General features: G+C 50.5%; 164 protein-coding genes, 3 pseudogenes and 2 riboswitches. Of the genes and pseudogenes, 126 read left to right on the top strand and 41 right to left on the bottom strand.

Annotated elements, in window-relative coordinates:
* The 13 genes and pseudogenes from B5F29_RS10035 to B5F29_RS09970 all read left to right on the top strand — a co-directional run.
* A pseudogene (locus tag B5F29_RS10035) lies at positions 1 to 195 on the top strand (IS21 family transposase); the annotation flags it as partial.
* Positions 185 to 850, top strand: a complete 666-nt coding sequence (locus B5F29_RS17300; RefSeq protein ID WP_206414203.1) for an ATP-binding protein — start codon at positions 185 to 187, stop codon at positions 848 to 850. The pseudogene B5F29_RS10035 and the gene B5F29_RS17300, both read left to right, overlap by 11 nt.
* A gap of 241 nt (positions 851 to 1091) precedes the next feature.
* On the top strand, positions 1092 to 1325 hold the full coding sequence (locus B5F29_RS10020; protein ID WP_008703749.1) for an excisionase: 234 nt from the start codon (positions 1092 to 1094) through the stop codon (positions 1323 to 1325).
* A gap of 111 nt (positions 1326 to 1436) precedes the next feature.
* On the top strand, positions 1437 to 2636 hold the full coding sequence (locus B5F29_RS10015) for a site-specific integrase (RefSeq protein ID WP_087154492.1): 1200 nt from the start codon (positions 1437 to 1439) through the stop codon (positions 2634 to 2636).
* A gap of 185 nt (positions 2637 to 2821) precedes the next feature.
* Positions 2822 to 3286, top strand: a complete 465-nt coding sequence (locus B5F29_RS10010; RefSeq protein WP_087154491.1) for a low molecular weight protein-tyrosine-phosphatase — start codon at positions 2822 to 2824, stop codon at positions 3284 to 3286.
* Between the two features lie 11 nt (positions 3287 to 3297).
* Positions 3298 to 4371, top strand: a complete 1074-nt coding sequence (locus tag B5F29_RS10005) for a metallophosphoesterase family protein (RefSeq protein WP_087154490.1) — start codon at positions 3298 to 3300, stop codon at positions 4369 to 4371.
* A 1-nt stretch (position 4372) separates the two neighbouring features.
* Entirely contained in the window at positions 4373 to 6445 is a 2073-nt protein-coding gene (locus B5F29_RS10000; protein WP_162608404.1) for an ATP-binding protein, read from the top strand.
* A 115-nt stretch (positions 6446 to 6560) separates the two neighbouring features.
* Positions 6561 to 7058, top strand: a complete 498-nt coding sequence (locus B5F29_RS09995) for a heme-degrading domain-containing protein (protein WP_087154488.1) — start codon at positions 6561 to 6563, stop codon at positions 7056 to 7058.
* Between the two features lie 59 nt (positions 7059 to 7117).
* Positions 7118 to 7774, top strand: coding sequence for a phosphoribosyltransferase family protein (locus B5F29_RS09990; RefSeq protein ID WP_087154487.1), 657 nt, complete (start codon positions 7118 to 7120; stop codon positions 7772 to 7774).
* A 687-nt stretch (positions 7775 to 8461) separates the two neighbouring features.
* Positions 8462 to 9541: a carbamoyl phosphate synthase small subunit gene (locus tag B5F29_RS09985; protein ID WP_087154503.1), complete on the top strand. Its 1080-nt coding sequence runs from the start codon at positions 8462 to 8464 to the stop codon at positions 9539 to 9541.
* Positions 9534 to 12731, top strand: a complete 3198-nt coding sequence (gene carB, locus B5F29_RS09980) for a carbamoyl-phosphate synthase large subunit (protein WP_087154486.1) — start codon at positions 9534 to 9536, stop codon at positions 12729 to 12731. Before B5F29_RS09985 ends, carB begins: the two co-directional genes overlap by 8 nt.
* Before the next feature lie 325 nt (positions 12732 to 13056).
* Positions 13057 to 13797: a class I SAM-dependent methyltransferase gene (locus tag B5F29_RS09975; protein ID WP_087154485.1), complete on the top strand. Its 741-nt coding sequence runs from the start codon at positions 13057 to 13059 to the stop codon at positions 13795 to 13797.
* Between the two features lie 38 nt (positions 13798 to 13835).
* Complete coding sequence (locus B5F29_RS09970; protein ID WP_087154484.1) at positions 13836 to 16448, top strand: cation-translocating P-type ATPase; 2613 nt, start codon at positions 13836 to 13838, stop codon at positions 16446 to 16448.
* Between the two features lie 52 nt (positions 16449 to 16500).
* Here B5F29_RS09970 and B5F29_RS09965 read toward each other — a convergent pair whose 3' ends face one another.
* Positions 16501 to 17085: a hypothetical protein gene (locus B5F29_RS09965; protein WP_087154483.1), complete on the bottom strand. Its 585-nt coding sequence runs from the start codon at positions 17083 to 17085 to the stop codon at positions 16501 to 16503.
* 101 nt (positions 17086 to 17186) lie between these two features.
* Between B5F29_RS09965 and glgX the strand changes: the two genes are divergently transcribed.
* The 26 genes from glgX (at position 17187) to B5F29_RS09835 (ending at position 43991) form a co-directional block, all read left to right on the top strand.
* Positions 17187 to 19280 (top strand): glycogen debranching protein GlgX, encoded by a 2094-nt coding sequence (gene glgX / locus B5F29_RS09960; RefSeq protein WP_087154482.1) that lies wholly within the window; start codon positions 17187 to 17189, stop codon positions 19278 to 19280.
* On the top strand, positions 19277 to 19951 hold the full coding sequence (locus tag B5F29_RS09955; RefSeq protein WP_087154481.1) for a response regulator transcription factor: 675 nt from the start codon (positions 19277 to 19279) through the stop codon (positions 19949 to 19951). Before glgX ends, B5F29_RS09955 begins: the two co-directional genes overlap by 4 nt.
* Positions 19948 to 21312: a sensor histidine kinase gene (locus B5F29_RS09950; protein ID WP_087154480.1), complete on the top strand. Its 1365-nt coding sequence runs from the start codon at positions 19948 to 19950 to the stop codon at positions 21310 to 21312. Before B5F29_RS09955 ends, B5F29_RS09950 begins: the two co-directional genes overlap by 4 nt.
* 94 nt (positions 21313 to 21406) lie before the next feature.
* The gene (locus B5F29_RS09945; protein WP_087154479.1) at positions 21407 to 22987 is read left to right on the top strand and encodes a peptide chain release factor 3; all 1581 of its coding nucleotides are present in this window, start codon (positions 21407 to 21409) and stop codon (positions 22985 to 22987) included.
* Positions 22988 to 23087: 100 nt separating this feature from the next.
* Positions 23088 to 23462 carry an Asp23/Gls24 family envelope stress response protein gene (locus B5F29_RS09940; RefSeq protein ID WP_087154478.1) on the top strand — a complete coding sequence of 125 codons (375 nt, stop codon included), beginning with the start codon at positions 23088 to 23090 and terminating at the stop codon, positions 23460 to 23462.
* A 90-nt stretch (positions 23463 to 23552) separates the two neighbouring features.
* Entirely contained in the window at positions 23553 to 23969 is a 417-nt protein-coding gene (gene nusB / locus B5F29_RS09935) for a transcription antitermination factor NusB (RefSeq protein ID WP_087154477.1), read from the top strand.
* Position 23970: 1 nt separating this feature from the next.
* Positions 23971 to 25209 carry an exodeoxyribonuclease VII large subunit gene (gene xseA / locus B5F29_RS09930; protein ID WP_087154476.1) on the top strand — a complete coding sequence of 413 codons (1239 nt, stop codon included), beginning with the start codon at positions 23971 to 23973 and terminating at the stop codon, positions 25207 to 25209.
* A complete protein-coding gene (gene xseB / locus B5F29_RS09925; protein WP_087154475.1) occupies positions 25209 to 25445 on the top strand; it encodes an exodeoxyribonuclease VII small subunit in 237 nt (78 codons plus the stop codon). Before xseA ends, xseB begins: the two co-directional genes overlap by 1 nt.
* Positions 25432 to 26319: a polyprenyl synthetase family protein gene (locus tag B5F29_RS09920; RefSeq protein WP_087154474.1), complete on the top strand. Its 888-nt coding sequence runs from the start codon at positions 25432 to 25434 to the stop codon at positions 26317 to 26319. The genes xseB and B5F29_RS09920 overlap by 14 nt, the downstream gene beginning before the upstream one ends.
* 13 nt (positions 26320 to 26332) lie before the next feature.
* Positions 26333 to 28204 (top strand): 1-deoxy-D-xylulose-5-phosphate synthase, encoded by a 1872-nt coding sequence (dxs, locus tag B5F29_RS09915; protein WP_087154473.1) that lies wholly within the window; start codon positions 26333 to 26335, stop codon positions 28202 to 28204.
* A gap of 4 nt (positions 28205 to 28208) precedes the next feature.
* A complete protein-coding gene (locus B5F29_RS09910) occupies positions 28209 to 29012 on the top strand; it encodes a TlyA family RNA methyltransferase (RefSeq protein WP_087154472.1) in 804 nt (267 codons plus the stop codon).
* Positions 29013 to 29016: 4 nt separating this feature from the next.
* Positions 29017 to 29865, top strand: a complete 849-nt coding sequence (locus B5F29_RS09905) for an NAD(+)/NADH kinase (protein ID WP_087154471.1) — start codon at positions 29017 to 29019, stop codon at positions 29863 to 29865.
* Between the two features lie 16 nt (positions 29866 to 29881).
* Complete coding sequence (argR, locus tag B5F29_RS09900) at positions 29882 to 30334, top strand: arginine repressor (protein WP_087154470.1); 453 nt, start codon at positions 29882 to 29884, stop codon at positions 30332 to 30334.
* Positions 30335 to 30344: 10 nt separating this feature from the next.
* The gene (gene recN / locus B5F29_RS09895) at positions 30345 to 32024 is read left to right on the top strand and encodes a DNA repair protein RecN (protein ID WP_087154469.1); all 1680 of its coding nucleotides are present in this window, start codon (positions 30345 to 30347) and stop codon (positions 32022 to 32024) included.
* A 75-nt stretch (positions 32025 to 32099) separates the two neighbouring features.
* Complete coding sequence (spoIVB, locus tag B5F29_RS09890; RefSeq protein ID WP_162608403.1) at positions 32100 to 33215, top strand: SpoIVB peptidase; 1116 nt, start codon at positions 32100 to 32102, stop codon at positions 33213 to 33215.
* 114 nt (positions 33216 to 33329) lie between these two features.
* Positions 33330 to 33827, top strand: a complete 498-nt coding sequence (locus B5F29_RS09885) for an NUDIX hydrolase (protein ID WP_087154467.1) — start codon at positions 33330 to 33332, stop codon at positions 33825 to 33827.
* Between the two features lie 19 nt (positions 33828 to 33846).
* Complete coding sequence (locus B5F29_RS09880) at positions 33847 to 35334, top strand: FGGY-family carbohydrate kinase (protein ID WP_087154466.1); 1488 nt, start codon at positions 33847 to 33849, stop codon at positions 35332 to 35334.
* A gap of 25 nt (positions 35335 to 35359) precedes the next feature.
* The gene (locus tag B5F29_RS09875) at positions 35360 to 36361 is read left to right on the top strand and encodes an aldose 1-epimerase family protein (RefSeq protein WP_087154465.1); all 1002 of its coding nucleotides are present in this window, start codon (positions 35360 to 35362) and stop codon (positions 36359 to 36361) included.
* 77 nt (positions 36362 to 36438) lie between these two features.
* Positions 36439 to 37845 (top strand): NAD(P)/FAD-dependent oxidoreductase, encoded by a 1407-nt coding sequence (locus B5F29_RS09870; protein WP_087154464.1) that lies wholly within the window; start codon positions 36439 to 36441, stop codon positions 37843 to 37845.
* Between the two features lie 2 nt (positions 37846 to 37847).
* A complete protein-coding gene (locus tag B5F29_RS09865; RefSeq protein WP_087154463.1) occupies positions 37848 to 38438 on the top strand; it encodes a cytidylate kinase-like family protein in 591 nt (196 codons plus the stop codon).
* A 178-nt stretch (positions 38439 to 38616) separates the two neighbouring features.
* Entirely contained in the window at positions 38617 to 39489 is an 873-nt protein-coding gene (locus tag B5F29_RS09860; protein ID WP_242955633.1) for a transporter substrate-binding domain-containing protein, read from the top strand.
* Between the two features lie 49 nt (positions 39490 to 39538).
* Positions 39539 to 40210 carry an amino acid ABC transporter permease gene (locus B5F29_RS09855; RefSeq protein ID WP_087154462.1) on the top strand — a complete coding sequence of 224 codons (672 nt, stop codon included), beginning with the start codon at positions 39539 to 39541 and terminating at the stop codon, positions 40208 to 40210.
* Positions 40200 to 40940, top strand: a complete 741-nt coding sequence (locus tag B5F29_RS09850) for an amino acid ABC transporter ATP-binding protein (RefSeq protein ID WP_087154461.1) — start codon at positions 40200 to 40202, stop codon at positions 40938 to 40940. Before B5F29_RS09855 ends, B5F29_RS09850 begins: the two co-directional genes overlap by 11 nt.
* Before the next feature lie 146 nt (positions 40941 to 41086).
* Positions 41087 to 42148, top strand: coding sequence for an ABC transporter substrate-binding protein (locus tag B5F29_RS09845; protein WP_087154460.1), 1062 nt, complete (start codon positions 41087 to 41089; stop codon positions 42146 to 42148).
* A gap of 127 nt (positions 42149 to 42275) precedes the next feature.
* Complete coding sequence (locus tag B5F29_RS09840) at positions 42276 to 43196, top strand: ABC transporter permease (protein ID WP_087154459.1); 921 nt, start codon at positions 42276 to 42278, stop codon at positions 43194 to 43196.
* Positions 43197 to 43991 (top strand): ABC transporter ATP-binding protein, encoded by a 795-nt coding sequence (locus tag B5F29_RS09835; protein WP_087154458.1) that lies wholly within the window; start codon positions 43197 to 43199, stop codon positions 43989 to 43991. It abuts the gene before it with no gap.
* 78 nt (positions 43992 to 44069) lie between these two features.
* Here B5F29_RS09835 and B5F29_RS09830 read toward each other — a convergent pair whose 3' ends face one another.
* Positions 44070 to 44354, bottom strand: a complete 285-nt coding sequence (locus tag B5F29_RS09830) for a helix-turn-helix domain-containing protein (RefSeq protein WP_087154457.1) — start codon at positions 44352 to 44354, stop codon at positions 44070 to 44072.
* A 197-nt stretch (positions 44355 to 44551) separates the two neighbouring features.
* Here B5F29_RS09830 and B5F29_RS09825 point away from each other — a divergent pair, with 197 nt between their 5' ends.
* The 3 genes from B5F29_RS09825 (at position 44552) to B5F29_RS09815 (ending at position 72081) form a co-directional block, all read left to right on the top strand.
* Positions 44552 to 46054 carry a tyrosine-type recombinase/integrase gene (locus tag B5F29_RS09825; protein WP_087154456.1) on the top strand — a complete coding sequence of 501 codons (1503 nt, stop codon included), beginning with the start codon at positions 44552 to 44554 and terminating at the stop codon, positions 46052 to 46054.
* A gap of 47 nt (positions 46055 to 46101) precedes the next feature.
* Positions 46102 to 61662 (top strand): YDG domain-containing protein, encoded by a 15561-nt coding sequence (locus tag B5F29_RS09820; protein WP_087154455.1) that lies wholly within the window; start codon positions 46102 to 46104, stop codon positions 61660 to 61662.
* A gap of 273 nt (positions 61663 to 61935) precedes the next feature.
* Complete coding sequence (locus B5F29_RS09815; RefSeq protein WP_087154454.1) at positions 61936 to 72081, top strand: Cna B-type domain-containing protein; 10146 nt, start codon at positions 61936 to 61938, stop codon at positions 72079 to 72081.
* Positions 72082 to 72184: 103 nt separating this feature from the next.
* On the opposite strand, the gene B5F29_RS09810 is transcribed toward B5F29_RS09815, so the two are convergent.
* The 3 genes from B5F29_RS09810 to B5F29_RS09800 all read right to left on the bottom strand — a co-directional run bounded on the left by B5F29_RS09810 (position 72185) and on the right by B5F29_RS09800 (position 74206).
* A complete protein-coding gene (locus tag B5F29_RS09810) occupies positions 72185 to 72589 on the bottom strand; it encodes a type II toxin-antitoxin system HicB family antitoxin (protein WP_087154453.1) in 405 nt (134 codons plus the stop codon).
* Between the two features lie 66 nt (positions 72590 to 72655).
* Entirely contained in the window at positions 72656 to 72826 is a 171-nt protein-coding gene (locus tag B5F29_RS09805; RefSeq protein WP_087154452.1) for a type II toxin-antitoxin system HicA family toxin, read from the bottom strand.
* Positions 72827 to 73027: 201 nt separating this feature from the next.
* The gene (locus B5F29_RS09800; RefSeq protein ID WP_162608402.1) at positions 73028 to 74206 is read right to left on the bottom strand and encodes a PD-(D/E)XK nuclease family transposase; all 1179 of its coding nucleotides are present in this window, start codon (positions 74204 to 74206) and stop codon (positions 73028 to 73030) included.
* Positions 74207 to 74547: 341 nt separating this feature from the next.
* Here B5F29_RS09800 and B5F29_RS09795 point away from each other — a divergent pair, with 341 nt between their 5' ends.
* From B5F29_RS09795 to B5F29_RS09735, 13 genes and pseudogenes are all read left to right on the top strand, one after another.
* Positions 74548 to 75936, top strand: coding sequence for an aminopeptidase (locus B5F29_RS09795; RefSeq protein WP_087154450.1), 1389 nt, complete (start codon positions 74548 to 74550; stop codon positions 75934 to 75936).
* Between the two features lie 24 nt (positions 75937 to 75960).
* Complete coding sequence (locus B5F29_RS09790; protein WP_087154449.1) at positions 75961 to 77778, top strand: aminopeptidase P family protein; 1818 nt, start codon at positions 75961 to 75963, stop codon at positions 77776 to 77778.
* Positions 77779 to 77860: 82 nt separating this feature from the next.
* Complete coding sequence (locus tag B5F29_RS09785) at positions 77861 to 79201, top strand: MATE family efflux transporter (RefSeq protein ID WP_087154448.1); 1341 nt, start codon at positions 77861 to 77863, stop codon at positions 79199 to 79201.
* A 165-nt stretch (positions 79202 to 79366) separates the two neighbouring features.
* Positions 79367 to 80356 carry a substrate-binding domain-containing protein gene (locus B5F29_RS09780; RefSeq protein ID WP_206414202.1) on the top strand — a complete coding sequence of 330 codons (990 nt, stop codon included), beginning with the start codon at positions 79367 to 79369 and terminating at the stop codon, positions 80354 to 80356.
* A 30-nt stretch (positions 80357 to 80386) separates the two neighbouring features.
* Positions 80387 to 81241, top strand: a complete 855-nt coding sequence (pstC, locus tag B5F29_RS09775; protein WP_087154446.1) for a phosphate ABC transporter permease subunit PstC — start codon at positions 80387 to 80389, stop codon at positions 81239 to 81241.
* Positions 81242 to 81248: 7 nt separating this feature from the next.
* On the top strand, positions 81249 to 82136 hold the full coding sequence (gene pstA / locus B5F29_RS09770; protein ID WP_206414204.1) for a phosphate ABC transporter permease PstA: 888 nt from the start codon (positions 81249 to 81251) through the stop codon (positions 82134 to 82136).
* Between the two features lie 2 nt (positions 82137 to 82138).
* Positions 82139 to 82888, top strand: coding sequence for a phosphate ABC transporter ATP-binding protein PstB (gene pstB / locus B5F29_RS09765; RefSeq protein WP_087154445.1), 750 nt, complete (start codon positions 82139 to 82141; stop codon positions 82886 to 82888).
* Between the two features lie 7 nt (positions 82889 to 82895).
* On the top strand, positions 82896 to 83543 hold the full coding sequence (phoU, locus tag B5F29_RS09760; protein WP_087154444.1) for a phosphate signaling complex protein PhoU: 648 nt from the start codon (positions 82896 to 82898) through the stop codon (positions 83541 to 83543).
* Between the two features lie 97 nt (positions 83544 to 83640).
* On the top strand, positions 83641 to 84552 hold the full coding sequence (locus B5F29_RS09755; protein WP_087154443.1) for a magnesium transporter CorA family protein: 912 nt from the start codon (positions 83641 to 83643) through the stop codon (positions 84550 to 84552).
* A gap of 9 nt (positions 84553 to 84561) precedes the next feature.
* Entirely contained in the window at positions 84562 to 86631 is a 2070-nt protein-coding gene (ppk1, locus tag B5F29_RS09750) for a polyphosphate kinase 1 (protein WP_087154442.1), read from the top strand.
* A gap of 158 nt (positions 86632 to 86789) precedes the next feature.
* Positions 86790 to 87428, top strand: a pseudogene (locus tag B5F29_RS09745) (AAA family ATPase); the annotation flags it as partial.
* A 131-nt stretch (positions 87429 to 87559) separates the two neighbouring features.
* Entirely contained in the window at positions 87560 to 88690 is a 1131-nt protein-coding gene (locus tag B5F29_RS09740) for a DUF362 domain-containing protein (RefSeq protein WP_087154440.1), read from the top strand.
* 46 nt (positions 88691 to 88736) lie between these two features.
* On the top strand, positions 88737 to 89213 hold the full coding sequence (locus B5F29_RS09735; protein ID WP_242955632.1) for a Gx transporter family protein: 477 nt from the start codon (positions 88737 to 88739) through the stop codon (positions 89211 to 89213).
* Here the strand turns inward: B5F29_RS09735 and B5F29_RS09730 are convergent.
* Entirely contained in the window at positions 89208 to 90260 is a 1053-nt protein-coding gene (locus B5F29_RS09730) for a HAMP domain-containing sensor histidine kinase (protein WP_087154438.1), read from the bottom strand. The two genes, B5F29_RS09735 and B5F29_RS09730, sit on opposite strands and share 6 nt — an antisense overlap.
* Complete coding sequence (locus tag B5F29_RS09725) at positions 90257 to 90931, bottom strand: response regulator transcription factor (RefSeq protein ID WP_087154437.1); 675 nt, start codon at positions 90929 to 90931, stop codon at positions 90257 to 90259. The genes B5F29_RS09730 and B5F29_RS09725 overlap by 4 nt, the downstream gene beginning before the upstream one ends.
* A gap of 179 nt (positions 90932 to 91110) precedes the next feature.
* On the opposite strand from B5F29_RS09725, the gene B5F29_RS09720 reads away from it, so the two are divergent.
* The 6 genes from B5F29_RS09720 (at position 91111) to B5F29_RS09695 (ending at position 98970) form a co-directional block, all read left to right on the top strand.
* Entirely contained in the window at positions 91111 to 92733 is a 1623-nt protein-coding gene (locus B5F29_RS09720; protein WP_087154436.1) for an efflux RND transporter periplasmic adaptor subunit, read from the top strand.
* A 2-nt stretch (positions 92734 to 92735) separates the two neighbouring features.
* Positions 92736 to 95744, top strand: coding sequence for an efflux RND transporter permease subunit (locus B5F29_RS09715; RefSeq protein ID WP_087154435.1), 3009 nt, complete (start codon positions 92736 to 92738; stop codon positions 95742 to 95744).
* Between the two features lie 356 nt (positions 95745 to 96100).
* Positions 96101 to 96901 carry a sporulation transcription factor Spo0A gene (gene spo0A, locus B5F29_RS09710; RefSeq protein ID WP_087154434.1) on the top strand — a complete coding sequence of 267 codons (801 nt, stop codon included), beginning with the start codon at positions 96101 to 96103 and terminating at the stop codon, positions 96899 to 96901.
* 75 nt (positions 96902 to 96976) lie between these two features.
* Positions 96977 to 98422, top strand: coding sequence for a glycogen synthase GlgA (gene glgA, locus B5F29_RS09705; protein ID WP_087154433.1), 1446 nt, complete (start codon positions 96977 to 96979; stop codon positions 98420 to 98422).
* Between the two features lie 89 nt (positions 98423 to 98511).
* Positions 98512 to 98697, top strand: coding sequence for a hypothetical protein (locus B5F29_RS09700; protein ID WP_087154432.1), 186 nt, complete (start codon positions 98512 to 98514; stop codon positions 98695 to 98697).
* A 12-nt stretch (positions 98698 to 98709) separates the two neighbouring features.
* The gene (locus B5F29_RS09695) at positions 98710 to 98970 is read left to right on the top strand and encodes a spore coat protein (RefSeq protein WP_087154500.1); all 261 of its coding nucleotides are present in this window, start codon (positions 98710 to 98712) and stop codon (positions 98968 to 98970) included.
* 47 nt (positions 98971 to 99017) lie between these two features.
* Here the strand turns inward: B5F29_RS09695 and aroC are convergent, their stop codons facing one another.
* Positions 99018 to 100136: a chorismate synthase gene (gene aroC, locus B5F29_RS09690; RefSeq protein ID WP_087154431.1), complete on the bottom strand. Its 1119-nt coding sequence runs from the start codon at positions 100134 to 100136 to the stop codon at positions 99018 to 99020.
* Between the two features lie 83 nt (positions 100137 to 100219).
* Here aroC and B5F29_RS16975 point away from each other — a divergent pair, with 83 nt between their 5' ends.
* The 9 genes from B5F29_RS16975 (at position 100220) to B5F29_RS09645 (ending at position 110077) form a co-directional block, all read left to right on the top strand.
* Positions 100220 to 100342 (top strand): hypothetical protein, encoded by a 123-nt coding sequence (locus B5F29_RS16975; protein WP_275532930.1) that lies wholly within the window; start codon positions 100220 to 100222, stop codon positions 100340 to 100342.
* A gap of 13 nt (positions 100343 to 100355) precedes the next feature.
* The gene (gene tgt, locus B5F29_RS09680; RefSeq protein WP_087154430.1) at positions 100356 to 101489 is read left to right on the top strand and encodes a tRNA guanosine(34) transglycosylase Tgt; all 1134 of its coding nucleotides are present in this window, start codon (positions 100356 to 100358) and stop codon (positions 101487 to 101489) included.
* 68 nt (positions 101490 to 101557) lie between these two features.
* On the top strand, positions 101558 to 101848 hold the full coding sequence (yajC, locus tag B5F29_RS09675; protein WP_087154429.1) for a preprotein translocase subunit YajC: 291 nt from the start codon (positions 101558 to 101560) through the stop codon (positions 101846 to 101848).
* Between the two features lie 112 nt (positions 101849 to 101960).
* On the top strand, positions 101961 to 103043 hold the full coding sequence (gene leuB / locus B5F29_RS09670; RefSeq protein ID WP_087154428.1) for a 3-isopropylmalate dehydrogenase: 1083 nt from the start codon (positions 101961 to 101963) through the stop codon (positions 103041 to 103043).
* 55 nt (positions 103044 to 103098) lie between these two features.
* Positions 103099 to 104766: a dihydroxy-acid dehydratase gene (ilvD, locus tag B5F29_RS09665; protein WP_087154427.1), complete on the top strand. Its 1668-nt coding sequence runs from the start codon at positions 103099 to 103101 to the stop codon at positions 104764 to 104766.
* Between the two features lie 20 nt (positions 104767 to 104786).
* Entirely contained in the window at positions 104787 to 106466 is a 1680-nt protein-coding gene (ilvB, locus tag B5F29_RS09660; RefSeq protein ID WP_087154426.1) for a biosynthetic-type acetolactate synthase large subunit, read from the top strand.
* Positions 106467 to 106596: 130 nt separating this feature from the next.
* On the top strand, positions 106597 to 107679 hold the full coding sequence (gene serC, locus B5F29_RS09655) for a 3-phosphoserine/phosphohydroxythreonine transaminase (protein WP_087154425.1): 1083 nt from the start codon (positions 106597 to 106599) through the stop codon (positions 107677 to 107679).
* A gap of 2 nt (positions 107680 to 107681) precedes the next feature.
* Positions 107682 to 108845: a phosphoglycerate dehydrogenase gene (locus B5F29_RS09650; protein WP_087154424.1), complete on the top strand. Its 1164-nt coding sequence runs from the start codon at positions 107682 to 107684 to the stop codon at positions 108843 to 108845.
* The gene (locus tag B5F29_RS09645) at positions 108845 to 110077 is read left to right on the top strand and encodes a DUF1015 domain-containing protein (RefSeq protein ID WP_087154423.1); all 1233 of its coding nucleotides are present in this window, start codon (positions 108845 to 108847) and stop codon (positions 110075 to 110077) included. Before B5F29_RS09650 ends, B5F29_RS09645 begins: the two co-directional genes overlap by 1 nt.
* 113 nt (positions 110078 to 110190) lie before the next feature.
* Here B5F29_RS09645 and B5F29_RS09640 read toward each other — a convergent pair whose 3' ends face one another.
* A complete protein-coding gene (locus B5F29_RS09640; protein WP_087154422.1) occupies positions 110191 to 110994 on the bottom strand; it encodes an aldose 1-epimerase family protein in 804 nt (267 codons plus the stop codon).
* Between the two features lie 73 nt (positions 110995 to 111067).
* Between B5F29_RS09640 and B5F29_RS09635 the strand changes: the two are divergent.
* From B5F29_RS09635 to rbr, 5 genes and pseudogenes are all read left to right on the top strand, one after another.
* Positions 111068 to 112465, top strand: a pseudogene (locus B5F29_RS09635) (DNA-deoxyinosine glycosylase); the annotation flags it as partial.
* A 36-nt stretch (positions 112466 to 112501) separates the two neighbouring features.
* A complete protein-coding gene (locus B5F29_RS17185; protein ID WP_087154499.1) occupies positions 112502 to 112963 on the top strand; it encodes a YbaK/EbsC family protein in 462 nt (153 codons plus the stop codon).
* Between the two features lie 13 nt (positions 112964 to 112976).
* Positions 112977 to 113741: a sulfite exporter TauE/SafE family protein gene (locus tag B5F29_RS09625; RefSeq protein WP_087154421.1), complete on the top strand. Its 765-nt coding sequence runs from the start codon at positions 112977 to 112979 to the stop codon at positions 113739 to 113741.
* Between the two features lie 42 nt (positions 113742 to 113783).
* The gene (locus B5F29_RS09620; protein ID WP_087154420.1) at positions 113784 to 114803 is read left to right on the top strand and encodes an alpha-hydroxy-acid oxidizing protein; all 1020 of its coding nucleotides are present in this window, start codon (positions 113784 to 113786) and stop codon (positions 114801 to 114803) included.
* A gap of 20 nt (positions 114804 to 114823) precedes the next feature.
* Complete coding sequence (rbr, locus tag B5F29_RS09615; protein WP_087154498.1) at positions 114824 to 115357, top strand: rubrerythrin; 534 nt, start codon at positions 114824 to 114826, stop codon at positions 115355 to 115357.
* An 87-nt stretch (positions 115358 to 115444) separates the two neighbouring features.
* On the opposite strand, the gene B5F29_RS09610 is transcribed toward rbr, so the two are convergent.
* From B5F29_RS09610 to B5F29_RS09595, 4 genes are all read right to left on the bottom strand, one after another.
* Positions 115445 to 116623 (bottom strand): phosphoribosylaminoimidazolecarboxamide formyltransferase, encoded by a 1179-nt coding sequence (locus tag B5F29_RS09610; RefSeq protein ID WP_087154419.1) that lies wholly within the window; start codon positions 116621 to 116623, stop codon positions 115445 to 115447.
* A 12-nt stretch (positions 116624 to 116635) separates the two neighbouring features.
* Positions 116636 to 117349, bottom strand: coding sequence for an IMP cyclohydrolase (locus B5F29_RS09605; RefSeq protein ID WP_087154418.1), 714 nt, complete (start codon positions 117347 to 117349; stop codon positions 116636 to 116638).
* Positions 117350 to 117445: 96 nt separating this feature from the next.
* Positions 117446 to 117544: riboswitch (ZMP/ZTP riboswitch) on the bottom strand.
* Positions 117545 to 117587: 43 nt separating this feature from the next.
* The gene (galT, locus tag B5F29_RS09600; protein ID WP_087154417.1) at positions 117588 to 119075 is read right to left on the bottom strand and encodes a UDP-glucose--hexose-1-phosphate uridylyltransferase; all 1488 of its coding nucleotides are present in this window, start codon (positions 119073 to 119075) and stop codon (positions 117588 to 117590) included.
* Positions 119076 to 119093: 18 nt separating this feature from the next.
* On the bottom strand, positions 119094 to 120269 hold the full coding sequence (locus tag B5F29_RS09595; RefSeq protein WP_087154416.1) for a galactokinase: 1176 nt from the start codon (positions 120267 to 120269) through the stop codon (positions 119094 to 119096).
* A gap of 112 nt (positions 120270 to 120381) precedes the next feature.
* Between B5F29_RS09595 and B5F29_RS09590 the strand changes: the two genes are divergently transcribed.
* Positions 120382 to 121284, top strand: a complete 903-nt coding sequence (locus B5F29_RS09590; RefSeq protein WP_087154415.1) for an AraC family transcriptional regulator — start codon at positions 120382 to 120384, stop codon at positions 121282 to 121284.
* Positions 121285 to 121394: 110 nt separating this feature from the next.
* Here B5F29_RS09590 and B5F29_RS09585 read toward each other — a convergent pair whose 3' ends face one another.
* Positions 121395 to 121706 (bottom strand): DUF6465 family protein, encoded by a 312-nt coding sequence (locus B5F29_RS09585; RefSeq protein ID WP_087154414.1) that lies wholly within the window; start codon positions 121704 to 121706, stop codon positions 121395 to 121397.
* A 230-nt stretch (positions 121707 to 121936) separates the two neighbouring features.
* Here B5F29_RS09585 and B5F29_RS09580 point away from each other — a divergent pair, with 230 nt between their 5' ends.
* From B5F29_RS09580 to B5F29_RS09555, 6 genes are all read left to right on the top strand, one after another.
* On the top strand, positions 121937 to 122686 hold the full coding sequence (locus B5F29_RS09580) for an energy-coupling factor ABC transporter permease (protein ID WP_087154413.1): 750 nt from the start codon (positions 121937 to 121939) through the stop codon (positions 122684 to 122686).
* Position 122687: 1 nt separating this feature from the next.
* Entirely contained in the window at positions 122688 to 123020 is a 333-nt protein-coding gene (locus B5F29_RS09575) for an energy-coupling factor ABC transporter substrate-binding protein (RefSeq protein WP_087154412.1), read from the top strand.
* On the top strand, positions 123007 to 123789 hold the full coding sequence (gene cbiQ, locus B5F29_RS09570) for a cobalt ECF transporter T component CbiQ (RefSeq protein WP_087154411.1): 783 nt from the start codon (positions 123007 to 123009) through the stop codon (positions 123787 to 123789). Before B5F29_RS09575 ends, cbiQ begins: the two co-directional genes overlap by 14 nt.
* The gene (locus B5F29_RS17060; protein ID WP_087154410.1) at positions 123777 to 125435 is read left to right on the top strand and encodes a sirohydrochlorin cobaltochelatase; all 1659 of its coding nucleotides are present in this window, start codon (positions 123777 to 123779) and stop codon (positions 125433 to 125435) included. The genes cbiQ and B5F29_RS17060 overlap by 13 nt, the downstream gene beginning before the upstream one ends.
* Positions 125436 to 125504: 69 nt before the next feature.
* A complete protein-coding gene (locus B5F29_RS09560) occupies positions 125505 to 126881 on the top strand; it encodes an MATE family efflux transporter (RefSeq protein ID WP_087154409.1) in 1377 nt (458 codons plus the stop codon).
* A gap of 163 nt (positions 126882 to 127044) precedes the next feature.
* Positions 127045 to 127383, top strand: a complete 339-nt coding sequence (locus tag B5F29_RS09555) for a DUF1622 domain-containing protein (protein ID WP_242955631.1) — start codon at positions 127045 to 127047, stop codon at positions 127381 to 127383.
* Here B5F29_RS09555 and B5F29_RS09550 read toward each other — a convergent pair.
* Positions 127346 to 128014 carry a helix-turn-helix domain-containing protein gene (locus B5F29_RS09550; RefSeq protein ID WP_087154408.1) on the bottom strand — a complete coding sequence of 223 codons (669 nt, stop codon included), beginning with the start codon at positions 128012 to 128014 and terminating at the stop codon, positions 127346 to 127348. The genes B5F29_RS09555 and B5F29_RS09550 overlap by 38 nt on opposite strands.
* A gap of 302 nt (positions 128015 to 128316) precedes the next feature.
* On the opposite strand from B5F29_RS09550, the gene B5F29_RS09545 reads away from it, so the two are divergent.
* The gene (locus B5F29_RS09545) at positions 128317 to 129312 is read left to right on the top strand and encodes an Rpn family recombination-promoting nuclease/putative transposase (RefSeq protein WP_087154407.1); all 996 of its coding nucleotides are present in this window, start codon (positions 128317 to 128319) and stop codon (positions 129310 to 129312) included.
* Here B5F29_RS09545 and B5F29_RS09540 read toward each other — a convergent pair.
* From B5F29_RS09540 to B5F29_RS09495, 10 genes are all read right to left on the bottom strand, one after another.
* A complete protein-coding gene (locus tag B5F29_RS09540; protein WP_087154406.1) occupies positions 129291 to 129866 on the bottom strand; it encodes a helix-turn-helix domain-containing protein in 576 nt (191 codons plus the stop codon). The two genes, B5F29_RS09545 and B5F29_RS09540, sit on opposite strands and share 22 nt — an antisense overlap.
* Positions 129867 to 129945: 79 nt before the next feature.
* On the bottom strand, positions 129946 to 130728 hold the full coding sequence (gene trpA, locus B5F29_RS09535; protein ID WP_087154405.1) for a tryptophan synthase subunit alpha: 783 nt from the start codon (positions 130726 to 130728) through the stop codon (positions 129946 to 129948).
* Positions 130721 to 131911 (bottom strand): tryptophan synthase subunit beta, encoded by a 1191-nt coding sequence (gene trpB / locus B5F29_RS09530; protein ID WP_087154404.1) that lies wholly within the window; start codon positions 131909 to 131911, stop codon positions 130721 to 130723. Before trpB ends, trpA begins: the two co-directional genes overlap by 8 nt.
* Positions 131908 to 132516: a phosphoribosylanthranilate isomerase gene (locus tag B5F29_RS09525; protein WP_087154403.1), complete on the bottom strand. Its 609-nt coding sequence runs from the start codon at positions 132514 to 132516 to the stop codon at positions 131908 to 131910. Before B5F29_RS09525 ends, trpB begins: the two co-directional genes overlap by 4 nt.
* Positions 132513 to 133295 (bottom strand): indole-3-glycerol phosphate synthase TrpC, encoded by a 783-nt coding sequence (gene trpC / locus B5F29_RS09520; protein ID WP_087154402.1) that lies wholly within the window; start codon positions 133293 to 133295, stop codon positions 132513 to 132515. The genes B5F29_RS09525 and trpC overlap by 4 nt, the downstream gene beginning before the upstream one ends.
* Entirely contained in the window at positions 133292 to 134326 is a 1035-nt protein-coding gene (gene trpD, locus B5F29_RS09515) for an anthranilate phosphoribosyltransferase (protein ID WP_087154401.1), read from the bottom strand. The genes trpC and trpD overlap by 4 nt, the downstream gene beginning before the upstream one ends.
* A gap of 395 nt (positions 134327 to 134721) precedes the next feature.
* Positions 134722 to 135468 carry a helix-turn-helix domain-containing protein gene (locus tag B5F29_RS09510; protein ID WP_087154400.1) on the bottom strand — a complete coding sequence of 249 codons (747 nt, stop codon included), beginning with the start codon at positions 135466 to 135468 and terminating at the stop codon, positions 134722 to 134724.
* Between the two features lie 101 nt (positions 135469 to 135569).
* Complete coding sequence (locus B5F29_RS17295) at positions 135570 to 136229, bottom strand: helix-turn-helix domain-containing protein (RefSeq protein ID WP_087154399.1); 660 nt, start codon at positions 136227 to 136229, stop codon at positions 135570 to 135572.
* A gap of 241 nt (positions 136230 to 136470) precedes the next feature.
* Positions 136471 to 137364 (bottom strand): fumarylacetoacetate hydrolase family protein, encoded by an 894-nt coding sequence (locus B5F29_RS09500; RefSeq protein ID WP_087154398.1) that lies wholly within the window; start codon positions 137362 to 137364, stop codon positions 136471 to 136473.
* A gap of 22 nt (positions 137365 to 137386) precedes the next feature.
* Positions 137387 to 137941: a folate family ECF transporter S component gene (locus tag B5F29_RS09495; RefSeq protein ID WP_087154397.1), complete on the bottom strand. Its 555-nt coding sequence runs from the start codon at positions 137939 to 137941 to the stop codon at positions 137387 to 137389.
* Between the two features lie 50 nt (positions 137942 to 137991).
* Positions 137992 to 138090: riboswitch (THF riboswitch) on the bottom strand.
* 346 nt (positions 138091 to 138436) lie between these two features.
* Between B5F29_RS09495 and B5F29_RS09490 the strand changes: the two genes are divergently transcribed.
* The 4 genes from B5F29_RS09490 (at position 138437) to nudC (ending at position 143683) form a co-directional block, all read left to right on the top strand.
* Entirely contained in the window at positions 138437 to 140314 is a 1878-nt protein-coding gene (locus B5F29_RS09490) for a beta-glucoside-specific PTS transporter subunit IIABC (RefSeq protein WP_087154396.1), read from the top strand.
* A 75-nt stretch (positions 140315 to 140389) separates the two neighbouring features.
* Positions 140390 to 141802 (top strand): glycoside hydrolase family 1 protein, encoded by a 1413-nt coding sequence (locus tag B5F29_RS09485; protein WP_087154395.1) that lies wholly within the window; start codon positions 140390 to 140392, stop codon positions 141800 to 141802.
* A gap of 22 nt (positions 141803 to 141824) precedes the next feature.
* Complete coding sequence (locus B5F29_RS09480) at positions 141825 to 142667, top strand: PRD domain-containing protein (protein WP_087154394.1); 843 nt, start codon at positions 141825 to 141827, stop codon at positions 142665 to 142667.
* 170 nt (positions 142668 to 142837) lie between these two features.
* Positions 142838 to 143683 (top strand): NAD(+) diphosphatase, encoded by an 846-nt coding sequence (gene nudC / locus B5F29_RS09475; protein ID WP_087154393.1) that lies wholly within the window; start codon positions 142838 to 142840, stop codon positions 143681 to 143683.
* A 65-nt stretch (positions 143684 to 143748) separates the two neighbouring features.
* Here the strand turns inward: nudC and coaBC are convergent, their stop codons facing one another.
* Positions 143749 to 144942: a bifunctional phosphopantothenoylcysteine decarboxylase/phosphopantothenate--cysteine ligase CoaBC gene (coaBC, locus tag B5F29_RS09470; protein ID WP_087154392.1), complete on the bottom strand. Its 1194-nt coding sequence runs from the start codon at positions 144940 to 144942 to the stop codon at positions 143749 to 143751.
* Between the two features lie 125 nt (positions 144943 to 145067).
* Between coaBC and B5F29_RS09465 the strand changes: the two genes are divergently transcribed.
* On the top strand, positions 145068 to 145832 hold the full coding sequence (locus tag B5F29_RS09465; protein ID WP_087154391.1) for a type III pantothenate kinase: 765 nt from the start codon (positions 145068 to 145070) through the stop codon (positions 145830 to 145832).
* An 11-nt stretch (positions 145833 to 145843) separates the two neighbouring features.
* Here B5F29_RS09465 and arcC read toward each other — a convergent pair whose 3' ends face one another.
* Complete coding sequence (arcC, locus tag B5F29_RS09460) at positions 145844 to 146773, bottom strand: carbamate kinase (protein WP_087154390.1); 930 nt, start codon at positions 146771 to 146773, stop codon at positions 145844 to 145846.
* Positions 146774 to 146924: 151 nt separating this feature from the next.
* Between arcC and B5F29_RS09455 the strand changes: the two genes are divergently transcribed.
* The 14 genes from B5F29_RS09455 to tsf all read left to right on the top strand — a co-directional run bounded on the left by B5F29_RS09455 (position 146925) and on the right by tsf (position 162112).
* Positions 146925 to 148409: a UDP-N-acetylmuramoyl-L-alanyl-D-glutamate--2,6-diaminopimelate ligase gene (locus B5F29_RS09455; RefSeq protein ID WP_087154389.1), complete on the top strand. Its 1485-nt coding sequence runs from the start codon at positions 146925 to 146927 to the stop codon at positions 148407 to 148409.
* Between the two features lie 2 nt (positions 148410 to 148411).
* Positions 148412 to 150649, top strand: a complete 2238-nt coding sequence (priA, locus tag B5F29_RS09450) for a replication restart helicase PriA (RefSeq protein ID WP_087154388.1) — start codon at positions 148412 to 148414, stop codon at positions 150647 to 150649.
* A gap of 14 nt (positions 150650 to 150663) precedes the next feature.
* Complete coding sequence (gene def / locus B5F29_RS09445) at positions 150664 to 151137, top strand: peptide deformylase (protein ID WP_087154387.1); 474 nt, start codon at positions 150664 to 150666, stop codon at positions 151135 to 151137.
* A gap of 6 nt (positions 151138 to 151143) precedes the next feature.
* The gene (fmt, locus tag B5F29_RS09440) at positions 151144 to 152079 is read left to right on the top strand and encodes a methionyl-tRNA formyltransferase (RefSeq protein ID WP_087154386.1); all 936 of its coding nucleotides are present in this window, start codon (positions 151144 to 151146) and stop codon (positions 152077 to 152079) included.
* A 13-nt stretch (positions 152080 to 152092) separates the two neighbouring features.
* Positions 152093 to 152791: a zinc metallopeptidase gene (locus tag B5F29_RS09435; protein ID WP_087154385.1), complete on the top strand. Its 699-nt coding sequence runs from the start codon at positions 152093 to 152095 to the stop codon at positions 152789 to 152791.
* Positions 152784 to 154076: a 16S rRNA (cytosine(967)-C(5))-methyltransferase RsmB gene (gene rsmB, locus B5F29_RS09430; RefSeq protein WP_242955630.1), complete on the top strand. Its 1293-nt coding sequence runs from the start codon at positions 152784 to 152786 to the stop codon at positions 154074 to 154076. Before B5F29_RS09435 ends, rsmB begins: the two co-directional genes overlap by 8 nt.
* Positions 154069 to 155103, top strand: coding sequence for a 23S rRNA (adenine(2503)-C(2))-methyltransferase RlmN (gene rlmN, locus B5F29_RS09425; protein WP_087154383.1), 1035 nt, complete (start codon positions 154069 to 154071; stop codon positions 155101 to 155103). The genes rsmB and rlmN overlap by 8 nt, the downstream gene beginning before the upstream one ends.
* An 11-nt stretch (positions 155104 to 155114) precedes the next feature.
* On the top strand, positions 155115 to 155861 hold the full coding sequence (locus tag B5F29_RS09420) for a Stp1/IreP family PP2C-type Ser/Thr phosphatase (protein ID WP_330397574.1): 747 nt from the start codon (positions 155115 to 155117) through the stop codon (positions 155859 to 155861).
* Positions 155858 to 157984, top strand: coding sequence for a Stk1 family PASTA domain-containing Ser/Thr kinase (gene pknB / locus B5F29_RS09415; RefSeq protein ID WP_087154381.1), 2127 nt, complete (start codon positions 155858 to 155860; stop codon positions 157982 to 157984). The genes B5F29_RS09420 and pknB overlap by 4 nt, the downstream gene beginning before the upstream one ends.
* Before the next feature lie 20 nt (positions 157985 to 158004).
* Positions 158005 to 158895: a ribosome small subunit-dependent GTPase A gene (rsgA, locus tag B5F29_RS09410; RefSeq protein ID WP_087154380.1), complete on the top strand. Its 891-nt coding sequence runs from the start codon at positions 158005 to 158007 to the stop codon at positions 158893 to 158895.
* Positions 158892 to 159551, top strand: coding sequence for a ribulose-phosphate 3-epimerase (rpe, locus tag B5F29_RS09405; RefSeq protein WP_087154379.1), 660 nt, complete (start codon positions 158892 to 158894; stop codon positions 159549 to 159551). The genes rsgA and rpe overlap by 4 nt, the downstream gene beginning before the upstream one ends.
* Before the next feature lie 13 nt (positions 159552 to 159564).
* The gene (locus B5F29_RS09400) at positions 159565 to 160206 is read left to right on the top strand and encodes a thiamine diphosphokinase (protein ID WP_242955634.1); all 642 of its coding nucleotides are present in this window, start codon (positions 159565 to 159567) and stop codon (positions 160204 to 160206) included.
* A gap of 204 nt (positions 160207 to 160410) precedes the next feature.
* Positions 160411 to 161148, top strand: coding sequence for a 30S ribosomal protein S2 (rpsB, locus tag B5F29_RS09395; RefSeq protein WP_162608400.1), 738 nt, complete (start codon positions 160411 to 160413; stop codon positions 161146 to 161148).
* Positions 161149 to 161173: 25 nt separating this feature from the next.
* Positions 161174 to 162112, top strand: a complete 939-nt coding sequence (gene tsf / locus B5F29_RS09390) for a translation elongation factor Ts (protein WP_087154377.1) — start codon at positions 161174 to 161176, stop codon at positions 162110 to 162112.
* A 227-nt stretch (positions 162113 to 162339) separates the two neighbouring features.
* On the opposite strand, the gene B5F29_RS09385 is transcribed toward tsf, so the two are convergent.
* From B5F29_RS09385 to B5F29_RS09365, 5 genes are read right to left on the bottom strand one after another with little or no spacing between them, the layout of a single operon-like run.
* Positions 162340 to 162666, bottom strand: a complete 327-nt coding sequence (locus tag B5F29_RS09385; RefSeq protein ID WP_242955629.1) for an aminotransferase class III-fold pyridoxal phosphate-dependent enzyme — start codon at positions 162664 to 162666, stop codon at positions 162340 to 162342.
* 1 nt (position 162667) lies between these two features.
* The gene (locus B5F29_RS09380; protein WP_087154376.1) at positions 162668 to 162937 is read right to left on the bottom strand and encodes a TIGR04076 family protein; all 270 of its coding nucleotides are present in this window, start codon (positions 162935 to 162937) and stop codon (positions 162668 to 162670) included.
* A complete protein-coding gene (locus tag B5F29_RS09375; protein ID WP_087154375.1) occupies positions 162903 to 163763 on the bottom strand; it encodes a pyridoxamine kinase in 861 nt (286 codons plus the stop codon). Before B5F29_RS09375 ends, B5F29_RS09380 begins: the two co-directional genes overlap by 35 nt.
* 12 nt (positions 163764 to 163775) lie before the next feature.
* Positions 163776 to 164276, bottom strand: a complete 501-nt coding sequence (locus tag B5F29_RS09370; protein ID WP_087154374.1) for an HD domain-containing protein — start codon at positions 164274 to 164276, stop codon at positions 163776 to 163778.
* Between the two features lie 24 nt (positions 164277 to 164300).
* On the bottom strand, positions 164301 to 164795 hold the full coding sequence (locus B5F29_RS09365; RefSeq protein WP_162608399.1) for an HD domain-containing protein: 495 nt from the start codon (positions 164793 to 164795) through the stop codon (positions 164301 to 164303).
* Between the two features lie 136 nt (positions 164796 to 164931).
* On the opposite strand from B5F29_RS09365, the gene B5F29_RS09360 reads away from it, so the two are divergent.
* From B5F29_RS09360 to B5F29_RS17290, 11 genes are all read left to right on the top strand, one after another.
* The gene (locus tag B5F29_RS09360; protein WP_087154372.1) at positions 164932 to 165591 is read left to right on the top strand and encodes a Crp/Fnr family transcriptional regulator; all 660 of its coding nucleotides are present in this window, start codon (positions 164932 to 164934) and stop codon (positions 165589 to 165591) included.
* Between the two features lie 115 nt (positions 165592 to 165706).
* The gene (locus B5F29_RS09355) at positions 165707 to 166252 is read left to right on the top strand and encodes a PadR family transcriptional regulator (protein ID WP_087154371.1); all 546 of its coding nucleotides are present in this window, start codon (positions 165707 to 165709) and stop codon (positions 166250 to 166252) included.
* Positions 166253 to 166254: 2 nt separating this feature from the next.
* Positions 166255 to 167028, top strand: a complete 774-nt coding sequence (locus B5F29_RS16820) for an NAD(P)H-dependent oxidoreductase (protein WP_242955628.1) — start codon at positions 166255 to 166257, stop codon at positions 167026 to 167028.
* Positions 167029 to 167136: 108 nt separating this feature from the next.
* Positions 167137 to 167610 (top strand): hypothetical protein, encoded by a 474-nt coding sequence (locus B5F29_RS16815; protein WP_242955627.1) that lies wholly within the window; start codon positions 167137 to 167139, stop codon positions 167608 to 167610.
* Positions 167611 to 167711: 101 nt separating this feature from the next.
* Positions 167712 to 168053, top strand: coding sequence for a hypothetical protein (locus B5F29_RS09345; protein WP_143449135.1), 342 nt, complete (start codon positions 167712 to 167714; stop codon positions 168051 to 168053).
* Positions 168054 to 168055: 2 nt separating this feature from the next.
* Entirely contained in the window at positions 168056 to 168787 is a 732-nt protein-coding gene (locus B5F29_RS09340; RefSeq protein WP_087154369.1) for an alpha/beta fold hydrolase, read from the top strand.
* A 178-nt stretch (positions 168788 to 168965) separates the two neighbouring features.
* On the top strand, positions 168966 to 169982 hold the full coding sequence (asrA, locus tag B5F29_RS09335) for an anaerobic sulfite reductase subunit AsrA (RefSeq protein ID WP_087154368.1): 1017 nt from the start codon (positions 168966 to 168968) through the stop codon (positions 169980 to 169982).
* Positions 169979 to 170773, top strand: a complete 795-nt coding sequence (asrB, locus tag B5F29_RS09330) for an anaerobic sulfite reductase subunit AsrB (RefSeq protein ID WP_087154367.1) — start codon at positions 169979 to 169981, stop codon at positions 170771 to 170773. Before asrA ends, asrB begins: the two co-directional genes overlap by 4 nt.
* A gap of 11 nt (positions 170774 to 170784) precedes the next feature.
* The gene (asrC, locus tag B5F29_RS09325) at positions 170785 to 171747 is read left to right on the top strand and encodes a sulfite reductase subunit C (RefSeq protein ID WP_087154366.1); all 963 of its coding nucleotides are present in this window, start codon (positions 170785 to 170787) and stop codon (positions 171745 to 171747) included.
* 1 nt (position 171748) lies between these two features.
* The gene (locus tag B5F29_RS09320) at positions 171749 to 172213 is read left to right on the top strand and encodes a pyridoxamine 5'-phosphate oxidase family protein (RefSeq protein WP_087154365.1); all 465 of its coding nucleotides are present in this window, start codon (positions 171749 to 171751) and stop codon (positions 172211 to 172213) included.
* Positions 172214 to 172694: 481 nt separating this feature from the next.
* Complete coding sequence (locus tag B5F29_RS17290) at positions 172695 to 173087, top strand: DinB/UmuC family translesion DNA polymerase (RefSeq protein ID WP_087154364.1); 393 nt, start codon at positions 172695 to 172697, stop codon at positions 173085 to 173087.
* 16 nt (positions 173088 to 173103) lie between these two features.
* Here B5F29_RS17290 and sstT read toward each other — a convergent pair whose 3' ends face one another.
* Positions 173104 to 174318: a serine/threonine transporter SstT gene (sstT, locus tag B5F29_RS09310; protein ID WP_087154363.1), complete on the bottom strand. Its 1215-nt coding sequence runs from the start codon at positions 174316 to 174318 to the stop codon at positions 173104 to 173106.
* A gap of 179 nt (positions 174319 to 174497) precedes the next feature.
* Here sstT and B5F29_RS09305 point away from each other — a divergent pair, with 179 nt between their 5' ends.
* The 3 genes from B5F29_RS09305 (at position 174498) to B5F29_RS17285 (ending at position 176259) form a co-directional block, all read left to right on the top strand.
* Entirely contained in the window at positions 174498 to 175388 is an 891-nt protein-coding gene (locus B5F29_RS09305; RefSeq protein WP_087154362.1) for a LysR family transcriptional regulator, read from the top strand.
* Positions 175389 to 175473: 85 nt separating this feature from the next.
* Positions 175474 to 175824: a MerR family transcriptional regulator gene (locus tag B5F29_RS09300; protein ID WP_087154361.1), complete on the top strand. Its 351-nt coding sequence runs from the start codon at positions 175474 to 175476 to the stop codon at positions 175822 to 175824.
* A 270-nt stretch (positions 175825 to 176094) separates the two neighbouring features.
* On the top strand, positions 176095 to 176259 hold the full coding sequence (locus B5F29_RS17285) for a 4Fe-4S binding protein (RefSeq protein ID WP_143449134.1): 165 nt from the start codon (positions 176095 to 176097) through the stop codon (positions 176257 to 176259).
* 84 nt (positions 176260 to 176343) lie between these two features.
* Here B5F29_RS17285 and B5F29_RS09290 read toward each other — a convergent pair whose 3' ends face one another.
* A complete protein-coding gene (locus tag B5F29_RS09290) occupies positions 176344 to 176874 on the bottom strand; it encodes a nitroreductase (RefSeq protein WP_087154359.1) in 531 nt (176 codons plus the stop codon).
* A gap of 209 nt (positions 176875 to 177083) precedes the next feature.
* Here B5F29_RS09290 and B5F29_RS09285 point away from each other — a divergent pair, with 209 nt between their 5' ends.
* The 6 genes from B5F29_RS09285 to B5F29_RS09260 all read left to right on the top strand — a co-directional run bounded on the left by B5F29_RS09285 (position 177084) and on the right by B5F29_RS09260 (position 182976).
* Positions 177084 to 178367, top strand: a complete 1284-nt coding sequence (locus tag B5F29_RS09285; protein WP_087154358.1) for a putative ABC transporter permease — start codon at positions 177084 to 177086, stop codon at positions 178365 to 178367.
* Between the two features lie 355 nt (positions 178368 to 178722).
* On the top strand, positions 178723 to 180111 hold the full coding sequence (locus tag B5F29_RS09280) for an MATE family efflux transporter (RefSeq protein ID WP_087154357.1): 1389 nt from the start codon (positions 178723 to 178725) through the stop codon (positions 180109 to 180111).
* The gene (locus B5F29_RS09275) at positions 180111 to 180320 is read left to right on the top strand and encodes a hypothetical protein (protein WP_087154356.1); all 210 of its coding nucleotides are present in this window, start codon (positions 180111 to 180113) and stop codon (positions 180318 to 180320) included. The genes B5F29_RS09280 and B5F29_RS09275 overlap by 1 nt, the downstream gene beginning before the upstream one ends.
* An 81-nt stretch (positions 180321 to 180401) precedes the next feature.
* Positions 180402 to 181424, top strand: coding sequence for a methionine ABC transporter ATP-binding protein (locus B5F29_RS09270; RefSeq protein WP_087154495.1), 1023 nt, complete (start codon positions 180402 to 180404; stop codon positions 181422 to 181424).
* A 2-nt stretch (positions 181425 to 181426) separates the two neighbouring features.
* Positions 181427 to 182086 carry a methionine ABC transporter permease gene (locus tag B5F29_RS09265; RefSeq protein ID WP_087154355.1) on the top strand — a complete coding sequence of 220 codons (660 nt, stop codon included), beginning with the start codon at positions 181427 to 181429 and terminating at the stop codon, positions 182084 to 182086.
* A gap of 14 nt (positions 182087 to 182100) precedes the next feature.
* Positions 182101 to 182976 (top strand): MetQ/NlpA family ABC transporter substrate-binding protein, encoded by an 876-nt coding sequence (locus tag B5F29_RS09260; protein WP_087154354.1) that lies wholly within the window; start codon positions 182101 to 182103, stop codon positions 182974 to 182976.
* Between the two features lie 61 nt (positions 182977 to 183037).
* On the opposite strand, the gene B5F29_RS09255 is transcribed toward B5F29_RS09260, so the two are convergent.
* The gene (locus B5F29_RS09255) at positions 183038 to 184405 is read right to left on the bottom strand and encodes an alanine/glycine:cation symporter family protein (RefSeq protein ID WP_087154353.1); all 1368 of its coding nucleotides are present in this window, start codon (positions 184403 to 184405) and stop codon (positions 183038 to 183040) included.
* A 146-nt stretch (positions 184406 to 184551) separates the two neighbouring features.
* On the opposite strand from B5F29_RS09255, the gene B5F29_RS09250 reads away from it, so the two are divergent.
* Together B5F29_RS09250 and B5F29_RS09245 are read left to right on the top strand one after the other, a co-directional pair.
* Positions 184552 to 185007: a MarR family winged helix-turn-helix transcriptional regulator gene (locus tag B5F29_RS09250; RefSeq protein WP_087154352.1), complete on the top strand. Its 456-nt coding sequence runs from the start codon at positions 184552 to 184554 to the stop codon at positions 185005 to 185007.
* On the top strand, positions 184994 to 186361 hold the full coding sequence (locus tag B5F29_RS09245; protein ID WP_087154351.1) for an MATE family efflux transporter: 1368 nt from the start codon (positions 184994 to 184996) through the stop codon (positions 186359 to 186361). The genes B5F29_RS09250 and B5F29_RS09245 overlap by 14 nt, the downstream gene beginning before the upstream one ends.
* Positions 186362 to 186424: 63 nt before the next feature.
* Here B5F29_RS09245 and B5F29_RS09240 read toward each other — a convergent pair whose 3' ends face one another.
* Positions 186425 to 187135: a S1 RNA-binding domain-containing protein gene (locus B5F29_RS09240; protein WP_087154350.1), complete on the bottom strand. Its 711-nt coding sequence runs from the start codon at positions 187133 to 187135 to the stop codon at positions 186425 to 186427.
* A 74-nt stretch (positions 187136 to 187209) separates the two neighbouring features.
* Positions 187210 to 188343, bottom strand: coding sequence for a ComEC/Rec2 family competence protein (locus B5F29_RS09235; RefSeq protein ID WP_087154349.1), 1134 nt, complete (start codon positions 188341 to 188343; stop codon positions 187210 to 187212).
* 170 nt (positions 188344 to 188513) lie between these two features.
* Between B5F29_RS09235 and B5F29_RS09230 the strand changes: the two genes are divergently transcribed.
* Both B5F29_RS09230 and glpK read left to right on the top strand, forming a co-directional pair.
* A complete protein-coding gene (locus B5F29_RS09230) occupies positions 188514 to 189101 on the top strand; it encodes a cytidylate kinase-like family protein (RefSeq protein WP_087154348.1) in 588 nt (195 codons plus the stop codon).
* A gap of 32 nt (positions 189102 to 189133) precedes the next feature.
* Positions 189134 to 190636 carry a glycerol kinase GlpK gene (glpK, locus tag B5F29_RS09225; RefSeq protein WP_087154494.1) on the top strand — a complete coding sequence of 501 codons (1503 nt, stop codon included), beginning with the start codon at positions 189134 to 189136 and terminating at the stop codon, positions 190634 to 190636.
* 62 nt (positions 190637 to 190698) lie between these two features.
* On the opposite strand, the gene murD is transcribed toward glpK, so the two are convergent.
* From murD to srtB, 4 genes are all read right to left on the bottom strand, one after another.
* Positions 190699 to 192030 (bottom strand): UDP-N-acetylmuramoyl-L-alanine--D-glutamate ligase, encoded by a 1332-nt coding sequence (murD, locus tag B5F29_RS09220; RefSeq protein WP_087154347.1) that lies wholly within the window; start codon positions 192028 to 192030, stop codon positions 190699 to 190701.
* The gene (locus B5F29_RS09215; RefSeq protein ID WP_087154346.1) at positions 192024 to 193409 is read right to left on the bottom strand and encodes a hypothetical protein; all 1386 of its coding nucleotides are present in this window, start codon (positions 193407 to 193409) and stop codon (positions 192024 to 192026) included. Before B5F29_RS09215 ends, murD begins: the two co-directional genes overlap by 7 nt.
* A gap of 155 nt (positions 193410 to 193564) precedes the next feature.
* Entirely contained in the window at positions 193565 to 194515 is a 951-nt protein-coding gene (locus tag B5F29_RS09210) for an AEC family transporter (protein WP_087154345.1), read from the bottom strand.
* Positions 194516 to 194647: 132 nt separating this feature from the next.
* The gene (srtB, locus tag B5F29_RS09205) at positions 194648 to 195544 is read right to left on the bottom strand and encodes a class B sortase (protein ID WP_162608398.1); all 897 of its coding nucleotides are present in this window, start codon (positions 195542 to 195544) and stop codon (positions 194648 to 194650) included.
* Positions 195545 to 195747 lie beyond the last annotated feature (203 nt).

Genomic DNA, 195747 nt, shown 5'->3' with positions numbered 1-195747 from the left:
CGCCTGGAAGCTGCCTGTGAGTTTGCCATCACCAGCGGGATTAAAAAGCCCCGTTACCACCATCTTAATTCGATCCTTGCATCCAATCAAGATGAGATTTACGTAGAGCGCAAAAAAGCAGATGCAAAGGACCATTCCCAGATGGGATACCTGAGGGGAAGCAGCTATTACGGAGGTGGCAGAGATGATCAATGAAGAGACCAGGCGCAAGCTGCGTGAAATTAATCTGGGCGAGGCAATCAAAGGGCTGGAGGTACAGCAGGCGGATCCTGCGACAATAGCCCTGCCCTTCGATGAAAGGATGCAGCGGCTGGTGGACTACATTTACCAGGAGAAATACAATGGGAAGATACAGCGGCTGATCAAGTCAGCAAAGCTCCGTTTTCCGCAGGCAAACCGGCAGGGAGTCATCTATGCCAGCCGCGGATTAAACAGGGAGCTCATTGAGAACCTGTTCAGTGGCCAGTACATCGGTTTGCACCAGAGCATCATCCTCCAGGGATTTACCGGTTCAGGGAAGACCTACCTGGCCTGTGCCCTGGGAAAAGAAGCCTGCCTGAACCATGTCAGGGTACGGTATGTCAGGCTGCCTGACCTGCTAATGGAGTACAAGGAAGCCTTGAACCATGCCTTTGACGAACCGAAGCAATGGGAAATCCGGGAAATCAACGAGATTATGAACCAGAGCATTGACCGCTGGCGGTACTTCCCGAACCCAAGAATGTTTTCAGAATATGGCAGACAAAAGGGCTGGGAGCGTGAAAACCCGGCAACGGACTCCAGCAACCTGTCTGAAAAAACGGTGGACGGTTTTGTGGAGGTCACAGAACAGATGGAGCTTCCATTCTGAAAATGACAGCCCGTTGCACCCCCTGTTGCTATCCCGTTGCCGAGCCGGTTGCCGGGGAAAATCCCGAAACTATCGGCTTTTCTCCCTTATAACAACCAAAACAACAGAAAAATAAAAGAAAAGTATAAATAGTAACCATCGCCAGATTGAGATTGTTTGCAAGGTCTTTTGAAGCCCGTTGCCGGACTTCGTTGCCGACACCCTCTGTCTGGCTATTTTCATGCATGGAGGATAACTGCCTATGGCGAATAATAAGCTGAATATTGAAGGAAAAAATTACTCGGATATTCCGGTGTGGCGTAGATATACGCTTACCATTGAGGAAGCAGCCAGATATTATCATATCGGCGAAGGAAAATTGAGAACGCTTATTGACACACATCCCAATGAGGATTTTTATGTGATGAACGGCAATCGTGCCCTCATTAAGCGTGAGAAATTTGAGAGGTATCTGGATCAGGCTACTGCTGTGTAAACAGAGCTGACAGATTTACCGATTTCACATGATATAACTATGCGGAGAGCTGAATTTGTGCTATGATAAGAGTGCAAGTCTGGCTCTCTTTTTTTGAAAGGAGAGTTCACGATGAGTGAGAAAAGACGAGATAACCGTAATCGGATTTTGCGAGAAGGCGAGTACCAGCGTAAAGATGGGAGGTATCGGTTCCGCTATATTGATGAGGACGGAAAAGAGAAAAATGTATACAGCTGGCGTTTAGACAAGAATGACCCAATGCCAAAGGGGAAGAAGCGGGAGCCTTCCCTGCGTGAGAAAGAAAAACAGATTGAAGCGGATTTGTTTGACCGTATCGTAACCAACGGTGGCAACTATACTGTTTTGGAACTGGTAGAAAAGTATGTTTCATTGAAAACAGGAGTTCGTCACAATACGGTTGCCGGATATAAAACGGTCATCAATATGCTGAAAAAAGAGAGTTTTGGGAATCTGCGAATTGATAAGGTGCGTTTGTCAGACGCCAAGGCATGGTTGATTAAGCTCCAACAAATTGATGGGCGGGGATACAGTTCCATTCATTCTATCCGGGGAGTCCTCAGACCAGCATTTCAGATGGCGGTAGACGATGATTTGCTTCGTAAAAATCCATTTGAATTTGAGCTTGCATCCGTCATTGTCAATGATTCTGTTACCAGAGAAGCGATTACCCGAAAGCAGCAGAGAGATTTGCTGAAGTTTATTCAGGAAGATAAACATTTCAGCAGATACTATGATGCAATCTATATTCTTTTTCACACAGGGCTTCGTATTTCAGAGTTCTGTGGGCTGACGGTTTCAGAGATTGAGTTTGGAGAAATGCGTATTAAGGTAGATCATCAGTTACAGCGTACTGTACAGATGCAGTATGTAATTGAAGAACCAAAAACTGACAAAGGCATCCGCTATGTGCCGATGACGGAAGCTGTCGCAGCGTGTTTTCGCAGAATTATTGCCAACCGAAAGACACCAAAGGTTGAACCGATGGTGGAAGGATACGCTGGATTTTTATTTCTGGATAAAAACGATATGCCGATGGTTGCCCTTCACTGGGAGAAGTACATGGAGCATATCATTCAGAAATACAACAGGATTTACCGTATCCAGATGCCGAGAGTTACTCCTCATGTATGCAGGCACACCTTTTGCTCTAATATGGCAAAATCCGGTATGAATCCGAAAACCTTGCAGTATATCATGGGTCACGCAGACATCAGTGTAACCTTGAACACTTACCCCCATGTGAATTTTGATGATGCAAAGGAAGAAGTATATCGGATAGCGAATAGTTAAAAAAGCCTGTTGGTAAGGACGCTTGCTTTACCAACGGATTTACCAAGATTGCAGGGAAAAACATAAGAAAATACGAGAAGATTTGAGAAGATACCTTGAAAAGAAAGGAAAACTCAAAAGTCGGAAAACCCTGAAATATCAAGCGTTTGGGAAGAAATACAAGACTTAAATGGAGATATAAAAAGATGATTAAAGTACTATTTATTTGCCACGGCAACATCTGCCGCAGCCCAATGGCTCAATACGTTATGCAGGACATGGTCGACAAGGCCGGCCTTGCGGACTGCTTCCACATCGATTCTGCTGCGACCAGCACGGAGGAGATCGGCAACGGCGTCCACCGCGGAACACGCAGGAAACTGGGTGAGGTGGGAATTTATTGCGGAGACCACCGCGCTGTGCAGCTGAAACGGTCGGATTATGAGAAATATGATTATCTGATCGGTATGGATACCTGGAATATCCGCAATATTCTGCGGATCATCGGGAATGATCCGGATAAAAAAGTGCACCGTCTGCTGGAATATGCGGACAAAGAACGGGATATCGATGATCCCTGGTATACGGGTGATTTTGATGCTACTTACCGGGATGTGTCGGCAGGCTGCAAAGGTCTGCTGGAACATATCCGGAAAACGGATATGGTGTGACGGAGGATATCATGAAACTGATACATTGCGCGGATCTTCATCTGGACGCCCGGATGGAAGCAAGCCTGCCCCGGGAGAAAGCGAGGGAACGCCGCCAGGAGGTTATGCGTACTTTCACGCGGATGGTGGAAACAGCAGAGGACCAGGGTGTGGAAGCGATTCTGATGTGCGGGGACTTGTTTGACGCAAAGACCATATCCGCGCGTGCCGGGAATTGCGTACTGGACGCGGTAAAAAATCATCCGGGGATCTTTTTTTATTATCTCCAGGGAAATCATGATCAGAATTCTTTTCTGGCTGATCTTCAGGTGTTGCCGGGCAATCTTCGGATATTCGGACCGGGATGGAGCGTATATCAGCAGGGGGAGCTGTGTATTGCCGGCGCGGAGCTTTCGGAGAAAACGCCGGATGGAATTTTTGAAAAGCTGATCCTGGATCCGGGGAAGATCAATCTGGTCATGCTGCATGGGATGGCGGCAGAATATGGAACAGGGGAACAGACAGAATCCTTCTCTTTACGTGCGCTGAGGGACAAGAATATTGATTATCTTGCTCTGGGGCATATCCACAGTTATCGGGAAGGCCGCCTGGACGACAGGGGTATCTGGTGCTACAGCGGATGCCTGGAAGGAAGGGGCTTTGACGAATGCGGAGAAAAAGGATATGTGCTGCTGGAAATCAAAGACAGACGGATCAGCCGGAAATTTGTGCCGTTTGCCTTTCGTCGGTGCTGGGAAATACCGGTGGATATTACGGGACTTCTGACGCAGGAAGAAATCCGTAAAAAAACGCAGGAAACTCTTTCTCCGGTTCCGGAAAAGGATATGGTAAAAGTAATTCTGACCGGAGAGGTGTCTCCGGAAGCGGAGAAGGATTCTTCATGGCTTGAAAAATGGCTGGAAGATTCCTGGTATTTTGCGAAAGTGCAGGACCGTACCAGCCTTGCCGTACATCCGGAAGATTATCGGTATGATGTTTCTCTCAAAGGAGAATTTGTACGGATGGTACTGGCCTCTTCCATGGAGCAGGAAGAGAAAGAGCAGGTGCTGCGGATGGGAATCCGCGCGTTGGCCGGGGAGGATTAGGATGCAGATTTTACGGATACATATTGAGAATTTTGGCAAACTTCATGATTTTGACATGGAGTTCCGGGAAGGACTAAATCATATAAACGCTGCCAACGGCTGGGGGAAATCCACGCTGGCAGCGTTTTTAAAAGCTGTGTTTTACGGGCTGGAAGCGACCACACGGCGTTCCCTCAAAGAAAATGAAAGAAAGAAATATCTGCCCTGGCAGGGAGGGGCTTTTGGCGGCAGTGTGGAGTTTTCTGCAGGGGAAAGATGCTATCGGGCGGAACGCTTTTTTGGAATGAAAGAGAGAGAGGATACATTCTGCCTGTATGACCTGGTTACGGGTCTTCCAAGCAGTGATTATACGGAACGTCTGGGCGAGGAGTTGTTTCGTCTGGACCGGTCTGCGTTTGAACGGAGCAGTTATTTCGCGCAGCAGGATTTTTCCGTGACAGTCAACGACAGCATGAACGCCCGGCTGACCCGTGTGGAAGAAGAGGCCGGAGATATGCAGAATTATGAAAAAGCATGTATTTCTCTGGAAAATCGGATGAAATATTACCGGAAGCTCGGGAATCGCGGAAGGATCCCCGAACTTCAGGAGATGATCAGAAGACTTCAGGAAGAGTTGGAAAACTGTCGGTTCAAAGAGAAAAATCTGGAAGAACAAAAGCGCATGATGGCGCAGAAGGAATCCCAGGATCAAAAACTGCAGCAGGAAATCCGGGCTGCGGAGGAGCAGATTCAGGCGAAGAACGGTCAGGCGGCCCTGGATGCCCACAGGGAACGTCTGGAAAGTCTGAAAGAAGAGGCGCAGGGAAGGGCAGATATTTTGCGGGAAACCCAGGAAAAACTGGAAGCGTTTGAACCGGCTCCGCCTGAAGAGGAGGAACTGGATCAGTGCCAGAGGCTGATCATAAAGCTGCAGGAAGTGACGCGCGGGATTGACGGCGAAATGTCCCGTGCGCGGGAATTGGACAGGCGCGCAGAGGAACTGCGTCGGGAAGGAAAAAGAGAAAAAACCGGGATAAAATTCTGGCTGCCTGCGGGAGGAATTTTACTGGCCGGGATCGCGGCGCTTGCAAGGGGACCTCTGATCCCGGGGCTTGTGTTGGCGGTGTCCGGAATCTTGCTGCTGCTCATGGCGGCAGCAAAGGAGTGGCAGAAGAAAGAACAAAGACAGAAAAAGGCAAGGGAACTTCATGAAATCGGGAAACAGCATACGGAGCTCCTGGAAAGCTGCAGAAAACTTCAGGAGCAGGAGGGGACGCTTCGTGAAGAAATAAAAGGAATCCTTATGGTCGATCCGGTACAGGAAGACGATGAGCATGCTTTGGAGGAAGCCCTGCAGAAGGAAAGAAAGCGGAGCCGCCGGTATGGGGAACTTCTGCGCGATTATGGGATACAGAAAAAGGAGGCAGGGAAAAGCCGGATGGCCTATGAACAGTTCCGGGACGGATTGCCGCCGGAGGAACTTGCGCGTATGCATCAGCCATCCGTTACTGTACAGGAAAAGGCAGATCTGGAACGGAAACTCCGGATGATGCAGGAACAGAGGAAAACACTGCAGAAAGAAATAGGCCACATACAGAATCAGATACAGAACCTGTCCGGTGAAGCGGAGCGGATCCCGGAGCTGGAAGAGGAAACCGAACGTCTGAAAGGAGAGCTGGAAGCATCGGAACGGGAACATAGACTGCTGGGAACAACTCTCCAATATCTGAAGGAAGCAAGAAACCGTTTTTCATCCCGTTATCTGGAGTGCCTGCAGCAGAATTTCCTGCATTATCTGAAAGCATTAGATCCGGAAGGAGAGTCTGAACCGATCCTGGATGTGAAACTGCAGGTGAAAATCCCGAAAGGGGGAGCAGCCAGAGAACTGGCGTATTTCAGCGCAGGAGAGCAGGATCTGATCCGGATCGCGGAACGCTTTGCAGTGGTGGACGCGCTTTATGAAAAAGAACAGCCGGTGCTGATCCTGGACGATCCTTTTGTAAATCTGGATCCAGAGCGGTATGAAAGAGCGTTGGCATTCATAAAAGAAATGTCCAAAAGACGGCAGATGATTTATTTTACATGCCGGGGATAAGGAAAAGGGACTCCTGGCCCATATTGGCTGATTGCTTCCTGGAATTAAACGTGCTATACTTACCTTATTAAGACAGCATTGATGCCGTACAAGAGGAAAAGGAGGATGCAATGGTATGATGTTGGAAGAGTCCATTCGGATACTGGCAATGCAGGAGGAGATTCTTCAATTTTCTCATTTTACAAATGAAGATGCCTGGGAACTGGGGAGTCTTATGGTGTCGGAAGCGGCGAGAAACCGTCTGCCGGTGGCGATCAGCATCCGGCTGAATAACGGATATACAGTATTCCAGTATGGTTTCAAAGGGACGAACTACAATAATGAGCAATGGATGACCCGAAAGCAGAATACAGTGCGTGTGATGGAGATGAGCAGTCTGCGTCTGTATATGATGATGAAGAAAAATGACGAGACCCTGGAGGACAGAGGTCTGAATAATGGGGAATATACAGCTTCCGGCGGCGGTTTTCCGATCCGCGTCGCAGGCGTCGGTGTGATCGGAAGCGTGATTGTATCCGGCCTGGACCATATGGCAGACCATGAATTTGCTGCCGCGTGTCTGAGCCAGTATCTGAGGATCGATGAGATCCCGAGACTGCCGGTACATTTTTAAGGGGCGTATCAGGATCCGGCAGAGGGATCCTGGGAAAATAATTCAAAAGGGGGGATTATATGGAGAGCCGCATGTTTAAAGTCTATTCACCGTCAGATGGGAAAGTGGCGCTGAAAGTGATTCCGGGACATTTTGTTACTTCTCATTCGCACATTACTCATTACATGGACATGACGACTTTGCTTGCCAGGCAGAACGAGGCCGAGGGAGCTGCGAGGATCCTGGCGGGCAAATACATGCACAATACGATGGTGGATACAATCATCTGTCTGAACGGGTGCGAAGTGATCGGGGCCTATTTGGCTCAGGAACTTTCCAAATCCGGAATCCGGTGTATGAATGCGCACGAGACGATTTACATTACGTCTCCGGAGGAAGACATCAATGGACAGATGATTTTCCGGGATAATTCCAGATTTATGGTAGAAGGTAAGAATATTCTGATTTTATCCACTTCTATCACGACGGGAGTCACGCTGGACAAGGCCATCACCAGTATTAAATATTATGGCGGAAGAGTACAGGGGATCGCCGCGGTATTCAGTTTCGTTACCAAGGTTATGGTAGAAGAGGGCAGATTTATCGAAGTAAACAGCATCTTTTCCGGTAAGGACTTGAACGGATATGCGTCTTATGACGCAAAGAAATGTCCCATGTGCGCGGTAAAGCAGAAGATTGACGCGATCGTAAATGGCTACGGCTACAGTAAATTTTAAATTGTTTCATGCAAAGAAAAAGAAAAGGTGTCATTTTTACGGCACCTTTTTAAGTTAAGGACTCCGGGCAATTTATACAGGGGTTCGAGAGTGCCATATATTGCCGGATCAGTTATTGATCTGCCGCACATGACGGTGAATATAAAAAATAATAGTACATTTAACCGGGAAGCCGGGGACGTGCTGCACCCGCTCCGAGCCTGTTTGGAGGTGGTGCTTATGAGTACATATGAGGAATTGAATCTCATAATCAGCATTGCGCTGCTGATCGTGGCCATTCTGAATTTTACGCATAAAAAATAGCCCGTCCTGACCCTGGAAAAGTCGACGAGCTATTTTGTAAGTGATTTTCGCCGGGGCGGGTGAGCTGCATTCACCTTCCGGCTTTCCTGTTAAGTGTATTATAACACATCTTAATTATTTTTCAAGGAATCTGGAAAATATGGGTGGAAAAATCTCAGTAAAAGCAGCAAAGCATACACGGTAAACACAGTAATTATACGGAATTTATGATTCATGGGTTTACAATCTTCGTCTTTTCATGTATAATACTTGCAATTTGGGCATTTATAAGCCGGACGCTGGGCATGGCTGGAAGCAGCCGAAAACTGCGGCCATGCGCTGGGCATGGCTGGAAACGGCCGGATGCCCTGTTCAGATACTGGAAGAAAGGACAAAGGTGAAAAGATGAAAGCATTTCTGATTTTGGAAGACGGACATGTCTTTACCGGCAGAAGCATTGGTTCTGCCAGGGAAGCGGTCAGCGAGATTGTATTTAATACTTCTATGACTGGTTACCTGGAAGTACTGACCGATCCCTCTTATTCGGGACAGGCCGTGGTGATGACGTATCCGCTGATTGGCAATTACGGGATCTGTTATGAGGATATGGAATCCGACAGACCCTGGGTGGACGGTTTTATTGTGAGGGAGCTGTCCAGGATGCCAAGCAACTTCCGGTCGGAAGACACGATACAGCATTTCCTGGAAAAGAATGACATCCCCGGTATCTGCGGTATTGATACCCGTGCACTGACGAAGATCCTCAGAGAGTCGGGAACTATGAACGGTATGATTACCACGGATGAAAACTATTCTCTGGAAGAAGTCATGAAAAAGCTGAAAGCATATTCTACCGGAGACGAAGTGTCGAAAGTGAGCTGTCAGCAAAAGACCGTACTTCCGGGTGACGGCTATAAGGTGGCCCTGCTTGACCTGGGAGCAAAACGCAATATCGCGCGTTCTTTAAATAATCGTGGCTGTGAAGTCACTATCTATCCTTCTCATACATCTGCGGACGAGATCATCGCTTCCCATCCGGACGGCATCATGCTTTCCAATGGTCCTGGCGACCCGAAAGCGTGCGGCAAGGTCATCGAAGAGATCCGCAAGATTTATCACACAGATATTCCTGTTTTCGCAATTTGTCTTGGTCATCAGCTTATGGCGCTGGCTACAGGTGCGGATACCTATAAATTAAAGTACGGACATCGCGGCGGCAATCATCCGGTAAGAGATCTGGAGACAGGCAGAGTGTATATCTCCTCTCAGAATCACGGGTATGCAGTGGATGTGTCCAGCCTGGATCCGGCTGTTGCGGTTCCTGCATTTGAAAATGTCAACGACGGGACGAATGAAGGCCTGAAATATGTTGGAAAGAATATTTTCACAGTACAGTATCATCCGGAGGCGTGTCCCGGACCGCAGGATTCCGGGTATCTGTTTGACCGTTTTATTCGAATGATGGAGGTGAAGAAGAATGCCTAAGAATCCGGAGATTAAGAAAGTTCTGGTGATCGGTTCTGGTCCGATTGTCATCGGCCAGGCGGCAGAGTTCGACTACGCGGGGACACAGGCGTGCCGTTCTTTGAAAGAGGAAGGAATCGAAGTAGTTCTTTTGAATTCCAATCCGGCTACGATTATGACGGATAAAGATATCGCGGATCACGTATATATCGAGCCGCTGACGACAGAAGTGGTGAAACAGCTGATCCTGAAAGAAAAACCGGACAGCGTGCTGCCGACCCTGGGCGGACAGGCAGGACTGAATCTGGCCATGGAACTGGATGAACAGGGATTCTTCGAAGAGACCGGGGTAAAGCTCATCGGTACTACTTCTCAGACGATCAAAAAGGCGGAGGACCGTCTGGAATTTAAATCCACTATGGAGAAGATCGGGGAGCCGGTGGCATCGTCTCTGGTAGTAAACAATCTGGAAGACGGCATTGCGTTCGCGCGTCAGATCGGTTATCCGGTGGTGCTTCGTCCGGCTTATACTTTAGGAGGAAGCGGCGGAGGAATCGCCCATAACCAGGCTGAACTGGAAGAAATCCTGGCAAACGGACTGCGTCTTTCCCGTGTGGGAGAAGTACTGGTAGAACGCTGCATCGCGGGATGGAAAGAGATCGAGTATGAAGTAATGCGTGACAGCGCCGGCAATGTGATCACGGTCTGCAACATGGAGAATATCGATCCGGTTGGAGTTCATACGGGAGACAGTATTGTGGTGGCTCCTTCTCAGACGCTGGGCGACAAAGAGTATCAGATGCTCAGAACTTCCGCGCTCAACATTATTACAGAGCTCCAGATTACCGGCGGCTGCAACGTTCAGTTCGCGCTTCATCCGGAGAGTTTTGAATACTGCGTCATTGAAGTGAATCCCCGAGTGAGCCGTTCTTCGGCGCTGGCCTCCAAGGCGACCGGTTATCCGATCGCGAAGGTGGCGGCGAAGATCGCCATCGGATATACGCTGGATGAGATCAAAAATGCGATCACCGGACAGACGATGGCAAGCTTTGAGCCTATGCTGGATTATTGTGTGGTTAAGATGCCGCGTCTGCCTTTCGATAAGTTTATCAGCGCCAAGAGAACGCTGACTACGCAGATGAAGGCGACCGGAGAAGTCATGAGCATCTGCGACAACTTTGAAGGCGGTCTGATGAAAGCGATCCGTTCTCTGGAGCAGCATGTGGACAGCCTCATGTCCTATGATTTCAGCCATCTGGATCATGACGGACTGCTGGAGCAGCTGGCAGTGGTGGACGACCGCAGGATCTGGGTGATCGCGGAAGCGATCCGCCAGGGGATCCCATATGAAACGATCCATGATATTACGAAGATTGATCTGTGGTTTATCGACAAGATTGCCATTCTGGTGGAAATGGAGCATGCTCTGAAAACGCAGGAACTGACGGCAGATCTGCTGAAAGAAGCAAAGCGTATCGAGTTCCCGGACAATGTAATCGCGCAGCTTACCGGAAAGACAGAGGCCGAGATCCGCGCCATGCGTTATGACAACGGCATTGTAGCTTCCTATAAGATGGTGGATACCTGTGCGGCAGAATTCGACGCGGCAACGCCATACTACTATTCTGTATATGGAAGTGAAAATGAGGCAGAGGAGACCAGCGGGCGCAAAAAGGTGCTGGTACTGGGGTCCGGCCCGATCCGGATCGGCCAGGGCATCGAGTTCGATTTCTGCTCCGTACACTGTACATGGGCGTTTTCCAAAGCAGGGTATGAGACGATCATCATTAACAACAATCCGGAGACCGTAAGTACGGACTTCGACATTGCAGATAAACTGTATTTTGAACCGCTGACGCCGGAAGATGTGGAAAGCGTCGTGCGCCTGGAGAAACCGGATGGGGCTGTGGTGCAGTTTGGCGGACAGACGGCGATCAAGCTGACGGAAGCCCTGATGAAGATGGGAGTACCGATCCTGGGCACCTCTGCGGAGAATGTGGATGCGGCGGAAGACAGAGAACTGTTTGATGAAATACTGGAAAAATGCGGTATTCCGCGCCCCAAGGGAGACACCGTTTACACGGCGGAAGAGGCGAAAGCAGTCGCAGGCCGCCTGGGATATCCGGTATTGGTGCGTCCTTCCTACGTGCTGGGCGGCCAGGGTATGCAGATCGCTATAAATGATGAAGATGTGGAAGAGTTTATCGGTATCATCAACCGGATTGCCCAGGATCACCCGATTCTGGTGGATAAATATCTGCAGGGCAAAGAGATCGAGGTGGATGCCGTCTGCGATGGAGAGGACATCCTGATTCCCGGCATCATGGAGCACATTGAGCGCGCGGGTATTCATTCCGGAGACAGTATCTCCGTATATCCGGCCAGAAGCATCAGCGAAAAAGTAAAGGCCACGATTGAGGATTATACCAGAAAACTGGCGCGTTCTCTGCATGTGATCGGACTGATCAATATTCAGTTTATTGCGGTAGGAGAAGACGTCTATGTGATCGAGGTGAATCCCAGATCCAGCCGTACGGTTCCGTACATCAGCAAAGTGACAGGAATCCCCATCGTGCCCCTGGCCACACAGGTGATTCTTGGAAAGAAGATCCGGGAGCTGGGTTATGAGCCGGGGCTCCAGAAGGAAGCAGATTATTACGCGATCAAGATGCCGGTATTCTCTTTTGAAAAGATCCGCGGCGCAGATATCAGTCTGGGGCCGGAGATGAAATCCACCGGAGAGTGCCTGGGTATTGCGAAGACTTTCAATGAAGCGCTGTATAAAGCATTTCTGGGAGCAGGCATTAATCTGCCCAAGCATAAAAATATGATTATGACGGTACGTGATGAGGATAAGCCGGAAGCGGTGGAGATCGCGAAACGGTTTGAGGCGCTGGGATACAATATTTATGCCACAAAAGGCACGGCACGGGCTCTGATGGAGGCGGATGTACAGGTTCGCATGACCCGGAAACTGGAGCAGGAATCCCCGAATATTCTGGATCTGATCCTGGGACATCAGATCGATCTGGTTATCGACACGCCGTCCCAGGGCGTCGAGCACAGCCATGACGGATTCGTGATCCGTCGGAACGCCATCGAGACAGGCGTCAATGTGCTGACTGCTATCGATACGGCGAAAGCGCTGGTGACTTCTCTGGAAGATACCGATCACAAAAATCTGACACTGATTGATATTGCGACAATTTAGTTTTTGGAACGGCAATGCCCGTTCCGGGGGGCTGCCTGTGAGGCAGCCCTTTTCCGATTATTAGACAGTTTGAAAAAAATGGGGAAAAATAGGACGGATACGGATATTGTGGAATGTATTTGCTGATTTAATTTGAGTATAATGCAAAAAACAGTTATCAGCAGCCGGGAACGATTGGTTCGCGTTGCCGGGTTCGCATTGTCGGCATCCTTAAATATAGACAGAAAGCAGAAATATTTATATAATAGGCCTATGAATAATATCCGATGATTTAGTTGAAATCGGAAATACTATACAAACAATAAAACAGAAAAAGGAGAAAAGGATGGAAGAGACAAACAAAAGATTTGAGGAAAGAACGGACCGTTATCGCCAGAATTTCAAAAAATACGGATATTCTGAGATGAGCATGGATATGCCCAGTGACCGTCGTGTGATCCGGTACTACGAGCTTTTGAAATATTTTGAATTTTTCCAGTCGCCGAAAACAGAGCCGGCGTTTACGCTGTGCGATGCAGGATGCGGATTCGGCGATATTAACGGATATCTCCAGAAGCTGGGTTTTCAGGATTATTCTTATATCGGTCTTGACGTGGTGGATGAGTTCATGGAAGAGGGAAGAAAACATTATGGTTCAGACAGGATCCGGTATCTGAAGAGAAATTTCACCACAGATGATATTTCAGACCTGGAATTTGATTACGCGGTATCGTCTCAGACTTTTACGATTCCTTATACGGAGAAACCGGATAATTACGAGACGATCTTTTCCTCGGTGGAAAAACTGTTTAAACAGTGCCGCAAAGGTGTGTCTTTCAACTTTTTCACGGATAAAGGCCAGTTCCAGCGCCCTGGAACAGCCTATCATGATCCGGTGGAGATTCTGCGGTTCGCGTATACTTTATCCACCAATGTAATTCTGGATAACAGCTGTTTCCCATATGAATGCACGCTGACGATTCTGAAAGACAATGCATGTTCGGAGAATGGCATGATCTTTGACCGTTTTCTGAGAATCCATCAGCATGAGTTTGAAGACCATACGTTTGTGGTTAAGAAAAAATAAACGGGGCTGCCCATGGGCGAAAGAAAGGAATATGCAAGATGAAACCATTTTATCAGATGTCAAAAGAGGAGTTGTTCAGCCAGTTCCAGACAGATGGAAACGGCCTGACTTCAGAGCAGGCGAAGAAAAAGCTGGATGAAGTCGGGAGAAACGCGCTGAAAGAGGCGAAGAAGAAGAGCACGCTCCAGGTATTTCTGGAACAGTTTGCCGATCTGCTGGTGCTGATCCTGATTGTGGCGGCGGTTATTTCCATGATCTCCGGCAATATAGAAAGCACGATCGTTATTTTTGTAGTAATCGTGCTCAATGCGGTGCTGGGCACGGTTCAGTATGTAAAGGCGGAGAAATCTCTGGACTCGCTGAAGGCATTGTCTTCTCCTCATGCAAAGGTTCTCAGGGACGGACGCAAAATGGAGATCGAATCTGAACTGGTGGTGCCGGGCGATATCCTCTGTCTGGAAGCAGGGGATATGATTGTGGCGGACGGCCGGATCCTGCAGAACTATTCTCTGCAGGTCAATGAAAGTTCTCTGACCGGCGAGTCTACCAATGTGGATAAGACCGACCAGGTGCTGGAAGGAGAGCAGCCGCTGGCAGACCGCACCAATATGGTCTTCTCCGGAAGTCTGGTGACATACGGGCGCGCGGATGTGCTGGTGACGGGCACCGGTATGAATACAGAGATCGGTACGATCGCCAATCTGATGAACGATACCCAGGCGAAAAAGACGCCGCTGCAGGTGAGCCTGGATAATTTCAGCAAGAAGCTGGCAATTATCATTATTGCCATCTGTATTGTGGTATTTTTCCTGGGCGTGTACCGGGACATGCCGATTTTGGATTCGCTGATGTTCGCAGTGGCGCTGGCGGTTGCCGCGATTCCGGAAGCGCTCAGTTCCATAGTGACGATTGTCCAGGCTATGGGTACTCAGCGGATGGTTAAAGAAAACGCCATTGTCAAGGAACTGAAAGCCGTGGAGAGCCTGGGATGCGTGTCTGTGATCTGCTCCGATAAGACCGGCACTCTGACACAGAACCGCATGACTGTGCAGGAGATCTATATCGACGGACAGGTGATCCGCCCGGAACAGGTGGATATCCGGACTCAGCTTCACAGATATCTCCTGTATGCGGCGATTCTGGCTAACGATTCTTATCTGCAGGAAGACGGAAGCGGAGTGGGAGATCCTACAGAATACTGTCTGCTGGAGATGGCCGCGAAAGCCGGGCTTTCCAGAGCGGGTATTTCCGAGGAGACGATCCGCGGCATGATGCCCAGGATGGAAGAGATCCCGTTTGATTCGGACCGTAAACTGATGAGCGCCAAATATCGTCTGCATGGAGTGCCCACGGTGCTCACCAAAGGCGCGGTGGATGTGCTTCTGGGCAGGGTGACGCAGATTGCGGAAGCGGACGGGGTGAGAGCTTTTACCGAAGACGACCGGAAAAAGATCCTGGAGCAGAACGAGCGGTTCTCGAGAAACGGACTGCGTGTCCTGGCCTTTGCCTGTAAAGAAGTGGGAGAGGACGATGTGCTTTCCCTGGAGAATGAGAAAGATTATACATTCCTAGGTCTGATCTCCATGATGGATCCGCCCAGGGAAGAGTCGAAGGACGCGGTGCATGACGCAAAAAGCGCCGGCATCCGCCCGATCATGATCACCGGCGACCACAAGGTGACTGCATCCGCCATCGCCGCCCAGATCGGTATCTATGAAGAAGGCGATATGGCTCTGACAGGTACTGAGCTGGATGCGCTGAACGACGATCAGCTGGACCAGGTGCTGGAAAAAGTATCTGTCTATGCCCGTGTATCCCCGGAGAATAAGATCCGGATCGTGGACGCATGGCAGAAAAAAGGCCGGATTGTAGCCATGACCGGGGACGGCGTCAACGACGCCCCGGCGCTGAAGAAGGCAGATATCGGTGTGGCCATGGGTATTACAGGAACCGAGGTTTCCAAAGACGCGGCGGCCATGATCCTGACGGACGACAATTTTGCCACTATCATCAAGGCGGTGCTGAATGGACGGAACGTGTACCGCAACATCAAGAACGCGATCCGTTTCCTGCTGTCCGGAAATATGGCGGCGATCCTGGCGGTGCTGTACTGTTCGATTACGGCCCTCCCATCTCCCTTTACACCGGTACAGCTTCTGTTCATTAACCTGTTGACAGACTCTCTTCCGGCGCTGGCGATCGGTATGGAACCGTCGGACAAGACGCTTTTGAAAGAGAAGCCCAGGGATCCGAAAGAAGGGATCCTGACCAAATCGTTTATGACGCAGCTTCTGGCTCAGGGAGCCTTGATCGCAGCGGTGGTTATGACAGGGTTCTATATCGGCATGAGACGTGACAGCGCGGTGGCCTGTACCATGGCCTTCGCGGTACTGACGCTGGCCAGACTGTTCCATGGCTTTAACTGCCGCAGTGACCGTTCTATATTGAAGATTGGTCTGGGAAGCAACAAATGGAGCGTCGGCGCTTTTGTCCTGGGACTGGCTCTGTTATGTCTGGTGCTGTTCGTTCCCGGGCTGCAGGGACTGTTTACGGTATCTCCGCTTACGGGCGGTGAAGCGCTGAGCATCTTCGTGCTGGCATTTATTCCTACATTGCTGCTGCAGATCTATAAACTGATCCGCGTAAAATAAAATGAATTACCGCCCGGCAGTGATCTGCCGGGCGGTTGTCGTTTCTGGCCGTTTAGTCGTCGATTCCGAATACATATTCCAACTGGTCTTCCGCTGCGTCCAGCAGATCTTCCAGGTGATCCAGTTCTCTTTCGTTGGTACGGAATTCATCTCTGGTGAGAGTGCCGTCCCGATACTGTCTTTCCAGTTCATTTTCATGAATCTCTAATTCATTGTCTATCTGGTTGGCTTCCTGCTTCAGGGAGAAGAACTGTTCCATGTCGTTGGACCCGCTGGGGGTTGCGGCGTTTGCCTTGGTTACATAGTCGTTGACCATAGTGGTAAGTTCCTCTAAGGTATAGGTGGTAGAGGAGCTGCCGGTGTCTGCCGCTGCGGTATCCGCAGTTCCGGTATCTGCCGCCGCGTCAGTGCCGGCGTTCGCGGAAGTATCTGCCGCCTGGGCGTCCGCCGCTGCTGTATCGTCTGCCGCCGCGGTGTCGTCAGAGCTGTCTGCTGTCTGAAGGTCTGCGATCTGCTGTTCCAGCTGCGCGATCTGCTCTTTTAAAGCTTCCGTCTCCGCGTTGGACGAAGAAGACTGGCATCCGGTGAGTAATAAAACGGTAACGGCTCCGATTGCTAATAAAGTTCTTTTTTTCATATATTTTTTCCTCGCTTTCTTGTTTTGATAGTTATATACTAAAAGAGAAAAATTAAAGGCAGATTAAAATAAAAAAAGAAAATAATTTTTTTGGAGGCCGTATGAGACATGAGAAATTCTTCACGCCTATGGGATATATCCATATGGAACCCATGGACGAGATCGCCGGGTTTCAGGTACGTCCCGGCATGTATGAACTGAACGGAGCCACGGCGCTGCCGGGAGGAGTGAACTTTACCGTGCACTCTTTTGGCGCCGTTTCCTGCGAACTGCTGCTGTTCCATCGTATGGAAGATGAACCGTACGCGGTGATCCCGTTCCCGGAGCATTACCGGGTGGGAAAAGTCTATGCGATGATCGTATTTGGCCTGGACATTGAAGAATTTGAGTACGCATACCGTCTGGACGGACCGTATGATCCGAAGAAGGGGCTTCTGTTTGACAAAAAGAACGTGCTGCTGGATATTTATGCCAAGGCGGTGACCGGGCAGAGCGTATGGGGCCGCGCCAGAAAGGAAGGCACTTTCTACAAAGCGCGGGTGGTGCGCGATGTGTTTGACTGGGGGAAGGACTGGAATCCGCTTATCCCTATGGAGGATCTGGTGATCTATGAACTGCACGTGCGGGGATTTACAAAGCATGAATCTTCCGGTGTGGAATACCCGGGCACCTTTGCGGGATTGAAGGAAAAGATTCCTTATCTGAAGGAACTGGGAGTCAATGCGGTGGAGCTGATGCCGATCTTCGAGTTTGACGAGATGAAAGACAGCAGGATCGTGGACGGACGTCAGGTGGTGGACTACTGGGGATACAATACGGTCAGTTTTTTCGCTCCCAATACCAGTTATGCGGGCCATGCCGAGTACAACAGGGAAGGAACGGAACTGAAAGAACTGATAAAAGCGCTGAATGAAAACGGGATTGAGTGTATCCTGGACGTGGTGTTCAACCATACGGCGGAGGGCAACGAGCTGGGGCCTTGTTTCTCTTTTAAAGGATTTGACAATAATATTTATTATATGCTGACGCCGGACGGCTATTATTATAATTTCAGCGGCTGCGGAAATACGCTGAACTGTAATCACCCCATCGTGCAGCAGATGATCCTGGACTGCCTTCGCTATTGGGCGACAGAGTATCATATCGACGGATTTCGTTTTGATCTGGCAAGTATTCTGGGGAGAAACGAGGACGGAACGCCCATGAGCCAGCCGCCGTTACTGAAAAGCCTGGCGTTTGACCCGATCCTGGGGGATGTGAAGCTGATCGCGGAAGCATGGGATGCCGGCGGTCTGTATCAGGTAGGGACATTTCCGGCATGGAACCGCTGGGCGGAATGGAACGGAAGGTACCGGGATGACATGCGCAATTTCCTGAAAGGAGATTATGGAATGGCGTGGGCCGCGGGACAGAGGATCATGGGTTCGCAGGACATTTATGATCCTGAGCGGCGGGGACACAACGCTTCCGTAAATTTTTTGAACTGCCATGACGGGTTTACTTTGTGGGATATGTATTCCTACAATGAGAAACACAACGAGGCCAACGGGTGGAACAATACGGACGGCAGCAACGACAACAGGAGCTGGAACTGCGGAGCCGAAGGAGAGACGGACAGTGAAGAAGTCCTTTCCCTGCGCAGAAAACTGGCTAAAAACGCGGTGACAGTGCTGATGATGAGCCGGGGAACCCCCATGTTTCCGGCAGGAGACGAATTCCTGAATACTCAATACGGAAACAATAACGCATATTGCCAGGACAATGAGATCTCCTGGCTGGACTGGAGCATGCTGGAGAAGAACAGGGATCACTTTGAGTACACAAAGCACATGATCCGTCTCCGGAAGGAGCATGACGTGATCCGGAGATTTTCCGGAACCTGTTCCCTGGGATGGCCCGAGATGCGCTCGGAAGGTCCGGATGAGTCTGCAAACGTGCTGAGGGTAATTTATGCCGGCCGCAACCGGGAGAATACCGGGGATGACCTGGTGTTGCTGGCGGTCAATGTATACTGGGAAGAGCAGGAGTTTCCGGTGCCCGGGCTGCCGTATGGAATGGGCTGGCAGGTGGAAGCGGACACTTCCGGATGGTATCTGCGGAAAAGTATTCCGGCGGGAGAAAAAGTCCGGGTATTGGAAGACAGGATGCGGATCGCGCCCCGTTCCGTGCTGGTGCTGACAGGAGGAAATGTATGAGACTGCTGGTAGTGGAAGATGAAGAGAATCTGCGGACGGTGATCCGCAAGAGACTGACGAAAGAAGGATACAGCGTGGACGCCTGCGCCGACGGACAGGAAGCGCTGGACTACATGGCTGTTTCCCCTTATGATACCGTGATTCTGGACATTATGATGCCGAAAATGTCCGGCATGGAAGTGCTGAAAAAGATGCGCGCCGGAGGAGATCAGACCCCGGTGCTGTTCCTGACGGCAAAGGACGGCATAGAAGACCGGGTGAAAGGACTGGACAGCGGCGCGGACGATTATCTGGTAAAACCCTTTGCGTTCGAGGAACTGCTGGCCAGGATCCGGGTGATGATCCGGAGGCAGTCGGACAGCGCGTCGGATGAGATGACGCTGGCGGATCTGATTGTGGACGCGGGGAAGCACCTGGTGACCAGAGGCGGCAAAGCGGTCGAACTGTCCGCCAAAGAATTCGCGGTGCTGGAATATCTTATGCGTCATCAGGGGCAGGTTCTGTCCAGAGAACAGATCGAGCAGCATGTGTGGGATTTTGACTACGAGGGCGGTTCCAACATGGTGGACGTCTATATCCGGTATCTGCGCCGGAAACTGGACGAAGGACATGAGAAGAAACTGATCCATACGGTAAGAGGCGCCGGATACGTGATGAGGGAACAGCCATGAAAAGGATGCCGCTGAAATGGAAAGTGACCCTGTGGTACGCGGGAATGCTGGTGGTACTGGTTTTTCTGGTGCTGGGATTCCTGCTCTACAATTCAGAACAGATGCTCCGCTCGGAGTCGGTATCCCGTCTGGAGGATATGGTCTGGGATTTTGTGGACGGGATCCGTCTGAATGACGATTCCTATGAACTGGATGAAGATATCCGGTTTTATGAGGGAAGTGTGGTTTTCAGTGTTTACGACAGCGACGGCAGTCTGTTATATGGAAGCGTTCCGGAGGGATTCCCCACGAGCACGCCTCTGAAGGCCTACGGGATCCAGGAGTTTACCGGTCTGGATGAGACCTGGACTACTTATGATATCATGATCCCTTACGGGAATGGTCAGACGCTCTGGGCGAGAGGAATCAACACGGCTGAGACGCTGACTACGGTAGAACATCTGGTAGTCCGGCTGCTGGTGATCGCCTGCCCTCTGCTGATCGCGGTGGCGCTGCTGGTGGGATATTCGATCACCCGGAGAGCGCTGCTTCCGGTGGATGAGATCTGCAGAACCGCGGACGAGATCAGCGGCGGTACGGACCTGAGCCGCCGGATACCGGAGGAGCGTGCCAGAGGGGAGATGCGTCAGCTGACGGATACGTTCAATCATATGTTTGCCCGCCTGGAGGAATCTTTCGCGAAAGAACGGCAGTTTACATCGGACGCTTCCCATGAACTGCGGACGCCCATCGCCGTGATACGTTCCCAGGCAGAGTACGCGCTGATGGACGACGTTACAGAGGAAGAGAGAAAAGAAGGACTGGAAGTGATCCTGAAACAGTCGGAGCAGATGTCGTCTCTTGTGTCCCGCCTGCTGACTCTGGCCAGGGCGGACAGCGGGAAACAGGCGCTTCGGAAAGCCCCTGTAGATCTGGGACTTGCGGCGGCGGCAGCGGCGGAAAAGGTACAGAAAAAGGCCTCGCTCCGGAAAATCCGGATACAATGTCATTTGAGCCCGGAACTGATCGTACAGGGAGACGCGGGAAGTCTGGATCAGGTATTGGTCAATCTCCTGGAGAACGCGGTTCAGTACGGAAAAGAAGAGGGTCATATCTGTCTGACGGTGGAAAAAGAAGGACGGGAGGCGGTGTGCCGGGTGGAGGACGACGGTATCGGAATCGCGCCTGAACATCTGGATAAGATCTGGAACCGGTTCTACAGGGTGGACGAAGCGCACGGATCGGGAGAGGGAAATTCCGGACTGGGACTGGCCCTGGTGAAATGGATCGCGGAGGCCCATGGAGGCAGCGTATCGGTGAAAAGCGAACCGGGAAAAGGCAGCCGCTTTACAGTACGTCTGCCGCTCGGCGGGGAGAAGTGACCCTGTGCAGCGCGCGGAAATCGCCTTGACACGGGATTTCCTTTGCCCTATACTTGAACGGAGTGTGTAAAGAGGAACAACAGGAGGAAATATCGTGGCAGATATCAGGAAAGAGATAGAAAAGAGACGGACTTTTGCGATCATCTCTCACCCGGACGCGGGTAAGACCACATTGACGGAAAAGTTCTTATTATATGGAGGAGCCATCAATCTGGCCGGATCCGTCAAAGGGAAGGCGACGGCGCGCCACGCGGTATCAGACTGGATGGAGATCGAGAAAGAGAGAGGTATCTCGGTTACATCTTCGGTACTGCAGTTTAACTATGATAATTATTGCATCAATATCCTGGATACGCCGGGACATCAGGATTTCTCGGAAGATACCTACCGGACGCTGATGGCGGCGGATTCCGCGGTTATGGTGATCGACGGTTCCAAAGGCGTGGAAGCGCAGACCAGAAAGCTGTTCAAGGTCTGCGTCATGCGGCATATACCGATCTTTACTTTTATCAATAAGATGGACCGGGATGCCATGGACACGTTTGAATTGCTGGACGATATTGAAAAAGAACTGGGAATCGCTACCTGCCCGGTGAACTGGCCGATCGGTTCGGGCAAAGAGTTCAAGGGCGTCTATGAACGCTCCAGCGGCAGGATCCATGTGTTTTCCGGCACTGAAAAAGGAACGAAAGAAGGAGAGGACAGAGTGCTGTCCCTGGATGAAGCCGACGAAGTGCTTCTGGAAGGCCAGAAAGAAAAACTTCTGGATGAGATCGATCTTCTGGACGGAGCCAGCGCCGAATTTGACCAGGAACTGGTAGACAAAGGGGAACTTTCGCCGGTATTTTTCGGATCGGCTTTGACGAACTTTGGCGTGGAGATCTTTTTAAAGCATTTCCTGGCGATGACCACGTCCCCGCTGCCCAGAAAAGCGGATGTGGGCATGATCGATCCCATAGAAGAAGGATTTTCCGGATTTATTTTCAAGATTCAGGCCAATATGAATAAGGCGCACCGGGACCGTATCGCGTTTATGCGTATCTGTTCCGGCAAATTTGAGGCGGGTATGGAAGTGCTGCACGTGCAGGACAACAAAAAGATCCGGCTGTCCCAGCCTCAGCAGATGATGGCCCAGGACCGCAAGATTGTGGAAGAGGCCTATGCGGGAGACATTATCGGACTTTTTGATCCGGGTATATTTTCTATAGGAGATACGGTGTGCATGCCGGGGCGCCGGATCCAGTATGAAGGCATCCCTACTTTCGCGCCGGAACATTTCGCCCGGGTGCGTCAGGTGGACACCATGAAAAGAAAACAGTTTGTGAAAGGGATCGAACAGATCGCCCAGGAAGGCGCGATTCAGATCTTCCAGGAGTACAATACCGGTATGGAGGAGATCATTGTCGGCGTGGTGGGCGTACTGCAGTTCGACGTGCTGAAATATCGGCTGAACCATGAGTATAATGTAGAGATTCTTCTGGAAAACTTACCATATGAGCATATCCGCTGGATCGAGAATCCGCAGATCGATCTGGACAAGATTAACGGAACCTCGGATATGAAGAAAATCCGTGACCTGAAGGGACGACCGCTGCTTTTGTGGATCAACAGCTGGAGCATCGGCATGACGCTGGACCGCAACCCCGGTCTTGAACTTTCCGAGTTTGGGCGTTAAGCATGAGCCGCCGGGGAACCTGGCGCAACTGCCCCTTCACAAAAGCGGTAAAATTTGTTACAATGCAGTTAGTGTAGGATCAGCTTTGGGAGGTAATGGGATGGAAAAATTAGACAGAGCAACGCATGTACTTCAGATCGACGGCGACAAAGGCGAAGTGCAGATCGCGGATGAGGTGGTCGCTATCATCGCCGGTATGGCCGCGACGGAGGTCAAAGGAGTGGCTTCCATGGTCGGCAATATTAAAAATGAGCTGGTGGCAAAGATGGGGATGAAGACGTTGTCCAAAGGCGTGACGGTAGAAGTCACCGATACGGACGTGAAAGTGGATCTGGCGCTGAATATGGAGTTCGGCGCGAATATCCTGGAAGTGTCCGGCGTCGTACAGGACAAAGTAAAATCCGCCATCGAGAGCATGACCGGCATGAAAGTATCAGAGGTCAATGTCCGTGTGGCAGGCGTCGTACTTTCTTAAAAGAGAAAGACAAGATGGAAGAAGGGGCTGTCGCAGTATGGACCGACAGTCCCATTTTTGCACAACAGGAAATAAGATTCGGAGGACAGGATGAAGAGAAGAGAGTTGAGAGAGCATATTTTTCAGCTCCTGTTTCGTGTGGAATTTAACGGACAGGAAGACATGCAGGAGCAGGTGGACCTGTTTGTGGACGACATGAAGGAGAACGGAGAAGTCCGGCCGGAGGATGAGGCGTACATCTCCGGAAAATATCAGAAGATTATGGAAAGGCTTCCGGAGATTGACGCCATACTGGAGGGAGCGTCCAAAGGATGGAAGATCGGGCGCATGAACAAAGTAGACCTGACGATTCTGAGACTGGCGGTCTATGAAATGAGATACGACGGGGATATTCCGGAGAAAGTGGCGATCAACGAGGCGGTGGAACTTTCTAAAAAGTTCGGAGGAGACGATTCGCCGTCCTTTGTCAACGGCGTACTGGCAAAGCTGGCGGATAAAGCAGAATAAAATGACGAAAAATGTCTATTCGGTAAAACAGGTCAACGCTTACATCAAAAATATGTTCGTACAGGATTTTATGCTGAACCGGATCTACGTGAAGGGAGAAGTGTCCAACTGTAAATATCATACTTCCGGACATATTTATTTCTCTCTGAAAGACGAATCGGGCGCTATTGCCTGCGTCATGTTTGCCGGAGACCGGAGAAAAGGGCTGGCGTTCCGGATGCAGGAGGGACAGAAGGTCATCGTGCTGGGAAGCGTCAGCGTCTACGAACGGGACGGCAGATATCAGCTTTACGCAAAAGAGATCGTTCCCGACGGGGAAGGAGATCTTTACCGTCAGTTTGAGAAGCTGAAAAAAGAGCTGGAAGAGATGGGCATGTTCGCCCCGGAGTTCAAGCAGCCCATACCGTTTTACAGCCGGAAAGTGGGTATCGTGACCGCGCCCACAGGCGCGGCGGTGCGGGATATTATGAATATTTCCCGGAGAAGGAATCCCTATGCGCAGCTGATCCTGTACCCTGCTCTGGTGCAGGGGGACCAGGCGGCGGAAAGCATCGTGAAGGGGATCCGCACACTGGACAACTATGGCGTAGACGTGATGATCGTAGGCCGGGGAGGCGGATCGATCGAAGACCTCTGGGCATTCAATGAAGAGATTGTGGCGAGGGCGATCTTTGAATGCCGGACGCCTGTGATCTCGGCGGTGGGACATGAGACAGATACGACGATCGCGGATTATGTGGCGGACCTGAGGGCGCCGACTCCTTCCGCGGCGGCGGAACTGGCGGTGGCGGATGTGCGTCAGCTTCTGGATGGACTGGAACTGTTTCATCAGCAGCTTCTGGACCGGATGGAACAGAAGATCCTGGTCCGGCGGGAGCAGGCGGAGCATCGGAGAAAGCTGCTGCAGTATGCAAGCCCCAGACATCAGCTCAACGAAAAGCGCCAGTATGCTGCGGATCTGCAGGAAAAGCTGGGACAGGCCATGCGCCAGAAAGTCCTGGAGCGGAGGCATCAGGTGCAGATTCTGGCACAGAGGCTGGACGGGGCGTCGCCGCTGAAAAAGCTGAGTCAGGGATATTCTTATACGCAGACACAGGATGGGAAAGCCCTTCGAAGCGTGGAGGAAGTCCGTCCCGGCGAACAGGTTACGATTCATGTGACAGACGGAAAGCTGTTCGCCCAGGTGCTGAAGACGGAGAAGGAAGAGCGTATCGGAACGCCGGAAAGGAATAGACAGTGATGGAGATTGTATATCAGGATTCAGGGAATGAAAAAGAACTGAAACTGGAAGAAGCGCTGGATCGGATTGACGCGCTTTTAAATCAGATGGGGGACAAGGATGTGTCTCTGGAAGAAACATTCCGTCTGTACCAGGAAGGGATGCGGCTTCTGAAAAACTGCAGCGAACAGATTGACCGTGTGGAGAAACAGATGATTCAGATCGATGAGGAGGGACAGATCCATGAATTTTCGTGAAGAACAGAAGAAAAGGACCGAATGGACCGAAGAGGTGATCCGGGAATTTCTGCCGAAAGAAGAGGGATACCAGAAAGAAATCATGGAAGCCATGAATTACAGCGTTCTGGCGGGAGGCAAACGGCTTCGTCCGCTGATGATGTATGAGACGTACCGGATGTTTGGCGGAGAAGGAGAAGTGATCCGCCCCTTCATGGCCGCTATGGAGATGATCCATACTTATTCTCTGGTACACGATGATCTTCCGGCCATGGATAACGATGAGTACCGCAGGGGGAAGCTGACGACGCATGCGAAATACGGTCATGCCATGGGGATCCTGGCGGGCGACGCGCTTCTGAATTTTGCGTTCGAGACGGCAGCTTCTGCTTTCGATTATGGAGAAGATCCCGGTCGGGTGGCGAAAGCCCTCCAGATTCTGGCGAAAAAAGCGGGCGTCTACGGCATGATCGGCGGTCAGGTAGTGGATGTGCAGTCGTCCGGGCATGCCATATCCAAAGAACGGCTGGATTTTATCTACAAGCTGAAGACCAGCGCGCTTCTGGAAGCGGCTATGATGACAGGAGCGGTACTGACAGGAGCTGCGGAAGAAGAAGTCCGGACGATAGAACAGGTGGCTTCCGATGTGGGCGTAGCGTTTCAGGTCCGGGATGATATCCTGGATGTGACAGGAACTCTGGAATCCATCGGCAAGCCGGTACACAGCGATGACAAAAATGAAAAAACCACTTATGTAACTTTAAAAGGACTGGAACAGGCTTCGGCGGATGTGGAAGAACTGTCGGACAGGGCGCTTCGGAACCTGGCTTCACTTCCTTATAAGAACGAGTTTTTGACAGAATTGATTCAATCACTGGTATACAGGGACAGATAAAGGGGGTGGCACCATGGTTCTGGAAAAAATCAATCAGGCGAATGATATCAAGAAGATTCCGCCGGAAGAGTATGAACAGCTTGCGGAAGAGATACGCGCCTTCCTTATTGAGAAGATCAGCCGGACAGGAGGGCATCTGGCTTCCAACCTGGGAGTGGTGGAACTGACCATGGCGCTGCATCTCAGTCTGGATCTGCCCCGGGACAAGATCGTCTGGGATGTGGGACATCAGTCTTATACGCATAAGCTGCTGACCGGAAGAAAAGCGGGGTTCGACGAACTCCGGAAATACGGCGGTATGAGCGGATTCCCCAAACGGAAGGAGAGCGACTGCGACTGCTTTGATACCGGACACAGCTCCACCTCTATTTCAGCAGGGATCGGCCTGGTGGCCGCGAGAGACCTGCGGGGAGAATCCGGCTACGTGGTGTCTGTGATCGGAGACGGCGCCCTTACCGGAGGCATGGCGTATGAAGCTTTAAACAACGCTTCGCAGTTAAAAAAGAATTTTATTATTATATTAAACGACAATAATATGTCAATCGCGGAAAATGTGGGGGGCATATCTGAATACTTAAACGGACTGCGTACCAATGAAGTATACACGAATTTCAAGAGCGGGGTAGAACAGTCGCTGAACCGGATCCCTTACGGAAATCATCTGGCGAACCAGCTGAAGAAGACCAAGAGCGGGATTAAGCAGCTGTTCATCCCCGGGATGTTTTTTGAGGATATGGGCGTTACCTATCTGGGACCCGTGGACGGACATGACATCCGCAAGCTCCTGGACGTGCTGAAAAAAGCGAAACGTGTAAAAGGCGCGGTCCTGGTACATGTACTTACCAAGAAAGGCAAAGGTTACGAGCCGGCGGAACGGCATCCCGCCAGATTCCACGGCGCGGAGCCTTTCGATATCGAGACAGGGCTGCCTAAAAACCGCAGGAAAAAGGCAAACTATCAGGATGTCTTCTCCACCTGCATGGTAAAGCTGGGCCAGCGCAATGAAAAAGTGGTGGCGATCACGGCGGCCATGCCGGATGGTACCGGCCTGAAGAGGTTCCGCCTGAACTATCCGGACCGTTTCTTTGATGTGGGAATCGCGGAAGAGCATGCGGTGACTTTCGCGGCAGGCCTGGCGGCGGGAGGAATGCGGCCGATTTTCGCGGTGTATTCTTCTTTCCTGCAGAGAGCCTATGACCAGGTGCTGCATGACGTCTGTATCCAGAACCTTCCGGTAGTCTTTGCCATCGACCGGGCGGGACTGGTGGGAAGCGACGGAGAGACTCATCAGGGGATCTTTGATCTGTCTTATCTGTCCAGTATTCCCAATATGCATATCATGGCTCCGAAAAACAAATGGGAACTTTCCGATATGCTGAAATTCGCGGTGGAATTTGACGGGCCTGTCGCGCTGCGGTACCCCAGGGGCGAGGCGTACGACGGGCTGAAAGATTTCAGAAGACCGATCGTGTATGGAAAAAGCGAAGTGATCTACGAAGAAGAGGACATCGCTCTTCTGGCTGTGGGCAGCATGGTAAAGACCGCGGAGCAGGTCCGCCGGAATCTGAAGGGGATCGGCTACAGCTGTACGCTGGTGAACGGACGTTTTATCAAACCGGTCGATACCGATATTCTGGAAGAACTGGCGAAAGACCACCGGCTGATCGTTACCATGGAAGAGAATGTCCGCAGCGGCGGTTTCGGAGAGAGAGTACAGGATTACATTGTAGACCGGGAGCTGCCGGTTCATGTGCTGGAAATTACGCTTCCGGACGAATATGTGGAACACGGCAACGTGTCGCTGCTCTACGAAGAAGTGGGAATCGACGCGGATTCGGTGACAAAGCGGATCATCGAAAAATATATTACGATAAAGCAGGGATAAAGATATGAAGACGAGACTGGATGTACTTCTGGTAGAACGCGGACTGGCAGAGTCCAGAGAAAAGGCGAAAGCCATTATCATGTCCGGAAATGTATTTGTGGACGGGCAGAGAGAGGATAAGGCAGGCGCTTCGTTTCCGGAAACAGCGGTGATCGAGGTCAAGGGATCTCCGCTGAGATATGTAAGCCGTGGAGGGCTGAAGCTGGAAAAGGCCATGAGTCATTTTGATATTGACCTGACCGGAAAAATCTGTATGGACGTGGGATCTTCTACCGGAGGTTTCACAGACTGCATGCTCCAGAACGGCGCCGCGAAAGTGTACGCGGTGGATGTGGGAAGCGGTCAGCTGGCCTGGAAACTCCGTCAGGACGAGCGGGTGGTCTGTATGGAAAAAACCAATATCCGCTATGTGACCAGAGAGCAGATCCAGGAACCGGTGGAGTTCGCGTCGATCGACGTGGCGTTCATATCGCTGACCAAGGTTCTGACGCCGGTGAAACAGCTGCTGACGGAAGAGGGCCAGGTGGTGGCTCTGATCAAGCCGCAGTTTGAAGCCGGCAGAGAGCAGGTGGGGAAGAAAGGCGTGGTGCGGGACAAGACCGTACATCTGGATGTGATCCGGCATGTGATCACCTATGCGGTCGGGATCGGATTCCAGGTGCTGAATCTGGAATTTTCGCCTATCAAAGGGCCGGAAGGGAACATCGAATATCTGCTTCATCTGCAGAATCATAAAGAGGGGACGGTCTGGGAGCAGGTGCCGGTAGATCCGCGGGGGATCGTGGATCTGGCCCATCAGACCCTATAAGCTTATGAGATCATTTTACATCATTGCAAACAGCGAAAAAGACGAGAATCTGAAGTTATCCCATGAGATTGCGGATTATCTGAAGTCCCGGGGCATGTGCTGCACAGTCCGCGAAAAAGAGGAAGAAGGCGCCGAGTCCTACGAACGCCTGAAAGAGGCGGAAGTGGAAGGAATCCTGGTGCTGGGCGGAGACGGGACTCTTCTGCGGGCCGCCAGAGAGCTGGCGGGACTTAAGATCCCTTTCCTGGGGATCAATCTGGGCCATCTGGGATACCTTGCGGAGATTGAGGAACAGAATGTACAGACGGCGCTGGACCAGCTGATCGCGGATGACTACACTGTGGAAGAACGGATGATGCTGTCCGGGAGCGTCTGGGTAAACGGAAAAGAACTGGGACATGATGTGGCGCTCAACGATATCGTATTGAACCGGCAGGGGAATCTGAAGGTGGTCGATTATGATATCTATGTGAACGGCGAGTATCTGTATTCTTCCACAGCGGACGGGATCATCGTATCCACGCCCACCGGCTCTACCGGCTACAGCCTGTCCGCCGGGGGGCCGATCGTGTCGCCGGAAGCGTCGATCCTGGTTCTGACTCCGATCTGTTCTCATACATTGAATTCCAGAAGCATTGTTTTTTCAGGGGAAGAATGTATCCGTATCCGGATCGGGGAAGGCCGGCATGGAGGCGCGGACGAGTCCTGCGTGACTTTTGACGGGGACAGCTGCTTCCAGGTGAAGTCGGGGGATTATGTGGAGCTCCAAAAAGCGGCGGAAGTGACCAGAATTATCAAGATCAATCAGGTCAGTTTTCTGGAAGTGCTCAGGGAAAAACTGAGCCGCAGCTGATGAAAGGAAGAGGCGTATGAAACGCAGAAGACATGAGAAAATCATTGAATTGATCGGAAAATATGACATCGAGACTCAGGACGAGCTGGCAGACATGCTTCGCCGGGAGGGCTTTGAAGTGACTCAGGCCACGGTGTCCCGGGATATACGGGAGCTGAAACTTTCCAAGGTGCCGGCTTATGGAGGAAGACAGAAATACGCGCTTCTCCAGCATCAGGAACACCAGATGGCGGAAAAATACGAAGGAATTTTAAGAGAAGCGTTTGTTTCTATGGACTGCGCGCAGAATATCCTGGTGATCAAGACTGTATCCGGAATGGCCATGGCGGTAGGAGCGGCCATGGATAATCTGGGGTGGAAGGAGATCGTGGGATGCATCGCCGGAGACGATACGGTCATGTGCGTGATCCGCACGTCGGAAGATACGGAATCTCTGATGGAGGAACTGGAAAAGATCATAAGAAGATAGAGGGAACAGGATGCTGCAGCATTTACATGTGAAAAATCTGGCCCTGATCCGGGAAGCGGAGATCGATTTTACCGAAGGGCTGAACATACTGACAGGCGAGACGGGAGCGGGCAAGTCGATCATCATCGGATCCATAACGATGGCTCTGGGCGGACGCGTGGCCCGGGAGATGATCCGGGAAGACGCGGACCAGGCGCTGGTGGAGCTGGTCTTCTCCACAGACCGTCCGGAGATCCTGGAATGGATGGACCGTCTGGGCATACCGGCAGAAGACGGCCAGCTGATTCTTTCGCGGAAAATTTCAGGAAACCGCAGCCTCTGCAGATTAAACGGAGAGACGGTCAGCGCTTCCGTCCTGAAAGAGGCGGCATCGTACCTGATTGACATTCACGGTCAGCACGAACACCAGTCGCTTCTGAACCGCAGAAAGCATCTGGAGATTCTGGACGACTATGCCCACGGTGAACTGGGACCATTAAAAAAACAGCTGACGGATGTGTATCATGCCTGCCGGGAACTGGAAAAGAAACTGGAAGAGGCGTCTGCCGATGAGACAGGCCGGCTGCGGGAACAGGAACTGCTGGAATTCGAGATCTCCGAGATCGAGGAAGCGGCGCTGGAAGACGGCGAGGATGAACAGCTGGAACAGAGGTACCGGAAGATGGTCAACGGAAAGAAGATCCTGGAGGCGTTGTCCGCAGCCAGACTTCTGTGCGGAGGGGAAGACGGTTCCGCTTCCGATCAGATCGGCAGGGCCTGCCGGGAGGTGACGGGAGCTCTCCGCTATGACGAGAATCTGCAGAATCTGTCCGACCAGATACAGGAGATCGACGGGATGCTGTCTGATTTTTTCCGGGAACTGTCTGATTACATGGAAGGGCTGGAGTTTTCCGGGGAAGAGTTTCAGGAGACAGAGGAGCGTCTGAACCGGATCAATCACCTGAAAGCGAAATACGGGCAGACCATCGGGGAAATCCGCGCGTATCAGGAGGAGAAACAGAAGCGCCTGGATATTCTGGCCCATTTCGAGGAATATACTGCGAAACTGAAGAAGGACTACGAAGAAGCGAGGAAGACGCTGGAGACATTGTGCGGACAGGCGCACCGGATCCGGGAAAAACAGGCAGAGATACTGGCAGAACTTATGCAGCAGCAGCTGGCAGAGCTTAATTTCCTGGATGTGCGTTTTCAGATCGAGGTGCGTAAGACGGAGCAGTACGGCGCGGACGGATATGACGAGGTGGAGTTCATGATCTCCACCAATCCCGGGGAGCCGCTGAAACCGCTGGGCAGGATCGCGTCCGGAGGAGAACTATCCAGGGTTATGCTGGCGATCAAGACGGTATTGGCAGATCAGGACGCCATCGATACGGTGATCTTTGATGAGATTGATACAGGCATCAGCGGAAGGACCGCCCAGAAAGTATCAGAGAAGCTGGCGCTGATCGGAAAAAGCCGTCAGGTTATCTGTATCACCCATCTGGCGCAGCTGGCCGCCATGGCGGACAGCCATTACTGTATTGAAAAATTTGCGGCAGGCGGAGGCACGCAGACGAGCATCCGCAGGCTTACAGAAGAAGAGGCGGTGGACGAACTGGCGCGTATCCTGGGCGGGGCAAGCATCACAGAGTCCGTGAAAGAGAACGCGCGGGAGATGAGAAGGCTGGCGCTTCAGCTGAAAGAAAAATAAAAATAGTAATAATTGGCAGTAAAATCAGACGGTTTTATGCAGACACTAAAGAAAAAGTGTGAAAGGTGTGGCTGCATGAACCGTCTGAAAATTTATCGCTTATGTCTGATTGCCGCCCTGATCCTGTCGATTCTGTTATTTGGGCTATATGGAAAATGGTATCTGAATACCCGGATTCCCGATGTGATCCGGGTGGGCGAAGGAGAAGAGCAGACGCTGAACCTGGGGATCAAGGAAGTGTCTGTGCAGGCAGTACAGAAACAAAGAGTGATCCCGGGAGGAATTCCGGTGGGGATCTATCTGGAAACGGATGGAGTCTATGTGGTCGGGACCGCAGAAGTAGAGTCTGCAGACGGGCTTATGTACGAACCTGCTTACCAGATTATACAGACAGGAGATTATATTCTGGCGGTCAACGGCCGCCAGATTCATGACAAGGACGAACTGATCGAATGCGTACAGGCCTGTCAGACCGATATCATGATACTGAAGGTTCTGAGGGGGACAGAAGTAATACAGGTGCGCATCAGCGCCGTAGAAACAGAAGAAAATTACAAATTGGGAATCTGGGTCAAAGATGACATTCAGGGAATCGGAACACTTACCTATGTGACGGAAGACCTGCAGTTCGGAGCCCTGGGACATGGCATCACTGACACGGATACGGGAGAGCTGCTGGATGTTTCCGGCGGTTCTCTCTACGATACGAGTATTCTGGAGATCGTCAAAGGAGAGTCGGGAGAGCCGGGAGAGATCAGCGGCATGATCACTTACTCGGCGCGGCATGAGAGAGGCAGCATCACAAAAAATACGCCGGCGGGTATCTTTGGCACAACAGATTCTCAGATCAGGGAGCAGATACAGACGACTCCCGTGGAGGTGGCGTTCAAACAGGAGATCGTGCCGGGGAAAGCATATATCCGAAGCTCCGTGTCCGGTGAACTGAAAGAATACGAAATCCAGATCCAGGAGATCCGCCTCAATGAAAACGATGTGAATAAGGGCATGGTATTTCAGGTGACAGACCCGGAACTGCTGGCATTGACCGGAGGGATTATCCAGGGAATGTCCGGGTCGCCCATTCTGCAGAATGGAAAACTGATCGGAGCAGTGACGCATGTGTTCGTCAACGATCCGGCTAAAGGGTACGGGATCTTTGCGGAAACTATGATGGCGGCGTCGGAGAACTAAAGTTTTTACGGTCTGACAATAAATGATTGTTCATCTGCCGGATTTCTTGCTTTCAGAATGCTGGTAAGTTATAATAGTTGTATTCACAAAACGCAGACGCAGGGAGGCAGATAGATGAAGAGTCCGATGACCACATTATGCTATATTGAAAAAGACGGAAAATATCTGATGCTTCATCGGATAAAAAAGGAACACGACATCAATGAAGGCAAATGGATCGGAGTCGGCGGACATTTTGAACCGGGGGAAAGCCCGGAAGAGTGTCTGCTGAGAGAAGTAAAAGAGGAGACGGGGCTGATCCTTACGTCCTGGAGATTCCGGGGAATCGTCACATTTTCCGCGGACGGCAGCCCCACGGAGTATATGTGTCTGTATACTGCGGATGCTTTTACAGGTACTCTGGAAGAAGACTGCAGGGAAGGTATTCTCCGCTGGGTGCCGAAAGAAGAGGTAGGGACTCTCAGCCTGTGGGAAGGAGACCGGGTATTTTTGGATCTTCTGACCCGGGATGCGCCGTTTTTCTCTTTGAAACTGATTTATGAACACGACTGCCTGACGGAATGTGTGCTGGACGGCCGGAGTATGCATCTGCCTTTGACGGAAAATGAATGACAGAAAAAGGGGGTATTTTATGGCACTGGGGGGACTTGATATCGGCAGCACCGGATGCAAAGTGACAGTCTATGATGAAGAGGGTAATTACCTGTACCGTACATACCGGGACTATCCGGTGTCCCGGAAGACCGGAGAACATGAAGTGATGGCGGAAGACATCTGGAAAGGCGTCTGCGAAGTCCTGGCAGACGCGGGAAGCCATTATCCGGATCTGAAATCGATAGGAGTGTCCAGTTTTGGGGAGAGTATGGCGCTGTTGGATGAGGAAGACCGTCCGGTCCGCCCGGCGATGCTCTACACGGATCCCAGAGGCGCCGAGGAATGCCGGGAGCTGGAGGCGATTCTGGGAAAAGAGAAGCTGGAGAGGATCACCGGCGTGGCTCCGCACAGCATGTACAGTCTTCCAAAACTCATGTGGGTAAAAAAACACCGTCCGGAGCAGTTCGGACGGATCAGAAAGATTCTTCTGATGGAGGACTACATCATCTATATGCTGACCGGCAGCCGGATGATTGACTACTCGCTGGCCACCAGGACCATGGCATTCGACATCCGGGCTCTGGACTGGAGCCAGGAGATCTTCCGGGCGGCCGGGATCGACAGCGGTCTGTTTTCAGAACCGGTTCCCAGCGGTACGTCCGCAGGACAGATTCTTCCGGAGATGGCGGAAAGACTGGGACTTCCGCGGGATCTCCTGTTTGTGCCGGCGGTGCATGACCAGGCGGCAGCGGCGGTGGGATCCGGCGTATTCAAGGCGGACCGGGCTGTGGACGTGACAGGCACGGTGGAGTGCATCACGCCGGTCTTTGAAGGAATACCCGAGGACCGCCGGATCTACGACGGCGGATACGCGATCGTGCCGTATGTGGTTCCGGGCAGTTATGTGACTTACGCATTTACTTTCACGGGAGGCGCGCTGGTCGCCTGGTTTATCAACAATCTGGCAAAAGAGGAAAAGAAACGCGCCAGAGAGGAAGGCCGTTCTGTATACGATCTGCTGGAAGAAGGGATGAAAGACGAGCCCACGGGAATTCTGGTGCTTCCGCATTTCGCGGGGTCCGGGACGCCTTATATGGACGGAGGCGCGAAAGGCGCGGTGGTGGGTCTGACACTGGATCACAGCGCCTCGGATCTGTACCGCGCCATGATGGAAGGCGTGACCTATGAGATGCGCCTGAATCTGGAACGGCTGGCAGAGTCCGGAATCCGGCCGCAGAAACTGCGGGCGGCAGGGGGCGGAGCGGCCTCGGCCGTATGGATGCAGATGAAGGCGGATATCCTGAATCTGCCGGTGGTCTCGCTGGGAAGCGCGGAAGCAGGAGCCACCGGATGCGCCATGCTGGCCGGCGTCGCCGCGGGAGTGTTCCGTGATCTGAAAGAGGCGGCTTCTGTCATGCTGAAAGAGAAAGACACTTATCTGCCGAGACCGGAAATGCATGAAGCGTATGAAACATATTATGAAAAATACCGGCGGCTGTACGAGGCAGTCCGTCCGCTGGTATAGATATAAGAGAAAGGGGAGATCATCTATGGTCAGTCCATATGTGGGACATGAAAGTCAGGTATCCGGAGTGGAAGAGCACCGGCTGGTAGGAGGAAAAGGAGACGGCATGCGCCTGTTTCTGGTGAGAAACGGGAAAGGACTGGAGTTTACCGTGTCCGCGGACCGCTGCGCGGATATATCCCGGCTGAGTTTCCGGGGACTTAATATGAGCCATTTCGCGGCCTGCGGTTATGTGGCCCCGGCCTATTATGACGGGGTGGAAAACGGCTTCCTGAAATCATTCACCGTGGGCTTTCTGACGACCTGCGGACTGAACGCCGTAGGCGTTCCGTGCGACGACGCGGGGGAGCGCCTGCCGCTTCATGGAACCGTGGGAAATATTCCGGCCGAACAGGTCTGGTGGGAGAAAGACGGGAAAGAAATCCGGCTCCACGCGGTGATCAAAGATCAGGCGCTGGGGGCCCATAAACTCCTGATGAAAAGGACCATCGGCTGTTCTCTGGAGGAAAACAGCCTTTATGTGGAAGACGTGATTGAAAATGAAGGAGACACGGAATATCCGGCCATGATCCTGTATCACATGAATATGGGATACCCGCTGCTTTCGGAAAAGTCGGAAGTGTATATACCTTCTATAGATGTGAAACCCAGGACGGAGCATGCGGCCGAGGATATAGATACCTGGATGAAGATGCTTCCTCCTCAGCCGGGATTCGAGGAACAGTGCTATTTCCACAGTTTTGATAAAGACGGACTGGCGGCGATCTATAATCCGGACATCGATCAGGGGCTTGCGATCCGCTTTGATCCCGGGAGCCTTCCCTATTTCACAGAGTGGAAGATGATGGGATGCCGGGATTATGTACTGGGTCTGGAGCCTGGCAACTGCCATCCGGACGGACGGGACCGCATGAGGGCGGAAGGCGGACTGACCATACTGCAGCCGGGAGAGTCCGTGCGTTATCATGTGGACGTCTCCATGATCGCGGGCAGAGACCAGTGGAACGCCGTCTGCGGAAAATCATAAGAATACGTGCTTTTTTTCACAAGGTATGGTATAATCAGCTCGCCGCAAATGATTTTAAATAAAGGAAGGTATTATTATTGAAGTACGATGTAATCGTCATCGGCGCAGGTCCCGCGGGTATTTTCACCGCGCTGGAACTGGTCCGTCACGGGGCACAGAAGAAGATTCTGATGATAGAAAAAGGAAAGCCGGTGAATAAGCGTCACTGCCCGAAATCAGAAACAGGAAAATGCATGAACTGCAAACCAAACTGTATGATCACGACAGGCTTTTCCGGAGCAGGAGCGTTTTCAGACGGAAAGCTGAGCCTGTCCTGCGAGGTGGGGGGCGAACTCCCGACTCTGATCGGAGAAGAGTTTGCGCAGGAGCTGATCGACTATACGGACAGGATCTATCTGGAATTCGGCGCGGATGAACATGTAGAGGGAATCTACGAAGGCGATGAGGTTAAGGAGATCCGCAAACGGGCGATCCGCGCGGGACTGCGTCTGGTGAACTGCCCGATCCGTCATCTGGGCACAGAGAAAGCGCAGCAGCTCTATCTTAATATTCAGAACTATCTGCTGGATCAGGGCGTGGAGATCTTATTTGAGACGGAATGTGAAAATATTATTCTGGACGGAGATCTCTGTACCGGCGTCCGGATTTCCTCAAAAGAAGGGAAACAGGAGATCTTCGGCGATGAGATCGTCATCGCCACCGGCCGGCGGGGAGCAGACTGGCTGGAAAAGGTGTGCGCGGAAAACGGCATCGCCCATCGTCCCGGAACGGTGGATATCGGCGTCCGTGTAGAGTGCCGCAACGAAGTGATGGAGATCGTCAACAAGATACTTTACGAAGGGAAGCTGATCGGCTATCCGAAGCCCTGGAAGAATAAAGTACGCACTTTCTGCCAGAACCCGGGAGGTTTTGTGGCGCAGGAGAATTATGACAACAATCTGGCGGTGGTCAATGGACACAGCTTCAAAGAACTGAAGAGTGAGAATACCAATCTGGCGATTCTGGTCAGCCATAATTTTACCGAGCCGTTCAATCAGCCTATCGCCTACGCGCAGAAGGTGGGAGAACTGACCAACATGCTGGGGGCAGGACATATTCTGGTGCAGCGTTACGGCGATATTCTGGACGGGAAAAGAACCTGGCAGGAGGAACTGGCGCGGTCCAATGTGAAGCCGACGCTGAAGGACGCGGTGGCGGGAGATATTACGGCGGCTATGCCGTATCGGGCCATGACCAATATTATCGAATTCATCCGGATGCTGGATGAGGTGGTGCCGGGTTTTGCCAGCGACGAGACGCTGCTGTACAGTCCGGAACTGAAATTTTATTCCAATAAGGTGCGAATGGATCAGAACCTGAATACGAATATCCGGGGACTCCATTGCCTGGGCGATTCCTCCGGATGGACGAGAGGTCTTATGATGGCGTCAGCCATGGGAGTACTGATGGGACGGAAACTGATGGAAGCGGAGCAGGAGGTATGAGTATGAAGAAGATCATCACCATCGCCAGAGAGTTTGGCGCGGGAGGCGGAGAGATCGGACGGAGAACGGCCAATGAACTGGGCATTGCCTACTATGACAGGGACATCATCCTGAAGACTGCGGTAGCCAGCGGCAAGCTGGATCCGGAGCAGGTGCGCCGCTGGGACGAGCGGGTGCCCAGCAGCTTCGGGTTTGCCCAGAGCCTTTTTGACTTTTACAACAAACCTCTGGATGAAGAGATCTGGAACGCCCAGATGGAGGCGATCCGGGATCTGGCCAATCAGGAAAGCTGCGTCATCGTGGGCCGCAACAGCGATTATATACTGGCGGAATTTGACCACTGCCTGAGAGTATTTGTGCACGCCGGATTCCAGTGGCGCGTGGAGCGCATGGTCGGGATGATGAAGGACGCCGCGCCGGAGCAGGTCCGCGCGGACGCCAGGGAGGCAGACCGCGCCAGAAAGCGCTATTGCGAGTATTATACGCACAGATCCTACGGAGACGCCAGAAATTATGATCTGACGCTGAATACGGAGAAACTGGGGATTGACCGTGCGGTGGAGCTGGTGCTGGCGGCGGCGGAGGATCTGTAAACGCAGTTTAAATCCGCGCGGTGCACAGAACATACATGTATACAATTATACTGTTTTTCTTGACAACTGGAAGAGAACTCTTTATACTGGGTATGTATCACAAAGGCGGTGTTACAGATAACATCGCCTTTGTGCGTGAATAACCTGTTTGTTCAGGAAGAAAAGGAGAGGAACGATTATGAAAAAGTTAACGGTAATGGCGCTGATCGCATGCCTGGCATTCTCGGCGGTGGCCTGCGGATCTTCCACAACGGAGACCACGGACGATTCTGCCGCTGCGGCAGAGGAGACGACGGAAGCTCCGGCAGAAGAGGAAAGCGCGGACGCGGCGGAAGAGGAAGCGGAAGCTTCCGATACGGCGGCTTCTTCTGACAAGACATGGGTGATTGCCATGGACACAGTATTCAGACCTTTTGAGTATACGGATGAGAACGGAGATTTTGTAGGAATCGATGTGGATATCATCAAAGCGGTTGCGGAAGATCAGGGATTCAATATTGATATTCAGAGTCTTGGCTGGGACGCGGCGGTAACGGCTGTTCAGACTGGTCAGGCAGACGCTCTTCTGGCAGGCGCCAGCATCACGGAGGAGAGACAGCAGAACGGCTGGATTTTCTCTGACGGCTACTATACGGCGACTCAGACTTTTGTAGTGCCGGAGGGCAGCGATATCGAAAGTTTTGAGGATCTGGCAGGACTGAACGTGGCTGTGAAAAACGGTACGGCAGGCGCGGACTTCGCCAACGAGCTGAAGGACGAGTATGGATTCACTGTAACCGTATTTGAAGATTCACCGACCATGTATCAGGATGTGCTTCTTGGCAACAGCGCGGCATGCGTAGAGGACACGCCGATCATGGCGGACAATATCAAGACCGGCGGTCTGGCTCTGCAGATTCCGGAGAACATGCACAACGACGGCGCAGATTATGGTATGGCCATCATGAATGAAGCGAACCAGGAGCTGCTTGACATGTTCAATACCGGTCTGGCAAATATCCGTGAGAACGGAGTTTATGACGAGATCATCGCGACCTATCTTGGGGAATAATCCGGGATAAAGTCTGATGGAATATTTACAGTAAGGAGATAAAGGCCCTATGATATCTATTATTCGGATATATGGCGATATGCTGATGCAGGCTTTGGGAAGGACGCTTCTGCTCACAGTGATCGGACTGCTTATTGCCATAGTCATCGGTATGATTTTTGGACTGATGAATGTGAGCCACAACCGGGTACTGAATCTGATCGGAACCGTTTATGTGGATGCGGTCCGCGGAGTGCCGCTGATTGTACTGACTTATTTTATGTATTTTGGCGTGGCGATGGGTATACAGTCCCTGGGATTTCCAAATTTCCGGTGGGAAAGTGCCATGCAGGCAGGTACGATCGCGTTGTCCATGAACTGCGGCGCCTATATGGCCGAAATCATCAGGGCCGGTATCGAGAGCGTGGACCGGGGCCAGATGGAGGCGGCCAGAAGCCTCGGACTTACTTACGGCGCGGCTATGGCTTTGGTTGTGGTACCGCAGGCGGTGCGTACCATGATCCCCTCCATCATCAACCAGTTCATTATCACTTTGAAGGATACTTCTATTCTGTCCGTAATCGGGATTGCGGAGTTAACCAATGTGGGAAAAACCATCACGGGCAATACGCTGAATCCGCTGGGATCCTGGGCAATCGTCGGCGTCATGTACCTGATCGTGATCACGATTCTCAGCAAGGTGGCGAAGATGGTGGAAAGGAGGGTGAACCGTGGCAGATAACGGATATAAGATTCATGTATCTAATCTGAAGAAGAATTTCGGAAAACTGGAAGTTCTGCGGGACATCAGCCTGGACGTTCGGGAAGGGGAAGTGGTCGTGCTGATCGGCCCTTCCGGAAGCGGAAAATCCACCCTGCTGCGCTGTCTGAACCAATTGGAGACTGCGACGGGCGGACAGATCATTATCGACGGACATGATGTGACCGACAGACATACGAATATCAATAAAGTACGGCAGAATATCGGGATGGTGTTCCAGCATTTCAATTTGTTTAATCATCTGAACGTGCTGGACAATATGACCCTGGCTCCGGTGCATCTGAAACTGATGACCAAGGAGCAGGCCCGCCAGGAAGCTCTGAAGCTTCTGAAACGCGTAGGGCTGGAGGACAAGGCGGAGGCTTATCCCAGCCAGCTTTCCGGCGGGCAGAAGCAGCGCGTGGCGATTGCCCGCGCGCTGGAGATGAAGCCGGATATCATGCTGTTCGACGAGCCGACCAGCGCTCTGGATCCGGAGATGGTAGGCGAAGTGCTGGCGGTCATGAAAGAACTTGCCAGAGAAGGCATGACCATGGTAGTCGTTACCCATGAGATCGGATTCGCGCGGGAAGTGGCGCATCGGGTGATCTTCATGGAAGGCGGTTATATCGTGGAAGAAGGCACTCCTGATGAAGTGCTGCTCCATCCGAAAGAACCCAGGACGATTGATTTCCTGAGCAAAGTATTATAAGTGAATTGCTGCTGGCCGCCTGTCCGGCGTTCGACAAACGGACGGGCGGCCTTTGATAAACCTGTTGACTTTTTTGCGTTAAAGCGCTATAATCTTAAAGACTGCTGAAGCAGTCCCTGATAGAAGAGGAAAACGGAGGAAATGATATGAAAAAGATTTTGGCTCTTGTGATGGCGATGACCATGGCGGTCGGTCTGACGGCATGCGGCGGAAGCGGCACTGCGGATTCGACGGCGGACACTTCCGCAGAGGAGAGCGCCGCTGCGGAAGATACGGCAGAAGACACCGCGTCTGCAGAGGATGCGCAGACTTCTTCCGCGGGAGATTCTTATACGATAGGTATCTGCCAGCTGGTACAGCACGAGGCTTTGGACGCGGCTACCCAGGGATTTAAGGACGCCCTGACAGAAGCGTTCGGGGATGCGGTTACTTTTGACGAGCAGAACGCGCAGGGAGATTCCAATACCTGTTCAACGATTGTCAATGATTTTGTATCAGGAGGCGTCGACCTGATCCTGGCAAACGGTACGGCTGCCCTGCAGGCTGCCGCAGCGGGAACCAACGAGATCCCGACGCTTGGCACCTCCATTACCGAATATGGCGTCGCGCTGGATCTGGATGACTTCAGCGGTACGGTGGGGGGCAATATTTCCGGCACCTCCGACCTGGCTCCGCTTGACGAGCAGGCGGCCATGCTGAACGAACTGTTCCCGGACGCGGTCAATGTGGGACTTCTTTACTGCTCCGCAGAGGCGAATTCCCAGTATCAGGTCGATACGATCCAGGCATATCTGGAAGAGATGGGATACACCTGCACACAGTATTCCTTCTCTGATTCCAACGACCTGTCCAGCGTGACTACGACGGCCGCAAGCGAAAGCGATGTGATCTATATCCCGACAGACAATACGGCGGCTTCCAATACAGAGATTATCAACAATATCTGCCTGCCGGCGGGAGTGCCGATTATCGCGGGAGAAGAAGGCATCTGTTCCGGATGCGGCGTGGCGACGCTGTCTATCAGCTACTATGATCTGGGTGTAGCTACCGGAGAGATGGCGGCGCGTGTTCTGAGCGGTGAGGAAAATATTTCGGAAATGCCTATCGAATATGCTCCGACCTTTACGAAAAAGTACAACCCGACGAATGCAGAAGAGCTTGGCGTAACGATTCCGGATGATTATGAGGCGATCGAAGCCGCAGAATAATCTGGCTTCTGCAGACCATCTGCCCGTATCAGGCAGAAAAGAGAATATGCATACAGCAGCGAGATGGGAGAATATCCTCTCTCGCTGTTTGTGTGAACAAAGGAATACCGGATGAGGTGACAGAAAGATGAATTTGATGAGTTTGGCAAACGCCCTGCCGGGAGCAGTGGCACAGGGACTGATATGGGGAATCATGGCGATCGGCGTCTATATCACGTTCCGTATTCTGGATTTCGCCGACCTGACGGTGGACGGTTCGCTCTGCACGGGAGGCGCGGTCTGTATTATGACCATGATGAGCGGACAAAATGTCTGGGTGGCGATGCTGGTGGGGACGCTGGCAGGCATGCTGGCGGGTCTGGCGACCGGCCTTTTACATACGTTTATGGGTATCCCGGCGATCCTGTCCGGTATTTTGACCCAGCTGGGATTATATTCCATCAACCTGAAGATTATGGGAAAAGCGAATCAGGCGGTGAATGTGGATAAGTACGATCTGCTGGTATCGCTTCGTTTTATCAGGGATGTGCCCGTCTGGAAGAATACGATCTTTGTGGTGGCGCTGTCCATCCTGATCCTGATCCTGATCCTGTACTGGTTCTTCGGGACGGAACTGGGATGTTCCCTCAGAGCCACCGGCTGCAATGACCGTATGGCGAAAGCGCAGGGCATCAATACAGATTTCTGCCGCGTGCTGGGCCTTATGCTGTCCAACGGCCTGGTGGCGCTGTCCGGAGCGCTTCTGTCCCAGTATCAGGGGTTTGCCGATATTAATATGGGACGCGGCGCGATCGTTATCGGTCTGGCGGCCGTGATCATCGGAGAAGCGGTCTTCGGCAGGATTTTCCATAATTTCGGTTTCCGCCTGCTGGGTGTGACGCTTGGATCCATCATCTATTATCTGGTGGTACAGGTGGTGATCTGGATGGGTATCGATACGGATATGCTGAAATTCCTGTCCGCGGCGGTTGTGGCGGTATTTCTTGCGATCCCGACCTGGAAGAGCAGATATTTTTCAAAACCGGTGAAGAGGGGAGGAAAACAGTAGATGCTGGAGATTAAGAATATATCCAAAACATTCAATCCCGGAACGGTAAATGAGAAAGTGGCTCTGGACGACGTGAGCCTGACGCTGGAAAACGGAGATTTTGTTACGGTAATCGGCGGGAACGGAGCCGGAAAATCCACGCTTCTGAACGCGATCGCCGGCGTGTGGCCGGTAGACTGCGGCCAGATCATCATCGACGGGCAGGATGTGACAAAACTGTCCGAACACAAGCGCGCGGCGTTTCTGGGGCGTGTGTTCCAGGATCCCATGAACGGCACGGCCGCCACGATGGGGATCGAAGAGAATCTGGCGCTGGCTCTGCGCAGAGGCACGTTAAGAACCCTTCGCAGCGGGATCAAAAGCAGCGAGCGGGAGGCGTACCGGGAACTGCTGTCCAAACTGGGTCTGGGTCTGGAAAACCGCCTGACCAGCAAAGTGGGACTTCTGTCCGGAGGACAGAGACAGGCGCTGACCCTTCTGATGGCGACGCTGAAAAAACCTAAACTGCTCCTTCTGGATGAGCATACGGCGGCGCTGGATCCCAAGACGGCGGCAAAAGTCCTGGAGACTACGGATATGATTATCAACCGGGACAGGCTGACGACTTTGATGATCACTCATAATATGAAGGACGCCATCGTCCATGGCAACCGTCTGATCATGATGATGGAAGGGAAAATCATCCTGGATATCCGGGGTGAAGAAAAGAAGAAACTGACCGTAGAAGACCTGCTCCATAAATTTGAAGAGGTCAGCGGAGAAGAATTCGCGAATGATAAAGCGATCCTGGGATGATCCGGGAAACGAAAACCCGCGAACCGGCAGATGAAGCGCTCGTCTGCCGGTTCGCGGGTTTTTGTACGTATTTCATTTCTAATTACGCTGCATTGCTTTGACCAGATTGGTCAGAGCGTGAATCTCATCTTCTGTCAAACCTGACACATCGATTTCCTGTTTGGATTCCAGACCGAGGAGATAGTCTGTCGTAACACGAAAGATCCTCGATATCTTGATCAGTATGTCGTAAGAAGGCATTCTAAGACCGGTTTCATAAGCGCTTATAACAGATTTGGTGACGCCGAGGCGCTCCGCCAGATCCGACTGCGTCATATGCTTCCGAAGCCGCAAGTTTTTGAGTCTGTTTCCGAAATCGGTCATCCGTTTATCACCCCCATATATTTTACTATGCAAAGGTCAACTGTTGGCAAATAAAGTATTGAGATAGTTGACTATGAAAAAAATATGTTGTAAAATAAAGTGCATAAAATAGTAGTGCGTTATTTTGCATAAATCATACATATTGTATGCATTTTTTGTGACAAGGTGCCGTGAGAACACGGAAAGGGGAGAGCATAGTGCCGAGGACAGCGGAAGATCTGACGGGGCGTCGATTCGGCATGCTGACGGTGACCGGGTATGCAGGACTGCAGCAACAGAAAAGACAGAAGATATCGGCCTGGAATTGCGTTTGTGACTGTGGGAATACATGCGTGGTTCCAGGTTATTTGCTGAAACAGGGAAGACGCAAGAGCTGCGGATGCATACGGGAGACCGGTCAGGGGCTGGTTGGAAAACGATTTGGTAAACTGACAGTGGAATCGGAGGATACGCAGAATCGTACAACGCTGCATAAAGTGATCTGCAGATGTGACTGCGGAAACAGGGTGAGCGTGGCGACCAGGGATCTGAAAAGCGGGAAGACGAAAGACTGCGGATGCGTCAGAGCGGAGAAATCAGGAAGAAAAAGTGATCAGAACAGAATACAGAGGGAAAGAATTCAGGAAAGAGCGGCGGATTTTCACGAGGGAAAGCTGTCGGGAGCCGATATTCTGAGGGTGTGGTGCGACGCCTGGATCGGAGCGGTTCTTCCGAACGTGATTAAGGAGACGACGATACGTATGTATACAGAGACCCTGGAGAGACATATCATCCCGTTTCTCGGGGATGTTCCCCTGAGAGAGCTGTCTCCGGAGGTTTTGGATCAGTGGATTAAAGTACTCCGAAAGAAACCATATGCGGGCAGACGGGTGATGACGGAAGGAACTCTCAGAAATACGTTTTCCATCCTTTCCGGATGTCTCAGGGACGCGCAGAAAGCAGGGCTGATCGAGCAGAACCCTTGTCAGAATTTTAACTGGGATACAAAAACAAAGAATCTGTGGGAAGGCAGAGAATGGCTGGACGAATCCCAGATTGCCAGACTGGAGCCGTATCTGACGGCATACAGGGACGAAGAAGGATATCCTCTGGGGATCGCATATGAACTGGTTCTGTATACAGGTCTTACTATAAGCGAAGCCGTAGTACTGAGATGGGAAGACGTCGACCTGATCGGGAACCGGCTGTTTGTAAGGAGATTTGCGGTGGAGAGAAGGACTATGTCTGACGGTGGAAGCGAATCGGTCTATGGAATAGAGGCTGCTTCCGGACGCAGAAGGCGTGAAGTGCCTCTGCCTGAAAAACTCTGTGCCAAACTGTCGCATATTCGGAGAGTTTATGGCGGAGAGGAAAAAGACTATATTATCCATTCGGAAAACAACATGCCGGTCCGCCTGGACCGTCTGCGGTCCGCGTTGATGAGAAGAGGGAGAAACAGCGGCGTCGGGGATGTAACTCCAAGAATGCTCAGGGACAGTTACGCGATGAAGGCGGTACGCGCCGGCGCCACTTCGGATGTGCTGGCGGAGTTGATGGGGTTCGCTTCTCCGCAGCAGGTGGTACGCAGGTACATGCCCCGTATGGCCGAAGATAAAAGGACCCTGGTAGACCGTATGTTTTCTGAAAACTGGTCAGAACACACTGCAGAGAGTCAACTGACTGATGAAAGTAAAAAATATATAAGCAGAAATACATATTAGATATACAGATTTAAGGTCAGACTATGGAAAGATATGGAGGGAATGTGATGAAGAAGCTGAGAAGGTCACTGGCATTATTGCTGATCGCGGCGATCCTGGTAAATTCCACGGATTTTTCGCTGCTGACGGTAAATGCGGAGGAACAGACGGCGACGGAAGGAGAGGCGCCGTCCGGCAACAACGAATCTTCTGAAGAACAGGACGCGGAAGCGCAGTCTTCAGAGACAGGAAATACGGAAGCGGAGGGCGAAGATGCTGCTCCGCCGGAAGACGGATCCGGCGATGCCGCCGGCCCGGCGGAAGGCCAGGACGGAAGCGATGGAACCGTATCCCAGCCCGGAACCGGTGAGACTGGTGATCCTGCCGGACAGCCTGGAACCGGTGAGACTGACGGTTCGGCCGGACAGCCTGCAGATGACGGGTCTGAAGGGACAGAAAATTCCGGATCGGACGGCGCAGAGAATCCGCCGGTGTCCGATGAGGATCAGGGTACGAATGGAGAACAGGGAAGCGGCGAGAACCCCGACACGCCTTCTGATGACGGAGAGTCAGAGGATGCCCAGGACGGGACATCGGATGCGGATACGCCGTCCGGAGAAGAGCAGGTTCCTGCTGTACCAGGAGCAGAACAGCCAGTAGATCCGGATCAGGTTCTGCCTCCGGCAAACCTTGCTCCGTCTCTGCCCGAGGAAACGGATGAAGAGACAGTTCCGACCATCATCGGCGTGGATTTCACCGATGAAGACAAAGCCGCATATGTACTGAATCAGACCGTGCCCATCGGTGCGGCGCTGGATGCTGTCCTTCTGCCGGAAACGGTCATAGGAATCGTGGATGCGGCTGACGGCGCAGACGGAGAAGAGGCTGCGGACGAGACAGTAGAACTGACAGTCTTGGAGTGGGTCATCACAGGACCGGAAGGAGTGACGGAGTTCGATACTTCCGCCTCTGAGGAAGACGAAAATCTGCCGAAGCAGGGATTCTATGAGTTTGCCCCGGTGCTCGCGGATCTGCCGGAAGGATATGAATGGTCGGAGACCGTTCCGGGAGGATATGATACGTGGGACGAGTATCTGGAAAACTGGATGAAGATCAGTGTGACGGTGGGGGCGGAGAATGCGCTGAATAAGGCGGATCCGGAGATTGCAGCTGCTGGCGGAGAGTATACTGTAAGTATAAGCCAGATTTTGCGAATGGAGACAGGCTATTTAACTGTGCCAGAGACGGATCCGGAAAATGCGGGAAAATATTTTGCATATTATAATGCAGAGATGGAAAAACTTACATTGCTTGTTGATAATTCTACATATGTTTTTACAGATACAAATACTGCAAATTTAGGAATTGTATTTGGAGAAGATGTTGATAATACGTCATTAAAGTTCAATGGTGTTTCGTTGGAAGATTCCCGCAGTTCTGGAGAGCCGTTATTAAATTTTGACGGAGTACAATCAGCATCAGTTTCTTTTGATGGATCAATCACTACTTTTACAAATATTAATGAAGCTTCTGCTATCTATATTCCGAAGGGGACAGAAGTATCTGTTAGCGGCGATATTTCTGTTACAGGTTATGGAAAAGAGGGAGTAATTTGTAATGAAGGAACTCTCAATATTGTCAGTGGAAATATTTCAATTAGTGGTGGAGACGATGGCGGATTAATAAATAATAGAAATTCTGGCATATTAAATATTCAAAATGATTCAGATCTTACGTTATTGGCAGACAGGGGAGTTGCTGCAATCATAGGTGGAACTATGAGTGTCAATAACAATGCCGTCTTTTCAGCAACGGGAAACGGTTCAGATGATTTCCTTCAAAATGTTAATGCGGAAAAAGTTATAGTGGGTTATTTCACAAGGAGCGTACCAAACAGAACACTGACCCTTTCAGGCATGGAGACGCGGGAGATTGAACTGGGAGGAACTACAACTGTATTTGCAACGAATCTGGAACCAGGTTCTTATCGCATATCAAGCACTTCCGAAGGCAGGAGTTCTAAATTTATTGGAAAATTGGATGGGGCAGGAGATGATACCGCTGATTTTATAGTTCAAGAAACAGGAATAACGATTTACAAAGATATACATGAAATATTTACTCCTGTTTTCTGGCAGGCGCATGCGGAAAATGTGACTTTTGACAGCGCAGTGCTGGTTACGGAGGTTGATACGGCCAGGTATAACGGCTCTACACCTAATTACGGCGACCAGGTACATAAAAGTTATGGATTCAGACTGACGAAGGTGATCGGATCGGATGGGCAGGAAATATCGTCGGATCAGTGGGCAAGTGCATTTTCTAAAGGATATGAAACAGATAATGTGTGGGATCAGGCAACGGAATATGATCCTAATACAGAAGAACATAATCCAGAGGAGAAATATACTATTGCCATAAGCGGATTAAAACAAGGTTACACCTATTATTTTATTCCCCGGATAGTTACAAGTGCGGGTGTGGAAGAACCTGTAGCCGCCTATGGAGAAGGGAGTGATCAGGGACTGGAGGCAAATGATCCGGTCACGAATGAACAGACACATATTATAGAAGTCAAACCCTTCTACCTGAACATGCCCGACACCATTAATTTTACATACGGTGAGATTGCCGGAAATGTGAATGATGCCAATGTAATATCATCTCAGCATCCTTCTCTGACCATGTCCAAAGACTCGGCCAACATTGCAGCAGGGACACTGATTCCTGCTGACCAGCAGGCGCTGGGGATCAGCGGTACCTTCTATGTATATCGCGCCGATCAGGCTGTAACGGATGCAGCTACGCTCAGTTCCACAGACTGGGATGATGTATGGGACGCCGGCACATATGGTCCATCGTCACAGGTTCGGAAAGCATGGATTACCTTCCGGCCGGATGACCTGACCAGATTTGGATTAGTGAGCCAGGAAGTGACGGTCAATGTGGCAAAACGGCCTGTGACGGTTTTTTCTCTGGGAAAAACAGAAAAAGTATATGATGGAAATAACGAAATTAATGTGGTGTCCATCCAAGCAGCGCCCGCGCCGGTGGGAAATGAAGAGATTGGGGGCTGTACTTCGATTCAGAATACATTTAATTCTGACGGGACAGGGCTTTCTGTATCCGGCGACGTTCTGACCGGATACTTTGAGGACGCCAATGCGGGAGACTCCAAAACTATTACCATCAGAGATCTGATTCTGACTGGAAACAGATTTGCAAATTATGTAATTCAGGCAGACGCAGAAACTTCAGACGAGATTACGGTGGAAGGCGGAAAAATCGCCAGACGTCCGATCACAGTAAAACCAAAGGACGTTTCCATCAAGACAGGCCAGAAAGAGCCGAATTGGGAACTGGAATTGACAGACAATACAACACTGGCAACGACAGATAATCTTGCCGATGTTATGGGAACGGTTGTATATACTCTGAATCCGGCATTTCCAAGTTTTGACGAGAGTCAGCAATATCAGCCAACAAGTGATTATACAATATCTTACACGACCTCAGGCAGTTCATCCAATTATGAGATAACTGACAAGAGAGGTGTGCTGACCATTAAACAGGATCTGGCAGAAGGGCTGTATGTGGTTTCGCCGAAAGCAGTTGCATCGACAGAAGATTGGAATAATACGGACGTTACGATCAAAGCTGATCCGACAGAAAGTAATATTTACGATCAGGTCCGGATCGGCATCCTAGATGCAGATGGTAGTATAGTCTGGGATGTACGTGGATGGCAGAACTCTTATACGATATCCGAGACCACCGCTGGTATTATCATTCAGCTTAAGGATTCCGAGACTGGGGCGTTCACGTCATGGACGACAACCGCGGAGAATCTGAAGATCGATAAAACGGCGCCATGGATTGAGAAAGTTAAATATACAGATTATAAAGGCAGTTTCATTGAGGATGCGATCAATTTCCTGACCTTTGGTAATTACTACAAAGGTAGAGTGATATTTACAGTTACTGTCAAAGACAATGAGGACGGAAGTGGCCCCAGGAATTTATATTATAAGACTTCCTCTTCTGATAAATATATACCAGTCGCCATCGGGGACGATGGTACGGCAGAATTTTCCCTTGATGTCGCAGGCACATATGAGATCAGTCTGAAGATCGACGATGTGGCGGGCAATGAGACTTCTGCAGTGCTGAAGAATAAAGACGGAGATCTTGGAAGTTCGAAGTGGATTATAGATACAAACGTTCCTCAGATAACCGGTGTGACTGTTCAGGCACAGGACAGATCTGAACAGAAAGACGGAAAAGACGGCAATAAATGGTACTGGGATGACGTGGATGTTACAGTTTCGATATTAGACAATGAAGGGCTGGATATCCTGAAGCGTCAGAAAGATGCCGGGAATGCAGAGGATGTCTGGGATGCAAAAAAGGGATCTCCATCTAAACCGGTAAAGAATTATTTATATACGGAAGCTGTAACGGGCAATACAAAAGGAACAGTCTACCGCTACAATGTATCCGACCTTGCAGGAAACTGGACATATGATGAAAGTATTACAGAAAATTGGAAGTCGACAGATACAATCCGTATTGACAAGAATGATCCTGTAATAGGAGAGATCACCATGAATCCGTCCGGATGGGTAGGCGCGGAAGGAAGCGTTTCGCTTGAGTTCACGGTTGGTGATACAGGAAGCGGCGTGCACAGCGTCACATACTCCCGTACTGTAGATGCGTTGGGACAGGGGATTGCGGAACCGGATGAGAAGACGATTGCAGCAGAGAATATTCGGGATGGAAAAGTAGTTATCTCTGACCTGACTGCGGCGGGGACCTATACGATCACGGTATATGATAAGGCAGGACGTTCTGCCAGCAGTACTGTTGAAATTGATAATCTGGATAAGGATCTGCCGGTTATCAGCAATGTGGAAGGTGCAACCGGAGCAAAGTGGAACTCATCTGCCGTGACACTGACGGTCACCGCTTCAGACGCGCCGGACGCAGGAGACAGCAAGGCCAGCGGTCTCGCCACGATTGCATATTCTCTGGACGGCAGCAGTTGGAGCAAGCCGGAAGCATGGGGAAGCGCCGGTACACATGCAATTACCATCCGTGAGAATGGTAAGCATACGGTTTATATCCGGGTGACGGACGCTGCAGAAAATGTATCTGAAAGTGGTTCATATACAGTATGGATTGATACAGAGAAGCCGGAACTGACAGTGAGCGCAGAGTCGGGCGGAGTAGCGTATATGCCGGGAATTCCGACGAAAAATGAAGTTGTATTTACTTTAAGCGCAGGTGAGAACACTTCCGGACTGACCTATTATGTGAAAGTGCCGGGACTGACGGGAGAGGACTGGATATCTGTAGAAGATTTTGTGAAAGCCCGTGAAGGATATACCTGGGATTCCAATACGAACACATTGACAGTGGGCGCGGACATCGCGGAAGGCTCTTCGTTTATTGTGAATGACAGTTTCAGCTTCCGGGCAGTATCGGGAAGCGGCTTGTCGGATGACGAACCGTTTGGCAATGTGCAGGTAACCATGACGAAACTGGCAGCGCCGGTGGTTGAATTAGATCCTGAGGGGTCAGGAGTATCTGGATGGTACAACAGCAATACCGGAAGACTTACCGTCAAGGTACACGCTGTGGAGGCAGAGGCCGGGCAGGCAGAAGTGACGACGAAGTACAAGTATTGGCGTGCGGAAGAGACAGAACCGGATGACAGTACAGGCACATCTCTGACAGGCAATATTGCCGAAATCATTTTTGACGAAGATGACAGCGGAGAATACACTTTTAAAGCCTGGGCAGAGGACACGGTAGATTCTGAGTCGACGGATAAGACGGTAACATTTATGGTCGACCTGAATGCACCGGAGATTGTCAGCGTCACGTATAAGGAAGTAAATAATACTGATATAGCGGAAGCTCTGAACAAACTGACCTTTGGTATTTTCTTTAATAAAGGCGTTCAGGTGACCGTAGTTACTGAGGACGGCACAAATGAAAGCGGAATTGATTCCCTGAGTTACCGGATTAACGGCGAAGAGGAGATCACGGCGAATAAAAGCAATAATCAGTTTACCTTCACGCTGGATATAGGCACAGAAGGAATTGTTTCGTTAAAACTGAAAGATGAGGCAGGAAATACTGCGTCACAGAATCTGGGAACAGACCTTGGAGAAGAAGTGGGAAAGGAGCCGGTATGGCTGCTGGAAAATACGCCGCCGGAAGTCGGTGTTCTTTTCGGAAATGATGAAGAACTCAGTGAAGATCCCGCTGCCTCGAAGTGGTACACAGGCGATGTAACAGTTACCACTCAGGTGTCCGATGCTGATTCTGGACTGCAGAAGATAGAGTACGTGTTGGACGGGGATGCTTCAGGGACGATTACCGGAGAAACAGACGGAGAGTTTTCGGAGGAGAAAACAGAGGAATATGCTTTTTCTGAGACAATGACTCAGGAAGGCGTCCATATGGTCTGGGTAATGGCTACGGATAACGCCGGAAATGAATCAGCAAATAAGCAGGCGGTCGTAAAAATAGACAGGACCGCGCCGACGATTGGTACGGTTACCTTTGATCAGACGAATTGGAGTACTGCGGATGGGGACTGGACAAACGATGGTTATACAGCGCGTTTTACGGTTCAGGATCTGAAAGGAGAAAACGCTCCGGAAGGAACCGTGACCAGCGACGTCGCGAAAGTGACATGGCAGCGGGAAGGAGATGTTCCTCAGACTATTCAAACGGATGGCAATGGAAATTATGAATTTACGGTCGAGAAAAATGGATCTTACACCATTACAGCCAAAGACGCAGCCGGAAATGAGGAAACGTATACATTTACTGTCAGTAACGTTGACAAGCTTGGACCTGTGCTTACAGGGGATTCATCGAATGACGGACTTTACATAACTAATCCGGCTCCGGAAGAAGGGCAGCCTTATCCGGATGATGTCAGAGTCCGGGTGGATGTGAAAGACGCAGATGCGACAGAAGAATACGGCAAGAGCGGCATCGATCATATCCGCTACGACTGGGTCGCCAGCGGAAGCGTTGAAAGCCCGAATTATCGAAGACAAGAATGGGATGACAATCCGAACAGTCATGTCGTTGTCATGGACGAGACGGGTATGTTTGACCTCTATGTACAGGTGTACGACAAAGCGGGCAATATGCGGCAGCTTAAGAAAGAGAGCATCCGGATCAACAATGGAAAACCTGCCCTGGATATCACCGTAACTGATGCAGCCGGACAGCCATATGAGGACGGAACGTGGAGCAACAGCGAATACATTGATTATCACCTTGGGCTGGCGAATAACGCGGAATATGAAGACGTTCTTTTATGGGCCAAGCTTGATACCGATGAAAGCAGTGACGACAGAGAAGATCTGGACAGTTATTTTTCTATTGAAGAATTTGCCAATAAGATCGGCGCAGATTGGATAGAAGAGACTCATACGCTCCGTATCCGTAAGGAAAAAGCGATTTCCATCCGTTTTGCGGTCACGAACAGTGAAAACGGAAACCTGAATCCAGAGCCGATTCTTACAACAAAACTCGACAGGACAAAACCTGTAAATACGGATAATCAGGTTCTTGGAGACAATTCAAGGAATCCGATGTGGTATACCGGCGGGCAGAACAACGATAAGTATCCGTCCATAGAGCTGGGAATATTGAAAGAAACTGCTGACCCCAATAAAGCGCCGGTAAGTTTCCGCTACAAAGTATGGAATACCATTGACGGCGGAACCGCCGAAACCGCAAAGACGATCACGTTGAAGGGATCTGCGGAGACGGTTACGGTACTTTCCAATGTCATCACCCGCGATGGAAAGTGGGGAATGGAATACTGGATACAGGATGAAGCAGGAAATGAATCCGAGCATACAACGGTAAGCACGGCGGCAGGGGAAGAGATCTGGGTGGACACAACGGACGCTTCGACGGTAAAGATCGTGGTGTCCCCTGACCAGAGCATTCTGGATACGATCTTCGGTATCTTTGCCAAAGATACCGTGACGGTAACGGTAACGGCTTCTGACGCGCTGAGCGGGCTTGGAACACTGAAGTATGAAATTGACACGGATACTCCGGAAAATCCCAAGACAGGAACAGCCGTTTTTAGCAACGGCGCGGCAAGTTTTAAGATTCATGCGGATGAGACAAATGCGCTTTACGAAAAAGGAATCCGGATCGCTGTGGTCGATGTGGCGGGCAATGAAACGGATATGGAGCCGGTCACTTATGGAACGCGCGATAATAAGGGAAAATGGACAGTGGAGAGCATGCCTCCGGAACTGACTCTGGAAGTGGCGGCTTCGGCTCCGACCGGAAAGGATGGATGGTACAATACCCCGGTTACATTTACCGCGACGGCGAAGGATAAAGGCGGAGTCGGAAAAATCGAACTTACGAGAGATGGCGAAACTGATCCGGCGGCAGCATGGCAAGAAGCATATAAAGAAGGTGAAACAAAGTCCGAAGAAGTTATAATCACCTGGAATACTGCAAATGAGTCGAATCCTTCCGTATCGGATATCCAGGGTAAACTGACCGTGACTGCATCGGCAAGTGACATCGCCGGAAATACTGTGACAGGTACGGAAGAGGCCGGAACGAAGATGACGGTTCAGATTGATACGGAAGCCCCTGTTATCGGCGATGCGCGGATGATATCTGACAATGTGCAATGGACCAATCAGAACCGGATCTATCAGTTCACCTTGACAGATACGACCAGCGACATCAATGAAAAAGAGATCCGGATCACCGGACCGTCCGGAACAAATCCTGTCGCGGAAAAAGTGGACGGGCAGGAAAACACCTGGCAGTTTGAGGCGGAGGCAAATGGATCATACAGTATCCGGGTTGAGGATATGGCTGGAAATACGACGGAAATAGAAGAATTTGTCACAGCTAAAGGGATCGACAAAGAAAAACCGGAAAATGCCACGGTAGAAATTGAGCCGGTAGAAAAAGGAGAGGGTGAATGGTATAACGGAGAAGGAACCTGGGTTCAGGTACAGATTGAACCGCCTGAACAGGACGACGGATCACCGATTACCACCTGGTATCAGCTGACGGATATTTCTTCTTCTGATGGGGTATCGCACGATCCGGTTGAAGTAATAACTGGGGATCTTGAGACACAGCTTATCAATATCCCTGACGGACAATGGCGCGTGACCGTTTATACAACGGATGATGCAGGAAACTGCTGCGAATCTGCTTGGGAGAAGGATCTGAAAGTGGATAACACGGATCCGGTGATTGATACGGGAAGTCTGAGATTCACGGATTCAAAGGGCGGTCTGCTTGAGGATCTGATCCACTGGCTTGGTTTTGGCAATTTCTATAAGGATGCTGTTACAGTGACGATGCCGATTTCGGATGCAGAAAGCGGAGTCAAAACGCTGTACTGGCAGATTCCGGGACAGGCGGAGCAGTCTAAGGATGTGCAAGGGGAAACGGAAGCGTCCATTACGTTGAAAACAGAGTTGTCCTATGCGGAGAATGGTTCTGTACAAGTCTGGCTGGAGGATGTGGCGGGGAATGTCAGCGACAAATATGAGCTGAAAAAAGATGCTGACGGATCCGGGAAATGGATACTGGAAGGCGAAGCGCCGACAGTGACAGTGGAAATAACAGGCAGTCCTACTCAGGGAGAAGACGGGTGGTATAAAACGGATGTCACACTGGCCGGAACGGCTCGGGATTCCAAGAGCGGCCTTTATGAAGTGAAATGGATAGATTCTGTAAAAGAAACGGAGGATTCTGAGGAGGAAACTGAGGAAACTCCGGTTGCAAAATACAGTGAAGATGACCTTGTTCCGAATTTCAATCCAGTAAATAGCAATATTATTTTACAGGACGGCATCCACAGTATCACTCTGTACGCCATGGACAACGCCACGAATGTGACCAGTTCGGCTTCTGAGACCTACAAGATTGATACGAAGGCCCCGGAAGTAACAGTTGACGGATTCCAGGGAGACACACCGGTCAACGATGAGCAGAATATTACGATTGAAGTATCTGACGCAACCAGCGGTGTAAAAGAGGGCTCTCTGACAATCAGTTATGAGAAAGACGGAGAAACGGTTAATCTGGTAAGAGGAACAGATTTTACAATCAGTGAGCAACTTAGGAAAGCTGAATTTAAAGCAAAAGAAGACGCCGTATACACGATCTCTCTTTCAGACAATGCCGGAAATGTCTGGACAGATAAGTTCCGGAATCATCTGGTGGAGTATGTGCAGGGAAATGAAATAGTAACTGTTAATAATGTGAAAGCGGTAAACGGAGAAAGAAGTTCTCCCTGGTACAATGATGTGCCGGAGGTGGTGATCAAGACCCCGGAGGAAGCGGACATCGATGTAACGACTTATTATTATCTGGTAAGACCTACAGAGATGATACTGGGAAGCGATGGTAACTGGACGCTCGATATTTTGGGATCCAGGCCGATGATTACTTATGCCCAAGATTCTCAAGAAGTGACTTTTGATTCATCACTGACGCCGGATAGAATCAAACATTTTAGCACAACAAATGCGGCTCAGGCATCGAAGACGATTGAAACTTCTGAATTTAAGGTAAATGGAGCGAAACAGGACGGCGTATGGCTCCTGTATATTCAGACGCTGGATGAAGCCGGGAATGTGAGTGAAAATGTATCGAAGTATTATATCAAGATAGACCGGGGTGATCCGGTAATCGGGGAGCCTTCTGTCGAAAATGAGGATAAGTGGGCGTCAGCGAAAAAGGTGACATTTACGGCTTCTGACAGCTGGGCAAATAATGCTCCGGAAAATGATTCAAGACATGTGAGCGGTATTAGCGGAACGGGCCATGTGACGGTGACTTCACCAAGCGGAGCGACAAAGGAGTTTGATGTAGTAGACAACAAGTTTGAATATACTGCAGAGGAGAATGGAGATTATATCATTGTAGTCTATGACAACATCAATGCAATGGAGAAAGACGGTAAAACGCCTCAGGAGGCAAATGAGAAAGAACGGAAGTTTACTGTTTCTAAAATTGATAAGCAGGCCCCGGATAATGCGAAAGTATCAACCGATCCTGCAGCTCCGAATGGAAATATCGTGGAAGGAGAGGAATCGCAGTGCTGGTACATTGAGTCCTGGCCAACAATCGTGATCACCGCCCCGGAACAGCCCGTGGATAATGCAGAAAATGAATCCAAAATCACGACGCATTATGAGATTACCTGCAATGGAACCACTGCTGCGGATGGAACCGGCACGATTGTGCCTGGTACAGAGAAATTTGAGTATGCAGTAAATGCGGACGGGAAATGGGAGGTGACAGTCTATACAGAAGATGAAGCTGGAAATAAATGTGAAAGAGAGACCTATATTTATTATGCAGATAAGGATGCTCCGGTAATCGATGGGGAAAAGATCGTGATCACTCCTGTGAACGAAGGAAATCTGGCAGATATCATGAACAAGTTAACCTTCGGTATTTTCTTTAAAGAAGCTGTCAAGATTACCGTTCCGGTAACGGAAGGCGTGAATGAGAGCGGCATTGCCGGCCTGGAGTATCAACTGAATGGTGATGAATGGAAGCAGGCATCCGCGAACAGCGACGGGACCTATAGCTTTCAGATCAATCCGGAGTTCAAAGGCACGATCAGGCTGAAAGCGACAGATAAAGCCGGAAATGAGAGTGTCGAAAAGACTCTGACCAATGACATAGTAGATGGAGAGGCCGATGAAAGTACCTGGGTGGTGGATTCTGCGGAGCCGACAATCAGTATCTCTACAGAAGATAGGCCTACGGAATATGGATGGTATAACAAGGCTGTTCAGGTAAAGGTTAACGTAGACGGCGGCACCAGCGGTGTAGGTGAGGTCACCTGGACTATGGAAAGAAACAGCGAAGACGCAGAACCACAGACCAATATTTACGATGCAAACACGACAGACGGAATTAAGCAGACAATAGAAGATACTGTCGATGTGCCGCAGGCGGATAATCTGGAAGACGGCGTTTATACTGTTATATTCAATGCGAAGGACAACGCCCTTAATGAAGCGGATTCGGTTCAGGAAATTTATCAGATCGACCGCGAGAAACCTGTACAGGTGGCGAACTCTCTGAATGTCCCGAAAGGCTGGATGCAGAGCAAAACAGTCGCGTTCAGACTGGCGGATGAGACCAGTGGTATTCAGAAAAACAGTGTGACGGTCATTCTGAAAGGAGAAGACGGCGCACAGGGCGAAAATATCCAGGCTGCAGTATCGGCTGATCAGAATGATGTTATTCAGTTTGAATCTGACGGACTGAGCGAACTTGCCCGGGAATATGCTTGTTCCTTTACCGCGCTTAAGAATGGAACGTATCTTGTAAGTGCTCTGGACGCGGCGGGCAATGAATATACAGCCGAGATTGAAGTGAATCAGATCGATGCCGTTTCTCCGGAGGCGCCAGTGATCCGGGTGGCGGAAAACAGCACGGAAGATAACAATATTCAGGCGTGGTACAACACAGAGTATCCTGCAGTCACCGGTGTGAAAAATGATACGGAAGATACAGACAACAATATTGCTCCGGTAACAACCATGTATAAGATGTGGAATACCGATACGGAACAAGAACCGGATACCGCATCTGAACTGATTGCATCCGGCAATGACAACGAAGAAGCGACGGTCGATCCGCCGGTAGCGGCAGAAGGCAGATGGAAAGTCGTCATGTGGAATGTGGACGCGGCAGGAAACAAATCCGCGGAGACAACTGCAGAATTCGGGGTGGATACCGTAAAACCGACGTTTACGGATGAAACTGATTATCCGGCAGGTTTCCTGACGGAATACGACGTAAAGTTTACCTTGGAAGATCTGCAGAAGGGCGGTTCTGAAAACGGAGGCCCAAGCGGCGTAAACCGGGATTCCGTACAGATCAGATTCAAACCTGTGGAGGGATCGGAAGAAATCTTAAGTTCTACGGATTATAGTTATGACGAGGCAAGCGGGATCTATACAATCCGCGCGGCACAAAACGGCGTATACACGATCACGGCGGGAGATATCGCCGGAAATGAACTGGGTGAACAACAGATTACCGTGGACAAGATTTCTACGGAAGCTCCATATAATGTTAAGCTGGAAATTCTGGGGACAAAAGGCAGTATCGACGGACAGGAAACCGGATGGTATCTGTATCAGGCAGATATTGACGGCGTACTTGTCAGATTTACGACCAATGACCCGACGAACGTAGGGCCGACTGTTCATGTGGATGTAAGGTATAAGATCTGGGAGGAAGGCACAGCGGAACCGGGTGATGCAGACGCGGTGTCGGTAACGACGCTGGGACCGAATCAGACGGTGGAGCTTCTGGTTAAAGACGGCGGAGTCTGGAACATCGAGTACTGGACGGTCAGCGAATCAGGAGTAGAGTGTGACGCGAGAGAAAATATTGTTGTACGCTACGATCCGAAAGCAGCCGTGATAGAAGAGGAAGGTATCGAATACCGGACAGTGAATGATACGCCGGCTGCAAAACTGATCAACTGGCTGACATTTGGAACATTCTTTAATGAAGCGGTCAAAGTACAGATTCCGGTAAGCGATGAATTCAGCGGAGCCAGCCGGTTGAGTTACCGGATACCGAAGAGTGACGGAACATATGACGAAGGAAATGTCCGGGTGAAGGAAAGCGGAGGCAGGTATTATGCAGAATTTACCATCCCGGTAGAGACAAAAGGGCAGATCAGACTGATACTTGCAGATACGGCCGGGAACACTACGGAACTTACGATGAAGAGTCTCGCTACCGGAGAACCGACCGACTGGGTGATTGAGACGTCTCTCCCCACCGCCCAGAGCCTGAAACCGTCCCTGAACGCCACAGGCGTGGCTGTCATGGGAGAGGACGCGCTGACAGAGATCGAACTGTTCTTCAGCGAACGGGTCGTCTGGAAGGAAGGCGGACAGCTGACCATCAGTACCGGAGAGAAGACTTATACGGCAACGATGCATGAAGATGAGATCCCGCTGATCCCGGATGAAGGAGCGGCGTGCACCACATCGGTTCCCATCGAAAGATTCGTGGATGAAAACGGCGAGCCGCTGAAGCTGGAACTGAATGAGATCTACACCCTGGTGGTAAAAGCAGGCGCGTTTATGGATTACGCGACCAATGAGAATGTGGAAGCGCTCCTGAGCGCGTTCCAGACCGGACAGGAACTGGATCCGGGCGAGGAGACTCCGCTTTCGGACCTGGGACTGGAGCTGTCGGAAGGCGTCACCATGTTCCCGGCATTTGACCCGGAGACGACGGGCTATACGCTGATCATCGGCGAGGAAGCCATGGACGGCAACCACCTGGCGCAGGATATGGTATTCAGCCCGATACTGAAAGGCGACGCGAATATCGAAGAGGCAGTGCTGACCGACATGATGGGCAGAGAACTGGCGTCCTATGAAATCGGAGCGGACGGAAGCTTTACCGTGCCGAAGGAGGCGATTGAAGAACATAAGAATTATTTCATAAGAATGACGGCGTCCAGATACGGCATCGAGACAGTCTACAATTTCCTGGTCAGCACCAGCGCGTACAACGAAGTCATCACGCTGGCGACCAGCGATATGCCGGCGATCGAAGTAGATGGATTGAGAAACACCGTTGACGTGGCGGAAGAGACCGTGGAAGGAAATAAAGTGGTCGTTCAGTTTGTGGCTTCCATACCGAGAGAAGAGACGACGGCGCAGCAGCTGGATCCGATCAGGGCGGTCGCCGGAGATGAGAAAGGATATTATTCTCTGGACCTGGCGATCAACAAATTCCGTTCCGACGGCGTCAGCGAGGAACTCCATGAACTGGATATGCCGGTAAGGATTACGGTTGAACTTCCGGATGAACTGCTGGGCAAAGACACCTATGAAGTTTATCGGAATCACGAGGGAGCGGTGGACAGACTGGACTGCACGCTCAGCGCGGACGGAAAGAGACTGAGTTTCGAGAGCGACCGGTTCTCGTTCTACACCATCGCCTATACGCCGTATACGCCGGAAAGTACCGGAGATAACGGAGGTTCCGGCGGAGGAACCACGACAGAGACCGTCTATGTACAGGTTCCGGGAGGGACTGTGACGGAGACTGTCTATATCACATCCGGAGGCGGAAGACCCGGAAGCGGGACTGTGACGACCGTGCCGGTGACGGACGGAAGCGCAGATACCGAAGAGATACCGGCAAGCTCTCCGAGAACGGATGAAGAGCCGGATCAGACGGCGGAGACAGAAGAGGAAGAGACGAAGGTGACTTCTCAGGAAGACGTGCTGGCAGGCATCCCGCAGGGCCTTGCCCTGGCGGATCTGGCATGTATGGTAGCTTCCATGATGCTGGCAGAATACTCTTACTGTAAGCAGAAAAAACTGAGAAAGATCCTGGGTACGATCTTTGCCGCGGCGCTGATCATCCTGTTCTTCCTGACCCAGCCGCTGGAAGGCCTGATCGCATGGACGGACAGATGGACCATATTCTTCGTGATCACGGCGGCTGTACACGCAATCGTTACTGTCATTCCGCAGAGGAAGGACAAAGACGGGGACGGAGAAGACGGACAGGACGGCGCGAAGCCTGCGGAAGGATGAAGCAGCCAACAGAAACAGTATAAATGAATAAAAAGAAGACCGTCCTCGGACTGCGGGATTTTTCCCGCAGTCCGGGGCTGTCTTTTTTGCAGATGCATATTTTGGATGAATTTTCCATATATATGGATATATTTCACAAAGTTAACATGAATATTATGTATAAATATAATATCTACAAAAAAGTGTGATGAATTGAAAACAAGTGTGTCCCATAGGCGATGTATGTAAAAGGCGCATGTAAACGGCGCGGGTTGTGCAGAAGGAGGTCAGACATTGAAAAGGAGCCAAAAAGGGAACACGAAAGATAAAAAGCCGGCAAAGATGCTGAGATCATTCAGACGTGTTGTGTGTCTGATATTGGTTTTGCAGATGCTGGTTTTATTGTTTTCAGATACGCAGATCTCTCTTGCCGGCGAAATGCAAAATGAGGTTCTGAACACCACGGAAGATACGCAGGGAGAACTTCCGGAAGAGACAGCCAGCCAGGGAGAAGAGATCCCGGAAGAGACAGACAGCCAGGAGGAAGAGATTCCGGAGGGAACGGACAGCCAGGAAGAAGAAGTTCCGGAGGGAACAGACAGTCAGGAAGAAGAAGTTCCGGAGGGAACGGACAGTCAGGAGGAAGAGATTCCGGAAGAGTCCGGCAGCCGGGAGGAAGAAGTTTCGGAGGAAGCAGGAGAACAGGAGGAAGGTGCTTCGGAAGAAGCGGAGCAGCCGGAAGAGGAGACGGACGGTGAGGAGGAGACAGAAAATCCGGCGGAAGACATCCGGATTCTGGAGTATGCCGAGGAATTGACGCGGACCGTTTACTGGGCAGACGACGGGAACGCCCGGGGGATAAGACCGGCAGCGGACGAGGCGGCTCCGGTACTGACGTTCAGAAAGAGTACGGACGGAACGGAGGACGGTACATTTACGGCGCTGTCGCAGGAGAATCTGCAGGAAGTCTGTCTGGAGGAAATGCCTGCCGCCGGGATAACGGAAGACGGGGACAGCTTCACAGTCTCTTACGAGGGGACAAGTCTGCCCGCCAGCATCGAGGAGACGGACGAAGAAGGACGGACTGCGGTATGGCAGATCGAGTGGGAGTTCTCTTTCCCGGAACTGGAAGAATATGAACTGACCGAAGTGACGGAAGAAGACCTGGAGCAGGGGCTTTATGATTTCGCTGACAGAGGCGCGGGCTGGTATTATGTGCTGATCGAAGAGGAACCGGAGACGGAAACAGGCGTCCGGGTCGACGCCTGGAGCGAAGATCTGGAGCAGGAGATCTATTGGGTGGAACTTCCGGACAGCGATGGATCCCGTCCGGACAGTGAAGACTTTCCGGATGTGGAGCTGACTTTTTCGCTGGAGGAGGCGTCTTCGGAGGGAGCAGAAGAAACAGAGGAGGAACCGGACCAGGTCCTTGCCGAAGACAATATGGATCAGGTGGGACTGTCGGAGCTGCCGTCCGCAGAGGCGGAAGAGACGCAGACCGTCTCGGACCAGATCATGGCTTTGGCAGAGGCCGAGACAGAGGAAGCAGATACCGGGGAAGGGACAGAGGTTTCTTATACGGTGCGGCAGTATACGGTAAAGATTTCCGGGGACAGCCTGCCTTCTGCGGTCACGGAGACCGGAGCGGATGGAGAAGAGCGTTCTTATACGGTTTCGTGGGATATGGAACTGCCGCGGACAGAAGGATACGCGCTTCTGGAGATCACGGATGATATGCTGGAAGAAGAGCCGGATACATATTTTTACGCGCTGCAGAGCGGGGCCGGGACTTACTATGTGGCGGACGGCGTGACAGAGCTCCGGGCAGTGCAGAGAAGCGGAATTACGATAGATATAACCGAACAGGACGGTACGGTTTCGCAGCAGATTTTCTGGGTGGACAACGGAAATGAAGGCGGCATCCGTCCGAATACCGGTGATTATAAAGACAGCGTTATAATTCAGTATTATGTATCGGATGAGCAGCTGGATGAAGGCAATCTTGAAGCAGACGGCCTGCAGTGGACGACTCTGAGTGATGAAACTCTGTCAGCGATCGGCCTGGAGGAGATGCCGGAGGCAGACATCACAGAGAATGGAGCGGAATGGACCTATTCCCTGTCGGAACTTCCGTCACAGCTTACACGGACCGACGAAATGGGAGTACAAACTACCCAGTATGTTTACTGGAGGGTTGTGGCTCCGGAGCAGGATTCCTATCTTCTGACGGAAGTGACAGAAGAGAACGCGGATGAGGAAGGCGTGTCGGAAGGCTGGTACTATGTGGCGGAGACGGATTTTGAATTCCGGGTCGATATCCGCTGGGGAGACCAGGGAACCGCGCAGGGGCTGAGGGACCAGAACCTGGAGAAATTTTATCTGAAGACCTATGTGGACGATAAGCTTCAGGAAGAAACCCAGCTGAAAGAACTGGACGGGGATACCCTTAACACGGTGTATGACCAGGACGGCGATGGAAACGATTCCGCCAACAGGGGCACAGTTACGATCACGAGCCTTCCCATGTACACGCTGAGCGGGGAACCGATCATATATACAGTGGGTACACATACAAAAGACGAGGAAAACGACCGGCTGACGCCCGAGGGAATCGAAGGGATCGATGACGGCGATTATTTCAGTATCCGTTACGACAACACGGATTCGGCGCTGGGAGGATCGACGACGGATGAGATCCTGGACGGCGGGAGCCTGATCATGATACTGACCGGAGAGACAACCTACTCTGCCAGGAAAGTATGGCTGGATGAAGCGGACTCAGGCGAACGCCCGGGGGTCACCTTCTATCTGTGGCGTTACCGGGCGGGAGAATCTTACACGACGGCGGCGCAGGTGACTGATGAGAACGGCCAGAATATCACGATGACCGTGTCGGCGGGAAGTGCGAATACTTTTACCATAGAATTTGAAGATGGCGAGGGTAATCCGATTACTCTGGACAAGTACGACGCGGAAGGGTACCGGTATATTTACGTGGTGCGCGAGGTGATCGACGGATCCGGATATGAGCAGGTATTTGGCTCCGTCGGAGAAGACGGAGAGGTATCGGATTTTATCCTGGTGCCGGACGGAGACAGCAACGAACTGATAAAAGATGAAGACGGCCGGACCGGGACCAACGAATTCGTCTATAACGGCGGGACGATCTCCAACCGTCTGACGGATACGGTGGAGACGACGGTGGTCAAGGACTGGAAAGCGGAAGCGTTCCAGGCCCATTTTGAAGACGTGACCATCGAACTGTCTCTGGAATCCAGGCCTGTGGCTGCCGACGGCGAAGAGGAGCAGGAATGGGAGGCCACCGGAACGACGGTGACGATGGATGATTTCTACGCGGAGCAGCTGACCGACAGCGAGACGCTTCAGGTGCCCCGGTACGGGAGCCATGGAGAAGAACTGGAATACCGCTGGGTGGAGAGCGCCATCTGTCAGAACGGGGAAGAGATTACCCTGTCAGAAGAAAGCGAAGGCGTATATACGTTTACTATGACCCAGAATGGGGAAGAAGTGACTTACCGCTCCACAACGAAAAAAGATCCGGAGACCGGAGCCGTCATCGTTACGAACCAGATCTCAGATACCATTACCTATGAGGTGGAAAAGATCTGGGAGGACGAGAATGGGAATGACATCAGCGCCGATAAAGCCGGTACGAAAGTGGAGTTCGCCATCTACCGGTCCGTCAGCGGGGAAGAACCGGATTATGAAGAGCCTTATTGCAGATTTACGATGGATGGAATGCCGGACGAGGAAGAAACTACGCTGACAACCTCTGACGGACTGAAGATCAGCATGCAGGAGGCGGAAGCCTGGCATGCTTCTGTGACCGGCCTTCCGGAATACAATGAGGAGGGCCTGCTGTATGAGTATTATCTCCTGGAGATAAGCAGTGAAGATCAGGCTTTTGTGCCGACTTACGAAACGGAGCGGACAGAAGACGGAGGATATCTGACTACGGTGACCAACGCTCCGGGAACCGGATATTACATTATCGTCCAGAAATACTGGACCGACAGCAGTGACGTCACTCACCGGGAAGACGTGACAATCGGCGTCTATGCGAGAGATACCGGAAAATTGGTTGAGGAGGTGACGCTCAGCGGAGCGAATGGCGGAAGCTGGAATGCGTGGGTAGGGATCGGCGCCTATGAACCGGAGGAAGTCTTTATCGTGGAGACGGAGATGGGCGGACATGCAACGGAATACCTGACAGAATCGGACGGAACGCCGGTTCCGACGACGGAAGACGGTAAGATGAACGAAGAGGCGATCCATCAGTTCTCCGCATCCAACCACCGGTATGAGGCCAGCTACGGTGTGGAGGAACTGGATGCGGTGGGAAATCCCACGCTGTATACGGTGACGAACCGCCGTCTGGGGAACGTGAACATCACCGTTACCAAAGAATGGGTGGACGGTGACGGAGAACAGAGAAAAGCCATCGTAGAGGAACTGGAACGACTGAAGGAGGCAGCAGAGGAGAATTCAGATATTTCAGTGCCGAAACTCGTTCTGTACCTGGATTTCAGCCCGGCCGCCGGTTCTGAAACTTATAAGATGACACATTCGGCGGATGCCGGTACCGCAGATGAAGTCAATATCGGATATATTTCAACTTATTTAAGCAACCAGGCAGATGGAAGCGGCAGTGACGGGAAAACGGTTCTGGAGCTGGACCTGGACACAGAAGCATCCACGTATACCTATTATTTTAACAACCTTCCCAAATATGATCTGAACGGAAGCACTGTCGGTTACGAGGTGAGAGAAAGCTGGGTTATCGAACGGAATGGTGAATATAGTGAGCTCTCTGATGAAGAACTGGAGAATAATTATCCGCAGTTATATGAGCTTTACAAAGAATATACCACATCTATGACCACCAGCTATGATGTGACCGGCGAACTGCACACATCGGATCAACAGACGGTGGAGATCACCAACCAGCTCACCGGCAGCAAGACCGTGCAGTGGACGAAACAGTGGAACGATGATTACACGTACCAGAATAAGGAACGGCCGGATCTGTATATCGACCTTTATCAGCTGGTACATAACAGTTCGGACGCGGATGATGTAAGTCTTCAGCTATACCAGAGAAATTATCTGTGGACTCAGGACGATAACGAGACGACCACCCGCTGGACGGCGGATTTTGGCGATCTGCCCATGTACGATGATTACGGTTATGAAATCATTTATTATGCGGTGGAGCAGACAATGATAGCGGCGGACCAGCTGGGGTACCAGACAGTCGGGTACAGTATTAACGAAGGCAGTACAGTGACAGATCTGGGCAGCAGTATGGAGCCGACAGAGGATGCGAAAACCTTTGGCTATGTGTATGAGATGGAAGAGTCCGGCGCCTATGCTCTGAAGGAAGGCGGGACGTTTACCAATTCCATCGAGGGAGAGACGACGGTCACGGTGCGGAAACTGTGGGAAAATCTGCCGGACCAGTATCCAAGCGAGGATCTGCCGACGGTGACATTTTACCTGTACAGGGGTGTTTCTGGTGAAAGTGAGGAAGAGATACTGAAAGGAGATCCAGTCGTATCCCTGACGATAAGTGAGGAAAACTGGGAAGCGATACTCAGCGGAAGTATTTATACGTTTACTTTTGAGTATGAAGGTGAGAATAAATTAGAAATTGCCGAAGATGGAACTGTGACGGCAGCACCGGAAAATCCCGACGCGGAGAAACTTCCCAAGTTTGATGAAAACGGCCGTCTGTACCAGTATGTGATCCGGGAAGAAGTGCAGTTAGATGACAGCGCTGACGGTATTGAGGTGGGACAGGTATTTGATGAGCCAGGGATCGTGAATTTTACGGCGACAAATACCTATGCGAGCGAGACGGGCAGCCTGAGCTTCCAGAAATATCTGGAGCTGGCTGATCAGAATACTTATCCGGCGGTCTACTTCCGGATCAGCCGTACCTATACGACAAACACTGGAACTACATCAGATGTAGAGTATATTAGGGTGTCACCGGACGAAGAGGATCCGTATCACTGGATGAAGGATGACGAAGGCGATGAGTATCTGGTATGGTCCGCTGAGATGGTGCAGGAGGCGGCGGGGTCGGATAGCACCGGCGGCTGGCTTCAGGGAATCTTTACGCTGGACGGGCTGGAGCAGTACGCGCCCAACGGTTCGGAGTATGTGTACACCATCGAAGAGGTCACGGACTATCTGAACGGATATGATACCTGGGCGGTAGAACAGAATGTTACAGAAGAGAATATAGGCAGCATTATAGAAATGGATCAGGAAACTTCTGTGACTGATTTAAAACCCTTGGTGTCTTCTGTAGAGTCTGGCGGCGAAGAGGAAGCACTGACAGTGAGCGCGACCTTTATCAACCAGCCCTCAGCGGATCCGGAGACACAGATCCTGACAGGAAGGAAGGTATGGGATGATGCCGGAGATGTATTTGGCAAACGTCCGGAAGAATTTAATATTGCTGTGACAGTATATCGTGAGGCGGACAGCCAGCCGGGGCAGGATAACGCGATAAAAAAGACAGAGCTGACAGCAAATACAGATTACTCTATTGAATGGAAGAAAACAGACGAGGAACATTGGACTTATACGATCACCGGAATCGTTAATGGCGAACTGGCCCTCTACGCGCCCAACGGTATGGAGTGGGAGTATACGGTGGAGGAGACGCACATTGATTCTTATACGGCGGTAAAAGATACCGCTTCAGAAAACGGAAATCCGACAGTAGATGAATCGAGTGGGAGTCTGGTGCAGTCTATGACCGACCTGGAGAATTCTATCATGACTTCTGAATCGTTCAGCAAGTACTGGGTGGATTCCGACGGAGACGAGATCACGGAGGATTATCTGGGATATGAACTGGAAGTGACGTTTACCCTGCAGGTGAGAGAAATTTCGGACGCAGGAAATACCAAATGGCAGGACGCCGAAACGTATTTTGAAGGCGCATTGTCAGATGAGGTTTTTTCTGATTTGTTTAATGGATATTCTTTCACGCAGACCCTGACAGGCCGTCTCGGCGATGACCTATGGAATACAGGAGGCAGTTTTAAAAATCTGCCCGGATGGATTGTTAAAGCTGGGACAGGTGATACAGCGGCTGACAATACGGCAACAAAATTGGAATACCGGGTGGTGGAAAGCTGTATTACAGTCAGCGGCACGGGTTATGAACAAGTGATTAAAGTTATTAACAGTGAAAACGGAGAGACCTATACATACAATTTTGCGGATGGCCTGTTCAGCGCCTATTACGGTGAGGGCAAAGATTCTCACGACAGTGAGGACAACATACAGTACAACAAGTTGGAAACCACAGACCTTACGATCACGAAGGTGTGGGCAGGAGACAAGGACAACCGTTACGGGACCCGGCCGGAGGCCGGAGAGGATTCTGTCTATGACTGGCAGGTCAGTTTTGTAATCCAGCGCTCGTCGGACGGCGGCACTGTATGGGAGCCGGTAATGGTCAGCGAAGAAGGCGGCACACCGGTACCGCTGATCGTTGAGCTATATGGAGCCAATGCGGGCGGATCCGTTTCCAGAACGGTATCCGGTCTTCCGGAATCGGGACTGTCGGAGGACAGGACAGAGACTGTAGAATATCAGTACCGCGCGGTGGAGTTGAATCCGCTCTCGGAAAGTGATGAAAAAACAGGATATACAAAAGACAACCTTGAGGATTACATGGTGGAAGCATCCGGGACGTATGCGGATACCTATACAGCGTCATATGATTATAGTATATCCAATGCCACGAAGGTCACGAACACCATGGTTACGACGGATATCTATGCAGAAAAGAGTTGGGAGAGCAACGGTGGAAATACAGAGTCCGTCTCTCTGACTCTGCAGTACCTGAGTGGTTATGGGGAAGATGGAGAAGAGATCTGGACAGATGTTTCCCCCGAGGAGATAGTGGAACTGGACGGGCAGGCGGAAGCAGAGTCTGCAGACAAAGATTACTGGGAATATGAAGCCTGGAAAGCAAAGTGGACGAATCTTCCGGAAGTACTGCCGGGCAGCGTGCAAGATGAATATGGAAAGACACAGTACCGGGTGACAGAGTCGGCGCTTGCGGGATACGAGACAGACTATGAATATGGAGAGACCACGGACGAAGCAGGAGATACCACGATCATCACCAACAAAAAGGTAACCTCTCTGACCGTGGAAAAGATCTGGGCAGTGGCGGATGAAAGCGAGATACAGGAAGTGACTGTGGGCCTTTGGAGGACTACAGGAACGCCGGGAGATGAAAAATCAGAAGAAGTACCTGCATCAGACGGTACGCAGATGAAATTGACTCTGAACAGCCAAAACAATTGGACCGATACGTTTGAAGGTCTGCCGGAATATGGCGGCTCAGAATCCGGAGCGAAAAAGTACGTATATTATGCCCGGGAGATACGGATCGGGACAGGCGATGGCGCGGTGCAGATCGAGGACGTTAAATCAGATTCCCAATATGCAGGAGACTGGAAGATTGTACATGTGCAGGATACACAGAATAAAAAGACAACCATCTACAACATCGGCCGCACAGATCTGACCGTCACCAAGACATGGAAAGACGATGGCAACGCCTACGGCACCCGCCCGGAAACTCTGGAACTGACGCTCCAGAGAACTGTAACACCGGATGAGGAAACTTCCTGGGAGGAAGTGACCGCAGAGACCCTGGAAGAAGAAAAAGCTTCCTTTGAGTGGACAGGGCAGGAAGGGAACGAATGGACCTATACCTATTCGGACCTTTTGGCAGCGGACGAAATGGGGCGGACGTATACGTATCGGGTCCGGGAAGAGAAAGTCCCCGAGGAATATGAGTCTGCCTACAACGGCAATAACATTACCAATACGCTGGACGATACGATTGAGATTACGGTGACTAAAGAATGGCTGGACGGAAGCGACCAGGACGGCCTGAGGCCGGAATCCGTTACGCTGATCCTGTATCAGAACGGCATAGAATATGATACGGTAACTCTGACAAAAGGGAACTTGCTGCAGAGACTGATCCGGACGGTGACCGGCTCCTCTGATTCCTGGAGTTACACGTTCAGTGAATTGCCGGAATATGACGAAAACGGAGTCCGTTATCAGTATACGGTCAAAGAAGCTTCGGTGCCGGACGGTTATCAGGCGGACGGCGCCGGAGACGGTACCGCGCAGGGCTCTGCGGAAGAAGGATTTACAGTGACGAACATCCTGACCACAGAAGTGAAGGTTCAGAAGGTATGGCGGGGAACAGACGCCGGAGAACAGAAAGAAGTGACGGTAGGACTGTACCGCAGTACCGAGGGCTCTGATGGTCTTCCGGTGGCAGTCACGGACGAGAGCGGAGATCCGCTGACCCTGACGCTGAGCGATGCGAACGGCTGGAAAGGAACATTCGAGAACCTTCCCCGCTTTGCTGAAGAAGGGACGAGGTACCTGTATACGGTGAAGGAAGAAACAGTCGGAGAAAATCCGGTGGAAGAATCCGGATTTGTTGTCCATACAGACGGCGGACGGATCACGGAAACGGACGGGGAACAGGAGGCAGGCACGTTTGCCTACACGATTACCAATATTCCTGAAACAGCCGTATCCGGCACGAAGACCTGGCTGGACAATCACAATGCCTACGGCACCCGCCCGGAGACGCTGGAACTTAAGATATACCGGAGCACAGAGGGCGGCGAAGAAGAGGAAGTGACGGCGGATATCCTGGAAGCGGACGGAACAGTCCTTGTCTGGACCGGCACGGACACGGATGTATGGACGTATACCTACAGCGGGCTTCCGCTGACCGACGATGAAGGAAATCTCTACACCTACCGGGTGGAAGAAATCATACCGGACGGATATGAAGCGGATACAGACGGATATGATTTCACCAATACGCTGTCTGAGACAGTTGACATTCCGGTGACAAAGGTCTGGGATGACAACAATAATTCTAATGGGAAACGGCCGGAGGAGATTGAACTGATCCTGTACGCGAACGGAGTGGAAGTACAGAGGGTAGAAGTCGGAGCAGATACCGGAAACCTGGAAGCACTCTGGAATCAGGCAACCTCCGGTACGGACAATACATGGGTATATACTTTTGCCGGACTTCCCAAATATGACGAAAATGGCGCGGAAATCGCTTATACAGTACAGGAGGTGGTACCGGACGGTTACAGGGTCGATTATGGAGAAGGAGACAACACGATTACGAATGTAAAACGCAGTTCCGGATCGACCGGTTCTGACGATTCTTCCGATGAGGAAGATACAGTCATGGCGGTAAGCGCGGCAGTGCCGACCGGCTCCGTAAAAACCGGAGACAGCGCGCGGATCTCGCTCTGGACGGCGGCTGCCGTACTGTCCGCAGCTGTTTTGACCGTAATTGGCGTATATGTGTACCGGAGACGGAAAAAATAAGTGAACAGATAACAGATGAATAAAATAATCCCGCAGCGGACTCCTGTTTTGGAGAGTCCGCTGCGGGATTTTTTCACAAACTGTCAATTTTTCGGAATCTGATTTAATTCGTTAATTTCTTCACGCCCAGTATCCCGGCCAATGCATCCTGAAGCACACGTGAGTAATTAACGCCGGCTTTATCGGCTTCGACACTCATCCAATAAGGAATGGTACAGTTCTTTTTTACTGCTTTATTATCAACTCTTTTTCTGTACTCTGAAAAATCTACATCGACTAATGTAAAAATATCATCATCTGTGATTTTGAATTGTTTGGAATATGGTTTTGGAATCTCCTTTTTTTCGTCTTCCAGATCAATTCCGATCAATCCAATTGCGTCTCTTGCCATTTCCATCGCTTCTGCGACTGTGGCGCCTTGCGTACCGGAATCGAAGTCAGGTATTTCCACATAATACCCTTCATCCGTACGTTTTAAAATGACCGGATACGCTCCTTTCTTTTTCATGTTTGACTCCTTTCTTTTTATGACATTTCATCGGGCCTGGTTCTATGAAATATCAAGTACCGGGGCTTAAAGCCCCAGCTTCTTGATGATTGTTTTTGCGAGCATCTCGTTTATTTCTGAATGTCTGGGAATTGCTTCGACTCTGTTGCCGTCAGTATACAGATCATGATTCCCGCCGCTTCTTTTGAAGCGCCATCCATTTTCTTCGAGAAGCTTAATCAAATCTCGTCTTTTCATGAACAAAAGCTCCTTGAAATGGTTTTTTCTTTAATGTATTTTCCTAACATATACTATACGCATATAATGCGTATTTGTCAAACGCTTTATGTGTCAAATTATTCAAATAAATGAACCAGATAACAGATGAATAAAATAAAATCCCGCAGCGGACTCCTGTTTTTGGAGAGTCCGCTGCGGGATTTTTGAAAATTGTCGGTTTCAGATTTCCTGTGCTTTGAGCGCTGCTATCTGTTTTTTCAGAGTCTCGATTTCCCGACGCTGTGTTTCGATCTCCTGATCTTTCACAGAAAGCAGTTTCTGCTGTTCTTCTAATTCTTTTTGTTGTTCTTCTAATTCTTTCTGTTGTTCTTCTAATTCTTTCTGTTGTTCTTCTAATTCTTTCTGTTGCTCTTCCAATTCTTTCTGTTGTTCTTCTGATTTTTTCTGTTGTTCTTTCAATTTTTCCAGTTGTTCTTCCAGTTCTTTCTGCTGCTCTTCAATCATATAATGCACCGTATTCCGGTCCATAATCTTTAATGCTTCCGAAAACATATGCAGCACCTCCTCCGGTTTCTGGCGGAGCATGGCGATCTCCTTATAGATATCTTCCAGCCACGGATATACGGTTATCAGTTTTTCGGCGTCTTCTATGGTTTCTGTGGTCAGAAGGGATAGCCATGCAGTCTGTTTGCTTCTATTTTCAGAATAAGGTTTTTTTCGGAATACGTCAAGGGCTACCAGGCAGTATTCCTGCAGAAGAGTCATCTGAAGACCGGTGTCGAAAGTGGTTTTCCCGTGATGGATATAGCGGTCCGGATCCTGGTGGAAGATATGGGCGCTGTTCTCGAAAAGGATAATCGTATAGACCTTCCGCATATCCCGATAGGAAAAATCTTTGCCCCGAAGAGATTTGGCGCGTGCGTATTGCCGCATGACCAGATCTGAAGAATAACAGGACATGCGTTCTGCCGGAAAGGCGTAGGGGATCTTTTGAATCTCCACATTCGTCAGGGAGCCGTCTTCTAATTCCACCAGTACGTCCATGATCAACAGAGATTCCCCATCCAGCATGCGGTCTTCTGTGGGAAGGACGTCTTTTACTTTTACAGGGATACCTAAGAGGCTGGAAATCAGCCCGGAGAGACGTTCCGGATGAAGCACCGGATCGAAGATCGTTTTGAAAAACGGGTCGTAAGTCAGAGGAAGGGTTCTGGCTCCCCGCAGAAAATCCAGGAGCCGTTCCCGGTACGGCGAGGTCAGATGCCGATAGGAGAGATATAATATAGGATCATTCTCCAGATACGATTCTATGGATTCTCTGGAATCGGGAGGATCCTTCCATATGATATGGGCGTATGGCGCAGAAGTTTGCTGGAATTTGTTTTTGGATTGATTCATAGGCAGTCTCCTTGCAGTTGGATTTCCACATTGGAAAAATGCGCGCAAATCTCCCTGTGCGGATAAAAATAGATTGAAAAAGGAAATATGATGAGAACTCATCGGAAATATTCAGTTCAAAGATTTTCAACAGAGTGTAATATCTGCCGGCAGAGATATACTCTATGTAATTCAGTTTAACATAGAGAATAGGAAAATACAACACTGTTGCACAATTTTTTCAACCTTTTTTCGTCTTCTTTTCTGCTTCTTGTACACCCCCGCAAAAATATATATAATAAATAACAGAGACCGTCCGGATCAGTGTTCCGGGCAGTGTAGTGACAGAAAGGAGTACAGACATGGAACGAAAGAATGCGTGGAATACATATGAGGAAGCAGATCTGGTACAGGTGAACCGGATCGCGGAGCAGTACCGGCAGTTTATCTCAGACTGTAAGACGGAGCGTGAATGCGCCGTCCGTATCCGGGAGATGGCAGAGGCGGCAGGCTATGTGTCTCTTGAAAAAGCGGTGCGGGAAGAAGGAAGCCTGCAGCCGGGGGACAAGGTCTATGCGGTTCATAAAAAGAAACTGGTGATCCTGTTTCACATTGGCACGGAGCCTATGGAGAGGGGCATGAATATCCTGGGAGCCCATATCGATTCTCCAAGACTCGACATCAAACAGAACCCTTTATATGAAGATGGAGAGATGGCGCTTCTGGAGACCCATTATTATGGCGGCATCAAAAAATACCAGTGGGCGGCGATCCCGCTTGCCCTGCACGGCACAGTGGTAAAAAAAGATGGGAGCACGGTGGAGATAGCGGTCGGCGAGCAGCCGGGGGATCCGGTGTTCGGCATCTCGGATCTGCTGATCCACCTTTCTTCGGAGCAGCTGCAGAAGAAAGCAGCCGTCGTGGTGGAAGGCGAAAACCTGAATGTGATCGTGGGCAGCCGTCCGCTGAAGGATACAGAGGAGAAAGAAAAGATCCGGGAAGCGCTGCTCGGGATCCTGAAGGAGCAGTATGGAATCGAAGAGGAAGACTTCCTCTCGGCGGAACTGGAGGCGGTACCGGCAGGAGCGGCCAGGGACTTTGGACTGGACCGGAGCATGATCATGGGATATGGACAGGACGACCGGATCTGCGCGTTCACGTCCCTTCTGGCTCAGCTGGAAGTACAGGATCCGGCGTATACTTCCGTGTGTCTGCTGACTGACAAGGAGGAGATCGGCAGCATGGGAGCCACGGGCATGCAGTCCCGGTATTTTGAAAATGTGACGGCGGAAGTGATGCAGCTGTCCGGCCAGTATTCCGAACTGGCGCTGCGCCGGTGCCTGCAGAATTCGCACATGCTTTCTTCGGATGTGAGCGCGGCTTTTGACCCGAACTATGCGTCCGCTTTTGAAAAGAAGAACACGGCGTACCTGGGACGCGGCATGGTGTTTAATAAGTACACCGGTTCCAGAGGAAAATCCGGTTCCAATGACGCCTGCGCAGAGTATATCGGACAGCTGCGGGGGATTATGGACGGCGCCGGCGTCTGCTGGCAGACCGCGGAACTGGGCAAAGTGGACCAGGGAGGCGGCGGAACGATTGCCTATATCACTGCAAATTATGGAATGGATGTCATTGACAGCGGCGTGGCTCTTCTGAATATGCACAGCCCCTGGGAGGTATCCAGCAAAGCGGACATTTATGAAGCCTATCGCGGATACGGAGCGTTTCTGAAAGCACGCTGGGATTGAAGCGGGCAGAGAGGAGAGTGGAAAATGGAACGGGAGCAGCTGCGGAAACTGAGACAGAAGATGAAAGAGGCAGGGATCAGTGTCTATGTGATCCCGTCCTCTGACTGTCATGAGTCGGAATATGTCTGCGCTCACTACCGGGCGCGGGAATATATAACCGGATTTACCGGGTCTGCCGGTACGGCGGTGGTTACGCTGACAGATGCGGGGCTGTGGACGGACGGCCGGTATTTTATCCAGGCGGAGCGTCAGCTGGCAGGGAGCGGGATCCGGCTGTTCCGGATGGGCGAGCCGGGAGTGCCGGAACCGGGAGCCTGGGTGGAAGCCCGGCTGGACGAGGACGGATGTCTTGGATTTGACGGACGTACCATGGGAGCTGCCCGGGCGGCGCGCCTGGCGGAAGCAGCCGGAAGAAAAAGCGCGAAACTGACCACAGACCGGGATCTGGTCGGGGAGATCTGGGAAGACCGCCCGGGTATTCCGCCCGCGCCGGTATGGATCCTGGACGAATGCTGGAGCGGAGAGAGTACGGAAAGCAAACTGTCACGGATCCGGGAGGAGATGCGGGAAGCGGGCGCGGACGTGCATGTGCTGGCGGATCTGTGCGATATTGCCTGGATTCTGAACCTGCGGGGAGGGGATATCCCCTGCGTACCGGTAATCATGTCTTTCCTGTGTATCACGCAGGACGACTGCGTCTGGTATGTACGCCCGGAGGTTGTAAGCAGTGAGACGGATCAATATCTGGCATCCTGTAAAGTCCGGAGAAAAGACTACGGGGAAATTTATACGGATCTGGCGGCGCTGAAGGCGGCAGACGCCGCGCCGGGAGAGAGGAGGGATGCGTCGGCGGTTCTGCTGGATAAAAGAGCGGTCAATTATCAGCTGTTGTCGTCGATTCCGGAAGGAATCTGCATTCTGGACATGCCGAATCCTTCGGAGCGGATGAAAGCCGTGAAAAACAGTACAGAGCTCCGCAACCTGGAAGAAGCGCACCGCAAAGAAAGCATCGCCTTCACCCGTTTCATGCGCTGGGTAAAAACCCGTGTGGGAAAGGAAAATATTACGGAGCTGTCGGCGGCAGAGTATCTGGAAGACCGCAGGAAGGAGCAGGATCACTATCTGGGGCAGAGTTTCGCCCCGATCTGTGCCTGCGGAGCCAATGCCGCCATGATGCATTATTCCGCCACAGAGGAACAGTACGATGCGATCCGTCCCGAAGGATTCCTTCTGGTGGATGCGGGAGGGCATTACCTGGAGGGAACCACGGATACCACCCGGACTTTTGCGCTGGGACCGCTTTCCATGGAGCAGAAGCGCATGTTTACGGCCGTGTGCCGGGGATGCCTGAATCTGGGGGATGCGGTGTTCCTGTACGGGTGCACCGGATACAGCCTGGATATTTTATGCCGGGAGCCTCTGTGGGAGCTGGGGATGGATTACCGCTGCGGAACCGGTCATGGAGTGGGATATTTGTTGAATGTCCATGAAGGCCCCAACGCCTTCCGCTGGAAGATGCGTCCGGGAGAACCTCCCGCCGTACTGGAGCCGGGCATGGTCACCACCGATGAACCGGGCGTGTATGTGGAAGGGCAGTATGGGATCCGCACGGAAAATGAGCTGGTCTGTGTGGAAAAGGGCCAGAATGAATACGGACGGTTTCTTGGATTTGAGCCGCTGACCTTTGTACCTATCGACCTGGATGCCATTCTGCCGGAGGAGATGAACCCTCAGGAGCGGGAACTTCTGAACCGCTACCACCGCCGGGTGTATGAGGAACTGTCTCCTTATCTGGATGAAGAGGAGCGGGAGTGGCTGCAGGTCTATACCCGTGAGATATAATCAGGGCGTGAGGCGGAATACCGATTGACAAGAGTTCCTGCCGGAGATATAATCCTTTCGTTTGCGAAAAGGAGGACAGATCATGACGAAAGACATGACGGCCGGATCTCCGGCAAAATTGATTGTCAGTTTTGCGATTCCCATGTTTCTGGGAATGCTTTTTCAGCAGTTTTACAGCATGGTGGACACCGTGATCGTAGGGCAGTACCTGGGAGTCAATCCACTGGCGGGAGTCGGATCCACCAGTTCACTGAACTTCCTGGTGATCGGATTCTGCACTGGAGTGTGCAACGGTTTTGCGATCCCGGTGGCGCAGATGTTCGGAGCCAGGGAGGAGTCCAGGCTGCGGAGGTATGTGGCCAACGGCGCCTGGCTGTGCATCGTATTTTCTGTGGCGCTGACGCTGGCGGTGGTAGCTGCCTGCCGTCCGATTCTTGCCTTGATGGACACGCCTCCGGAGATTTTTGAGTATGCCTATATTTATATTGTCATCATATTCTGGGGGATTCCGTGCACCTTCCTGTACAATATCCTGGCAGGAATCATCCGGTCGCTGGGAGACAGCAGGACGCCGGTGGTTTTTCTGGCGCTTGCCTCCCTTTTGAATATTGCCCTGGACATTGTCTCGATCCGGTTATTGGATATGAGCGTGGAAGGCCCCGCGCTGGCTACGGTGATCTCTCAGGGGGTATCCGGCGTGATCTGCCTTTTCTATATGTGGAAGAAATATCCCGTTCTTCGGGGAACCAGAGAAGAGTGGAAGCCGGAGCTTTCTTATATGAAGAGACTCTGTCTGATCGGGATACCTATGGGTCTGCAGTATTCGGTGACTGCGATCGGAACGCTGGTGGTCCAGGCGGCTGTCAACGGCCTGGGAGCGGCAGTGGTGGCAGGGGTCACGGCAGCCCAGAAAATTAACGCTTTCATCTCCTGCCCGGTGGAAGCGCTGGGGCAGACCATGGCTCCCTATACGGGACAGAATATGGGGGCCGGCAAACTGGACCGGATCGGGAAAGGACTGCTTTCTGCATCCCTGATCGGCTTCGGGGCATCTCTGATCTGTTTTCTGATTGCTCTTCTGGGAGGCCGCCAGCTGACGCTGCTGTTTGTGGATGCCGCGGAAGCGCAGATCATCGAATATTCTTATGAATTTCTGCTGTTCTGCACGGGCGGCTACTGTCTGCTGACGCTGGTGAATACCGTGCGGTTTACGATCCAGGGAATGGGATTCTCGATCTTTGCCATTGTTTCCGGCGTCATGGAGATGATCGCAAGAATATTGGCTTCGGCGGTGCTGGTGCCGTTCTTGGGCTATGCGGCGATCTGCATGGCGCATCCCATGGCATGGATTTTTGCGGACATATTCCTGATTCCGGCGTTTTTCTGGTGCAGGCAGCAGATCGGAAAGAAACGCTGTATGTGAAATGGATTTTACATTTCGGGACGCTGTTTCCGATGGATTTTACATATATTTTACTTAAAGATGGTTTTAGATTTTACATTCGGTCTGTATGATCAGGTATGTACTTGAGGAGTACATAAAAAACAGAGTAAAATCTGAAACCATTTTTAAGGAGAGAAAATTATTATGAAAAAAGCGATTGTTGTACTTATGCTTGCTGCTATGACGGCAACGACTGTGATCGGATGCGGAAGCAGTTCTTCCGACACCACCACAGATACTACGGCTACGACCGATACAACCGAGGATGCGGCTGCTGAGGAAGAGACGGCAGAAGAAGCTCCTGCGGAGGAAGAAGCAGCTGAGGATACAGAAGCGGCCGGCGGTTCCATGAGCGGCGCGATCACCGTTCTGTCCCGTGAGGATGGTTCCGGTACCAGAGGCGCTTTTGTAGAACTGCTTGGCATCGAGCAGGAAGACGCGGATGGAAATAAAGTAGATATGACGGTTGATACCGCTGAGATCACCAACAGCACCTCCGTTATGATGACTACTGTAGCAGGAAACACCAATGCGATCGGATATGTATCCCTTGGTTCTCTGGACACCAGCATGGTAAAAGCCCTGAATGTGGATGGAGTGGCAGCGACGGTTGACACTGTAAAAGATGGTTCTTATACAGTAGCGCGTCCGTTCAATATCGCAACGGCAGGCGAGCCGGAAGGCGTTGCAGCAGATTTCATCAACTTTATCATGAGCGATGATGGCCAGGCAGTAGTTTCTGAGGATGGATACGTAAGCCAGGGCAGCACCGGCGCATTCACCAGCGATGAGTCCGAAGGAACCATCACCGTAGGCGGATCTTCTTCTGTTACTCCGGTTATGGAGAAACTGGCAGAGGCTTATCAGGCAGTAAACCCGAACGCTACGATCGAAGTACAGCAGAGCGATTCTACCACTGGTATGACTTCTACTCTGGATGGAAGCTATGACATCGGTATGGCATCTCGTGAACTGAAAGATACGGAGCTGGAGAGCGGCCTTGTTCCGACCGTGATCGCGATGGATGGTATTGCAATCATTGTAAATCCGGAGAATCCGATTACCGATATCACCTCTGAGCAGGTTATGCAGATCTACACCGGAGAGATTACCGACTGGTCTGAGGTACAGTAATCTTTCGGGAACACACGTAAGGAAGAGAATATGAAGAATCTGAAAGAAAATCTCATGCACGGCGTCTTTTTAGGCGCCGCGTGTGTTTCCATCCTGGCAGTTGCCCTGATCTGTATTTTCTTGTTTGCCAATGGAGTTCCGGCTATTCTGGAGATCGGACCCCTGGAATTTCTGGGCGGCATGAGATGGAAACCTTTAAATAATATTTTTGGTATTTTCCCCATGATTGTGGGAAGTATTTATGTGACGGCCGGAGCCATCATCGTCGGCGTGCCGATCGGCATCCTCTGTGCAGTATTCATGGCAAGGTTCTGTCCGAAAAAGATTTACCCGGTTTTAAAACCTATGATTGAACTGATGGCGGGTATTCCGTCCATCGTATATGGATTCTTTGGTCTGGTAGTGATTGTCCCGCTGATGCAGGATATTTTCGGCGGGAGCGGAAAAAGTGTTTTGACAGCATCGATATTACTTGGGATTATGATTCTGCCGACGATTATCGGCGTGTCCGAGAGCGCGATCCGCGCGGTCCCGGAAAGCTACTATGAAGGAGCCCTGGCGCTGGGCGATACTCATGAAAGAAGCGTATTCCGTGCAGTTCTTCCAGCCGCCAAGTCCGGTATTATGGCCGGTGTGATCCTGGGTATCGGCCGTGCAATCGGTGAGACGATGGCTGTGATCATGGTGGCCGGAAACCAGGCGGTGATTCCGGAAGGTCTGCTGTCCGGCGTACGTACGCTGACGGCCAATATCGTTCTGGAAATGGGCTATGCGGCAGATTTACATAGAGAAGCACTGATTGCGACAGGCGTGGTTCTGTTTGTGTTCATTCTGATCATCAACCTGTTGTTCTCACTGGTGAAACGGAGGGATACGGATGGCTGATATGAATATGACGGCGCTGCTGAAAGAAGGAGAAGCGGAAAGCCTGCGCAGACAGAAGACGGTACAGTGGATACTGCGCGTGCTGGTATGGGCAGCGGCGGCGATTACGATCGGCGTACTGGTCGCACTGATTGCATATATTTTGATTATGGGTATACCGAATCTCTCACCGGAGTTGTTTGAGTGGGAATATACCACGGAAAATGTATCCATGATGCCGGCGATCATCAACACGATTATCATGACGGTACTGGCTCTTCTCCTGGCAGTGCCGGTCGGGATTTTTTCTGCGATCTATCTGGTAGAATATGCCAGAAGAGGAAATAAACTGGTGTCTGTGGTCCGTACGACAGCAGAAACCTTGTCGGGTATCCCGTCCATCGTATACGGCCTGTTCGGATATCTGATGTTTGGCGTGGCGTTTGGATGGGGATATTCCATGTTAAGCGGCGCGTTTACACTGGCGATTATGATTCTTCCGTCCATTATGAGAACGACGGAGGAAGCTCTGAAAGCGGTTCCGGACTCCTACCGGGAAGGCAGCTTCGGATTGGGCGCCGGACGTCTCCGGACGGTGTTCGTCGTGATCCTGCCCAGCGCTATGCCGGGTATTCTGGCGGGCGTGATCCTGGGTATCGGACGTATTACCGGCGAGACGGCGGCTCTGATTTATACGGCAGGTACGGTGGCGGGTATCCCGACCACGCAGATCGGCAATTTCCCGATTCTGGACGTACTGGCATCCGGACGTACGCTTGCCATTCATATGTATGCATTGTTGAACGAAGGTCTGTATATGGAGCAGGCCTATGCGACGGCAGTTGTCCTGCTGGTTATGGTATTGTTGATTAACGGTCTGTCCAGCCTGATTGCCAAGAAATTTACAAGGAGCTAAGTATGGGAAAGTTTAATATAAAAAACCTGGAGTTATATTATGGTGATTTCCATGCCCTGAAGAACGTCAATCTGGACATTCCGGAGAAGGAGATCACCGCGTTTATCGGTCCGTCCGGATGCGGGAAATCCACGCTTCTGAAATCCCTGAACAGGATGAACGACCTGGTGGAGGGATGTAAGATCACCGGAGAGGTGACGCTGGACGGCGTGGATATCTATAAAAATATCGACGTGAATCTTCTGCGCAAGAAGGTGGGCATGGTGTTCCAGAAACCGAACCCGTTCCCCATGAGTATTTACGACAACATCGCTTACGGCCCCCGCACCCATGGCATCCGCAGCAAAGCGAAGCTGGACGATATCGTGGAGAAATCTCTGAGGGACGCGGCGATCTGGGATGAAGTAAAAGACCGTCTGAAAAAGAGCGCGCTGGGCATGTCCGGCGGACAGCAGCAGAGACTCTGCATCGCCAGAGCCTTGGCGGTACAGCCGGAAGTTCTCCTGATGGATGAGCCTACTTCCGCTCTGGACCCGATCTCTACTTCCAAAGTAGAAGATCTGGCGCTGGAACTGAAAAAAGATTATACGATCATCATGGTAACGCATAATATGCAGCAGGCGGCCCGTATCTCCGACAACACCGCATTCTTCCTGCTGGGAGAAGTCATCGAGTATGACAAGACGGAGAAACTGTTCTCTATGCCGAAGGACAAGAGAACCGAAGATTATATCACAGGAAGGTTTGGTTAATAAGAAGATGAGAAACAGATTTGACCAGCAGCTGGAACAGCTGAACGAAGACCTGATTGAACTGGGAGCTATGTGCAAGGAAGCTATCGCGGACGCCACCACGGCGCTGCTGGATTCCGACAAACAGGCCAGACAGAAAGCTTTTATGGTAGAGTACGAGATCGACCATAAGGAGAGGGATATCGAAAGTCTCTGCATGAAGCTTCTGCTTCAGCAGCAGCCGGTGGCGCGGGACTTGAGAACGATCTCCGCCGCGCTGAAGATGATTTCCGATATGGAAAGGATCGGCGACCAGGCGTCCGATATCGCGGATATCGCCAAATTCCTGGAGGGAAGCAATATCACCCAGCAGGTACATATCCGCAAGATGGCGGAAGCGGCCATGCGCATGCTGACCGACAGCATCGATTCCTTTGTAAAGAAGGATCTGCTGCTGGCAAGACAGGTGATGAAAGAGGACGACATCGTGGACGACCTCTTCATGGAAGTGAAGAAAGAGCTGATCCAGCTGATCGCTGAGAACCCTGAGGAAGGTGAGCGCTGTATCGATATCCTGATGATTGCCAAATATTTTGAGCGGATTGGCGACCATGCAGTCAATATCGCGGAGTGGGTGGAATATTCAGTGACCGGCGTACACAGCAACAACGAATAAGGCACAGGAAGTATACGGATGTCCCCCGGCACAACGCGTGGCGGGGGAATTTTTGTGTACTTATTGAGCATATGATTTCTGGAGGAAAAGCGTCAAGATGATATACACGTTGGGAAGCCAGATGGAAGAGACAGATATGGAGACCGTGCTGACGACGGGGATTCCGGCGATTTTTCTGATCACCGAGGCGCAGTTCCCGCAGGTGATGGAGGAGCTGTCCATCAGCGTGGAGAGCGACAGCCCGCTTTCCGAGATCTGCTTCTGCAAAGTGGAAGCGCAGCAGGAATGCCTGTATGGTACGTTTGCCATCCCCAGGCTGCTGGATGTGCTGGGGAGCAGATACCGGATCGCCTGTGTGATTACGGAAAAATACATCGTGCTGGCGGACAATGACGGTTTTGCCAGACGCCTGGTGGAGCGGATCCGACGGAAAAAAGCCCATCAGGGGGAGACCAGAGAACGGTTTCTCTATAACTTCATGGTGGAATTTATCTCGAAGGACGCGGTGCTGCTGGAGAATTACGAACGGGAACTGATGGATATGGAAGACCAGGCGGGCAAAGGACATGTGGAGGACATCCGCAGCCGGATCCAGCCTATCCGCAAGCAGCTCCTGACTCTCCGGGGTTACTATGATCAGATCGCGGATATGGGGCGGGATCTGGAAGAGAATGAGAACCGTTATTTTGCCAAGAAGCAGCTGCGGTATTTCGGCACCGTGGCGGACCGGGCGGACCGGCTGAAGGACCGCACCAGCCATCTGCTGGAATATGCCCAGCAGGTAAGGGATTCTTATCAGGCGGTCATTGACGCGAAACAAAACGAAAATATGCAGTTTCTGACTATGATATCCACGATCTTCTTTCCGCTGACCCTGATTACCGGATGGTATGGGATGAATTTCCAGGATATGCCGGAACTGGATGGAGGATACCCGGTCATCATTCTTGTCAGCATTCTGGTGGTGATCGTCTGTATCTTTATATTCAAGAAAAAGAAAATATTATAGGAGACAAACATGAACGAAGTGATTTGTTATCAGAACCGGGAACTGTCCTGGCTGAAATTTAATGAACGCGTGCTGGAGGAGGCGGAAGACCAGAGCATTCCTCTCTGCGAAAGGCTGAGTTTTCTTTCTATCTATCAGAGCAACCTGGATGAATTCTTCATGGTGCGTATCGGTTCTCTGCACGATATGATGCTGCTGAAGGAAGAGGAACGGGAAAATAAGACAAATATGACCGCCCGGGAACAGATCGCCGCCCTGCTGGAACGGATTCATGTGCTGGCGGAACGCCGTGACCAGGCTTACGAAGAATTGATGGTACAGGTGGCGGAACAAGGCAGCCGGCTGATCCGTTTCGCCTCCCTGTCCGATGAAGAAGCCAAATATCTGGAACGCTATTTTGTTGGGGAGATCCAGCCGCTTTTGTCTACGATTATCGTTGGAAGGAAACAGCCCTTTCCATTCCTGCGCAACCGGGGCATCTACGCGGTGGCGGTGCTGGAGACCAAAGGAGAGAAAGAGAAGATCGCCATCATTCCCTGCGGCAGCGACGCATTCGAGAGGCTGATCACGATTCCGTCCAGACCGGGTTCATTTATGCTGGCAGAGGATCTGATCCTGCATTTTCTGCCGAAAGTTTTCAAAAAATACCGGATCATAGAGAAGTCTCTGATCCGCGTGACGCGCAATGCGGATATCGACGCGGACAGCATTTATGACGAGGATCTGAACTACAGAGACCATATGGCGGAAGTGGTGAAACTGCGCCGGAAGCTCTGCCCGGTACGTCTGGAGATGACCAGAGAGCTGAACGGGCGGATTATCGAGCGCCTCTGCCAGGTGCTGGGGCTGAAAGAGGAGCAGGTATTTCTCACCGGAGCGCCCATGGACCTGTCTTTCCTGTCCCAGATCCAGGACAGCCTGCGGCGGAAGCCGGAGCTTTTCTTCCAGAAACGGGTGCCCCAGAGAAGCGCCATGGTCCGCTATGGAGAACCGGTGATTCCTCAGATCCTGGAGAAGGATATCCTTCTGTCCTATCCTTATGAGAGCATCAAACCTTTCCTGAGCATGCTTCATGAAGCGGCGATCGATCCGAAGGTCGTATCTATACGGATGACTCTGTACCGCCTGGCCAAAGACAGCAAGGTGGTGGAAGCTCTGGTGGAAGCTGCGGAGAACGGGAAACAGGTGGATGTTCTGGTAGAACTGAAAGCGCGGTTCGACGAGGAGAATAATATTGAATGGTCCAGACGGCTGGAAGACGCCGGATGCCATGTGATCTACGGCCTGGACGGTCTGAAAGTGCATTCCAAGCTGTGCTTGATCACCCGTAAAGAAGAAGGACGGATTGAGTATATTACCCAGATCGGTACAGGGAACTACAATGAGAAGACGGCGCGTCTCTACACGGATCTGTCGCTGATGACGGCCAATCCGGAGATCGGTCAGGAAGCGGCGCAGGTATTCCAGGCGCTTTCTCTGGGGGATGTGGTGGAGAAAACAGAACATCTGCTGGTAGCGCCCAGATGCCTGCAGAACCGGATTCTGGAGATGATAGACGAGGAGATCCGGGAAGCGAAAGAAGGCCGCGAAGCTTACATCGGCGTCAAAATCAATTCGCTGACGGATAAAAAGATCATTGACAAGCTGATCGAGGCGTCCGAAGCGGGGGTGAAGACCGATATGGTGATCCGGGGCATCAACTGCGTCCAGTCCGGGATCCCGGGAAAGACGGACCATATCCGCGTGATCAGCATCGTCGGCAGGTATCTGGAACATTCCAGAATCTATATCTTCGGGTGCGGGGAGCGGGAGAAGATCTATATTGCTTCCGCGGATTTCATGACCCGCAACACGCTGCGTCGGGTGGAAGTGGGTGTACCCATCTATGATCCGGCGCTGAAAGAACGCATCCGCCATATGTTCCGCATCATGCTCCGGGACAACGTGAAAGCGCGTATCCAGATGCCGGATGGCAATTATGTGAGAGTAGAGCGGGGAGAAGGAGAAGAACCTCTGAATTCTCAGGAATATTTCTTTGAAGAAGCGTACAGAGCAGCCGCCGGGAACGCGGAAGCCTGAAAAAGACCCTGTCCGGAGACGGATGGGGTTTTTTTGTGGTGTGCCCGGCTCGACACGATAATTTAACGGACAAACTTGACTGCTCTGTGGCTTAACGGTAAAATAGACATATAACAGGCAGCTTATACTCTTTGGTGACCTTATGATGATGGAAAAACCTGTTTACCCGTCCCAGGCGTTTTGGAAAGACATTGAACATGAGCATGCTGAAGAGCTTTTTTGAGACAGGGAACGATCCGGCGCTGTTCGACGGTTTAAAGATTGCGAGAGAGAAAGAATTTTATGCGCAGCTGACAGAGGTTGGTTCATCACAGGGCGGGATTTACACGATGACAGAAAAAATGGCAGAAGCAAGCCTGAAAATACTCTCACAGCTTTTGACCAGGCACTATGACCAGAGAGTTATCCTGTTGATTGATGAGTATGATGTTCCATTGGATAAGGCATTCCAGGGAGGATACTATGATGAGATGGTAAATCTCATTCGAAACCTGCTTGGCAATGCGCTGAAGACGAATGACAGCCTGTATTTTGCCGTTTTTACGGGATGTTTGCGGATTTCCAAAGAAAGTATCTTCACGGACCTTAACAATCTGAAGGTACACACGATCTCGGATATACGATATGATGAATACTTTGGCTTTACTGATGCAGATGTGGATGAAATACTGGCATCCTACGGTCTGTTCTCTTATAAAGACGTGATCCGTGACTGGTATGATGGATACCGTTTCGGGGATACGGATGTGTACTGTCCCTGGGACGTTATTAACTACTGCGATGAGCTGTTGGCAGAGCTACGACTACCTGTGGGAGTCCATCAGCGTGAGGGACGCGGCACGAAAAAAATCATCAAATATGGAATCGCGTTCTGCGAGAAAGAATGCATGGTCGTAATGGCATGAGATGAAAGCGAGGAGAACACCAAATGGAAAAATCAAAAGTATATTATACAGATTTCAGAACCAAACTGGGCGAGGGACTGCCCACAAAACTGAAAAGACTGATTAAAAAGGCAGGCATCGAGGAGCTTGATACGGACCAGAAGTTCGTGGCGATCAAGATGCACTTCGGAGAACTGGGCAACCTCAGTTTTCTGCGCCCCAATTACGCAAAGGCAGTCGCCGATGTGGTAAAGGAACTGGGCGGCATGCCTTTCCTGACCGACTGCAATACACTCTATCCGGGCAGCAGGAAAAATGCGCTGGAGCATCTGCAGTGTGCCTGGGAGAATGGGTTTACCCCGCTTACGGTGGGATGTCCGGTCATCATCGGCGACGGACTGAAGGGGACCGACGATATTGAGGTACCGGTAAACGGCGGCGAGTACATACAGAACGCCAGGATCGGACGGGCCATCATGGACGCCGACGTTTTCATCAGCCTGACTCATTTCAAGGGACATGAGATGACCGGTTTCGGCGGAACCATCAAGAATATCGGCATGGGATGCGGATCCCGTGCGGGCAAGAAAGACCAGCATTCCAACGGGAAACCGAACATTAATCCGGATATCTGCCGCGGATGCCGCCGCTGCCAGAAGGAATGTGCGAACAACGGTCTGGAATTTCATGAAGATACAAAGAAGATGACGGTCAACGCCGACAACTGTGTAGGGTGCGGCAGATGTCTGGGAGCCTGTACCTTTGACGCTATCGAATTTGTCAATGACGCGGCGACCAAAGAACTGAACTGCCGTATGGCGGAATATACCAAGGCGGTGATCGACGGACGTCCGAATTTCCATATTTCTCTTGTAGTAGATGTGTCGCCGAACTGCGACTGCCATGCGGAGAACGATGCGCCGATCCTGCCGAATATCGGCATGTTCGCATCTTTTGATCCGCTGGCCCTCGACCAGGCGTGTGTGGACGCCTGCCTGAAATGTGATCCGCTGCCGAACAGCCAGCTCTCTGACCGGATGCGCAGCGAAGATTTCTGCGATCATCACGATCATTTTGAAAATACGACTCCGGATTCCGAATACAAGACCTGCCTTGACCATGCGGCGAAGATCGGACTTGGAAACCGCGACTATGAACTGATTTTTGTAAAATAACGGACTCATGAAACTTTTTCAGAATCGAACCGGAAAAATCGCATATATGGGACTCCTCACAGCTCTCGCTCTGATCGTAAGCTATGTGGAGTTCCTGATTCCGATTCCCATAGGGATCCCGGGAGTGAAGCCGGGACTGGCCAATCTGGTCGTCGTCTGGGCGTTATATACTCTGAGACCAGGAGAGGCGCTGCTGATAAATATGCTGCGTATCTTTCTTTCGGGTTTTCTTTTCGGGAATCTTTCCATGATCCTGTACAGTCTGGCAGGAGCGCTGGTTAGTTTCCTGTGTATGTATCTGGTAAAGAGGAGCGGCCTTTTGCAGGTAGTGGGCGTCAGTATTGCAGGCGGTATCATGCACAACATGGGACAGCTGGCGCTGGCGGTGCTGGCGCTGGAGACAGGCAGCCTGGTCTACTACGCGCCGGTGCTGGTGCTGGCCGGCGTCGTTACCGGAAGCGTGATCGGGATTGTATCCAGAGAAGTGCTCCGGCGTGTGCCGGGACAGAAGACCGCGTCATGAGGATGTATCCGGATGTTCTGCCGGAAGCCGTACGGTGAAGGTGCTCCCCAGATCCGGAACGCTTTCCAGCCGTATGTTTCCGTTATGAAGAGATACGATCCGTTTTACAAGGGCAAGGCCAAGGCCGCTGCCCTTTTTTTTGTGTGATATATCGCCCTGATAAAATTTATCAAATACGTGTTTCTGCACTTCCGGCGTCATACCGATACCGGTATCATGAAAAGTTACGGTGAGCCAGTCCTGGTCCATTCGGGCGATGATATCGACTTCTCCTCCCGAAGGGGTGAATTTTACCGCGTTGTCCAGGAGGTTGCTCCAGATATGGGCGGTCAGTTCCTGATTCCCGTACCAGGAGATAGGATCCAGCTCCGGTTCAATAGTCAGATTTTTGGATGTCCAGGAAGGTTCCGCCCGGAGGATGATCTGCCGGATCTGTTCGTCTACACGGAAATATTCCTTTTCACTGATGATGGTCTGAGTCTCCAGGCGGGAGAGGCTTAAGATGTCTCCGGTCATCTGGGAAAGCGCTTTGGCGCTCTGAATAATGATCTCAATATATTCATCGCGCTCCTTTTCCGAAAGAGAGTCGTCCTGCAGGAGGGTGGCGTAGCCGCTGATGGAAGCCAGAGGTGTCTTGAATTCATGAGATACATTGGATATAAAATCCGAGTGCAGTGTTTCCGTACTGTTCAGTTCCTGCACCATCTGGTTAAAGTTATGGTAAAGATCCGCCAGTTCTCCGATATACCGTCCAGATTCCAGTTTTACGGTATAGTCTCCGGCAGCCACTTTCTGCATGGCCCGGGTCAGTTCGCTGACGGGATTCATGACATGATGCGCGATGGCAACGCTGATCAGAGTGCCCAGCAGGATACAGGCCACAGCCAGCACGGCGAGGAAACCCAGTCCGGTAAAGGGAAAAAAATTCCACAAAAATGTGCCGCGCATCAGGTGGAGCAGAACTCCCATGACCAGGACAGTTGTTACCATAGCCCAGAAAAAGATGATGACGACACGGAACCATAAGGAATAAAAATGTTTTTTCATTTTTCGATCGTCCCCTTATAGCCCAGACCTCTTACAGTCAGTATCTGAAAATATGGAATCTCCCGGAACCGGTCCCGCAGACGGTTCACATGCACATCTACGGTACGGATATCTGTCTCCGAATCGTATCCCCAGAGCTCGTCCATGAGCTGCTGACGGGTAAACGTCTGATTGGGAAAGGACAGAAGTTTATACAAGAGCTGGAACTCTTTCTGGGGAAGGATCTGGGATTTCCCGTCTACCGTCACGGTCAGATTGATGTAGTCCAGACAGACATGGGGAAATTCCAGTTTCTTTTCATAGATGATCCGGGCGCGGCGCAGCAGAGCTTCCACTCTCAGAAGCAGTTCATTTACGTCGATGGGTTTTACCATATAGTCGTCAATGCCCAGTTTAAAACCTTTCAGTTTGTCCGGGAAAGTATCTTTGGCCGTGACCACCAGTATGGGCAGCTGGTAGCCGCTCTCGCGCAGCTCTTTGGTCAGGTCGTATCCGTCTACTTTCGGCATCATCAGATCAGTAATAATCAGATCAATGTAATTCTGGTCCAGCAGGGAGAGCGCTTCTTCTCCGTCAAAAGCCGTGACCACTTCATAATTATTCTTTACCAGCACCCGGCAGATCAGCTTGTTCAGGGCCTGATCGTCTTCTACTACCATAATATGAAACATCAGAAACACCTCGTATTGTAAATACAGATTTATGATTTTGTAATATCATATCCGAGAATTATGAACGGTATATGAACGGATGAATTTATATTCTGTTTAAAAAAGGAGAATAGTCTATAAGGGATTTTCTGGTGAGTGATCAGAATGTTAATAAAAATTATGGAAATGGAGATGAAAGAATGAATGGGAAAAGATGTGTGCTTCTGGGTATGACAGCGATTCTTGGAATGACGGCGACGGCATGCTCCGGATCCAGTGAAGAAACAGAAGAAGCAGAAAAAGCAGCGGTGGATGTGGTGACTCCCGAGAGAGGATCGCTGTCCACAGATACTGTTTATATGGGGACGGCTGCTCCGCAGCAGCAGGTCTATGTGACGCCTATGGTCTCCGGAACGGTGACGGAAGTGAATTTTCAGGTGGGCGATACGGTACAGGAGGGGGATCTGCTGTTCCGGATCGACGACGAGGCCGCGCAGCTTCAGCTTGCCAGCGCAGAGGCTGCTTACCATTCTGCGGAAGCAGGAGTACAGGCCGCGACCGGAGGCGCCAGAGATCTGCAGAATTACCAGACCGAGCAGAGTATCCAGCAGCTTCGGGACAGCATGAATGACGTGGATGAAAGCATCGACGAGATGGAGAGCAACCTGGGAGATCTGAGAGACGCGGGAGGACAGCTGTCTTCAGCGAAAAACGCTGCCCAGGCAGCGGCGGATCAGGCGGGGACGGAGTATTATACGCTGCAGAGTGAACTTGGCGCAGCAGAAGGAAATGTTGATAATTTGAAAAAACAGATAGAGGAAGGGCAGCAGCTGGGAGAAGATGTTTCGGCATTGGAAACTCAGCTGGTAAGTGCGCAGGATGTTGTGACACAGCTTCAGCCAAAGGTAGCCGAGAGTAAGACTGCGTTTGATCAGGCGCAGGCAGCGGTGACCCAGATCGACGGACAGATCGCGGCCAATGAATCCGCCAAGACACAGCTGAAATCCGGCATTGACACAGCTGAGGACAGCCGGGAGACGATCAACGAGAATCTGGCCACGGCAGAGCAGTCTTACGCGATCACTCAGAATGAGGTTTATCCGGATACAGACGCCACCTACGCGGCACAGCTGGAGAGCGCGGCGGTCGGGATCGATTCCGCGCAGATGCAGCTGGAATACTATACGGTGGAAGCGCCTATCAGCGGTGTGATCGAGTCGGTGAGCGTAGAAGAGGATCAGATGGTGTCGGCAGGATCTGCCGCGTATGTGATCTCCAATAAAGAATCTATGACCGTGACGTTCCAGGTTACGGAAGAGGCGAAGAATGTGCTGGCAGCGGGAGATCCGGTGACGGTAGAGCGAAATGGCGATACATATGAAGGGACGATTACAGAAGTGGGCACCATGGCAAACGCCCAGACCCATCTCTTTGCGGTCAAAGCGTCGGTGTCAGGAGCCAGCGATAAAATCCCCAATGGGGTAACGGTCAAAGTATACGCGACGACCCATGAAGAGGAGAATAAGCTGATCATTCCGTACGACGCTCTCTATTTTTCCGCCGGCAGCGCGTATGTGTACTGTGTGGAAGACGGCACGATCGTACGGACGCCGGTGACGGTAGGACTGATGAGCGATACCCAAGCCGCGATTGAGGAGGGCCTGTCGGAAGACAGCCAGGTAGTGGGAAACTGGTCTTCCCGACTGCGTGACGGAGCTCCCGCAGAAGTGGTGTCCGTCAACGGTGAACCCCCTGTGACAGAAGAACCGGAGGAGTCGGCAGAGACGGCGGAAACAGCTCCTGCGGAAGAGGAGGCTGAATAAATATGGGCTTGACAAAATTATCGCTGCGAAGGCCGGTCTCCACGCTTCTGATTGTACTGGCTCTGGCAGTGTTTGGATTTTCCGCGCTTACAACGCTTCGTCTGGAACTGATGCCGGATATGGATATGCCGATCTTGATGGTCATGACGGTTTATCCGGGCGCCGATCCGAAGTCTGTGGATGAGCTGGTCAGCACAGAGATTGAAGGCGATGTTTCCAGCCTGAGCGGTGTGGATTCTGTTATGACCTACTCTCAGGAAAATGTCTCTATGGTTATCCTGCAGTATGACTACAGTGTGGATACGGATGAAGCGTACCTGGATCTGCGCGCCGCGTTGGACGCTACCGCGGCGTCGCTGCCGGATGACTGCCAGGATCCGGTAGTTATTGAGATGAACGTCAATTCTATGCCCAGCATCAGTTATTCGGTCAGCGCGGAAGAAGGCACGGATACGCTGACGCTGGTCAATGATGAGATCGTACCGGAACTGGAAGCGATCAGTACGGTAGCCAGCGTAGATGTGACCGGAGGAGAGGAAAATTATATCCGGGTGATGCTGGATGAAGAGGCATTGAACCAGTACGGCCTGAGCATGAGCCAGGTGGCGCAGTATGTGGGCGCGGCCGATTTCATGATTCCTCTGGGAACGCTGGAACAGGGATCGCAGTCTATCAGCGCTTCCAGCACTGCCGATATTGAGACGGTACAGGACCTGCAGGAGATTCCGCTTTATACCTCTACAGGCAGTCTGATCCGCCTTGCAGATGTGGCGGATGTGAGCTGGGCGGTTCAGGATGCGGACAGCGTGAGCCGTTTTAACGGACAGGATACGGTATCGGTCAGCGTGACCAAGAACCAGAGCGCCAGCACCATCGGCATGGTAAATGATGTGAAAGAAGTTATGGACCGGATGGTGCAGGAACACGAGGGGATGACTGCTGAGATTTCCTATGATGCTTCTGATATGATCATGGAATCGGTAAGTTCTGTGGGAAGTACGCTTGCTCTGGGCGTGGTGCTGACCATGGCGGTGCTCCTGATCTTCTTCGGAGACATCAAGGCCAGCCTGATCGTGGGGAGTTCTATGCCGATCTCTCTTCTGGCTACGGTGATTCTGATGGCAGTGTGCGGATTTTCACTGAATATGATCACATTAGGAGCGCTGGTCATCGCGATCGGTATGATGGTGGACAGTTCCAGCGTAGTGCTGGAAAGCTGTTTCCGGTATAAGGACAAAGATCTGGATCATAATGAAGCGGCGCTTCACGGGACCGGAGAAGTGGTAGGATCCATCGTGGCATCCACGATTACGACAGTAGTTGTATATCTGCCGTTGTGCCTGCAGCAAGGGCTGAGCGGACAGATATTCGGACAGCTGGGATACACGATTATCATCGCCATGCTGGCTTCGCTGGTGTCCGCGATCACTCTGGTGCCGCTGTTCTTTAAGTATTTCCGTCCGAAGGAGAAGAAAGAGCTGAAGATCAATGTCCTGCTGGATAAAGTAAAAACCGGATATGAGAAGACAGAGCGGAAGCTTCTGAACCGGAAGAAAACGGCGGTGCTTGTATCGGTCGCGCTGTTGGTATTTTCCCTCGGATTGGTAAGTCTCATGGATACAGAACTGATTCCGGCCATGGATGAAGGAACGGTCAGTATCAGCGCGTCCATGCGTCCGGGCACAAAGGTGTCCCTTGTGGAGGAGAGAATGGCGCGGCTCGAGGATATGGTCGCGTCCCATGAGGATGTGGAGAGCTATACGATGACAGCTTCGGACGGATCCGGCTCGATTTCCGTCAATCTGAAAGATGACCGGAATATGTCCAGCCAGGAAATAGCCGATCAGTGGACGGAAGAGACAAAAGACTTTACGGATATGCAGCTGGAGATTTCGACCAGCAGTACGATATCCTCTATGATGACCAGCGGATCCGGCGGATCTGTCACGCTGACATCCACAGATCTGGAAGATCTGCAGGAAGCGGTTGCGGTGATGGAAGAAGTCTCCTGGAATATCCCGGGCGTGCTGAATGTAAGTTCCAGCGCGGGAGAGAGTTCCACGCAGGTCCGTGTATTGATCGATCCGCTGAATGCCATGAGCTACGGCATGACTCCTGCTCAGGCGGCGGGCAGTCTTTACAGTATGATCAGCGGTACGGAGGCTATGACGGTGACATCCAATGGGCAGGAATACAGCGTAGTTCTGGAATACCCGGAGGGGACATATACAAACGCGGACAGCCTGATGGATGCAAACGTTTCGGGAATTCCTCTGTCTGAGATCGCTTCTCTGGAATATACGAATTCGCAGCAGACTGTGACCAGAGAGGACGGAGCTTACGTAATGACCGTGTCTGCCACCTGTCTGTCGGAAGATACAGACGCTGTTCAGGCGGAGATGGACCGGCTGGCAGAAGAGGAAGATTTCCCGGATTCTGTGGAAATATCGGTCAATACGATGGACGAGATGATGAACGAGTCATTCCGTTCTCTGGGGCTCGCTCTGGCAGCGGCAATTTTCCTGGTATTTTTGGTGATGGCGATGCAGTTTGAATCTCCCCGGTATTCGCTGATGGTGATGCTGAGCATTCCGTTCAGCCTGATCGGATCCTTCGGACTTCTGTTCCTGTCGGGATCTTCATTCAGTATGATTTCCCTGATGGGAGTTCTGATGCTGGCGGGCATTGTGGTAAACAACGGTATCCTGTATGTGGACGGAGTGAACCTGCTCAGAACGGAAATGGCTCTGGAGGACGCGCTGATTGAGAGTGCCAAGACGAGGCTTCGTCCGATCCTGATCACGACTCTGACGACAATTATTTCCATGGTGCCGGGAGCACTGGGTATCGGAGAAGGCAATCAGATGATGCAGGGCATGTATATTATCATTATCGGAGGCCTGGTGGCGTCCACGCTGCTGATCCTGATCCTGATGCCTGTTTTCTATCTGATTTTCTATGGAAGAAAGTACAAAAAAGAGCAGAAAATGAACGAGGCGAACATGGTATAATGAGCGCGAAGTGCGAATTATACCATCGCGCATGCCGGTTTCTGCGCTTGCCGCAGAAAGCCGGGCGCATCCGCCGGAGGCGCCATGTCCGCGGAGCGGACATGGCATAGTGAGCGCAGGGCGCGAAATATGCCAACGCGCACCCGGGTTTCCGCGCTGGCCGCAGAAATCCGGGCGCATCCGCCGGAGGCGCCATGTCCGCGCAGCGGACATGGCACAATATGTCGAAAACCCCCGATACTATCTGCTTGTAAGGAATTGCCGGTTTCTCTATAATTTTCACTGTGAATGATGAAAGCTTTTGTATGAAGCTGTTGAAAGGAGACAGGAAAAATGGGAAACGAGGAGGATTATGGATGAGCAGATGGAGTGTTGCAATTGTGGACGACAACGAAAGAATGGTGGAGATCCTGGACGGGATTCTGCGCCAGGACGAAGAACTCCAGATTGTAGGCATTGCCAGAAACGGAGAAGAAGCATGTCAGGTAATCCGTGAGAAGGAGCCGGACATCATGCTCCTGGATATTATCATGCCCAAGCTCGACGGCCTGACTGTCATGGAGCGGATCGGACATGATGCCAATATCCGCAAGAAACCGGAATTCGTAGTGATCTCGGCGATCGGCCAGGAGAGAATTACGGAGGATGCGTTCCTGTTGGGAGCCAGTTATTACATTATGAAACCGTTTGATCATGACATGCTGCTCAGCAGAATCCGCAGCCTGAAAGAAAACCGGCACAGGAAGAGACCGGAGGGCATGAAGATGCTCCCCTACGAGGCCAAAGCTGATTATCTGGAAAGGAATCTGGAGACAGACGTGACCAACATGATTCATGAGATCGGCGTACCAGCCCATATTAAAGGGTATCAGTATCTCAGGGATGCGATCATGATGGCGGTGGAAGATATGAACATGCTGAATTCCATCACGAAGATTCTGTATCCGACGATTGCAAAGAATCATAAGACTACGCCCAGCAGAGTGGAGCGCGCGATCCGCCATGCTATCGAAGTCGCATGGAGCAGAGGAAAAATGGATACCATCGACGAGCTGTTCGGCTACACCGTCAGCGTCGGGAAAGGAAAGCCGACAAATTCAGAGTTTATCGCCCTGATCGCGGATAAGATACGTCTGGACTATAAAAAACACGCATAAATTTTGAAAACTTCTTTTATTGCCCTCTGGTTTGCGGTATAATTTTCTTATACTATATCGTGTGTGGAGGGAAACATGAAGAAGAAGGTCTTATTTGTGGCGTCAGAATGCGTGCCGTTTGTAAAAACCGGCGGTCTGGCTGACGTAGTGGGATCTTTGCCGAAGTATTTCGACAAAGATAAATATGAAGTACGGGTAATCATTCCTAATTATCTTTGTATTGGGCATGAATGGAAAGAGAAGATGAATTTCGTCACGAATTTTTACATGGATATGGCATGGCGGAGCCAGTATGTGGGTATCATGGAGATGGAATATGACGGGATTCAGTATTATTTTATCGATAATGAATACTATTTTGCAGGCGACCGTCCTTACGGGAATATTTATGAAGACGTGGAGAAGTTCGCGTTCTTTTCCAGGGCCGCGCTTTCGATCCTGCCGGTGGTAGGGTATCAGCCTGATATTGTACACTGCCATGACTGGCAGACCGGACTGGTGCCGGTTTATCTGAAGGACAGTTTCCATGAAGGTGAGTTTTACGCAAATATGAAGTCCATGATCACGATCCATAACCTGAAGTTCCAGGGAATCTGGAATATTAAGGCAGTGCAGGATGCGACCGGTCTTGACATGTCGTATTTCACAGCGGATAAGCTGGAAGCTTTCGGAGACGCGAATTATCTGAAGGGCGGCATTGTCTATGCCGATATGGTGACCACGGTCAGCCGTACTTATGCGGAGGAGATCAAGACTCCTTTTTACGGGGAGCATCTGGACGGGCTCATGCGGGCGCGCTCCAACGTACTGCATGGGATTGTCAACGGTCTGGACTACAAGGAATGGGATCCGGGAACGGACGCGCTGATATACAAAAAATACACGGCGGATAATTTCCGCCGGAATAAATGGAAAAACAAGCTGGAGCTTCAGAAAGAGCTGGGACTTGAGCAGGATAAAAACGTGATGATGATCGGTATTGTGTCCCGGCTGACAGATCAGAAAGGATTTGACCTGATCGACGCTGTCATGGATGAGATATGTCAGGACGCGGTACAGATTGTTGTGCTCGGCACCGGAGAAGCCCGCTACGAAAATATGTTTCGTCACTATGCGTGGAAATACAGCGGGAAGGTAGCTGCCTGCATCTATTATTCCAATGAACTGGCACATAAGATTTACGCGGCCAGCGACGCCTTCCTGATGCCGTCTTTGTTCGAACCGTGCGGACTCAGCCAGCTGATGAGCCTGCGCTATGGTTCTCTGCCGATTGTCAGAGAGACGGGCGGACTGAAAGATACGGTGGAACCGTACAATGAATATGAAGAGACAGGCACCGGTTTCAGCTTCGCCAATTACAATGCGCATGAGATGCTGGGTGCGGTGCGCTATGCGCAGTCTGTGTATTATGACAAAAAACGATCCTGGAACAAGATCGTGGATCGTGCTATGGCGGCAGACTTTTCCTGGAATCATTCCGCGAAACAGTATGAAGAACTGTACGAAGAACTGACCTGTTAGAGGCTGCGTCTGAAGATTTTGGAACGCATAATTCCTCTTTGTTTTCACATACTAGGATAGCAAGTATGGAAAACAAGGAGGGATTTTTTATGTCAGATTTGTCAGAACTGGATGTGCAGAATCTCCGTCATCTGATCGGCGGAAGCGAGACCTGCCACGCGAAATTTACCGCGTACGCGGAGCAGGCGACGGATACGCAGGTAAAGCAGTATTTTCAGCAGGCGGCCCAGTCTGCGAAAGAGAACAAACAGCAGCTCATGGGATTTCTGAAATAGGAGGCGTTCATGATGGATGAAAAGACAATGGTAAGCGATGCTCTGGTGGGCATTAATGGAGAACTGAAGGCATATGCGGACTATATCACGCAGACGGAGAATCCTCAGCTGAAACAGACGCTGAAGCAGATGCGCAACAAGACGGAGACGGCGCAGGAGCAGCTGTATCAGATCGCGCGAGAGAAATCCTATTATGTGCCTGCGGACAAGGCGTCGCAGGAAGAAATCGCGCATGTAAGATCTTTGTTCAAACCGGAATCTATGCTTGGATAAGAAAAATGTTTTCGCCGGGAGGGCCATCTGCCCTCCCGGTATTTTTGTCAGTCCTCTTCCCGTACATTTTTCCAGAAAGCGCGGATACGGTCCAGGCGGGACGTCATGCCCACCATCATAAGATCCAGTACGGTGAGCGCAGCCATACATTCTACTACTACAACGGCTCTGGGGACGATGATGGGGTCGTGGCGTCCGCGGACGGAGACCGTGATATTTTCTCCGGAGCGGGAAACGGTCTGCTGTTCTGCGCTGATGGAAGCGGTGGGTTTGAATGCCGCGCGGAAGACCACATCACTGCCGTCGCTGATGCCGCCCAATACGCCTCCTGCGTGGTTGGTCAGTTTGCCGATCCGGCCGTCTGCTTCCGCGTGGAAGGCGTCGTTGTTGACGGAGCCGTTGGAGCGGGCGGCGGCGAAACCGTCGCCGATCTCGAAGCCTTTTACGGCTCCGATGGAACAGACGGCTTTCGCCAGATTGGCGCTTAATTTATCAAAACAGGGTTCTCCGATGCCTGCAGGGAGTCCTTTGATAATGCACTCCACTACGCCTCCTGCGGAATCCTGATTTTTGCGGCACTGATCCAGATAATCCATGGCCTGCACAGCTGCGTCTGCATCCGGCATACAGACGGGATTCTCCAGTGCCTGAGCCGGATCGAAACGGCTGTAATCGATGGAGACGGGACCGATGGATTTCGCGTATGCCCGGACTGAGACTCCCAGTTCCGCCAGGATCTTCGCGGCTACCGCGCCTGCGGCCACCCTGCCGATGGTCTCCCGCCCGGAGGAACGTCCGCCGCCGGCATAATCCCGGAAACCGTATTTTTTATCATAGGTATAGTCTGCATGGCCGGGACGGTAGTAAGACGCGATCTCGCTGTAGTCTTTGGAACGCTGGGATGTATTGCGCACCATCAGGGAAATGGGAGTCCCGGTGGTTTTGCCTTCGAAAACGCCGGAGAGGATCTCTGCCTGGTCTGCTTCCACTCTGGGTGTGGTGAAGCGGGACTGCCCGGGCCTGCGCCGGTTCAGGTAAAGCTGTATGTCTTCCTCTGCCAGGGGAAGCCCCGCGGGACAGCCGTCGATGACGACGCCGATCCCTTTGCCGTGGGACTCGCCCCAGGTTGTGATGGATAATAAAGTGCCGAATGTGGATCCTGCCATAGTTGATCTCTCCTGTTCTGTTTTGTCGAAATATCTTTTCTCAGTATAGTATACCCCTTTAAAAAAGACAAGCAGGTTTGGTATTGACGGCAAAGTCCATTGCAAGGTATGATAGAATATCTAAAGATCAGGAGTTCGCAGAGTACTATCTGCTGGGAACTCTTTTAAGCACAATCTGCGCGATTGCCGCGGCAGTCGCCATATGAAATGAGGAAAAGAATGTACAAGTTATTGAAAAAAGACGGAAATGCGAAACGGGGGGAACTGCACACCGTACACGGCGTGATCCAGACCCCGGTGTTTATGAATGTGGGGACGGCGGCTGCCATCAAGGGGGCTGTGTCTACAGAGGATCTGGAACAGATCGGCACGCAGGTGGAGCTGTCCAACACCTATCACTTGCATGTGCGCCCGGGCGACACGGTCATAAAGAAGCTGGGAGGTCTGCATAAGTTCATGTCCTGGAACAGGCCGATCCTGACGGACTCTGGCGGATTCCAGGTGTTTTCTCTGGCAGGCCTGCGCAAGATCAAGGAAGAAGGCGTCTATTTTCAGTCGCACATTGACGGCAGAAAGATCTTTATGGGACCGGAAGAGAGTATGCAGATCCAGTCCAATCTGGCGTCCACGATCGCCATGGCCTTTGACGAATGTCCGTCCAGCCGGGCAGACCGGGATTATGTACAGCGTTCTGTAGACCGCACGGTGCGGTGGCTGGTACGGTGCAAGACGGAGATGGAACGTCTGAACAGTCTGCCGGACACGATCAATCCGAACCAGCTCCTGTTTGGAATCAACCAGGGAGCGATATTTGAGGATATCCGCATCGAACATGCCCAGCGGATCGCCGAGCTGGATCTGCCGGGATATGCTATCGGAGGACTGGCAGTAGGGGAAACCCATGAGGAAATGTATCATATTATAGAGACTGTGGCGCCGCACCTTCCGGAGAATAAGCCGGTCTATTTGATGGGAGTGGGTACTCCCGCCAATATTCTGGAAGCCGTGGACCGGGGCGTGGATTTTTTCGACTGCGTTTACCCCAGCCGCAACGGAAGGCACGGGCATGTGTATACGAACCACGGCAAGCTGAACCTGTTTAACGCGAAATATGAGCTGGACGACCGCCCCATCGAGGAAGGCTGCGGCTGTCCCGCATGCCGCCGCTACAGCCGGGCTTATATCCGCCATCTGCTGAAAGCCAAGGAAATGCTTGGAATGCGTCTGTGTGTGCTGCACAACCTGTACTTCTACAATCATATGATGGAAGAGATCCGGGACGCCATCGACCAGGGCCGTTATCAGGAATACAAAAAACAGAAGCTTTCCGGGGTACTGGCAAAAAATATATAAAAAGGCTTGCCCTGAAAGGGAATATTGTGTAAAATGTTCTTTGAAGTTATTTTTCAGGAGGAAATGATATGCTGTTAACAGGAGCAGGATCGGATGGAATCATGCTGATCGTATATATCGTATTTTTTGCTGCGATTATGTATTTTCTGGTTTTCAGACCACAGAAAAAGGAGCAGAAGAGGGTAAGCGCCATGCTGGCGTCCCTGGAAGTGGGAGATGTTGTAGTGACCACCAGCGGATTCTACGGAGTCGTGATCGATATTACTGACGAGGACGTAATTGTAGAGTTCGGAAGCAACCGCAACTGCCGTATTCCGATGAAGAAAACGGCCATCCAGGAAGTGGAAAAACAGAACTAGGCAAGGATGCAGCAGAGGCGGAAGGATTATCTTCCGCCTTTGTGCGTTCATGCGTCCGCATGAATACAGGAAATCCTCCGGGCAGGATGCGGACTAGGAAAGGAAGACAGATATGAATTGTAAGATTGGATTGATCCACGGAGACGGAATCGGACCGGAGATCGTAAACGAAGCAAAAAAAGTGCTGGATGCGGCTGCATCCAGGTATGGACATGATTTTTCTTATACAGAGTTATTGCTGGGAGGAGCGTCTATTGACGTACATGGCGTTCCTCTGACAGAGGAGACGGTCGAACAGGCCCGTGCCTGCGACGCGGTGCTGATGGGATCCATCGGAGGAGACGCAAAAACTTCTCCGTGGTATCAGCTGGAGCCGTCGAAGCGCCCGGAGGCCGGCCTTCTGGGGATCCGCAAGGCGCTGAATCTCTTCGCCAACCTGCGTCCGGCATATCTGTATGATGAGCTGCGGGCCGCATGTCCGCTCCGGGATGATATCAGCAGGGCAGGATTCGATATGATCATCGTCAGAGAATTGACCGGAGGACTGTATTTCGGAGAGAGAAAGACAGAGACGCGGGATGGAGTGCTGACCGCGGTCGATACATTGACATATAATGAAAATGAGATCCGCCGTATCGCGAAAAGGGCTTTCGACATCGCCATGAAGAGACGGAAGAAAGTCTGCAGCGTGGATAAGGCCAACGTGCTGGATTCCTCCCGCCTCTGGAGAAAAGTGGTGGAAGAGGTCGCGAAGGATTATCCTGAGGTGGAATTGTCTCACATGTATGTGGATAACTGCGCGATGCAGCTGGTGATGAACCCGGCGCAGTTCGACGTGATCCTGACGGAGAACATGTTTGGGGATATCCTTTCTGACGAGGCGAGCATGGTGACCGGCTCTATCGGCATGCTTTCCAGCGCCAGTCTGAATGATACCAGATTCGGTCTTTATGAACCGAGTCACGGCTCTGCTCCGGACATCGCCGGGCAGGACAAAGCCAATCCGATCGCAACGATTCTATCGGCAGCTATGATGCTGCGTTATACCTTTGATCTGGACCGGGAGGCCGACGCGGTGGAAGCGGCAGTCCGCCAGGTACTGAAAGAGGGATACCGGACCGTGGATATCTGGTCCGAAGGCTGCACAAAGGTGGGAACCGCCGCCATGGGCAGCCTGATCGCAGAACGGGTATAAGCTATTTACTATACAGCAAACACATTTATAACAAAGACAACAGGAGGAATCAGTCATGAGAAGTGACGCAGTTACCAAGGGGATGCAGCAGGCCCCGCACCGTTCTCTGTTCCACGCGCTGGGACTGACGGAAGAAGAGATGAACCGCCCTCTGGTGGGAATTGTCAGCTCTTATAATGAGATCGTTCCGGGACACATGAACCTGGATAAGGTCGTAGAGGCAGTGAAGATGGGAGTCGCCATGGCAGGAGGAACGCCGATCGTATTTCCGGCCATCGCCGTATGCGACGGGATTGCCATGGGGCATATCGGAATGAAATATTCGCTGGTCACCCGCGACCTGATCGCCGATTCTACAGAGGCTATGGCGATGGCACATCAGTTTGACGCACTGGTGATGGTGCCCAACTGCGACAAAAATGTGCCGGGACTTCTAATGGCGGCGGCCAGAGTAAATATTCCAACCGTATTTGTCAGCGGAGGACCTATGCTTGCAGGACATGTGAAGGGCCAGAAGAGAAGTCTTTCCAGCATGTTCGAGGCAGTGGGCGCTTATACAGCGGGAACTATGACGGAGGAGGATGTGAGGGAATTTGAACAGAAGGTATGTCCTACCTGCGGTTCCTGCTCCGGCATGTATACGGCCAACAGCATGAACTGTCTGACGGAGGTGCTCGGTATGGGACTTCAGGGCAACGGTACGATTCCGGCAGTTTATTCCGACCGCCTCCGTCTCGCAAAGCACGCGGGCATGCAGGTGATGGAGATGCTGAAGAAAAACATCCGTCCCAGAGATATCATGACGAAAGAAGCCTTCCTGAATGCTCTGACCGTGGATATGGCGCTGGGATGTTCTACCAACAGTATGCTGCATCTTCCGGCTATTGCCCATGAGGCAGGGGTAGAGCTGAATGTGGATATTGCCAATGAGATCAGTTCCAGAACTCCGAATCTGTGTCATCTGGCTCCGGCAGGTCCGACCTATATCGAGGATCTGAACGAAGCCGGCGGCGTTTACGCGGTGATGAACGAACTCTCCAAGAAGAGTCTTCTGAATCTGGACTGCATGACTGTGACAGGAAAGACCGTAGGGGAGAATATCAAAGACTGTTATAATAAGAATCCGGAAGTGATCCGTCCGATTGACCATCCTTACAGCGAGACAGGCGGCATCGCGATCCTGAAGGGCAATCTGGCTCCGGACAGCGGCGTGGTAAAACGTTCCGCAGTAACGGAAGAGATGCTGGTGCATGAAGGACCGGCCCGTGTTTTCGACTGCGAGGAAGACGCGATCGCGGCGATCAAAGGCGGCAAAATCGTGGCCGGCGACGTAGTAGTGATCCGCTATGAAGGTCCGAAGGGCGGTCCGGGCATGAGAGAGATGCTGAACCCCACCTCCGCGATCGCCGGTATGGGACTGGGATCTTCCGTGGCGCTGATCACCGACGGACGGTTCAGCGGCGCCAGCCGGGGCGCGTCCATCGGCCATATTTCTCCGGAAGCGGCTGTGGGAGGCCCCATCGCCCTGGTGGAAGAAGGAGATATCATCAAGATTGACATTCCGAACAACCGGCTGGATGTGGATATCTCTGACGAAGAGATGGAAGAGAGAAGAAAGAAATGGAGACCCAGGGAGCCGAAGGTGACTACCGGCTATCTGGCGCGCTACGCATCCATGGTGACTTCCGGCAACAGAGGAGCCATCCTGGAGATCCGGAAATAAAAGTACGAGGGGAGATATTTATGAAATTAACGGGAGCAGAGATTGTAATCGCCTGTCTGGAAGAGCAGGGAGTGGATACGGTATTCGGTTATCCGGGCGGCGCTATTTTGAATATCTACGATGCATTGTATAAACATGGCGAGATCCGCCATATTCTGACTTCTCACGAGCAGGGAGCATCCCATGCGGCGGACGGGTACGCAAGAGCTACGGGAAAAGTGGGCGTCTGTTTTGCCACCTCCGGACCGGGAGCAACCAATCTGGTGACCGGAATCGCCACCGCGTATATGGACTCTGTGCCGATTGTGGCGATTACCTGCAACGTGGGCAATTCCCTGCTGGGCAAGGACAGTTTCCAGGAAGTGGATATAACAGGAATCACCATGCCTATCACCAAATATAATTTTATCGTGAAAGATGTAAATAATCTGGCGGGAGTTATCCGCAGAGCTTTCAAGATTGCCAGGACGGGACGTCCGGGACCGGTTCTGATTGACATTACCAAGGACGCCACTTCGGATTCCGCGGAATATACGAAGATGGAGCCGGAAGAGATTAAGCCGGATGTGAACCTGATCACGGAAGAGGATCTGGAAACTGCGGTCAAATTAATCAGGGAATCGGAGAAACCCATGATCTTTGTAGGCGGAGGAGCAATCTTGTCCAACGCTTCTGAAGAATTACTGGAGTTTGCAGAAAAGGTAAATGCCCCGGTCTGCGATACGCTTATGGGCAAGGGCGCGTTCAGCGGAGAGCATCCTCTGTATGTGGGCATGCTCGGTATGCATGGTACGAAATACGCCAATTTCGGGGTATGCAAGTGCGATCTTCTGATCACGGTGGGATCCCGTTTCAGCGACCGGGTATCCGGAGATACCAGCCGTTTCGCTATGGGAGCAAAGGTGCTGCAGATCGATGTGGATCCGGCGGAAATTAATAAAAATGTCATGACCTCGGCCAGTGTGATCGGAGATGTGAAAGAGGTTCTGAAACGTCTGAATCCCATGCTTGAACAGCAGAATCACTCCAGATGGATCGAATATATCAACGATCTGAAAGTGCGCTTCCCCATGAAATATGATCAGGACCGGCTGACCGGTCCGTATGTGGTGGAAGAGATCTACAGGGCAACGAAGGGCGATGCGATCATCTGCACAGACGTGGGACAGCATCAGATGTGGACGGCCCAGTATTATAAGTTCAGCAAGCCGAGAACGCTTCTGACTTCAGGCGGCCTGGGGACTATGGGATACGGTCTGGGCGCCGCCATAGGGGCGAAACTGGCGAAGCCGGAGAAGACAGTTATCAACATCGCCGGCGACGGATGTTTCCGTATGAATATGAATGAACTTGCTACGGCGTCACGTTATAATATCCCGGTGATTGAAGTGATTCTGAATAACCATGTGCTGGGGATGGTGCGTCAGTGGCAGACACTGTTCTATGATGAGCATTATTCCGCGACTACCCTGAACGATAAGGTGGATTTCGTGAAAGTTGCGGAAGCTCTTGGATGCAGGGGCATCCGGGTGACATCGAAGGAAGAGCTGGCTCCGGCTTTGAAAGAGGCCATGGAGTGCGGCGGTCCGGTGGTGCTGGACTGCCAGATTGACAGCGACGATAAAGTATTCCCGATGGTTCCGGCCGGCGCTCCCATTGAAAACGCATTTGATCAGGATGATCTGGATGGAAAGGGCTGAATAATCTGATTTAAGACGCCGTACAGAAGCTATCTGTACGGCGTTTTCGGATATCGGGAACTATTGACAAAAAAATATCAAAGCAGTAGAATGATGGTTGTGTACATAAATCCCTCAAAGGAGGACTAAAATGAGCAGGGTATATAATTTTTCAGCCGGTCCGGCGGTATTACCGGAAGAAGTATTGAGAGAAGTAGCTGCAGAGATGATGGACTATAATGGGACGGGTATGTCCGTGATGGAAATGAGTCATCGATCCGCCGCCTTTGAGGAGATTATCGAGAGCGCGGAGAAAGATCTGAGAGACCTGATGGGGATTCCGGACAATTATAAAGTCCTTTTCCTGCAGGGAGGCGCAAGCCTGCAGTTTGCCATGATTCCCATGAATCTGATGAAGAACCGTGTGGCGGATTATATCGTGACGGGACAGTGGGCAAAGAAAGCCTGGCAGGAAGCGCAGAAATATGGTACGGCCAACAAGATTGCCACCAGTGAGGACCAGACGTTTTCCTATATTCCGGACTGCTCCGATCTGCCCATCAGTGAGGACGCGGATTATGTATATATCTGCGAAAACAATACGATCTATGGAACCAAGTTCAAGACGCTTCCGAATACCAAAGGGAAAGACCTGGTGGCGGATGTATCGTCCTGTTTCCTGTCCGAGCCGGTGGACGTGTCAAAATACGCGATCCTTTATGGCGGCGTTCAGAAAAACATCGGACCTGCCGGCATGGTGATCGCCATTGTCAGAGAAGATCTGATCACGGACGACGTGCTTCCGGGTACGCCGACCATGATGAAATATAAGACGCATGCGGATGCCAATTCGCTGTACAATACGCCGAACTGCTTCTGCATTTATGTGTGCGGAAAAGTATTTAAATGGCTCAAAAAAATGGGCGGGCTGGAAGAAATGAAGCGCCGCAATGAGGAAAAAGCAAAGATTCTCTATGATTTTCTGGACGGCAGCAGGCTGTTCAAAGGAACCGTGCGCAAGGAGGACCGTTCTCTGATGAATGTGCCGTTTGTGACCGGGGATAAAGAGATGGATGCGAAATTTGTAAAAGCGGCAGAAGCGGAAGGGCTGGTGAACCTGAAAGGACACCGCACCGTGGGAGGCATGAGAGCCAGCATCTACAATGCGATGCCGAAAGAAGGCGTGGAGGCGCTGGTGGCGTTTATGAAGAAATTTGAAGAGGAGAATAGCTGATTATGTTTCAATATCATTGCCTGAATCCGATCGCGGAGGTCGGACTGAAAAAATTTGACGGAAACTATGCGCAGACAGACAATATGGCGGATGCGGACGCCGTATTGGTCCGCAGCGCGGTGATGCACGATATGGAACTGCCGGAGAAACTCTGCGTGATCGGCAGAGCAGGAGCCGGAGTAAACAACATTCCGCTGGAAAAATGTTCCGAGAAGGGGATCGCGGTCTTCAATACACCGGGAGCAAATGCCAATGGAGTGAAAGAACTGGTGCTGGCAGGGCTTCTGCTGGCTTCCCGCGATATTATCGGAGGAATTCGCTGGGTACAGTCCGAGCGCCAGAACGAAGATCTGGAGCAGCTGGCTGAAAAGCAGAAGAAACAGTTTGCCGGCAATGAGATCAAAGGCAAGAAGCTGGGCGTGATCGGCCTGGGAGCCATCGGTATCCTGGTGGCAAACGCGGCTTCGGCGCTGGGAATGGAGGTATATGGATACGATCCGTATATTTCTGTAAACGCGGCGTGGAAGCTGTCCCGCGACGTGAAACATATCATGGATGTAAACGATATTTATAAAGAGTGCGATTATATTACGATTCATGTACCGCTGACGGACGAGACCAGAGGCATGATCGGATCGGAGGCAATCGCCCAGATGAAACCTGACGCGGTGGTTCTGAACTTTGCCCGCGGTCCCCTGGTGGATCAGAAGGCCATGGTAGAAGCGCTCCGTACCAACCGCATCCGTCATTATGTATCGGATTTCCCCATTCCGGAGATCGTGAATCAGAGAAAAGCCATCGTGGTACCCCATCTGGGCGCGTCCACGAAAGAGTCCGAGGATAACTGCGCTGCGATGGCAGTGGATGAAATCCGGGATTATCTGGAAAACGGGAATATACATAATTCCGTCAATTATCCGAACTGCGACATGGGCGTCTGCCAGACAGCCATGCGCGTGACGATTATTCACAGAAACATTCACAACATGCTGACACAGTTTACCGCGGCATTCGGGGAACTGGGCATCAACATCGGCCGCATGAGCAATGTGACCAGGGGTGAATACGGATATGCCATGATGGATCTGGAAAACACGGCGGACGACCGGGCGATCGAAAAGATCCGCAGGATCGACGGCGTGCTGAAAGTGCGGGTGATACGGTAATGGCCGTGATCAGGCCGTTTTGCTGTATCCATCCCGCAAAAGGAATGGAACCGGAGATCGCGGCGCTCCCTTACGATGTATATCACCGTGAAGACGCAAGGGAGGCAGTGCTGGGCAAACCACTGTCGTTCCTGAACATTGACCGTCCGGAGACGATGTTTCCTCCTGAACAGGATATGTATGCTCCGGAAGTTTATGAAGCGGGCAGCAAAAGATTCTGGAAGATGGTAGAAGACGGGTATTTCGTAAAAGAGGAAATGCCGGTTTATTATCTGTATGAGCTGACCATGGACGGGAGAAGCCAGACCGGGCTGGTAGCTTGTGCATCTGTGGATGATTACCAGAATCAGGTAATCAAAAAGCATGAAAATACCCGGGAAGAGAAGGAGCTGGACCGTATCCGCCATGTGGAGGCATGCAGAGCCCAGACCGGCCCGATCTTTCTGACCTACCGGGCACAGGAGGAGATCCGCCGGCTTACGGAAGAAGTAAAGAGTGAAGAGCCGGATTTTTCCTTTGTCTCAGAGGACGGTATCCGGCACGCCGGGTGGAAGATCTCTGAGGAGGAACGGATCCGCAGATTTACAGACGCATTCGGGAAACTGGACAGTATCTATATCGCGGACGGACATCACCGGGCGGCGTCGGCCGTAAAAGCAGGGCTTCGCCGCAGAACAGCAGATCCGGAATATACGGGAGAAGAAGATTTTAACTATTTCCTGTCCGTGCTTTTCCCGGACGACGAGCTGCTGATCATGGATTACAATCGACTGGTAAAAGACCTGAACGGCCTTTCTGAGGAGGGGTTCCTGCAGAAGGTGGATGAGAAATTCGATCGGAATCCGCTTCTTCAGGAAGAAAAGCCCCCCAGAAAAGGTCAGATCCATATGTACCTGAAGGGGAAATGGTATAAGCTCAATATGAAGAGGGAGTTTATGCGGGATGATCCGGTGGGAGAACTGGATGTGTCTTATCTGCAGAGAGAGCTTTTACAGCCGGTGCTGGGGATAGGAGATCCCAGAACTGATAAACGGATTGATTTTGCGGGAGGAACCCGCTGCCTCCAGGAGCTGGAGCAGGAGGCGGACAGAACCGGAGGCGCGGCATTCTTTATGTATCCCACCTCTATCCGGGAGTTGTTTCAGGTGTCCGACGCGGGGCTTCTGATGCCGCCGAAATCCACCTGGTTTGAACCGAAACTGCGGAGCGGACTCTTTATCCACGCGATCTGACGCGGCAGTTCAGGACGGCGGGAAAACGGGCATATAACAGGAGTATGTGCCGTCCTGAGCAGCTGCAATATAATGAAAACTGCGGAACCCCCATCACAGGGTCCCGCAGTTTTTTAACATGGACGGAAGGAAAATTCATAGTCCCGGTGCTCTCCGGCGGACAGAAACTGGACATATTTCTTTTCCAGAAGATTTGTATTTTCTACCTGATCCATGGTGCCTGCGCACCAGGGTTCGATGCAGAGGAAGGGAGCGTCCTTGCGGATGGGAGTCCAGAAAGCCACGCTTTCAAATCCCGGGAAATCAAAAGAGATACCCTTTTCTGTCTTCTGATGAATCAGGCGGACGGTCCGGTGCTTTAAACCTTCGTAGAGGATGGCATCGTTGTCAAACATGGAATACTTAAGATGCAGATCCGGTACGTCTTCATCTTCAAAGCGGAGCATATAATCCGTAAAGTGTTCACCCTCCTCCATGGGACAGAAAAATGCCGGATGTCCGCCGACCAGGAACGGCATGTTTTCAGAACCCAGGTTGGAAACGCCATAAGTGACTTCCAGGGACGGCCCGTTCAGCCGGAAGGTGACGGAGAAGCGGAAGTCATAGGGATATACAGATCTGGTGAAATCATCCGGGGATACGGTCAGGACGACATAGTCGGCGCCTTGCTCGCTGACAGAGAATTCCATATCTTTGACGAATCCATGCCGGGGAATCGCGCAGGCTTTCCCGTGGATCGTCACGTTTTCCGGGACCGCGCCCACATAGGGAAACAGTACCGGAGAAGTCTTGGGCCAGTAGGCCGGGTCTTTCTGCCAGAGATATTCTTTCCCTGCGGCATTTTTGCAGGAAAGAAGTTCCGCGCCGTGAGTCCGGCAGACGGCCGATGCCCGGTCGTTTTGAATCGTGATGTTCATAAAGATTTCCTCCTCCTTCGGACGGTTGTGATTTGTCCCTATTATAGCAGAAAAATATCCGTTTGCCCATCATATGGAAAGGTGTTATAATGTGAGCATTGGGCATTGCCGAAAAGCAGATGTAGGAGTGATTGACAAGATGCCACTGGTGACATTGATTATACCTGTTTATAATGCCGCCCGCTATCTGAGACGCTGTCTGGACAGCGTGCTGGCGCAGGATTTTGCCGATATGGAAGTCCTGGTTCTGAATGATGGGAGCAAGGACAGAAGCCTGGAGATCTGCCGGGAATATGAAAAGAAAGACAGCCGTATCCGGGTTGTCGACAAGGAAAATACAGGCGTATCGGATACCCGGAATCGGGGCATGCAGCTGGCAGAAGGAAAATACCTTCAGTTCATGGACAGCGATGACTGGCTGACGCCGGATGCCACCAGCAGTCTGGTACAGGCTGCGGAAGAAGACGACTGTGATCTGGTGATCGCGGATTTTTACCGGGTCAACGGCGCCCACTACGCGGAAAAAAAACATATCCGTACGACGCATGTAATGGGGCGGGAAGAGTTTGCGCTGGAGATGGCTGATGATCCGTCGGATTACTACTACGGAGTCATGTGGAATAAGCTGTACCGCAGAAGTGTGGTGGAAGAACACGGCCTCGCCTGCGACACGTCCCTGAACTGGTGCGAGGATTTCCTGTTTAATCTGAGATTTATTCGTTATGGGGATCGTTTCCGCGCGATCCAGAAACCCATTTATTATTATATGAAAAGGCGCGGAAGCCTGGTGTCCACGGAGTCTATCTCCGTGGATGCCGTGAAGCTGCGTTTTGAGCTGCTGGAGCGGTATAAGGATCTGTATCAGAGCATGGGACTTTATGAAGAGCATAAGCTGAAGATTAATTCTTATATTGTGTCGGTCGCGAAAGACGGGACCGTGGGGATTATATCGCCGAACAAACAGAAGCTGGATCCGGAAGATGTGATCCCGGAAGGGTACCGTTCCGGATACCAGCATGTGGAGCATACGTTTGACCCGGTGTACGACCAGGATTCTAAGATCCTGATTCTGGGGACATTTCCATCGGTAAAGTCCAGAGAGCAGAACTTCTATTACGGACATCCGCAGAACCGTTTCTGGAAAGTGATGGCAAGACTGACAGGAGAACCGGTGCCGGATACGGTGGAGCAGAAGAAAGAGATGCTGCTGAAGCATCATATTGCTGTCTGGGATGTGGTGCAGAGCTGTGATATCATCGGTTCCAGCGACAGCAGCATCCGAAATGTGGTACCTGCAGATCTTGGCAGAATTCTGTCCGACAGCCGCGTCGCGAAGATTTTTGCCAATGGCGACAAGGCATATAAGCTGTACCAGAAATACTGCCGGAAAGAGACAGGGATCCCGGCAGTGAAGCTGCCGTCCACCAGTCCGGCGAACGCGATCTTTACCCTGGACCGTCTGACGGATACCTGGGAAGAATTGATATATGGAAAAGAGGAAAAGAAAATGGCATTCGAGAAAGCAAAAGAATATCTGAAACAGTTTGGCCTGGAAAATCGTATTTTGGTTTTTGACACATCCAGCGCCACCGTTGATCTGGCAGCTCAGGCAGTGGGCTGTGAACCGGCGCGGATCGCAAAAACCCTTTCTTTTAAAGTGGGAGATGATTGTGTCCTGATCGTTGCAGCCGGAGACGCGCGCATCGACAACAGTAAATATAAAGCCCAGTTCCATACAAAGGCGAAGATGCTGGCTCCGGAAGAGGTAGAGATCCTGGTGGGCCATGCGATCGGGGGCGTATGTCCTTTTGGCGTGAAAGAAGGAGTAAAAGTATATCTGGATGTCTCCCTGAGACGATTTGAGAGCGTTTATCCGGCCTGCGGAAGCAGCAACAGCGCGGTAGAACTGACACTTTCAGAACTGGAGACGGCATCCGGCTCCGAAGGATGGATCGACGTCTGCAAGTAGGAGTATACAGAATATGGAAGCTTTGATCGTATATTTACTGGCAGGTCTGGGAGCCGGAGTCGGCACGGGACTGGCGGGGCTCTCCGCGGCAGCGGTGATTGCGCCCATGCTGATCACATTCCTGGGGGTTGAAGCCTATGAGGCAGTGGCGATTGCTCTGGCATCTGACGTGCTGGCGTCTGCAGCGTCGGCCTGGGTATATGGGAGAAATAAAAACCTGGATATCAGAAACGGTCTGGTGATGATGATGGCGGTGCTGGCTTTCACGATGATAGGAAGTTATGTGGCTTCTCTTCTGCCGGATCAGACTATGGGAGATTTTTCCGTGATCATGACATTTCTGCTGGGAGTCAAATTCCTGATTCTTCCGGTGATGACTACCAAGGAGGCTATGGGGGAAAAGAGTCTGAGAAGAAAGATAGCAGAATCGGTGATCTGCGGTTCTGTGATCGGGTTTATCTGCGGTTTTACCGGCGCCGGCGGGGGTATGATGATGCTTCTGATCCTGACCAGCGTCATGCATTATGAGCTGAAAACCGCAGTAGGAACCAGTGTGTTTATCATGAGTTTTACTGCGTTTACCGGAGCTGTTTCCCATATGGTGATCGGAGGGATACCGGATCTCACGGCGCTTTTTTTCTGTGTGCTGTTTACTTTCCTGTTTGCCAGATGGGCGGCAGGATTTGCCAATAAGGCGAGTGCGGTGACTTTGAACCGTATCGTGGGAGCTTTCCTGGCAGTGCTGGGAATAGCGATGATGCTCGTCAGATTCTTCTGACGGGCAATATAATACAGAGGCAATCGAGAGGGAGGAAGGAAAATGAATTATCAGGAAGTATTGAAGGAAGCAAGAACATGTATGGGGGAATATTGCAAGGCCTGTCCTGTGTGCAACGGGATCGCGTGTAAAAATCAGATACCCGGTCCGGGAGCGAAGGGAACGGGAGATACGGCGGTCCGCAATTACCAGAAGTGGCAGGAGATCCGTGTGAATATGGACACGCTCCATGAAAATCAGGAGCCGGATACATCCCTGGAACTGTTTGGCAGGACATTCCGATATCCTTTGTTCGCAGGTCCGGTGGGGGCGGTAAATCTGCATTACAGTAATAAATATGACGATTTTACATATAATAATGTCCTGGTGGAAGCCTGTGCCGAAGCAGGCATCGCGGCTTTCACCGGAGACGGTACGGATGGAAAAGTGATGGAAGCGGCCGCAGAAGCAATCCGGCGTGCAGGCGGCCTGGGAGTACCTACAGTCAAGCCCTGGAATCTGGATACGATCCGGCAGAAGATGGAACTGGTGAAAAGTTCCGGAGCGTTTGCCGCGGCCATGGATGTGGATGCCGCCGGGCTTCCTTTCCTGAAGAATATGACGCCCCCGGCCGGCAGCAAGACTGTGGAGGAGCTTGCCGATATTGCACAGATGGCAGGAGTCCCGTTTATCGTCAAAGGTATTATGACGGTAAAGGGAGCCCTGAAAGCGCTGGAAGCCGGGGCCTCGGCAATCGTAGTGTCCAATCATGGCGGACGGGTGCTGGATCAGTGTCCTGCCACGGCGGAAGTACTGGCGGAGATCGCGGAAGCGGCAGGGGGCAGGATGAAGATACTGGTGGACGGAGGTATCCGCAGCGGAGTGGATGTCTTTAAGGCATTGGCTCTGGGCGCGGACGCAGTGCTGGTCTGCCGTCCGTTTGTCACGGCAGTGTACGGAGGAGGAGCAGAAGGTGTCCGGTGTTACATCGAGAAACTTGGAGAGGAATTGAGAGATACCATGGCCATGTGCGGCGCCGGCCGTCTGGACGATATATCCGGTGATATGATCCGAAGACCATAATGGAAGGAGACCAGACGAATATGGAACTGAAAGGCTCTAAGACAGAGACGAACCTGATGGCGGCATTTGCGGGAGAATCCGAAGCCAGGAACAAGTATACTTATTACGCTTCCAAGGCGCGGAAAGAAGGATACGAACAGATCGCCGATCTGTTTGAGGAGACAGCCGCCAACGAAAGAGAACATGCCAAACTGTGGTTCAAGCTGATCCACGGCATCGGAACTACGGAAGAAAACCTGAAAGACGCCGCCGCGGGAGAGAATTACGAGTGGACGGACATGTACGCGACTTTTGCGAAGGAAGCGAGAGAAGAAGGGTTTGACCGCATCGCGGCTCTGTTTGAAGGAGTGGCCGCCATCGAGAAGGAACATGAAGAAAGATATCTGAAGCTGCTGGAAAACGTGGAGAACGGCCTGGTATTTTCCAAAGACGGAGATACCATCTGGAAATGCGGCAACTGCGGACATATCCACATCGGGAAAGAAGCGCCGAAGGTATGTCCGGTATGCGCCCATTCGCAGGCATATTTTGAGGTGAAGGCAGAAAATTATTAAGATGGAATACAAAACAGGCAGGAGCCGCAAAGCATCTCGTTTTGCGGCTCCTGCCATATGCGGATGTTTAAAAGCTAGTGACGAAAATCAATGATGGAACAGCCGGATTCCGGTAAACGCCATAGCCATGCCGTATTTGTCGCAGCAGGCGATGACCTGGTCGTCACGGACGGATCCGCCCGGCTGCGCAATATATTTTACGCCGCTCTTGCGGGCGCGTTCAATGTTGTCCGGGAACGGGAAGAACGCATCGGAACCCAGTGTCACATCCTGCAGCTGATCCAGCCAGGCGCGTTTTGCCTCTCTGGTGAAGACTTCCGGCTTCTCTTTGAAGATATTTTCCCATGCGCCGTCTGCCAGCACATCCATGTACTCTTCTCCGATATAGACGTCGATGGCGTTGTCGCGTTCCGCGCGGCCCAGAGTGTCCAGAAACGGCAGATTCAGCACCTGGGGAGCCTGGCGCAGGAACCAGTTGTCAGCTTTGTTTCCGGCCAGACGGGTGCAGTGCACGCGGGACTGCTGTCCGGCGCCGATGCCGATGGCCTGTCCGTCTTTCACGTAGCAGACAGAATTGGACTGGGTATATTTCAGCGTAATGAGGGCGATCTTCATGTCCATCAGGGCATTCGCGGGGATCTCTTTGTTGGCGGTCACCACATTGGACAGAAATTCATCATTGATGTCCAGCTCGTTGCGGCCCTGCTCGAAAGTGATGCCGTAGACCTGTTTTCTCTCCAGAGGAGCCGGTACGTAATCCGGATCGATCTGGATCACATTGTAATTTCCCTTTTTCTTCTGTTTCAGGATCTCCAGCGCTTCGTCTGTATATCCGGGGGCAATGACGCCGTCGGACACTTCGCGCTTGATCAGCTTCGCGGTATCTGCGTCGCAGACATCGGAAAGAGCGATAAAATCTCCAAATGAGGACATGCGGTCCGCGCCTCTTGCTCTCGCGTAAGCGCATGCCAGCGGGGAAAGTTCGCCCAGATCAGCCACCCAGTAGATCTTCGCCAGCGTATCGGTCAGCGGGAGGCCTACTGCCGCGCCTGCCGGGGACACATGCTTGAAAGAAGTAGCGGCGGGGAGACCGGTGGCCTTTTTCAGTTCGCTGACCAGCTGCCAGCCATTGAATGCGTCGAGAAAATTGATATAGCCTGGTTTGCCGCAGAGTACCTGCACCGGAAGGTCGCTTCCGTCTTCCATGAAGATCCGGGAAGGTTTCTGATTGGGGTTGCAACCGTATTTTAACTGCAGTTCGTTCATGATTCATTCCTCCTACTGGTTTTTATTGATGATTCTGGTCGTAAAGGTTCCGTCCGAGATCCGGATATAGCGGACGAAGAGGGAGACTTTGTTGTCTTCATTTAAACTGTTCCAGAGCATCCCGGCAAATTCATCGATGCTGCCGGAAATATCTACAATCTTGGGTTCTCCTTCAAAACTGGGCAGCGGATCGCCGTCGTGCATATAGGTATGGATAAAACGCCCTTCCCCTGCTTTCGGATTCTCATAAGTAAAGGTGTAACGCAGACAGGAAGAGGGATCGCCCTGATTACTTTTCAGAATAGACATGGCGTAATGAAACTGTCCGTCCGCCACATGAAGGAGGCCGGAAATTCTGGGGGTGTAGTTGGGAGCGTCCGGTTCAAATTCACGGGAACGCAGACTCTGCTCGAAAGTCAGGCGGCTGCTCAGTCCCTCATAGACCGTGTCGGTCTGGTCGCCGTTGGTCACGATGGTATCATTTCCAAGAACGCGGACCGGCGCGTAGATAATCAGGCTGGGATCTTCCAGTTTGGAGGGGTCGAATGCCTGCGTACGGATGCCGTCTCCTTCTTCCGCAAAGATACGGTTGCGGCTGTTCTGACTGCGGCCCATGATAAAATAGGCGGTGACTGCATGGGCGCCGTCCGGCGTCCGTCCGATGACGATGCCCCGACCGGGATAGGCATTGTTTTTCAGTTCCTGTTCCAGGGATAAATAGCTCATAGCTTCCTCCTTAAGATGAAAATCGTGACAGTTCAGGAGGGCTCCCGAACTGTTTATTGTAAATCACAGAAAAACCGCCTGAACGCAGGCAGATTCTGCATGCGCCCAGGCGGTCGGCTTTCTTGATGATCTGCACTCCCTGTAGGTTTCCCTACCACAGGATATCCCTGCTTTCCGCCAGTCGTGCAGTTCTTTCTTTTATCTTAGCGGATTCCCTGCCTTTTTGCAAGGCAAAATATCAGAGAGTCCTTACAAATTTCAGGAAGGCTTCGCGGCCTTCTTTGGTGCATTTGTAGACGCCGGCGTCTTCCAGCACCTTCACAAATACTTTTCCGATCTCCTGCTGCAGGATATGCTCGATGTTTTCTTCTGTGACAGAGCTGTATCGGGGAAGGAATGCTTTTACCCAATCTGCGTGCTTTGCCAGAGTTTCATCGGAGGCAGGATCCTTTCCGGCCAGAATGAATTTTTTCAGTTCTGCCATTTCGGCCTTGAGACGGGAAGGAAGCACAGCCAGTCCCATGACTTCGATCAGGCCGATGTTTTCCTTTTTGATGTGGTGGAGCTCCGCATGGGGGTGGAAGACGCCCAGAGGATGTTCCTTGGTGGTAATGTTATTCCGAAGCGTCAGGTCCAGCTCGTACATGTCTCCTTTTCTGCGGGCGATCGGCGTGATCGTGTTGTGCGGTTCGCCGTCTGTTTCAGCGAAAATAAATGCGTCGGCATCGGTATAGTTTCTCCATTCCTGAAGAACATGATCTGCCAGATCGATCAGGCGTTCCGGATCCTTGTGACGGATTCGGAGGACAGACAGAGGCCATTTTAAGATGCCGGATTCCACGTCTTCATATCCGGGAATGGTTACCGGAATCTCAATGGGAGCCTTTGCCATGGCAAAGGTATAGTTGCCGCCCTGGAAATGGTCATGGCTCAGGATCGATCCGCCCACGATGGGAAGATCTGCGTTGGAACCCAGAAAATAATGCGGGAACTGACGTACAAAGTCGAACAGTTTCATGAATGCCGCACGGTCGATCTTCATCGGCACGTGTTCTCCGTTCAGCACGATGCAGTGCTCATTGTAATATACATAGGGCGAATACTGGAAACCCCAGCGGCTGCCGTTAATGGTGATTGGAATGATCCGGTGGTTTTCTCTGGCGGGATGGTTCACTCTTCCGGCGTACCCTTCATTCTCCATACAGAGCTGGCATTTGGGATAAGCGGCAGTCTTGCTGTTTCTGGCAGCGGCAATCGCCTTGGGATCCTTCTCCGGCTTGGACAGATTGATGGTAATGTCTATTTCACCATATTCAGAATCGACTTTCCATTTCTGGTCCTTGCATACCCGGTAGCGGCGGATATAATCGCTGTCCTGGCTGAGCTTATAGAAATAGTCTGTGGCTGCCTTCGGAGATTCCTGATATTTCTGCCAGAAAGTCTGCTGCACCTGGGAAGGCCTCGGGGTCAGACAGTTCATGATCTTAGTGTCGAAAAGATCCCGGTAAGTAATGCTGTCTTCGATAATGCCCCGGCGGCAGGCTTCGTCCAGGAGGTGTTTCAGGATATTTTCCAAGGACTCTTCCGGAACCGTCTCCGGTTCTGTATACTCGTCTTCTCTGAACAGATCCAGAAGAAGGTTGGTGGTATATATTTTTTCGCATTCTGGCAGCAGGCCGGAAGAGATTCCGTACTGTACCAGAGCGGCAATCTGCTCTGACAACATGGATGGCGCCCCCTTTCTTTAATCCAGCGCGTGTGCGCCGTCGCCTACATCTACTACATAAAACTCTGCTTTGTGTCCGGTCTTCTCTTCATAAGGTCTGTCCAGAGACTGGATAAAGAGATCCACAGATTCGTTCTTCACGATGCTGACGGTACATCCGCCGAAACCGCCTCCGGTAATCCGGGAGCCAAGCACGCCGGGAACCTGCCAGGCCAGCTCTGCCAGCAGATCTGTCTCTGCGCAGGATACTTCAAAGTCGTCCCGGAGTGATATATGGGTCTCGTTCATAAGACGGCCAAATGTCTCGATGTCGTTCGCTTTCAGCGCGTCTACGGCGCGGATCGTCCGCTGATTTTCGTAGACGGCGTGTTTTGCGCGCTTCCGGCAGACCGGATCCTGGATCGCGTCTTTATGCGCTTCAAACTGTTCTTCCGTCAGATCGCCCAGTGTTTTGATGTCCACAACTGCCTGCAGCTCTTTCAGAGCCGTCTCGCATTCCCGTCTGCGGTCGTTGTAGGCAGAAGAAACCAGGCTGTGTTTGACTTTGCTGTTGGTGATAACGATTTTGGCATCCGGAAGTTTTATGGGAGCGTATTCATATTCCAGAGTAGCGGTGTCCAGAAAGATTGCGCAGTCTTTTTTTCCCATGGCGGAGGCAAACTGATCCATGATGCCGCAGTTCATACCGTTAAAATTGTTTTCCGAATACTGTCCGATCAGAGCCAGATCCACCATAGAGATATCAAAGCCGAATGTATCGCGCAGCATCAGGCCGGTCAGGACTTCCAGAGATGCGGAAGAAGAGAGACCGCTTCCGGCCGGGATATCTCCATAGATCAGGATATCGGCGCCTGTCGGAAGGTGATATCCTCTTTTTTCAAATGTCCACATAACCCCCTTCGGATAGTTGGTCCAGTCCGCGGCCTCCTCCGGAACCAGTTCGTCCAGGGAAGTCTCAATAATTCCCAGTCCGGAAAAGTTAACAGAATAGAAACGAAGTTTTCGGTCTGCACGGGGACGGATAATCCCGTAAGTGCCGATGGTCAATGCGCACGGAAAAACGTGTCCGCCGTTGTAATCCGTATGTTCGCCGATCAGGTTTACGCGTCCCGGCGCGAAGTAGGCATGGATATCGCCTTCTCCGCCAAATAATTCTTTGAATTTGTCTTTCAGTTCCTGAACAGATACTGCCATAATGTTTTCCCCCTTTGTGTGGTTGACAATCAGTTTCTGATTTCAATATAATGAGAAAGGATAAAGAAATCAATAAGAATATTCTTATAAAATGGAAGGATATTGAGATTTTATGCAATTACAGATCAATCAGGAGAAAAAAGAGCTGAAGCCTCACGGAAATTATGGATTTCCGCTGCTGGTCAGCTATGAAAGATTGTCTTATTTTGAGACGGGATCTTTTCTGTGGCACTGGCATCCGGAAGTGGAACTGACCCTGGTGATGGACGGGGAAATTGCCTATCAGGTCAATGACAATCTCTATCATCTGAAAAAGGGACAGGGACTTTTCTGCAACTCTAATATGCTGCACAGCGGACGGGGGATCGGGGGAGGAGACTGCAGTTATCTGTCCGTTACGGTGCATCCCCGTTTTCTGTATGGTTATTCTTCCAGCATTATTCAGGAGAAATATATGAATCCTGTTTTAAAAGATCCTGCGCTGGCATCCATTTTGCTGGAACCGGAAAAAGACTGGCAGAATCAGATTCTGGAACGGATCGAGAAGATCCGGATTCTGGATAAGGAACGCCCTGCCTCCATGGAACTGCAGATGCAGATTGAACTTTTGGAGATATGGAGAAGTATTTTTGAACATGTGGAAATCGGCGGAGAAGAAGGAAAAGAACGCGGACGGGATATGGAACGGATCCGGACGATCATGGAATATATCCAGAAACATTATACGGATAAAATCACCCTGAAAGATCTGGCGGATCAGATCCATCTGTGCAGAAGCGAGTGCTGCCGTATGTTCAAACGCTGTATGAATGAGACAATGTTTGAGTATCTGCTGAATTACCGTATTGAGAAGAGTCTGGAACTGCTCCGCCAGACCCAGATGGATGTGACTCAGATCTCAGGTATGGTAGGGTTTGGAAATCCGGGTTATTATTCCAGAATCTTCCGCAGAAAGATGGGGTGCACGCCTATGGAATACCGGAAGGGCTATTCCATTTCATCAAGGACTGTCTGAAGAAAATTCAGATAGTATTGAATTCACATTTCTAATCAGTAAAAGACGAATTGGAAAAAGCGGCCAACCAATTTTGGTAGACCGCTTTTTTGAGATTAGCTTTATGTGAATTATAAGGTTTTCAGATCTACTTTATAGGTCTGTCCGCCTTCTCCGTCTACGGTGTAGTAAGCAGCCTGTTCCTGCGCGTTTACGTAGATTTTCAGTTCGGAAGCTTCCAGCCCCTGGTCTTTTACCGCTTTCTTCACTGCGTTCTGGATATCGGCAACAGCAACGCTTAAGCCGTTCATCTCTACGCATACAGAAGTCTTGCAAGTCTTTCTCGGAGCTGCCTTTTTCTCGGTCGTGGCGGCAGCTTTTGTCTCAGCGGCCTTTGCCGGTGCGGCTGCAGCAGCCGTAGTGGCTTTTTTTGGTCTTGCCATTTTTCATTTCCTCCTCAAAACTCATATAAAAATCCTAAGATGTCTAAGCATTCCGGTCATAGATGATTATAGAAAGAAAAAATGAATTTGTCAATAAATTCTGCCAGAAGGCCATTTTTTACAGAGTCGGAACGAGATATAACGATATATTATACCTCACGCATGGACTTTTACAGGAATTAATGATAAAATGCTATCAGTTGCGAATGAACGGAGGATATTAAGACAGAATGAAAAAGACAGAAAAAAGAACAGTGGCTCTGGCGGCTGTGTTTGCCCTTACCTTTGGGATCGCTCCGGCGGCCAATGCCATGCATATTATGGAAGGCTATCTGCCGGTACAGTATTGTGTGATTTGGGGAATCCTCTGCGTTCCGTTTCTGGCGGCGGGATTCTTTTCCATACGCAGAACCATAAACGAGCATCGGAAGACCATGATCCTGCTTGCCATGTCGGGCGCGTTTATTTTTGTGATCTCTTCTCTGAAGATTCCGTCGGCAACAGGAAGCTGTTCACATATGACGGGCACCGGGCTGGGGGCCCTTTTATTCGGACCATCGGCGGTTTCTATTCTGGGAATCATCGTGTTGGTGTTTCAGGCAGTGCTCCTCGCTCATGGAGGACTGACCACTCTTGGAGCCAATACATTTTCCATGGCGATTGCCGGCCCGTTTGTTTCCTATGGTGTCTTCCGGCTGTTAAAAAAATGCCGTGTGAACCGGAGAGTCAGCATTTTCCTGGCGGCGGCGCTGGGTGATCTTTTTACATATTGCGTGACCAGTTTTCAGCTTGCCATCTGCTATCCTTCCGAGGCAGGCGGAGTGGGGGCTTCCCTGATAAAATTCCTGGGAGTATTTGCTCCGACGCAGATTCCGCTGGCAGTGATCGAGGGACTGATCACGGTGGCGGTCATGATCGGTCTGGAATCTTATGCGAGCCCGGAATTGAAAGAACTTCGTTTTATCGGGGAGGAAAAGTAGAATGACAAAAAATACGAAGACGGTATTGATATTGATCCTTGCCGTGGTGCTGATCGCGGCAGTGCCCCTGTTTGCCTTAAGGGGAGCGGAATTCGGCGGGTCCGATGACGCAGGGTCTGTGATGGTGGAAGAGATTACAGGAGACGAATATGAGCCCTGGTTCACGCCTGTGCTGGAAACTGTGATCGGCGGCGAACTTCCCGGAGAAGTAGAGAGTCTTTTTTTCTGCATCCAGACAGGAATCGGAGTCGGTATCATCGCATTCTGCATGGGACGGCTTGTGGAACGGAAGAAATGGATGAAAAAGGAAGCAGACGGACATGATAGCAATTGATAAATTCTGTTATACCAGCAGGCTGCGTTATGTCAATGCTTCGGAAAAATTTGCACTGGCAGTCATTACGCTGCTGATCTGTATCGCGGGGCAATCCTTTGTGATTTCTGCGGCAGTTCTGGCGGTGATGGGGGTCCTGACCGTAAGAAAGGGAGGGCTCCCTTTCTCGCGTTATAGGAAAATGCTTATGTGGCCTCTGGGATTTCTCATACTTAGTACATTGGCGATTATGATCAATGTGTCGAGAGTTCCGTTAGATCTTTTTGCCGTGCCTTTGGGAGGATGGTATATAACAGGAAGCGCTGCCGGAGCTCTGCGGACGGCGAGGCTGATCGTTACGGCGCTGGCCGGAGTCTCCTGCCTGTATTTCCTGAGTCTTTCCACTCCGATGACAGATATCCTGACCGTTCTTGGATACTGCCGCTGTCCCAGGCTGATCATTGAACTGATGCTTTTGATTTACCGGTTTATTTTTGTCCTTCTGGATATTGCTTCTGCCATGACAACGGCGCAGAACGCGCGGCTGGGCAACAAAGATTTCCGGACGGCATGCCATTCTTTCGGGCAGATGGCGTCCGCGCTTCTTTTGAGGGCGCTTAAGAAGTCCAATGCGCTGTATGACGCTATGGAAGCCAGATGTTATGATGGAACGATCCGGGTACTGAAGGAAGATTATCCGCCAAAAGCGCGTGAGATCGCAGCGATTGCCGTATTTGAATTTATACTTTTAATTTTGCTGGCAGGGAGGTTGACAGGATGGGTGATGTGATTATAAAGGCAGAGGATCTGTGGTTTTCTTATGATGGAGAAGAGGCCCACGCGCTCCGGGGCTTGTCCCTGGAGCTGAGGAAGGGGCGCAGGATTGCGCTGATGGGAGCCAACGGAGCAGGGAAGTCCACGTTTTTCCTGTGCTGCAACGGAATTCATAAACCGCAGAAAGGGACTTTATATTATGACGGAAATCCGGTATCCTATGATAAGAAAGGATTGCTGGAACTGAGACGCAAGGTAGGCATCGTGTTCCAGGATCCGGAAAATCAGCTTTTTTCGGCCAGCGTTTATCAGGAGATTTCTTTCGGGATCCTGAATCTTGGCGTGCCGGATGAAGAAGCGGCGCAGGAAGTGGAACGGGTGATCCGTGAACTGGAAATCACGCCTTTCCGGAACAGACCGGTTCATGCCCTGAGCGGAGGACAGAAAAAGCAGGTATCCATCGCGGATATTCTGGTAATGCGTCCGGAGGTCATCTTCTTCGATGAGCCGGCGGCGGCGCTGGATCCGAAACATGCAGGGATGGTGCGCCGGATCGTGGACCGGCTGGCTGAGGAAGGGATTACCGTGGTGGTATCTACTCATGATGTGGATTTTGCCTATGGCTGGGCAGATGATGTTTTTTTATTTCACGAAGGGAGAGTGCTTGTTTCAGGAAGTCCGGAAGAGGTATTTGCCAACCGGACCGCGCTTGAGATGACGAACCTGGAACAGCCGGCAGCACTGAAATTATTTGACAGTCTGTGCAGGAAAGGAATCCTGAAAGCGGACCTGCCTTTTCCGAGAAATCTGAAGACACTGGAAGATTATATCGCCCGGACAGAAAGACCCATATATACAGGAGGAATACGGGATATGAATAAAGAAGAAAAGAAAGGCATACTGGTGGTCAGCTTCGGCACCAGTGTCAATGAGACCAGAGAGAAGACGATTGACGTTATCGAAGATGATATCCGGCGCGCATTTCCGGACTGCGCATTGTATCGCGCGTGGACCAGCGGCATGATTATCCGGAAGATTCAGAAAAGGGACGGCGTGCATATTGATACGGTGACGGAAGCGGCGCAGAGGATGCTGGAAGACGGGATCACGGAAGTGTTGGTACAGCCCACGCATGTGATCAACGGAGTGGAAAATGACCTGATGATCCAGGATATGCTGGCTTTTCAGGGGCGTTTTGACCGGATCGCGTTTGGAAATCCTCTGCTGACCAGCGAAGAAGATTCCGAAGAAGTGGTTCGTGCTTTGATGGAGGAATATCAGGACCTTTCAGAAGAAGAAGCCCTGATCTTCATGGGACACGGTACGACCCACTATGCGAATTCGATTTATGCGGCGCTGGATTATCGTTTCAAGGATATGGGATATTCCAATGTGTTTCTGGGTACGGTAGAAGCATATCCGTCCCTGGAGACGCTGATGAAGCTGGTGCATGCGTATGGAGCGAAAAAGGTGAGACTGGCGCCTTTCATGGTGGTTGCCGGGGATCACGCCATCAACGATATGTCCAGCGATGACGAGGATTCCTGGAGAAGCCGGTTCGAGGCAGAGGGATTTCAGGTTTCCTGCGTTCTGAGAGGACTTGGAGAATATGAAGGAATCCGGAATCTCTATGTAAAACATTTGAAAGAAGCAGATGCATAGGGGATACCTTTTGCGTCCGGTATCATAGGATAATAACAGGAGAGCGGGAAGAGGAAAAGAGGGGATGACATGGAACGGAAGCAGGCGGGAACGCTGGATATGACAGAGGGCAGTCCGGCCAGGGTGCTTTTGCTGTTTGCGGTGCCGGTGATCCTGTCCAATCTGTTCCAGCAGCTTTACAATCTGGTGGACAGCCTGATCGTGGGAAATTATCTGGGACCAAATGCGCTGGCGGCTGTGGGCTCGGCGGGAACGATCACTGCTGTGGTCATCCAGCTGGCGTCCGGACTATCGCTGGGGGCATCCGTGGTGATTTCCCAATATTTTGGAGCAGGCAAAAGAGAGAAAATAAGGGTCTGTATGACGACAATCTGTCTTTTCTCCGTGGCGGCCGGAGCGGCCGTCACCCTGCTGACCCAGGTATTCGCCGAAGATATTCTTCGCCTTGTGCTGACGCCGGACGAGGTGATGGCAGACAGTATCGCTTACCTGACGGTATATTTCTGGGGGAGCGTGGTTATTTTTCTCTATAACGCGCTGAATGCCGTATATATTGCGGTGGGAGATTCCAGGACGCCGCTGTATTTTCTTATTCTCGCGTTCTTCCTTAATGTGGCGGGAGATCTTTTTTTTATCGTAAATTGTTCCATGGGTGTGCGGGGCGGAGCCCTGGCGTCTACTCTGTCCCAGGCGGTCTGTACCGTTCTGTCCTGGATGGTTCTGGAATGGAGAATGCGAAAGGCTGATATGGCGCATGCGGAACGCCTGTTTGACCGGGCGGAATTCTGGAAGATGATGAAAATCGCCCTGCCCGCGGCCCTGCAGCAATCGGTGGTATCCGTGGGAAATGTGTGTGTCCAGGCGGCGACGAACAGCTTTGGAGCAGTGGTAATGGCGGGCTGTACGGCGGCCAATAAAGCGATCAGTCTGGTCTCTCTGATTCCAATCAACTGGGGAAGCGCCCTGGCTAATTATACGGGACAGAATGTGGGCGGGAAAAAACCGGACCGCATACGGGCCGGAGTACGGGTGTCCGTCTGGGTAACCGGACTGCTCACTGCGTTTCTGGTATTGTTCCTGGAACTGATGCCGGAACAGATCGTCGGATGGTTTGTGGAAGAAGATGGCGGCGCAGCCGTGGTGGCAGTAGGAGCGGAATACCTGCGCGCCACAGGGCCGTTTCTGATTATCTTTGCCGTTTACATGGTTGTGAAAGATGTGTTCAAGGGGACCGGGGACATGAAGTGGTACGTGGGTATGACCCTGAGCAGCCTGGGTATCCGGGTGGCGTTTACCTTTTTTTTCGCCCCCGTACTGGGCGTTCCCGCACTCTGGTGGGGCGTCTGCGCCGGCTGGATCATCTCCGCCGTCCCCACCCTCTTGCACTACACCAGCGGTAAGTGGTATGATGTTCACGAAAGCAATGAGCAGTGCGAAAGGCGATAAAAGCTGACGCGTCATGCTTGCATGAAAGCGGCAGGTTTTGTCGGATTTCATAGGGCGAAGCCCGTGAGCGAGCCGGAGCGGAGGCGAGCGTGCACTGCGGAGTAGAACATGAGCCGGTGCGAGCATGCACTGCGGGACAGAATAAGAATACGGGGAAAAAGGGATGGATATACTGAGTTTGATGGAACTGGTGCTGGATGGCATTGTAGAAGCAGCGATTCTGATATTTGAATTTATCGGCGTGGGGATCATTATTTTTTCCGGCATCAGGGGATTTTATCTGTATCTGAGGCGGTCGCCGGATACGAAGCTGACTTTGGCCAAGGGGCTTGCCATGGGTCTGGAGTTCAAGCTGGGAAGCGAGATCCTGCGTACGGTGGTAGTACGCGATTGGAGAGAGATCGGCACGGTAGCAGGCATCATCGCACTGCGGGCAGCGCTGACGTTCCTGATCCACTGGGAAATCAAGGAAGAGGAGAAGAGCGAAAAGAAGACTTCGTAATCCAGAGCGCGATACCCAGGATGAAAAATATAAGTGGTATATTCGGCAGTACGGCAGCCGCGAAAATTCCCGCCGCGGCGTTGACCCAGGGAGTATAGAATCCAAGCAGGATGATATCTGCCAGAAGAACGAGGATGCAGTAGATCCCCATCAAATTGCAAAGTAAAATATGTACGATCCTGCAGAATCTGCCGGAAAGAGGCCGGGCATGAAGAAAGTATCCGGCTGCCTGCATGACAGTCCATCCGGTCAGAGTAAAATAACAGGGTAAAATCAGGGGATGTAAAAACAGTAAAGGTGCGGCATTCAGCCGTGTCCCTCTTGAAATCTGGAAGCCGTAAGAAAGCCGGGACAGGATGACGCCCAGGAAGAGAAGGACGATCAGAAGAAGCAGTATCTGTCTGCGTTTGGTTCTGATGCTGGTTTCGTCTGGTATTCCATAGATCAAAGTATTCGCATCAGTCTCCAGAATATCTGCAATTTTTACCAGTGTGTCAATGTCGGGTTCGGATTTACCGGATTCATAGTCTGAAATATCCTGAAAACTGACAGATATTTTCTTTGCCAGATCATTCTGGGACATTCTTTTTTTCATTCTGAGAATCTGTATATTTTTTCCAACGATCGACATACTGCACCTTCCTGGATTTTTGTTTTTACTGTATCATGTCTGCTTCGCAGACATGATGCCTCCGGCGGATGCGCCCGGCTTTCTGCGGCGAGCGCAGAAACCGGCATGCGCGATGGTATAATCCGCACGCTGCGCTCATTATACCATATTCGGTGTGCAAGGTCACGTAAAATTCTATATAAAAGCTTTGAAACAGGCCTTGAATGTTTATCTGGATTGTGATAAGTTCAACATATCAATCTGACAGGGAGCGTTCTGCTTCTTGTGTTTTCCATTGACAGAAAATTTTATAGGGGGTTTACATGAGCAAAAACAATGTAATTGTAAACAAATGGCTTTCTCAAAAAGGACGATTTGCGGATTTGATGAATGGCTGTTTGTTTCAGGGACAACAGATTGTGTTGCCGGATCAGCTGGAAAAGCTGGATCGGGAGACGGACTTATTTATACCAGATAAGTTGGATAGAAAACAAAAGAAAGGACGAGGAATACAACGTTACCGGGATGTGGCAATGCGATGGAATAACAAGGCGGAATTTACGATTCTGGCGATAGAAAATCAGGAACGTATTCATTATGCGATGCCGGTGAGGACTATGATTTATGACGGACTGTCTTATGCAGAACAGATAGAAGAAGCATGGAAAGACGAGGAGAAAAACAAACAAAATATAGCGTCAGAAGAATTTCTCTCACATTTTCGAAAGACAGACCGGTTATATCCTGTGATCACTTTGGTGTTTTATTATGGTTCTATTCCTTGGGATGGGAGCAGGGATTTATATGAAATGATTTTTCCAAAAGAAATCGACGGCAGTGATGCGAAAATACGAAAGTACATACCCAATTATGCTGTTAATCTTGTGGATGTGGAGCGATTGGAAGACACAACTGTGTTTCAAACTGATTTACAATATGTATTAAATATGATAAAATACAGAGAAAAGAAGGAAAAGATTTTAGAATATGTGGAAGAGAATAAATCATATTTTCAACATATGAATGTAGACAGTTACCGAGCGCTGGGGGTATTTTTGAACTCTGAAAAATGGCTGGCAGAAAACAATATTTTTGAAAGAGAGGGGGAAACAGATATGTGTAAGGCATTAGAAGAGATTTTTGAAGACGGGAAGGAAAAGGGAATAGAAGAAGGAATAGAAAAAGGTATAGATGGTAAATTAAAAGAATTAATTTCCAGAAAACTTCAAAAAGGAAAAGATCCGGAGACCATAGCAGAGGAACTGGAGGACAGTGTGGATACTATCCGCCGTCTGATTCAGGAAATGTCGGCGGTGTGATTCTGGGAACAGGATTTGCGCGGTTTTGTGATCCAGAGGGCAATACCCATGGGAAGGAAGAAGAACGGTGTTTTTTGATGTGTTACGACAGCAAAAAGTTTGCTGGCAATAAAATCCCAGGCAGATTCAATGCCGAAAAAGCGGGTACGGCGGATGATACCAAGATAATCTGCCAGCAGATAATAAGCCGGAAAGGCCAGGGAGAGGGTCAGATAATAAGGAGCTGACCGCATGGTATGCTGTCTCAGAAGATTCATATAATCGGAAAAGGAAAATAATAAAAATCCAAAAATAACTGTCGCTGCCAGAAGTGCGGTACTTCGAATTCTGGCATTCCGGGTGTTTTCCTGCGATGGCATGCCATGGATCAGGACGTTTACATCCACTTCCATGATGTCTGCAATTTTTACCAGGGTATCTATATCAGGGCGGGTTTTCCCGGTTTCATAATTAGACACAGTCTGACGGCTGACAAAAAGCTTTTCTGCCAGCGCATCCTGTGTCATCTTTTTCCTGGTTCTCAGAATCCGAATATTCTTCCCTACGTTTGCCATGTGAGCACCTCCACGGACGGGTTTTGGTACTTTTACTATGGCATATTCCGGACAAAATGTCACGCAAAGATTCCTTGAATCATAGGGGTTTTGACTTTAGAGAGTCTTTCATAGCTTTTACATATGCGCCTATATGATCGGACGCGTCTTTACCATATTTTTCCAATAGCTTTATGATTGCGGAGCCGACGATGACACCGTCAGAGAGAGCGGCCATTTTCTTTGCCTGTTCCGGAGTGGAGATGCCAAAACCAATGGCGCAGGGGATATCGGTATTCTGGCGGACCACATTTACGATGGATGCAAGGTCGGTCTTTATCTCATTTCTCATGCCTGTAACGCCCAGAGAAGAGACGATATACAGGAATCCTTCCGCTTCTTTTGCGATCATGGCGATGCGGTTTTCAGAGGTAGGCGCGATGAGTGAGATCAGGTCTATACCATAAGTATGACACAAGGGCAGAAATTCGTCTTTTTCTTCATAAGGCAGATCGGGCAGGATCAACCCGTCGATGCCGATTTCTTTACAGGTGGAAATAAAACGTTCCGCGTCATAGGAGAAGACCACATTGGCATAGGTCATGAAAACCATCGGTATTTTTACATCCTGACGGAGTTCCCGGACGAAATCGAATATTTTGTCGGTTGTGATACCGCCGTTCAGCGCGCGCAGATTAGCGCCCTGGATGACGGGGCCTTCGGCAGTGGGATCGGAAAAAGGGATGCCCAGTTCGATCAGGTCGGCGCCATTTTCCACGGCGGCCCGTACAGCGGCGCCGGTGGTTTCAAGATCCGGGTCTCCGCAGGTAATGAAAGGAATAAATGCTTTCCCTTTTTCAAATGCTTTTCTGATATTACTCATGGATATCCTCCCCTCTGTAGCGCGCTATGGCGGCGCAGTCTTTATCTCCCCGGCCGGATATGGTGATGACGATGATCTGGTCCCGGCTCATCCCGGGGGCAAGCTTTATGGCATGTGCCACCGCATGAGCAGATTCGATGGCGGGGATAATTCCTTCTGTTTTTGCCAGGTATTCAAAAGCGCATACGGCTTCTTCATCAGTGACGGGAACATATTCTGCGCGTCCCGTGTCGTGCAGATAAGCGTGCTCAGGACCGATACCGGGATAATCCAGTCCGGCGGAGATGGAGTATACAGGAGCGATCTGCCCGTACTGATCCTGGCAGAAGTAGGATTTCATACCGTGGAAGATACCCGGTCTGCCGGTGGCGATTGTCGCGGCGGTTTCAAAGGTGTCGATGCCTCTGCCTGCCGCTTCACAGCCGATCAGCCTTACATTCTGATCTTCGATAAAGTGATAGAAGCTTCCGATGGCATTGGAACCGCCTCCTACGCAGGCGATCACCGCGTCGGGCAGCCGCCCCTCTTTCTGAAGAATCTGTTCTTTGATTTCTTTAGAGATAACAGCCTGAAAGTCCCGCACAATGGTGGGAAATGGATGAGGCCCCATGACAGAGCCCAGGCAGTAATGGGTATCGCTGATACGGGAAGTCCACTCGCGCATAGCTTCTGATACCGCGTCCTTTAATGTGGCAGTACCGGTTTTGACCGGGATGACTTCAGCGCCCAGCAGACGCATGCGGTAAACATTGAGCGCCTGGCGAACGGTATCTTCCTGCCCCATGAAGACGACGCATTCCATATCCATGAGCGCGGCGGCAGTGGCGGTGGCCACACCGTGCTGACCTGCGCCTGTCTCCGCGATCAGGCGTGTCTTGCCCATCTTTTTTGCCAGAAGGGCCTGACCGAGAACGTTATTGATCTTGTGCGCACCGGTATGATTGAGATCTTCCCGCTTCAGATATATTCTGGCGCCGCCCAGGTCTTTTGTCATCTTTTCTGCAAAATACAATCGGGAGGGTCTGCCTGCATATTCATTGAAGAGTTCTGTCAGTTCCCGGTTGAATACCGGATCATTTTTATAGTAGTTGTACGCGTTTTCCAGTTCGATGACTGCATTCATCAGCGTTTCGGGGATATACTGCCCGCCGTGGATGCCGAAGCGTCCGTTTGGATTCGTCATGATCTGCCTTCCTTTCTTACGGCCTGTACAAATGCCGTCATTTTTATTCTATCTTTTTGTCCGTCTGTCTCCACGCCGGAACTTACATCCACCGCATAGGGATGAAGTGTTTTCAGCGCGGAGGATACATTTTCAGGGCTGAGCCCCCCGGCAAGGAAATAAGGCCGGTGTAATTTTTTGATCAGATCCCAGTTAAAAACAGTTCCTGTACCGGCACCGGAATCCAAAAGTACGTAATCGGCATCACATACGGACGCGGCGCGGATATCCAGGCAGGAACGGATCCGGAATGCCTTGATCAGAGGTTTCTCTGTGAGGCTTCGCAGTTGGTTCAAATATGTTCCGGATTCGTTTCCATGAAGCTGTGCCATATCGATGATCTGATCTTTGAGCAGTTCTGCCACTGTCTCCGGCGCTTCATCTGTAAACACTCCGACTGCCTTTATGCCGGGAGCGAGCAGGGATTTTAACTCGGCAGCCCTTTGAAAGCTTATATACCGTTTGCTTCCGGGGACGAACACAAAGCCGATATATTCTGGTTTTAACAGATTCACTGTTTCTATATCGCAGGGGCGGAACAGGCCGCAAAGTTTAATTTTCGTCATAAGTCACCCCGCAATTTGGCGAGCCGGGCCTTTTTGTCGGAAGCGCGCATGAGTGTCTCGCCGATCAATACCGCGTCGGCGCCGATTTCCCGGAGCGCGGATACGTCCCCGGCATCACGGATTCCGCTTTCTGATACAAACAGCACATGGGATGGAATCATCCGGCGGAGTTTACGGCTGTTTCCGGTATCTACCGTAAAATCTTTCAGATTTCGGTTGTTGACGCCGATGATCCGGGCGCCTGCCAGAAGGGCTGTCTGTATTTCCTCTTCGTCGTGTGCTTCCACCAGAGCGGAAAGACCAAGCGAGTCGCAGATCTGGATATATTCCCGGATCTGCCCGGGGCTCAGGATCGCGCAGATCAGAAGGACGGCGGACGCGCCCAGGAGTCTGGCTTCGTAGATCATATACTCGTCCACAGTAAAGTCTTTGCGCAGGCAGGGGACAGAAACGGCGCCGGCAATCTCTTTCAGATACCGGTTATCCCCCAGAAACCATTTAGGCTCTGTCAGAACGGAGATGCAGTCTGCGCCTGCGGCCTCGTATTCCAGAGCGATATCCAGATATGGAAAATCCGGAGCGATCAGTCCTTTGGACGGAGAAGCCTTCTTGCATTCGCATATAAAAGAAATATCCTGCTTTTTCAGAGCGTTTTCAAAAGCGAATGATCCTTTGGGAAGAGCCTGCGCCTGCGCCCGTATCTCTTCCAAGGGATGCATTTGTTTTGCCCGTTCTGTACGTTCTTTTGCATGTTCTGCCAGCTGGTCAAGGATATTCATAAGGATACCTCCTCCGGCCGGTTGCTGATTTCGATAAGCTTTTCCAGCGTTTTCAGGGCTTTTCCGGAATCGATCAGATCTGCGGCCAGGATAATGCCGTCTTTCATTGACGCCGCTTTTCCGCCGATATAGAGAGAGGCTCCGGCATTCATCAGTACGGCGTCACGCCTGGGTCCCTTTTCACCATTCAGAATTGCCCGCGTAATCTGTGCGTTTTCTTCCGGGGATCCGCCTTTTAAATCTTCTCTGGTACAGCGTTTGAGTCCGAAATCTTCCGGCGCGATGACAGAGGAACGGAACCACCCATCCTTGATTTCACAGATGCTGGTGGGAGCGCTCATGGAGATCTCATCCAGCTTATCCTGTCCGTACACGACCATTCCGCGTCTGACTCCCAGATTAATTAATACCTGCGCCAGAGGTTCTACCAGATAGTCGTCATATACACCGAGAAGCTGCAGGGACGGCGCGCCGGGATTGGTCAGAGGTCCCAGGATATTAAATACGGTACGGAATCCCAGTTCTTTGCGGATCGCCCCCACATATTTCATGGAGGTGTGATACTTCTGCGCGAAGAAAAAGCACATGCCGGCTTCATTCAGAAGTTCGATGCATCTGGCGGGGCTCTGCTGGATATTTACGCCGAGAGCCTCCAGGCAGTCTGCTGTCCCGCACTGGGAGGAAGCGGCGCGGTTGCCATGCTTCGCTATCTTCATACCGCCTGCCGCGGCTACCAGGGCGGAAGTGGTAGAAATATTGAAACTATGGGCATTGTCCCCGCCGGTACCTACGATCTCGAAAACTTCCATGCCGGTGTCCACGCGGGTGGCGTGAGCCCTCATGGCGGCGGCACAGCCCGCGATTTCGTCGGTAGTTTCAGCTCTGGCACTTTTGGTGGAAAGTGCGGCGAGGAATGCCGCGTTTTGTGTAGGCGTTGTTTCACCGCTCATGATTTCATTCATAACTGTATATGCTTCATCATAAGTAAGGTCTTCTTTGTTTACGATTTTTACAATTGCTTCTTTGATCATAGTCTCTCCTTTCGTTCTGCAGGCAATAAAAAACGCCCCTGACAGAAAATATATTTCTGTCAAGGACGAATAATACAAATACCATCCGCGGTGCCACCTTGATTCACAGGAACGACCCTGTGCGCTTAGCAGGATACCAACATATCCCCGGCAAATGACGTCTGCCTCCAACGTCGCAGAATACTCTGTGAAATTCACATTTGACTGCGCCCTCAGCGGTCCATTTGACAACTTGTTTCTTACCTGATTCTCAGCATCCAGGCTCTCTGTAAAGGCATCATTGCCGTTATCTCCGCTTCAACGGTTTAGTGTATTAAATTTTGTATAGTGTAACATGGTTTTTGGAAGATGTCAACTTCCAGAATAGTATATTTCCTGAAAAGCATATGCAGATATTAAGCGCAAGATTCATTTTCTTTTTGTGGCTTTGTCGATGGCTTCGTGATCCAGAGTGCCGCGCCGGGGACAAGGAACAGGAAAGAGGGAATCCGAAGGAGAAAATAGAAGATATGCCGGGCCAGATAATCCCAGACCGGTATCTTGTCAAAATAGGAGGCACTGAAGCTGTAATCAATTTCTGCACTGCGCAGTCTCATAAGAGTGAAAGAGTCCGCGACCATGGCAATGCATCCCGGAAGAATCAGGATCAGGATGCCCAAAAGAACGACTGTAAGTACGCGATGAATGATCTGCGGCGTTCTGCCCGAAAAAGACCTGGCATGCAGGAAACACCCTGCGGTCTGCATGATGCACCATCCGGTAAGCAGGTAATAGCAGGGAAAAACAAGATTGTGCAGAAAAATGACGGGAAATGAGTCAAAGGTTTTCCTTAACGAGTCCTGAGCGGCTGAAAGAAGATAATAGAGCAAAACACCAAGGCATACCAATATTGCCAGCAGCACCAGACTTTTGATCCGCTCCTTTTTCGTATCCGGTTTTACAGGGATACCGTAGATCAGCGCATTGGCGTCTGTATCCAGGCACTCCGCGATCTTCATTAATATGTCAATATCCGGATTGGATTTTCCGTTTTCATAATTGGACACAGTCTGACGGCTTACAAACAGCTTTTCCGCCAGTTCATCCTGAGTCATCCCCTTTTTTGTCCTGAGAATCCGAATATTTTTCCCTACATTTGCCATAACAGCACCTCCCCATTTTGGGTTTTTGTGGTTATATCATGGCATATTCCGGGCAGAATGTCACGCAAAGAATCTTTGACAGGCGAAGACAGGGATAAAAATTATGCTGCCGGCTTACTTGGTCTGGTGATCCAGAGCGCAATTCCAAGCAGGAGCGAGAGGGCAGGCATTTGTTGAAAAATATAGATTCCCCAATATATGAATAGAGGAACTCTCCATGTCGGAATATTGATAAACAAATTTACGCATGACGGAAGAAGCAGAATATAATAGACGGCAAGAACAAGTATGAAAAAAAGATGAACTTTAGATATATGTTTTCCTGCAAGGGGAGTGGTATGCAGGAAACACCCGGATGCAGACATAACAGTATAACCTGCCAAAACTCCGTAGGTGGGCAGAATCAGCATATGGAATAAAAACAATGGTCCGGTTTTGAGAGTATTTTGCGTCCAGATCTGAAGAAAAGAAGAAAGCCGGAATGATATAATTCCCAGCAAAAGCGTGAAGACTAAAAGGAACAGGGATTTCAAGCGTTTTTTTCTGATCGCGGATGCATCCTTTGCTTCATATACCAGCGAATTAACGTCTGTATTCAGGATTTTGGCGATCTGTAATAAAGTGTCGATACTGGGTTCGGATTCCCCGGATTCGTATTCGAATACGGTCTGAGGACTGACAGATAACTTTTCGGCCAGTTCTTCCTGAGACATTCCTTTTTGAAATCTGATATTTTGGATATTTTTACTGATTTCTGACATGATTAACACCTCCCTTATTTTGTATAATTATAACATACCTCTTTGTTCTGGCGATATAGGTTTCTTCCAGATTTATGGGGAAAATGAGCCGACGAGAGCGGTATATCGAGTGGTATAAGGATGCCATAGATACGGATTTTTGGAAATCAAATTAAGAGGATAGTAACTACTTTTTGTATAAGCTCCGTCAAAGGGGGTACTGCATATGGATGCGGTATCCCCTTTGACATATGAAAACGGATTACTGTACCGGATTCGTAATACTTCCGATGCCTTCCACCCGGCATTCCACCACATCCCCGGGCTTCAGAAACCGGGGCGGGTCAAAGCCCATGCCGACTCCGGCCGGAGTACCCATGGATATGATGGTACCTGCCCGGAGCGTCATGCCCTGAGACAGTTCATGGATCACATAAGCGATATCGAAGATCAGCAGGTCTGTACGGCTGTCCTGGCGCAGTTCTTTGTTTACCCTGGACTGAATTTTCAGAACCGGCGGGAAAGGAACACTGTCTGCGCTCAGGATGCAGGGACCCATGGGAGTGAAACCGTCCAGGCTTTTCCCGAAATACCACTGTTTGTGGCGGGTCTGCACATTGCGCGCGCTTACATCATTTATCACGGTATATCCGAAGATATAAGATGCCGCGTCTTTTTCCGGAACATGATAAGCATCTTTGCCGATGATGACGGCAAGTTCTGCTTCATAATCCAGGCTGTCCACCAGATCCTGATGGGAGAGAATGGGTTCGCCGTCCGCCACGGCCCGGTTTACTCTTTTGGAGAAATAGATCGGATAAGACCGTTCACCGCCGAAAGCATCACTACGATAGCGGGCAGCTTCCTCTGCATGCGCCATATAATTGATGCCAAGGCATATGATGTCCTGGGCGGGTCTCGGGATCGGAGCCAGCAGACGGACCTTTTCCCGGGGAAGCGCACAGGATACCTGTTCCGGCGGTCTGCGGGAGACGGAAAAGAGCAGGGAGAACTCCTCCGGAGAAATATGCCGGATCAGTGTGTTCATATCCGGATATGGCCGGATCAGGGAAGCAGTGGGGTAGATCCACATTTCGTCCGGGCTGAGAATTCCGGTCTGTTCTTTCCTGTCCATTGTATAAGTGACAAATTTCATAGTTCCATCCCCTTTCCGAAAACTATCGGCGCGCAGGCAGCGCGGTATGCGCGATACGCTGGAATGCTTCCAAAAATACGTAAATCAGTATGGAATTGACGACAAAGCTGAGGGTACATTTGATGAAACGGCTGATAATCAGAGTTCTGAGCTCATATCCGTACATAATATGAAGCCAGAGCGTACTCAGAGTCACACTGATGATGTATTCTGTCAAAGCGCATAAGACGGCGCGGCTCCGGCCCACGCGGGAGCGGTACAGAATTAAGCCGCTTACAGCGCCAAGAAGTCCATAATTAAAAGAGAATCCCGGAAAATAAGCGAATCCCCGGATCAGGCAGTTGACGACATCGGCCAGAAAACCTACTGTGAAGCCCATCACCGGACCGCCGATCATACCGGCTGCGATAAAGACCAGGAAACCGAACCGGATCTCAATGACCTGAGAGACCGGAATGTTGAAAAGCGACAGCACTACATAGATGGCGATCAAGAGCCCGCAGATGCAGAGCCCCTGGGTACTGCGCAGCGCTTTGAACTGTGATTTGAGATTTGTTGTTTCTTTTGAAATTTGCATAAAATACACCTCCTGAATCTGCGTACTACATCTGAGATGTACTCATATGCAGCAACGGGTGCGAATCAGACATCGTAAGCCCGTCCGGCTTTTCGTCCCGTGACAACTCCCCATCCACGGACACTTGACGCGTCGGATTCTACTTCGCATGATGCTTCATTATACACATGTCGATAAGGACATGCAAGAGCTTTCCATACATTTCTGAAGTTTTTTGAGCCGGCTGAATGCAGCGCGGGGCCGTTTTTCGCCGCCGAAAGCGAAAAAGCATGAGGAAAAACGAAAATACGAAAATACGGTTGCATTTTCAGAAAAACTGTGCTAAGGTATCCGTATAAAGTAAATAGCGGTGGCTGTTACTGGTAATGCAGGCAAGACCAAGTGAAAGAAGCGTAGAGGATACGTTGCTTTTGTCTTGGTCTTTTTTTGTGCCGCGGAATCTGCCCGGGAAGGATCACGGCAAATACGGCAGGACAGCCCGCGAGGAGGGAAAATATGGATTACAGAGCATTGGGGAAAACCCTGATCGACCTGGTCGGCGGAACGGAGAACATTCGTCAGCTGACCCACTGTGCTACGCGGCTGAGGTTTGAATTTTACGACAAGGGAAAAGTACAGAAGGAAAAGATAGAAAATCTCCAGGGAGTCATCAGCGTAGTGGAAGGCGGAGGCCAGTTTCAGGTTGTTATCGGGAACGAAGTGCAGACCACTTTCGGCGCTATCCGGGAGGAGATGAAGGACACCGGAAGTTCTCACGAAGAACAGCCGAAGGAAAAAGAGGGAATCGTAAATACGATCATCAGCGTTATTTCCACTACCTTTACGCCGGTGATCCCGGCGCTGATCGGCGGCGGAATGATAAAGGCCCTGCTTTCCATTCTGGTACTTGCAGGACTGGTGAGCGATTCCGGAAGTACCTATCAGATTTTAAACTTTATATCTGACGCTCCTTTCTACTTCATGCCGGTACTGCTGGCGTACGGCGCGTCGCTGAAGTTCCAGTGCAGTCCGATTATGGCCATGACTATGGCGGCCGCGTTTCTGCATCCAACCTGGAGCGGCATCGTGGCGGCGGGAGAAACGGTTACTTTTTTCGGAATCCCCACGATATTGGTGGATTATTCCTATTCCGTGGTGCCGATTATTTTAAGCGTATGGATTCTGTCCTACGTGGAGCGTTTCGCAGAGAAATATTCTCCGTCGGTCATTAAATTTTTCCTGAAACCGATGATTATTATGTTTGTGGCTATTCCGATCGGCCTGGTGGCGGTGGGACCGCTTGGGAACCTTCTGAACGACCTTGTGCAGACCGGGGCGGATTACATCAATAACAGAGTGAGCTGGCTGATTCCTATGCTGATGGGAGCCTTCCAGCCGTTCCTGATCCTTACGGGTACCGCCTGGGCCATGACGCCGATTGCCACGAGCCAGATCTCGGCCCTGGGTTATGAAGTGGTCAACGGACCCGGTATGCTGGCCTCCAACATTGCTATGGGCGGAGCGACCCTTGCGGTTGCCGTAAAGGCAAAAGGTCAGAACCTAAAGCAGCTTGCATCGTCATCCGGCTTTACCGCGGTGATGGGCGTTACGGAGCCCTGTCTTTACGGCGTCCTTCTGAGACTGAAACGTCCCTTTGTGGCTTCCATGATCGGCGGCGCGGTGGGCGGCGTCTATGCGGGAATCTCCGGATTGGTACGCTATTCTTTTGTATCTCCGGGACTTACGGCCATTCCGGCGTTCATCGGAGAGAATCCTATGAACGTGGTACACGCGGTGATCACGATTGTGATTTCCTTTGCCGCAGGTTTCGCTGCCTCCTGGCTGATAGGATTTAAAGAGACGGAGGATGAAAACGCCGGCACATCCGCGGATGAGATGAAAGGAGATGAGCCGGCAGAAGGAAACACAGAAGACAAGACAGAGGCGGAAAGTATCTCCATGCCGGTATCAGGAGAAGCGGTACCGCTGTCAGAGGTTCAGGACCAGGTGTTTTCCGGAGAGGTGCTGGGAAAGGGCGCGGCGATTATTCCCTCAGAAGGAAAGGTTTATGCTCCTGCCGACGGAAATATTACGCTGTTTTTTGACACGGGCCATGCCATCGGAATGAAAACCAGTCATGGGGCAGAGATCTTGATTCATGTGGGCATCGACACCGTGAATCTGCAGGGCAGATATTTTACGCCGGAAGCGAGGATGGGAGATACCGTGAAAAAAGGAGATCTGCTGCTGAGTTTTGACGTGGATAGAATTAAAAGTGAAGGCTATGATACGGTCATACCCGTCATTGTGACCAATACAGACGCTTATCAGACCGTAGATATGATAAAGAGCGGAGACGGAAAGGCCGGCGACGATTTCCTGCAGCTTGCATGACAAGATCAATGGGGCCGGTGTGCCGGCCCCCCAAAATTTCATAGCAGCAGGAACAAAAAACCAGGAGGGATTTACATGATATACAAAGAACTGAAACCTTTTCCGGAGCATTTTCTCTGGGGAGCGTCCACATCTGCCTATCAGGTAGAGGGAGCCGCGGCGGAGGATGGGAAGAGCCCGTCTATCATAGACATGTACGAGCATCCTTCTGATGTGGCAGACTTCTCGGTGGCCAGCGATCACTACCATCGTTATAAGGAAGACATTGCTCTTTTCGCGCAGATGGGCTTGAAGGCTTACCGCTTTTCTGTGGCCTGGACACGGATATTGCCCCGGGGTACCGGAGCGGTCAATGAAAAAGGGATTTCATTTTACAGAGACGTTATTGCTGAATGCAGAAAGTATGGGATTGAGCCGGTGGTAACCATGTATCACTTTGACCTGCCGTGGTGCCTGGAGGAAAGAGGAGGCTGGGGAAACCGGGAGACTATCGACGCGTTTGTAAATTATGCCAGGGTGCTGTTTGAAAATTTCGGCGGGGACGTGCGTTATTGGCTCACGATCAACGAACAGAATACCATGATCCTTCATCCCGGAGCCATCGGACTGCCAAAGGGAGGAAAACTTCCTTCGCGGAAAGAACTGTATCAGCAGAACCATCACATGATGCTGGCCCAGGCCCGTACCATGAAGCTGTTTCACGAGATGGTGCCGCAGGGAATGATAGGGCCGGCACTGAACCTGACTGCCATGTACGCGGCCAGCTGCAGGCCGGAGGACGCCATCGCGGCTCACAACTGGGAAGTACTCCGATGCTGGAATTTTGCGGATGTGCCGGTGTACGGCTGGTATCATCCTCTGGCCTGGGAGTATATGAATGACAGAGACATTGCGCCGGAGGTGCAGGAGGGAGACCGGGAGATTCTGAAGGATGCGAAGCCGGACTTTATTGCCATGAATTATTATTCCACCGCCACCATAGCCGCCAGCCGGGGAGATGCTTCCGACGTGGCCGCGAGGGCGGGCGATCAGCAGATCATGCTGGGAGAACAAGGCGTATACCGCCCCGCGGAAAACGAGTATGTGGGGAAGACTCAGTACGGATGGGTTGTGGATCCGGTGGGATTCCGCTATACTTTAAGAAAGACCTATGAACGCTACCATCTTCCGATTCTGATCACGGAAAACGGGATCGGAGCTCCTGATATACTGGAACCGGACGGAAGTGTTCATGACGGCTACCGGATTGAATTTATCCGCGAACATCTGCACCAGATGAGGCTGGCCATTACGGACGGCGTGGAGATGCTGGGATATTGTCCGTGGGCAGCTATCGATGTGGTAAGCACACATCAGGGTTATCGTAAACGCTACGGTTTTATCTATGTGGACCGGGATGAGTTCGACCTGAAAGGATTGGAACGTCATCCGAAAGACAGCTTTTACTGGTATCAGAATGTGATCAAAGAGAACGGAGAATCACTGTAAAAGAAAATATGGGGGCTGTAACATGATTATCAGGAAAGTTCTCAATAATAATCTGCTTCTGGTAGACGAACAGGGGCAGGAGCAGATTGCCATGGGAAGAGGATTGAGATTTTCCTACAAAGTGGGAGATACCTTGAATGAATCTGATGTGGAAAAAATTTATATTCTGAAGGATGAAAAAAATACCCGAGATTACATACGGCTTTTGGAGGACGTGCCCTCTGAGTATGCGGAAGTGATACAGAACGCAATCCAGCTCGCGCAGGAGAAAATGCATAAAAAGCTCAATGAGCAGATATTTGTGACCCTGCTTGACCATCTGCTCTATGCCCTGGAACGGGATGAGAAAGGGATCGTGCTCTATAACCGGATGCTCTGGGAGATCCAGAAATTTTACCCGAAGGAATATCAGACGGGTCTTCAGGTGCTGGAATATATCAATAAAAAACTGGGCAGATCGCTCCCTGATGCGGAGGCGGGGAATATCGCTTTTCATCTGGTAAATGCGCAGATGGCTCCGAATATGGAGGGCGGGGCCAGAAACGGCATGCTGATGGTAAAGATGCTGAAAGATATTTTTCAGATCGTGCAGCTGTATTATAAAAAACAGATCGATGAAGACAGCATCAATTATTCTCGTTTTGCGGTACATATGCAGTTTTTTCTCCAGAGGCTGCTGGAAGACAAGATGTTGGAAAACGGCGTTGCCACTATATACGATTCCGTGGCCAGGGAACAGAAAAACGCCGCAGGCTGTGTATCACAGATACAAAAATACATCCGGAATTTTCTGAAAAAAGAGATTCCAAAAGAAGAGCAGATTTATCTGATCGTCCATATCGCGAGAGTAATGGAGGACACGTAAAATCTTGTGCAAGACATAGGGACAGAAGGCGACGGGAAAGCCTGCTGTCCTTTTTGCGCATTTCATGATTGCGTGAAGCGGCGTGAGACAGTATAATATTCACCGGAAGAGATCGCCCCGATCCGTGAAAATGCGGAAAATTACATCAGAGAAAGCAGAGGACTGGAACTATGATACAGGATATCGCGCCTAAGAAATTTGACAATCATTATGTGGAGATGGAACCGGGAGCCGAAGACTGGATTCTGATTTACCGGGAGAGAGAAGTGCTCTGCCGGTTCGAGAACGGACAGATCCGTTACCCGAAGCTGAAAGAGATTATAGATGAACATATGGATCCGGATCTGACCTATCTGTTCAGCGTCAGCGGCGAGCATTTTTTCCTGCTGAAAGAGGGACTGGATATTGCGCCGGAAGGGTATGGATGGGAGACCTCGTCTGTTTTCCGGACGGCCCGTCCCCGGTATCTTGCTTTTGCCGGGATTACCGGAGAACAGCTGGATGAATGGTATCGCGCCAATCGTTTCTGCGGCCGCTGCGGCAGGCCCATGACCCCGGATTTTGCGGAACGGATGATGCGGTGCAGGGAGTGCGGCAACACGGTTTATCCCAAGATCTGTCCGGGAGTCATCGTGGCAGTGACGGATGGGAACCGGCTCCTGCTGACGAAATACGCGCCGCGGGAAGGCCGCACTGTCAATTATGCCTTGGTGGCCGGCTTCACGGAGATCGGCGAGACGCTGGAAGAGACTGTGGCCAGAGAAGTGATGGAAGAAGTGGGGCTGAAAGTGAAAAATATCCGGTATTACAAGAGCCAGCCCTGGTCGTTTACCTCCACGCTTCTGTGCGGATTTTTCTGCGAAGTGGACGGAGACACCAGAATTACACTGGATACGGATGAGCTGTCGGTGGGACAATGGTTCGAGCGGGAGGAGATCCCCATGGAGGACGATGGCGTCAGCCTGACCAGAGAGATGATCGGTGTGTTTAAGGCAGGAAAAGAAAAAGATTTTTAAGGGAAAAAGAAGGGCCGTACCGGGACAGCGATTCTGTCCCGGATGCGGCCCTTTCGGTCAGTCTGTCAGCATGAAGCGGGAAAGATCCGGTTCAGAATCTGATGGGCTACTTCCTCTTTACTCATGAGAGGGAGTTCCTCTTCCCCATCTCTGGTGATCAGAGTAACTACGTTTGTGTCAGTTCCGAAGCCGGCTCCGCTGGTGCGAAGACTGTTGGCAACGATCATATCCACATGTTTCTGCTCCAGTTTTTTCCGGGAATTCCGGAGCATGTTTTCTGTCTCCATGGAGAAACCGCACAGGAACTGACCGTCGGGTTTGTGCTCGCCGAGAAATTTTAAAATATCTTTTGTCCGCTTGAGCTCAATGCTCATTTCTCCGTCCTTCTTTTTGACTTTCTGATCGCTGACAGAGAGCGGCGTGTAATCAGCCACCGCGGCAGCCTTGATGATGGCGTCCTGGCTGTCGGATACAGAGGTGACGGCCTGGAACATGTCCTCGGCGGAAAGAACCGGAACGACGCGCACAAAAGGCGGAGGAGCAATCGATACCGGGCCGCTTACCAGTGTTACGTCAGCGCCGCGCAGCATGGCGGCATGGGCAATGGCATATCCCATTTTGCCGCTGGAATGGTTGGTGATAAACCGCACCGGATCAATGGACTCCTGAGTGGGTCCGGCGGTGACCAGAATCTTTTTCCCTGTCAGATCTTTTTTATAAGCGATTTCTTTCAGGACCCAGGATAATAACTCGTCCGGTTCCGGCATTTTTCCTTTTCCGCTGTCTCCGCAGGCCAGGTGGCCGGACGCCGGTTCAATGATCTGATATCCGTATTTTTCCAGCAGACGGAGATTGTCCTGCAGGACCGGATTCTCATACATGGCTGTATTCATGGCAGGAGAGATCAGCTTCGGACAGGTGCACGCCATCAGGGTAGTGGTCAGCATGTCGTCGGCGATGCCGTGGGCCAGTTTCCCGATTACATTGGCGGAAGCGGGCGCCACCAGGACCAGATCCGCCCGTTTGGCTACAGAGATATGTTCAACCTCAAAAGAAAAGTTCCTGTCAAAAGTGTCTACCAGACATTTTCTGCCGGTCAAGGTTTCAAATGTAACAGGATTAATAAAATTAGCTGCGTTGGCAGTCATGATCACCTGCACGTCGCAGTGCAGCTTTGTCAGGGCGCTGACGAGGGAAGCAGCTTTGTAGGCGGCGATGCTTCCGGTCACACCCAGGACGACATATTTATTTTTCAGCATAGTGATCCTCCAGAAGTGTATATTTAAAAAAAGTATATCACAAAATGGACGGGATGTGTTACATTATATGATGATATGTAGAGACAGCCTCCGAATGTCTCAAGATTGGAAAAGAGGGAGATAACATGATACTTGCAGTGGATATTGGAAATACAAATATAGTCGTGGGGTGCATCGACGGAGATCGGATCTGTTTTGTAGAGCGGCTGTCGACGGTTTCCACCAGAACGGAACTGGAGTATGCCATCAGCTTTAAAAACGTGCTGGAATTATACGATATTCATTTTTCCAGACTGGAAGGGGGCATTATCTCGTCGGTGGTACCGCCGGTCACCAATATCGTGAAACGTTCTGTGGAGAAGGTACTGGGCAAAGAAGTCATGGTGGTAGGACCGGGGGTAAAGACCGGGCTGAATATCATCATGGATAACCCCAGAGAGGTGGGCAGCGACCGTATCGTCAACGCGGTGGCGGTGGTTCATGAATATCCGGTGCCGGCGGCGATCATCGATATGGGTACCGCGACGACCATCTGCGTAGTGGATGAGAAGAAGAATTATATTGGAGGCGCGATTATCCCCGGGATGAGAATCGCGGCAGATACCTTGACTGCCAGGACGGCGCAGCTTCCAAAGATCAGTCTGGAACCGCCTGCCCGCCTGATCGGGAAAAATACGATTGATTGTATGAAGAGCGGTGTGTTTTATGGAAATGCGGCGCTGATTGACGGAATGCTGGACCGCATGGAAGAAGAAATGGGACAGAAACTGACGATCGTGGCGACCGGGGGCCTCGCAAAAGCGCTGATTCCCCACTGCCGCCACGATATCATATTAGATGACGCGCTGCTGTTAAAAGGCCTGAAAATTATTTACGACAAAAACCACTGATATGGCTGCGGCTACCGGATGATGGTACCTGCCTTTTCTTCCATGGCTGTTTTGGCATCATCCAGATCCGCGATGACGGTGACGCGTCCGGGTTTGCTGGATACAAACGAAACAGCCGCAACCACTTTCGGAAGAATGGAGCCTTCCTGGAACTGGCCTTCGGCGATATAGGTCCGGGCCTTCTCCACGGACAGCGTGTCCAGCGGCTGGCTGTTCTCTTTTCCGTAGTTCAGATACAGTTTCTTTTCTCCGGTAAGCAGAAGCAGCATATCCGCGTCCAGAAGTTCTGCCAGGCGTCCGCTGGCCAGATCCTTTTCGATCACGGCGCTGGCTCCTTTCAGGCGGTTGCCCTGTCTCAGTACCGGGATGCCGCCTCCGCCGCAGGCAATCACTACCTGTCCGGCGTCGGAAAGCGTGCGGATGGCTTCAATCTCGACAATGTCTTCGGGTTTGGGCGCGGAGACGATACGTCGATAGCCCCCTTCTGTTTTGACTACATAGTTTCCTTTCTCTTCTTCCGCGTCCGCTTCTTCTCTGGTCATCACACGGCCAATGACTTTCACCGGTTTATAGAAAGAGTCATCATATGGATTGACGACAACCTGTGTCAGGATCGTAGCGACCGGGCAGGAGATCCCCCGGTTCAACAGTTCTTCCCGGATAGCATTCTGCAGATCGTAGCCGATATAGCCCTGGCTCATGGCCGAGCAGACGGACATGGGAGCAAATGTATAGCCCGGATGCTGCTTTCCGAACTCATTCATGGCTGTATGGATCATGCCTACCTGGGGTGCGTTGCTGTGGGAGATCACTACCTGGCAGTCTGCTTCCACCAGATCCGCGATGGCTCTGGCGGCGTATCGGACGGCGGACTGCTGCTCCGGAAGCGTGGCGCCCAGTGCTTTATGTCCGAGAGCGACGACGACTTTCTTTTTCTTCATAAGGAGATACCTCGTTTTCTGTTTAATTTGAGTCCATTATATAAGTAGCAAAGGAAAATTGCAAGACCCGCCCGGGTATGGTATAATGAGCACAATGTGCAAAATGTAATGGAACGCAGAACTCCGCCCCGGACGGCGGAAGGAGGAGACAATGAAAACAGTTTCGGAATTACTGGAAGGCTTACAGTATGAAGTGATAAAAGGGGATACAGACCGGACGGTCAGCGATCTGGTCTGCGATACCCGGAAAGTGACAGAAGGATGTCTGTTCGTGTGTGTCAAAGGGGCTTCCTATGACAGCCATGAACATGTGGATGAGATCGTGCAGAAGGGAGCGGCGGCGGTCGTGGCGGAACGCCCGGTAGCTGTTCCGGACCAGGTGACGCTGATCCTGGTGGAAGATACCCGGTATGCGCTGGCTCTCCTTTCCGCGGCATGGTTTGACCATCCCGCAGACAAGATGAAAGTGATCGGCGTTACCGGAACCAAAGGAAAGACGACGACCACCTATATGGTAAAGGGGATTCTGGAACATGCAGGATACAAGGTGGGACTGATCGGAACGATTGAGATTATCATCGGAGAGGAGCATATTCCGGCCAGCCATACGACGCCGGAGTCCTGGCAGATTCAGGAATATTTTGCCCGCATGGCGGAAGCAGGATGTCAGGTATGTGTGATGGAAGTTTCCTCTCAGGGGCTTATGATGCACCGGACAGCGGGAATCCCGTTTGAGATCGGGATATTTACGAATCTGTCCCCGGACCATATCGGACCGGGCGAGCATGCAAGCTTTGAGGAATATGCGGCGTGCAAAGGACTTTTATTCAAACAGTGCCGCATTGGCATCGCAAATGTGGATGACTCTCATTTTGATATGGTACTGCAGGGGCATACCTGTGAACTGGAGACGATCGGATTTTCAGAAAAAGCAGATTACCGCGCATCGGATATGGAACTGGTAGGGCGTCCGGGATATATGGGCGTCCGGTACCGTGTGTCCGGAAAAGTCAATATGGATGTGGAGATCGACATCCCGGGCAAATTCAGCGTATATAATTCTCTGGTTGCCATTGCGGTGTGCGAGCATTTCAAGGTGGCGGAAGCAGACCTGAAAGAAGCGCTCCGGGTAGTGAAGGTCAAAGGCCGGATCGAGATGGTCAAGGTGTCGGATGAATTCATCTTGATGATTGACTATGCGCACAATGCCATGAGTCTTGAGAGCCTGCTGGAAACCCTGAGAGAATATCACCCGGAACGGCTGGTATGCGTATTTGGCTGCGGAGGGAACCGTTCCAAGCTCCGCCGGTATGAGATGGGAGAGGTGTCCGGCAGACTGGCAGATCTGACCGTGATCACGTCGGATAATCCCAGATACGAAGATCCCCAGGCGATCATTGACGATATCAAGACCGGCATGGCGAAGACGGATGGAAAATACGCGGAGATCAAGGACCGCAAAGAAGCGATCCGTTATGTGATTTCTCATGGGCAAAAAGGCGATGTGATCGTGCTGGCCGGAAAGGGACATGAGGATTACCAGGAGATCAAAGGGGTCAAATATCCGATGGATGAGAGAGTCCTGATCCGGGAAGTCCTGGAAGAACTGGCGGAAGAACAGAAGAAAGGAAAGTAAGGATGGAGTTCGTCAATGTCATCGTGGATATTTCCCATGAAAAACTGGACCGGGTTTTTCAGTACCGGGTACCCCCGGAACTGGGGGGAAGGATCCAGATTGGCATGCAGGTGAATTTCCCGTTCGGGACGGGCAACCGTCCGATGAAAGGATACGTGGTGGGAGGTACCGATGAACCGGATTATCCTCCCGAGAAGATAAAGACGCTGACCGGGATCGTGCCCGGCAGCGTGCCCGCCGAATCGCAGCTGATTGCGTTGGCGGCCTGGATGAAAGAGACTTACGGGTCAACCATGAACCAGGCGCTGAAGACAGTGCTCCCGGTAAAACAGAGGATCCGGCAGAGGCAGGAACGAAAGATCGTGCTGACCGCGGACCGGGAGACCGCACAGCGTTTATTGGAAGAGTGCCGCAGGAAACATTACCGCGCAAAAGAACGTCTGCTGGATGCCCTGCTGGAGAGCGGGGAGGGATATCTGGATTATGATCGTTCCGTAAAGGAACTGAAGGTTACTTCTTCGGTACTGCAGGGATTTCAGGAAGCGGGAATTCTGCGCGTGGATTCCAGTACCCGTTACCGGAATCCTCTGGAGGGGCGTTTTTTGAAGCAGCCCCGGACCATAGTGCTGAATCAGGCCCAGAGGCTGGCGGCAGACGGGATTTGGAATGATTATAAAAAAAGGGGCGGCAGGACCTATCTGCTCCATGGAGTGACCGGAAGCGGGAAGACAGAAGTATACATGGAACTGATCGACCGGGTGATCCGGGAGAAAAAGCAGGCAATTGTGCTGATCCCGGAGATAGCCCTGACATTTCAGACGGTCGGCCGGTTTTATGAACGTTTTGGAGAACGGGTTTCGGTCATGCATTCCCGCCTGTCGGATGGAGAGCGGTATGACCAGTATCTGCGGGTCAGGGAAGGAAAAACAGATGTGATGATCGGACCCCGTTCCGCATTGTTCACACCATTTTTACACATTGGGATTATTATTATAGATGAAGAACATGAAAGTTCTTATAAAAGCGAGAATGTTCCCCGCTATGACGCGCGGGAAACTGCCATCCGAAGAGCCGGGATGTGCGGAGCTTTCGTAGTGCTGGGAAGCGCTACTCCGTCTACGGACAGCTACTACCGGGCCCGTTCCGGAGAATATGGATATTACAGGCTGCCTGAAAGGATCGGAGATGCAAGCCTTCCGCAGGTGACGATCGTGGATCTGCGGGAGGAACTGCGGGCCGGGAACCGCAGTATTTTCAGCCGGAAGCTTCGGGAAGCCATGGAGGACCGGCTGAAAAAACACCAGCAGACCATGCTTTTCCTGAACCGGAGAGGACTGGCGGGATTTGTATCCTGCCGCTCCTGCGGAAAGGCCATCCGGTGTCCGCACTGCGATGTGGCGCTGTCTCTGCACGGGGACGGAAAGCTGAGGTGTCATTACTGCGGATATGAAAGAGAGATGCCGAAGGCCTGCCCGTCCTGCGGTTCGCCGTATATATCAGGGTTCCGGGCGGGGACACAGCAGATCGAAAGGGAAGTACAGAAAGTATTTCCCGGCGCCAGAGTGCTGCGTATGGATTATGATACCACCAGAAGCAAGGAGAGTTATGAAAAGATTCTGACGGCTTTCGGAAAAGGACAGGCGGATGTGCTGGTGGGCACGCAGATGATCGTGAAGGGACATGATTTCCCGGGAGTAACGCTGGTGGGAGTTCTGGCGGCTGATCTTTCACTGTATGCATCGGATTACCGTGCGTCGGAGAGGACTTTTCAGCTGCTGACCCAGGCTGTAGGCCGCGCAGGGCGCAGGAACCTGCCGGGCGAGGCGGTGATTCAGACCTATGTGCCTGATCATTACAGTATTCAGGCTGCTTCCAGGCAGGATTATGAAGGGTTTTATGAACAGGAGATTCTGTACAGGACGTTGATGGGATATCCTCCGGCGTACAGTATGCTGGGGATCTATCTTTCCTGCAGAGAAGAAGAACCGCTGGAAGAACAGTCAGAGAGGCTGGGCGCGTACATCCGGAACCTGGATGTGCCGGGGGTGTCTGTGATCGGTCCGGCGAAAGCCGCGCTGGCGAAAAAAAATGATATTTACCGAAGAGTGATTTATCTGAAGCACCAGAGTGAAGGGACGCTTCTGAAGATAAAACAGAAACTGGAAAAAGAAACGGAACGGGAGACAGTATGGGAGGAAGTTTATATACAGTACGACTGGAATCCGTTGAATGTATATTGATTTAGGAGGAGATTATGGCGATTCGGAATTTGAGATATGAAGGAGATCCGATCCTTCGGAAGACGAGTAAGGAAGTAAAAGAAGTGACCCCGAAGATCAGGGAGCTGATCGACGATATGCTGGAGACCATGTATGAAGCCAACGGCGTGGGGCTTGCAGCGCCGCAGGTGGGCGTCCTGAAACGGATCGTAGTGATTGATGTGGGAGAAGGCCCGCTGGTAATGGTCAATCCGCAGGTGGTGAAGACGTCCGGTTCCCAGACAGGAGATGAAGGATGCCTGAGCGTTCCGGGAAAGGCCGGGACTGTTACAAGGCCTGATGAAGTCACGGTAAGATTTATGGGCGAAGACGGCGAGTGGTATGAGCTGGAAGGCCGTGAGCTGCTGGCCAGGGCCATCTGCCATGAGTGCGACCATCTGGATGGAAAGCTCTACATCGATATTGTGGAGGGGGAACTTCATGATACGGTGATGGAAGAGGAGGACTAAGCATATATGAAAGTGATCTTTATGGGAACGCCGGACTTTGCGGTGGGGACTTTGAAAGCGCTGCATGAAGCCGGCCATGAAGTGACTCTGGTGGTGAGCCAGCCGGACAAACCAAAAGGGAGAAAGCAGGAGCTTTCGCCCACGCCGGTGAAAGCGGCGGCGGAGCAGCTGGGACTGCCGGTGTACCAGCCTTCAAAGATCCGGGCCGAAGAATCCATCGAATATCTGCGGAATGTTGAGGCGGATGTGATAGTGGTAGCTGCTTTCGGACAGATTATTCCCAAGGCGATCCTGGAGATGAAGAAGTACGGCTGCATCAACGTACATGCATCTCTGCTGCCCAGATACCGCGGAGCCGCGCCGATCCAGTGGGCGGTCATCAATGGAGAAAAAGAATCCGGAGTGACCATTATGCAGATGGATGAAGGGCTGGATACCGGAGATATGCTTTTGAAAGAGACAGTGCCTCTGGAAGAAAAAGAAACCGGAGGCAGTCTCTTCGACAAACTGAGCCGGGTGGGGGCAGATCTTTGCGTGAAAGCGCTGAAAGAACTGGAAAAAGGAACGATTGTCCCGGAAAAGCAGGGCGAATCGCCCACTGCTTATGCTTCTATGCTGACGAAGGAGATGGGAAAGATCGACTGGACAAAGGATGCGGAGTCCATCGAGCGGCTGGTACGGGGGCTGAATCCCTGGCCAAGCGCGTATACAAAACTGAACGGAAAAACTTTGAAAATCTGGGAGTGCAAGGTTGTCCGTCAGGATGCATCAAAGGGTGAATGTGGTGAGATACTGAATACAACAAAAGATTTCCTGACCGTACAGGCGGGAAAAGACGCGCTGGAAGTGACGGAACTGCAGCTGGAAGGAAAGAAGCGGATGGACGCAGGTTCTTTCCTCAGAGGAAACAGCGTATCGGCCGGCACGGTTTTGGGAGTATGACAGGAGGATATTTATGCCATTTTTTTATTATTATGATCCGACTTATATTCTGGTTTTAATAGGCGTTGTAATTTCTTTGTGGGCGTCTGCAAAGGTGAACAGCACTTATCAGAAATATTCAAGAACGAGAAGCTATTCCGGACTGACCGGAGCGGAGGCAGCCAGGAGGATTCTGAACAGCGCGGGCATTTATGATGTAACCGTAGAACATGTGAGAGGAAATCTGACAGATCATTATGATCCCCGCGCCAGGGTTTTGCGTCTGTCTGACAGCGTCTACGGTTCTTCTTCCGTAGCTGCCATCGGTGTGGCCGCCCATGAATGCGGCCACGCGATCCAGGATGAAGAATCTTACGCACCGCTGCGGATTCGCAGCGCGCTGGTGCCGGTGGCGAATTTCGGCACCAAAGCGGCGATTCCGATTATTATTCTGGGGCTGTTTTTCGGAAGTTCATACACGTTAATTCAGATCGGGCTGCTTTGCTTTGCTCTGGGAACATTGTTTCAGATCGTTACGCTTCCGGTGGAATTTAACGCTTCCGCGAGAGCGGTGCGTATTCTGGGAGACAGCCATATGCTGATGGAAGAGGAACTGCAGCAGACCAGAAAGGTGCTTTCTGCGGCGGCGCTGACTTATGTGGCGGCGGCGCTGGCGTCTGTACTGTCCCTGCTCCGGCTTTTCCTGCTGTTCGGAGGAAGAGACCGTGACTGACCGGAAAAGGGTAAATGTGCGGGGGCTGGCGCTGGAAGTGCTTCTGGAAGTGACGGAACAGAAGGAGTACAGTCATCTGGCTCTTCGGGGAGCCCTGGAAAAATACCTGTATCTGGAGAAACAGGACCGTGCGTTCCTGACCCGGCTGGTGGAAGGAACGGTAGAGCGGCTGCTGGAACTGGATTATATTATTAACCGGTTTTCCAAGGTTCCGGTACATAAGATGAAACCGGTGATCCGCGGGATACTGCGGATGTCCGTCTACCAGATAAAATATATGGACCGGATTCCGGATGCCGCCGTCTGCAATGAAGCGGTAAAGCTGGCGGGGAAGAAAGGATTTTCCAGCCTGAAAGGATTTGTCAACGGAGTACTGCGCAATATTTCCAGGAACCTGGGAACGGTGGAATATCCGGATCTGTCGGTGAAATACTCTACGCCGGAATGGATTGTACGGCAGTGGACCGATGAATATGGAGAAGAGACGGCGCGTAAGATGCTGGAGAGCCAGTATAAGGAACGGCCCATCACGGTGAGAGTGAACCTGCACCGGATCAGCAGAGAGAGCCTGATGGAGCGGCTTGTTTCCGAAGGCGTGCGTGTCCGGAAAGTGGAGGGCATAGACTGTGCCCTTGAGATCTCCGGATACGATTATCTGGCTGCGCTTCCCTCTTTTCGGGAAGGGCTTTTTCAGGTGCAGGATGTGAGTTCCATGCTGGCAGTGCTGAAGGCAGCCCCCAGGCGGGGAGATTACTGCATCGACGTCTGTGCCGCGCCGGGAGGAAAAAGCCTTCACCTGGCTGATCTGCTGGATGGGACCGGCATGGTAGAGGCCCGGGACCTGACAGAGTATAAAGTACAGCTGATCGAAGAAAATATCGCACGCAGCGGTATGACGAATATCCGGGCGGTACAGTGGGACGCGACAGTGCCGGATGAAGTGTCTGCAGGAAAAGCGGACGTGGTGCTGGCGGATCTTCCCTGTTCGGGACTTGGAGTATTAAACAAAAAACGGGATCTGAAATACCGCATGACGCCGGAACAGGAAAAAGAACTGGTGCATCTTCAGCGCCGGATACTGGAGACGGTACAGCAGTATGTGAAGCCGGGCGGAACGCTGGTCTACAGTACCTGTACGGTACACAGAGAGGAAAATGAAGGAAATACGGCCTGGTTCCTGGAACATTTCCCGTTTGTGCTGAAGGAGCAGATACAGATGCTTCCCGGCAGGGATCCCTGGGACGGGTTTTATATAGCGAAGATGGAGAAAAGACAGAATGACTGATATCAAATCCATGACTCTGGGAGAACTGGAGCAGGAGATGGAAAAACTGGGAGAAAAGAAATTTCGCGCCAGACAGATCTACAGCTGGATGCATGAGAAACTGGCAGACCGGTTCGAAGACATGACAGATCTCTCTGTGGCGCTGCGGAAGAAACTGGCGGAGAACTATGTATTAACCCGGCTGGAGCCGGTGAAGATCCAGACCTCCAGGATCGACGGTACCAGTAAGCTGCTTTTCCGTCTGTCCGATGGAAATGCGATTGAAAGCGTTCTGATGAGATATCATCATGGAAATTCCGTATGCATATCTTCCCAGGTAGGCTGCCGCATGGGCTGCCGTTTCTGCGCGTCCACGCTGGACGGGCTGGAACGAGGGCTGACTCCGTCTGAAATGCTGGATCAGATTTATCAGATTCAAAAATGGTCCGGGGAACGGGTGCACAATGTGGTGGTTATGGGAACAGGGGAGCCTTTGGACAATTATGAGGCGCTGCTCCGTTTTTTGAAACTTCTGACCTGCGAGGGAGGGCTGCATATCAGCCAGAGAAATGTGACGGTGTCTACCTGCGGGATTGTTCCGCGGATGAGACAGCTGGCGGACGAAAAGCTGCAGATTACGCTGGCGCTTTCTCTGCATGCGTCCAGCCAGGAAAAAAGACGTTCACTGATGCCCGTGGCGAATAAATATTCGCTGCCCGAAGTTCTGGATGCGTGCCGGTACTATTATGAGCAGACCGGAAGAAGGATAACTTTTGAATACAGCCTTGTGGGAGGAGTCAATGATTCCGCTGGTGACGCGCAGGAACTGGCAAAGCTGGTAAAACCGCTGCACGGGCATGTAAATCTGATCCCGGTCAATCCTATCAAAGAGCGGGATTATGTGCAGTCCGGACATGCGGCAGTGGTCAGTTTTAAAAATAAACTTGAAAAATCAGGAATTAATGTTACTATTAGAAGGGAAATTGGCCGGGATATAGACGGCGCATGCGGACAGCTGCGCAAAAGTTATATGGATACAGAAAAGTGAGGTGAGGGCCTGTGCAGACATCGGTCGCCATGACGGATATTGGACGGAAGAGAAAAGTGAATCAGGATTATGTGTATGCCTCCGATGCCCCTGTGGGAAATCTGCCAAACTTGTATATTGTGGCTGATGGGATGGGAGGACACAGGGCTGGTGATTTTGCCTCTTCTTATGCGGTAGAGCAGATTGTCAGATCCATACAGAGGAGTACGGAGACCAGACCTGCGCTGATCCTGCAGAAGGCGGTGCGATATGCAAACTTCTGTCTGTATGAAAAATCTATGGAGTATGAAGCCTACCAGGGAATGGGCACGACACTGGTGGCCCTGACCGTCTTCGGCAGCGAGGCGTTGGCGGTGAATATCGGGGACAGCCGTCTGTATGAAATATCCAAAGAAGGCATCCGCCAGATATCAGAAGATCATTCGCTGGTGGCGGAGCTTGTGAGAAAGGGAGAACTGACTCCCGGGGAGGCAAGAAGACATCCGGACAAGAATATTATCACAAGAGCACTGGGAATTCAGGAAGAGGCGGAGGTGGATCTGTTTCCGTTTCATGCGGACAGCGGAAGCAAATACCTGCTTTGTTCCGACGGACTGAGCAATATGGTGGAGGATGAAGACCTTTTCCGGATTATCCGGCAGGATAAAGATCTGCAGGAGATCGGAGGCGAGCTTCTGATGAAGGCGAATCGAAACGGAGGCCTGGATAATATCGCGGTGGTTCTGGTTGAAATAGATAACAGTGAGGTAAGGATATGATTAAGATAGGGACGATAGTGGGAGACCGATATGAGATTCTGGAGAAGATCGGCGTCGGCGGCATGGCGGAAGTATATAAAGGAAAAGATCATAAGCTGAATCGTTTTGTGGCGGTAAAAGTACTTAAAGAAGAGTTCCGGAGCAACGACGCGTTTGTGAAGAAATTCAAAGAAGAGGCTCAGGCTGCCGCGGGACTGGCGCATCCGAATATCGTGAACGTATACGATGTGGGGGATGAAAACGGGATCTACTATATCGTCATGGAACTGGTGGAAGGCATCACCCTGAAAGAATATATAGAACGAAAAGGACGCCTGACCATCAAAGAAGCAACCAGCATAGCGATCCAGGTATCGGCAGGGCTGGAAGTCGCCCATAATAATCAGATCGTTCATAGGGACATCAAACCTCAGAATATTATTATTTCCAGAGAAGGGAAAGTAAAAGTTACCGATTTTGGCATTGCCAAGGCAACCACATCTCAGACGACTACTTCCAACGCCATGGGGTCTGTACACTACGCGTCTCCGGAACAGGCCAGAGGCGGTTATGTGGATCACCGAAGCGATATCTATTCTCTGGGGATTGTGCTCTATGAGATGGTGACAGGACGGGTGCCTTTCGACGGAGATACGGCTGTGGCCGTGGCCGTGAAGCATCTGCAGGAGGAGATGGTTCCGCCCAGCGTTTACTGCAAGGAGATCCCCTACAGCCTGGAGCAGATTATAAAAAAATGTACGCAGAAAAGTCCGGACCGCCGGTATCAGGATATCGGTGATTTGCTGGTGGATTTAAAACAGTCTCTTCTGGATCCGGAGGGGGATTTTGTAAAAATGGTGGATCTGGACGAACAGGCCAAGACTGTGGTTATGGATAAAGACTCTTCGTCAAGAGTAAAAGAGAGACGTAAGATTCGTCTGGCTGAAGAAGAATACGACGAGGACGAAGATGAAGATGATGAATACGATGATGAGGACGACGACGATGAAGATGACGACGAGGAAGGTTTAAGCCCGTCGGTGGAGAGAGCCATGACAATCGCCGGTGTTGTTCTGGCGGTGATCATCGTTCTGGTTCTGGTCCTGTTTGCGTCGCGTGCGTTAGGCCTTGGTGGCGGAAACAGAAATAATAGTGAAGACAGCCAGCAGACAGAAGAAAATGCAGAAGACGAAGAGGATTCCCAGAGTTCGGCGAATACGGTGGAAATGCCCAATTTGATCGGAAAAACTATGACGGAAGCCCGGATCGAGCTGGATGAGCTGGGGCTGAGTATTACGTTGGGCGGCAGCGAAGATTCCAGTGAATATTCTGCAGGCCAGATTATCCGCCAGAGTGTCGAGAGCGGCGAGCGGGTGGAAGTAGGCAGTTCTGTGGAAGTCACGATCGCGGGATCCGGCTCCGGTTCCGGATCTTCTTCTCAGACGAGTGAGCAGCAGGAAGAGGAAGAAGATCAGGCGGTTGTGCCGAATGTGACAGGAAGGACAGAGGCTGAGGCCAGGAGCATGCTGGAAGCGGCCGGACTGAAAGTGGGGACTGTATCCGAGAGCGCAAGTGATACGGTGACAACCGGCAATGTGATCAGTCAGAGTCTTTCTGCCAATACAGAAGTGGCGCAGGGGACAACGGTTAATCTGGTATTGAGCAGCGGCCCTAATAAAGTAAGTGTGACAGACGTGATCGGACATGAGTCCACGAGGGCTCAGGGAGAACTTCAGGCAGACGGGTTTGCGGTAAATGTCAATGAAGTATATTCTGATGAAGTGCGGGAAGGACTGGTGATCAGTACAAACCCGGACAGAGGGACTTATGTGGAGCCGGGAAGCACGGTGACGATTACGGTGAGCCTTGGCAGAGCGCAGGTAGAGATACCGTCCGTAACAGTAAATATGAATTACGAAGCTGCCGCGGAAGCGCTTCGGGACGCGGGATTTGAGGGAACGATCAAGGAAGCGACAGAGAGCAGCGAATCTGTAGGAGAAGGATATGTGACCAGATATGAACCAAGGAGCACTGTGGATCCGGATGGAACGGTGACGATTTATGTCAGCACCGGTTCTGCCTCCCAGCAGACGACTACTCAGGATCCGGCTTCCCAACAGTCACAGACGACCACACAGCCATAGGGAGGAACCATAGCAGTTAAATGGTACAGGGAAAGATAATAAAAGGAATCGCGGGCTTCTACTATATCTATGTGGAAGGCCGCGGTGTCTATGAATGCAGAGCCAGAGGGATTTTCCGCAATCAGAAGATTAAGCCGCTGGTAGGAGATAATGTGGAAATGGAGATTCTGGATGAAGCAGACCGGGAAGGAAATCTGGTGGGGATTCTTGAACGGGAGAGCGAATTGATCCGTCCGGCGGTGGCAAATATAGATCAGGCTCTGGTTGTATTTGCGGCGGCGAAGCCAAAGCCCAATCTCCAGCTCCTGGACCGTTTTCTGATCAGTATGGATCGGATGAATCTTCCCGCAATTATCTGCTTTAACAAAAAGGATGAAGTTTCGGACGGGGAGCTGGACCGGCTCCGGCATATATACGCTGGATGCGGAAGCCCCCTGCTTTTTGTCTGCGCGCGAAACGGAGAAGGAGTAGAAGATCTGCGCAGGCTTCTCCGGGGGCATGTGACTGCCGCCGCGGGACCTTCCGGGGTAGGAAAGTCCACCCTGACCAATCTGCTGATACCGGACGCGGGTATGGAGACGGGGAGGATCAGTGAGAAAATTGACCGTGGAAAACATACGACCCGGCACAGTGAACTGTTCCGAATAGAAGAGAACAGTTATTTTTTTGACACTCCGGGTTTCAGTTCCCTGGATCTGGCGGATGTGGAGAAAGAAGAACTCCGCTACAGTTATCCGGAATTTCGAAAATATGAAGGGACCTGCCGCTTCCAGGGCTGTGTGCATATGAAAGAGCCGGGATGCGCGGTCAAGGAGGCAGTGGAAGAAGGAAAGATCAGCAGAGAACGTTATGACAGCTATGCCTGCCTTTTTCAGGAGCTTCAGGAAAGAGAAGGAAGGAGATATTCATGAGAAAGAATTATTTGTCACCGTCGATCCTGTCCGCAGATTTCGCACATCTGGGAGAGGACATCAGACACGTGGAAGCAGCGGGATCCCCGTATTTACATTATGATGTTATGGACGGCCTGTTCGTGCCCAGTATTTCATTTGGAATGCCGGTGCTGGAATCAGTCAGAAAGATCACGGATATGGTATTGGATGTACATCTGATGATACAGGATCCTGACCGGTACATCGATGATTTTGTGCGCTGCGGAGCAGATATCATTACCGTGCACTATGAGGCGTGCAGCGATGTAAAAAGAACTCTGGATAAGATCAAAGAACACGGACGGAAGGCCGGCGTGACGATTAAGCCGAGGACGCCGAACCAGGTTCTGGAGGATGTGCTGGATCTGGCAGATATGATACTTTTGATGACTGTAGAGCCGGGATTCGGAGGACAGGCCTATATTCCGGAATCTACAGAAAAGATCCGGGAACTGCGCCGTATGCTGGACGAGCGGGGACTGGACACAGATATTGAAGTAGACGGCGGTATTAAAAAGGACAATCTTCGCACGGTTCTGGATGCGGGGGCCAATGTGATCGTGGCGGGATCCGCGATCTTCAAAGGAGATATTGAGCGGAACACAAGAGATTTTCTTGAGATCATGGGAGAATAGCAAGTTGAATACGGTGATTCTGACGGGGGGCGATATTCAGGAGGATTTTGCCCTCCGAATTTTAGAAAATACATTTGATAAAGTGATCGCGGTGGATAAGGGACTGGGATTCTGCCGTGAACATGGAATCGTACCCACAAATATTGTAGGAGATTTTGACAGCCTGGATCCCGGGATTCTGGAATGGTACAGGCAGAATACATCCATAGAGATCCGGGAATATGATCCGATAAAAGACGCTACGGACACGCAGATCGCCGTGGAGCTGGCTCTGGAAGCGGGAAGCAGCTGTATCACGATCCTGGGAGGTACAGGAAGCCGGATCGATCATGTGCTTGGAAATATCCAGACGATGTATCTGGCTCTGGAAAAGGGAGCGGACTGTGCGATGCTGGATCCCCATAACCGGATCCGTCTGATCCGGGGCGGTTTCACTTTGAGCCGGGAGGAACAGTACGGAGACTATTTCTCGTTGATTCCTTTTACCACGGATGTAATCGGCGTGACGCTGCGGGGGGTAAAATACCCTTTGACCGGCTATCATTTTACGGTACAGGGCAGCGCAGGCCTCGGTGTGTCCAATGAGATTACCGGGGAAGAAGCCCGGATCAGTATGGAAAACGGCATAATGATCCTGATAGAATCCAAAGACTGACGCAAAGACTGAAGAAAAATTCCTTGACTGGCCGGAAACGGTATGATATAGTATATGAGGCTGTCTGTGCAGGTATATTTTTCCGGCGCGGAAGGCAGCTGTTACGCAATAATCACGCGGACGGATTCTGGAAGCGGTGCCCGAAGGGGTTCTTCTGGAAGAAAATGTCCGGCGGAAGAAAAACCAAAAATGGAGGAAGAAAAAATGAGCGTAATTTCAATGAAACAGTTACTGGAAGCAGGCGTGCATTTCGGACATCAGACAAGAAGATGGAACCCGAAAATGGCTGAGTACATCTATACCGAGAGAAACGGTATCTATATCATTGACCTGCAGAAATCCGTAGTAAAAGTAGACGAGGCTTACAAGGCAGTGGCAGACATCGCGGCTAACGGCGGAAACATTCTTTTTGTAGGAACCAAGAAACAGGCACAGGACGCTATTATGACTGAAGCAGAACGCTGCGGCATGTTCTACGTTAACGAAAGATGGCTGGGCGGCATGCTGACCAACTTTAAGACGATCCAGGGCCGTATCAAGAGACTGAAAGAGATCGAGGCAATGGAAGAAGACGGTACGTTTGATGTACTGCCGAAGAAGGAAGTCATCGCTCTGAGAAAAGAGATGGAGAAACTGCAGAAGAACCTGGGCGGTATCAAAGAGATGAAGGGTCTTCCGGACGCGATCTTTGTTGTAGACCCGAAGAAGGAGAGAATCTGCGTGCAGGAAGCTCATACGCTTGGAATTCCGCTGATCGGTATCTGCGATACCAACTGTGATCCGGAAGAACTGGATTATGTGATCCCGGGCAATGACGACGCGATCCGTGCGGTGAAACTGATCGTTTCCAAGATGGCAGACGCTGTTGTCGAGGCAAGACAGGGCGAAGCAGAGGAAGTCATGGACGAGGAAATCGAAGAAGAAGAGATCCAGGCAGAGTAATCAATCCCACAGGAGGAATATAATCATGGCTATTACAGCAGCAATGGTAAAAGAGTTAAGAGAAGCAACCGGTGCGGGCATGATGGACTGCAAAAAGGCACTGGCAGCAACCGATGGAAATATGGAGGCAGCTGTGGACTTTCTGAGAGAGAAAGGCCTGGCTACCGCTCAGAAGAAGGCAAACCGTATCGCGGCTGAAGGTATCGTCGCAACGGCGCTGTCTGAAGATGCGAAGAAAGCAGTTGCAGTAGAGGTGAACTCAGAGACTGACTTCGTCGCAAAGAATGAAAAATTCCGCGGATATGTGGCAGATGTGGCCGCACAGGCGCTGAATACTTCCGTAGCGGATATTGAGGCTTTCCTTGCAGAGCCGTGGGTGAAAGATACCAGCAAGACGGTGAAGGACGAGCTGGCTGCACAGATTGCAGTGATCGGTGAGAATATGAACATCCGCCGTTTCCAGCAGGTAGTGGAAGAGAACGGTTTTGTATCTTCCTATATCCACGCAGGCGGAAAGATCGGCGTGCTGGTAGATGTGCAGACGGATGTGATCAATGACGAGATCAAAGAGATGGCTAAGAATGTGGCTATGCAGGTAGCTGCTCTGAAACCGATCTATACCAATGACGGCGAAGTAGATGATGAATACAAAGCACATGAGCTGGAGATCATCAAGTCTCAGATCGAGAACGATCCGAAGATGGCAGGAAAGCCGGAGAAAGTGATCAGCGGCGCAGTGATGGGCCGTCTGAACAAACAGCTTAAAGAGATCTGCCTGATGGATCAGGTTTATGTAAAAGCTGAGGATGGAAAGCAGAACGTGGCTGCATATGTGGCTCAGGTTGCAAAAGCGAACAATGCCAATATCGTCATTAAAGGATTCGTTCGTTTCGAGACCGGCGAGGGTCTGGAGAAGAAGAACGAAGACTTCGCAGCAGAAGTTGCAAAACAGATGGGAATGTAATCCCGGTTTTGCATTACTTAAATAAGAACCTTAAAACCCTTGAAAATCCAGTATTTTCAAGGGTTTTTCTTATCTCAACCACTTCATATATTGCATTATAAATTCATGTAACTTTTTAGGTGAATTTTCGTAGAATTTTCGTCAGTGAATTCGTAGAATTTCATTACGAACTTCTTAACGCAAACTTCGCATGATTTTTAAGAAAAATGCGGCGATTTCGGTAGCTATCAATAATGCGATGCAGTTCCGGAATTAGTAAAAAAGACTTGTTCCATATGGGAAGCCTGATTGAAGCGTTTCGCAGCTTCAACGGCGGGAACATTGTAAAATAAATTAGAAGTGTGTACTAATTTTTCTATCTGCGCCTGGAGCATATGGGTGTAGTTTGGATCATGGTATCCCAAACCACAGACACCGATTCCTGAACCAAAATCCAGATAACGCTTTCCATCTACATCAAAGAGATACATTCCTTCTCCATGATCCAGGATGATAGGATAGCGGTTGTAAACAGAAACAAATTGTTGATCGGCTTCTTGGATAATGGAATTCATTTTAGTCTGGTACCTCCTCTATTTCAATCTTAAATACATTGATCACATCTACATCCGGACAACAGAAAACGATGGAACCGTCCGGTTGACTGGGAAGCTTTCCGCCGTATCGCAGGATATCGATGTAAGGAAAGGCTACATGCATAGCCATAGGACAGAGTTTTCCCCTTTCAGTGTCGAAATCAAAGGTATCACCAATACAATGTCCCCGGTGACATCCCATATGCCCTTTCTGGTCAATTAAGGTAAGTGTAATCTTTGGTTTTTTCATCAGTAATCTCCTCCCCAAACTGTTCGATAGGAATTCCCTTATACTTGTCAGTATTGTTCCGATTTGCTTTGATAATTCTTTCAATCTGTCGCATTGCAGTCTCAACGCTTTTCAGTAGGTTTCCGGATCTCAGATAATGTCCAACTGTCATAGACATAAAAATGTCTCCGGTTCCGGGAAAACGAACCGGTATTTCTTCATAAGGAAGAAATATACTTGGTTCATCAGCAGAATTTTTTGCCACAGTAAACATGTTTCCATCAATGTTGGTACTTGTGATAATAAGAGCTTTGGCGCCCAGTTCATGAAGGCGTTTTGTGATCTCTTCAATTTCATATTTCGAATAAGTGTCTTTGATCGCGTGATCGGACAAAAAACATGCTTCTGTGATATTAGGAACTATAACATCTGCAATGGAGCATAGTCGCTTCATATAGGGAATGGTTTTCTCCGTTATTCCATGATATCGTTTCCCGTTATCTCCCATAATAGGATCTACAAAAATATAAGTACCCGTTTTTCTCTGTTCTTTACAATATTCAGATACAAGAGAAGCCTGTTTTTCAGATACAATAAACCCTGTACAGATCGCGTCAAAAGAAAAGGAAAGTTCGTTCCATACCTGTAGTGTATTTTGCATATATTCAGTGGTATCCAGAATATCAAATCTACCATAGTCCAACGTATTAGAGATCAGAGCAGTAGGTAAATTGAAAGTTTCAAATTTTAAATGAGAGAAAACAGGTATCATGGCAGATAGGGCAACTTTCCCATACCCGGCCATGTCATTGATCAATAAAATTTGAGAGCTGTTTTTGGATTTCATAGTCGTATTACCTCAGTTTTTGAAATAGCAAAGTCTGCAAAGCTTCTTTCCTGCGTTCGTTTGAAAAATTTTCTGAAGAACTGTCTGTATTGTATGTTGATCCATATGGTCCTCATAAAAGTTCACCAGAAAATCTGCTTCTACAAGGATCTGATAATCAATTCCATCTATATTGGAATAAGTATGGTGATGGCCCACCAGATAACAGATCCGAGAAATATCTGCTTCGCTAAAGCATAATTCTTTTAACATTTTGCGGGCATAGGCAGGACCTTCCTGTTCCTGCAGTTTCCCATTACTGCTTCCAAATTTTTCCTCTGCCGGTCGAATGCCAATATCATGAACCAAAGCGGCACACTCCGTTATAAACTGTGTATGTTCATCCAAATGTTCTATTCGGCCGATCATCTGTGCAAAGCCATGCACCTTCACCAGATGCATAATACGAATGGGATCATGTTGATGAAACAGTATCATTTTTTGTTCCAACAGATCGATTTTTTCTATATCCATTTTAAAAACATCCTCCTATTATTCTTAGTTTTTCATCCAGAGTTCCAGCAATTCTTTTCCTGTAGGTGTCTGAAAAAGCCTTTGGACAGATGCTGCTTGTTTCCTTGAAAGCTCACCCTCGTAACAGTTTATGATCAGATCGGCTTCCATCAAAAGCTGCAGCAGATTGTTTCTATCGCCGGTATAGTCGTGGTGATGCAAAACCAGTTCCGTGATCTGTGGAATATAAGATGGCAGATAGTTGGCCTTGCTTAAAAAATCGTAAACAAGATGAGGGGCTTCCCTCTGCTGATTTTCCTGGCTGGCGTCACCGCTGCAGTGCTGCTTACAGTATTTGATGGCGATATCATGTAAAATAGCAGCTGCCTGCAGGATCTGCTGGTCTTCCATGGATAATTGTTCCTGTTCTCCCAGAAGCTTTGCCAGTGCATAGACTTTCAGAACATGCTGTGTCCGCCTGCAATGGCCTTCTTCATAGCAAAGCACACAATATAAAAGATAAGTCTCATTATTGATCATATGAAAACGGTTCCTTTCCTGTAATGATCCAGTATAGTTCTCTACTAGAATAAAGGAAACAACGACCCAGATGCGTTGCGGTTGCAACATATAACATAAAATGTTATAATAAATTTTCCAGAGGAGGTGGATGAAAATGCAACTTGATTTTAAGCAGCTTAGCCAGTTACCGCTCTTTACCGGTATTTGTGAAGAAGATCTGCCGGCAATGCTGAAGTGTATGGGAAGTTATCAGAAAAAATATAAAAAAGATGAGATTATCTTTTTGGAGAGTAATGAAGTGAGAAGTGTCGGTATTATATTATCCGGAATTGTTCATATGATTAAGGAGGATTCGGAGGGACATCATACGATCCTTGTTACCATAAAAGAGGGAGAACTGTTCGGAGAATCATTTTCCTGTGGCAGCCATCTGGATTCTCGTGTGAGTTTTTTTGCTGCTGTACCCTGTATGGTTTTGTTTCTTCCTTTTTACAAAGTGATCCATTCCTGCAAAATGAGCTGTACTTTTCACCATCGGCTCATTGAAAATATGGTAAGGCTGATCGGGGATAAAAATGTACAACTGATGCAGAAAATCGAGATCATTTCAAAAAAAACGCTCCGTGGCAAAATTATGGCTTATTTACAGAATCAGTCATTGGAACAGAACAGCAGACAATTTACGATTCCTTTGGGGCGTTTGGAACTGGCTGAATACCTTTGTGCGGATCGAAGTGCTCTGACCAGAGAGTTATCCTGTATGGAGAAGGAAGGCTTGATCCGGTATGAAAAGAATCATTTTCAGCTTTTGTAAAAAGGTGTCTCCTTTTGGCATATCATTTATGATGGCCGGGGAGGCATTTTTATTTTCGTTGACAGTGCTATTTTTTTGCCCTACAATATCTCTAAAAGATATATATGGAGGTGCTATGGAATACTTAATATTAGGATTGCTCATTCTTTCTCCTATGACAGGGTATGAACTGCAGCAGTTTATCAGGAAAAACCTTGCTCTGATCTGTTCCCACAGTGCCGGCAGCGTGCAGACAGCTCTTGCCAAGCTGGAGAAAGACGGCAAAATAATATCTCACGAAACAGCAGAAGGGAGAAGACGGAAAAAGGTCTTTACCATCACAGATACCGGACGATCAGTTTTTTCAGCCTGGGTCGCACAGCCCATGCAGTCAGGAAAAGTAAAAAATATGGAGCTTTCCAAACTGTTTTTTGCCGGGCTTGCAAAGCCGGAAGAAAGGATCGCCGCTATCAGGAACTATATCTGCCAGATGCAGCATACGAAATCTGTGCTTTGTTTGATCCGGGAATATTTCAGACAAATGAAGGAGGAGGAGCTGCCGCCTGGAACAGACTGGGCACAGGTTCTTCGTTTTCAGGGATATACGATTGAATACGGCATTGCTGCCGCTGAATTTGAAATAAGCTGGTATAGCCAGCTGCTTCGGAAATTGGAGGAATAATCATGAAGATACTTGTTTTGAATGCAAGCCCTAAGGGCAAAAATTCTACAACTGTACATACCGCTCTATACTTACAGGCTCTGTATCCGGAGCACAGTTTTACTTTCGTTCCGGTGGGGCAGAGGATTAAAAGCTATGAAAAAGATTTTACTCCGTTGCGAACAGAGTTGAAGAAGGCGGATTTGCTGCTTTTCACTTACCCGGTCTATACCTTTATCGCACCATATCAGCTTCACAGACTGATCGAGCTTATGAAAGAAGATGGCGTTGATCTTTCCGGTAAGTTTGCCAGCCAGATCACGACCTCCAAGCATTTCTATGATGTGACCGCTCATCGGTATGTAGAAGAAAACTGTTTTGATCTTGGTATGAAGGTTGTGAGAGGACTGCCAGCGGATATGGACGATCTTCTTACGGAAAAAGGACAGCAGGATGCCAGTAACTTTTTTGAACAGTTACTGTTCTCCTGTAAGCACGGGTTATTTGTTACCCCTTCCGGCAGAGCTCCCAGGCGGGAAAAATCCGTATATCAGCCTGTGATTCCCTCTGCTCCAAAAACGACAGGGAAAGATGTTGTTATTGTCACCAACTATGACCAAAGTGATGAAAACCTTCAGAATATGATCTCGGATTTCCGTGCGGCCCTGCCCTATGAGAGCCGGGTAGTCAATCTGCGGCATTTTCCATTTTCCGGTGGCTGCCTGGGGTGCTTTGGATGTGCGGTTACCGGAAAGTGTGTTTATAAAGATGGCTTCGATGAGTTCCTTCGTAAATAGATCCAGAATGCAGATGCTTTCGTTTATGCATTTACCATTTCTGACCACTATACCCATTCCAGTTTCAAGTGTTATGATGACCGGCAGTTCTGCAATGGACATCGAACTGTGACACATGGCACTCCCATCGCTTATCTCATCAGCGGAGACTATCAGTATGAAAACAACCTCAGGATGATCCTGGAGGGGCGTAGCGAAGTAGGCGGTAATTATCTGTGCGGAGTTGCTACGGATGAAGGAAATACTACTGCAGATATTCAGACTCTGGCGGATTCTCTGGTATTTGCTCTTGAAAAAAAGCTGTCACGGCCGGCCAATTTTTATGGTGTTGGCGGAATGAAGATCTTTCGGGATCTTATCTATGTCATGCAGGGTATGATGAAAGCCGACCATAAGTTCTATAAAATGCACGGTATTTATGATTTCCCTCAGAAACAGAAAAAACGGATTTTACAGATGAAATTGGTGGGCGCACTGATCGCCGTTCCATCGGTTCAGAAAAAGATAAAAGGACAGATGAATCAGTATATCATTGGTCCCTATCAAAAAGTTGTAGAGCAGGCGAAAGAAAGGAAGATATAAAAATGAGTATTCTCTCTATAGCAATTTTATTTTTCATAATCATGGAATCAGCTAATGTGCTCATCCTCTATTTCTGGCCAGACAGCCGGCTGGGAAATGGTGTGGGTGTTTTTAATGCTTTTCATGACAGCGCGGATGAGGAACAGAAGCTGTTTACCAGTTACCTTGTCAACTGGGTAGCCGGTGTCAAACTGATCTTCATTTTTCTTCTGGCTGTAATTCTGGTGATCGGCTCAGAACAGGTGCGCATGTGGGCTGTAGTTGCTATGATCCTGTCTATCGCAACCTATTTTTGGCGGCTGCATCCTATCATCAAAAAACTGGATGCTATGGGATGTATTACGCCGAAAGGCTATTCCAAAGCATTGGGATGGATGATTTCGGGGTTTCTGATCATGTTTACAGCTGCTCTGGCCGTGCATATCATAACAGGGGTGATCTGAATATGGAGAAAAAACAGAAAGTGAAACATAAGAAACTATGGATGGCTGTGGGGAGTATTCTGCTGGCAGCTATAATGATATCAGGTGTTTTTTTCTGGTATGTATCTGATTATTATCGAGCGGATGAGAAAGCGTTGGAGGTATTAACACAGGATATCGGTATTACCGAACAGGATCAGCTGACGATTCTGTCTCCGCCTGAGCCTTCCGATATGGCAATTATTTTCTATCCCGGTGCTAAGGTAGAGGCAGAAGCTTATCTGCCATTGCTGGATCAGATCCGGCAGACAGGGGTTACCTGTATTCTGGTACACATGCCGTTTCACATGGCGATTTTTGATCCTGATGCGGCTGAAAGTGTCATGCCGCTGTTTCCGGATATCCGGCACTGGTATATGGCCGGCCATTCTATGGGCGGCGCCATGGCATCTAAATTTGCATCGGACCATGAAGACGAGGTAGAGGGACTGATTCTCTTAGGTGCCTATATCTATGGGGATTATCCGTTGGAAAATACGCTTACCATCTATGGAACACGGGATGGCCTTGCGGCAGAGGATATCGACTATACAACCAATACAGTTCCGATCGAAGGAGGAAATCACGCACAGTTTGGAGACTATGGTCCTCAGAAAGGCGATCTTCCAGCTACGATTTCTGCACAGGAACAGCAGTCTCAGACAGTATACGTGATTGATGAATTTATAAAGGAAAGAAACAAGGAGAAGAGTTAATGCAAGGATGGAGCTTCCTATATCGCTCCATAAAATAATATCCCTGAAAATTTTATCTGACATGTTGAATTTAAAAGAAATCGGATCAATGTTGCGTACGCAACATTGATCCGGTTTCTTTTATGCTATCTTTTTTGTAATCGTTGAGAAATCATTTTATGATTAAGGAGGAAAATCTATGGGCTTTCATGTTACCAACATGCAGCTGAACACTTTATTTCAGACATGGCAGACGAACTACCAGATCTATGCTCCACGAAACTTTTCCGGTGGAGGACGCTTTTCGGATACGGACTGTATCCGGTATGGAACGATTGATCATGTAGAGGAGATTGTATTTGACAAAAAATCCGACTACTCTTTTAAAGAGGTCCTGAATCCAATATCCCAAACTTTGTTTTTCTTTACAGAGGGTGAAACCAGAGAGGCAGATGGTCCCCAAAAGGGTGCTGTTATTTTTCTGCGCAGCTGTGACCTCCATGCACTCAGGCGACTGGATGATATGTACCTGAATAATGGACCGGCAGATTATTATTATCAGCGTCTTCGGAAAAATCTCAAAGTGGTGCTCATGGGCTGTGACCATTCTTTTGATAATTGTTTCTGTGTCAGCATGGGTACCAATGAGAGCACCAACTATGATATGAGTATCGATCTTCAGCCCGATGGTACTTACCTGGTGGACTGCAGGGATCCGGAATGGAACAGCCAGTTGGAAACGGCTTCTTCAGAACAGCTGGAAGTGATTCCGGCTCATGTCACGGAAAATCATACACAAGTACATATTCCTGAAAATCTGACGGCGGATGTGGCCAGAAGTGGAATGTGGAAGGAATACGACAGCCGATGCATTAACTGTGGCCGCTGTAACTTTGTCTGTCCTACCTGTACCTGTTTTACCATGCAGGATCTTTACTATAGCGAAAACGGAAAGGTGGGAGAACGGCGTCGTGTCTGGGCATCCTGTATGGTAGACGGATTTACCGATGTTGCCGGAGGGGGCAGCTACCGGAAGAAGAACGGGGAACGGATGCGGTTCAAGGTACTGCATAAAGTGTTGGACTATAAGCAGCGCAATGGATATCACATGTGTGTAGGATGCGGACGATGTGATGATATCTGTCCGGAATATATTTCTTTTTCCAATTGTATCAATAAGCTGCAAAATGCAATGACGGAGGTGAGCGGATCATGATAAAAAACGACTATATTCCTTTTGCTTCTAAGATTTTAGAAGTAATCCGGCACACAGAGATCGAGTATACGTTCCGCATGGAATTCTGTGGAGAAGTCCGGCCGGGCCAGTTTTTTGAAGTATCGATACCAAAATACGGGGAGGCTCCCATATCAGTCAGTGGCATTGGCGAAAATTATGTGGATCTGACTATCCGCCGTGTAGGAAAAGTCACCAATGAAGTGTTCGAACATTATGTGGGAGATACTCTTTTCCTGCGAGGTCCTTATGGAAATGGATTTGATGTATCAGACTATGTAGGTAAGGACATCGTCGTTATGGCCGGCGGTACCGGATTATCTCCTGTCCGGGGAGTAGTGGATTATTTCTCAGATCATCCGGACCAACGTGGACATATGACACTGATCGCAGGCTTCAAAACACCCCATGATATTCTTTTTCAGGAGGATCTGAAGCGATGGGAAAAGAACATGGATGTGATCCTTACCGTAGACTGTGCAGAGGATGATGTTGCCTGTCATGTGGGACTGGTTACGCAGTATATTCCACAGATCCAACTGGGCGATGTGAAAAATACAGTAGCGATTGTTGTCGGTCCACCTGCTATGATGCGGTTTTCTGTTCAGGGGCTGTTGGGGATCGGAATACCTGAGAATAACATCTGGATCTCACAGGAACGGAAGATGTGCTGTGGTCTGGGCAAGTGCGGACACTGCAAGATTGGTGACACGTATGTATGCCTGGATGGCCCGGTGTTCAATTATACCAAAGGTAAGTTTCTGGTGGATTAAGGAGGAATAACATGGATATCAACACAAAAGCACTTAAGAAAAACGCATTTCGTGTAACGAAGGAGCGTGGATTGACCGCTTCCAGGATCCGTGTCCCGGGTGGCCATCTGGATGCGAAATATCTCAGTCAGATCCAGCGTATTGCAGAGAACTATGGAAATGGTACTGTTCACATCACCAGCCGCCAGGGATTTGAGATTCCCGGTATCCCATTTGAGAAGATGCCGGAGGTCAACGCCGCACTCCAGGACCTGATCGATGGACTGGAGATCAACCAGGCTGAGCAGGGAGCCGGCTATCCTGCTTCCGGTACACGGAACATTACAGCCTGTGTGGGAAATCGGGTCTGCCCGTTCGCCTGCTATGATACCACTGCTTTTGCACAGCGTATCGAAAAGGCGGTATTTCCCAATGATCTGCATTTTAAGATCGCACTGACTGGATGTCCTAACGATTGTGCCAAAGTGAGGATGCATGATTTCGGAATTATGGGAATGACGCAGCCACAGCTGGATCCGGATCGCTGTGTCAGCTGTGGCGCATGTGTGAAAGCATGTAAAAAGAAATCGGTAGAGGCACTGAAACCGGTGAATTTCCGTCCCCAGCGGGATGAGAGGCGGTGTATCGGATGCGGCGAGTGTGTTCTGGCCTGTCCGAATGCTGCATGGACCCGCAGCGACAAAAAATATTACAGGCTTACTTTACTGGGAAGGACCGGAAAAAAGAATCCCCGACTGGGTGAAGATTTTATCAAATGGGTAGATGAAGACAGCATCATCAAAATTATTCTCAACACTTATGATTATGTGAAAGAGTATATAGACCCCAATGCTCCCGGCGGTAAAGAACATATCGGATATATTGTAGACCGTACCGGTTTTGAGGAGTTTAAACGCTGGGCACTTCGGGATGTGAAGCTGCCGGAGATTGCAGAAGTTATGACGCCCATGTACTGGAAAGGAGTAAAGTATTGATATGCGCCGGAAAGACAGAGAGATTTTTGGTGAGGAAATCGAAGATATTCTTAAGAAGGGTGAATACGGAATCCTGTCTACGGTTGGCATGGATGGAAAACCGTACGCAGTCCCTATCAGTTATGCCTGGAAGGATGGCTTGATTCATTTACACTGTGCTGCAAATGCAGGAAGAAAACTGGATAATATTTCCTGTAATTCAAATGTCTGTTTTGTGGTCATTGGTGATACGGAAGTACAACCTGAAAAGTTTGGTACTTTATATGAAAGTGTGATTCTGACTGGTCAAATAATGCCGTCAAAGGACAAACAGGCAAGTCTTGTCGCACTGTTGGAGAAGTATAGCAAAGATTTTCTGGAAAAAGGGATGCAATATATTCGGGCTGCAAAGGACAAGACCGGTGTTTATGTTATTTATCCGGAGCGTATCACTGGAAAAGCAAAAAGAATATCAGCACATAGCTAATTTTAATCTATTATAAAAAATAGAAGCGGATATTTATTATCATAATTTTTATAAAAAATATCTCTTATATGTGCAATCTGATATATGCCGCATATGAGAGATGTTTTTTTACTAAGATTTACCTTTTCAAATCAATACATAAATTCAATAAGAGCTCTTACGTCTTCAACTGGCATGGCATTATAAATGGAGGGTTTCTTTGTAAGCTTTTTCGTCCCATTCGCCGGTCACAATATAGTCAGTGGTACCTATTCTTAGAAAATTTAATGGGATTATTGAAAATTGGAGTGAAGTTCCGCTTTGTAAAAATAAAGCATGATAAAGCTTTGGAATATTAAACAGCTCACGCAAATTATTCTCCGCATCTTCAAAAATATTTAAAAATATTGTAGTTCTTTAAACTGTCTGTAGATTATATTACTTCGATATAATTTAAATTGAACGAGATAAATGGTACAGCGTCTAAGGTGCTTCTGCCAGATTGCGGCGGCATGGCTTTAAATGTAATGTGGTGGAAATATCAATCCGGGATAATGGGCTGAACAGCATTATCAGGCAGATGCGGATTAATCAACCGACCAATATTACAGATGAAATTGTTAAAACCTCATTTGAATTATTTAAGAAACATTACAGATGGGAGCATCCGATAACTCTTCAAAAAGGAATCCGGGATTCTGTAATTATGATCAACCGGATAGAAGAGCACTGTGCGCTTGCGTTTGAGGATGGACTATACGACATTACAGGACGTATATCAGTGAAAAATTTTCATCGGGCAAGTATGCGGGAAATCAGTTTTATGAAGAAAAATTACATTCCTCATTTTAATACGAAAGAGTTGGAAGAGTATCTGGCAGGGATTACGGAGTAGTCCCTGCCAGATGGTGTTATGAAAGGTTTTCTTTTCTGCGTCTGGAAAATTCTGCCACGGCGGTGTAAAGCACATCGGTGGAGGAATTGATGGCTGTCTCACAGGAATCCTGGATAACGCCCACGATAAAGCCGACGCCTACTACCTGCATGGCGATATCGTCGGAGATCCCGAACAGGCTGCAGGCCAGAGGGACAAGCAGAAGAGATCCTCCTGCCACACCGGATGCGCCGCAGGCGCTGATGGCTGAGAGCACACAGAGCACGATGGCAGTGGGTATATCCACCGGGATCCCCAGAGTGTGAACGGCTGCCAGCGCCAGCGTTGAGATTGTGACGGCGGCGCCTCCCATATTGATCGTGGAGCCAAGCGGAATTGATACGGCATAAGTATCCCGGTCCAGTCCGAGTTCTTCACAGAGCTTCATGTTGACAGGGATATTGGCGGCTGAACTTCTCGTGAAGAAAGCCGTGATACCGCTGTCCTTCAGACATTTCAGCACCAGCGGATAGGGATTTTTGCGAATTCCGATGAACGTGATGATCGGGTTGACTACAAAAGCCACAAAGGCCATACTGCCCACCAGCAGCAGGATCAGGCGTCCGTAGCTCAGAAGAGACGACAGTCCCTGTTGGGAAATGGTGGCAAAGACCAGTCCCATCACACCGAACGGCGCGCATGCGATGACCCAGCGTACGATCTGGGAAAGCGCGTCGGAGATCTCGGAGATGGCTTTTTTGGTGCTGTCTCCTGCTTTTCGGAGAGCGATACCCAGAAGGACAGCCCATGCCAGGATACCGATGTAGTTGGCATTGACGAGCGCGTCCACCGGATTGGATACAAGGCTCATGAGCAGACTGTTGACGACCTCTCCGATTCCGCTGGGAGGGGCGGTTGTGGATGTGCTGTCTGTGAGCGCGATGGTGACCGGGAACAGGAAGCTGGCCGCGACGGCTACGCATCCTGCCAGAAAGGTTCCCAATAGATAGAGGAAGATAATGCGCTTGATATTGCTCTGTTTACCTTCCCGTTGGCTGGCGAGCGCGCTCATGACCAGAAAAAGTACCAGCAGCGGAGCGATGGCTTTCAATGCGCCTACGAACAGGTTCCCCAGCAGAGAGATTACGTTCAGCTGCGGAACAGCCAGCGCGAGGATTACGCCCACGGTGAGACCGCATATGATTTTCTTGATCAGACTGATTCGATTCCAACTTTCAATGATTTTCTTCATGTGTTTCATCCTTTACGAAAAATAGTGTCAATGCAATCAGTATAACACAGGAAAGGCAGCCATAGGATATTAATTTGTCAAAACACGCTTTTTGGACATTTTTGCCATATTTGAAGGAGGTGGAAAGGCCGGGAAGATTGTGGTAGAATATTGTAAAGTCGTTCCAGGAAGGAGTATACATGGAAATACGGGTTTTGAAATATTTTTTGATGGTGGCAAGAGAAGAAAATATCACCAGAGCAGCCAATCTTCTGCATATCAGCCAGCCTACTTTGTCCCGTCAGATGATGCAGCTGGAAGATGAGCTGGGGGTCAGCCTTTTTCACAGAGGAAAGCATAATATTGTTCTGACAGAAGACGGCCTGTTTTTGAAAAGGCGCGCTCAGGAGATTGTTTCTCTGGCAGATCGGACACAGGAAGATTTCTTATACAGGAATGAAGGCCTTACCGGAGAAATTACAATTGGGAGCGGAGAATTCCAGAGTTCCCGCATATTGTCTGATATGATCGCTTCTTTCAGAAAAATGAACCCGGGCGTACGTTTCTCTATTTACAGCGGCAATGCGGACGCGGTTAAAGAGCAGATTGAGAGCGGTGTCCTGGACATGGGACTTTTAATGGAACCGGTGGATATCAGCCGGTACGAATTTTTACATATGCCGGGGAAAGAAGAGTGGGGGGTGCTGATACGGGAGGACTCCGAGCTGGCGCGGAAAGAGTATATTATGCCGGAAGATCTGTCCGGTTTTTTACAGATTTCCAGTAAAAGAGATCTGGTACAGAAAGAACTGGCTCTCTGGCTGGGGGAATATGCGGATCAGGTGGAAAGCGTGGCCAGCGGGAATCTTCAGTATAATATTGCGTCGATGGTGAAAAGCGGGATCGGAATCGCTGTGACGATTCGCCTGGACTGCAGTTATCCGGGAATCTGTTTCCGGCCGCTTCGTCCCCGAGTGGAATCGCGGACTGTACTTGCATGGAAAAAAACGCAGGCTTTTGCGCCTGCAACCTCCGTGTTCCTGTCCTATGCAAGGAAATACGTTTCGGGCATAAGAGGCGATTTAATATAAGTATTAGACTCATGTATGCTGGTGAGGTAAAATGTAGGTATTCCAAAAATGGAATGCCTATTTTTATGCGGCAGGAGGCGGATACATGACTATAGACGAAGCCAGCGAATGCTATCGGATCCCGTTGGATGTTCTCCGTGAATATGAGAAGTGGGGATTGTGCGGAGCGGTAAAAAAAGTTATGGGAAAATGGAATTACGACGATTCTGATCTGGAAAAGCTGAGTTTGATCATGACGCTGCATGATATAGGATTTGATTCCGACGAGATAGAGAGCTATATGAAGCTTACCATGGAAGGCAGCCATACGGACGAAGAACGTCTGTCCATGCTGAATAAAAAGCGGCGTGCGGCGCTGGATGAGATCCACTTCAAAGAAAGACAGCTGGAACGTCTGGATGATCTCAGGTACAGAATACGGAAGGAAATGGAGTAGGAGGAAATAAAATATGGAATACAGGATCAATCAGAGAACCGGAGACCGGATCAGCGTGATCGGCATCGGATCCGGCTATATTACAGAAGCGCCGGAGAAAGAGGCGATGGAAGCCCTGGAACTGGCTTATGAAAACGGAATTAATTATGTGGATACGGTCGCGTCTTCAGCCGAAGGATACGGTCTCTATGGAAAGGCATTTGAAAAGGTGCGGGATAAGATGATCTATCAGGTGCATTTCGGGGCGGAATATTCTACCGGCAAATACGGATGGACCACCGATGCGGAGATGATAAGCTTGCCGCGGACCATTATGACAATCTGGAAAAACATGCTTCGGATTGTATACAGTGCGGACACTGCAGCGATCGCTGCCCGTTCAAAGTGGATCAGATGAAACGGATGGGAGAGATTGCGGCGTATTTTAAAGAATAATACGATGACGCGGAAGACTGCAGTCCGGAAGAAAATACCCTCAGACATTGTCGGCATTGTCTGAGGGTATTGAGATTCTCCGGATCAATCGATGCGGTAGATCCAGTTTTCTTTCTTTTCGTGCGGTTTCGGATATTCTCCGTCTGTATAGCCCAGGATGCAGTGCCCGATACCTTCATAATCGCCTTCAATTCCCAGAGATTTCAGAATTTCTTTTCCTTCGGGTTCTTCAAATTCTTCTTTGGCGCGGTGAATCCAGCAGCTGCCAATTCCCAAAGCGTGCGCGGCCAGCATGAGGTTTGCCATGACCAGGCTGCCGTCGTAGACATGGGTAGGGCAGCTTTTATTGGCCAGTACAATCAGTACGACGGGCGCGCCATAGAATGGATCGCTACTGCTTCCCATAATACGCGCATTGTGAGCAGACAGACGGTCGCGCACCTCTTTGTTTGTGACTGCGATGATGATCGGGGACTGCCGGTTCATGCCGGTGGGGGCACAGGTTCCTGCTTCGAGAATCTGATCCAGGATCTCTCCGGGGATCATGTCAGGTTTGAATTTACGGACACTTCTTCTTGACTGGATGTTCTCCAGAACTGCATTTTTCTCGCTCATATGAAAACCTCCTCAACGGTGTTAGTAGTTTTACTGTATCATGAAGACCGGCTGAAAGCAAGGACAGGAACATCAGAAAGTTTTTTGGACACTGAAAGAGATCTGTGGAAAAATGTGACAGAACATGTACATTGTCCATATCCGGAAAACGGGGAATTATATTAGAATCAGAGCAGATAAATTCAATATACGGAAAAGGAAGACCACGAATGAATTACGAATTGATATGGCTTTTTTTAACGGGATCTTTTAATGGATGGGTCCTGGAAACTTTGATGGCCGCATGGAAAAATAAAAGGTTTGTAAACAGAGGACTCGTCAATGGCCCGTTTTGTGTGTTATATGGAGCGGTTCTTGTAGTACTGACGGTGTTTTACGGGGATCTGCCTCTGTTCTGGCTGTTCTGCAGTTCCGCGGTTTTGTCTACGGTGGCGGAATGGGTTGCAGGACACGTAATAGAGTGGTTGTATCATGAAAAATGGTGGGATTACTCAAACATAAAATGGAATCTGGACGGCTATATTTGTTTTCCCATGTCTATGCTGTGGGGAGTTCTGGGACTCATCTGCGTGAGGTGGATCAACCCTTTTCTGCTGACGCTGTATCGTATGATCCCGTCTGCAGCAGGAGCGGTTGTGATCTGGATTCTGATCGCGCTGCTTGCGCTGGATATCCTCGCCACATTGATCGTAATAGCGGGAAAAGAGGAACAAATCAAAAACTGGGAACTGGTGGATTCCTGGTTTATGAGGATGAGCGGCAGGCTCGGCGAGAAGCTTTATATTCTGGTAAACGGCAGATTTGAAAGAGCATATCCAAGAAGAAAAGAGTATGAAAAGAGCAATGCAGCGGCATTTGCTTCCGGTTGCAGTTTCTATAAAGTTGTATTACTTTTTTTTATTGGATCATTGCTGGGAGATATTACGGAGACGATCTTTTGCCGGATTACTGCGGGAGTATGGATGAGCAGGAGCAGTCTGGTCTGGGGACCTTTCAGTATTGTCTGGGGGCTGGCGATCGCGCTTGTGACCGTGATGCTTTATCGCTATAAAGACCGTTCCAGTATGTTCCTGTTTTTGACAGGTACTGTTCTGGGAGGCGCATACGAGTATCTGTGCAGCGTCCTGACGGAGATTATGTTTGGCACGGTATTCTGGGACTACAGTAAGATCCCGTTTAATCTGGGAGGGAGAATCAACCTGTTGTACTGCTTTTTCTGGGGATTTGCGGCGGTAGTCTGGTTTAAAGCGCTTTATCCGAAATTCTCGGACTGGATTGAGAAAATACCAAAACAACTGGGAAAAATAATAACCTGGACAGTAGTTGTGTTTATGGTCTGCAATATGGCTGTATCTTTCCTTGCGCTGGTGAGACAGGACGAGCGCAGCAGAGGCGTTCCGGCGGAACATACCTGGCAGCAGGTGATGGATGAAAAATATGATGACGAAAAACTGGAAAAGATCTATCCTAATGCGATAAAGGTGGAAACGTAATTTTACTTCAGGCGGGACAGGCCGAGATGATTCATACATTCTGCGTATATTCTTTCATGTAAACTAAGCATTTGCCTATGACTTCAACCGGTAATACAATATATACGAAAAAAGAAACTGTACTATAAACTGGAGGCGTTATATATGGATACAGAAAGAATGAAACAGGATTTGGGCGGCGGCAGCGTTTGATACTTATGACAAATTAAAATAACCGGAACAAACGCGCGGTGTTCTCTTTCTCATGCTGAGAAAGAGAATGCCGTTTTTTTATGCTGTATTTTGAAAAAACAGGTAGTTTTTTTGAAACAGTTGTAGTATAGTGTATGAGGATTTTCGGAAAGAAGGCTGCACTGTGAAAAAAACGAATGATTTTGGAAAAGATCCTATACCGGTACTGGTCCTGAAAGTATCGGTTCCTTTTATGTTTGCTCAGTTTGTAAACGTGTTCTACAGTATTGTAGATCGTATCTATATAGGAAATATTCCGGTGATTGGAGGGGATTCCCTGGCAGGAGCCGGGGTCTGCGCGCCGATCATCACGCTTTTGTCCTCATTTGGAACCTGGATCGGAATCGGCGGGTCAGTGCTTTTCTCAATTCGTCTGGGAGCGGAGGACCGCAAAGGGGCGGAAAGAATTTTAGCGACCAGCTTTTCTATGCTGATCGGGTTGTCATTGGTTTTGACAGTGGTTTTTTTATTGTGTAAAGAACGTCTCCTGTGGTGGTTTGGCGCCAGTGAAGCTACTTTCGGGTATGCGGATACGTATCTGACAATTTACACTATGGGCACATTTTTTGCGCTGCTTTCCATGGGAATGAATTACTTTATTACTGCTCAGGGTTATCCTTTTCTGGGGATGGCTACGACGCTGATCGGAGCGGTGATCAATATCGTACTGGATCCGGTATTTATTTTTCTCTTCCATATGGATATCGCCGGGGCGGCAATCGCTACGGTGATGGCGCAGATGGCGTCCTGTGCATTTGTTGTGCGGACACTGAAAAGCAAGAGAATGAAGATCCCGGTATGTCTGAAAAAACCGGAGCAGGCTCTTGGAAAACAGATTCTGGCTATTGGCTTTTCGCCGTTTCTGATTCTGGCCACCGATAGTCTGATTATCATAGCGCTTAATGCGGTTTTGCAGTATTATGGAGGAGCGGGATATGGAGATACGCTGATCACGGCGGCAACAATTGTGCAGAGTTATATGCTGCTGATCACGTCTCCCATGCTGGGAGTGACCAGTGGCTCCCAGCCTTTGATCAGCTTTAATTACGGCGCGGGAAAGCCGAAGAGAATCCGGCAGACGGTTTTCTGGGTTCTGCTGCTTTGCATTGGATTTACTGCAACCATGTTTTTTGTGTCCAGAATGCTTCCTCAATATTTTGTAAGAATTTTTACCGGCGTACGGGAATACCAGGAACTGGCGGTATGGGGAATCCAGGTATTTACAATGATGATCATTCCTCTGAGCTTTCAGTATGTATTTGTAGATGCGCTGACGGCGCTTGGCATGACAAAGGTGTCATTGGGGCTTTCGCTGCTTCGCAAATCTTTATATCTGGGAGCTACCTGTGTTCTGCCGTTTTTCTTTGCGGCCCGAGCCGCGTTTTATGCGGAGCCGACGGCAGATGTTTTGTCGGCGATGGTGACGAGCGCGTGTTTTTTAATTATATATAAAAAATATCTGAGCAGGGAGGGGCATCTGCCCGGAGCCGGAAAAGAAAGAAGGAGTGTTTAATGAGTCTTGATAAGGATCGGCTGGATGCATTTGAAAAGATGCTGAAAGCGGTAGAAGAAGATTGTGAAAATGTGGAAAGACAGATGGCAGGGCTGAAAGCGGAGGGAAAGACCAAGTCTGCCACGTACCGCCAGCTGATGGGACGGCATATGAACCTTCAGAATATGCTGGCCATGTACAGAATCTACGGGCTGCTGGATGAGCGATAAACTTGACTGGGAATCTGCATCTGTGGTACAGTATGTGCATGTAGCTTGAATGAATGATGAATGAGCAGAAAGGCTGAGGATATGTCTGAAATAGTTGTAGAAAATCTGTGCAAATCCTACCTGTCCAAAGACGGAAAGGTAGAGGCGCTGAAAAATGTGAATCTGTCCATTGAGGCAGGGGATATTTTCGGAATCATCGGTATGTCAGGAGCGGGTAAAAGTACGCTGGTCCGCTGCATGAATTTTCTGGAGGTTCCGACTCAGGGCCGTGTCCTGATCAAAGGGAAATCCCTGAGCGATTATACAGAAAAGGAATTGAGAAAACAGAGAGAAGAGATCGGTATGATCTTCCAGCATTTCAATCTGCTGATGCAGAAATCTGTGCTTGAGAATGTGTGTTTTCCGCTATATATACAGGGGAAAAAGAAAAAGGAAGCTCACGCGCGGGCTATGGAACTGCTGGAGATTGTAGGACTGACGGATAAAGCGGCGGCTTATCCGGCGCAGTTGTCCGGAGGACAGAAGCAGCGTGTGGCAATCGCCCGGGCGTTGGCATCGGATCCGAAGATTCTGCTCTGTGATGAAGCGACCAGCGCGCTGGATCCGCAGACTACTTACTCAATCCTGGAGCTTTTGAAAGATATTAATGCCCGTTTTGGGATTACGATAGTTATTATCACTCATCAGATGTCTGTGGTGCGCGAGATTTGCCGGAGAGTAGCGATCATGAACGAAGGCGAAGTGGTGGAAGAAGGGCTGGTATCTGAGATTTTCAGCCACCCCAGGTCGGAAGTGGCGAAGGAGCTGATCCGGAAGGACACCGGGGCAGATGTGGAAGACGGACAGAAAGCGGTGCAGCCGGTGATCAAGAGCGGAGAGAAGATCCGGATTGTGTTTACCGCCAATTCTGCATTTGAGCCGGTGATCGCAAATCTGATTCTGACCTTCCATGAGCCGGTAAATATTCTGAAGGCAGATACAAAGAATGTAGGAGGCGTCGCCAAAGGAGAGATGATCCTGCAGTTTATGAAAGACAGTACGCAGGTGGATGCGATGAAGACGCATCTGAAGGAACGCGGACTGGAGATCGGGGAGGTGGACTAGTTATGTGGTCACAGGAAATTATTGATATGTTGATTCAGGGAATTGGAGAGACGCTTTATATGACGATATCCGCTACTGTACTGGGCTATGTATTCGGACTTCCTATGGGAGTGCTGCTGGCAGTTACGGACAAAGACGGGCTGTCGCCCAACGCGGCGGTGTATAAGGTGTTTGACGTGATAGCAAACATTGTCCGCAGTGTGCCGTTCCTGATTCTCCTGATCCTTTTGATCCCTTTCACCCGTGCTCTGGTGGGAAGAAGTTATGGTTCTACGGCGACGATCGTTCCGCTGACGATTGCGGCGATCCCGTTTATCGCCCGTATGGTGGAGTCGTCCGTGAAGGAAGTGGACGCAGGGGTTATCGAGGCGGCCCGTTCCATGGGAGCCAGCAATATGAGGATTATCGTCAAGGTAATGCTGGTGGAGGCAAGAACGTCCCTGATTACGGGCGCGACAATCGCTATCGGCACGATTCTGGGATACTCCGCCATGTCAGGAGCCGTAGGAGGAGGCGGCCTGGGCGATATTGCCGTCCGTTACGGATATCACAGGTATCAGACGGATATTATGTTTGTCACGGTGATCCTGTTGATCATTCTGGTTCAGTTGTTCCAAACGATAGGCATGTATATTGCCTCGCGTTTAGATAAAAGAAAATAGAGGAGGAAAAGATTATGAAAAAGTTAATTGCAGCGTTGCTGACAGGTACGCTGGCGTTCGGCGCTCTGACCGGCTGCGGGAGCAGCAGTACAGAGACTCCGGCACAGGATGGCGCCGCGGAGGAGGCGGCTGGAGATACAGCTGAAGAGTCAGGAGATCTGCAGGCAATCACGGTAGCTGCCAGCGCGACGCCCCATGCAGAGATTCTGGAGCAGGCAAAGCCGCTTCTGGCGGAACAGGGGTATGATCTGCAGGTTACCGTATTTGACGATTATGTACAGCCGAATCTGGTAGTAGACAGCGGTGATTTTGATGCAAACTATTTTCAGCATCTGCAGTATTTGGAAGCATTCAATGAGGAAAGAGGCACAGATCTGGTGAACGCAGGAGGCATTCACTATGAACCGTTTGGAATTTATCCGGGTACGAAGGCAAGCCTTGATGAGCTTTCTGAAGGTGATACGATCGCGGTTCCCAATGATACGACCAATGAGGCAAGAGCTCTGCTGCTTCTTCAGGACAACGGCATTATCACGCTGAAAGAAGGCGTGGGACTGGAAGCTACAGTGACTGATATAGTGGAGAATCCTATGAATGTTGAGATTGTGGAGCTGGAAGCCGCTCAGGTACCGAGGGTCATCGAGGAAACTTCCTATGTGGTTATGAACGGCAACTACGCGCTTCAGGCGGGATATTCTGTGGCAACTGATTCACTGGCTTATGAATCCGCAGATTCTGAAGCATCCCAGACATATGTGAATGTGATCGCGGTAAAGGCTGGAAATGAAGAATCCGACGCGGTCAAAGCTCTGGTAGAAGTGCTGAAATCTGATGACATCAAAACTTATATCAATGATACCTATCAGGGAGCGGTGATCCCGGTAGATTAATTCCGCAGAAAAAGGCCGGAGAAACAGATGCAGTTTGTTTCTCCGGTTTTTTTGATTCAGTTTATTTCTTTTTGTCGCTGTATTTCTTTTGCAGTCTGACAACCAGCCCCGAAAGGGCAAGCAGTGCAAGGGCATTAGGGATCACCATCAGTCCATTGAAGAAATCAGCCAGGGACCATACAAGATCTACTTTCAATGTGGAGCCGATAATGATGAACAGCACTACCAACAAAGAATAGAATTTGGTCGCTTTTGGACCGAACAGGTACTTTACATTAATTTCTGCGAAGAAGTGCCATCCGAGGATGGTGGAAAAAGCGAAGAACAGCAGACAGACGGCGATAAAAATATCTCCGAAGCTGCCCAGGACAGTAGTGAACGCGTATTGGGTCAGGGCGGTACCGTCTTTTCCGCTGGAAAGCACTCCGGTGGTCAGGATGGAAAAAACGGTCAGATTCAGTACGATAAAGGTATCGATAAAGACGCTGATCATAGCTGCCAGTCCCTGCTTGTGGGGATTTTCTACAGTAGCGCGCGCATGTGCATGAGGAGTTGATCCCATACCGGCTTCATTGGAAAAAAGCCCGCGTGCCACACCGTAACGGATTGCGTGCCGGACAGTAATTCCGGCTGCGCCGCCTACAATAGCGGACGGCTGAAACGCGCCTATGAAAATCATACGGAATGCTTCCGGAAGCGCTGTGATATTGCTGACGATGACGATCAGACTGCCGACGATGTAGATACCCGCCATAAGCGGAACTAATTTTTCCACAACAGCAGCCAGACGGTTTGTGCCGCCCAGGAAAATAAATGCTGCGATAACGGCAAGGACAATTCCTACAGCAACCGGCGGAATATTGATATTCCTGGCGGTAAAGACTTCAGAAAATGCAGTGCCGATGGAATTGGACTGAACCATATTCCCCATGAATCCAAGAGCTAATATAATGAAGACAGCAAAGAGCGTCGCGAGAAATTTCCCGAACCGCCCTCTGAAAGCTCCCTGAATATAATAGACGGGGCCTCCGGTAATTTCTCCGTGTTCCACAGTACGAAAGTTCTGGGCCAGCGTTGCCTCGGCGTAAATAGTCGCCATTCCAAAGAAAGCACTGAGCCACATCCAGAAGATGGCGCCGGGACCTCCGCCTACCAGCGCCGTGGCCGCTCCCGCCAGATTGCCGGTACCTACCTGCGCGGCGATAGCAGTCGCTACAGATTGGAAAGAGGTCATCTCTCCTTTTCCTTTTTTTTCTCCTTTCAGACTCAGATTTCCGAATACCTGGCGGAAACCTTCCCCAAATTTTCTGATCTGGATGAATCTCAATCGGATCGTGTAATAGATGCCTGTGCCGCATAAAAGAACGATCAGTATCACGTTCCAGAGAACATCGTTGGCAGAATCCACCATTGTCAAAAGTGTATCCATATTTCATTCCTCCTGTGTGTCGTAAGTGTCCGTTTGAGCCGGACAACTGTATTACTATAACACACTATGCCCGGATTGACAAATTCTTTTTAAAGAACTATAATAGTTCAGAATTAAACAGTTTATATTTGAACGGATGGTGAGAGATGCAGTTTATTTTGGATATTCTGCTGAAATCCAGAGCGGCAGGAAAACTCTATGAGAAAATGTTCGGAAAAATACGGCTGCAGTATGGTATGACACAGCTGGAGATCGATATTCTGGCGTTTTTAAAAAATAATCCCGGACTGGATACTGCCAGCGATATAGTGAATTATCGGATGCTGCCCAAAGCAAACGTATCACAGGCAGTGGAATTCCTGATACAGAAAGGTTTTGTTGGGAGACGGACAGATGAGCAGGACAGAAGGAAGATTCATCTGGAACTGCTGCCGGGTGCAGAGGAAGCGGTGTGCAAGATTCTTGATGCGCAGTCACATTTTTTTGATCTGTTGTTTGAGGGCATGACAGAGAAAGAAAGACAGCAGTATCTGAGCCTGACGCTTCAGATTGCGGAAAATATCAGACGAGAGTGGGAGAGTGAAACACATGGAACAGAATAATGATTTTTTAGGAACAGAACCAATAGGAAAACTTTTATGGAAACTGGCTCTGCCGGCGATCGTGGCACAGGTAATTAATCTTCTGTATAATCTGGTAGACAGAATCTATATCGGACACATGGCCGGCGACGGAGCGCTGGCATTGACAGGAGTAGGGGTTTGCATGCCTGTAATAGTAATTGTGTCCGCTTTTGCGGCTTTGATCAGTCAGGGAAGCGCTCCCAGAGCCTCTATGGCCATGGGGAAGGGAGACAATGACGCTGCGGAAGAAATCCTGGGGAACAGTTTTGTTGTGCAGGTCGTGATCTCCGTGATCCTTACCGTGATACTTTTGCTTTTTAACAGGGATTTTTTGATGCTTTTCGGCGCCAGTGAGAACACGATCGGATATGCTACCGCATATATGAATATTTATGCCGTAGGGACAATATTCGTGCAATTGACGTTGGGAATGAATGCATTTATCACCGCCCAGGGATTTGCCAAGACAGGCATGCTGAGTGTGCTGATCGGCGCGGTATGCAATATTGTTCTGGATCCGGTGTTTATCTATGGGTTTGGCATGGGAGTACAAGGCGCGGCCCTGGCCACGATTTTGTCCCAGGCAGTATCCACAGTATGGGTACTGGCTTTCCTGAATGGAAAAAGGACGATTTTGAAGATTCGACGAAGATATATGCGTCTGAAACCGGATATTGTATTTCCGTGTCTGACATTGGGGTTATCGCCGTTTATCATGCAGTCCAGTGAAAGCGTGATTATGGTCTGTTTCAACGCGTCATTGCTGAAGTATGGAGGAGATATTGCGGTAGGCGCCATGACGATTCTGTCCAGCGCCATGCAGTTTTCCATGCTGCCGCTTCAGGGGCTGGGACAGGGGGCGCAGCCTATTTCCAGCTATAATTTCGGGGCCAGAAATGTGAGCAGAGTAAAAGAAACATTTTATCTGCTGCTGAAAGTCAGCCTGGCATATTCTTTCCTGCTGTGGGGCCTGGTGATGCTTTTCCCGCAGGGATTTGCCATGATATTTTCTTCGGATGCCGAACTGGTGTCTTACACGGCATGGGCGATTCGTATTTATATGGCCGCAATGTGTATTTTTGGTATCCAGATGGCGTGCCAGCTGACATTTATTTCCATAGGAAATGCGAAAGCGTCTATTCTGGTGGCAGTAATGAGGAAATTTATATTGCTTCTGCCCTTGATTTTCCTGCTGCCGCATCTGGTATCCGATCCGGTGACCGGAGTGTATCTGGCAGAACCGGTGGCTGATTTCCTGGCAGTTACATTTACTGCCTGCCTGTTCAGGTATCAGTTCGGAAAAGCGCTTGCGGAACTTAAAAAAGAGGCATAAAATGACGCCGTCATACAGCGTTTTGCATGGCTGTATGGCGGCGTATCTGTATTCGGATGTTTTTTACAGATTCAGTTTGGAGAGCAGAGAACCCAGATTCGTAGAAATCTTTTCACTCTTGGGCAGTCTGTAATCCGTCTTTTCTTCCTGTTCTTCTTCTTTGTGAAGAAGCGCTTTCATGCTGAGGGACAGCTTCCCGTCTTTGATGGCGATGACTTTTACCGTCACAGGGTCTCCCACATTCAGTACTTTCGCGGGAGTCGGGATCCTCTTATCCGAGATCTGGGATACATGTACCAGACCGGACAAACCTCCCTGCAAACGGATAAACGCGCCGTAATCCTTCAGGGTCTCAACCGTTCCTTCCAGCACATCTCCTACCTGGATCTTGTCGAACTCTTCCTGGCGTTTTGCGTCACGTTCTTCTCTCAGGATCTCCCTTGCGGAGAGCACCAGTTTCTTTTTGTCGGGATCAGCGGTGATGACACGGACTTTGATCTTTTTGCCAAGCCATTCGTTCAGATCCTCCACATGTTCCAGAGAAAGGCGGGATGCAGGGATAAATCCGCGTATGCCCTCTACATATGCAACAACACCGGAATTTACGACGCCGCCGATCTTGACGGTCAGTTCCGTTTTGTCATTCAGATATTGTTTCAGGGTAGCCCAGGTGGGATCCAGATCTTCTGCATCGTCTGTGCCTGCTTCTTCCGCAGCTTTGTAGGACGCTTCCAGTTCTTCTGAAAGATCGTCCATAGTCAGTTTTTCGTCCATGGTATTATATCTCCTTTGAATAAATTACTATGCCCCTATTATAGGGATAAATTTCAAGAAAGGCAAATTATTTTTTACGGATTGCATCTTCCGCAGGGCTCATAGCCTTCGGCAATCAGTTCGTCCCGAGTCTGATCCGTGGTTTCGCGGTTCTGGTCTGCGATATCGTCGGCGCTGCTGCAGTCGGGAAGGTGAAATTTCATGGTGTTGGTATTTAATACATATGTCACCTCCTGGTTCAGGGAGGGAGGCGCGGCGGTATCTGCTTCGGAAGGTTCTCCGGATTGCCAGGAATCGGACGGAGAACTGCTCCAGGTGATTTCCTGCCCGTCTGATTCCGCGACGATGGTGCCCTGCTCGTCGGTCCGGAATACGGTGATCCCGTTCTGGCGGAGTTTATTCAGCGTCTCTGCGTGAGGGTGCCCGTAGGAGTTGTCTTCGCCGCAGCTGATTACCGCGTATTCCGGTGATACAGCAGCCAGAAATTCGTCGCTGGTGGAAGTGCTGCTTCCATGATGGCCTGCTTTAAGTACGTCTGCATCCACGTCCGCGCCGGAAGCGAGAATATCTGCTTCGGCCTGGCTTTCCGCATCGCCGGTAAACAGAAAAGAATTTTCTCCGTAATCCAGACGCAGAACAATGGAATTGTTATTGTTGTCGTCATAGCTCTGCACAGGCGCCAATATGGTAAAAGAAGCTTCCCCAAATTCGTAGATATCGCCGGGAGAAGGGTGAACAGCGGATTCACCTTTGGCATTCATTGCCTGTATTACTTCATCGTATGTTTTTGTGTCCGTCTCCGCGTCCGGCATCAGGATGGTATCGCAGCCGAACTTATAGAGGACTACATCCGCGCCGCCAATATGGTCTGAATCCGGATGTGTCAGCACTGCGTAATCCAGATTGTCTATTCCCAGATATTCCAGATAAGACTGGACGGCAGTTCCTTTATCGTTTTCACCTGCGTCGATCAGCATCGCAGAGTCTCCCTGAGTCAGAACAGTACAGTCGCCCTGCCCCACATCAAGAAAATAGACACGGAGGGGATCCGCGTCATCAGAGGATGTATCCGAGATCTCTGTCACAGTTTCCGCATCCGGTGGAGCGGCAGTGTCGGAAAAGCTGCCTGCCGAGCAGCCGGTAAAAGCGGAAAATGCCAGCATCAGGATTAACAGAACGGAAATTGTGGATGTCTTGTTTTTGTTCATAAGTCTTGCTCCATGTTGTTTTTTATATTGCAACAGTTCAGGACATCTTTACCGCCGTCCTGAACCGTTACGATACATTATAGCAGAGGCTCTTTGATTTTTGCAATCCTTTGGGTCTTGTGGTACAATAAAGACAGCAAAAATATTGCTCAGGGAAAAGGGGGATGTATATGAGCAGACGTATCATCACTGTCAGCAGAGAGTTTGGAAGCGGCGGAAGGACGATCGCCAAACTGGTGGCTGACAAACTGGGGTATGAGTATTATGACAAGGATCTGATTGAAAAGATCGCGGAAGGGACCGGTTTTTCCAAAGGGTTTATTGAGAGGTACGGAGAGCAGGCGCCGGGGAACAGTCTTTTCTCCTATGCGTTTCTGGGGCGTACAGTGAATGGCATGGCCATGCAGGATTATATCTGGATGGAGCAGAGAAAGATCATCCTGGATCTGGCGGAGAAAGGAAACTGCGTGATCGTGGGAAGATGCGCGGACTATATCCTGAAAGACCGTGGAGACTGTCTGCATGTGTTTGTCCATGCGCCGCTCAAAGACCGGGCGGAGCGGATTGTACGTCTGTACGGGGAGACTTCCGAGAAGCCGGAAAAGCGTCTGATGGATAAAGACAAAAAGAGAAGCGTCAATTACCGCTACTATACAGACCGGGAATGGGGACTTTCCCAGAATTATCACTTGTGTCTGGACAGCAGCGAATTCGGCATTGAGGGCTGTGTGGACATCATCGTCGAATTGTCCAAATAGAACATACGTAAGAAAGGAAAAGGGATTTGGATATGGCAAAGTACGTGATGGCCCTGGATGCGGGGACGACCAGCAGCCGCTGTATCCTGTTTGACAGACAGGGAAAGATCTGCAGTATGGCACAGAAGGAGTTTAATCAGTATTTTCCCAGACCGGGCTGGGTGGAGCACGACGCGAATGAGATCTGGTCCACTCAGCTTGGAGTGGCGGTGGAGGCCATGCAGAAGATCGGCGCGTCCGCTGCGGACATCGCGGCAATCGGGATTGCCAATCAGAGAGAGACGGCGGTCGTGTGGGACAAAGAGAGCGGCGATCCGATCTGCCATGCGATCGTCTGGCAATGCCGCAGGACTGCCAGGTACTGTGATGAACTGAAGGAAAGAGGAATGGCGGGAAGGATCCGGGAGAAGACGGGGTTGATGGTGGACGCTTATTTTTCCGGCACAAAGGTGAGATGGATCCTGAATCACGTAGCAGGAGCCAGGGAAAAGGCAGAGAAGGGAGAGCTTCTTTTTGGCACCGTGGAAACCTGGCTGATCTGGAAACTGACAAAAGGCGCCGTTCATGTGACGGATTATTCTAATGCGTCGCGTACCATGCTGTTTAATATACAGACACTGGAATGGGACCAGGAGATTTTGGATGAACTTGGAATTCCCCGTTCCATGCTTCCCAGGGCAGTACCGTCCAGTCAGATTTACGGAACCACAGACCCGGGATATCTGGGCGGAGCGATTCCCATCGCAGGAGCTGCCGGAGACCAGCAGGCCGCATTGTTCGGACAGACGTGTTTTTCAGCGGGAGAAGCTAAAAATACTTATGGAACAGGCTGCTTTCTGCTGATGAATACCGGAGAGACGCCGGTTTATTCCGGAAACGGACTGGTCACAACTATTGCCTGGGGGCTGAACGGAAAAGTGAATTATGCGCTGGAGGGATCCATATTTGTGGCTGGAGCGGCGATACAGTGGCTTCGCGACGAACTTCGGCTGATCGACGCCGCATCGGATTCCGAATATATGGCGCAGAAGGTAAAAGACACTAACGGATGCTATGTGGTGCCGGCATTTACAGGTCTTGGAGCGCCTTACTGGGATCAGTACGCCAGAGGAACTATTGTCGGTCTGACCCGGGGAGTGAATAAATGCCATATCATACGCGCGACGCTGGAGTCGATTGCCTATCAGGTATCGGATGTGCTGCAGGCAATGGAAGCGGATTCGGGTATCCGTCTGTCGGCGCTGAAAGTGGATGGAGGAGCCAGCGCCAACGATTTTCTGATGCAGACGCAGGCAGATATTATAGGCGCCCCGGTGAACCGTCCTTCCTGCGTAGAGACTACAGCCATGGGAGCCGCTTATCTGGCAGGTCTGGCAGTGGGGTACTGGAAGGATAAAGAAGAAGTGCGTCAGAACTGGGCGGTGGACCGGATCTTTGCTCCGCAGATGTCCGAAGAGGAGCGGAAGAAGAAGTTAAAAGGCTGGAAAAAAGCGGTGACATATGCATTTCACTGGGCTGAAGAAGATCAGATTTGATACAACAGATCAGATATATCATACCGCTGTCGGGATCCTTTCCCGGCAGCGGTATGATAGTTTCAGGAAAAAACATATTGAATGAACCGGTCTCCGCGGTCTTCGAAGTTTTTGAAAATGCCATAGCTGGCGGCGGCAGGAGACAGGATACAGGCGGAGCCTTTCGGCGTCACTTCTCTGGCGCAGGCGACCGCCTCTTTTAAATCCTTCACAGGATGCAGCCGTTCCGGATGTCGGAAATCCGGATATTCACGATGGATTTCGTCCAGAATGCGTTTTCCGGTGGCTTCCATCAGAATGATGTGCGGCACCTGGTCTTCCGACAGGAAACGGATCAGATCCCCGTAGTCAATTCCACGGTCCATGCCGCCGATCAGGACGCTTCCGACGGACGGAACACTTTTGAGTGCCTGGATTGTGGTGTCACAGATGGTGGAGATGGAGTCGTCGTAGTAACGCACGCCATCCCGGATACCGGCAAAATGCAGCCGGTGGGGGAGAGGCTCATAACTTCTCAGTCCCCGGTCAAAGTCCCTGTCGGAGAGATTCAGTACATGGCAGACAGCGTAGACAAAAGCAATATCCAGATGATTGTGGTGGCCTAAAAGGTGGATATCATCTGCGGGTATCTGATAGCTGTGCTGTCCGTAATGAATGCATGTCCCTGAAAGACGAATATCTGCCTGTACAGATGTATCAGAGACGGTATAGATCTGTGAGAGGCAGGTTCCTTCCGCCGGGAGTACATCCATCCCGCAGAACAACAGATCATCCGGCGTCTGGTGAAAATAAATCTGCTGCTTGGAATGCACATATTTTTCCATGGTGCCGTAATGGTCCAGATGCTCTTCGTGGATATTCAGAAGGACGGCCATATGGGGAGACACATGGATATATTCCAGCTGGTGGCAGGACAGTTCGCAGACAATAGAAGTATCCGGCCCGATCTCTTCTAAAATGTCAAAGGCCGGTATGCCGATATTTCCGGCCAGTACCACATTCTGCCCGCTTTCTTTCAGAATGTGATAGAGCAGGGTAGTGGTAGTACTTTTTCCTTTGGTTCCGGTGATACCGATGATCCGATCCCGATAAGCCTGGAAAAAGATTTCCATCTGGGAAGTGATCAGGCAGGTATATGCCTCCGGATTTTTTGGAAGTACGATACCCGGGCTTTTGAAAACGACATCATAGCGGTCCAGGATATCCAGATAATCAGGACCGGATATTACGGATACGGACGCATTCTCAGGATGAACTTCGTTTTGGTCTGCCACAGTGACAGAAGCCGCGCCTCCCGCCTGCAGCAGGCGGCGCAGCGTGGATTTTCCTTCCCGTCCGTATCCAAGAACCAGGACATTTTTCTGCTTAATCAAAGCATGCAGTAATTTCAGCAAGGCAGTGTTCCTCCATAGCATTCGTCGGATAAAATCTTTAAAAACGCGGACGGCAGCAGATGATTCCTGTCATAGAAAGAATCGTAGTCGTGCCGGTGCGGAAACGCGGATTCAAAAAGCGGCTGCGCGCGGTACCATTTCAGCAGGGCGGGCAGCGCAGCGCCGGAAGTCTCCATCTGTTCGATGGTCAGACAGATGGCAGCGTTTACCTCGTCCCGGCTTCCCACACATTCGAAAGGTTTTTCTTCTGTCAGTCCGGTCAGTTTCTGAAAGTCTTCCAGCATGGATCTGTCTTCCAGCATATCTGTACCGAAAATTTCTGTCAGCCGACTGTGGCTGAGAAATGGTGACAGGATCAGGAAGACGAACAGACATTTCGGACAATGGCCGCACCAGATATCCTGTTTGCTTCCCACGTTGCAGCTGCGGAAGACCTCATGATAAGCAGGGTGCCTTGAAAAATATTCTGCGATCTGGAATTCCGACAGAGGACGGAGCATGCTGAAATAGTAGATGCCGCTCTGTATATATTCTTTCTCGTAATTATGAAAATCCTGCTCAAATTTAAAACTTTTGGAGTACTGATGATTGACGGTACTTCCGGCAACCGTGCTTTCGTTGGCGCTGGCCTCATTGGACAGGGCAATATATTTTAAATTGTGCAGATACGCCGTGATCAGGGAAGAAAAAGCTACAAGCGCGGAGAACGGCGTATGCCCGTTAAGATAACCTTCCTGATTCAGCTCCAGCATCCGTCTGTCCAGGGTGCGTCCGGCATGGATGCTGTCATCTATGGACAGGCCGGAAACACGGACCGTCTCCAGAGTGGCTCCTCTGGGATTAATGATATAGGTTTTCAGTTTCAGGCCGCTTTTTTTCAGCAGTTCAATCGTGCAGGCGGAGTCTTTGCCGCCGCCGATGGGGATCAGACATCCGTCCGCCTCTGAAGCGGGACGGGGAACTCCTGGAAGTTCAGGTGCATCTGCGCGCAGGTTCATAAAAGTATCCGAATCTGCCTGGATCCCGTTGGTATAGAAAAATTCTCCCAGTCCAAGAAAGTACAGATCTTTCCACCAGCGGATCTGTTCCGGAGAAAGAGGACCGCACTGGACTCTGACTTCCGGCGGGCAGGCGATCTTCCAGTAGCTGATCAGTTCTACCATGCCAAGACCAAACAGCATTTTCTGAAGGGTAAGGTTTCCTTCGGCCTGAAGGGGTATAGTATCCTTTTTCGGAAAACGCCAGACAGGATCAAAAGAGGATAATCCGGGGATCTCAAAGTGATAGGTTACCCGCAGTTCGGAGTTTTCATCCTCCACTGTATAATTTTTATACAAAAAGACCGGAAATTCACGCCGGCAGGATTCATAGGTTTTCATAGAAAAGCTCCTTTTTCTGAACATTGTAATAGTTCAGGACGGCACATTTAACGCCTGCTTTTGTCCCCGTTTTTTCGCCGTCCTGAACTGTTACGTTACATTATATCACAGACCGCCCAAAATAGAAAGGCAGCGAAAAAGCATCTGCGGCGGCTTCAGATCAGGCCCTGTGTACGCAGAAACCAGATCCATCCGGTCAACGTTATGGAGGAAAACAGAGTGGCGAGAACGATAATGCTGGAGGTAAGGACTTCATCGTTTCCCATGTTTTTGGCCATGATATAGCAGGAAACTGTAGTGGGAGAGCCAAGCATGATCAGAATCGCTACCAGTTCGCTTCCCCGGAAGCCGAAGCGCAGAGCAACAGGAAAAAAGACAGCCGGAATCCCGATCAGTTTGATGAAGCTGGCAGCCAGTGCGGGCCTCAGCCTGGAGAGTGCCTGGCGTCCCTGGAAGCCGGCTCCGATGGTCAGAAGGGCGATGGGAGTCGCCGTATTGGCTACATAGGAGATGGCTGTGGAGGGAATGGCAGGTATCCGGATATGCAGAAGGGCAAATGGCAGCCCGGCAAGGATGCCCCATATGATAGGATTTTTGGCCACTCCGATGCAGGCGGCGCGGATCTGGGATTTTTTATCCATCCCGATCTGGTCCCTGGAGCCGAAAGTCAGGATCACCACTGACAGGATATTATAAAAAGGGACCGCGGATACGATCATAAGCGGAGCCATACCGGGGGCGCCGTAGATGTTTTGTACGAACGCGATTCCCAGGATGGCGGCGCTTCCTCTGGCGGCGCCCTGGGCGAAGGCTCCTACCATGGATTTATCCCGGATCAGCAGCGCGCTTAGGATCCAGACCGCCAGGAACATGACAATGGTGGAAATCATGCAGAAGAGGATAAAGGCAAGGTCAAAAATCTCTGTAATATCCGCGGTGGCAATATCTTCAAAAAGAAGTACCGGAAGGGCGACTTTAAAGACATATTTATCCGCGATTTTTACAAATTCATCACTGAAAAAATGGACGCGCATGAGAACCCATCCCAGGATCATAACAAGAAAAACGGGCATGGTGGCATTTAAGCTGAATAAAAAAGATTCCATATAGATTACTCCTGTGTTTTGACATAATATTTTTAAGAACGCGTTAAGATGCCCTTCGACCGGATAAATACTTACGGCCGAAGGGCTTCTTTTGTATACAGCTCCATATATGCCGCCTGGCGGCGGGATCAATCAGTATATTTTTTTGGCATGTACGACAAAACGGTTTGCGTCGTTGGAGGTGCAGGTCGATAAAGTGATAACCGAATCACCGGTCCCCACATCTACTCCGGTGTCATATAGAGATGATGCTTTGATCTCATCCAGGAAAGATGCGTAAACATCATCTGCCGCATAACCGATTGTATAAGAAACATCTGTTACCGGAGCTTCATGGCAGGAAAAAATCTGATAACAGTGAGAGCCGTCTTCCAGATCAATATAGATATAAGGATGATTTTCAAAATAACTCTCATTCCTGTAATTTTTCAGTCCCGCAAACATGGAACCGTTTTTCATGTTGTGCCCGTAAATGATCGTGTGCAGATCCGAAAAATCCGGGCTGTTGGCATGTTCTATGAAGATACTGCCGCTGCGGCTTTCTTCTTTCCGGAAGGTATGAGTCAGATAATATACATTGTCCGAGGTATGTACCAGGGGATAACTGATCACAGTGCCGGGGATCTCAATCCATCCCACCGCGTCGGAGTTGATCTGCTGTAAAGAAGTCAGGTCGATACGTTCCATGGGAACTGTAATCTGTTCTGTGGTCTCCCCGTCTTCCGTTTCTACAGTCTCTGTCTCCGCTTCATCCGGGGATACCGGCTCTTCCAGTACATACTGGCGAAGATCTTCATATTCTTTATCTGCCGCGCTGTATCCAGTAAAAATATTTACCAGTTTCCAGATGCTGAAGATTAATAGGCAGGCCGCCAGGCCCAGGCCCAATCCCAAGAGCAGATATCGGATGCGCCGTCTGCGTGCCGCTTCCCGTCTGCGCTGTTTTTGTGCAGCGGTGAGCCGACTGCCTGTTCGGGAAGAAGTGCGTGATGCGCGTGTCTGCGGTGAAACCGCCTTTTTATGATTCATTTTTTTTCTCGTCTTTCGTTCCATAATATCACCGCTTTTATTCTACCAGATACAGGGTGAAAAAGCCAGCGAAAAAAACGACAGCCGCATTAAGCCAAAAATGAAATTTTAAATTCCACCTCTTCTACGGGTAGTAGCGTTTACTTCTGCACAGTTGATATTTACTCTTTCATACATCCATGGTATGGTTATCTCTCCTTCTG

The sequence above is a fragment of the Lachnoclostridium sp. An196 genome (assembly GCF_002160135.1).
In the GTDB taxonomy this organism is placed as follows: domain Bacteria; phylum Bacillota; class Clostridia; order Lachnospirales; family Lachnospiraceae; genus Hominiventricola; species Hominiventricola avistercoris.
This window is presented reverse-complemented; position numbering and strand designations above follow the sequence as displayed.

Excerpts from the sequence above, each read along its gene's own strand:
- B5F29_RS17300 (WP_206414203.1), top strand. The coding sequence starts at position 185 with ATGATCAATGAAGAGACCAGGCGCAAGCTGCGTGAAATTAATCTGGGC.
- B5F29_RS10020 (WP_008703749.1), top strand. The coding sequence starts at position 1,092 with ATGGCGAATAATAAGCTGAATATTGAAGGAAAAAATTACTCGGATATT.
- B5F29_RS10015 (WP_087154492.1), top strand. The coding sequence starts at position 1,437 with ATGAGTGAGAAAAGACGAGATAACCGTAATCGGATTTTGCGAGAAGGC.
- B5F29_RS10010 (WP_087154491.1), top strand. The coding sequence starts at position 2,822 with ATGATTAAAGTACTATTTATTTGCCACGGCAACATCTGCCGCAGCCCA.
- B5F29_RS10005 (WP_087154490.1), top strand. The coding sequence starts at position 3,298 with ATGAAACTGATACATTGCGCGGATCTTCATCTGGACGCCCGGATGGAA.
- B5F29_RS10000 (WP_162608404.1), top strand. The coding sequence starts at position 4,373 with ATGCAGATTTTACGGATACATATTGAGAATTTTGGCAAACTTCATGAT.
- B5F29_RS09995 (WP_087154488.1), top strand. The coding sequence starts at position 6,561 with ATGATGTTGGAAGAGTCCATTCGGATACTGGCAATGCAGGAGGAGATT.
- B5F29_RS09990 (WP_087154487.1), top strand. The coding sequence starts at position 7,118 with ATGGAGAGCCGCATGTTTAAAGTCTATTCACCGTCAGATGGGAAAGTG.
- B5F29_RS09985 (WP_087154503.1), top strand. The coding sequence starts at position 8,462 with ATGAAAGCATTTCTGATTTTGGAAGACGGACATGTCTTTACCGGCAGA.
- carB (WP_087154486.1), top strand. The coding sequence starts at position 9,534 with ATGCCTAAGAATCCGGAGATTAAGAAAGTTCTGGTGATCGGTTCTGGT.
- B5F29_RS09975 (WP_087154485.1), top strand. The coding sequence starts at position 13,057 with ATGGAAGAGACAAACAAAAGATTTGAGGAAAGAACGGACCGTTATCGC.
- B5F29_RS09970 (WP_087154484.1), top strand. The coding sequence starts at position 13,836 with ATGAAACCATTTTATCAGATGTCAAAAGAGGAGTTGTTCAGCCAGTTC.
- B5F29_RS09965 (WP_087154483.1), bottom strand. The coding sequence starts at position 17,085 with ATGAAAAAAAGAACTTTATTAGCAATCGGAGCCGTTACCGTTTTATTA.
- glgX (WP_087154482.1), top strand. The coding sequence starts at position 17,187 with ATGAGACATGAGAAATTCTTCACGCCTATGGGATATATCCATATGGAA.
- B5F29_RS09955 (WP_087154481.1), top strand. The coding sequence starts at position 19,277 with ATGAGACTGCTGGTAGTGGAAGATGAAGAGAATCTGCGGACGGTGATC.
- B5F29_RS09950 (WP_087154480.1), top strand. The coding sequence starts at position 19,948 with ATGAAAAGGATGCCGCTGAAATGGAAAGTGACCCTGTGGTACGCGGGA.
- B5F29_RS09940 (WP_087154478.1), top strand. The coding sequence starts at position 23,088 with ATGGAAAAATTAGACAGAGCAACGCATGTACTTCAGATCGACGGCGAC.
- nusB (WP_087154477.1), top strand. The coding sequence starts at position 23,553 with ATGAAGAGAAGAGAGTTGAGAGAGCATATTTTTCAGCTCCTGTTTCGT.
- xseA (WP_087154476.1), top strand. The coding sequence starts at position 23,971 with ATGACGAAAAATGTCTATTCGGTAAAACAGGTCAACGCTTACATCAAA.
- xseB (WP_087154475.1), top strand. The coding sequence starts at position 25,209 with ATGGAGATTGTATATCAGGATTCAGGGAATGAAAAAGAACTGAAACTG.
- B5F29_RS09920 (WP_087154474.1), top strand. The coding sequence starts at position 25,432 with ATGAATTTTCGTGAAGAACAGAAGAAAAGGACCGAATGGACCGAAGAG.
- dxs (WP_087154473.1), top strand. The coding sequence starts at position 26,333 with ATGGTTCTGGAAAAAATCAATCAGGCGAATGATATCAAGAAGATTCCG.
- B5F29_RS09910 (WP_087154472.1), top strand. The coding sequence starts at position 28,209 with ATGAAGACGAGACTGGATGTACTTCTGGTAGAACGCGGACTGGCAGAG.
- B5F29_RS09905 (WP_087154471.1), top strand. The coding sequence starts at position 29,017 with ATGAGATCATTTTACATCATTGCAAACAGCGAAAAAGACGAGAATCTG.
- argR (WP_087154470.1), top strand. The coding sequence starts at position 29,882 with ATGAAACGCAGAAGACATGAGAAAATCATTGAATTGATCGGAAAATAT.
- recN (WP_087154469.1), top strand. The coding sequence starts at position 30,345 with ATGCTGCAGCATTTACATGTGAAAAATCTGGCCCTGATCCGGGAAGCG.
- spoIVB (WP_162608403.1), top strand. The coding sequence starts at position 32,100 with ATGAACCGTCTGAAAATTTATCGCTTATGTCTGATTGCCGCCCTGATC.
- B5F29_RS09885 (WP_087154467.1), top strand. The coding sequence starts at position 33,330 with ATGAAGAGTCCGATGACCACATTATGCTATATTGAAAAAGACGGAAAA.
- B5F29_RS09880 (WP_087154466.1), top strand. The coding sequence starts at position 33,847 with ATGGCACTGGGGGGACTTGATATCGGCAGCACCGGATGCAAAGTGACA.
- B5F29_RS09875 (WP_087154465.1), top strand. The coding sequence starts at position 35,360 with ATGGTCAGTCCATATGTGGGACATGAAAGTCAGGTATCCGGAGTGGAA.
- B5F29_RS09865 (WP_087154463.1), top strand. The coding sequence starts at position 37,848 with ATGAAGAAGATCATCACCATCGCCAGAGAGTTTGGCGCGGGAGGCGGA.
- B5F29_RS09860 (WP_242955633.1), top strand. The coding sequence starts at position 38,617 with ATGAAAAAGTTAACGGTAATGGCGCTGATCGCATGCCTGGCATTCTCG.
- B5F29_RS09855 (WP_087154462.1), top strand. The coding sequence starts at position 39,539 with ATGATATCTATTATTCGGATATATGGCGATATGCTGATGCAGGCTTTG.
- B5F29_RS09845 (WP_087154460.1), top strand. The coding sequence starts at position 41,087 with ATGAAAAAGATTTTGGCTCTTGTGATGGCGATGACCATGGCGGTCGGT.
- B5F29_RS09840 (WP_087154459.1), top strand. The coding sequence starts at position 42,276 with ATGAATTTGATGAGTTTGGCAAACGCCCTGCCGGGAGCAGTGGCACAG.
- B5F29_RS09835 (WP_087154458.1), top strand. The coding sequence starts at position 43,197 with ATGCTGGAGATTAAGAATATATCCAAAACATTCAATCCCGGAACGGTA.
- B5F29_RS09830 (WP_087154457.1), bottom strand. The coding sequence starts at position 44,354 with ATGACCGATTTCGGAAACAGACTCAAAAACTTGCGGCTTCGGAAGCAT.
- B5F29_RS09820 (WP_087154455.1), top strand. The coding sequence starts at position 46,102 with ATGAAGAAGCTGAGAAGGTCACTGGCATTATTGCTGATCGCGGCGATC.
- B5F29_RS09810 (WP_087154453.1), bottom strand. The coding sequence starts at position 72,589 with ATGAAAAAGAAAGGAGCGTATCCGGTCATTTTAAAACGTACGGATGAA.
- B5F29_RS09805 (WP_087154452.1), bottom strand. The coding sequence starts at position 72,826 with ATGAAAAGACGAGATTTGATTAAGCTTCTCGAAGAAAATGGATGGCGC.
- B5F29_RS09800 (WP_162608402.1), bottom strand. The coding sequence starts at position 74,206 with ATGAATCAATCCAAAAACAAATTCCAGCAAACTTCTGCGCCATACGCC.
- B5F29_RS09795 (WP_087154450.1), top strand. The coding sequence starts at position 74,548 with ATGGAACGAAAGAATGCGTGGAATACATATGAGGAAGCAGATCTGGTA.
- B5F29_RS09790 (WP_087154449.1), top strand. The coding sequence starts at position 75,961 with ATGGAACGGGAGCAGCTGCGGAAACTGAGACAGAAGATGAAAGAGGCA.
- B5F29_RS09785 (WP_087154448.1), top strand. The coding sequence starts at position 77,861 with ATGACGAAAGACATGACGGCCGGATCTCCGGCAAAATTGATTGTCAGT.
- B5F29_RS09780 (WP_206414202.1), top strand. The coding sequence starts at position 79,367 with ATGAAAAAAGCGATTGTTGTACTTATGCTTGCTGCTATGACGGCAACG.
- pstC (WP_087154446.1), top strand. The coding sequence starts at position 80,387 with ATGAAGAATCTGAAAGAAAATCTCATGCACGGCGTCTTTTTAGGCGCC.
- pstA (WP_206414204.1), top strand. The coding sequence starts at position 81,249 with ATGACGGCGCTGCTGAAAGAAGGAGAAGCGGAAAGCCTGCGCAGACAG.
- pstB (WP_087154445.1), top strand. The coding sequence starts at position 82,139 with ATGGGAAAGTTTAATATAAAAAACCTGGAGTTATATTATGGTGATTTC.
- phoU (WP_087154444.1), top strand. The coding sequence starts at position 82,896 with ATGAGAAACAGATTTGACCAGCAGCTGGAACAGCTGAACGAAGACCTG.
- B5F29_RS09755 (WP_087154443.1), top strand. The coding sequence starts at position 83,641 with ATGATATACACGTTGGGAAGCCAGATGGAAGAGACAGATATGGAGACC.
- ppk1 (WP_087154442.1), top strand. The coding sequence starts at position 84,562 with ATGAACGAAGTGATTTGTTATCAGAACCGGGAACTGTCCTGGCTGAAA.
- B5F29_RS09740 (WP_087154440.1), top strand. The coding sequence starts at position 87,560 with ATGGAAAAATCAAAAGTATATTATACAGATTTCAGAACCAAACTGGGC.
- B5F29_RS09735 (WP_242955632.1), top strand. The coding sequence starts at position 88,737 with ATGGGACTCCTCACAGCTCTCGCTCTGATCGTAAGCTATGTGGAGTTC.
- B5F29_RS09730 (WP_087154438.1), bottom strand. The coding sequence starts at position 90,260 with ATGAAAAAACATTTTTATTCCTTATGGTTCCGTGTCGTCATCATCTTT.
- B5F29_RS09725 (WP_087154437.1), bottom strand. The coding sequence starts at position 90,931 with ATGTTTCATATTATGGTAGTAGAAGACGATCAGGCCCTGAACAAGCTG.
- B5F29_RS09720 (WP_087154436.1), top strand. The coding sequence starts at position 91,111 with ATGAATGGGAAAAGATGTGTGCTTCTGGGTATGACAGCGATTCTTGGA.
- B5F29_RS09715 (WP_087154435.1), top strand. The coding sequence starts at position 92,736 with ATGGGCTTGACAAAATTATCGCTGCGAAGGCCGGTCTCCACGCTTCTG.
- spo0A (WP_087154434.1), top strand. The coding sequence starts at position 96,101 with ATGAGCAGATGGAGTGTTGCAATTGTGGACGACAACGAAAGAATGGTG.
- glgA (WP_087154433.1), top strand. The coding sequence starts at position 96,977 with ATGAAGAAGAAGGTCTTATTTGTGGCGTCAGAATGCGTGCCGTTTGTA.
- B5F29_RS09700 (WP_087154432.1), top strand. The coding sequence starts at position 98,512 with ATGTCAGATTTGTCAGAACTGGATGTGCAGAATCTCCGTCATCTGATC.
- B5F29_RS09695 (WP_087154500.1), top strand. The coding sequence starts at position 98,710 with ATGGATGAAAAGACAATGGTAAGCGATGCTCTGGTGGGCATTAATGGA.
- aroC (WP_087154431.1), bottom strand. The coding sequence starts at position 100,136 with ATGGCAGGATCCACATTCGGCACTTTATTATCCATCACAACCTGGGGC.
- tgt (WP_087154430.1), top strand. The coding sequence starts at position 100,356 with ATGTACAAGTTATTGAAAAAAGACGGAAATGCGAAACGGGGGGAACTG.
- yajC (WP_087154429.1), top strand. The coding sequence starts at position 101,558 with ATGCTGTTAACAGGAGCAGGATCGGATGGAATCATGCTGATCGTATAT.
- leuB (WP_087154428.1), top strand. The coding sequence starts at position 101,961 with ATGAATTGTAAGATTGGATTGATCCACGGAGACGGAATCGGACCGGAG.
- ilvD (WP_087154427.1), top strand. The coding sequence starts at position 103,099 with ATGAGAAGTGACGCAGTTACCAAGGGGATGCAGCAGGCCCCGCACCGT.
- ilvB (WP_087154426.1), top strand. The coding sequence starts at position 104,787 with ATGAAATTAACGGGAGCAGAGATTGTAATCGCCTGTCTGGAAGAGCAG.
- serC (WP_087154425.1), top strand. The coding sequence starts at position 106,597 with ATGAGCAGGGTATATAATTTTTCAGCCGGTCCGGCGGTATTACCGGAA.
- B5F29_RS09650 (WP_087154424.1), top strand. The coding sequence starts at position 107,682 with ATGTTTCAATATCATTGCCTGAATCCGATCGCGGAGGTCGGACTGAAA.
- B5F29_RS09645 (WP_087154423.1), top strand. The coding sequence starts at position 108,845 with ATGGCCGTGATCAGGCCGTTTTGCTGTATCCATCCCGCAAAAGGAATG.
- B5F29_RS09640 (WP_087154422.1), bottom strand. The coding sequence starts at position 110,994 with ATGAACATCACGATTCAAAACGACCGGGCATCGGCCGTCTGCCGGACT.
- B5F29_RS17185 (WP_087154499.1), top strand. The coding sequence starts at position 112,502 with ATGGCATTCGAGAAAGCAAAAGAATATCTGAAACAGTTTGGCCTGGAA.
- B5F29_RS09625 (WP_087154421.1), top strand. The coding sequence starts at position 112,977 with ATGGAAGCTTTGATCGTATATTTACTGGCAGGTCTGGGAGCCGGAGTC.
- B5F29_RS09620 (WP_087154420.1), top strand. The coding sequence starts at position 113,784 with ATGAATTATCAGGAAGTATTGAAGGAAGCAAGAACATGTATGGGGGAA.
- rbr (WP_087154498.1), top strand. The coding sequence starts at position 114,824 with ATGGAACTGAAAGGCTCTAAGACAGAGACGAACCTGATGGCGGCATTT.
- B5F29_RS09610 (WP_087154419.1), bottom strand. The coding sequence starts at position 116,623 with ATGAACGAACTGCAGTTAAAATACGGTTGCAACCCCAATCAGAAACCT.
- B5F29_RS09605 (WP_087154418.1), bottom strand. The coding sequence starts at position 117,349 with ATGAGCTATTTATCCCTGGAACAGGAACTGAAAAACAATGCCTATCCC.
- galT (WP_087154417.1), bottom strand. The coding sequence starts at position 119,075 with ATGTTGTCAGAGCAGATTGCCGCTCTGGTACAGTACGGAATCTCTTCC.
- B5F29_RS09595 (WP_087154416.1), bottom strand. The coding sequence starts at position 120,269 with ATGGCAGTATCTGTTCAGGAACTGAAAGACAAATTCAAAGAATTATTT.
- B5F29_RS09590 (WP_087154415.1), top strand. The coding sequence starts at position 120,382 with ATGCAATTACAGATCAATCAGGAGAAAAAAGAGCTGAAGCCTCACGGA.
- B5F29_RS09585 (WP_087154414.1), bottom strand. The coding sequence starts at position 121,706 with ATGGCAAGACCAAAAAAAGCCACTACGGCTGCTGCAGCCGCACCGGCA.
- B5F29_RS09580 (WP_087154413.1), top strand. The coding sequence starts at position 121,937 with ATGAAAAAGACAGAAAAAAGAACAGTGGCTCTGGCGGCTGTGTTTGCC.
- B5F29_RS09575 (WP_087154412.1), top strand. The coding sequence starts at position 122,688 with ATGACAAAAAATACGAAGACGGTATTGATATTGATCCTTGCCGTGGTG.
- cbiQ (WP_087154411.1), top strand. The coding sequence starts at position 123,007 with ATGATAGCAATTGATAAATTCTGTTATACCAGCAGGCTGCGTTATGTC.
- B5F29_RS17060 (WP_087154410.1), top strand. The coding sequence starts at position 123,777 with ATGGGTGATGTGATTATAAAGGCAGAGGATCTGTGGTTTTCTTATGAT.
- B5F29_RS09560 (WP_087154409.1), top strand. The coding sequence starts at position 125,505 with ATGGAACGGAAGCAGGCGGGAACGCTGGATATGACAGAGGGCAGTCCG.
- B5F29_RS09555 (WP_242955631.1), top strand. The coding sequence starts at position 127,045 with ATGGATATACTGAGTTTGATGGAACTGGTGCTGGATGGCATTGTAGAA.
- B5F29_RS09550 (WP_087154408.1), bottom strand. The coding sequence starts at position 128,014 with ATGTCGATCGTTGGAAAAAATATACAGATTCTCAGAATGAAAAAAAGA.
- B5F29_RS09545 (WP_087154407.1), top strand. The coding sequence starts at position 128,317 with ATGAGCAAAAACAATGTAATTGTAAACAAATGGCTTTCTCAAAAAGGA.
- B5F29_RS09540 (WP_087154406.1), bottom strand. The coding sequence starts at position 129,866 with ATGGCAAACGTAGGGAAGAATATTCGGATTCTGAGAACCAGGAAAAAG.
- trpA (WP_087154405.1), bottom strand. The coding sequence starts at position 130,728 with ATGAGTAATATCAGAAAAGCATTTGAAAAAGGGAAAGCATTTATTCCT.
- trpB (WP_087154404.1), bottom strand. The coding sequence starts at position 131,911 with ATGACGAATCCAAACGGACGCTTCGGCATCCACGGCGGGCAGTATATC.
- B5F29_RS09525 (WP_087154403.1), bottom strand. The coding sequence starts at position 132,516 with ATGACGAAAATTAAACTTTGCGGCCTGTTCCGCCCCTGCGATATAGAA.
- trpC (WP_087154402.1), bottom strand. The coding sequence starts at position 133,295 with ATGAATATCCTTGACCAGCTGGCAGAACATGCAAAAGAACGTACAGAA.
- trpD (WP_087154401.1), bottom strand. The coding sequence starts at position 134,326 with ATGATCAAAGAAGCAATTGTAAAAATCGTAAACAAAGAAGACCTTACT.
- B5F29_RS09510 (WP_087154400.1), bottom strand. The coding sequence starts at position 135,468 with ATGGCAAATGTAGGGAAAAATATTCGGATTCTCAGGACAAAAAAGGGG.
- B5F29_RS17295 (WP_087154399.1), bottom strand. The coding sequence starts at position 136,229 with ATGTCAGAAATCAGTAAAAATATCCAAAATATCAGATTTCAAAAAGGA.
- B5F29_RS09500 (WP_087154398.1), bottom strand. The coding sequence starts at position 137,364 with ATGAAATTTGTCACTTATACAATGGACAGGAAAGAACAGACCGGAATT.
- B5F29_RS09495 (WP_087154397.1), bottom strand. The coding sequence starts at position 137,941 with ATGCAAATTTCAAAAGAAACAACAAATCTCAAATCACAGTTCAAAGCG.
- B5F29_RS09490 (WP_087154396.1), top strand. The coding sequence starts at position 138,437 with ATGGATTACAGAGCATTGGGGAAAACCCTGATCGACCTGGTCGGCGGA.
- B5F29_RS09485 (WP_087154395.1), top strand. The coding sequence starts at position 140,390 with ATGATATACAAAGAACTGAAACCTTTTCCGGAGCATTTTCTCTGGGGA.
- B5F29_RS09480 (WP_087154394.1), top strand. The coding sequence starts at position 141,825 with ATGATTATCAGGAAAGTTCTCAATAATAATCTGCTTCTGGTAGACGAA.
- nudC (WP_087154393.1), top strand. The coding sequence starts at position 142,838 with ATGATACAGGATATCGCGCCTAAGAAATTTGACAATCATTATGTGGAG.
- coaBC (WP_087154392.1), bottom strand. The coding sequence starts at position 144,942 with ATGCTGAAAAATAAATATGTCGTCCTGGGTGTGACCGGAAGCATCGCC.
- B5F29_RS09465 (WP_087154391.1), top strand. The coding sequence starts at position 145,068 with ATGATACTTGCAGTGGATATTGGAAATACAAATATAGTCGTGGGGTGC.
- arcC (WP_087154390.1), bottom strand. The coding sequence starts at position 146,773 with ATGAAGAAAAAGAAAGTCGTCGTCGCTCTCGGACATAAAGCACTGGGC.
- B5F29_RS09455 (WP_087154389.1), top strand. The coding sequence starts at position 146,925 with ATGAAAACAGTTTCGGAATTACTGGAAGGCTTACAGTATGAAGTGATA.
- priA (WP_087154388.1), top strand. The coding sequence starts at position 148,412 with ATGGAGTTCGTCAATGTCATCGTGGATATTTCCCATGAAAAACTGGAC.
- def (WP_087154387.1), top strand. The coding sequence starts at position 150,664 with ATGGCGATTCGGAATTTGAGATATGAAGGAGATCCGATCCTTCGGAAG.
- fmt (WP_087154386.1), top strand. The coding sequence starts at position 151,144 with ATGAAAGTGATCTTTATGGGAACGCCGGACTTTGCGGTGGGGACTTTG.
- B5F29_RS09435 (WP_087154385.1), top strand. The coding sequence starts at position 152,093 with ATGCCATTTTTTTATTATTATGATCCGACTTATATTCTGGTTTTAATA.
- rlmN (WP_087154383.1), top strand. The coding sequence starts at position 154,069 with ATGACTGATATCAAATCCATGACTCTGGGAGAACTGGAGCAGGAGATG.
- pknB (WP_087154381.1), top strand. The coding sequence starts at position 155,858 with ATGATTAAGATAGGGACGATAGTGGGAGACCGATATGAGATTCTGGAG.
- rsgA (WP_087154380.1), top strand. The coding sequence starts at position 158,005 with ATGGTACAGGGAAAGATAATAAAAGGAATCGCGGGCTTCTACTATATC.
- rpe (WP_087154379.1), top strand. The coding sequence starts at position 158,892 with ATGAGAAAGAATTATTTGTCACCGTCGATCCTGTCCGCAGATTTCGCA.
- rpsB (WP_162608400.1), top strand. The coding sequence starts at position 160,411 with ATGAGCGTAATTTCAATGAAACAGTTACTGGAAGCAGGCGTGCATTTC.
- tsf (WP_087154377.1), top strand. The coding sequence starts at position 161,174 with ATGGCTATTACAGCAGCAATGGTAAAAGAGTTAAGAGAAGCAACCGGT.
- B5F29_RS09385 (WP_242955629.1), bottom strand. The coding sequence starts at position 162,666 with ATGAATTCCATTATCCAAGAAGCCGATCAACAATTTGTTTCTGTTTAC.
- B5F29_RS09380 (WP_087154376.1), bottom strand. The coding sequence starts at position 162,937 with ATGAAAAAACCAAAGATTACACTTACCTTAATTGACCAGAAAGGGCAT.
- B5F29_RS09375 (WP_087154375.1), bottom strand. The coding sequence starts at position 163,763 with ATGAAATCCAAAAACAGCTCTCAAATTTTATTGATCAATGACATGGCC.
- B5F29_RS09370 (WP_087154374.1), bottom strand. The coding sequence starts at position 164,276 with ATGGATATAGAAAAAATCGATCTGTTGGAACAAAAAATGATACTGTTT.
- B5F29_RS09365 (WP_162608399.1), bottom strand. The coding sequence starts at position 164,795 with ATGATCAATAATGAGACTTATCTTTTATATTGTGTGCTTTGCTATGAA.
- B5F29_RS09360 (WP_087154372.1), top strand. The coding sequence starts at position 164,932 with ATGCAACTTGATTTTAAGCAGCTTAGCCAGTTACCGCTCTTTACCGGT.
- B5F29_RS09355 (WP_087154371.1), top strand. The coding sequence starts at position 165,707 with ATGGAATACTTAATATTAGGATTGCTCATTCTTTCTCCTATGACAGGG.
- B5F29_RS16820 (WP_242955628.1), top strand. The coding sequence starts at position 166,255 with ATGAAGATACTTGTTTTGAATGCAAGCCCTAAGGGCAAAAATTCTACA.
- B5F29_RS09340 (WP_087154369.1), top strand. The coding sequence starts at position 168,056 with ATGGAGAAAAAACAGAAAGTGAAACATAAGAAACTATGGATGGCTGTG.
- asrA (WP_087154368.1), top strand. The coding sequence starts at position 168,966 with ATGGGCTTTCATGTTACCAACATGCAGCTGAACACTTTATTTCAGACA.
- asrB (WP_087154367.1), top strand. The coding sequence starts at position 169,979 with ATGATAAAAAACGACTATATTCCTTTTGCTTCTAAGATTTTAGAAGTA.
- asrC (WP_087154366.1), top strand. The coding sequence starts at position 170,785 with ATGGATATCAACACAAAAGCACTTAAGAAAAACGCATTTCGTGTAACG.
- B5F29_RS09320 (WP_087154365.1), top strand. The coding sequence starts at position 171,749 with ATGCGCCGGAAAGACAGAGAGATTTTTGGTGAGGAAATCGAAGATATT.
- sstT (WP_087154363.1), bottom strand. The coding sequence starts at position 174,318 with ATGAAGAAAATCATTGAAAGTTGGAATCGAATCAGTCTGATCAAGAAA.
- B5F29_RS09305 (WP_087154362.1), top strand. The coding sequence starts at position 174,498 with ATGGAAATACGGGTTTTGAAATATTTTTTGATGGTGGCAAGAGAAGAA.
- B5F29_RS09300 (WP_087154361.1), top strand. The coding sequence starts at position 175,474 with ATGACTATAGACGAAGCCAGCGAATGCTATCGGATCCCGTTGGATGTT.
- B5F29_RS17285 (WP_143449134.1), top strand. The coding sequence starts at position 176,095 with ATGGACCACCGATGCGGAGATGATAAGCTTGCCGCGGACCATTATGAC.
- B5F29_RS09290 (WP_087154359.1), bottom strand. The coding sequence starts at position 176,874 with ATGAGCGAGAAAAATGCAGTTCTGGAGAACATCCAGTCAAGAAGAAGT.
- B5F29_RS09285 (WP_087154358.1), top strand. The coding sequence starts at position 177,084 with ATGAATTACGAATTGATATGGCTTTTTTTAACGGGATCTTTTAATGGA.
- B5F29_RS09275 (WP_087154356.1), top strand. The coding sequence starts at position 180,111 with ATGAGTCTTGATAAGGATCGGCTGGATGCATTTGAAAAGATGCTGAAA.
- B5F29_RS09270 (WP_087154495.1), top strand. The coding sequence starts at position 180,402 with ATGTCTGAAATAGTTGTAGAAAATCTGTGCAAATCCTACCTGTCCAAA.
- B5F29_RS09265 (WP_087154355.1), top strand. The coding sequence starts at position 181,427 with ATGTGGTCACAGGAAATTATTGATATGTTGATTCAGGGAATTGGAGAG.
- B5F29_RS09260 (WP_087154354.1), top strand. The coding sequence starts at position 182,101 with ATGAAAAAGTTAATTGCAGCGTTGCTGACAGGTACGCTGGCGTTCGGC.
- B5F29_RS09255 (WP_087154353.1), bottom strand. The coding sequence starts at position 184,405 with ATGGATACACTTTTGACAATGGTGGATTCTGCCAACGATGTTCTCTGG.
- B5F29_RS09250 (WP_087154352.1), top strand. The coding sequence starts at position 184,552 with ATGCAGTTTATTTTGGATATTCTGCTGAAATCCAGAGCGGCAGGAAAA.
- B5F29_RS09245 (WP_087154351.1), top strand. The coding sequence starts at position 184,994 with ATGGAACAGAATAATGATTTTTTAGGAACAGAACCAATAGGAAAACTT.
- B5F29_RS09240 (WP_087154350.1), bottom strand. The coding sequence starts at position 187,135 with ATGGACGAAAAACTGACTATGGACGATCTTTCAGAAGAACTGGAAGCG.
- B5F29_RS09235 (WP_087154349.1), bottom strand. The coding sequence starts at position 188,343 with ATGAACAAAAACAAGACATCCACAATTTCCGTTCTGTTAATCCTGATG.
- B5F29_RS09230 (WP_087154348.1), top strand. The coding sequence starts at position 188,514 with ATGAGCAGACGTATCATCACTGTCAGCAGAGAGTTTGGAAGCGGCGGA.
- glpK (WP_087154494.1), top strand. The coding sequence starts at position 189,134 with ATGGCAAAGTACGTGATGGCCCTGGATGCGGGGACGACCAGCAGCCGC.
- B5F29_RS09215 (WP_087154346.1), bottom strand. The coding sequence starts at position 193,409 with ATGAAAACCTATGAATCCTGCCGGCGTGAATTTCCGGTCTTTTTGTAT.
- B5F29_RS09210 (WP_087154345.1), bottom strand. The coding sequence starts at position 194,515 with ATGGAATCTTTTTTATTCAGCTTAAATGCCACCATGCCCGTTTTTCTT.
- srtB (WP_162608398.1), bottom strand. The coding sequence starts at position 195,544 with ATGAATCATAAAAAGGCGGTTTCACCGCAGACACGCGCATCACGCACT.